The organism is Paracidovorax konjaci (genome assembly GCF_900112675.1).
GTDB lineage: Bacteria > Pseudomonadota > Gammaproteobacteria > Burkholderiales > Burkholderiaceae_C > Paracidovorax > Paracidovorax konjaci.
The window spans coordinates 167704-392685 of sequence record NZ_FOMQ01000005.1; the positions used below are offsets into that span (position 1 = coordinate 167704).

The 224982-nt window shown below is 71.0% G+C and carries 206 protein-coding genes and 1 riboswitch (1 of these 207 only partly in view); of the genes, 104 read left to right on the plus strand and 102 right to left on the minus strand.

The window, feature by feature from the left end; translation table 11 throughout:
* Positions 1 to 55 precede the first annotated feature (55 nt).
* Positions 56 to 1075 (plus strand): tripartite tricarboxylate transporter substrate binding protein, encoded by a 1020-nt coding sequence (locus BM144_RS09290; RefSeq protein ID WP_092951446.1) that lies wholly within the window; start codon positions 56 to 58, stop codon positions 1073 to 1075.
* A 98-nt stretch (positions 1076 to 1173) separates the two neighbouring features.
* Here the strand turns inward: BM144_RS09290 and BM144_RS09295 are convergent, their stop codons facing one another.
* Entirely contained in the window at positions 1174 to 2082 is a 909-nt protein-coding gene (locus BM144_RS09295) for a LysR family transcriptional regulator (protein ID WP_092951448.1), read from the minus strand.
* 117 nt (positions 2083 to 2199) lie between these two features.
* Here BM144_RS09295 and BM144_RS09300 point away from each other — a divergent pair, with 117 nt between their 5' ends.
* Both BM144_RS09300 and BM144_RS09305 read left to right on the plus strand, forming a co-directional pair.
* Positions 2200 to 2640 carry a DoxX family protein gene (locus tag BM144_RS09300; RefSeq protein WP_092951450.1) on the plus strand — a complete coding sequence of 147 codons (441 nt, stop codon included), beginning with the start codon at positions 2200 to 2202 and terminating at the stop codon, positions 2638 to 2640.
* 53 nt (positions 2641 to 2693) lie between these two features.
* Positions 2694 to 3500 carry a DODA-type extradiol aromatic ring-opening family dioxygenase gene (locus BM144_RS09305; RefSeq protein ID WP_092951452.1) on the plus strand — a complete coding sequence of 269 codons (807 nt, stop codon included), beginning with the start codon at positions 2694 to 2696 and terminating at the stop codon, positions 3498 to 3500.
* Positions 3501 to 3533: 33 nt separating this feature from the next.
* Here the strand turns inward: BM144_RS09305 and BM144_RS09310 are convergent, their stop codons facing one another.
* Positions 3534 to 4028: a PACE efflux transporter gene (locus BM144_RS09310; RefSeq protein WP_092951454.1), complete on the minus strand. Its 495-nt coding sequence runs from the start codon at positions 4026 to 4028 to the stop codon at positions 3534 to 3536.
* Between the two features lie 74 nt (positions 4029 to 4102).
* Between BM144_RS09310 and BM144_RS09315 the strand changes: the two genes are divergently transcribed.
* From BM144_RS09315 to BM144_RS09345, 6 genes are all read left to right on the plus strand, one after another.
* Positions 4103 to 5035 (plus strand): LysR family transcriptional regulator, encoded by a 933-nt coding sequence (locus BM144_RS09315; RefSeq protein WP_092951456.1) that lies wholly within the window; start codon positions 4103 to 4105, stop codon positions 5033 to 5035.
* Positions 5036 to 5262: 227 nt separating this feature from the next.
* Positions 5263 to 5760 carry a hypothetical protein gene (locus BM144_RS09325; RefSeq protein ID WP_092951460.1) on the plus strand — a complete coding sequence of 166 codons (498 nt, stop codon included), beginning with the start codon at positions 5263 to 5265 and terminating at the stop codon, positions 5758 to 5760.
* A 174-nt stretch (positions 5761 to 5934) separates the two neighbouring features.
* Positions 5935 to 8097: a TonB-dependent siderophore receptor gene (locus tag BM144_RS09330; RefSeq protein WP_353615074.1), complete on the plus strand. Its 2163-nt coding sequence runs from the start codon at positions 5935 to 5937 to the stop codon at positions 8095 to 8097.
* A 174-nt stretch (positions 8098 to 8271) separates the two neighbouring features.
* Positions 8272 to 9150 carry a PPK2 family polyphosphate kinase gene (locus tag BM144_RS09335; RefSeq protein ID WP_092951462.1) on the plus strand — a complete coding sequence of 293 codons (879 nt, stop codon included), beginning with the start codon at positions 8272 to 8274 and terminating at the stop codon, positions 9148 to 9150.
* Between the two features lie 119 nt (positions 9151 to 9269).
* On the plus strand, positions 9270 to 10583 hold the full coding sequence (locus BM144_RS09340; protein WP_092951464.1) for a Glu/Leu/Phe/Val family dehydrogenase: 1314 nt from the start codon (positions 9270 to 9272) through the stop codon (positions 10581 to 10583).
* Positions 10584 to 10721: 138 nt separating this feature from the next.
* A complete protein-coding gene (locus BM144_RS09345; RefSeq protein ID WP_092951466.1) occupies positions 10722 to 11057 on the plus strand; it encodes an SMR family transporter in 336 nt (111 codons plus the stop codon).
* A gap of 60 nt (positions 11058 to 11117) precedes the next feature.
* Here the strand turns inward: BM144_RS09345 and BM144_RS09350 are convergent, their stop codons facing one another.
* The 4 genes from BM144_RS09350 to BM144_RS09370 form a co-directional block, all read right to left on the minus strand.
* Entirely contained in the window at positions 11118 to 12257 is a 1140-nt protein-coding gene (locus BM144_RS09350) for a Fe-S oxidoreductase (RefSeq protein ID WP_092951468.1), read from the minus strand.
* Positions 12258 to 12390: 133 nt separating this feature from the next.
* A complete protein-coding gene (locus tag BM144_RS09355; protein ID WP_092951836.1) occupies positions 12391 to 13257 on the minus strand; it encodes a hypothetical protein in 867 nt (288 codons plus the stop codon).
* A 389-nt stretch (positions 13258 to 13646) separates the two neighbouring features.
* Positions 13647 to 16010: an ATP-dependent DNA helicase gene (locus tag BM144_RS09365; protein WP_092951470.1), complete on the minus strand. Its 2364-nt coding sequence runs from the start codon at positions 16008 to 16010 to the stop codon at positions 13647 to 13649.
* Positions 16011 to 16025: 15 nt separating this feature from the next.
* Positions 16026 to 16919, minus strand: a complete 894-nt coding sequence (locus BM144_RS09370; protein ID WP_092951472.1) for a hypothetical protein — start codon at positions 16917 to 16919, stop codon at positions 16026 to 16028.
* 130 nt (positions 16920 to 17049) lie between these two features.
* Here BM144_RS09370 and BM144_RS09375 point away from each other — a divergent pair, with 130 nt between their 5' ends.
* Positions 17050 to 18330 carry a serine hydrolase gene (locus tag BM144_RS09375; RefSeq protein WP_092951474.1) on the plus strand — a complete coding sequence of 427 codons (1281 nt, stop codon included), beginning with the start codon at positions 17050 to 17052 and terminating at the stop codon, positions 18328 to 18330.
* A complete protein-coding gene (locus BM144_RS09380) occupies positions 18254 to 19360 on the plus strand; it encodes a serine hydrolase (RefSeq protein ID WP_092951476.1) in 1107 nt (368 codons plus the stop codon). Before BM144_RS09375 ends, BM144_RS09380 begins: the two co-directional genes overlap by 77 nt.
* A gap of 41 nt (positions 19361 to 19401) precedes the next feature.
* On the opposite strand, the gene recQ is transcribed toward BM144_RS09380, so the two are convergent.
* Positions 19402 to 21273, minus strand: coding sequence for a DNA helicase RecQ (gene recQ, locus BM144_RS09385; protein ID WP_092951478.1), 1872 nt, complete (start codon positions 21271 to 21273; stop codon positions 19402 to 19404).
* Positions 21274 to 21486: 213 nt separating this feature from the next.
* Between recQ and BM144_RS09390 the strand changes: the two genes are divergently transcribed.
* From BM144_RS09390 to BM144_RS09420, 7 genes are all read left to right on the plus strand, one after another.
* The gene (locus BM144_RS09390; RefSeq protein ID WP_092951838.1) at positions 21487 to 22551 is read left to right on the plus strand and encodes a homocysteine S-methyltransferase family protein; all 1065 of its coding nucleotides are present in this window, start codon (positions 21487 to 21489) and stop codon (positions 22549 to 22551) included.
* Between the two features lie 134 nt (positions 22552 to 22685).
* The gene (locus BM144_RS09395; RefSeq protein WP_245783602.1) at positions 22686 to 24143 is read left to right on the plus strand and encodes a sensor histidine kinase; all 1458 of its coding nucleotides are present in this window, start codon (positions 22686 to 22688) and stop codon (positions 24141 to 24143) included.
* Positions 24128 to 25528 (plus strand): sigma-54-dependent transcriptional regulator, encoded by a 1401-nt coding sequence (locus BM144_RS09400; protein WP_092951482.1) that lies wholly within the window; start codon positions 24128 to 24130, stop codon positions 25526 to 25528. Before BM144_RS09395 ends, BM144_RS09400 begins: the two co-directional genes overlap by 16 nt.
* Positions 25529 to 25687: 159 nt before the next feature.
* Positions 25688 to 26386 carry a hypothetical protein gene (locus tag BM144_RS09405; protein ID WP_092951484.1) on the plus strand — a complete coding sequence of 233 codons (699 nt, stop codon included), beginning with the start codon at positions 25688 to 25690 and terminating at the stop codon, positions 26384 to 26386.
* A 46-nt stretch (positions 26387 to 26432) separates the two neighbouring features.
* Positions 26433 to 26990: a hypothetical protein gene (locus tag BM144_RS09410; protein ID WP_092951486.1), complete on the plus strand. Its 558-nt coding sequence runs from the start codon at positions 26433 to 26435 to the stop codon at positions 26988 to 26990.
* A gap of 4 nt (positions 26991 to 26994) precedes the next feature.
* Entirely contained in the window at positions 26995 to 28329 is a 1335-nt protein-coding gene (locus BM144_RS09415) for an MFS transporter (RefSeq protein WP_092951488.1), read from the plus strand.
* Between the two features lie 95 nt (positions 28330 to 28424).
* Positions 28425 to 29345 (plus strand): alpha/beta hydrolase family protein, encoded by a 921-nt coding sequence (locus BM144_RS09420; protein WP_245783603.1) that lies wholly within the window; start codon positions 28425 to 28427, stop codon positions 29343 to 29345.
* A 12-nt stretch (positions 29346 to 29357) separates the two neighbouring features.
* On the opposite strand, the gene BM144_RS09425 is transcribed toward BM144_RS09420, so the two are convergent.
* From BM144_RS09425 to BM144_RS09440, 4 genes are read right to left on the minus strand one after another with little or no spacing between them, the layout of a single operon-like run.
* Positions 29358 to 29687, minus strand: a complete 330-nt coding sequence (locus BM144_RS09425) for a non-heme iron oxygenase ferredoxin subunit (protein WP_092951492.1) — start codon at positions 29685 to 29687, stop codon at positions 29358 to 29360.
* Positions 29688 to 29697: 10 nt separating this feature from the next.
* Entirely contained in the window at positions 29698 to 30219 is a 522-nt protein-coding gene (locus BM144_RS09430) for an aromatic-ring-hydroxylating dioxygenase subunit beta (protein ID WP_092951494.1), read from the minus strand.
* A 4-nt stretch (positions 30220 to 30223) separates the two neighbouring features.
* Positions 30224 to 31489, minus strand: a complete 1266-nt coding sequence (locus BM144_RS09435) for an aromatic ring-hydroxylating dioxygenase subunit alpha (protein ID WP_092951496.1) — start codon at positions 31487 to 31489, stop codon at positions 30224 to 30226.
* 24 nt (positions 31490 to 31513) lie between these two features.
* Complete coding sequence (locus tag BM144_RS09440) at positions 31514 to 32509, minus strand: 2Fe-2S iron-sulfur cluster-binding protein (RefSeq protein ID WP_092951498.1); 996 nt, start codon at positions 32507 to 32509, stop codon at positions 31514 to 31516.
* 110 nt (positions 32510 to 32619) lie between these two features.
* Here BM144_RS09440 and BM144_RS09445 point away from each other — a divergent pair, with 110 nt between their 5' ends.
* Positions 32620 to 33531, plus strand: a complete 912-nt coding sequence (locus tag BM144_RS09445) for a LysR family transcriptional regulator (RefSeq protein WP_092951500.1) — start codon at positions 32620 to 32622, stop codon at positions 33529 to 33531.
* A gap of 45 nt (positions 33532 to 33576) precedes the next feature.
* Here the strand turns inward: BM144_RS09445 and BM144_RS09450 are convergent, their stop codons facing one another.
* A complete protein-coding gene (locus BM144_RS09450; protein WP_092951502.1) occupies positions 33577 to 34320 on the minus strand; it encodes a GntR family transcriptional regulator in 744 nt (247 codons plus the stop codon).
* Between the two features lie 99 nt (positions 34321 to 34419).
* On the opposite strand from BM144_RS09450, the gene BM144_RS09455 reads away from it, so the two are divergent.
* From BM144_RS09455 to BM144_RS09465, 3 genes are all read left to right on the plus strand, one after another.
* Positions 34420 to 35808, plus strand: coding sequence for a class-II fumarase/aspartase family protein (locus BM144_RS09455; RefSeq protein WP_092951504.1), 1389 nt, complete (start codon positions 34420 to 34422; stop codon positions 35806 to 35808).
* Between the two features lie 63 nt (positions 35809 to 35871).
* A complete protein-coding gene (locus BM144_RS09460; protein ID WP_092951506.1) occupies positions 35872 to 36849 on the plus strand; it encodes a tripartite tricarboxylate transporter substrate-binding protein in 978 nt (325 codons plus the stop codon).
* A 22-nt stretch (positions 36850 to 36871) separates the two neighbouring features.
* Positions 36872 to 38374: a fumarate hydratase gene (locus BM144_RS09465; protein ID WP_092951508.1), complete on the plus strand. Its 1503-nt coding sequence runs from the start codon at positions 36872 to 36874 to the stop codon at positions 38372 to 38374.
* Between the two features lie 52 nt (positions 38375 to 38426).
* Here the strand turns inward: BM144_RS09465 and BM144_RS09470 are convergent, their stop codons facing one another.
* The 7 genes from BM144_RS09470 to gtdA form a co-directional block, all read right to left on the minus strand.
* The gene (locus BM144_RS09470; protein WP_092951510.1) at positions 38427 to 39164 is read right to left on the minus strand and encodes an OmpW/AlkL family protein; all 738 of its coding nucleotides are present in this window, start codon (positions 39162 to 39164) and stop codon (positions 38427 to 38429) included.
* Between the two features lie 41 nt (positions 39165 to 39205).
* Positions 39206 to 39934 carry an alpha/beta fold hydrolase gene (locus BM144_RS09475; RefSeq protein ID WP_092951512.1) on the minus strand — a complete coding sequence of 243 codons (729 nt, stop codon included), beginning with the start codon at positions 39932 to 39934 and terminating at the stop codon, positions 39206 to 39208.
* Positions 39935 to 40027: 93 nt separating this feature from the next.
* Positions 40028 to 40993, minus strand: a complete 966-nt coding sequence (locus BM144_RS09480; RefSeq protein ID WP_092951514.1) for a helix-turn-helix domain-containing protein — start codon at positions 40991 to 40993, stop codon at positions 40028 to 40030.
* A 69-nt stretch (positions 40994 to 41062) separates the two neighbouring features.
* Positions 41063 to 42388, minus strand: coding sequence for an MFS transporter (locus BM144_RS09485; RefSeq protein WP_092951516.1), 1326 nt, complete (start codon positions 42386 to 42388; stop codon positions 41063 to 41065).
* Positions 42389 to 42502: 114 nt separating this feature from the next.
* Positions 42503 to 43141 carry a maleylacetoacetate isomerase gene (gene maiA / locus BM144_RS09490; RefSeq protein ID WP_092951840.1) on the minus strand — a complete coding sequence of 213 codons (639 nt, stop codon included), beginning with the start codon at positions 43139 to 43141 and terminating at the stop codon, positions 42503 to 42505.
* A gap of 18 nt (positions 43142 to 43159) precedes the next feature.
* A complete protein-coding gene (locus BM144_RS09495) occupies positions 43160 to 43858 on the minus strand; it encodes a fumarylacetoacetate hydrolase family protein (protein ID WP_092951518.1) in 699 nt (232 codons plus the stop codon).
* Positions 43859 to 43922: 64 nt separating this feature from the next.
* Positions 43923 to 44999 (minus strand): gentisate 1,2-dioxygenase, encoded by a 1077-nt coding sequence (gene gtdA / locus BM144_RS09500; protein WP_092951520.1) that lies wholly within the window; start codon positions 44997 to 44999, stop codon positions 43923 to 43925.
* 156 nt (positions 45000 to 45155) lie between these two features.
* On the opposite strand from gtdA, the gene BM144_RS09505 reads away from it, so the two are divergent.
* Together BM144_RS09505 and BM144_RS09510 are read left to right on the plus strand one after the other, a co-directional pair.
* The gene (locus tag BM144_RS09505) at positions 45156 to 46076 is read left to right on the plus strand and encodes a LysR family transcriptional regulator (protein WP_092951522.1); all 921 of its coding nucleotides are present in this window, start codon (positions 45156 to 45158) and stop codon (positions 46074 to 46076) included.
* A gap of 82 nt (positions 46077 to 46158) precedes the next feature.
* Positions 46159 to 47826 carry an acyl-CoA dehydrogenase family protein gene (locus BM144_RS09510; RefSeq protein WP_092951524.1) on the plus strand — a complete coding sequence of 556 codons (1668 nt, stop codon included), beginning with the start codon at positions 46159 to 46161 and terminating at the stop codon, positions 47824 to 47826.
* A gap of 15 nt (positions 47827 to 47841) precedes the next feature.
* On the opposite strand, the gene BM144_RS09515 is transcribed toward BM144_RS09510, so the two are convergent.
* The gene (locus BM144_RS09515) at positions 47842 to 48690 is read right to left on the minus strand and encodes a hypothetical protein (RefSeq protein ID WP_092951526.1); all 849 of its coding nucleotides are present in this window, start codon (positions 48688 to 48690) and stop codon (positions 47842 to 47844) included.
* Between the two features lie 446 nt (positions 48691 to 49136).
* Positions 49137 to 51119, minus strand: a complete 1983-nt coding sequence (locus tag BM144_RS09520; RefSeq protein ID WP_092951528.1) for an NEL-type E3 ubiquitin ligase domain-containing protein — start codon at positions 51117 to 51119, stop codon at positions 49137 to 49139.
* Between the two features lie 120 nt (positions 51120 to 51239).
* On the opposite strand from BM144_RS09520, the gene BM144_RS09525 reads away from it, so the two are divergent.
* The 8 genes from BM144_RS09525 to BM144_RS09555 all read left to right on the plus strand — a co-directional run bounded on the left by BM144_RS09525 (position 51240) and on the right by BM144_RS09555 (position 65289).
* Entirely contained in the window at positions 51240 to 52448 is a 1209-nt protein-coding gene (locus tag BM144_RS09525; protein WP_281246084.1) for a threonine ammonia-lyase, read from the plus strand.
* 108 nt (positions 52449 to 52556) lie between these two features.
* Entirely contained in the window at positions 52557 to 54161 is a 1605-nt protein-coding gene (locus BM144_RS09530) for an OpgD/OpgG family glucan biosynthesis protein (protein ID WP_092951530.1), read from the plus strand.
* Between the two features lie 112 nt (positions 54162 to 54273).
* Positions 54274 to 54426: a hypothetical protein gene (locus tag BM144_RS23105; protein ID WP_175525986.1), complete on the plus strand. Its 153-nt coding sequence runs from the start codon at positions 54274 to 54276 to the stop codon at positions 54424 to 54426.
* 114 nt (positions 54427 to 54540) lie between these two features.
* Positions 54541 to 55263 (plus strand): 7-cyano-7-deazaguanine synthase QueC, encoded by a 723-nt coding sequence (queC, locus tag BM144_RS09535; RefSeq protein WP_092951532.1) that lies wholly within the window; start codon positions 54541 to 54543, stop codon positions 55261 to 55263.
* A 288-nt stretch (positions 55264 to 55551) separates the two neighbouring features.
* Positions 55552 to 57417 (plus strand): phosphoenolpyruvate carboxykinase (GTP), encoded by a 1866-nt coding sequence (locus BM144_RS09540; protein WP_092951534.1) that lies wholly within the window; start codon positions 55552 to 55554, stop codon positions 57415 to 57417.
* A 288-nt stretch (positions 57418 to 57705) separates the two neighbouring features.
* Positions 57706 to 59016 carry an efflux RND transporter periplasmic adaptor subunit gene (locus BM144_RS09545; protein ID WP_092951536.1) on the plus strand — a complete coding sequence of 437 codons (1311 nt, stop codon included), beginning with the start codon at positions 57706 to 57708 and terminating at the stop codon, positions 59014 to 59016.
* A gap of 13 nt (positions 59017 to 59029) precedes the next feature.
* On the plus strand, positions 59030 to 62167 hold the full coding sequence (locus BM144_RS09550; protein ID WP_092951538.1) for an efflux RND transporter permease subunit: 3138 nt from the start codon (positions 59030 to 59032) through the stop codon (positions 62165 to 62167).
* Positions 62164 to 65289, plus strand: coding sequence for an efflux RND transporter permease subunit (locus BM144_RS09555; RefSeq protein ID WP_092951540.1), 3126 nt, complete (start codon positions 62164 to 62166; stop codon positions 65287 to 65289). The genes BM144_RS09550 and BM144_RS09555 overlap by 4 nt, the downstream gene beginning before the upstream one ends.
* Positions 65290 to 65431: 142 nt before the next feature.
* Here BM144_RS09555 and BM144_RS09560 read toward each other — a convergent pair whose 3' ends face one another.
* Positions 65432 to 65863: a hypothetical protein gene (locus tag BM144_RS09560; protein ID WP_092951542.1), complete on the minus strand. Its 432-nt coding sequence runs from the start codon at positions 65861 to 65863 to the stop codon at positions 65432 to 65434.
* Positions 65864 to 65990: 127 nt separating this feature from the next.
* On the opposite strand from BM144_RS09560, the gene BM144_RS09565 reads away from it, so the two are divergent.
* The 3 genes from BM144_RS09565 to BM144_RS09575 all read left to right on the plus strand — a co-directional run bounded on the left by BM144_RS09565 (position 65991) and on the right by BM144_RS09575 (position 68402).
* Entirely contained in the window at positions 65991 to 66992 is a 1002-nt protein-coding gene (locus tag BM144_RS09565) for a LysR family transcriptional regulator (RefSeq protein ID WP_092951544.1), read from the plus strand.
* The gene (locus BM144_RS09570) at positions 66989 to 67840 is read left to right on the plus strand and encodes a metallophosphoesterase (protein WP_092951546.1); all 852 of its coding nucleotides are present in this window, start codon (positions 66989 to 66991) and stop codon (positions 67838 to 67840) included. The genes BM144_RS09565 and BM144_RS09570 overlap by 4 nt, the downstream gene beginning before the upstream one ends.
* Before the next feature lie 136 nt (positions 67841 to 67976).
* Positions 67977 to 68402, plus strand: coding sequence for a universal stress protein (locus BM144_RS09575; protein ID WP_092951548.1), 426 nt, complete (start codon positions 67977 to 67979; stop codon positions 68400 to 68402).
* A 193-nt stretch (positions 68403 to 68595) separates the two neighbouring features.
* Here BM144_RS09575 and BM144_RS09580 read toward each other — a convergent pair whose 3' ends face one another.
* Together BM144_RS09580 and BM144_RS09585 are read right to left on the minus strand one after the other, a co-directional pair.
* The gene (locus tag BM144_RS09580) at positions 68596 to 69213 is read right to left on the minus strand and encodes a TetR/AcrR family transcriptional regulator (RefSeq protein ID WP_245783604.1); all 618 of its coding nucleotides are present in this window, start codon (positions 69211 to 69213) and stop codon (positions 68596 to 68598) included.
* 55 nt (positions 69214 to 69268) lie between these two features.
* Complete coding sequence (locus tag BM144_RS09585) at positions 69269 to 70186, minus strand: LysR family transcriptional regulator ArgP (protein WP_092951552.1); 918 nt, start codon at positions 70184 to 70186, stop codon at positions 69269 to 69271.
* Positions 70187 to 70275: 89 nt separating this feature from the next.
* On the opposite strand from BM144_RS09585, the gene BM144_RS09590 reads away from it, so the two are divergent.
* Complete coding sequence (locus tag BM144_RS09590) at positions 70276 to 71610, plus strand: D-amino acid dehydrogenase (RefSeq protein ID WP_092951554.1); 1335 nt, start codon at positions 70276 to 70278, stop codon at positions 71608 to 71610.
* Between the two features lie 48 nt (positions 71611 to 71658).
* Complete coding sequence (locus BM144_RS09595) at positions 71659 to 72213, plus strand: flavodoxin family protein (protein WP_092951556.1); 555 nt, start codon at positions 71659 to 71661, stop codon at positions 72211 to 72213.
* 27 nt (positions 72214 to 72240) lie between these two features.
* Here BM144_RS09595 and BM144_RS09600 read toward each other — a convergent pair whose 3' ends face one another.
* Both BM144_RS09600 and BM144_RS09605 read right to left on the minus strand, forming a co-directional pair.
* Positions 72241 to 73506 (minus strand): M14 family zinc carboxypeptidase, encoded by a 1266-nt coding sequence (locus tag BM144_RS09600; RefSeq protein ID WP_092951558.1) that lies wholly within the window; start codon positions 73504 to 73506, stop codon positions 72241 to 72243.
* The gene (locus BM144_RS09605) at positions 73506 to 74294 is read right to left on the minus strand and encodes an alpha/beta fold hydrolase (protein ID WP_092951560.1); all 789 of its coding nucleotides are present in this window, start codon (positions 74292 to 74294) and stop codon (positions 73506 to 73508) included. Before BM144_RS09605 ends, BM144_RS09600 begins: the two co-directional genes overlap by 1 nt.
* Positions 74295 to 74428: 134 nt before the next feature.
* Here BM144_RS09605 and BM144_RS09610 point away from each other — a divergent pair, with 134 nt between their 5' ends.
* On the plus strand, positions 74429 to 74950 hold the full coding sequence (locus BM144_RS09610; RefSeq protein WP_092951562.1) for a flavin reductase family protein: 522 nt from the start codon (positions 74429 to 74431) through the stop codon (positions 74948 to 74950).
* Between the two features lie 110 nt (positions 74951 to 75060).
* On the opposite strand, the gene minE is transcribed toward BM144_RS09610, so the two are convergent.
* The 5 genes from minE to BM144_RS09635 form a co-directional block, all read right to left on the minus strand.
* Positions 75061 to 75327 carry a cell division topological specificity factor MinE gene (gene minE, locus BM144_RS09615; protein ID WP_092951564.1) on the minus strand — a complete coding sequence of 89 codons (267 nt, stop codon included), beginning with the start codon at positions 75325 to 75327 and terminating at the stop codon, positions 75061 to 75063.
* 3 nt (positions 75328 to 75330) lie between these two features.
* Positions 75331 to 76146: a septum site-determining protein MinD gene (gene minD / locus BM144_RS09620; protein ID WP_092951566.1), complete on the minus strand. Its 816-nt coding sequence runs from the start codon at positions 76144 to 76146 to the stop codon at positions 75331 to 75333.
* Between the two features lie 50 nt (positions 76147 to 76196).
* Positions 76197 to 76970, minus strand: a complete 774-nt coding sequence (gene minC / locus BM144_RS09625; RefSeq protein WP_092951568.1) for a septum site-determining protein MinC — start codon at positions 76968 to 76970, stop codon at positions 76197 to 76199.
* 283 nt (positions 76971 to 77253) lie between these two features.
* Positions 77254 to 77877 (minus strand): CDP-diacylglycerol--serine O-phosphatidyltransferase, encoded by a 624-nt coding sequence (pssA, locus tag BM144_RS09630; RefSeq protein ID WP_092951570.1) that lies wholly within the window; start codon positions 77875 to 77877, stop codon positions 77254 to 77256.
* A 95-nt stretch (positions 77878 to 77972) separates the two neighbouring features.
* The gene (locus tag BM144_RS09635; protein WP_092951572.1) at positions 77973 to 78422 is read right to left on the minus strand and encodes an Lrp/AsnC family transcriptional regulator; all 450 of its coding nucleotides are present in this window, start codon (positions 78420 to 78422) and stop codon (positions 77973 to 77975) included.
* Between the two features lie 120 nt (positions 78423 to 78542).
* Here BM144_RS09635 and ocd point away from each other — a divergent pair, with 120 nt between their 5' ends.
* Both ocd and rocF read left to right on the plus strand, forming a co-directional pair.
* On the plus strand, positions 78543 to 79673 hold the full coding sequence (gene ocd / locus BM144_RS09640) for an ornithine cyclodeaminase (RefSeq protein ID WP_092951574.1): 1131 nt from the start codon (positions 78543 to 78545) through the stop codon (positions 79671 to 79673).
* Between the two features lie 45 nt (positions 79674 to 79718).
* On the plus strand, positions 79719 to 80675 hold the full coding sequence (rocF, locus tag BM144_RS09645; RefSeq protein ID WP_092951576.1) for an arginase: 957 nt from the start codon (positions 79719 to 79721) through the stop codon (positions 80673 to 80675).
* Between the two features lie 12 nt (positions 80676 to 80687).
* On the opposite strand, the gene BM144_RS09650 is transcribed toward rocF, so the two are convergent.
* Positions 80688 to 82835 (minus strand): acetoacetate--CoA ligase, encoded by a 2148-nt coding sequence (locus BM144_RS09650; RefSeq protein WP_092951844.1) that lies wholly within the window; start codon positions 82833 to 82835, stop codon positions 80688 to 80690.
* A 119-nt stretch (positions 82836 to 82954) separates the two neighbouring features.
* Positions 82955 to 83191 (minus strand): DUF6139 family protein, encoded by a 237-nt coding sequence (locus BM144_RS09655; protein ID WP_092951578.1) that lies wholly within the window; start codon positions 83189 to 83191, stop codon positions 82955 to 82957.
* A 207-nt stretch (positions 83192 to 83398) separates the two neighbouring features.
* Between BM144_RS09655 and BM144_RS09660 the strand changes: the two genes are divergently transcribed.
* Positions 83399 to 85984 (plus strand): hypothetical protein, encoded by a 2586-nt coding sequence (locus tag BM144_RS09660; protein WP_092951580.1) that lies wholly within the window; start codon positions 83399 to 83401, stop codon positions 85982 to 85984.
* A 59-nt stretch (positions 85985 to 86043) separates the two neighbouring features.
* On the opposite strand, the gene BM144_RS09665 is transcribed toward BM144_RS09660, so the two are convergent.
* A complete protein-coding gene (locus BM144_RS09665) occupies positions 86044 to 86868 on the minus strand; it encodes a M48 family metallopeptidase (protein WP_092951582.1) in 825 nt (274 codons plus the stop codon).
* 293 nt (positions 86869 to 87161) lie between these two features.
* Positions 87162 to 88820, minus strand: a complete 1659-nt coding sequence (locus tag BM144_RS09670) for an IclR family transcriptional regulator domain-containing protein (protein ID WP_092951584.1) — start codon at positions 88818 to 88820, stop codon at positions 87162 to 87164.
* 232 nt (positions 88821 to 89052) lie between these two features.
* On the opposite strand from BM144_RS09670, the gene BM144_RS09675 reads away from it, so the two are divergent.
* Positions 89053 to 90540 (plus strand): aldehyde dehydrogenase (NADP(+)), encoded by a 1488-nt coding sequence (locus tag BM144_RS09675; RefSeq protein ID WP_092951586.1) that lies wholly within the window; start codon positions 89053 to 89055, stop codon positions 90538 to 90540.
* 50 nt (positions 90541 to 90590) lie between these two features.
* On the opposite strand, the gene BM144_RS09680 is transcribed toward BM144_RS09675, so the two are convergent.
* Positions 90591 to 90815, minus strand: a complete 225-nt coding sequence (locus BM144_RS09680; RefSeq protein ID WP_092951588.1) for a hypothetical protein — start codon at positions 90813 to 90815, stop codon at positions 90591 to 90593.
* Positions 90816 to 90857: 42 nt separating this feature from the next.
* Between BM144_RS09680 and BM144_RS09685 the strand changes: the two genes are divergently transcribed.
* The 5 genes from BM144_RS09685 to BM144_RS09705 all read left to right on the plus strand — a co-directional run bounded on the left by BM144_RS09685 (position 90858) and on the right by BM144_RS09705 (position 96664).
* Positions 90858 to 91448, plus strand: coding sequence for a helix-turn-helix domain-containing protein (locus BM144_RS09685; RefSeq protein ID WP_092951590.1), 591 nt, complete (start codon positions 90858 to 90860; stop codon positions 91446 to 91448).
* Positions 91445 to 91987, plus strand: a complete 543-nt coding sequence (locus BM144_RS09690) for a GNAT family N-acetyltransferase (RefSeq protein WP_092951592.1) — start codon at positions 91445 to 91447, stop codon at positions 91985 to 91987. Before BM144_RS09685 ends, BM144_RS09690 begins: the two co-directional genes overlap by 4 nt.
* A gap of 130 nt (positions 91988 to 92117) precedes the next feature.
* Entirely contained in the window at positions 92118 to 93401 is a 1284-nt protein-coding gene (ubiM, locus tag BM144_RS09695) for a 5-demethoxyubiquinol-8 5-hydroxylase UbiM (RefSeq protein WP_092951595.1), read from the plus strand.
* 154 nt (positions 93402 to 93555) lie between these two features.
* Positions 93556 to 95292: an ABC transporter permease gene (locus BM144_RS09700; RefSeq protein WP_092951597.1), complete on the plus strand. Its 1737-nt coding sequence runs from the start codon at positions 93556 to 93558 to the stop codon at positions 95290 to 95292.
* A gap of 49 nt (positions 95293 to 95341) precedes the next feature.
* Entirely contained in the window at positions 95342 to 96664 is a 1323-nt protein-coding gene (locus tag BM144_RS09705) for an ABC transporter ATP-binding protein (protein WP_092951599.1), read from the plus strand.
* 42 nt (positions 96665 to 96706) lie between these two features.
* Here BM144_RS09705 and BM144_RS09710 read toward each other — a convergent pair whose 3' ends face one another.
* Together BM144_RS09710 and BM144_RS09715 are read right to left on the minus strand one after the other, a co-directional pair.
* A complete protein-coding gene (locus tag BM144_RS09710) occupies positions 96707 to 96895 on the minus strand; it encodes a hypothetical protein (RefSeq protein ID WP_092951601.1) in 189 nt (62 codons plus the stop codon).
* 14 nt (positions 96896 to 96909) lie between these two features.
* On the minus strand, positions 96910 to 97962 hold the full coding sequence (locus tag BM144_RS09715) for an MBL fold metallo-hydrolase (RefSeq protein WP_092951846.1): 1053 nt from the start codon (positions 97960 to 97962) through the stop codon (positions 96910 to 96912).
* Between the two features lie 98 nt (positions 97963 to 98060).
* On the opposite strand from BM144_RS09715, the gene BM144_RS09720 reads away from it, so the two are divergent.
* Positions 98061 to 98684 carry a TetR/AcrR family transcriptional regulator gene (locus BM144_RS09720; RefSeq protein ID WP_092951603.1) on the plus strand — a complete coding sequence of 208 codons (624 nt, stop codon included), beginning with the start codon at positions 98061 to 98063 and terminating at the stop codon, positions 98682 to 98684.
* Between the two features lie 16 nt (positions 98685 to 98700).
* Here the strand turns inward: BM144_RS09720 and BM144_RS09725 are convergent, their stop codons facing one another.
* The gene (locus tag BM144_RS09725; protein WP_092951605.1) at positions 98701 to 99591 is read right to left on the minus strand and encodes a LysR family transcriptional regulator ArgP; all 891 of its coding nucleotides are present in this window, start codon (positions 99589 to 99591) and stop codon (positions 98701 to 98703) included.
* Positions 99592 to 99686: 95 nt separating this feature from the next.
* On the opposite strand from BM144_RS09725, the gene BM144_RS09730 reads away from it, so the two are divergent.
* The 4 genes from BM144_RS09730 (at position 99687) to BM144_RS09745 (ending at position 102418) form a co-directional block, all read left to right on the plus strand.
* Positions 99687 to 100322 (plus strand): LysE/ArgO family amino acid transporter, encoded by a 636-nt coding sequence (locus BM144_RS09730; protein WP_092951607.1) that lies wholly within the window; start codon positions 99687 to 99689, stop codon positions 100320 to 100322.
* Complete coding sequence (locus BM144_RS09735; RefSeq protein WP_092951609.1) at positions 100319 to 100723, plus strand: ACT domain-containing protein; 405 nt, start codon at positions 100319 to 100321, stop codon at positions 100721 to 100723. Before BM144_RS09730 ends, BM144_RS09735 begins: the two co-directional genes overlap by 4 nt.
* Before the next feature lie 73 nt (positions 100724 to 100796).
* Positions 100797 to 101348: a gamma carbonic anhydrase family protein gene (locus tag BM144_RS09740; RefSeq protein WP_092951611.1), complete on the plus strand. Its 552-nt coding sequence runs from the start codon at positions 100797 to 100799 to the stop codon at positions 101346 to 101348.
* A 35-nt stretch (positions 101349 to 101383) separates the two neighbouring features.
* The gene (locus BM144_RS09745; protein WP_092951613.1) at positions 101384 to 102418 is read left to right on the plus strand and encodes a sensor domain-containing diguanylate cyclase; all 1035 of its coding nucleotides are present in this window, start codon (positions 101384 to 101386) and stop codon (positions 102416 to 102418) included.
* A 45-nt stretch (positions 102419 to 102463) separates the two neighbouring features.
* Here BM144_RS09745 and BM144_RS09750 read toward each other — a convergent pair whose 3' ends face one another.
* Positions 102464 to 103453 carry a Bug family tripartite tricarboxylate transporter substrate binding protein gene (locus BM144_RS09750; protein ID WP_353615075.1) on the minus strand — a complete coding sequence of 330 codons (990 nt, stop codon included), beginning with the start codon at positions 103451 to 103453 and terminating at the stop codon, positions 102464 to 102466.
* 161 nt (positions 103454 to 103614) lie between these two features.
* On the opposite strand from BM144_RS09750, the gene BM144_RS09755 reads away from it, so the two are divergent.
* Both BM144_RS09755 and BM144_RS09760 read left to right on the plus strand, forming a co-directional pair.
* Positions 103615 to 105537, plus strand: coding sequence for a B12-binding domain-containing radical SAM protein (locus tag BM144_RS09755; RefSeq protein WP_175525987.1), 1923 nt, complete (start codon positions 103615 to 103617; stop codon positions 105535 to 105537).
* Between the two features lie 355 nt (positions 105538 to 105892).
* Complete coding sequence (locus tag BM144_RS09760) at positions 105893 to 107719, plus strand: methyl-accepting chemotaxis protein (protein ID WP_092951615.1); 1827 nt, start codon at positions 105893 to 105895, stop codon at positions 107717 to 107719.
* A 57-nt stretch (positions 107720 to 107776) separates the two neighbouring features.
* On the opposite strand, the gene BM144_RS09765 is transcribed toward BM144_RS09760, so the two are convergent.
* Positions 107777 to 109183, minus strand: coding sequence for an AsmA family protein (locus BM144_RS09765; protein ID WP_245783605.1), 1407 nt, complete (start codon positions 109181 to 109183; stop codon positions 107777 to 107779).
* Between the two features lie 379 nt (positions 109184 to 109562).
* Here BM144_RS09765 and BM144_RS09770 point away from each other — a divergent pair, with 379 nt between their 5' ends.
* Positions 109563 to 110825, plus strand: a complete 1263-nt coding sequence (locus tag BM144_RS09770; protein WP_092951617.1) for a solute carrier family 23 protein — start codon at positions 109563 to 109565, stop codon at positions 110823 to 110825.
* Here BM144_RS09770 and BM144_RS09775 read toward each other — a convergent pair whose 3' ends face one another.
* Positions 110826 to 111548, minus strand: coding sequence for a TFIIB-type zinc ribbon-containing protein (locus tag BM144_RS09775; protein ID WP_092951619.1), 723 nt, complete (start codon positions 111546 to 111548; stop codon positions 110826 to 110828).
* A gap of 185 nt (positions 111549 to 111733) precedes the next feature.
* Here BM144_RS09775 and scpC point away from each other — a divergent pair, with 185 nt between their 5' ends.
* Together scpC and BM144_RS09785 are read left to right on the plus strand one after the other, a co-directional pair.
* Positions 111734 to 113257 carry a succinyl-CoA:acetate CoA-transferase ScpC gene (gene scpC / locus BM144_RS09780; RefSeq protein ID WP_092951621.1) on the plus strand — a complete coding sequence of 508 codons (1524 nt, stop codon included), beginning with the start codon at positions 111734 to 111736 and terminating at the stop codon, positions 113255 to 113257.
* A gap of 120 nt (positions 113258 to 113377) precedes the next feature.
* Positions 113378 to 113800 carry a hotdog fold thioesterase gene (locus BM144_RS09785; RefSeq protein ID WP_092951623.1) on the plus strand — a complete coding sequence of 141 codons (423 nt, stop codon included), beginning with the start codon at positions 113378 to 113380 and terminating at the stop codon, positions 113798 to 113800.
* Between the two features lie 24 nt (positions 113801 to 113824).
* Here the strand turns inward: BM144_RS09785 and BM144_RS09790 are convergent, their stop codons facing one another.
* The 5 genes from BM144_RS09790 to BM144_RS09810 all read right to left on the minus strand — a co-directional run bounded on the left by BM144_RS09790 (position 113825) and on the right by BM144_RS09810 (position 117777).
* Positions 113825 to 114463 (minus strand): class I SAM-dependent DNA methyltransferase, encoded by a 639-nt coding sequence (locus tag BM144_RS09790; protein WP_092951625.1) that lies wholly within the window; start codon positions 114461 to 114463, stop codon positions 113825 to 113827.
* Positions 114460 to 115245, minus strand: coding sequence for a PIG-L deacetylase family protein (locus tag BM144_RS09795; protein ID WP_245783606.1), 786 nt, complete (start codon positions 115243 to 115245; stop codon positions 114460 to 114462). Before BM144_RS09795 ends, BM144_RS09790 begins: the two co-directional genes overlap by 4 nt.
* Positions 115233 to 116294 (minus strand): acyl-CoA dehydrogenase family protein, encoded by a 1062-nt coding sequence (locus tag BM144_RS09800; protein WP_092951627.1) that lies wholly within the window; start codon positions 116292 to 116294, stop codon positions 115233 to 115235. The genes BM144_RS09795 and BM144_RS09800 overlap by 13 nt, the downstream gene beginning before the upstream one ends.
* Complete coding sequence (locus tag BM144_RS09805; RefSeq protein ID WP_092951629.1) at positions 116291 to 116974, minus strand: glycosyltransferase family 2 protein; 684 nt, start codon at positions 116972 to 116974, stop codon at positions 116291 to 116293. Before BM144_RS09805 ends, BM144_RS09800 begins: the two co-directional genes overlap by 4 nt.
* Before the next feature lie 212 nt (positions 116975 to 117186).
* A complete protein-coding gene (locus BM144_RS09810; RefSeq protein ID WP_092951631.1) occupies positions 117187 to 117777 on the minus strand; it encodes a cob(I)yrinic acid a,c-diamide adenosyltransferase in 591 nt (196 codons plus the stop codon).
* A gap of 158 nt (positions 117778 to 117935) precedes the next feature.
* Between BM144_RS09810 and BM144_RS09815 the strand changes: the two genes are divergently transcribed.
* Positions 117936 to 118286, plus strand: coding sequence for an EF-hand domain-containing protein (locus tag BM144_RS09815; RefSeq protein ID WP_092951633.1), 351 nt, complete (start codon positions 117936 to 117938; stop codon positions 118284 to 118286).
* 144 nt (positions 118287 to 118430) lie between these two features.
* Here BM144_RS09815 and BM144_RS09820 read toward each other — a convergent pair whose 3' ends face one another.
* The 8 genes from BM144_RS09820 to BM144_RS09855 form a co-directional block, all read right to left on the minus strand.
* Positions 118431 to 119174 (minus strand): amino acid ABC transporter ATP-binding protein, encoded by a 744-nt coding sequence (locus BM144_RS09820; RefSeq protein WP_092951857.1) that lies wholly within the window; start codon positions 119172 to 119174, stop codon positions 118431 to 118433.
* Positions 119175 to 119226: 52 nt separating this feature from the next.
* On the minus strand, positions 119227 to 119877 hold the full coding sequence (locus BM144_RS09825; protein WP_092951635.1) for an amino acid ABC transporter permease: 651 nt from the start codon (positions 119875 to 119877) through the stop codon (positions 119227 to 119229).
* Between the two features lie 24 nt (positions 119878 to 119901).
* Positions 119902 to 120564, minus strand: coding sequence for an amino acid ABC transporter permease (locus tag BM144_RS09830; RefSeq protein WP_092951637.1), 663 nt, complete (start codon positions 120562 to 120564; stop codon positions 119902 to 119904).
* 219 nt (positions 120565 to 120783) lie between these two features.
* Entirely contained in the window at positions 120784 to 121611 is an 828-nt protein-coding gene (locus BM144_RS09835) for a transporter substrate-binding domain-containing protein (protein WP_092951639.1), read from the minus strand.
* Positions 121608 to 122432 (minus strand): GntR family transcriptional regulator, encoded by an 825-nt coding sequence (locus BM144_RS09840; RefSeq protein WP_092951641.1) that lies wholly within the window; start codon positions 122430 to 122432, stop codon positions 121608 to 121610. The genes BM144_RS09835 and BM144_RS09840 overlap by 4 nt, the downstream gene beginning before the upstream one ends.
* A gap of 194 nt (positions 122433 to 122626) precedes the next feature.
* Entirely contained in the window at positions 122627 to 124126 is a 1500-nt protein-coding gene (locus BM144_RS09845) for a carboxylesterase/lipase family protein (protein WP_092951643.1), read from the minus strand.
* Between the two features lie 103 nt (positions 124127 to 124229).
* On the minus strand, positions 124230 to 125105 hold the full coding sequence (locus BM144_RS09850; RefSeq protein WP_245783607.1) for a Bug family tripartite tricarboxylate transporter substrate binding protein: 876 nt from the start codon (positions 125103 to 125105) through the stop codon (positions 124230 to 124232).
* Positions 125106 to 125169: 64 nt separating this feature from the next.
* The gene (locus tag BM144_RS09855; protein WP_092951645.1) at positions 125170 to 125862 is read right to left on the minus strand and encodes a TetR/AcrR family transcriptional regulator; all 693 of its coding nucleotides are present in this window, start codon (positions 125860 to 125862) and stop codon (positions 125170 to 125172) included.
* Between the two features lie 132 nt (positions 125863 to 125994).
* Between BM144_RS09855 and BM144_RS09860 the strand changes: the two genes are divergently transcribed.
* Together BM144_RS09860 and BM144_RS22710 are read left to right on the plus strand one after the other, a co-directional pair.
* Positions 125995 to 127419, plus strand: coding sequence for an FAD-binding oxidoreductase (locus tag BM144_RS09860; protein WP_092951647.1), 1425 nt, complete (start codon positions 125995 to 125997; stop codon positions 127417 to 127419).
* A gap of 57 nt (positions 127420 to 127476) precedes the next feature.
* Positions 127477 to 127914: a hypothetical protein gene (locus BM144_RS22710; protein ID WP_139225684.1), complete on the plus strand. Its 438-nt coding sequence runs from the start codon at positions 127477 to 127479 to the stop codon at positions 127912 to 127914.
* A gap of 162 nt (positions 127915 to 128076) precedes the next feature.
* On the opposite strand, the gene BM144_RS09865 is transcribed toward BM144_RS22710, so the two are convergent.
* Entirely contained in the window at positions 128077 to 128958 is an 882-nt protein-coding gene (locus tag BM144_RS09865) for a hypothetical protein (RefSeq protein WP_245783608.1), read from the minus strand.
* Between the two features lie 70 nt (positions 128959 to 129028).
* Complete coding sequence (locus BM144_RS09870) at positions 129029 to 130294, minus strand: MFS transporter (RefSeq protein ID WP_092951652.1); 1266 nt, start codon at positions 130292 to 130294, stop codon at positions 129029 to 129031.
* A 64-nt stretch (positions 130295 to 130358) separates the two neighbouring features.
* On the opposite strand from BM144_RS09870, the gene BM144_RS09875 reads away from it, so the two are divergent.
* Positions 130359 to 131264 (plus strand): AraC family transcriptional regulator, encoded by a 906-nt coding sequence (locus BM144_RS09875; protein ID WP_092951654.1) that lies wholly within the window; start codon positions 130359 to 130361, stop codon positions 131262 to 131264.
* On the opposite strand, the gene BM144_RS09880 is transcribed toward BM144_RS09875, so the two are convergent.
* Entirely contained in the window at positions 131219 to 134293 is a 3075-nt protein-coding gene (locus BM144_RS09880) for a hypothetical protein (protein ID WP_139225685.1), read from the minus strand. The genes BM144_RS09875 and BM144_RS09880 overlap by 46 nt on opposite strands.
* Before the next feature lie 255 nt (positions 134294 to 134548).
* Here BM144_RS09880 and BM144_RS09885 point away from each other — a divergent pair, with 255 nt between their 5' ends.
* The 5 genes from BM144_RS09885 (at position 134549) to BM144_RS09905 (ending at position 136597) form a co-directional block, all read left to right on the plus strand.
* The gene (locus BM144_RS09885; RefSeq protein WP_092951658.1) at positions 134549 to 135178 is read left to right on the plus strand and encodes a flavin reductase family protein; all 630 of its coding nucleotides are present in this window, start codon (positions 134549 to 134551) and stop codon (positions 135176 to 135178) included.
* 25 nt (positions 135179 to 135203) lie between these two features.
* Positions 135204 to 135488 (plus strand): hypothetical protein, encoded by a 285-nt coding sequence (locus tag BM144_RS09890; RefSeq protein WP_092951660.1) that lies wholly within the window; start codon positions 135204 to 135206, stop codon positions 135486 to 135488.
* A gap of 130 nt (positions 135489 to 135618) precedes the next feature.
* Positions 135619 to 135837, plus strand: a complete 219-nt coding sequence (locus BM144_RS09895; RefSeq protein ID WP_092951662.1) for a hypothetical protein — start codon at positions 135619 to 135621, stop codon at positions 135835 to 135837.
* A 15-nt stretch (positions 135838 to 135852) separates the two neighbouring features.
* Positions 135853 to 136161 (plus strand): hypothetical protein, encoded by a 309-nt coding sequence (locus tag BM144_RS09900; RefSeq protein ID WP_092951664.1) that lies wholly within the window; start codon positions 135853 to 135855, stop codon positions 136159 to 136161.
* Between the two features lie 49 nt (positions 136162 to 136210).
* A complete protein-coding gene (locus BM144_RS09905; RefSeq protein ID WP_139225686.1) occupies positions 136211 to 136597 on the plus strand; it encodes an antibiotic biosynthesis monooxygenase family protein in 387 nt (128 codons plus the stop codon).
* On the opposite strand, the gene BM144_RS09910 is transcribed toward BM144_RS09905, so the two are convergent.
* Positions 136483 to 136923, minus strand: a complete 441-nt coding sequence (locus BM144_RS09910; RefSeq protein WP_092951666.1) for a carboxymuconolactone decarboxylase family protein — start codon at positions 136921 to 136923, stop codon at positions 136483 to 136485. The two genes, BM144_RS09905 and BM144_RS09910, sit on opposite strands and share 115 nt — an antisense overlap.
* 192 nt (positions 136924 to 137115) lie before the next feature.
* Here BM144_RS09910 and BM144_RS09915 point away from each other — a divergent pair, with 192 nt between their 5' ends.
* Positions 137116 to 137973, plus strand: a complete 858-nt coding sequence (locus BM144_RS09915; protein WP_245783609.1) for a LysR family transcriptional regulator — start codon at positions 137116 to 137118, stop codon at positions 137971 to 137973.
* Here BM144_RS09915 and BM144_RS09920 read toward each other — a convergent pair.
* Genes BM144_RS09920 through cobM form a run of 11 tightly spaced genes read right to left on the minus strand, consistent with a single transcriptional unit; the run spans position 137970 to position 147341 of the window.
* Positions 137970 to 138362 (minus strand): (2Fe-2S) ferredoxin domain-containing protein, encoded by a 393-nt coding sequence (locus BM144_RS09920; RefSeq protein ID WP_092951668.1) that lies wholly within the window; start codon positions 138360 to 138362, stop codon positions 137970 to 137972. The two genes, BM144_RS09915 and BM144_RS09920, sit on opposite strands and share 4 nt — an antisense overlap.
* Positions 138359 to 139363: a precorrin-3B C(17)-methyltransferase gene (gene cobJ, locus BM144_RS09925; protein ID WP_092951669.1), complete on the minus strand. Its 1005-nt coding sequence runs from the start codon at positions 139361 to 139363 to the stop codon at positions 138359 to 138361. Before cobJ ends, BM144_RS09920 begins: the two co-directional genes overlap by 4 nt.
* Before the next feature lie 14 nt (positions 139364 to 139377).
* On the minus strand, positions 139378 to 140043 hold the full coding sequence (locus BM144_RS09930) for an energy-coupling factor ABC transporter permease (RefSeq protein WP_092951671.1): 666 nt from the start codon (positions 140041 to 140043) through the stop codon (positions 139378 to 139380).
* Between the two features lie 52 nt (positions 140044 to 140095).
* A complete protein-coding gene (locus BM144_RS09935) occupies positions 140096 to 140530 on the minus strand; it encodes a cobalamin biosynthesis protein (protein WP_245783610.1) in 435 nt (144 codons plus the stop codon).
* Positions 140527 to 141330 (minus strand): cobalamin biosynthesis central domain-containing protein, encoded by an 804-nt coding sequence (locus tag BM144_RS09940; RefSeq protein WP_175525988.1) that lies wholly within the window; start codon positions 141328 to 141330, stop codon positions 140527 to 140529. Before BM144_RS09940 ends, BM144_RS09935 begins: the two co-directional genes overlap by 4 nt.
* On the minus strand, positions 141327 to 142187 hold the full coding sequence (gene cobI / locus BM144_RS09945) for a precorrin-2 C(20)-methyltransferase (RefSeq protein WP_092951673.1): 861 nt from the start codon (positions 142185 to 142187) through the stop codon (positions 141327 to 141329). The genes BM144_RS09940 and cobI overlap by 4 nt, the downstream gene beginning before the upstream one ends.
* Positions 142184 to 143536, minus strand: coding sequence for a precorrin-6y C5,15-methyltransferase (decarboxylating) subunit CbiE (gene cbiE, locus BM144_RS09950; protein ID WP_092951674.1), 1353 nt, complete (start codon positions 143534 to 143536; stop codon positions 142184 to 142186). The genes cobI and cbiE overlap by 4 nt, the downstream gene beginning before the upstream one ends.
* Before the next feature lie 2 nt (positions 143537 to 143538).
* Positions 143539 to 144678, minus strand: a complete 1140-nt coding sequence (locus BM144_RS09955; RefSeq protein WP_092951676.1) for a cobalt-precorrin-5B (C(1))-methyltransferase — start codon at positions 144676 to 144678, stop codon at positions 143539 to 143541.
* Between the two features lie 7 nt (positions 144679 to 144685).
* The gene (locus tag BM144_RS09960) at positions 144686 to 145381 is read right to left on the minus strand and encodes a precorrin-8X methylmutase (RefSeq protein WP_092951678.1); all 696 of its coding nucleotides are present in this window, start codon (positions 145379 to 145381) and stop codon (positions 144686 to 144688) included.
* A complete protein-coding gene (locus BM144_RS09965; RefSeq protein WP_092951680.1) occupies positions 145378 to 146466 on the minus strand; it encodes a sirohydrochlorin chelatase in 1089 nt (362 codons plus the stop codon). Before BM144_RS09965 ends, BM144_RS09960 begins: the two co-directional genes overlap by 4 nt.
* A complete protein-coding gene (gene cobM, locus BM144_RS09970; RefSeq protein ID WP_092951682.1) occupies positions 146463 to 147341 on the minus strand; it encodes a precorrin-4 C(11)-methyltransferase in 879 nt (292 codons plus the stop codon). The genes BM144_RS09965 and cobM overlap by 4 nt, the downstream gene beginning before the upstream one ends.
* 89 nt (positions 147342 to 147430) lie before the next feature.
* Positions 147431 to 147702: riboswitch (cobalamin riboswitch) on the minus strand.
* Positions 147703 to 147892: 190 nt separating this feature from the next.
* Between cobM and BM144_RS09975 the strand changes: the two genes are divergently transcribed.
* Together BM144_RS09975 and BM144_RS09980 are read left to right on the plus strand one after the other, a co-directional pair.
* Positions 147893 to 148348 carry a hypothetical protein gene (locus BM144_RS09975; protein ID WP_092951684.1) on the plus strand — a complete coding sequence of 152 codons (456 nt, stop codon included), beginning with the start codon at positions 147893 to 147895 and terminating at the stop codon, positions 148346 to 148348.
* Between the two features lie 89 nt (positions 148349 to 148437).
* On the plus strand, positions 148438 to 149775 hold the full coding sequence (locus BM144_RS09980; protein WP_092951687.1) for a glycoside hydrolase 64/thaumatin family protein: 1338 nt from the start codon (positions 148438 to 148440) through the stop codon (positions 149773 to 149775).
* Between the two features lie 104 nt (positions 149776 to 149879).
* Here the strand turns inward: BM144_RS09980 and BM144_RS09985 are convergent, their stop codons facing one another.
* Positions 149880 to 150920, minus strand: a complete 1041-nt coding sequence (locus BM144_RS09985; protein WP_092951689.1) for a peptidoglycan-binding domain-containing protein — start codon at positions 150918 to 150920, stop codon at positions 149880 to 149882.
* A gap of 112 nt (positions 150921 to 151032) precedes the next feature.
* On the minus strand, positions 151033 to 151797 hold the full coding sequence (locus BM144_RS09990) for a class I SAM-dependent methyltransferase (RefSeq protein WP_092951691.1): 765 nt from the start codon (positions 151795 to 151797) through the stop codon (positions 151033 to 151035).
* 216 nt (positions 151798 to 152013) lie between these two features.
* Here BM144_RS09990 and BM144_RS09995 point away from each other — a divergent pair, with 216 nt between their 5' ends.
* From BM144_RS09995 to BM144_RS10030, 8 genes are all read left to right on the plus strand, one after another.
* Positions 152014 to 153456 (plus strand): UbiA family prenyltransferase, encoded by a 1443-nt coding sequence (locus tag BM144_RS09995; protein ID WP_092951693.1) that lies wholly within the window; start codon positions 152014 to 152016, stop codon positions 153454 to 153456.
* Positions 153450 to 154757: an FAD-binding oxidoreductase gene (locus BM144_RS10000; protein ID WP_092951695.1), complete on the plus strand. Its 1308-nt coding sequence runs from the start codon at positions 153450 to 153452 to the stop codon at positions 154755 to 154757. Before BM144_RS09995 ends, BM144_RS10000 begins: the two co-directional genes overlap by 7 nt.
* A gap of 69 nt (positions 154758 to 154826) precedes the next feature.
* On the plus strand, positions 154827 to 155591 hold the full coding sequence (locus tag BM144_RS10005; protein ID WP_092951697.1) for an SDR family NAD(P)-dependent oxidoreductase: 765 nt from the start codon (positions 154827 to 154829) through the stop codon (positions 155589 to 155591).
* Between the two features lie 7 nt (positions 155592 to 155598).
* On the plus strand, positions 155599 to 157347 hold the full coding sequence (locus tag BM144_RS10010) for a hypothetical protein (RefSeq protein WP_092951699.1): 1749 nt from the start codon (positions 155599 to 155601) through the stop codon (positions 157345 to 157347).
* Positions 157348 to 157396: 49 nt separating this feature from the next.
* Positions 157397 to 158338 carry an NAD-dependent epimerase/dehydratase family protein gene (locus BM144_RS10015; RefSeq protein WP_092951701.1) on the plus strand — a complete coding sequence of 314 codons (942 nt, stop codon included), beginning with the start codon at positions 157397 to 157399 and terminating at the stop codon, positions 158336 to 158338.
* On the plus strand, positions 158338 to 159690 hold the full coding sequence (locus BM144_RS10020; RefSeq protein WP_092951703.1) for an NAD(P)/FAD-dependent oxidoreductase: 1353 nt from the start codon (positions 158338 to 158340) through the stop codon (positions 159688 to 159690). Before BM144_RS10015 ends, BM144_RS10020 begins: the two co-directional genes overlap by 1 nt.
* Positions 159687 to 160118, plus strand: coding sequence for a GtrA family protein (locus BM144_RS10025; protein WP_092951705.1), 432 nt, complete (start codon positions 159687 to 159689; stop codon positions 160116 to 160118). The genes BM144_RS10020 and BM144_RS10025 overlap by 4 nt, the downstream gene beginning before the upstream one ends.
* A 10-nt stretch (positions 160119 to 160128) precedes the next feature.
* Positions 160129 to 161082, plus strand: a complete 954-nt coding sequence (locus tag BM144_RS10030) for a lysylphosphatidylglycerol synthase transmembrane domain-containing protein (RefSeq protein WP_092951707.1) — start codon at positions 160129 to 160131, stop codon at positions 161080 to 161082.
* A 43-nt stretch (positions 161083 to 161125) separates the two neighbouring features.
* Here the strand turns inward: BM144_RS10030 and BM144_RS10035 are convergent, their stop codons facing one another.
* From BM144_RS10035 to mnmG, 7 genes are all read right to left on the minus strand, one after another.
* Positions 161126 to 162064: a ParB/RepB/Spo0J family partition protein gene (locus BM144_RS10035; protein WP_092951710.1), complete on the minus strand. Its 939-nt coding sequence runs from the start codon at positions 162062 to 162064 to the stop codon at positions 161126 to 161128.
* 31 nt (positions 162065 to 162095) lie between these two features.
* Positions 162096 to 162599, minus strand: coding sequence for a hypothetical protein (locus tag BM144_RS10040; RefSeq protein WP_245783611.1), 504 nt, complete (start codon positions 162597 to 162599; stop codon positions 162096 to 162098).
* Complete coding sequence (locus BM144_RS10045; RefSeq protein ID WP_092951712.1) at positions 162581 to 163123, minus strand: RBBP9/YdeN family alpha/beta hydrolase; 543 nt, start codon at positions 163121 to 163123, stop codon at positions 162581 to 162583. Before BM144_RS10045 ends, BM144_RS10040 begins: the two co-directional genes overlap by 19 nt.
* Before the next feature lie 110 nt (positions 163124 to 163233).
* Positions 163234 to 164004 carry a ParA family protein gene (locus BM144_RS10050; protein WP_092951714.1) on the minus strand — a complete coding sequence of 257 codons (771 nt, stop codon included), beginning with the start codon at positions 164002 to 164004 and terminating at the stop codon, positions 163234 to 163236.
* Between the two features lie 56 nt (positions 164005 to 164060).
* The gene (locus BM144_RS10055; RefSeq protein ID WP_092951715.1) at positions 164061 to 164675 is read right to left on the minus strand and encodes a LysE family transporter; all 615 of its coding nucleotides are present in this window, start codon (positions 164673 to 164675) and stop codon (positions 164061 to 164063) included.
* 29 nt (positions 164676 to 164704) lie between these two features.
* Positions 164705 to 165370: a 16S rRNA (guanine(527)-N(7))-methyltransferase RsmG gene (gene rsmG / locus BM144_RS10060; protein WP_092951865.1), complete on the minus strand. Its 666-nt coding sequence runs from the start codon at positions 165368 to 165370 to the stop codon at positions 164705 to 164707.
* A 26-nt stretch (positions 165371 to 165396) separates the two neighbouring features.
* Positions 165397 to 167364 carry a tRNA uridine-5-carboxymethylaminomethyl(34) synthesis enzyme MnmG gene (mnmG, locus tag BM144_RS10065; protein WP_092951717.1) on the minus strand — a complete coding sequence of 656 codons (1968 nt, stop codon included), beginning with the start codon at positions 167362 to 167364 and terminating at the stop codon, positions 165397 to 165399.
* A 261-nt stretch (positions 167365 to 167625) separates the two neighbouring features.
* On the opposite strand from mnmG, the gene BM144_RS10070 reads away from it, so the two are divergent.
* From BM144_RS10070 to BM144_RS10100, 7 genes are all read left to right on the plus strand, one after another.
* The gene (locus BM144_RS10070) at positions 167626 to 168207 is read left to right on the plus strand and encodes an NADPH-dependent FMN reductase (protein ID WP_092951719.1); all 582 of its coding nucleotides are present in this window, start codon (positions 167626 to 167628) and stop codon (positions 168205 to 168207) included.
* Positions 168208 to 168220: 13 nt separating this feature from the next.
* Entirely contained in the window at positions 168221 to 168517 is a 297-nt protein-coding gene (locus BM144_RS10075; RefSeq protein ID WP_139225687.1) for a YkgJ family cysteine cluster protein, read from the plus strand.
* Between the two features lie 33 nt (positions 168518 to 168550).
* A complete protein-coding gene (locus tag BM144_RS10080) occupies positions 168551 to 169021 on the plus strand; it encodes a RidA family protein (protein WP_092951723.1) in 471 nt (156 codons plus the stop codon).
* A gap of 89 nt (positions 169022 to 169110) precedes the next feature.
* On the plus strand, positions 169111 to 169719 hold the full coding sequence (gene gstA, locus BM144_RS10085; RefSeq protein ID WP_092951725.1) for a glutathione transferase GstA: 609 nt from the start codon (positions 169111 to 169113) through the stop codon (positions 169717 to 169719).
* Positions 169720 to 170058: 339 nt separating this feature from the next.
* Positions 170059 to 171174 carry an alkene reductase gene (locus BM144_RS10090; RefSeq protein ID WP_092951727.1) on the plus strand — a complete coding sequence of 372 codons (1116 nt, stop codon included), beginning with the start codon at positions 170059 to 170061 and terminating at the stop codon, positions 171172 to 171174.
* A gap of 161 nt (positions 171175 to 171335) precedes the next feature.
* Positions 171336 to 171653 (plus strand): NIPSNAP family protein, encoded by a 318-nt coding sequence (locus tag BM144_RS10095; RefSeq protein WP_092951867.1) that lies wholly within the window; start codon positions 171336 to 171338, stop codon positions 171651 to 171653.
* Positions 171654 to 171684: 31 nt separating this feature from the next.
* Positions 171685 to 172437, plus strand: a complete 753-nt coding sequence (locus tag BM144_RS10100; protein WP_092951729.1) for a sulfite exporter TauE/SafE family protein — start codon at positions 171685 to 171687, stop codon at positions 172435 to 172437.
* Positions 172438 to 172454: 17 nt separating this feature from the next.
* Here BM144_RS10100 and BM144_RS10105 read toward each other — a convergent pair whose 3' ends face one another.
* Entirely contained in the window at positions 172455 to 173942 is a 1488-nt protein-coding gene (locus BM144_RS10105) for a sensor histidine kinase (protein WP_092951731.1), read from the minus strand.
* Positions 173939 to 174655: a response regulator transcription factor gene (locus BM144_RS10110; protein WP_092951733.1), complete on the minus strand. Its 717-nt coding sequence runs from the start codon at positions 174653 to 174655 to the stop codon at positions 173939 to 173941. The genes BM144_RS10105 and BM144_RS10110 overlap by 4 nt, the downstream gene beginning before the upstream one ends.
* Positions 174656 to 174844: 189 nt before the next feature.
* Between BM144_RS10110 and BM144_RS10115 the strand changes: the two genes are divergently transcribed.
* The 4 genes from BM144_RS10115 to BM144_RS10130 all read left to right on the plus strand — a co-directional run bounded on the left by BM144_RS10115 (position 174845) and on the right by BM144_RS10130 (position 181444).
* Complete coding sequence (locus tag BM144_RS10115) at positions 174845 to 176227, plus strand: TolC family protein (RefSeq protein WP_092951735.1); 1383 nt, start codon at positions 174845 to 174847, stop codon at positions 176225 to 176227.
* A gap of 64 nt (positions 176228 to 176291) precedes the next feature.
* Positions 176292 to 177500, plus strand: a complete 1209-nt coding sequence (locus BM144_RS10120) for an efflux RND transporter periplasmic adaptor subunit (RefSeq protein WP_092951737.1) — start codon at positions 176292 to 176294, stop codon at positions 177498 to 177500.
* Positions 177497 to 180589: an efflux RND transporter permease subunit gene (locus tag BM144_RS10125; protein WP_092951739.1), complete on the plus strand. Its 3093-nt coding sequence runs from the start codon at positions 177497 to 177499 to the stop codon at positions 180587 to 180589. Before BM144_RS10120 ends, BM144_RS10125 begins: the two co-directional genes overlap by 4 nt.
* A 339-nt stretch (positions 180590 to 180928) precedes the next feature.
* The gene (locus BM144_RS10130; protein ID WP_092951741.1) at positions 180929 to 181444 is read left to right on the plus strand and encodes a type VI secretion system amidase effector protein Tae4; all 516 of its coding nucleotides are present in this window, start codon (positions 180929 to 180931) and stop codon (positions 181442 to 181444) included.
* Positions 181445 to 181944: 500 nt separating this feature from the next.
* Here the strand turns inward: BM144_RS10130 and BM144_RS10135 are convergent, their stop codons facing one another.
* Together BM144_RS10135 and BM144_RS10140 are read right to left on the minus strand one after the other, a co-directional pair.
* Positions 181945 to 183594: a methyl-accepting chemotaxis protein gene (locus BM144_RS10135; RefSeq protein ID WP_092951743.1), complete on the minus strand. Its 1650-nt coding sequence runs from the start codon at positions 183592 to 183594 to the stop codon at positions 181945 to 181947.
* 106 nt (positions 183595 to 183700) lie between these two features.
* Positions 183701 to 186022, minus strand: a complete 2322-nt coding sequence (locus tag BM144_RS10140; RefSeq protein ID WP_092951745.1) for a heavy metal translocating P-type ATPase — start codon at positions 186020 to 186022, stop codon at positions 183701 to 183703.
* Between the two features lie 156 nt (positions 186023 to 186178).
* On the opposite strand from BM144_RS10140, the gene BM144_RS10145 reads away from it, so the two are divergent.
* The 6 genes from BM144_RS10145 to BM144_RS10170 all read left to right on the plus strand — a co-directional run bounded on the left by BM144_RS10145 (position 186179) and on the right by BM144_RS10170 (position 190997).
* Entirely contained in the window at positions 186179 to 186394 is a 216-nt protein-coding gene (locus BM144_RS10145; protein WP_092951747.1) for a heavy-metal-associated domain-containing protein, read from the plus strand.
* Entirely contained in the window at positions 186391 to 186855 is a 465-nt protein-coding gene (gene cueR, locus BM144_RS10150) for a Cu(I)-responsive transcriptional regulator (protein WP_092951749.1), read from the plus strand. The genes BM144_RS10145 and cueR overlap by 4 nt, the downstream gene beginning before the upstream one ends.
* Positions 186856 to 186961: 106 nt before the next feature.
* Positions 186962 to 188596: an ATP-binding protein gene (locus BM144_RS10155; protein ID WP_092951751.1), complete on the plus strand. Its 1635-nt coding sequence runs from the start codon at positions 186962 to 186964 to the stop codon at positions 188594 to 188596.
* Positions 188597 to 188870: 274 nt separating this feature from the next.
* Entirely contained in the window at positions 188871 to 190058 is a 1188-nt protein-coding gene (locus BM144_RS10160) for an acetyl-CoA C-acyltransferase family protein (protein ID WP_092951753.1), read from the plus strand.
* A gap of 76 nt (positions 190059 to 190134) precedes the next feature.
* The gene (locus BM144_RS10165) at positions 190135 to 190527 is read left to right on the plus strand and encodes a BPSL0067 family protein (RefSeq protein WP_092951755.1); all 393 of its coding nucleotides are present in this window, start codon (positions 190135 to 190137) and stop codon (positions 190525 to 190527) included.
* 11 nt (positions 190528 to 190538) lie between these two features.
* Positions 190539 to 190997, plus strand: coding sequence for an STY0301 family protein (locus BM144_RS10170; protein WP_245783612.1), 459 nt, complete (start codon positions 190539 to 190541; stop codon positions 190995 to 190997).
* 120 nt (positions 190998 to 191117) lie between these two features.
* Here BM144_RS10170 and BM144_RS10175 read toward each other — a convergent pair whose 3' ends face one another.
* The 6 genes from BM144_RS10175 to BM144_RS10200 all read right to left on the minus strand — a co-directional run bounded on the left by BM144_RS10175 (position 191118) and on the right by BM144_RS10200 (position 197110).
* Positions 191118 to 191366, minus strand: coding sequence for a DUF3297 family protein (locus BM144_RS10175; protein ID WP_092951759.1), 249 nt, complete (start codon positions 191364 to 191366; stop codon positions 191118 to 191120).
* Positions 191367 to 191455: 89 nt separating this feature from the next.
* Complete coding sequence (locus tag BM144_RS10180) at positions 191456 to 192709, minus strand: nucleoside recognition domain-containing protein (RefSeq protein ID WP_092951761.1); 1254 nt, start codon at positions 192707 to 192709, stop codon at positions 191456 to 191458.
* A gap of 45 nt (positions 192710 to 192754) precedes the next feature.
* Positions 192755 to 193258 carry a DUF6644 family protein gene (locus BM144_RS10185; RefSeq protein WP_092951763.1) on the minus strand — a complete coding sequence of 168 codons (504 nt, stop codon included), beginning with the start codon at positions 193256 to 193258 and terminating at the stop codon, positions 192755 to 192757.
* Positions 193259 to 193296: 38 nt separating this feature from the next.
* Positions 193297 to 193713, minus strand: a complete 417-nt coding sequence (locus BM144_RS10190; RefSeq protein ID WP_245783613.1) for a DUF6152 family protein — start codon at positions 193711 to 193713, stop codon at positions 193297 to 193299.
* 151 nt (positions 193714 to 193864) lie between these two features.
* Positions 193865 to 195889: an FAD-binding oxidoreductase gene (locus BM144_RS10195; RefSeq protein WP_139225688.1), complete on the minus strand. Its 2025-nt coding sequence runs from the start codon at positions 195887 to 195889 to the stop codon at positions 193865 to 193867.
* A 219-nt stretch (positions 195890 to 196108) separates the two neighbouring features.
* A complete protein-coding gene (locus tag BM144_RS10200; RefSeq protein ID WP_092951871.1) occupies positions 196109 to 197110 on the minus strand; it encodes a recombination-associated protein RdgC in 1002 nt (333 codons plus the stop codon).
* A 386-nt stretch (positions 197111 to 197496) separates the two neighbouring features.
* Here BM144_RS10200 and BM144_RS10205 point away from each other — a divergent pair, with 386 nt between their 5' ends.
* Positions 197497 to 198087, plus strand: coding sequence for a Spy/CpxP family protein refolding chaperone (locus tag BM144_RS10205; RefSeq protein ID WP_092951767.1), 591 nt, complete (start codon positions 197497 to 197499; stop codon positions 198085 to 198087).
* Positions 198088 to 198216: 129 nt separating this feature from the next.
* Complete coding sequence (locus tag BM144_RS10210; RefSeq protein ID WP_092951769.1) at positions 198217 to 198804, plus strand: acyloxyacyl hydrolase; 588 nt, start codon at positions 198217 to 198219, stop codon at positions 198802 to 198804.
* A 1139-nt stretch (positions 198805 to 199943) separates the two neighbouring features.
* Here the strand turns inward: BM144_RS10210 and BM144_RS10215 are convergent.
* From BM144_RS10215 to BM144_RS10235, 5 genes are all read right to left on the minus strand, one after another.
* Positions 199944 to 204458 carry an EAL domain-containing protein gene (locus BM144_RS10215; protein ID WP_092951873.1) on the minus strand — a complete coding sequence of 1505 codons (4515 nt, stop codon included), beginning with the start codon at positions 204456 to 204458 and terminating at the stop codon, positions 199944 to 199946.
* 244 nt (positions 204459 to 204702) lie between these two features.
* A complete protein-coding gene (locus BM144_RS10220; protein WP_245783614.1) occupies positions 204703 to 205833 on the minus strand; it encodes a 3-deoxy-7-phosphoheptulonate synthase in 1131 nt (376 codons plus the stop codon).
* A 95-nt stretch (positions 205834 to 205928) separates the two neighbouring features.
* The gene (locus tag BM144_RS10225; RefSeq protein WP_092951771.1) at positions 205929 to 206447 is read right to left on the minus strand and encodes a C40 family peptidase; all 519 of its coding nucleotides are present in this window, start codon (positions 206445 to 206447) and stop codon (positions 205929 to 205931) included.
* 71 nt (positions 206448 to 206518) lie between these two features.
* Positions 206519 to 208222: a 2-isopropylmalate synthase gene (leuA, locus tag BM144_RS10230; protein WP_092951877.1), complete on the minus strand. Its 1704-nt coding sequence runs from the start codon at positions 208220 to 208222 to the stop codon at positions 206519 to 206521.
* A gap of 365 nt (positions 208223 to 208587) precedes the next feature.
* Positions 208588 to 209502, minus strand: coding sequence for a LysR family transcriptional regulator (locus tag BM144_RS10235; RefSeq protein WP_092951773.1), 915 nt, complete (start codon positions 209500 to 209502; stop codon positions 208588 to 208590).
* 94 nt (positions 209503 to 209596) lie between these two features.
* On the opposite strand from BM144_RS10235, the gene BM144_RS10240 reads away from it, so the two are divergent.
* The 3 genes from BM144_RS10240 to BM144_RS10250 all read left to right on the plus strand — a co-directional run bounded on the left by BM144_RS10240 (position 209597) and on the right by BM144_RS10250 (position 212766).
* Entirely contained in the window at positions 209597 to 210034 is a 438-nt protein-coding gene (locus BM144_RS10240; RefSeq protein ID WP_092951775.1) for a nuclear transport factor 2 family protein, read from the plus strand.
* Positions 210035 to 210132: 98 nt separating this feature from the next.
* Positions 210133 to 211461 carry an aminotransferase class I/II-fold pyridoxal phosphate-dependent enzyme gene (locus BM144_RS10245; RefSeq protein ID WP_092951777.1) on the plus strand — a complete coding sequence of 443 codons (1329 nt, stop codon included), beginning with the start codon at positions 210133 to 210135 and terminating at the stop codon, positions 211459 to 211461.
* Between the two features lie 171 nt (positions 211462 to 211632).
* Positions 211633 to 212766, plus strand: coding sequence for an ABC transporter substrate-binding protein (locus BM144_RS10250; RefSeq protein ID WP_092951779.1), 1134 nt, complete (start codon positions 211633 to 211635; stop codon positions 212764 to 212766).
* Positions 212767 to 212888: 122 nt separating this feature from the next.
* Here the strand turns inward: BM144_RS10250 and BM144_RS10255 are convergent, their stop codons facing one another.
* The 4 genes from BM144_RS10255 to dinG all read right to left on the minus strand — a co-directional run bounded on the left by BM144_RS10255 (position 212889) and on the right by dinG (position 217001).
* Entirely contained in the window at positions 212889 to 213614 is a 726-nt protein-coding gene (locus BM144_RS10255) for a 3'-5' exonuclease (RefSeq protein ID WP_092951781.1), read from the minus strand.
* A 195-nt stretch (positions 213615 to 213809) separates the two neighbouring features.
* A complete protein-coding gene (locus BM144_RS10260; protein ID WP_092951783.1) occupies positions 213810 to 214013 on the minus strand; it encodes a hypothetical protein in 204 nt (67 codons plus the stop codon).
* A 74-nt stretch (positions 214014 to 214087) separates the two neighbouring features.
* Positions 214088 to 214588: a pyridoxamine 5'-phosphate oxidase family protein gene (locus BM144_RS10265; RefSeq protein WP_092951785.1), complete on the minus strand. Its 501-nt coding sequence runs from the start codon at positions 214586 to 214588 to the stop codon at positions 214088 to 214090.
* Positions 214589 to 214763: 175 nt separating this feature from the next.
* On the minus strand, positions 214764 to 217001 hold the full coding sequence (dinG, locus tag BM144_RS10270) for an ATP-dependent DNA helicase DinG (protein ID WP_092951787.1): 2238 nt from the start codon (positions 216999 to 217001) through the stop codon (positions 214764 to 214766).
* Positions 217002 to 217145: 144 nt separating this feature from the next.
* On the opposite strand from dinG, the gene BM144_RS10275 reads away from it, so the two are divergent.
* The gene (locus BM144_RS10275) at positions 217146 to 217622 is read left to right on the plus strand and encodes an OsmC family protein (RefSeq protein WP_092951789.1); all 477 of its coding nucleotides are present in this window, start codon (positions 217146 to 217148) and stop codon (positions 217620 to 217622) included.
* A gap of 185 nt (positions 217623 to 217807) precedes the next feature.
* Positions 217808 to 218116, plus strand: a complete 309-nt coding sequence (locus tag BM144_RS10280) for a hypothetical protein (protein WP_092951791.1) — start codon at positions 217808 to 217810, stop codon at positions 218114 to 218116.
* Between the two features lie 75 nt (positions 218117 to 218191).
* Here the strand turns inward: BM144_RS10280 and BM144_RS10285 are convergent, their stop codons facing one another.
* The 4 genes from BM144_RS10285 to BM144_RS10300 form a co-directional block, all read right to left on the minus strand.
* Positions 218192 to 219601 (minus strand): homoserine dehydrogenase, encoded by a 1410-nt coding sequence (locus tag BM144_RS10285; RefSeq protein ID WP_092951793.1) that lies wholly within the window; start codon positions 219599 to 219601, stop codon positions 218192 to 218194.
* Positions 219602 to 219923: 322 nt separating this feature from the next.
* The gene (locus BM144_RS10290; protein ID WP_092951795.1) at positions 219924 to 220361 is read right to left on the minus strand and encodes an OsmC family protein; all 438 of its coding nucleotides are present in this window, start codon (positions 220359 to 220361) and stop codon (positions 219924 to 219926) included.
* Between the two features lie 125 nt (positions 220362 to 220486).
* Positions 220487 to 221467 (minus strand): BclA C-terminal domain-containing protein, encoded by a 981-nt coding sequence (locus tag BM144_RS10295; RefSeq protein WP_092951797.1) that lies wholly within the window; start codon positions 221465 to 221467, stop codon positions 220487 to 220489.
* Positions 221468 to 221755: 288 nt separating this feature from the next.
* Positions 221756 to 222895 (minus strand): DSD1 family PLP-dependent enzyme, encoded by a 1140-nt coding sequence (locus tag BM144_RS10300; protein WP_092951879.1) that lies wholly within the window; start codon positions 222893 to 222895, stop codon positions 221756 to 221758.
* Between the two features lie 121 nt (positions 222896 to 223016).
* Here BM144_RS10300 and BM144_RS10305 point away from each other — a divergent pair, with 121 nt between their 5' ends.
* The 3 genes from BM144_RS10305 to BM144_RS10315 form a co-directional block, all read left to right on the plus strand.
* Positions 223017 to 223955 carry a LysR family transcriptional regulator gene (locus BM144_RS10305; RefSeq protein WP_092951799.1) on the plus strand — a complete coding sequence of 313 codons (939 nt, stop codon included), beginning with the start codon at positions 223017 to 223019 and terminating at the stop codon, positions 223953 to 223955.
* A gap of 92 nt (positions 223956 to 224047) precedes the next feature.
* A complete protein-coding gene (locus BM144_RS10310) occupies positions 224048 to 224677 on the plus strand; it encodes a helix-turn-helix transcriptional regulator (protein ID WP_092951801.1) in 630 nt (209 codons plus the stop codon).
* On the plus strand, positions 224667 to 224982 hold the start of the coding sequence (locus BM144_RS10315) for an ornithine cyclodeaminase family protein (RefSeq protein WP_092951803.1). Its footprint extends 659 nt past the window's final position; 316 of the gene's 975 nt are visible here — the first part of the coding sequence; its start codon is at positions 224667 to 224669; its stop codon lies off the right edge, out of view. Before BM144_RS10310 ends, BM144_RS10315 begins: the two co-directional genes overlap by 11 nt.

Sequence of the window (224982 nt, forward strand, 5' to 3'; positions counted from 1 at the left end):
GCGGCGGGCTTGCCTGCCTAGATTGGCATCCATCCTCCACCCCCACCCGCCTGCCATGACCGCGACCGACAAAAGCCGCCTGACGCGCCTCCTGACCTTCCTCCTGGCCCTGGGGGTCCTGGCCGCCACCACGCTGCATTCGGCAGCGCTGCAGGCCGCGCCGGACGCCGCGGCCGCCTTTCCGTCCAGGCCCGTGCGCATCGTCGTGCCGGTGGCCGCGGGCGGCAGCGCCGACAAGCTCACGCGCACGCTGGCCGACAGGCTCTCGTCGCTCTGGGGCCAGAGCGTGGTGGTGGAGAACGTGGCCGGCGCGAGCGGCACCATCGGCGCGGGCCGCGTCGCCAAGGCGGCGCCGGACGGCTACACGTTGCTGCAGCAGGGCGAGGGCATCACGCTCAACGGCATCCTGTTCCGTGACCTGCCCTACGACACGCACAAGAGCTTCACGCCGATCATCAAGGCCGTGGTGAACCCGCAGATCCTGGTGGTGCACCCGAGCACCGGCATCGGCAGCCTGGGCGAGTACGTCGCACGCGCCAGGGCCCAGCCCGAGAGCATCAGCCTGGGGTTGCCGGGCAATGGCGGGATCGCCCACGTCGCGCACGAGATCCTGACGCAGGAGACGGGCGCCAAGGTCAACTACATCCCCTACCCGGGCGGCGGCCCGGCCACGCTCGACGTGCTGGCGGGCCACACCAACGCGACCCTCATCACCCTGGCCGCCGTGACCGACTACGTTCGCGCCGGCAAGCTGCGCGCCCTGGCCGTGACCACGTCCTACCGCTCTCCCGCGCTGCCCGACGTGCCCACCGTGGCCGAGGCCGGCGGCCCGCCCGGCTTTTCGGTGGAAAGCTGGCAAGGCTACTTCGCGCCGGCCGGCACGCCACCGGCCATCGTGGCGAAGATCAACCGCGACATCGGCACGGTGCTGCAATCGCCCGAAGTCCGCGCGCAGCTGGAGGCGCAGGGCTTCAAGGTGGCCGGAGGCACGCCGCAGGCGCTGGCCGAGAGCCTGCAGGCCGAACGGCCGCTCTACGCCAAGGCGATCAAGACCGCCGGGCTGACGCTGCGCTGAAGAAGGAGGGTGGGCGAACGGCGGCACCCCCATGCCTCGCCGCACGGAGGCCCCTGCCTGCGCTGCACAGCTTGTGCAGACGGTAGGGGCCGCAACGCTCAGGCCGGCGCCGCCCGTGCCCCGTCGCTGCCCAGCCGCCCGGCCAGAAAGTCGATGAAGCTGCGCAGCTTGGGCGGCATGTGCCGCCGGCTGGCATACACGGCGAAGAGCGTGCCCGCAAAGCGGGTCTCGCCCGGCAGCGTCACCAGCCGCCCCGCGGCCAGATCGTCCTCGATCAGCCAGTCCGGCAGGAAGGCCGCACCCATGCCGGCCACCACCGCGTGGTAGCTGAGCGTGGTGTCGCTGGATTTCATCACCGTGTCGATGCGACGCTGCACGCTGGCCTGCAGCATTTTCGCGAAGCGGTCGGACGGCAGATAGTTGGGCACCACCACCGGCACCGGGGGAAAGCCGGCGGCCGGAGCATCGCCCGGGGGCGCAGGCACGCCCGGGGCGGCGACGAGGTGGAACGACACCGGGCACAGGGGGCGTGCGATCAACTGCGGCGCGGGCTCGTCCGTCATCCGGAGCGCCACGTCGAACCCCTCCGACACGATGTCGACCATGCGGTTGTCGAGGTGCAGATCCAGCCGCACTTCAGGGCACGTCTGGCGATAGGCCGCCAGCAGCCGCGCGAAGCGCGGCGTGGCGCACCAGACCGGCGCACTGATCCGCAGCTCGCCGCGCGGCCGGTCCTGCCCCTGGCCCACCGACGCCGCGGCCGAATCGAGCAGCTCCAGTGCCTGCCGGCCCTGCGCATAGAACGCGGTGCCGGCCTCCGTCAGGCTCATGCTGCGGCTGGTGCGATGGAGCAGCCGGGCTCCCAGCGTGCGCTCCAGCCGTGCGATGTGCTTGCTCACCATGGGCGGCGCCATGCCCAGCCGGTCCGCCGCCGCGCTGAAGCTGCCGGCTTCGACAATGGCCTGGAAGACGCGCACCCCGGTCAACTCCAGCTCGGAAGGCTCCATGGTTGCCCCAAAAGGAAACGATGCCATCACTTTAGCGCCATCGATTTCTTTTCAAGGAAACCCTAATCTGGCAACCGTCGCCACGCCGTGGCTTTCTTTCCCAGGAACCCTTCCGCCATGACCTCCGCTTCCTACGGCTCCCCGGTCTCCGCCCGCCCGGCCGGCAAACCGCTGCGCATCGCACTGTGGGCCGCGCAGTGCCTCGTCGCCCTGGCGTTCTGCGCTTCCGGCTTCATGAAGCTGACCACGCCCATCCCTGAACTGAGCGCGATGATGCCGTGGGCGGGGCAGTACCCCGTGGCCTTCGTGCGGACCATCGGGCTGATCGATCTGGCCGGCGGGCTGGGCATCCTGCTGCCCGCGCTGGTGCGCATCCTGCCCCGGCTGACCGTATGGGCTGCGCTGGGTTGCACGGTACTGCAGGTCTTCGCCATCGCCTTCCACCTCAGCCGCGGCGAGGCCATGGTGCTGCCGCTGAACCTGGTCCTGCTCCCGCTGTGCGCCTTCGTGCTGTGGGGGCGTGCGCGGCAGGCGCCGATCCACGCCCGCGGCGGCTGAAATCGCACCGGCCCCGTGCTGTGGCTCCCACCCCACCTTTTACGGAACTCCCCATGCCCACGACCGCACTCCTGCCCACCTATTTCATCTCGCACGGCGGCGGCCCCTGGCCCTACGTGCCGGAGATGCGCCGCGCCATGCACGCCCTGGAGCAGTCGCTGCAGGACATCCCCCGCCAGATCGGCACGCGGCCCGAGGCCGTGCTGGTGGTGTCCGGCCATTGGGAAGACGATGCCTTCGCCGTGATGTCCAGCCCCCGGCCGCCGATGGTCTACGACTACTACGGATTCCCGCCCCACACGTACGAGGTGCGCTACGCGGCGCCGGGCGCACCGGCCCTGGCCGGGCGGATCGCGTCGCTCATCGCGGCCGCTGGCCTGCCTTCCCGGCTCGATGCAGGGCGCGGCTTCGACCACGGCACCTTCGCGCCGCTGCAGGTGATGTATCCGGATGCCGACGTGCCGGTGGTGCAGGTCGCCCTGCAGCAGAGGCTGGACCCCGCGCAGCACCTGGCGCTCGGCCGCGCGCTGGCGCCGCTGCGTGCGGAAGGCGTGCTGATCGTGGGCAGCGGGCTCAGCTACCACAACCTGCGGCGCTTCGGCGACGCCGGGCGCGCGCCCTCGGCCGCCTTCGACCAGTGGCTGCAGGACGCGCTGGTGCGCACCGCGCCGGCCGATCGGGCAGCCCGGCTGGTGGAGTGGGAAAGCGCCCCCGCCGCCCGGCTGGCCCACCCGCGCGAAGACCACCTGATCCCGCTGATGGTGGCGGCCGGCGCCGCCGAGGCCGAACCGGCCCGGTGCATCTACCACGAGGACGACATCTTCGGCGGCGTGACCGCCTCCAGCTTCCGATTCGGCTAGCCGCCAGGCTCCGGGGGCGCCCCGTGTGGCGCTTCAGCCCGGCACGCCCGCCACGGGGGAATCCGTCCCCGCCTGCGCCGACGCGGGCAGGCCGAACACGCGGTCGAACGCCCAGTTGAAGACGAAGGTGTAGACGAGGAAGAACAACAGCAGGCCCAGGTCCATGAGCAGGGCTTCCCACAGACTGACGCCGAACCACCACGCCAGGACCGGCACGAGGATCACGGCCAGCCCGCCCTCGAAGCCGATGGCATGGGCCACGCGCCGTGCCGTGCTGCGGCCGCGCACCGCCTGCCGCGACTCCCAGCGCTCGAAGGCCCAGTTGAACGCCAGGTTCCACACGATGGCGATGGCCGAGGCGATCACCGCCACCCCGCCCGAATGCCCCGCCCCCTGGCCGGTCGCCCACATCATCCCGAGCGTGGCGAACGCGATGGCGATCAGTTCGTAGAGCGACACATAGACCACGCGGCGAAGGGGGCCCTGCAGGCCGGATGGACGGAAAGCAGCGGAAGAATGGAAAGGCATGCGCCGGACTTTATTTGCCGCGTGCTGACATATAAAGTCGGCTTCTTTCAGTTTTTTTGACAGATTGCAGGCCCATGGCATTTTCATCCGACAGCGTGCAGGTGTTTCTGGCCGTGCTGGACCACGGCTCGTTCTCGGCGGCGGCGCGCGCCCTCTCGCGGGTGCCATCGGCGGTGAGCATGACCATCGGCCATCTGGAGGCCGAGCTGGCCGTGCAACTCTTCGACCGGGCCGGCCGCGAACCCCGGCCCACGGCCGCCGCCCGCGCGCTGGAGCCCCAGGCGCGGCTCTTCGCGGCGCAATTGCGGCAGCTGAATGCGCAGGCGCTGGCGCTCACGCAGGGACTGGAGGAGCGCCTCACGCTCGCCATCGCACCGGAACTGCTGGCCGGGCACTGGAACGGCCCGCTCGCCGCCCTGGCGCAGGAGCATCCGTTGCTGCAGGTGGAGGTGCTGGCGGCACCGCAGGCCGACGCGCTCGCGCTGCTGCATGCGGGCCGCGCCCAGCTCGCGCTGGTCTTCGAACGCCCCAGCCTCGACGGCCGGGAGGGCTTCCAGGAGGTGGGCAGCGAAACCCTGGTCGCGGTGATGGCGCCCGACCACGCGGTTCTGGCCACCGTGCGCGGCGCAGGGAGTGCGGGCGGCCCCGGTGGCCAAGGTGCCCGGCTGCGCGAGGAGCACCTCACCACCACACGCCAGATCGTCGTCGCCGGCCGCGACCTCGCGCACACCGATCCCCGCCTGGTCTTCGCACGGCACCACTGGCGCACCGACAACCACCTCGCCGCGCTGGGCCTCATCGAAGCGGGCCTCGGCTGGGGCTGGCAACCCCGGGCCCTGGCCGAGCCGCGCATCGCCGCCGGCACTCTGGTGGAAATGCCGTTCGAGAACCTCAGCAACGGCATCGCCCTCTGGGTGGATGTGGTGTGGTCCAAGGAACGTCCCCTGGGCCTGGGCGCACGGCGATTCGTGGAATTGATGGCGAAGCAGGCCGGGCGGAACGCTTGAGCGGCGCGGCGGCGCAGGACATCGAAATTCTTGTTAACCGACAGTTAAATGCACGTTTGCTTTTAATAGCCGTGACGAGCCCTAGCATCCGCCCCCGAATAAACGGCCGGAAAGGGGATCGATGCGATGACTGCGGAACTTGCCGCCACGTTTTTCACGGTGGGTTATGCCCAGTCCGTGGCGCAGTCAATGGAGCAGAACCGGATGGACGTTCTGGTACTGACGAAATGCATGACATTCCCGCACTGCGCAAAACCATGCTCTGGAGCACTCCGCTCTTTCTTGGCATCGCGGCAAGCTGTGTTGTGGTGACTCTGCACGGGGTTGTGCCGGTCTTGCAGGCAATTGCTGCACTGGCACCCGTGGTCCGCATTGCTCCTGCTGCCCAATTGGCACCGTTCGTCGCGGTCGTTTGCATCATGGCCATCATGCTCGGCGCCCTGCGGATCGCCCGGCGCAGCGAAGTGGCAATCCGGAAATTCGAGCGCGCTTTCACCATTGCAGTGCGTGCCAGCGGTCTCGTGATGTTGCTCATTCCGGTGACGTCGTTGCTCCAACGCCTTTACATGCCGAGCATTGGCTACACGGTCTGCCCCGTCCTTCAGGGCAGTCCCACCTTGTGGTTCACCGACTGGGTACGCGATCCCGCATGGTGCGTACCGGGCAAAAGCCTGGACTGGGTCATCGAACAGGCTGCGGCAGGGCCATCGACAGCGTCCCGGTGACAGCACGCGTGCGGGGCAGCCGACGGGGAAAGCGAGAGATCGTTCAACAATGAGAACTACTCTCATTTCTGATAGGATCGCCGGCCAAGGCCGAGCCCGCAACCCGCACCTGAGGCGGGTGCCCGGTTCTCCTGCCCCGGCCCTGCCCTTCCCCGTTTCCAACCGCTTCCCGCCATGTCCCACCCGCTGCACCGGGCGCTCTCGCGCCGCCGGCCTCCCCTTGCCTTGTCCACGTTCACGCTCTGCATGCTATCGGCGGCCCCGTTCGCCGCAGCGCAGACGGCCGCAGGGACTGCCGCTCCTGCCGCAGAGGCCCCCACCGCGCTGCAGGAGGTGCAGGTGCGCGATGCCGGCGACGCGGCTACCGGTTACCAGGGGGCGCAACGCGGCACGGCCGCCACGCGCACCGATACGCCGCTGATCGAGACGCCGCAGGCCGTGCGCGTGTTGCCGCGCCAGTTCATCGACGACCTGGGCGCCACGCGGCTGGCGGACACGGTGGATTTCGTGAGCGGCATCACGCGGCTCAACGACTTCGGCGGCACCTGGGACAACTACGCCATCCGCGGCTTCAGCAACACCGACGGCGGCACGCTGCTCAACGGCTTCGCCTCGTCGCGCGGCTACGGCCCGCAGCGCGACATGGCCACGGTGGAGCGCGTCGAATTCCTCAAGGGCCCGGCGGCCGCGCTCTACGGCAGCAGCGAGCCGGGCGGCACGGTCAACGTGGTCACCAAGAAGCCGCAGTTCACGCCTTCGCGCACGGCGAGCCTGCAGGTGGGCGGCCTGGGCTACCGCCGCGCGAGCCTCGACGCCACGGGCCCGCTCGCGTCGAACCTGGCCTACCGGCTGAACGTGGCGACCGAGGACGGCGCGAGCCGCACGAGCCTCGTGGACAACCGCAAGAGCGTGCTGGCGCCGGCCCTCACCTGGACGCTGGGCACGGGCACCGTGCTGCAGTACGAGGCCGAGTTCATCCGCATCCGCACGCCGCTGGACCGGGGCATCGTCCAGGTGAACGGCAACCCCGGCGCGCTGCCCGCCGACCGCTACCTGGGCGATCCTTCGCGCTCCAACCTGCACGTGAACGGCGACACCCACCAGTTCACGCTCGACCACGAACTGGGCCAGGGATGGCGCACGCGCCTGGGGCTGTCGCACCGCGAAACCGATCTCTACGGCGATGCCGTGGACCTGAACGGCACGCTGCGCGCCGATGGCCGCACGCTCACGCGGCGCGACAGCTGGCGCAGCCTGCCGGCGCGCGACACCTCGGTGCAGGCCGAGGTGGAGGGCAAGCTGCGCACCGGCGGCCTCGGGCACACGCTGCTGGCCGGCGTGGAATCGTGGCGGCTGTCCATGGGCCAGGACATCCGCTACTCCAACCTCGCCACCCAGCCCTTCGCGATCGACATCTTCCAGCCCGTCTACGGCCAGGCGCCCGGCACGCTCACGCCCGGCTTCGACACCCGCGACCGCCAGCGCGCCACCGGCCTCTTCGTGCAGGACCAGCTGGACCTGACCGACCGGTGGAAGCTCCTGCTGGGCGCGCGCTTCGACCGGTTCCACCAGGACTACGAAAACCGCCTCGCCGACACCACGCAGGCCCAGGAGCATTCGGCGGCCACCCCGCGCGCCGGTCTCACCTACCTGCTGAGCGACCGCGCGTCGCTCTACGTATCGGCCGGCCGCTCGTTCCGCCCCAACACGGGCGCGGGCGAAGACGGCGGCGCGTTCGCTCCCCAGAAGGGCAAGGCGTTCGAGGCCGGCGCCAAGTGGCAGTCGGCCGACCAGCGCCTGAGCGGCGCGGTGGCGCTCTTCGACATCCGCAAGACCAACGTGCTCACGCGCAGCCCGACGAACGCCAACTTCAGCATCGCCGCAGGCGAGGTGCGCAGCCGCGGTGCCGAAGCCGACCTGGCCGGGCAGCTCGACGCGCACTGGCGCCTGTCCGCCAACCTGGCCTACACCGACACCGAGGTCACGCGCGACAACAACCCGGCGCTGCTCGGCAAGCGCCTGGCCAACATCCCGCGCGTGAGCGCCGGCCTGTTCGCGATCCGCGAGGACCGGCTCGCCTCCGGCGGGCGCTACGGGCTGGGCGGCGGCCTGGTGCACGTGGGCGAGCGCACCGGCACCGCCACCGACACCTACCGCCTGCCGGCCTACACCACCGCACGCGCCACGGCCTACTGGCAGATCGACCCGCGCACGCGCCTCACGCTGGACGTGCACAACCTGTTCGACAAGACCTACTACACCGCCTCCTGGGGAGCGCTCACGGTGCTGCCCGGCCTGGGCCGGCAGGTGGTGGCGGGCCTGCAGGTGCAGTTCTGAGCGCGCCACCCGGCGATAGGCCCACCGGAGACTTGCCATAAAATATGCTCCATGCCGCCGGATCCATTGAATAGTTTGCTATATATTTAATAGCAATCTCTTTCCATGGATTCCCTGGCGGGCCGATACCCCACAATGCCGTCGGCCCCGCCATCCTTTTTCGGAGACGCACGCATGGACGACCCGATTTCCCGCGCATTCGACCTCGGCGACACGGACACCGCCCGGGCGTGGCGCTCCTGGCAGCCGGCCGCGGCGGGCGCGAAGGGCAAGGCCCCCGCCTTCTCGCTGGCGGACTTCGACCCCTCGGCCAAGCCGTTCTCGCGCGGCGACAAGGCGCAGGACAAGGCGGCCGTGGAAAGCCTCGCCGCCGAACTCGACCGGCTGCAGGACGTGTTCTACGCCGACCGGCGCTTCAAGCTGCTGGTGATCCTCCAGGGCATGGACGCCTCGGGCAAGGACGGCACGGTGCGCGGCGTGTTCGGCCGCATGAGCCCCCTGGGCGTGCGGGTGACCGGCTGGAGGGCGCCCACCCCCGCAGAGCGCGCGCACGATTTCCTCTGGCGCATCCATGCCCAGGTGCCCGGGGCGGGCGAGACCGTCGTGTTCAACCGCAGCCACTACGAAGACGTGCTGGTGCCCGTGGTGAACGGCGAGATCACCGCCGCGCAGCACCGCCAGCGCCTCGCGCACATCAACGATTTCGAGCGCATGCTGGCCGAGACCGGCACCGTGGTCCTGAAATTCATGCTGCGCATCGGCCGCGAGGAGCAGCGCCGGCGCCTGCAGGAGCGCCTGGACGACCCGGCCAAGCACTGGAAGTTCGAGGCCGGCGACCTCACGGTGCGCCGCCAGTGGAAAGACTACGAGCGCGCCTACGAGGCGCTGCTGCCCGCCACGCACACCCCCTGGGCACCATGGACCATCGTGCCCGCCGACTCCAAGACGCACCGCAACCTCATGATCGCGACCGTGCTGCGCGATGTGCTCCAGCGGCTGGACCTGCACTACCCGCCCGGCGACCCGTCGCTGCCGGACCTGCGCGTGGCGTAGCATTTCCTTAGTTTATGCAACGAATGCATAACACCGTGCCACACCGGCCTTGGACAGCCCCGGGCGGGCAGGCATAAGCTTTGCAGCTGCACAGATTCTTCAACCAGGACATCACCCCTATGTCGAACCACGCCGCATCCAACGCCGCGCCCCTGCAGTCGCACCCCCTGCCCTCCTACCTCCAGGCCGACGACCTCGGCCCCTGGGGCAACTACCTGCAGCAGGTGGACCGCGTCACCCCTTACCTGGGCAACCTGGCGCGCTGGGTGGAAACGCTCAAGCGCCCCAAGCGCGTCCTGATCGTGGACGTGCCGATCGAGCTGGACAACGGCACCATCGCCCACTACGAGGGCTACCGCGTGCAGCACAACCTGAGCCGCGGCCCCGGCAAGGGCGGCGTGCGCTTCCACCAGGACGTCACGCTCTCCGAAGTGATGGCCCTGTCGGCGTGGATGTCGGTCAAGAACGCGGCCGTGAACGTGCCCTACGGCGGTGCCAAGGGCGGCATCCGCGTCGATCCCAAGAAGCTCTCGCGCGGCGAACTGGAACGCCTGACGCGCCGCTACACCAGCGAGATCGGCCTGCTCATCGGCCCCTCCAAGGACATTCCCGCCCCTGACGTGAACACCAACGGCCAGGTCATGGCCTGGATGATGGACACGTACTCCATGAACACCGGCGCCACCGCCACCGGCGTGGTCACCGGCAAGCCGGTCGATCTAGGTGGATCGCTCGGCCGCGTCGAGGCCACCGGCCGCGGCGTGTATACCGTGGGCGTGGAAGCCGCCAAGCTGACGGGCCTGCCGCTGGAAGGCGCGCGCATCGCGGTGCAGGGCTTCGGCAACGTGGGCGGCATCGCTGGCAAGCTGTTCGCCGAGGCTGGCTCCAAGGTCGTGGCCGTGCAGGACCACACCGGCACCATCTTCCGCCAGGGCGGCCTGGACGTGCCCGCACTGCTGGAGCACGTCAAGGCCACGGGCGGCGTGGGCGGCTTTGCCGGTGCCGAAGCGATGGCCAAGGAAGACTTCTGGGGCGTGGACTGCGAGATACTCATCCCCGCCGCACTGGAAGGCCAGATCACCAAGCACAACGCCGGCCAGATCAAGGCCAAGCTCGTGATCGAAGGCGCCAACGGCCCCACGACCACCGAAGCCGACGACATCCTGCACGACAAGGGCGTGCTGGTGCTGCCCGACGTGATCGCCAACGCCGGCGGCGTGACGGTGAGCTACTTCGAATGGGTGCAGGATTTCTCCAGCTTCTTCTGGAGCGAGGACGAGATCAATGCCCGCCTCGTGCGCATCATGCAGGAGGCCTTCGCCGGCATCTGGCACGTGGCCCAGGAACACAAGGTGAGCCTGCGCACCGCCACCTTCATCGTGGCCTGCCAGCGCATCCTGCACGCCCGCGAAATGCGCGGCCTGTACCCCTGAAGCGGCGCGCCGGCCCCCCGGGCCGGTGCCGATCCCGCCGAATTCCGCCACCGGTGCCTGCAAGGGCCCGGTGGTTTTTTCTTGGTGGCTGCGCATCAGCCATGGCACAGAATCCCCGGTTTGCCGGAGCATTTACCCATGGCCTCGCCCTACGTTCCCCTCGCCATCGCCATCGTGGCCGAGGTCATCGCCACCACTGCGATGAAATCCGCCCAGGGATTCACCCGGCCGCTGCCCAGCCTGATCGTGGTGGTGGGCTATGCGATCGCGTTCTGGTGCCTTTCGCTGACGCTGAAGACCCTGCCCACCGGCATCGCCTACGCCATCTGGTCGGGCGCCGGCATCGTGCTCATCTCGCTGGTGGGGTGGGTGGTCCACAAGCAATCGCTCGACCTGGCCGCCATCGCGGGCATGGGGCTCATCATCGCCGGCGTGATGGTCATCAACGTCTTCTCAAAAAGCGCCGCCCACTGAGCGCCGGTTCGTCGCACCGGCCGACCGGCGGCAGGCCATCAGGCAGGCAGGGCGTGCGGCTCAGGTGCCCGAGGAGCGCTGCGGCGGCATGACGCGCAGCGCCATGCAGAACGGCTGCGCGCACGGCGCACGGTCCGCATACGGGCATCCGGGCGTGTCGCACAGCGGGGCACCGCCCCGGCGTGCCGCGGCCTCGGCCTCTTCGTCCTCCCGCCGGTAGCCGCTGGCCTGCAGCGCCGCCATCTGCAGCCAGGGGTCGGGGCGCAGGGACGGCAGCATCCATTCGCGCGCGTAGAGGCCCTGAGCGGGCGGGGGCTGGAACTCCAGCGACAGGAGCGCGCTGGTGCGGGTGGCGCCACCGGCCTCGTCCCGCCCCTGCAGCACCAGCGCGAACACGCCGGACTCCAATCGCGCGAGCCGGCCCGGGAACGGCACCGTGAGCGCACCGGCCGCCGCGCCACCGGCACCGGCAGGCGCGGAAGCGGCGGGCGGGCCCGCCTCGGCCAGCCCGGCGGCGGCCCCGCGCGGCATCGCCGCCGCCGGCGCCTGGAACGTGAACGAGAAGCCCCGCTCGCCATCCTCCGCCTGCACGCTGCCCTGCCCGACACGCCACGTCTGCAGGGGGCCGGGGCCGCCCTGCGCGAGGGGGTCGGCCCGCAGCGCCCGGGCCAGGTCCGCCGTCCAGGGCTGGGCGGCCACCACCCCGAGGCCCGCGGTGCCGCCCGCCAGTTGGTGCACGAGCATGCCCAGCAACGCGCGCGTGGGTCCGGCGACGCCGCCCGCCGGCCAGGCGGTGCCCGCGCCGGCCATCGCGGCCGCCGCAGGGGCGGGCACCGGAGCCGCCATGCCCGCGGAACCGGCAGGGGCACGCCCGCCCATGGAGGGCCCACCGCCTCCCGGCCCCGCCACCGCGGGTGCGCCGGCGGCCTGCGGCCTGCCGGTCCCGCCCCCTGCGGCATCGGCACGCGCACGGGCCTCGGGCGACACGCTGACGCGCTCGCCGGATGGCGGGGACGGAGACGATGGGGTGGGCAGCGGGGGCTGGCCGGGCACGGGGGCCTGGGCCGGTGCGGACGCACCGGCAGGGCTGCCCGGGTCCGGGCCGCCGATCAGCATGTTCTGCCGCTGCAGCGCGGCCTCGGCCATCAGGCGCGCCAGGGGGCCCTGCGGCTGGCGTGGCGGATCGATGGACGACGGCATGGGCGCGGCACTCCGGAAGACGGCCTCCCGGGGCAGGCGGCCTGTACCGGATTCTGCGGTGTCGCGGCGCCCGGCGCCATGGGAACGGACCAGGGCGCTCGAGGCGGCCGCGCCGCCGCGCCGCACTCGCCCGTCAGGGTGCGGCGGCTTCCTCGGCCGCCACCTGGGCAAGGTGGGCCCGCAGGGTCTGCAGGGCCGATTCCGGCACCGGCGGCGCCGCTTCATCGGACGCCTTGTAGACGATGCCCGTTCCGTCGCCCCGGGCCGTCGCCACGCGGCGCACGACGAGGACCTGCTGGGCGCCGGTGCCGGCGGTCTGCGAATAGCCCTCGCCGTCGTTGACGCTGTAGGCCATGAGGTAGGAACGCTGCAGCGTGCCGCCGCTGCTGACCCGCACGCACACCACGTTGCCTGACAGCGTGCCGGAGGTCTGGTGCTCGCAACCGAAGAGCCCGTCGCTGCTCACCATGAGGCCGTTGCCGTTGGCCGTGCCCGCCACCGGGGTGGTGAGCTGCACGACATCGGCCCGCATGCCCTCGTTGCCGAAGGAAGTGAAGGTCCAGTAGCCCGCCAGGCTGGCCGGCACGCGCGGGTAGCCGAAGCTGAAGCGGGAGATCGGCTTCTCGGGTTCGTTGGGGAAGGTGATGAAGCCCGTCGTGCCGCTCGTGAAGCGCACGGTGACGTTTCCGGGGCTCTGTGCTTCGGTGCCGGACTGCGCCCCGCTGCCGAAGAAGCGACCGCCCGTATAGCGGTTCAGGCGCGCGGTGACCTTGTTGTCGGCCACCGGTCCCACCGCCAGATAGAACGTGGGCTGACCGCTGCTTTCGTAAGCGTACATCTGCAGGGCGAGCGTGCCGTTCTGCACGTCGACCGAGAGACCCCGGCCCGGTTTTCCATCCACTTCCGACGATACGACCCACGTACCGGCCTGGGGCTCATAGGCGTGTGCGCCTGCGGCGCATGCCAGCAGCGTTGCTGCGGTCCATTGCTTGAAAGCCAAAGCGCTCTCCTCCCGGGTGTTTGAAGGTTTATACCCAACGGAGCGGAAAACGTGAAATTTTGTAAGCGATTGACCCCCGGCTGCACTGGGATCCGGGTTCCGAGTCAGTGCCGCGTAAGCAAGCTGTTCTAGCCCGCCCGGCAGCATGCGCACCAGCACGCCATCGCGCCGCACCCGGTGGTGGAACAGTCGCGGCCGCCACATGCAACAGCACCACGGCCCAGGCCACGTACTTGCCGATGAAATGGTGGACCGCATCGACGGGGGCCTCGAACGCCTCCCAGCCCACGCCCCAGGTGCGGCTGATCCAAGCGAACAGCGGTGTTTCATTGAAGCCGGTGACCGAGAACAGCCCATACGCGCCGTATCCAAGTAAATGCACGCGCGGTTCAGACCGCCCACCACGCCGGCAGCAGCCGGCGCACCTGGGCCTGCGCGAAGCGGTCGTCGATGAGGTGCACCACGCCTTCGTCCTCGGGCGTGCGGATCACGCGGCCCGCGGCCTGCACGACCTTCTGCAGCCCGGGGTACAGGTACGTGTAGTCGTAGCCCGAGCCGAACAACCGGTCCATCCGCTCGCGGATCTGCTCGTTCACCGGGTTGACCTGCGGCAGCCCGAGTGTGGACAGGAATGCGCCGATCAGCCGCCGCCCCGGCAGGTCGATCCCTTCGGCGAACGCGCCTCCCAGCACGGCGAAGCCGATGCCCTGCCCGTCCTCGGTGAAACGGCCCAGGAATTCGCGCTGCCCGGCCTCCTGCATGCGGCGGGACTGGCACCAGTGCGGCAGGCCGGCATGGCGCTGTGCGAACACTTCGGCCACGCGCTGCAGGTAGTCGTAGCTGCTGAAAAAGGCGAGGTAGTTGCCGGGCCGCTCGGCGAACTGCCGGGCCATCAGGTCGGCGATCGGTACCGCCGAGGCCGCGCGGTGCGCATAGCGCGTGGAGATGTGGCGCGCGACATGCACCTGCAGCTGGGCCGCCTGGAACGGCGACGCGACATCGACGCGCGCATGGCCGTCCGGCAGGCCCAGCAGATCGGCGTAGTACGGCATGGGCTGCAGCGTGGCGGAGAACAGCGCGCTGGCCTGGGCGGCCTGCAGGCGCGGCCCCAGGAAGGGTGCCGGCACCAGGTTGCGCACGCAGAGCACCGAGCTGCCTGCGGCCCCTTGCGGGGAGCGCTCCAGGTCCACCATGGAATGCGCGTCCAGCAGCTCGGCCATGCGCTGCAGCTGCAGCGCCTCCAGGTAGAAGGCCTGCAGCGCGGCATCCATCTGCTCGGGGTGGTCGGCGAAGTGCTCACCGAGCGCCACCGTGCATTGCTGCAAGGCCCCGGCCATCGCGGCGGGAAACCCCTCCAGCACGGTGTAGTCGGCGCTGTGCTCCCGGTCCAGGGCGAGCCAGCCGCGTCGCACACGGTCCAGCGCCCGCTTCAGGCGCGGCACGGCCGCCGCGGTGGCCGACCGGCGCGCCTGGAGCAGCGTGTCGGGCAGCAGCTCGGCCGAGTACATGCGCCGCCCGCGCTCGACGAGGTTGTGGGCCTCGTCCACCAGCAGCGCCACGCGCCATTGGCCGGCCTGCGCGAGGCCGTGCAGCAGCCCGCCCGCGTCGAAGTAGTAGTGGTAGTCGCCCACCACCACGTCGGCCCAGCGCGCGAGTTCCTGGCCCAGGTAGTAGGGGCAGACGCCGTGGCGCAGCGCGGCCTCGCGCACGGCGGCCTGGTCCAACGCCACGGGGCCGGCCGTTCCGGCCGGCGGGCGCAGCGCATCGGCGCGCGCGCCGGGCAGGCGGTCGTAGAAGCCGCGCGCGAGCGGGCAGGCATCGCCATGGCAGGCGCTGCCCGGGTGCTCGCAGGATTTCTCGCGCGCCACCAGTTCCAGCACGCGCAGGGGCGGTGGGCCGCCTGCGCCCGGCAGCGGCGCGGCGATGCGGGCCATGGCATCGAGCGCCACCTGCCGCCCCGAGGTCTTGGCCGTGAGGAAGAACACCTTGTCGATGCGCGCGCCGGGCGCCGCCTTGAGCAAGGGGAACAGCGTGCCCACCGTCTTGCCGATGCCCGTGGGCGCCTGCGCGAGCAGGCAGCGGCCGCCCGTGGCCGCGCGGTACACGGCCTCCGCCAGGGGCCGCTGCCCGGTGCGGAACCCCTCGCCGAACGGGAATGCCAGCGTGCGCAGGGCGGCATCCCGGGCGGTGCGGTGGGCCACCTCGGCCGCGGCCCAGTCCACGAAGCGGCGGCACAGCGCCTCGAAATGCGCGCGCAGCGCATCGGCCGTGCAATGCTCGGACAACACGGTTTCGCGCTGCGTGCCGATGTCGAGGTAGACGAGCGCCACGGTGACGGCCGCCAGCCCGCGGGATTCGCACAGCAGCCAGCCGTACACCTTGGCCTGCGCCCAGTGCAGCGCACGGTGCGAGGCGGGTTGCCGGTCCAGGCGGCCCTTGTAGGTCTTGACTTCGTCGAGGCGGGCCTGCCCGGCATCGAAGCCGTCGGCACGGCCGCGCACGCGCAGCATCCCGCAGGCGCCCACCAGGGGCACCTCGGCCTCGTAGCCCGGGCTGGCCGCGCTGCGGCGCGCCGCCACGGCGGCATGGCCCTCCATGCCCTCGCGCGCCGTGGGCGCGGGGGTGAAGCGCAGATCGAGGTCGCCCTGCTTGGCGGTGAACTCGCACAACTCCCGCACCGCGACGGTGTAGGTGTGCGGCGGCGCCCCGCCCGGGGCTGCGCCGGCCTGTTCCGGTGCGGGAACCGCAGCCATGGCCCCGGCCTTCCGTCAGGGCTGCGCCGCGGGCTGCGGGCTGCCATCGGACTGCTGCAGCCCGGCACCCGCGGGCTCGCCGGCGCAGGGCGGCATCCCTTCGTCGCCAGCGCCCTCGCCCAACAGCGCCTGCGCAGGTTCGCCATCGGCGTGCAGGGGCGTGGCCTTGCACAGGGCCATCCAGACGGCGAAGGGCAGCGGGCAGCGCGCGTGGCGGGCCGGGCGCAGCAGCTCGAAGCGGCCCGATTCCACCGGGCCGTGCAGCACCCACACGCCGAAGGCCTCGGGAATCTCCTCGGGCTCCGCGACCCCGGCGGGAAAGACGTAATAGCACTCCTCGCAGAGCCACTGGTAGGCCTCGCGCTTGGCCGCGTGCCGCAGGTCGGAGAGCAGGTCGGCGCGGCTCGCCTTGACCTCGTGCACCATCGGCTGCAGGTAGGACGGCACGCTCGTGTTGCGGATCGAAAACAGGTCGGGCCGCGCCATGCGCCAGACGCGCGCCACGGCCGGCGGGGGCGCCTCGCCGTCCTCCCCGGCCGCCCACAGGCCGGTGGGCGGCGGTACCGCGAGGGCCTGCACGCCGGGGGCCGGCGGCGCATCGACGGCCGCGCGCAGGGAGAGTTCGCGCCAGACGATGCGGCCGGCCGCCAGCAGTTGCCCGGCGAAGCGCATCGCGAGCCGGTCGTGCAGGCTCAGCGCCCGCGCGCCGCGCTGGCGCGCCTCGGCCAGGCAGGCGATGCCGGCGTCCGTGAGCCGCAGCACCTCGTGGCCGCCCGGCTCCTCCGCCAGCCGCACCATGCCGGCGGCAAGCAGATCGATCTCGACAGGGTCGCGGCAGGGCCAGCCCGCGGAGCGCCAGATCTGCAGCAGGCGCGTGCGGTGGGTGCGGTGCAGGGTGATATCCGGCATGGTGCGAAGGCCAAAGGACTGATTGTAAATACAGTGCTTTGCCCGCCCGCACCCCCGGGGTTTGTGCCCCGAGGGCTGCAAGGGCAGTTGCCCTACGGCGGCGGCCGCCTGCGGCCGCTAGGGTTCGACGATGCTCGCAGCCTTCCGCACCCGATCCCGATCCGCCTCCGTCCGCCCCCTCTGGCAGGCCGCCCGCGCCTGGACCGCCTCGGCGCTGGTGCTCTCCGCCGGAAGCCCCGCGCAGGCCCAGCCCGACACCGCGCCGGCCACGCCGGGCCCCATCGCGCCGTGGGTGCGCCCGCTGGAGCGCGCGCTGGCCCAGGCCGAGGCGTCCAGCGGCGTGCGTATCGGCGTGCACGTGCGCGACCTGGAGACCGGCGCCTCGGCCTCGCTGCACGCCACGGAGCCCTGGTACCTGGCGTCCTCGGTGAAGGTGCCGGTGGCGATCGCGGTGCTGCGCGGGGTCGAGCGCGGCGACTTCACGCTGGATACGCCGCTCACGCTGCGCGCGGCCGACTACGTGGACGGCGCCGGCGCCACGAACAGCCGGCCGGTGGGGGCGCCCCTCACGGTGCGCTACCTGCTGGAGCAGATGATCGTCTACAGCGACAACACGGCCAGCGACATGCTGATCGGGCTCGTGGGCATCGGCACGGTGAACGCGGTGGTGCAGTCGCTGGTGCCGGCGGGCATCGGGCGCATCACCACGCTCGCCGACGTGCGCCGGCATGTATACGGCGTGCTCACGCCCCAGGCCGACCATCTCTCGGGCCCCGACTTCCTCGCGCTGCGCCAGCAGCAGCGGCTGCACGGCGATGCGGCGGCGCGCGCCGCGCTCGCCAACCTGCTGCAGCTGCCCGAGCGCTCGCTCGCTCCCGCGAGCCTCGCCTCGGCCTACGAGACCTACTACGCCGGCGGCCTCAACAGCGGCCGGCTCGACGCCTATGCCGACCTGCTGGAGGCCCTGGTGGCCGGCCGCGCGCTCGATGCGCGGCACACCGCCTACCTGCTCTCGGTGATGGAGCGCGTGAAGACCGGCACACAGCGCATCAAGGCCGGACTACCGGCCGGAGCGCGATTCGCCCACAAGACCGGCACGCAGCGGGCGCGAACATGCGACTCGGGCCTCATCACCGTGCCGCACCCGGCCAGGGAGCGGCGGGTGCTGGTGGTGGCCTGCACGCGCGGCGAACCTTCCACGGCCCGGTCCGATCGCGCGCTCCGGCAGGTGGGCATCGCCCTGTGCCAGTCGGGCCTGCTGTCCGACGGGAGATCGCATGAAACTCGCTGCCCCACCCTGCCCTCCCGGCCCACCGGCCCCGGTTTCCCGGCCGATGCGCCAGCGGCTCGCCCGCCCGCTGCTGGCGGTGGCGCTACCCCTGCTGACGGCGCTGTGGACGACGACGCCTGACCGCGCGATCGCCGCGCCCGCCTGGGCCGAGGCCATGGGCCGGGAGGTGGAGCGCCTCGACCGCGAGACCCCCGGCCAGTTCGGCCTCTACGTGAAGCGGCTCGACAACGGCGAGACCTTCGCCTACCAGGCGGACCGGCGCTGGTACCTGGCCTCCTCCGCCAAGCTGCCGCTGGCCATTTCGGTGCTCCAGGAAGTGCAGCAGGGCCGCCTGCGCCTGGACCAGGAACTGCGCGTGGAAGACCGCGACAAAGTGGACGGCTCGGGTGCGCTGGTCTGGCAGCCCGCAGGCACGCAGCACAGCGTGGAAACGCTGCTGCGCCGCATGCTGATGGACAGCGACAACACCGCCGCCAACCTGCTGATCCGCACGATCGGCGCGGACACCTTCAACACCCGCGCGCAGGCGCTGATGGGCGCGCGCAACGTGGGCACGCTCACCAACTTCACGCAGGTGCGCCAGGAGGTCTATGCGGAGCTGGACCCGCGGGCGCGCGAACTCGCCCCCATGGACCTGGTGCGCGTGGCCGCGGCGCCCATGGGCCCGCAGCGCGTGCAGGCCGTGGCGCGCGCCCTGGAGGTGAAGAAGGCCGACCTGAAGGTGGGCACCATGGACGAGGCCTACACGCGCTACTACACGCGCGGCCTGAACAGCGCCACGCTGGCGGGCTACGGCGGCATGCTGGAGCAGCTCGTGCGCGGCCGGCTGCTGACGCCCGAGAACACGCAGATGCTCTACAAGGACCTGAAGTTCGACACCTACGACGCCTACCGGCTCGAAGCGGGCCTGCCGCGCACCGTGCGCTTCATCCACAAGACCGGCACGCAGTGGCACCGCGCCTGCCACATGGGCGTGATCGACCCGCAGGACGGCGGCGCCCGCGCGATCGTGGTGGCGACCTGCGCCGAAGGCCTGGACGAGATGCGGCAGGCCGGACGGCTGTTCGAGCAGTTGGGGCGCACGATCACGCGCACCCTGCTGAAGGACCGGTCGCCCTCCGCCGCCAGCGCCGCGCAGGCCAGCGGCTGACCGCCGCCGCCCCCCCGGCCGTCCCCCTGGCGCGGGGCGTGTCATGCCACGGCGGAGCCCTGGCGGCACACCCGCAGCACGTCGTCGCCGTAGGCCTCCAGCTTCTTGGCGCCCATGCCGCTGATGCCCTGCAGGTCGGCCAGCGACGCGGGCTGGCGCTCCGCGATCGCGGCCAGCGTGGCGTCGTGGAAGATCACGTAGGCCGGCAGGTTGTGCTCGCGCGCCACCTCGGCGCGCCAGGCCTTGAGGTTGATGAAGCGCGCCTGCGCGTCCGGCCCCAGGTTGGCGGCGGCCGCCGGCGGCGCGGTGCTGCGGCGCGTGCGCCGGGCCGGCGCGCTGGCCGTGGATTCGCGCAGCTGCACGGGCACCTGGCCCTTGAGCACGGGGCGCGAGCCTTCGGTGAGCGCCAGCGTATCGAAGCTGTGGCCGCTCTCCAGCATCACCTTGTGCAGCCCCACCGCACCCGTGGCCAGCAGCTGGCGCAGCACGCCGCGCAGCTGGGCCTCGGAATAATCTTTCCCGAGCCCGAAAGTGGAGAGCTTGTCGTGGCCGAACTGCTTCACCTTCTCGGTGTCCTTGCCGCGCACGATGTCCATGATGTGCCCGGTGCCGAAGGTGAGCCCGCTCGCCTCGTGCACGCGGTAGATGGTGGACAGCAGCTTGCGCGCCGCGTCCGTGCCGTCCCACACCGCGGGCGGGTTGATGCAGTTGTCGCAGTTGCCGCAGGGCTCGGACGGCTCGCCGAAATAGCCCAGCAGCCGCACGCGCCGGCAGTCGGTGGCCTCGGCCAGGCCGAGCAGCGCGTCGAGCTTGCCGCGCATGACCTGCTTGAATTCCTCGCCCGCGGGGCTCTCGTCGATCATGCGGCGCTGGTTCACCACGTCCTGCAGGCCGTAGGCCATCCAGGCATCGGCGGGCAGGCCGTCGCGGCCGGCGCGGCCGGTCTCCTGGTAGTAGCCCTCGATGTTCTTGGGCATGTCCACGTGGGCGACGAAGCGCACGTCGGGCTTGTCGATGCCCATGCCGAAGGCGATGGTGGCCACCATCACGATGCCCTCCTCGCGCAGGAAGCGGTCCTGGTTCTCCTGGCGCACTTCGGGCGGCAGCCCGGCGTGGTAGGGCAGCGACTTCAGGCCCGCATCCACCAGCGCGGCGGACATCTCCTCCACGCGCTTGCGCGACTGGCAATAGACCACGCCCGCGTCTTCGGGATGCTCGCGCTCGATGAAGCGCAGCAGCTGCGCCAGCGGCTCCTTCTTCTCCTCGATGCGGTAGCGGATGTTGGGCCGGTCGAAGCTGCTGACGAAATGCTGCGCGCTTTCGAGCTGCAGCCGCTCCACGATGTCGGCGCGCGTGAGTTCGTCGGCCGTGGCCGTGAGCGCGATGCGCGGCACGCCCGGGTAGCGCTCGTGCAGCACGGTGAGCGCGCGGTACTCGGGGCGGAAGTCGTGGCCCCACTGGCTCACGCAGTGCGCCTCGTCGATGGCGAACATCGAGAGCTGGCCGCGCTGGTGCAGGCCGTCGAGCAGCTCCAGGAAGCGCGGCGTGGTCAGCCGCTCGGGGGCGGCATAGAGCATGGTGATGTCGCCGCGCGCCACGCGCCGCTCCAGGTCCTGCGTCTGCTGCCAGTCGAGCGTGGAATTGAGGTAGGCGGCGTCCACGCCGGCCTCGTGCAGGGCGCCCACCTGGTCGTGCATGAGCGCGATGAGGGGCGACACCACGATGGCCACGCCCTTGCCGGCGTCGCGCCGCACGATGGCCGGCACCTGGTAGCACAGCGACTTGCCGCCGCCCGTGGGCATGAGCACGAGCGCGTCGCCACCGGCGATCACGTGCCGGACGATGGCCTCCTGCGGGCCGCGGAAATGCTCATAGCCGAAAACGTCTTGCAGGACGAAATGCGCGGGGGACAAAACGGTTTTACTCTCTTTTTGATAGCAAATAATTCAATGGATCCGGCGGCATGAAGCTGATTTGATGCCTGAATGGCGGGACAGGTGGCGTCCGGCCCCCGTGCCGGCGTGGCGGGCCGCGTATTGTGCTCCGCGGCCCGCCACGCCGGCATCGGCCCCTCCCATCGCAGCCGCCGCAGATCGCTCCGACGGCGCTTTTCTACAATGGCGCCCATGACCCCGCCCCGCTACACCCGCGCCCAGCAGCTCCCCGACATCCTCGCCCGGCGCATCGCCATCCTCGACGGAGCGATGGGCACCATGATCCAGCGCTTCAAGCTCGGCGAGGCGCAATACCGCGGCGAAGGCTATTCGGGCCCCGATGGCGCGGGCGACCGCTTCAAGGACTTTCCCCGCGACGTGAAGGGCAACAACGAGCTGCTCTCGCTCACGCGGCCGGACGTGATCCGCGACATCCACGAGCGCTACCTGGCCGCGGGCGCCGACCTGATCGAGACCAACACCTTCGGCGCGACCACCATCGCGCAGGAGGACTACAGGATGGCCGAGCTGGCGCGCGAGATGAACCTCCAGTCGGCCCGCCTGGCGCGCGCCGCGTGCGACAAGTTCTCCACGCCGGACAAGCCCCGCTTCGTGGCCGGCGCCCTGGGTCCCACGCCCAAGACGGCCAGCATCAGCCCCGACGTGAACGACCCGGGCGCCCGCAACGTCGATTTCGAGCAGCTGCGCGCGGCCTACTACGAGCAGACCGAGGCACTGGTCGAAGGCGGCTCCGACGTGCTGCTGGTCGAGACCATCTTCGACACGCTCAACGCCAAGGCCGCGCTTTTCGCCATCGACGAATTCTTCGAGAAGAGCGGCGAGCGGCTGCCGCTCATCATCAGCGGCACGGTGACCGATGCCTCGGGCCGCATCCTCTCGGGCCAGACGGTGACGGCCTTCTGGCACAGCGTGCGCCACGCGCGTCCGCTGGCCATCGGCCTGAACTGCGCCCTGGGCGCAACGCTGATGCGCCCCTACATCCAGGAGCTGAACCGCGTGGCGGAAGACACCTTCATCAGCTGCTACCCCAACGCCGGCCTGCCCAACCCGATGAGCGACACCGGCTTCGACGAGACGCCCGAGGTCACGAGCCGGCTGGTGCACGAATTCGCCGCCGAGGGCCTGGTGAACATCGTGGGCGGCTGCTGCGGCACCACGCCGGACCACATCGCAGCCATCGGCCGCGCCGTGGCGCCCGTGCCCACGCGCAAGCTCTTCTACCCCGAAGCGGCCTGAGCGGGTCCCCCGGGGCCCGGCGCCGCGGCAGCCACGCCGCCGCCTCCGCCCGGGCGCACGGATGGGCGGCTCTCCTACCGCCGGCTCATCCGTGGCGGCGTAGCATGCGCCGTCTTCACCACGCCGGACCTGCCGTGCGCTCTCTGCGTCTTCAACTGCTTCTCTTCTGGGCGCTGCTGCTCGGGGCCTGCGCCCTGGTGGCGGTGGTCATCGTGGTGCTCTACCAGGCAGGGTCCGGCGCGCAGGTGGCCGCCGGCCGCGCGCGGGCGTCCCAGTCGTGCGAGGAGATCGCATCGCGCTATGCCCAGTCCGTGCCCACGGTGGCGGCCGACGCGCCGCGCACCGACCTGCTGCGCGTGCTGCTGCACGTGGTGCTGCTGGAGGCACCGCACGTGGAGGGCGGCGTGTGGAGCGCCGCCGAAGGCATGGTCGCCTATGCCTACCCCACCTACGAAGGCAGCGGGGTCAAGAACGACGTGCCCTCGGCAGAAGAGCCGCTGATCGTGGAAATGGCGCGCCAGGCCGCCGCCGCCCGGCACCCGCTCGTGAACATGGTGCGCGGCAGCCGCGAGGTGTTGATCGTCGCGGCCTGCCCGCTCGCCGCGCACCCGGACACGGCCGTGTGGACCATGACGCGCGCCCACTCCGGCGCCATCGCCGCGCAGGACAGCCTGCGCGCGGGCATCGCGCTGCTGACGCTGCTGGTGGTGGTGTCCGGCGCATGGCTGGGCTGGATGCTGCTGCGCGGCCGCAGCCAGGTGCAGCGCCTGGAGCATGCGCTGGCCGAGGCCGGGGGCGACACGGTCCCCGTGCTGGAGCGCACCGGCATCCGCGAGCTGGACCGCATCGTCGACGGCTTCAACGCGTTCGGCCAGCGGCTGGACGAAACCCGCACCCGCCTGAAGGAAGCGCAGGCCCAGCACCACCGCGACATGCGCCTCACCGCCCTGGGCCGCATGACGGCTTCGGTGGCGCATGAGATCCGCAACCCCATCGCCGCCATGCGGCTGAAGGCCGACAACGCGCTGGCCGCGCCGCCTGCGCGGCATGCCGATGCCTTGGCCGCCATCGGCACGCAGATCGACCGGCTCGAAGGGCTGGTGCAAAGCCTGCTGTCGCTGGTGCAGCCCCTGACCCTGGACCCGCGCCCGGTGGCCCTGGCGCCCTGGCTGCAGGAGCGGCTGGAGGCCGCGCGGCCCGCGGCAGATGCGCGCGGCGTTCGGCTGTCGCTGCGCGACGGTGCGCCGGAGGGCGCCATCTTCGACCCCGTGCACACGGCCCGCGCCATCGACAGCCTGCTCGACAACGCGGTGCGGCACGCGCCCGAGGGCGGCGAGGCCGTGCTGTCGGCGCAACGCGATGCCGGTCACGGGCTTTTCACACTGGCGGTAGAAGACGACGGCCCCGGGGTGCCCGAGGCCCTGCGCGCGCAACTCTTCGAGCCCTTCGCCACCGGCCGCACCGACGGCAACGGCCTGGGCCTGGCGCTGGCGCGCGAGGTGGCGCTGGCGCATGGCGGCGAACTGCACTACGCACCCCGCGACGGCGGCGGCGCGCGTTTCATCCTGGAGCTGCCATGGCGCGCATCCTAGTCGTGGACGACGACGCGGACTTCCGCGAATCGCTGGTGGAGACCCTGCAGGGGCTGGGCCACGAGGTGCATGAGGCCCCCGGCGGCGCCGAGGCGCTGCGGCAGGCCGGACGCCACCGCTACGGCGCCATCTTCCTGGACCACCGCATGCCCGGCATGGACGGCCTGGAAACGCTCGCGGCGCTGGCGGCCCGCATGGCGCGGCTGCCGCCCGTGGTAGTGCTCACGGCCTATGCCAGCGGCTCCGGCACCATCGAGGCGATGCGCCTGGGCGCGTTCGACCACCTGACCAAGCCGGTCTCCCGCGCGGGCGTCATCGAGGTGCTGGAGCGGGCCCTGCGCGCCGACGCCGAGGCAGCAGGGGACGCGCAGGACACGCAGGACGGAGGCGCGCCCGCCGCGCAGGCGGCGCAGCCCGCGGACGACGAAGGCGAACTCATCGGCATCAGCGAAGCCATGCGCGAGGTGCACAAGCGCATCGGCCTGGCCGCGGCGAGCGAGGCGCCGGTGCTGATCGAGGGCGAGACCGGCACCGGCAAGGAACTGGTGGCGCGCGCGCTGCACCGGCATTCGGAGCGCGCCGCCGGGCCGTTCGTGGCCATCAACTGCGCGGCCATCCCCAAGGAATTGCTGGAGAGCGAGCTGTTCGGCCACGTGAAGGGCGCCTTCACGGGTGCGGGGGCCGACCGGCCCGGCTGCTTCCGCGCTGCCGACGGCGGCGTGCTGCTGCTCGACGAGATCGGCGACATGGCACCGGACGTGCAGGCCAAGCTGCTGCGCGCGCTGCAGGAGGGCGAAATCACGCCGCTGGGAAGCCACCGGCCGGTGAAGGTGAACGTGCGCACCGTGGCCGCCACGCACCGCGACCTGGCCGCGGCGGTGCGCGAGGGTCGCTTCCGCGAAGACCTGCGCTACCGGCTCGACGTGCTGCACATCTCCCTGCCCCCGCTGCGCGAACGCCTGGCGGACATCGTGCCGCTGGCCGAGCACTTCCTGCGCCGCGCGGCGGCGCCGCAGCCCGCCAAGCGGCTCTCGGCCGGTGCGGCACGCGAGCTGTTGGCCCACCCCTGGCCCGGCAACGTGCGCGAACTGCGCAACGCCATGGAGCGCTGCCATGCCCTGCTGCGCGGCCCCGTGGTGGGCCCGGCCGACCTGGACCTGGGCCGGGCGGCGCACGCCGATGCCGCGCACCCCGCCGCAGGCGCCGCTCGGCTGCCGCAGGACTGGATCGACGGGCCGCTGCCGCAGGCCATCGAGCGGCTGGAGCGCCTGATGCTGGCGCATGCGCTGCAACAGGCGCAAGGCAACCGGTCACTGGCGGCACGGCGCCTGGGCATCCACCGCCAATTGCTCTACAGCAAGCTCGCCCAGTACGGTATCGGCTGAGGCGGGCGCCGGTGTCCGGACTCCGGACAACGTGTCGCCGGGGCATCCACCGGCGGTGGCACGGGTGCGACGCAAGTGGTTGATTCATAAGGAATTGCAGGTTGGCACGGCTCTTGAGACAAGGTTTGCACCATCCACTCTGAACGAAGGAGCCTTGAGATGACTTTCCGCCCTTTGACCCGTACCGGACTGATCGCCGCCCTGCTCGCCTGCGGCGCGGCACAGGCCCAACCCCTGCCTCCGGCCGCGCCCGGCCAACCGCCCGCACCCATCGGCCAGCCCCCGGCCGTGGAATCCGCCACGCACGGCGGCACGCTGCAGCGCTGGCTGCTCAACCCCAACGGCGAAGCCGACGGCCTGCTGATGCAGGACGGCACGCAGGTGGCCTTCCCGCCCCACCTCTCCCAGACGCTGACCGGCTGGCTACGCGTGGGCGACGCGCTGGAAGTGACCGGCTGGAACCACTCCGGCGTGCCCGTGCTGCGCGCCAGCACCGTCCGCTCGCAGGGCCGCACCGTGGAAGACACGCCGCCCGCGCCGGGCCAGATGCCGCCGCCCCCGTCCCGCGAGGCGCTGGCCGAGCTGCAGACCGACGGCCGCGTGGCGCGCGTGCTGCTCAACAGCCGTGGCGACGCGCACGGCCTGCTGCTGGACAACGGCGTGATCGTGCGCTTCCCGCCGCACGTGGCCGCGTCCGTGGGCAACCTGCTGCAGACCGGCGCCACCGTGTCCGCCCGCGGCTGGGGCACCCGCAATGCGCTGGGCACGGCACTGGAAGCCACGCAGCTGGGCGCCACGCCCGACACGCTGCAGGACGTGCTGCGCGGCCCCGCCGGCGGCCCGCCCCGCCTGCCCTGATACCCCGCAGCGCCTTCCATCACCCTTGCAAACCAGGAGTCTCCCCATGAGCCAACCCCAGGAAAAATTGATCGATGTGTGGTCCCTCTCGGGCCGCTTCCAGCACCTGCTCCACAGCCCGCGCGGCGAAGTGGAAGGCGCGATGGTCGACGTGGACGGCGTGCCCGCGCAGTTCGTCTTCGGCAAGCACGACGAGCATGCGGCCCGCGCCTTCGGGGCGTTGCGCCCCGGGCAGGATGTCGTCGTCGAAGGCACGGTGGCGGCGCCTGCGCCCCACGGCGAAGCCGCGCACGAGGTCTATGCCTTCGAGCGCCTCGTATCGGTCGATGGCGCGGCGCCCACGCTGGAAGACGCGCCGCGGCGCGCCGAGGGCCGCGTTGCACGCATCCACTACGCCCGCCATGGCGAACCCAACGGTGTGGTGCTGGACAGCGGCGACTTCATCCACACCCGCCCCGAAGGCTTCGCGCAACTGGGCCTGCAGCCCGGAGATGCCGTGAAGGCCGAAGGCCCCGGGCGGCCCCTGCACGGCGCGCCGGGCCAGGTGATCGAGGCCCGCACCGTCAACGGCCAAGCGCTGCCCGGCAAGCCACCGCGCGGGTGATGCCATGACCGCCGCCGCGCACCCCGCCCCCACGGCCGCCGCAGTCCACCTGCCGGGCCGGCCACCCTCCCGGGAGTCAGGCACGGGCTCGGGCACGGGCCCGGCCGCCGCCGGCGCCTCGCTCACGGCCCTGGCGTGGATGGCGTTCTTCATGGCGGACGTGCGCGACGGCCTGGGCCCGTTCCTCGCCACCTACCTGCAGACCCAGCGCATCGACCAGAACATGATCGGGCTGGTGCTGTCGGCCGGTGGCCTGGCGGCCATGGCCGCCACCCCGCTGGCCGGCGCCTGGGCCGACCGCGCCCACGCCAAGCGCGCGCTGATCGCGGTCGCCGCGCTGGCGGTGCTGGGCGCGAGCGCCATCGCCTTCCAGACCCGGTCGCCGGGCCTGCTGGTGTTGTCGCAGGTGCTCACGGGCGTGGCCGGTGCGGTGCTCGCGGCCGCGCTGGCTGCGCTCACGCTGGGCCTGGCGCGCAGCGACGGCCTGCGCCACCAGACCGGGCGCAACGAGGCTTTCAGCCACGCGGGCAACATCGTCTCGGCGCTCGGCGCGGCGGCGCTGGCGCACTGGCTGGGCGCGCCGTGGATGCTGGCGGTGATGTCCGCCATGGCCGTGGGCGCGCTCGCCTGCCTGCGGTCGATCCGGCCCGGAGACATCGACCACGTGGCCGCGCGCGGCAGCGCGGCGGCCACGCCGCAGCCGGCGGCCCCCGGCGCCGGCACGGCCGCACCGGAGGGCCTGCGCGCCTTCCTGGGCCACCGTGCGCTGTGGCTCTTCAGCCTGGCCTGCGCGCTCTTCCACCTGGGCAATGCCGCCATGCTGCCGCTGCTGAACCAGCGGCTCGCCGCCACGGCCCCCGACGCCTCGCCGCTGCTGTGGACGGGCATCGCCATCGTGGTCGCGCAGCTCACCATGGTGCCCGTGGCGCTCTGGGTGTCGCGCAGCCGCCGGTGGGACCTGCCGGTGTTCGTCTATGCCGCCATCCTCGCGCTGCCGGTGCGCGGCGTGATCGCCTGGGCCATCCCCGATGCCTGGGCCAACATCCCCGTGCAGATCCTCGACGGCATCGCCGCGGGCGCCCTGGGCGTGGCCACGCCGCTGATGGTGGAACGCTACGTGCGCGGCAGCGGCCGCTACAACACCGCGCTGGGCATGGTGATGACCCTGCAGGGCATCGGCGCCGCGCTGAGCCCGGCCATCGCCAACACCGTGGTCGGCGCGGGCGGGCATTTCGGGCGGGCCTTCGCGGTGCTGGCAGGCTGCGCCGTGCTCGCCTTGCCCGTCTTCATGCTGGCGCAGCGGCAGGCCGGGCGGCACCCCCCACCGCACGCGGCATAGGGACACGGCGGCCCAGGCGGCAGACAGGCCTTCCGGGCACCGGGCGAGAGGCGGCTGCTGTCGAGCCGGCCGATAATGGATGAGCACCGCCATCCATGGCACCAGATTCCGAGGTCCGCATGCTCCCACTGCGCCGATCCCTGTCGCCGCTGCTGCTCGCAGCGCTGCTCACCGCGGGCCCTGCCGGCGCCGCTCCGCCCCTGCCCGTACCCGACACCCAGGTGCTGCACCTCACCATCGACGGCCATGCGGTGGATGTGCCCACCCAGGTCTTCCGCCCCGAGGGGGCCGGCCCCTTCCCGCTGGTGATCTTCTCGCACGGCCGCTCGGCCGACCCCGCGGTGCGTGCCCGCCTGCAGTACCCCGTGCCCCTGGGCCACGCGGCCTACTGGCTGCGCCAGGGCGTGGCCGTGGTCGCGCCCATCCGGCCCGGCTACGGCACCACCGGCGGCGCGGACCGCGAGAACTCCGGCGCCCGCTGGCCGTCCGGTGGCACCGCCTGCACGGGCCTGCCGGACTACGCCACCGTGGCGCAGCATGCGGCGGCGGCCGTCCGGGCCGTGCATGGCTGGGCTCTGCAGCAGCCCTGGGTGCGGCGCGACCGCATCCTGCTCGAAGGCCAGTCCGTGGGCGGCATGGCCACCATCGCCGCGGCGGCGGACCACCTGACCGGCGTGGTGGGCGCCGTCAATTTTTCCGGCGGCGCGGGCGGCAAGCCCGACACCGCCCCCGGCCACAGTTGCCAGCCCCAGGTGCTCACCGGGCTCTACCGCCAATGGGGCACGCAGGTGCGCGTGCCCACCCTGTGGCTGTACGCCGAGAACGATCTCTACTGGGGCCCGGACCTGCCGCGCCAGTGGTTCGGTGCCTTCCGGGAAGGCGGCGACGGCGCGCAATTCGTCGCGGCTCCCGCGCTGGAAGGCACGGACGGGCACAACCTGCTGCGCGTGGGCGGCCGCCACTGGCGGGACCCGCTGCAGGCCTTCACGGCGAAGGTGGGGCTGCTGGCGCCCTGAACGCGCTTTCCGTCACGCGCCTTCGAGCTGCAGGTACACCTTGCCTTGCTCGATGCGCACAGGGTAGGTGCGCAGGCCCTGCGTGAGCGGGGCGCACAGCGCACGGCCGTCGCGCACGTCGAAGCGCCCCTGGTGCAGCGGGCACTCGATCTCGTGGCCCTCCAGAAAGCCGTCGCACAGCCGCGCGTTGCCGTGGGTGCAGAGGTTGTCGGTGGCGAACACCTCGCCCTCCACCGCGTAGAGCGCCACATCGCGTCCGCCAACGCTCACGCCCACCACATCGTCCTGCGGCACGTCGTCCAGCGCGGCGGCCTCGGTCCATCCGGTATCGATGGCGGTCATGGGTGTCTCCTCAGAGGGGGTAGATGATGGAATTCGGGATCATTTCGCTGTCGTAGATGCACTCCTTGCGGGCGAAGCGCAGCCCGCCGGGCGTGCGCACCACCACGTCGAGGTAACGCCCCACGTTGAACACCGTGGAAGGCTCCGACAGCTTGGTGCGGAACACCGCGTAGTTCGCCTCGCATTCCCAGCGCCCATCACCGGCCGCGCGTACGCGCGGCGCGCCGATCACGTGGCGCTGGTAGTACGGGTCGTGGAACAGCGTCTCGCGGATGCCGTACACCCGGTCCTTCAACATGCCCCGGCTGTCGAACGACAGCGTGGCGAGCGGCAGGCCGCGTTCATGGTTCTCGCGCGGCTGCAGCCGGTACACGCAGTCTTCGGTGAAGAAGCCCGGCCAGCGGTCCCATTCGCAGGCATCGAGCGCCGAGGCGTAGTCGGCATAGAGCTGCTGCAGCGCAAGGTAATCGGAGAAGGCGATGGAGGCCGCGCCGGTCGCGGTATGCGCAGGGGTCGTGGTGGTCGTGTCCATGGCGTCAGTCCTCCTTCTCCATCACGCCGCGCCAGTATTCGTACATGCCGCGGATCAGCGTCTCGGTGACCATGTGGTCGGTATCGCCCACGCCGTGGCCGCCCAGTTCCACCAGCGCGCGGTGGAAAGGCTTCTGCCCGAAGCCCTGCTGCGAGAACTCGATCACCTCGCCGTCATCGGCCGAGACGAATCCGGCGGGACCGAACAGGTTGGCCTGCCGCAGGCGGCGCTCGGTCATCTCGTCGGTGTCGTCCTCAAAGCCGAAATGCGTCCACTCGAAGTCGAACGCGTCGTGGCCCACGGGCTGGATGTGGCGCGTGGAGACGCTGTTGACCTGCTGCTGCAGGATCACGCTGGGGAACAGCGTGGTCATCACCGCCGTGGGACCGCCCCACCAGGGCTCGGGCACGATGTCGAGGAAGCGCGGGTCTTCCAGCTGCATACCGGCCTTGAAGCTGGAGACGTTGGACACGTCGGATTGCTTCTTGGCCTCGCCGCGCGTGGACACCATGGCCGCGTGGCGGTGGCGCGCGTCCATCTTCAGTTCGGACTTGTTGTCCGCCCGCCAGAGGCCGAAGGTGACGAACCACGTGTGCAGCAGGCCGGGGTGGTAGGGGTCCTTGATGTTCTCCTGCATCAGCTTCCAGTTGCCCGGAATGCGCTGGCGGTTGTAGCCCAGGATCTTGAGCTTGCGGCCGTTGAACAGGCGGTCGAAATAGCCCAGGATCGCCGGGCCCATGAAGTCTTCCAGCGATTCGATACCGTGGTCGAACGAGGCGAAGACGACGCCGCCGAGCGCGGCCACCTTGAGACGCGTGAGGCCGTGCTCATCCAGCGTGAAGTCCGCCGGCATGCCGCCGTGCACCTTGCCGTCCTGCTTCACGCCACGCCGGAAGGGCACGCCCTGCAGCGCACCGTCGAGCTTGTAGTTCCACTGGTGGTAGGGGCAGACGAACTCCTTGCGGTTGCCGTGGCGCTCGCGGCAGAAACGCATGCCGCGGTGCGCGCAGACGTTCTCCACCACGTGCAGTTGCATGTCTTCGCCGCGCACCAGGATCACCGAGCGCTCGCCGATGGCCGTGCGCTTGAAGTCGCCCGGGTTCGGCACCTCCGCCTCCAGGCCCACGTAGCACCAGTGGTTGCGGTAGAAGAAGCGTTCCAGCTCGCGGCGGTAGATCGCCTCGCTGGTGTAGGCGGCGAAGGGCACGCGGTGGGTGCTGGGGCTCTCCCAGACGGGCTGCAATGGAAAAACGGGGTGGGGCGTACTCATGTCGTTGTCTCCTGGGAATTCGTTTCAGGGCGTGCTGGCGTAGAAAGCGTCGGCGTACAGGTGCTCGGGAGCAATGCCGCGCTGGCGGGCCAGCAGCGACACGGCCTCCACCATCGGCGGCGATCCGCACAGGTACGCACGCCAGCCTTCCAGCGAAGGCCAGTCCTGCGCGATCGCATCGGTGACGAGGCCCGTGCGCTGCCCCGGCGCTGCATCGGCCGCGGTCACCACCGCATGCACCTGCAATTGCGGATGCCGCTCCTGCAGCGCGGCCAGCCACTGCAGGCCATAGACGTCACGCGCAGACCGTGCACCGGCATAGACGTGGATCGGGTTGCGCATGCCGGCTTCCAGCGCGCCGCGCACGATGGAGAGGATCGGCGCTAGCCCCGTGCCGCCCGCCACGCAGAGCATGGGGCCCTCGTACTTGCGGCGCAGGTAGGCCGAGCCCAGCGGCCCGCTCACGCGCACCGCATCGCCCACGGCCAGCACGTTCGCCACATGGCTGGATGCGAGCCCGCCTTCGACCAACCGCACGTGGAATTCGAGTTCGTCATGGTGCGGCAGCCCGGCCATCGAATACGGCCGCACCAGGCCCGGGCCGAACTGCAATTGCGCGTACTGCCCCGGCGAGAAGTCCAGCGCCTTGGCCGGCTTCAGAAGCAGGCGGCGGATGTCGTGCGTGAGCGTTTCCACCGCCGTCACCGTGGCGCGGAGCGTGCGCGCCGTGTGAACCACCACCTCGTCGGGCTCGGGGATCTCGATGGTGCAGGACTCGCTCAGCACCGTCTGGCAGGCCATCACGTACTGCGCCTCGCCATCGCCGCCCAGGGGCGGCATGCGCAGCGCCTGCCCGGAATCCATCACCTCGCCCGCGACCACCTTGCAGCGGCAGGTGCCGCAGCGCCCGGCCATGCAGCTGTAGGAGACGGGAATCTGGTGCTCGCGCAACACCTCCAGCAGGTTGGCGCCAGGTGCCACCGGCAGCACGCGGCCCAGCGGCTCGATATGCAATTCCATCGTGGGTTGTCTCGTGTCGTCGTTATGGCCCCGATCATTCCTTCGATCCAATAATCAGCCAATAGAATGTCGTGAATACATCCCATCACTGGCATCAATAAAGGGGCGGCATGGAACTGGAAGACATCGACCTCAACCTGCTGGTGGTCTTCCAGCAGTTGCTGGTCACGCGCAAGGTGTCGCAGGCCGCTGAAAACCTGGGCCTCACGCAGCCGGCGGTGAGCAACGCGCTGGCGCGGCTGCGCCGCCTGCTGGGCAACGAACTCTTCCTGCGAACGGCCCACGGCATGCAGCCCACGCCTTATGCCGACCAGCTCGCGGAATCGGTGTCGTACGCGCTGGCCATGATCCACGGCGCGCTCAACCACAAGCAGGGGTTCGATCCCGCCACCAGCCGGCGCGTATTCAAGGTCGGCATGACGGACATCGGCGAGATCTACTTCCTGCCGCGCCTGCTGGAGCGGCTGCGCCAGACAGCGCCGGGCGTGCGCCTGACCACCGTGCGCAACAGCGCAACGGACCTGAAGGACGCCATGGAGGCCGGCAAGGTGGACCTGGCCGTGGGCCTGTTGCCGCAGCTCAAGGCCGGCTTCTTCCAGCGCCGGCTGTTCCGCCAGCCCTACGTGTGCCTGTTCCGCCAGGGCCACCCGCTGCACAAGCGCCGCCGCATCGGCCTGGCGGAGTTTTCAAAGGCGGAGCACGTGGTGGTGGTCTCCGAAGGCACCGGCCACGGCAAGGTGGACGAGCTGCTGGAGCGCATGGGCGTGGCCCGCGACGTGCGCCTGACGGTGCCGCATTTCGTGGCCATCGGCCACATCCTGCAGGCCACGCAGATGGTGGCCACCGTGCCCGAGAAGATGGCCCAGAGCATGGCCGAGCCCTTCGGGCTGGCCTATGCGCCCCACCCCGCCAAATTGCCGCAGGTGGCGATCAATCTGTTCTGGCACACGAAGTACCACCGGGATCCGGGGAACCAGTGGTTGCGGGGGGTGTTGGTGGAGATGTTTGCGGAAGGGGATTGAGCGGGGATGACCCCTGCGCAAGTCGGTGCGCGGCAGCCTCCGAGGCTACGACGGCAGCGGATCCGACTGCCGCAGCCGCATCGACACCCAGAACCGCTCTGCCGGATGGACGGATACCGACATCTCAAAGGCCACGCCATCGGCGTCGAAATAGTGCCGGATCACCTTGAGCACCACGGCCCCCGGGGCGAGTTGCAGCTTCTCCGCCAACGTGCCGGCAACGGTCGCTGCATGGATTTCCTGCCGAATCTCGGCGATGCGCCGGCCGTAGCGCGATTCGATCAACGCGCAGATCAGCGTGCCCGGCTCCTGGCGCACCATCGTGCCGACCGCTTCATAGGCAGGGTCCACATAAACGTCGGTCCAGCCTACCGGCAGGCCGCCGTCGGCGTCGGCCTCCAGCCGCAGGCTGGAGATGCGCAGCCAGCGGGAGCCCGGTGCACAGCCCAGCTCGCGCGCCTTTCCCACGCCCAGTTCCACCTCGCCCACCGACTGCACCCGGCGTATGTGGGTGGCGCTGAATTGCACCAGATCGTCCACAGACGCCAGCGTCGGGCGAAAGCCTGAGCGCACCTGCGCCGACTCCACCCGGGTGCCGACGTTCTTGCGCCGCGACACCAGCCCCTGTGCCTGCAGTTCCGTCAGTGCCGCCCGGATGGTGTGCCGGCTGGTCCCGTAATGGGCGCACAACTCGAGTTCGGTCGGTAGCAGGCTGCCGACCGCGAAATGGCCGGTGGTGATGGACTCGGTCAGGTGGCGGGCAATGTCCGCGTAGTGGGGCCTTTTCATGTCCCTCGATTATTCCAGACAGGGTAATCACTGAGCCATCGATATGTCCGAACATATAAAGTCATTATGTTCGAACATATCAACGAATGGGCTTGTCCGATGTCCTCCTCCGATCCGTCCACACCGCTTTTTCCCGCCGCCAGCACGGTGGTCGATTCCATCCTGTTCCGCGATGCCTTCGGAACGGCAGCCATGCGCGGGTTGTTTTCCGACCGCGCACTCGTGCAGCGCTACATCGACGCGGAAATCGCACTGGCCCGTGCCGAGGCCCGCTGCGGCGTGATCCCGGCCGAGGCGGCCGAGGCGATCGCCCGCGAGTCGCGCCTGGATCGCATCGACTTTGACCACATGCGCGAAGAAACCGACATCGTCGGCTATCCCATCCTGCCCCTGGTGCATCAGCTCGCGAAAATGTGTGGCGAGGCCGGTCGCTACCTGCATTGGGGCGCGACCACCCAGGACATCATGGACACGGCGGTGGCACTGCAGGTGCGCGACGCGCTCGACGCCATCGATGCCGACATCCGCGCACTGCGCTCCATCCTGGCCGGCCTGGCGAAGAAGCACCGCGACACGCCCATGGCCGGCCGCACGCACCTGCAGCAGGCGCTTCCGGTGACCTTCGGCTACAAGGCCGCGATCTGGCTGGCAATGTTCGACCGCCACCAGCAACGCATCGCCGAGCTGCGCCCGCGGGTCGCGGTGGTCGAGTTCGCCGGCGCAGCCGGAACGCTGGCATCGCTGGGCGGCAAGGGCCTGGAAGTGCAGGCCGCCATGGCTGAAGAACTGGGCCTGGGCGTGCCCGCCACCACGTGGCACGTGGCGCGTGATGGCTTCGCCGAGGCGGTGAACCTGCTTGCGCTCGTCACCGGCTCGCTCGGCAAGATCGCGCTGGACATCATGATCATGGCCAGCACCGAGTTCGCCGAGGTGTACGAGCCCTTCGTCAAGGGCCGGGGTGCCAGCAGCACCATGCCGCAGAAGCGCAACCCGATTTCCAGCGAACTGATGCTGGCAGCCTCCAAGGCGGTCCGCCAGCATGCGGGCCTGATGGTCGACGCGATGGTGCAGGACTTCGAGCGCGCCACGGGACCATGGCATGCGGAATGGATCGCCATCCCCGAGAGCTTCATCCTCACTGCCGGTGCACTGCACCAGGCGAAGTTCGCGCTCGGCGGCCTGATCGTCGATGAGAACCGCATGCGGCACAACCTGGGTCTGAGCCGCGGCCTGATCGTGGCCGAGGCCGTGATGATGGGCTTGGCACCCGCACTGGGCCGCCAGCAGGCGCACGACGTGGTGTACGACGCCTGCCGCACCGTCAATGAGCAGGGCGGCACGCTGGCCGAGGCACTGGCCGCGCTGCCCGCGGTCACGCAGCACCTCGACCGGGCTGCCATCGACCGCCTGACCGATCCCGCGAACTACCTCGGCCTCGCGCCGCAGATGGTCGACCGCGCGCTCGAACTGTCGGCGCGCATCGCCTGACGGCGGCGCACGCCGCGACCGCTCGTTTCCCTGTTCCGCCCCCTTTCACTCCCGGAGAGTCCCATGGCCCTGCTGCGCCGCACCGTCCTCACCTTCGCTCTCACGGCCGCTTGCGCCGCCGCCCACGCCCAGGGCTATCCAGCACGACCGATCACCTGGGTCGTGCCTTTCGCCGCGGGAGGCCCGACCGATGCCATGGCGCGCGATGTGGCGGACAACGTCTCCCGGCAGCTTGGCCAGACCATCCTGATCGAGAACGCCGGCGGCGCCGGCGGCACCATCGGCGCAACGAAAGTGGCCCGCACTGCACCCGATGGCTACACCATGCTGGTGGGCCACATGGGCTACATGGGCGCGGCGCCGGCGCTCTACAAAAAGCTCGCTTATGACCCGGTCAAGGACTTCGAACCCGTGTTCCGCTTCCCGGACACACCGCTGGTGCTGCTCGTCGCCAAGAATTCGCCCTACCAAAGTGCCGAAGAACTGATCGCCTTCGGCAAGAAGAATCCGGGCAAACTGAACTTCGGCAACGCCGGCGTTGGCTCCACCTCGCACCTGGTGGCAGCACTGTTCGCCAGCCGGGCGGGCATCGAGATCACTTCGGTGTCGTACAAAGGGGCCGCCCCCGCCATGACGGACCTGATCGCCGGCCAGCTCGACGCGATGTTCGACCAGACCAACACGGCGATGCCGCAGCTCGCTGGTGGCCGCATCCAGGCCATCGGGCTCACCTCCGATAAGGAAATGCCCCAATTTCCTGGCGTGCCGCCACTCGGCCAGAAGGTCGTGCCCGGCTTCGAGACGGCCACCTGGTACGGCATCTACGCTCCGCGCGGCACACCGAAGGACGTGGTGCAGAAGCTCTACCAAGCCTATGCCAAGGCCATGGAGAACCCTGCGTGGAAGAAGAAGATGGCCGACCAGGGCATTCGCCTGTTGCCCGACGCGCAGTACGCGCCCGAAGCCTTCGGCAAACATACCGCTGCCGAGGTACAGACCTGGCGCAAGGTCGCGGCCGACGCGAAGATCTCGCTGGACTGAACGGCGACGAACTCCCCCACACATGGCATCCATCGCCCAAGAAGATCTCGAAGACGGCATCGCCGATGCGCTGCAGTACGTCAGCTGCTTCCATCCGCCGGATTTCGTGCAAGCCCTGCGCGCTGCATGGGAGGCCGAGACGCATCCGGCAGCCCGCGACGCACTGCTGCAGTTGCTCGTCAACAGCCGCTTGGCCGCGCAGGGCCGGCGGCCGGTCTGCCAGGACACGGGGCTCGCCCAGGTGTTCCTGCGCATCGGCGTGGGCGCGTGCTTCCACAGGCGCGATGGTGGCGCGCTGCGGACACCCCAGGCCATTGCCAACGCCGCGACCCGGCGTGCCTACACCGACCCAGCCAACCCGCTGCGCGCCACGGTGGTTTCCGACCCGCTGGGTGCGCGCCGCAACACCCGCGACAACACGCCGGCGGTGGTGCATTGCGAGATCGTGGAAGGCCACACGGTCGAAGTGCTGGTCGCGGCCAAGGGCGGCGGCGGGGACCTCAAGGCCCGCTTCGCCACCCTGCTGCCCGGTGACAGCATCGCCGACTGGGTGGTTCGTGAATTGCCTGGCATGGGAGCCGGCTGGTGCCCACCCGGCACGCTGGGCATCGGCATCGGCGGCACGCCCGAGCAGGCGATGCTGCTGGCCAAGCAGAGCCTGTTCGCGCCGATCGACATCGGCGCGCTGCAGGCACGTGGCGCCGCCACGCCGGAAGAAGCCCTGCGGCTGGAAGTGCATGCGCGTGCCAACGCGCTGGGCATCGGCGCGCAGGGCCTGGGCGGACTGGCGACGGTGCTGGACGTCAAGGTGGCAGCCGTGCCCGCGCATGCCGCAGCGCTGCCGGTGGCGCTGGTGCCCAATTGCGCTGCCACCCGCTGGCTGCGCTTCACCCTCGACGGCCACGGCCCATTGCGGCTCCAGCCACCGCCGGCCTCACTGTGGGACGGCATTCCGGACCGGCTCGACAGCGCGGGCGCCCTGCGCGTAGACCTCGATACGCTGGACCGCGACCAGGTGGCGGGCTGGCGCGCCGGCCAGACGCTTCTGCTGTCGGGCCGCCTGCTCACCGCGCGCGACGCGGCGCACCGCCGCCTGGTATCGATGCTCGATGCGGGCCATCCGCTGCCGGTCGACCTGCGCGGCCGCGTCGTCTATTACGTGGGCCCGGTCGACGCGGTGCCCGGTGAAGCGGTCGGTCCGGCGGGGCCCACCACCGCCACGCGCATGGATGCCTACGTCGAGCCGCTGCTGGCACGCACCGGCCTGCTGGCCATGATCGGCAAGGCCGAACGGGGCCCCGCGGCGGTGGACGCCATCCGGCGCCACGGCGCGGCGTCGCTGGTCGCCGTCGGGGGAGCCGCCTACCTGCTGTCCCGCGCGGTGGTCGAAGCCCGTGTGCTGGCCTTCGAGGACCTGGGCATGGAAGCGATACACGAGTTCGTTCTGGAGGACTTCCCCGTCACCGTGGCCGTCGATGGCACGGGCGCGTCGGTACACCAGACCTGGATGATGGCTGCGGTGTGATGCCAGGGCAGGCACCACGCCTTGCGCACCAGCCCGAAGCCGGCCCTGCCCGTCAAAATCGATAACCCACCCCCGCCGTCACCACCAGCGGGTCCAGCCGCACCTTCGCATGCGCGGGCGCACCGCCCAGCGCCGGCAGCGTGCCCGTCGCAGTCGTCTTGAGCCAGATCTTCTTCGCATCGACGAAGAAGCTCCAGCGCGGGTCGATCGGCACTTCAATGCCGGCCTGCAGCACCGGGCCGACGCCGTTCTTCACATCCAGGTTCGACACGAAGCCATCGCGGGACTCCAGCACCAGCGTGTAGTTGATGCCCGCGCCGATGTAGGGGCGCACGGGCCCTTCCTCCCACAGTTGGCGGCGTACGGACAGCACGGCGGGGCCGTACTTCACTTTGCCGAGCGTGCCCGCGCCGGCCAGGGTGCCGGTGCCCTTGAGGGCGGTGGTGGGCGGCAGGCCCAGGGCGATTTCGGCGCTCCAGCCCGGGTGGAAGTCGTAGATGGCACCGAAACCCAGGCCGTTGTTGGAGTCGGCCCGGGCGCTGGCGCCGGGCACGATCTGCCCGCCGGCACGCACTTCGGCCGAGGTGCTGAAGCCGATGTGCGCGGCACCGGCGTAGAGGCGCCAGGGGGATGGCGCAGACAGGTCCGCCGATGGCATTCGCGCGGCTGCGGCTGGTGCGAGTGGCTGCGTCTGCGCCTGGGCCTGTGCGGGTAGCGCGGCGATGAGGCTGCCGATAGCGGCTGCGAAGGCGGCGGCGGCGGCGTGCGGGTGGCGTGCGATGGCTTGCATGGTGTGTTCTCCTGGTGGTGTCCGTGTGCCGGCCCGGCCGATCAATCCCGCCCGGCGCGCTCGATGCCGCGCGCGAAGCCTTCGGGGTCGGTGAACAGCGCCTCGTGGCTGCCGCCCGTCTCCACGTAGCGGAACAGGCCCAGCCGCTCCGACAGGCGCGGGTGCCAGGGCAGGCTCTGGGGCAGCGCGGTGTCTTCGCGGCAGTTCAGGTACGACTTGCCCAGCGCCAGCGCGGCGGTGGGCTGCGAGAGGGCGATGGGGTCGGTCAGGCAGCGCAGCGGCTGCGGGTGCAGCAGCGCGTAGGTGCTGCGCGCCAGGTCGGCGCCGGCGTCGTTGATGAAGCACTCGCGCCAGACCTCGAAGGGCAGTTGCACCGCGCCGCCGTGGGCCGCCGCGATGCCTTCGAACATCGCGCGGTAGTGCGGCGGCGCCATGTCGCACAGGGCTTCGCCGGGCAGTGGCACGAAGGCGTTCACATAGACCAGGCGCCGGATGCGTTCGGGCACGCGGTCGGCGGCACCGGACAGCAGCATGCCGCCGTAGCTGTGGCCCACCAGCCGCACTTCGCGCAGGTCGTTCGATTCCAGGAACCGCACCAGCCCGTCGATCGCGTCCTGCAGCCCCAGCGGGGCCGTGCCGTCGCCGGGGCGGTTGCCCGGCAGCGTGGGGCAGTGCACGGTGTGGCCGCGTGCGCGCAGGTGCGATGCCGTGGCTTCCAGCGTTTCGCCCGTGTGCCAGGCGCCGTGGACCAGAACGTAGGTGTCCGCCATGTCGTTGTCTCCTTGTGGTGTGGGGAGACCCATGGTGGCGCGCTGGCGGGCCGGTGGCTGGCCGCTGCGTGCCAGCGTGGCGGACGCTGCGTGTCAGCGCGGGCGGGCCGCAGCCTCCGCGCCCGCGCAACGCTCCTGCGCAGGCGTTCTACCGCTCCAGTGGCGGCAGGCGCGGGCGAAGTGCGAGGGATCGAGGAAGCCCGCGCGCCGCCCGATCTCGGCAACCGTCAGGTGCCGGTGCGATGGTGCGCGCAGCATGCGCTGCGCCGCGGCCATGCGCTCGCGCATCAGGAGCAGCGCGAAGGTGCTTCCCCCGGCCGCCAGAGCGCGGTGCAGTGTCCGGAGCGACACGCCCGCCTCTGCTGCCACGTCAGCGGCCGTGAGCCCGGGCTCGTGAAATCGCTGGCGCACGCCATGTTCGATGCGCTGCAGCAGGCCGGGCCGGGGTGCCGCGTCCTTCGGCACGGCACCGCAGGCGAGCGACAGCAGGCCGCCCAGGTGCTCGGCCTGCAGTGGGCCCAGCCGGTCGGGCCGTTCGGCCTGGAGCTGGTTCACGTAGGTGCTCAGCACCTTGCCCCAGCCCGAGGAGCCATCCACGTGCCGGCCCAGCCAGTGGCCGGAGGCGGGCAGCCAGGTCTCGAGCCAGCCGATCGGAATCTCGATGGAGACGGTGTCCACCGACTCGGGGAACTCCAGCAGATAGCCCCGCCGCGAGTCGATCAACGCCAGGTCGCCCGGCAGCAGGCGCGTGGCGCCCGCGCCGTCCTGCGCGACGTGGCAGGGCGCAGGGGACGCTTTGCACAGCAGGTAGTAGAAGTTGTCGCCGCCGCTGCGGCGGATGCCCTGCAACGTGCGCCGCACACGCTGCGCGCTGCCGCCCACGCGGTTGACCCGCAGGCCGGCGCAGGCCATGGAAGTCAGCCTGGCGGAGAACGCGTGGCGCTGGCCGGGCTCCACCTCCATGTCGAGAAAACAGTCGCAGACCGCGCCGACCCAATAGTCGGCCCGCTCCGCCGGAGCAACGCAGTCGGTGGTCCAGGTGCGGATGCCGTCGTGCATGGCAGGCCTTTCGTGCAGTGTCTCCGCGGTCAAAGCGCCATGTTTTCGGCGGCGCGGGGCGGCGGCGGATCAGGCCCCCCGCCGCACGCGCCCCAGCAGCAGCACTGCCACGGCTGCGAGCACCGCCGGCACGGCGGCCACCAGGATGATGGAGGACGGCGTCCAGGCCGCGGCCAGCAGCGCGCCGCCCGCCAGCGGGCCGGCGATGGCGCCGATGCGGCCCACGCCCAGCGCCCAGCCCACGCCGGTGGCGCGGATGTGGGTGGGGTAGATGGCGGCGGCCAGCGCGTTGCAGCCGATCTGCGCGCCCACCACGCCGAAGCCCGAGAGCGCGGCGCCGGCCAGCAGGCCGGTGAGGTTCTGCCCGCTGAAGGCGATCAGCGCGATGAAGCCGGCCGAGGCGGCATAGGCCGCGCCCAGCACGGTGTAGGCGCTGAAGCGGTCGATGAGCCGGCCCAGCGCCAGCGCACCCACCACGCCGCCCAGGTTGAGCATGGCGGTGGACAGGATGGCTTTCTCCAAAGGCAGGCCCGCGCTCTTGAGCAGCGTGGGCAGCCAGTTCACCAGGAAGTACATGACCAGCAGGTTCATGAAGAACGCCAGCCAGAGCAGCACGGTGGTGGGCAGGCGTCCGTGGCGGAACAGCTCGAACACCGAGAAGCCGGCCTGCACGCCGGCGGCCTCGCCGCGCAGCCCGGCCATCACCGTGGCCGGGTCTTCGCCGGGGTAGGCGTTCTTCACGATGGGCTCGTAGCGCGCAGGCGCAGCGCCGCTGGCAGCCAGGTAGCGCAGCGATTCGGGCAGCAGCAGGGCCAGCACCGGCAACAGCAGCAGCGGCAGCACGCCGCCCAGCACGAACACCGAGTGCCAGTCGAAATGCGCGATCAGCCAGCTGGAGAGAAGCCCGCCCAGCGTGGAGCCCAGCGGAAAGCCGCAGAACATCACCGTGACCAGCGTGGCGCGCAGCCGCTGCGGCGCGTATTCGCTGGTCAGCGCGATGATGTTGGGCATGGCCGCGCCCAGCCCCACGCCGGTGATGAATCGGTAGGCCAGCAGCTCGTTCATGCTGGTGGCCCAGGCCGTGAGCAGCGCGAACAGGCCGAAGATGAAGGTGGACAGCAGGATGATCCTCTTGCGGCCCCAGCGGTCGGCGGCGGGGCTGAGCAGGAAGGCGCCGGCCATGAGGCCGAAGAGGCCCGCAGCGAAGATGGGCCCGAACTCCGAGGGCTTCAAACCCCAGTCCTCCGCGATGCGCGGGGCCACGTAGGCGATGGACTGGGTGTCGAAGCCGTCAAGCATGGCGACGATGGCGCACAGCAGCGTCACGCGCAATTGCAGCGGCCCGAAGGCGGCGCGGTCCGCCGCCGGAATGCCGGCGGCCAGGGATGGATTCATGGTTGTCTCGCTCCGTTGTCGTGGAAGGAATGGGGCCCGGCACGCCGGTGCCGGGCTGCCGTGCAGCAGCCCTGGCCGGCGGATCTCAGGCGAGGGAACGCGCCACCGCTCAGGTCATGGCGTGCAGTCCGGCTGCGCCTGCGGCCGCGCCGCGACGAAGGCGGGGTGCTGCTGGGCGTGCGCGTGGGCGGCCATCACGCGCGCATAGGGCGCCAGGTCGCAGCCCGCGCGCAGGGCATTGGCCACCTGGGGCACGAGGCACACGTCGGCCAGCGTGGGCTCGTCGCCGAAACACCAGGGCCCGCTGCCATGCCGGGCCAGCAGCCGCTCCACGGCTTCGAAGCCCTCGGCCGCCCAGTGCGCGTACCAGGCGTCCTTCTGTGCCGCGCTCAGCGCCAGCGGGCCCTGCAGGTATTTCAGGATGCGCAGGTTGTTGACCGGGTGCATGTCGCAGGCGATCACGTTCGCCAGCTCCAGCACGCGGGCCCGCAGGCGCGGCTCCAGCGGGACCAGCCGGGGCTCCGGGTGGCGCTGGTCCAGGTAGTCCAGGATGGCCATGGACTGGCCCAGGGCGAAGTCGCCATCCACCAGCGTGGGCACCGCGCGCGAGGGGTTCAGTTCGGCATAGGCCGGCGCGCGGTGCTCGCCGGTGCGGATGTTCACGCCGAGGTAGTCGGCGGGCAGGCCCTTCAGCGCCAGGGCGATGCGCACCCGGTACGAGGTGGAACTGTTGAAGAAGCTGTAGAGCTGCATGGCGGGGCCCATCGATCCTCAGACCACGTCCACGGCCAGTTCGCCCAGGCGCTCCACGCCCGCCACCATGCGATCGCCGCGCACCACCGGGCCCACGCCTTCGGGCGTGCCGGTGTACAGCAGGTCGCCCGGCTCCAGGCGGAAGTACGTGGAGAGATCCGCGATGGTCTCGGCCACCGACCAGATCAGGTGCGAGACGTCGCTGCGCTGGCGGTCCGCGCCGTTCACGGTGAGCCAGAGGCCGGCCTGCTCGAAGTGGCCCACGTCGCTCGCGCGGTGGATGGGGCCGATGGGCGCGGAGGCGTCGAAGGCCTTGCCGATCTCCCAGGGCCGGCCCATCTGGCGCATTTCCATCTGGCGGTCGCGGCGGGTCATGTCCAGGCCCACGGCGTAGCCCCAGGCATGCTCCAGTGCGTGCTCGCGGGCGATGCCGCTGCCGGCCTTGCCGATGGCGACGACCAGCTCCGCCTCGTAGTGGAAGTTGTCGGTACGGGGCGGGTACGGCAGGCGCAGCGTCTCGCCGTAGGCCACGGGGATGACGGCATCGGCCGGCTTGCAGAAGAAGAAGGGCGGCTCGCGGTCGGGGTCGAACCCCATCTCGCGGGCATGGGCGGCGTAGTTGCGGCCCACGCAATAGACGCGGCGCACGGCGAAGGCATCGGCCGTGCCGGCGACGGGAACGGCCACGGTGGGCGGGGCGGGGAATACGAAGGCCATGGGGGTGTCTTTCAAGCCGGAAGAAAAAGGAGGATGAGGAAGCAGAAAGGCGACCGGCAGCGCGTCACAGGCGCTCTTCGCGCAGCAGGTTGAGCGCGGCCTGCACCGGGCGGTCGGAATAGCTGAAGAGCACGGCGTCCTGCGTGGCCGCGAGCTGCACGGGCGCCCACGACGGCGCGACGAAGGTGTCGCGAGGGCCGAACTGGAAGGTGCGGTCGCCGATGCGCGCCGTGCCCTGGCCTTCGACCACGCTGAACACGGTGGCGTCGGTGCCGCGGTAGGTGCGCCCCTGGAAACCCGCCGGCAGGAACTGCAGGAAGGTGGCCATGGTGGGCATGGGCCAGCCGCCGGTGGCGGGGTTCACGTAGCGCAGCTTCACGCCGTCCCATGCATCGAGTTCGCCCTGGCGGAAGAGCCTGTCCAGCGCCTCGCGGCTGCGGTCGTAGGGGTAGCTGAAGATGGGCGATGTCGGGTCGGCCGCGCGGTGGCGCACCGGGGCCATGTTGTGGCCGAAGGCCGCGAAGCTGTGGCCCTCGGCGCGGGTCACGGGCTGCGCCGCCTCGGGGTAGTTCTCGGCAAAACCCGCGTCCAGGTGGCCGATGAGGGGAATGTCCAGGCCGTCGAGCCACACCACGGGCTCGCCGCCCTCCTCCACCGTGGGGTTGCCGTGGTCGTGCCAGGTCCACGACGGGGTGATGATGAAGTCGCCCGGGCGCATGGTGGTGCGCTCGCCGTTGACGGCCGTGTAGGCCCCTTGCCCTTCCACGATGAAACGCAGCGCCGATTGCGTGTGGCGGTGGCTCGGCGCCACCTCGCCCGGCAGAATCAACTGCAGCCCCTCGTACAGCGTGGAGGTGATGCTGGAGCGGCCCGGCAGGCCGGGGTTCTCCAGGATGAGCACTCGGCGCACGGCCTCTTCGGCGCTGATGACCTCGCCGGCCTGCATGACCAGCGGGCGCACGTCTTCGTACTTCCAGAAGGCCGGCACGGCCTGCGGGCGCGGCTCGCGCGGCACCAAGCTGTGCAGCGATTCCCAAAGAGGCGCCATGCCGTGGCGTGCGATGTGCTCGTAATAGGCCTGGCGCTCCGTCGAGGGGGCGCCCTCCGCGCCGGGCCGGGCCCGGGTCGTGGCGATGTCCATGCGTTGTCTCCTTTGCAGCGGCCCTGCGCACCGCCTCGGCACGGGCTCGGCGGCAGGCCGTGCAGCGGATTATTTGAAGCCAGCGATAGTCCGTAAAATCATTTATTGGTCTTATCCATAATCTTTTGGATATACCTCGCCGCACAAAGGACCCCCATGGACTGGACCCACCGGCTGCGGTTGCGCCAGCTGCAGATGCTGCTCAGCCTGGCGCAGACCGGCAACATGAGCCAGTCGGCGCAGCAGTTGCACACCGCCCAGCCCGCGCTCTCCAAGTGGCTCAAGGAGTTGGAGGACGATCTGGGCATGGCGCTGTTCGAGCGCCATGCGCGCGGACTGCGGCCCACGCCCCAGGGCGAGGCGCTGATCGCCCACGCCCGCCGCATCGAGGCCCACCTGGACAGCGCGCGCGACGACATGCAGGCCCTGCGCGACGGCGGCAGCGGCCTCGTGGCCGTGGGCACCTCGGGTGCCTCGGCTTCCGACGTGGTGCCCATGGCCGTACTGCGCCTGCTGGAGTGGCTGCCGCGCGCGCAGATCCGGCTGGCCGAAAGCACGATGAACGTGCTGATGCAGCAGTTGGCCCACGGCGAGCTGGACGTGGTGGTGGGCCGCTCGGCGCCCGAGCTGCACGACACCCACATCCATGCCGAGATGCTCTACATGGAGCCCATCCACCTGGTGGCGCGCCCGCAGCACCCGCTGCTGCGGCTGGAGCGCGAGCTGGCCTGGAGCGACCTGATGGACTACCGCTGGCTCGTCTGGCCGCGCGGCACGCCCATCCGCAACGCGCTGGAAGGCGCGCTCTCCGCGGCCGGGCATGCGCTGCCGCCGGGCAGCGTGGAATCGAACTCCGTCACCCTCAACCTCACGCTGCTGGGCCACAGCGACATGGTGGGCATGGCATCGCACCGCGCGGCGCTGCGCTTCTCGCACATGGGCGCGCTGCGCGTGCTGCCGGTGCGGCTGTCGGGCTTCGGCTCGGTGTCGATGTACTGGCGCGAGAACACCACCGACCGCACGGCGGTGGCGAGCATGCTGCGCGCACTGCGCGAGGTGGCGGCGCCCGTGTCCTGAAGGCGCGTGCAGGCCCGCGCGGCTGCGGGCACCATGGGCGCTTGCGGCGCACGCCGCCCGCCCTTTTCCGGAGGAGACGCCCATGGCCCAGGCCACCCACGAGGTTTTCAACCAGTTTGCCGAGCTGGCCGACTACGACCTGCTCGCCACCGATGCCGCGCTGCAGGAGGCCTTGCGCCGCGCCGGTGCCGATGGCGCCCTGGCCCCGCTGGGCGACTACGCCCGCCGGCTCGGCAGTTCCCCGACCCGCGCGCTGGCCGAGCAGGCCAACCGCCACAGCCCCGCGCTGCACCGCTTCGACAGCCGGGGCCGGCGCATCGACCGGGTGGAGTTCCACCCCGCCTGGGACGCACTCATGGCGCTCTACCGCGGCGAGGGGCTGGTCTCCATGCCCTTCGACAGCGACCGGCCCGGCCGCTGGGCCGCCTGGGCGGCCGGCTTCTACCTGCACGGGCAGGTCGAGCAGGGCACGCTCTGCCCCGCCACCATGACGCAGGCCGCGATACCGTTGCTGCGCAAGGAACCGGCGCTCTGGGCGCCACTGGGCGACAAGCTCCACAGCCGCACGCACGACCCGCGCGACGTGCCCGCGCACGAGAAGGCCGGCATCTGGCTGGGCATGGGCATGACGGAAAAGCAGGGCGGCTCCGACGTGCGCGCCAACACCACGGTGGCCACGCCCCTGGGCGCGGGCGGGCGCGGCGGCGAATACCGGCTGTGCGGCCACAAATGGTTCTTCTCCACCCCGCAGAGCGATGCGCACCTGGTGGTGGCGCGCACGGGCGAAGGCGGCCCCTTCGCCTGCTTCTACGTGCCGCGCAGGCTGCCGGACGGCACGCTCAACGGCGTGCACGTGCAGCGCCTGAAGGACAAGGTGGGCAACCGCAGCAACGCCAGCGCGGAGGTGGAATTCGGCGATGCCTGGGGCGTGCTGATGGGCGAGGAGGGCCGGGGCATTCCCACCCTCATCGAGATGGCCACCACCACCCGGCTGAACTGCGTGGCCGGCAGTGCCGCCATCCTGCGGCAGGCCACGGTGCAGGCCATCGCGTATGCGCGCCAGCGCCACGCCTTCGGCCGCGCGCTGGCCGAACAGCCCCTGATGCGCGCCGTGCTGGCCGATCTGGCGCTCGAGAGCGAGGGCGCGCTCGCGCTGCTGATGCGCCTGGCCGACGCCTTCGAGCACGATGGCGGCGGCACCGCCAGCCCGGCCGACCGCGCCTGGAAGCGCGTGATGACCCCGGCCGCCAAGTTCTGGGTGTGCAAGCGCGGCGTGGAACTGGCCGGCGAGGCGATGGAGGTCTTCGGCGGCAACGGCTACGTGCAGGACGGCGTGATGGCGCGCCTCTTCCTCGAAGCGCCCGTCAACTCCATCTGGGAGGGCTCGGGCAACGTGATGTGCCTGGACGTGCTGCGGGCGCTGGCACGCGATCCGGAGGCCGCGCAGGCACTGCTGGACGATCTCGCGTCCGGAGCGCAGGGCGAGCCCCGCATCGCCGCGGCGCTGCGCGGGCTGCAGGCGCTCCTGCAGTCGCCGCCCGGGGAGCTGGAGACCCTGGGCCGCGTGCTCGTGCAGCGGCTCGTCCTGGCCGCCCAGGCCTGCCTGCTGCGCAGGCACGCGCCCGCCGCCGTGGCCGATGCGTTCATCGCCACGCGGCTGGGAGACGGCGGCGCGGGGCGCGTGGTGGGCGCCATCGACACGCGCTCGCTGGACACGGGCGCGATCCTGGAGCGGGCGTTCCCGGGCTGAGGCGGGACGCGGGTTCTATGCCGCGGCCGAAGCCATCGCGGCCTGGTACCTGCCGAAAACCGCCATGGCCTCTTGCTGCGATGCAGCCCCGGCACCCAGCAAAGGCAATATCTGTGCAGGGACACCGTACTTTTGCAGCGCTTGCTCGACACTCGCCACCGTGCTGTCGCCCAACGACTCCGCCATGGCATGCCGCACATGCGCAGCGAATGCAAGCTCGGACGGAGGAATCTGGTCCAGGTGGATCTCATAACCCATGGCCGCCAGAAAAGGCCCCGGTCCCTGGGTCTGGAAGTGATCGCCCAACGCCTTGGCAGCGACCCCATTCATGTCCTCGCCCAACGCCGGATCGGTCATCACGCGCATCAGGTTGTCGATGCCCTTGGCGGCCTCGGTGCGCAGCCAGCCGGCCGGAGCCACCATGGGTGCGCTCGATTGCAACCGCGCGTTCTGCACGGCCATCCACAGCGCCATCGCTTCGCCGGGCGCCACCGAGCTGCCTCCATCGAGGTGCGGCTCGAGTTCCGCCTCCAGCGCGTTGCGCTGCGCGACGGTCATGGCCTGCGCCTGCCGGAGCTGCTCATGGGCCGTCGCCTTCAGCAGATTCCGGGTCCGCTCCTGCGTTGCCCGCAGGCTGAGCGCGTGCGGTGCCGTGCGCGCCGGACTCGCGGAGCGCGCACGCGAGGCGGGCGACTCGGTCGACGCCGACCGGCCGCGCGACGCCCCGGCCAGCGCATGGTCCGCATGCTGCGCGGAGCCGCGCGGCGAGGTGGAGCCGCCGGCCACCGGCGACGAGGGGCCCTGCTCGGGCGGAAGCGTGGAGGTGCGCCGCGGCGATGCCGGCGCGCAGACGTGGAGGGTCATGGCGGTTCAGTTTCCTGTGGGTCCCATCGGGATGGCGCCATGCTGGCGCAGCCACGCCGCGCGGTCCCGGGCCATCGCGAAGCGCGCCACGGCCCGGCGAAGCGTGCGCCCATGGCGCCCGCGCCACCCTCCGCTGCAGCGAGCGCAGGGCGAGGCGGGCGATGCCGCCTGGCGCACGCGCCGGCCTGGTGAGCCGCCATACCTTCAGACAGGCATTTGCTATTTATTTGATAGCAAACTATTGAATGAAAACGGCGGCATGGAGCACTTTTTATCCAAAGACATGCCTGGGGTGGCCATGTGCCGGCGCCCCACATGCAGGCGCTCAAGGGCCCCGCCGCCATGCGCCATGGCAGGCCGCCCGACAGCGGTATCGGCACGGGCGCGCGCTGGTGCGCAACGCCACGGACCGCGCCGTGGACTTCCGACCGCCCGGCCGAAGAAAATCAGCCGCCCGGCATGCCCGAGTGCTGCCGCAGCAACGCATCCTCGGCCTCGCGCTTGCGGCGCACGTAGTCGGCGGCGGCCTCGTTGTAGGCCACGCGCTCTTCCACGTGGGCATCGCCGTCGCGCGGCAGATCCCGGTCGTGGAACGGGTCTTCGTCGAAATCCGCCTCCAGCTTCGCGAAAGGCTCCGGGTGCAGCAGGCGCACGCCGTCGCGCCAGGCACCGAGCGACAGCAGGAACGGCCCCAGCGTCCCGGGATCGGCCTGGGCCTCCAGCACGCGGCCGGCGATCGTCGCCAGGTCGGTGGGCGTCAGCACGCTCTCGGGCGCATAGGCCATTTCGGAGGGAACGCTGTCGGGCAGGTCCAGCGCCTGCTTGAGCGCCACCTGTGCGTGCAGCAGGGTCTCCATCGACTCGCGGTCCAGCTGGCCCGCCATGTCCTCTGGAAGGCCCTGGAGTTGCCGGGCGCGCTGGATGAACAGGTGCACCTCGGTCTCCAGCGCGCCCAGCCGGAACTGGCGCCGCGCCCAGTCCCCCAGCCCGGCGGCATCCACACGGCCCTCGCGGATGGCGCGTGCCATGCCATGGGCGCGCACGGCGAGCACGATGGCGGCGAACCCCGCCGCCACGTTGTCGCCGCAGGTGCCCAGCGCGTTCGCGGACATCGCGAACACCTGGGCCCGGAGGGTGCTGTCCTCGCACACCGCCCGGATCACCTCGCGGCCCTCTTCCAGGATCGCCCGCCCCCGGCCCGCGGGATCGGCCAGCGCGAGCGCGGACGGGTGCCGCCGCTCGAGCAGCCGCGAGAACGACGATGCATAGGTTTCCGATCCGAACGCTCCGATGCCCCGCTCCGGCGCGTCCCGCTGCGGCGTGTCCAGCCATTCCCCGGCCACCTCCGCCAGCGGGCGCGCCTTCGCGATGTCGTCGTCCAGATCGGCCTCCTCGCGCAGCAGCCGCCGCGCTTGCGCCAGGACCGACAGCGCGGCATCGCGAGCCTCCGGCGTCTCCATGGCCTCCAGAACCTGTGCCTGCGCCGCCGCCATCGCATCGGCCGCCGCATGCTTCAGCAAGGCTTTCACGGCGCCCACGCGCCGCGCGGGCGACGGATCGGCCAGCACGGCCCGCAACGCGTCGCCGAGCGACGGCTCCGCACGGCCAGGCAGGGAACCGGGGTGACGCGCGGCGAAGGCCTGCTCCCAGCGGCTGAGGAACGTCTCATCCGTGAACTGGTAGCCCGACGCCGCCAGCGCAGCGATGCCCTCCCGCCGCAGCCTGTTCGCATGCGCCGGGGCGATGGTGCCCTCGGCCTCGCAGTGGTAGCGCAGCGCCTGCTCGGCAGCCCCGCGCAGCGCCGGCTCCAGCGCCGCATCGCCGATCACGCGCAGCAGGTGGTTGAGCGCCGCGCGGTACTCCGGCCGGAGCATCGAGTCGTAGTAATCGCTGCGGCTGTCGGCCATCCGCTGCGCCAGGGTGGTGGCCGAGAAAAGCCCCGCGCCCAGCGTGTGCACGATGTTGCCCGCCTGGGCCCGGTGGTGCGCGCTGCGGTGCTCGCCCGTGTGGGTGCGCAAGCGGGCGTGCTGCACGGACAGCCACAAGGTCATCGCCTCCTTGCGCTCACGCGGGTCGGCGGCCTGCCGGAACCGCTGCTCCAGCGCCTCTTCCAGGCGGGCGCGCTGGGCAGGCGCGAGCCGCTTGGCATAGAGATACTGCTCGGACGCCGGCTTCTTGAGCCAGCGATCGTGCAGCGTTGCCGAGCGCCGAGCCATCTCGCCCAGCGCGGACTGCACCCATGCGCCGTCCACGCGCGGCCGCCGCCCGGCCGCCCCCGCCACGGGCGCGCGCGCGTTCCCCGGCGGAAAGCCCGCGCCTGCCGCGGGTGCGGAGCCCCGGCCCGCGGCAGGCGCGGGCGCGGCGCCCTGGGCATCGTGCGGCCGGGCACGGATCGGCGAAGCCGGCAGGCCGGACTGGATGGCAGGCATGGGGGGGTTCCAGGGGCGGTGGGGATGGCACCCGACGATGCCCACCCGCGCGCGGCCCGCCCGCCGCCGGCGCGAAGCCGCCGCCCGCCGCGCGAAGCCCGCACCGCGGCACACGCCACAATGGCGCCCATGCTCACACTCCCCGACATCCAGGCCGCCGCCGCCCGACTCCAGGGCCAGGTGCTCGACACCCCCTGCGTCGAATCGCGCACGCTCTCGCAGATCGTGGGCGCGCAGGTGTTCCTCAAGTTCGAGAACCTGCAGTTCACCGCATCCTTCAAGGAACGCGGCGCCTGCAACAAGCTCACGCAGCTGTCCGACGAGGAGCGCCGACGCGGCGTGGTCGCCATGAGCGCCGGCAACCATGCCCAGGGCGTCGCCTACCACGCGCAGCGCCTGGGCCTGGTGGCCGTGATCGTGATGCCGCGCTTCACGCCCGGCGTGAAGGTGGAGCGCACGCGCGGCTTCGGCGCGCAGGTGGTGCTGCACGGCGACACGCTGGAGGAAGCCCGGGCCCATGCCTATGCGCTGGCCGAGGAGCGCGGCCTCACCTTCGTGCACCCCTACGACGACGAGGCCGTCGCCGCGGGCCAGGGCACGGTGGGCCTGGAAATGCTGCAGGCCGTGCCCGACCTGGACAGCCTCGTCATCGCGGTGGGTGGCGGCGGCCTCATCGCCGGCATCGCCACCGCGGCCAAGGCGCTCAAGCCGGACATCGAGATCGTCGGCGTGCAGACCTCGCGGTTTCCGGCCATGGTGAATGCGGTCAAGGGCACGCACCACCCCCAGGGCACCTCCACCATCGCCGAGGGCATTGCCGTGGGCACGCCGGGCCAGACCACGCGCGCCGTGATCGAGCGGCTCGTGGACGACCTGCTGCTGGTGGACGAGGGCGACATCGAGCAGGCCGTGCTGATGCTGCTGGAGATCGAGAAGACGCTGGTCGAAGGCGCGGGCGCCGCGGGCCTGGCGGCCCTGCTGCGCCACCCGGAGCGCTTCCGCGGCAAGCGCGTGGGCCTGGTGCTGTGCGGCGGCAACATCGACCCGCTGCTGCTGGCCGCCATCATCGAGCGCGGCATGGTGCGCTCCGGCCGGCTGGCGCGCATCAAGGTAAGCGCGCGCGACGTGCCCGGCGTGCTCGCGCGCATCACCGCCACGGTGGCCGAGGCCGGCGCCAACATCGAGGAGGTGCACCACCAGCGCGCCTTCACCATGCTGGCCGCGCAGAACGTGGAGATCGAACTCGTGCTGCAGACCCGCGGCCAGGAGCACGTGCAGCAGGTGCTGGAGCATCTGCGCAAGGCTGCCATGCAGGCCGACCTGATGTGATCCACCGCCCCGCGCGGATGTAGGACGCGGGCGGCTTTTGCGGCCAATGCCCGTACAAACACACGGCGTTGCATCACGGCCGCGTCGTTTTCGGCACACTGCGGGCCCATGCAGAAACCCCAACGACGCCATTTCCTCCGCACCCTCGGCCACGGCGCCGCGCTGGCCACCGCGGGCGGGCTGGGCCTGAACTGGACCCAGGCCTTCGCTGCGCTCAAGCCCCTGGGCCAGCCCCAGGCCTTCGATTTCGCGGGCCTCAAGGGCCAGGCACGCGCCCTCGCGGCCAAGGCCTACGAACCGCCGAAAGACACCATTCCGCCCTCGGTGGGCAAGCTCGACTGGGACCAGTACCAGTCCATCCAGTTCCAGGGCGACCACGCGCTCTGGGCCGACGAGAAGCTGCGCTTCCAGGCCAAGTTCTTCCACCTGGGCCTGTTCTTCAAGAAGCCCGTGCGCATGTTCGAACTGGCGGACGGCAAGGCCCAGGAGCTGGCCTACGACCCCGCGATGTTCGACTACGGCAAGAGCGGCCTGAAGGCCGGCGAACTGCCGCCGAACCTCGGCTTCGCGGGCTTTCGGCTGAACTTCCACACCGACCCCGTGCGCGACGTGACGGCCTTCCTGGGCGCGAGCTACTTCCGCGCCGTGGGCGGCGAGTGGCAGTACGGCCTCTCGGCCCGCGGCCTCGCGATCGACACCGGCATGCAGCGCCCCGAGGAATTCCCGGACTTCACCGCCTTCTACCTGGAGCGGCCCGCACCGGGCTCCAACACCGTGGTGGTGCTCGCACTGCTGGACTCTCCGAGCGTGGCCGGCGCCTACCGCTTCGCGATCACGCCGGGCGACACGCAGGTGATGGAGATCGACGCCGCGCTCTACCCGCGCAAGACGATCGAGCGCCTCGGCATCGCCCCCTGCACCAGCATGTTCCAGCACGGCGAGAACGACCGCCGCATGGCCTACGACTGGCGCCCCGAGATCCATGACTCCGACGGTTTGCAGATGTGGCGCGGCAACGGCGAATGGGTGTGGCGGCCGCTCACCAATCCGCCGACGCTGCAGTTCAACGCCTTCGCCGACCAGGGCCCGCGCGGCTTCGGCCTGGTGCAGCGCGACCGCAACTTCGACCACTACCAGGACGACGGCGTGTTCTACGAGCGCCGGCCCTCGCTCTGGGTGGAGCCCAAGGCCGACTGGGGCGCGGGCTCCGTGCAGCTGGTGGAGATCCCCACCATCGACGAGACCTTCGACAACATCGTCGCGTTCTGGAACCCCGACCGCAAGCCGCAGGCCGGCGAGGAACTGCTCATCGGCTACCGGCTGTTCTGGGGCGCCCACCCACCCGCGCAATCGTCCCTGGCCCGTTGCGTGGCCACGTGGACGGGCCTGGGCGGCGTGGTGGGCCAGCCGCGCAAGTATTTCTCCTGGCGCTTCGCGGTGGACTTCGCGGGCGAAAACCTCACGGCCCTGGGCCGCAACGCCAAGGTCGAGCCCGTCATCACCGTAAGCCGCGGCAAGGTGGAGATCACCTCCGCACGCCCGCAGGACGCCATCAACGGCTGGCGCGCGATGTTCGACGTCCGCCCCGAGGACGACAGCACCAACCCGATCACGATCCGCATGTTCCTGCGCGGCGAGAACGGCGCGCCGCTCTCGGAGACCTGGCTCTACCAGTGGGTGCCGCCCGCTCCGGCGGACCGCCGCCTGTACTGAAAAAAGGGGCGGATGACTGAGGTTTGTACCGAGGCATCCGCCAGGCCGCACGGCGGGGGCTGTCGCTAGAATGGCCCTTCCCATCCGCCACCCCTGTTCCGAGGAGACCGCCATGGCCCATGACACCACCACCACCCCGCATGCCGGCGAGCAGCACGCCCCCGACGGCGTGGAAGCCGTGGTGCCCTTCATGCCCATCGTGCTGCCCGTGGCCGGCGGCGTGCTGATGTTCCTGCTGGCCTTCATCGCCATCTACATGGCCTGAGCCGGCACACCCCGCGCCACCAGCCCCGCGCCTGCGGGGCTTTTTCTTTGGAGCGCACCAGCCCGCGCTCCGCCCGATTCCGTGAACCCTTCTCTCCGATACAAGGACCAACCCATGCGCGCCGGCCACGCCCTCGTTCTCTTCTCCGGAGGCCAGGACTCCACCACCTGCCTGGCCTGGGCGCTCGAACGCTTCGAACGCGTGGAGACCATCGGCTTCGACTACGGCCAGCGCCACCATGTGGAGCTGCAGGCCCGCACGGCCGTGCTGGCGGCGCTGCGCGCGCAGTTCCCGGCGTGGGCCGCGCGCCTGGGAGACGACCACATGGTCGACCTCGCGGTGCTCGGGCAGATCAGCGACACCGCGCTCACGCGCGACACGGCCATCCAGATGACCGAGGCCGGCCTGCCCAACACCTTCGTGCCCGGACGCAACCTGTTGTTCTTCCAGATGGCCGCGGCCGTGGGCTACCGGCGCGGCCTGCACACCCTGGTGGGCGGCATGTGCGAAACCGACTTCTCGGGCTACCCCGACTGCCGCGACGACACGCTCAAGGCACTCCAGGTGGCCCTGTCGCTGGGCATGGGCCAGCGCTTCACGATCGACACCCCGCTGATGTGGATCGACAAGGCCGATACCTGGGAACTGGCCCGCCAGCTCGGCGGCGACGCCCTGGTGCGGCTCATCGTGCAGGACACCCACACCTGCTACCACGGCGTGCGCGGCGCGCTGCACGCCTGGGGCCATGGCTGCGGCGAATGCCCGGCCTGCGCACTGCGGCAGGCGGGTTACGAGCGGTGGGCGGCCCGGCGCCCCGCCCACGCGGCGAGCGGCTGACTCCGCCGAAGGAGCGCGACCAACCCCACATAACCCCATGCACTTTTTGCATGAATTTTGCCCCTGTCCGACAGACAGGGCGAGGGCGGATTCATAAAATCGTCATCTCCAGCCGACCTGCGGATGACCCGTCGCCTCCAGCGCGATCCACATCCCTTCCAGCGTTGTCCGCCCGCCGACTGAGCCGCAAGCCGTTTTTTCAAAGACAGCGCTCAGGAGCCAGCGCGGCCATGCCGCATTCCGGCCGCTTCCTTTGAAAAGACCGTTTTCAACTTCAGGAAGCTCCCGATGAACGCACCCACCATGCAAGGCCTCAACCTCCAGGCTCCCGCATACGTCAAGAACGCCCGACTGCTCGCCTGGGTGGCCGACATGGCCGCCCTCTGCAAGCCCGCCAGCATCCACTGGTGCGACGGTTCGCAGGAGGAATACGACCGCTTCTGCCAGCAACTGGTGGATGCCGGCACCTTCAAGAAGCTCAACCCCGCCAAGCGCCCCGGCAGCTACCTCGCCTGGTCCGACCCGTCGGACGTGGCCCGCGTGGAAGACCGGACCTACATCTGCTCCGCCAACAAGGAAGACGCCGGCCCGACCAACAACTGGATGGCCCCGGCCGAGATGCGCGCCACGCTGCAGCCGCTGTTCGACGGCTGCATGAAGGGCCGCACGATGTATGTCGTGCCCTTCAGCATGGGCCCGCTGGGCTCGCCCATCGCGCACGTGGGCATCGAACTCTCCGACAGCCCCTACGTGGCCGTCAACATGAAGATCATGACCCGCATGGGCAAGGCCGTGTACGACGTGCTGGGCGTGGAAGGCGACTTCGTGCCCTGCGTGCACACTGTCGGCGCCCCGCTCGAAGCCGGGCAGCAGGACGTGTCCTGGCCCTGCAACAAGACCAAGTACATCGTGCACTACCCCGAGACACGCGAGATCTGGTCGTACGGCTCGGGCTACGGCGGCAATGCGCTGCTGGGCAAGAAGTGCTTCGCGCTGCGCATCGCCTCTACCATGGGCCGCGACCAGGGCTGGCTGGCCGAGCACATGCTGATCCTGGGCGTCTCCAGCCCCGAGGGCAAGAAATACCACGTGGCTGCCGCCTTCCCGAGCGCCTGCGGCAAGACCAACTTCTCGATGCTGGTCCCGCCCAAGGCCTTCGAAGGCTGGAAGGTCACCACCATCGGCGACGACATCGCCTGGATCAAGCCCCAGGCCGACGGCAGCCTGCGTGCCATCAACCCCGAGGCCGGCTACTTCGGCGTGGCCCCCGGCACGAACTACCACACCAACCCCAATTGCATGGCCAGCCTGGACCGTGACGTGATCTTCACGAACGTCGCGCTGACCGACGACGGCGACGTCTGGTGGGAAGGCATGGAAAAGGACACCGGCAAGCTGCCCGATCACCTGATCGACTGGCAGGGCAAGGACTGGACGCCGCAGATCGCCAAGGAAACCGGCGCCAAGGCCGCGCACCCCAACGCCCGCTTCACCGTGGCCGCCACCAACAATCCCGCGCTCGACCCGGCCTGGGACGATCCCAAGGGCGTGAAGATCGACGCCTTCATCTTCGGCGGCCGCCGCTCCACCACCGTGCCGCTGGTGACCGAGGCACGCAACTGGACCGAGGGCGTGTACATGGCCGCGACCATGGGCTCGGAAACCACCGCCGCCGCCTTCGGCGCCCAGGGCGTGGTGCGCCGCGATCCGTTCGCCATGCTGCCCTTCATGGGCTACAACATGAGCGACTACTTCCAGCACTGGCTGACGCTGGGCGAAAAAATCGCCGCTTCGGGGGCCACGCTGCCGCGCATCTACACCACCAACTGGTTCCGCAAGGACGAGGCCGGCAAGTTCGTCTGGCCCGGGTATGGCGAGAACATGCGCGTCCTGAAGTGGATGATCGACCGCATCGAAGGCCGTGCCGCCGGCCAGGAAACCGCTTTCGGCGTTGCGCCCCAGTACGGCGAGATCAACTGGACCGGCATGGATTTCTCGGGCGAACAGTTCAACACCGTGACCAGCATCGACAAGGCCGCCTGGGCCGATGAACTGAAGCTGCACGCTGCGCACTTCGACCAGCTGGCCTACCACCTGCCGGCCGAGATGCTCAAGACCAAGGCTGCGCTGGAACAGCGCCTCGCCACGGCCTGATCGGAACGCCGCGGCCTGCAGGGCTGCCATTGCCTTGCATCCAAAAGCCCGGGTTGCCCTGCAGCCCGGGCTTTTTTGCGTGGACGCCGACTGTCCGCAAAAGCCTTACGCGTTGACATTCATTCTCATCCAGAAGGTTGCTTTCGGATACAGTCGTCCGGCGCCGGCTCTTGCCCGGAGCCGCCTCTGCTGCGCAACCGGCACGACATGCGCTTGCGCCTTCCCGTTGCCGGGCTCCTCGCCCGCGGCCTCCTTTCGCAGCCGCCCTCCAGCGGCGACATGGTTCACATGGCACCCCAGGATCCGCCCGCCGCTCCCGTTTCTTCTTCTACAGCGCCTGCGCGCACGGGCCGCCTGTGGCTGGCGCTGCTCGGCCTGCTCCTGCTGGGGGCGCTGGCCGGCTACGTGCTGCTGCGCCCCGGGGCCGCGCCCGAGGCGGGGCCGAACCCCTGGAGCGGCCCCATCCCCGTGCGCATGGTGGAGGTGCAACGCCGCGCGCTCACCGAGCAGATCAAGGCCGTGGGCACCGCCACCCCGCTGCAGAGCGTGGTGGTGCGCAGCCGCGTGGAAGGCACGCTTGCCCGGGTGCTGTTCCAGGAAGGCCAGGAGGTGCGCGCAGGCCAATGGCTCGCGGAAATCGACCCCGCGCCGTACCGCGTGCGGCTGGCCCAGGCCGAAGGCCAGTTACAGCAGATCCAGGCGCAGTTGCGCAACGCCGAGCGCGATCAGGTCCGCTACCGCACCCTGCTGGAGCAGGACTCCATCGCGCGCCAGCAGCTCGACGCGCAGGAGGCGCTGGTGGCGCAGTTGCGCGGCAGCCTGGCCTCGGCCCGGGCCCAGGCGGACGAGGCGCGGCTGCAGCTCTCCTACACGCGCATCGAGGCCCCCGTGGGTGGGCGCCTGGGCATCCGCCGGCTCGACGCGGGCAACCTGGTGGTGGCCGGCGACACGCAGGGCCTGGTGTCGATCGCGCAGACACGGCCGATCGCCGTGCTCTTCGCGGTGCCGGAGGCCCAGTTGTCCGCCATCCGCGCCAGCCAGCGCGACGGCCGCCGCCTGGCCGTACAGGTATGGGACCGTGCCGAGAAAACGCTGCTGGCCACGGGCCGCCTCACCACGCTCGACAACCAGATCGATGCCGCCACCGGCACGCTGCGCATGAAGGCCCAGTTCGACAATGCCGACGATGCGCTCTTTCCGCAGCAGTTCGTGAACGTGCGCCTGCAGGTGCGCACGCTCGGGGACGCGCTCGTGATCCCCGCCGACGCCGTGCAGCACGGCAGCCAGGGCCCCTACGTCTACAGCGTGCGGGAAGGCAAGGCGGTCCTGCGGCGCGTGGTGCTGGGCCCCGGCGATGGCGAATACGTGTCCGTGGAAGAAGGACTGGCACCGGGCGAGGCCGTGGTGCTGGAAGGCCTAGACCGCCTGCGCGAAGGCCGCGAGGTGGTGCGCGTGGTGGACGGCGAAGCACCGCAGACCGCCCTGCAACTGCAGCAGCGCCAACGCGCTCCGGCCGCCTCCACGGCACAAGGCAGCGCGTCGCTGCCGGGACCGGGCACCCCGGCCGTGCGCGCATCGGCGGCCGCCTCGGTCCGCTGACACCCTGCCGCCCATGAACCTGTCGCGCCCCTTCATCCTGCGGCCGGTGGCCACGCTGCTGCTCATGCTGGCCCTGCTGGCATCGGGTGCCATTGCGTGGCGCATGCTGCCGGTGGCCGCGCTGCCGCAGGTGGACTATCCGGTCATCCAGGTCTTCACGTTCCAGCCGGGCGCGAGCGCCGACGTCACGGCACGTGCGATCACCGCGCCGCTGGAACGCCGGCTCGGGCAGATCGCCGGGCTCAAGCAGATGTCCTCCACCAGCGCGCACGGGGCGTCGGTGATCACGCTGCAGTTCATGCTCGACGCCCCGCTGGCCGTGGCGGAGCAGGATGTGCAATCGGCGCTCAACACCGCCGCCAACCTGCTGCCCGCCGATCTGCCGGCGCCGCCCATCTACCGCAAGGTGAACCCGGCCGATGCGCCGATCCTCACCCTGGCCATCACCTCGCCCAGCCTGCCGTTGCACGAGGTGCACGACCTGGTCGAGACGCGCGTGGCGCAACGGCTCTCGCAAGTGTCGGGCGTGGGCCTGGTCAGCCTCGCCGGGGGGCAGCGGCCCGCCGTGCGGGTGCGTGCCAATCCTTCCGCACTGGCCGCGCAGGGGCTGGGTATGGAAGACCTGCGCCGCGCCATCGCAGCCGCCAACACCAACCAGCCCAAAGGCAGCTTCGACGGCCCCTACCGCACCACGCTGCTGGACGCCAACGACCAGATCACCAGCCCCGAGGCCTACCGCCGCCTCATCGTGGCATGGCGTTCGCCGTCCGACAGCGCGGCCGCCGCACCCGCTGGCGCGACCCAGCCTGCAAGCCAGTCGCAGGCCGGCGCGCCCATCCGGCTCGGCGACGTGGCCACCGTGGAAACCGGGCCGGAAGACCGCTTCCTCGCCGCCTGGGCGGACCGCCAGCCGGCGGTGCTCGTCAACATCCAGCGCCAGCCCGGCGCGAACGTGATCGAGGTGGCGGACCGCGTGCGCGAATTGCTGCCGCGCCTCACGGCCACCCTGCCCGCCGCCGTGGACGTGGCCGTGCTCACCGACCGCACGCAGAGCATCCGCGCTTCGGTGCGCGGCGTACAGCAGGAACTGGTCTTCGCCGTGCTGCTGGTCGTGGCCGTCACCTGGCTGTTCCTGCGCAGCCCCTCGGCCACCTTCATTCCCGCCGTGGTGGTGCCGATCTCGCTGGTCGGCACCTTCGGCGCCATGGTGCTGCTGGGCTTCTCGGTCAACAACCTGAGCCTCATGGCGCTCACCATCGCGACCGGCTTCGTGGTGGACGACGCCATCGTCATGCTGGAGAACATCGCCCGCCACCGCGAGGCCGGCGAGCCGCCGCTGCGCGCGGCACTCAAGGGTGCGTCGGAGATCGGCTTCACGCTGGTGTCGCTCACCGTGTCGCTCGTGGCGGTGCTGATCCCGCTGCTGTTCATGCGCGACGTGGTGGGACGGCTGTTCCATGAATTCGCGCTCACGCTGGCCGTGGCGATCGGCCTGTCGCTGGTGGTGTCTCTCACGCTCACTCCGATGATGGCGGCGCGGCTGCTGCGCGCGCCGCATGCCGCCGCCCCCGGTGCGGGCGCCGCAGGCGGCTTCATGGTCCGCGCCCTCGCACGCTACGCCCGTGCCATCGACTGGGTGCTGGCCCACCAGCGGTTCACGCTGGCCGTGATGCTCGCCACGCTGGCGCTCACCGCGGGCCTGTATGCCGCCGTGCCGAAGGGCTTCTTCCCCGTGCAGGACAGCGGCGTGGTGCAGGTCGTGACCGAGGTGCCGCCCGGCAGTGCCTTCGCGGTGGTGGCGCAGCGCCAGCAGGCCCTGGCCGATGCCCTGCTGCAGGAAGCCGGGGTGGCCAGCCTGGCGTCGTTCATCGGGGTGGATGGCAGCAATGCCTCGCTCGCCAGCGGGCGCATGCTGCTCAACCTGCAGCCGCACGGGGAACGCGACAAGGCCGCAGCCCTGTTGGCGCGCCTGCGGGAGAGGGCTGCGCAGGTGCCTGGCATCCGTGCATGGTTCCAGCCGGTGCAGGAACTCTCCATCGAAGACCGCGTCAGCCGCACGCAATACCTCTTCACCCTCACCACGCCCGATGCCCGGCTGCTGGACACCTGGGTGCCCCGCCTCGTGGAACGCCTGCAGGCGCGCCGCGAGCTGGCCGACGTCACCAGCGATTTACAGCAGCAGGGCCGCCAGGCGCACGTGGAGGTGGACCGCGACGCGGCCGCCCGCCTGGGCCTCACCGTGGCCGACGTGGCCACGGCCCTGCAGAACGCCTATGCCCAGCGGCAGGTGGCCACGCTCTTCACGCAGGCCAGCCAGTACCGCGTGGTGCTGGAGGTCGACCCGCGGCATGCGCGCGGGCTGGACGCGCTGCAGACCACCTATGTCACCACGCCGGCGGGGCGGAGCGTGCCGCTGGCCACCATCGCGCGCGTGGTGCAGCAGCCCGCTCCGCTGCAGATCGCGCAGCAGGGCCAGTTCCCGGCCGCCACGGTGTCCTTCAACCTGGGCGCGCAGGCCTCGCTGGGCGCGGCCGTGCAGGCCATCGAGGCGGAAATCGCCGGCGCGGGCCTGCCGCCGCCGATCGAGGTGCGCTTCCAGGGCGCGGCCGAGGCGTTTCGCGCGTCGCTGTCGAACACGCTCTGGCTCATCCTCGCGGCGGTGGTCACGATGTACATCGTGCTGGGCGTGCTCTACGAGAGCGCCATCCACCCGGTCACCATCCTCTCCACGCTGCCCTCGGCCGCCGTGGGCGCGCTGCTGGCGCTGCTGGCCACCGGACGGCCGCTCGACATGGTGGCCGTGATCGGCATCGTGCTGCTCATCGGCCTCGTCAAGAAGAACGGGATCATGATGGTGGACTTCGCGCTCGATGCGCAGCGCCGCCTGGGGCTGTCGGCGCACGAAGCGATCCGCCGAGCCGCCCTGCTGCGGCTGCGGCCGATCCTGATGACCACGCTGGCCGCGCTGGTCGGCGCGCTGCCCCTCATGTTCGCGGGCGGCTCGGGCGCCGAGCTGCGCCAGCCCCTGGGCATCGTGATGGTGGGTGGGCTGATCGTGAGCCAGGTGCTCACCCTCTTCACCACGCCCGTGGTCTACCTGTTCTTCGACCGGCTCGGGCCGCGGCGCCTGCGGGAGGCGCGCCAGCCATGAACGGCCTCGTGCGGCTGTGCGTGCGGCGCCCGGTCGGCACGGTGCTGCTGGCCTGCGCCCTGGTGCTGCTGGGCCTGCTCGCCTGGCGCCTGCTGCCCGTGGCGGCGTTGCCGCAGGTGGACTACCCCGTCATCCGCGTGAGCGCCAGCCTGCCGGGCGGCAGCCCGGAGACCATGGCCGCGACGGTGGCCGCGCCGCTGGAGCGAGCGCTCGGCGCCATCGCCGGCGTGACGGCGATTTCCTCGAACAGCTTCCAGGGATCGACCGACGTGAAGCTGGAGTTCGACATCGGCCGCGACCTCGATGCCGCGGCGCGCGACGTGCAGGCCGCCATCAATGCCGTGCGCGCGCAACTGCCCCCCGGCATGAAGGGCAACCCCACCTTCCGCAAGATCCAGGCGGCGCAGCGCCCCGTGGTGGTGCTGGCGCTGTCGTCTCCCGAATTGCCTTCGGCAGCGCTCTACGACGCGGCCTCCACCATCCTGGCGCAGAAACTCGCGCAGGTCCCGGGCGTGTCCGACGTGTCCGTCGGCGGCGCGTCGCTGCCGGCCGTACGGGTGCAGCTGGACCCGGGCGCGCTCGCGCACCAGGGGCTCGCGCTGGACGATGTGCGCACGGCCATCGCGCGCAGCACCACCGTGCAGCCGCTCGGCGCCGTGGACGACGGCACCCGGCAGTGGCCGCTGTCGATGGCGTCGCCGCCCGCGCGGGCCAGCGACTTCGCGCCACTCATCGTGCGCTGGCAGGACGGTGCGGCCGTTCATCTGTCCGACGTGGCGCGCGTGACCGATTCCACGGAAAACCGCTACAGCAGCGGGTTCCACAACGAACGCGATGCCGTGATCCTGCAGGTGCGCAGGCAGCCGGGCGCGAACATCGTCGCCACCGTGGACGCGGTGCGCGCGCAATTGCCCTACCTGCGCACGCTCGTGCCGGCCAGCGCGCGGCTGGAGGTGGTGGTGGAACGATCGCAGGGCATCCGGGCCACGCTACGCGAAGCGCATTTCACGCTGCTGCTGTCGGTGGGGCTGGTGGTGGCGGTGGTGGCCGCTTTCCTCGGCCGGCTGCGCACGGCGCTCATTCCCGTGGTGGCGATTCCCGTGTCGCTCATCGGCACCTTCGCCGCCATGCACTGGGCGGGCTTCTCGCTCAACAACCTGTCGCTGATGGCGCTCATCGTGGCAGCGGGGCTGGTGGTGGACGATGCCATCGTGGTGCTGGAGAACGTGGAGCGGCACATCGAACGCGGCCTCTCGCCCCTGCGCGCGGCACTGCGCGGCACGCAGGAAGTCGGCTTCACGCTCGTGGCGATGACGCTGGCGCTGGTGGTGGTGTTCGTGGCCGTGCTGTTCATGGGCGGCATGGTGCAACGGCTCTTTCGGGAGTTCTCCCTCACCCTGGCCGCCGCCATGCTGATCTCGCTGGGCGTGTCGGTCACCGTCACGCCGGTGCTGTGCGCCTGGGGGCTGCGCGCGCAGCGGCAGGCCCCGGCGGCAGGCACTTCCGCAGGCCGGATCGCCCGGATCGGTACGCTGGCGATGGCCATGCTGGGCGATCTGCGGCGCACCTATGAGCGCAGCCTGGGATGGGCACTGGCGCATCCCGTGGTGGTGCTGGTTGCCTTCGCAGGCGTGATCGCTGTCAACGTATGGCTGTACCAGTCACTGCCCAAGATCCTCCTGCCGCGGCAGGACACCGGCATCGTGCATGCATTCATCCGCGGCGACGACGGCTTCTCGTTCCAGGTCATGCAGCCGAAGATCGAGGCCTACCGCCGGCTGATTCTCGCCGATCCGGCGGTGGCGCACGTGGCCGGCACCAGCGGTGGCAGCGGCAGCGTGGCCAACAGCTTTCTCATCGTGGGCCTCAAGCCGCTGGACGAGCGTGGCGGGGAGCCGACCCAGGCCGTCATCGACCGGCTGCGGCGGACCGCGCCTGCCGTGCCGGGCGGCGTGCTGAGCCCCAGCATCGAACAGGACATCCAGATCGGCAGCCTGTCGTTCGGCGAGGCCGATACCGCCGTCATCCTGCGGTCGGGCGAAGCCGGCCCGCTGCGGACCTGGGCCCGCAAGATCTCCCAGGCCATGGGCGAGGCCCCGGAGTTCACCGATGTGCAGGCCGTGAGCGAAGGCGGCGCCCAGCAGGTGGTGGTGGACATCGACCGCGAGGCCGCCCGGCGCCTGGGCGTGGACATGGACACCGTGGCCACCGTGCTCAACAACTCGTTCTCGCAGCGGCAGGTGGCGACCCTCTATGACCGGCTCAACCAGTACCGGGTGGTCATGGAGCTGGACCCGCGATTCACCGCCCAGCCGGAATCGCTCGCGCAGGTGCAGGTGCGCTCCTCGCGCGGAGAGCGCGTGCCGCTCACGGCCTTCGCCACCTGGCGCTACGGGTTGGCGGACGACCAGGTCTGGCACGACGGACTCTTCGCGGCCATGTACATCGGCTACAGCCTGGCCCCCGGTGTCACGCAAGAGCAGGGGAAGCAGGCGCTGGATGCCCTGCTGGCACGCGCCATGCTCCCGGCTTCGGTGCATGTCGCGCCGACCGGCGAGGATGCGGCGCGCACGCGGGCCGTGCGCTCCCAGCCCTGGCTGATCCTGGGCGTGGTGCTGGCGGTGTACCTGGTGCTGGGCATGCTGTACGAGAGCGCGCTGCACCCGCTCACCATCCTCTCGACCGTGCCGCCCGCCGGCATCGGCGCGCTCGCGGCGCTTTGGCTGACCGGCACGCCCTTCAGCCTCATGGCGCTGCTGGGCCTGTTCTTGCTCATCGGCATCGTGATGAAGAACGCCATCCTGATGATCGACTTCGCCCTGGCAGCGCAACGGCGCGACGGCCTGGCACCGCGCGACGCGATCCGGCAGGCGGCGGTGCTGCGGTTGCGCCCCATCCTCATGACCAACCTTGCCGGCCTGCTGGGCGCACTGCCGCTGGTGCTGGGCAGCGGCGAAGGCTCCGAACTCCGCCGGCCCCTGGGGTGGGCCATCGTGGGGGGCCTGGCCGCCAGCCAGTGGCTCACGCTCTACACCACGCCGGTGATCTACCAGGGACTGGAGCGGTGGCGCGAACGGTGGCTGGGCCCCCGCAATGCCCCGGTTGCCGCGCACGGGGGATGACCGGCTCTCTCGCAACCCCATCGCGAATGCGGCGGCAGCAGCCCATGAAAAAAGGCGCCCTGCAAGGGCGCCTTCGAAGCGAACGCTGAAGCGGCTGTACTATGCGCCCGGCCCTGCCGTGGCGCCGTAACCGCAGTGCGGATCAGTAGTAGCGGCGGATGTTGTCCACGGCGATGCCATTCATGGCGCGGCTCAGGTCGGCCATGATGCGGGCGTCGTACAGGGCCGCATTCCAGGTCTTTTCGTCTTCGGCTTCACGGCGGCGGGCTTCCTTCCAGGCCTGGAAACCTGCGCGCAGCGCAGCGGCGGTGCGGCGGACGGGGCCGGCCAGCAGGGCCAGGGCTGCGAAGGCGATCAGCCAGAGCACCATCCAGGCGGCAAGCGCATGGCCTTCGCCCCAGGTGTCGAGCACCTGGTTGGCCACCACCAGCACGGCGGCGACAACGGCAGCCAGCAGCAGGGAGGAGGCACCGCGGGCGCCGTCGAAGGCGTTCTTCAGCGTGGAAGCGGCCTGTTCGGCACGTGCCACGCCAGCATGTTCGGTACGGTAGTCGATGTGTACAAAGTTCGTCATGATGTAAGACCCTTTCAGTCGCTTGTGGCGAAGTTGCCGGGCGAATGCAGGTATCTTAGGGTTTACCCCATGGTTGTTCCACTTTATATTTTGAATCCCAGACATTCATCACTGTGATGGCTGAGGCATGCAACCCATCAATTTCCGCTCGCTCGACCTGAACCTGCTGCGCGTCTTCGATGAGGTCATGGCAGAACGCAACCTGACCCGTGCGGCCGAGAAGCTGGCATTGACCCAGCCGGCGGTGAGCAACGCCCTGCGGCGGCTGCGCGAGGTGCTGGGCGACGATCTCGTGGTGCGCAAGGGCCAGGGCGTGGAGCCCACGCCGCGCGCGCTGGCCCTGTGGCCTCCGGTCCGGCAGGCCCTGGCCCAGTTGCAGCAGTCGCTGGCGCCGGGCGCGTTCGATCCGGCATCCGCCAATTCCACCTTCGTGCTCGCGATGGCCGATGCCACGGGCGCCACGCTGATTCCGCCGCTGGTGGAGATCGTGGAGCGCGAGGCGCCCGGCGTCTCGCTGCGCGTGGTGCCGCTCACCACGCGGGACCCGCGTGGCCTGCTGGACGACGACTCCACCGACATGGCCGTGGGCTACTTTCCCGCCGTCATGGCCGACCTGACCGCGCGCGCGCAGACCGACAGCGTGATCGCGCACGAGAGCCTGCGGCTCTATGACGGCGAGTACGTGTGCGTGATGCGGCAGGACCACCCCCTGGCCCGGGAGCCGCTGACGCTGGACCAATACTGCGCCGCCCGCCATCTGCTGGTGAGTTTCTCGGGCAAGCCGTATGGCTTCATCGACGAAGCGCTCACCGCGCTCGGGCGCGAACGGCGCATCGTGCTCACGGTGAACCAGTTCTTCACGGCCGGCCGCGTGGTGGCGACCACCGACCTGCTCACCGTGCTTCCGCGCCATTTCGTGGGCGTGGCCAGCCTGGGCGGGGAACTGGTCTGGCGCCCTCTTCCCATGCCGCTGCCCACCGTGCATGTGGATGCGCTCTGGCACCGCCGCCGACGCCATGATGCCGCCCACCGCTGGCTGCGGGATGCCATGGCCCGATCGGCCCTGCACACGGCGGCGCAGCCGCCGGCAGCGCGGGCACGCCCGGCACCGGACAATCCGGGCACATGAAGATCCAACTGCTGTCCGACCTGCACCTGGAGGCCCACCCCGCGTTCCAGCCCAGCCCCGCCCCCGGCGCCGACCTGCTCGTCCTGGCGGGCGATATCGGCTCCTACCAGAGCGGCTCCCGCCTGGCGGACGACGATTTCGGGCTTGCGCGCTTCTCCCCGTTGCCGCAATACGCCGGCTGGCCCGTGCCGGTCCTGTTCGTCCCGGGCAACCACGAGTACGACATGGCCGATTTCGACGCGGGCCGCGAACGGCTGCGGGCCACCTGCGACCGCCTCGGCCTGCAATGGCTGGACCGCACGACGGCGGTGCGGGAGGGCGTGCGCTTCGTGGGTACCACGCTGTGGAGCGACTTCGATGCGCTCGCCTGGGACAAGAGCGGCGAAGGCACGGACACCACCCAGCTGCTGCGCCACCGCGACAAGGCGTTCCGCGCCGCCAATTTCTACCTGCGCAAGACCGGTGGCACGCGCGGCGGCGAGCCGTTCCTGGCCGAGCCGATGCGCGAAGAAGCCCTGGCCTGCCAGCGCTGGCTGCGGGAGGCATTGCACGAGCCGTTCGACGGCCCCACGGTTGCGGTCACCCACTTCGCGCCCAGCCTGCGCAGCGCCGATCCGCGCTATGGGCTGGTGCCGGGCACGGCGGGCTTCTGCAACGCGCTCGACGACCTCCTGCCCCATGCGCAGGTCTGGATGCATGGCCATCTGCACGCGCCGAGCGACTACACCGCGCAGGGCACCCGTGCGGACGGCAGCGCCTGGCAGTGCCGTGTGGTCGCCAACCCGCTGGGATATGCCGGCAAGGGCGAGCAGGAAACCTTCCGGCCGCATTTCACGGTCACCGTATGATGGTTCCGGGACGCACCCCGCAGGGGCGCGTTTCGAGCCCCCGAGCGCACGGCAGTACAAAGATGACCCAGGTCAAGACAACAGGCACAGGCGCGCTTTAGTCTTCAAACACCATCTTTGTGGAAACCATCCAACCATGAACATCCTCCTGGCCGTCGACGGCAGCGCCTACACCAAGAAAATGCTGGCCTATCTCGCCACCCACGACGAGTTGCTCGCCGGCGGCACGCACGATGTGACCGTCATCACCGTGCAGTCGCCGCTGCCGCCCCGGGCACGGGCCGCCCTGGGCAAGGACGTGGTCGAGAAGTACTACGCCGACGAGGCCGACAAGGTCACGAACCCGGTCGTCAAGTTCCTCGCGCGCCACGGCATCACGGCCAAGCGCCTCGTGAAGACCGGCCCCGTGGGCGAAACCATCGCCAAGGTGGCCGATGCCGGCCAGTACGACTTGCTGGTCATGGGCTCCCACGGCCACGGTGCGCTCGGCAAGCTCGTGATGGGGTCGGTCAGCACCCAGGTGCTGGCCAGCAGCCGCGTGCCGGTGCTGCTGGTGCGCTGAGAGCGCCCCGCCCCGCAGCCCCGGCACAGCCAGCAGCCGAGGAACAAGGCGGGCCCTCCCCGGTCAGGCGGCCGCGGAGCAGGCCATGCCAGCAGACGCCGTGGAACCGGCTTCACCCGGCCACCGGCGTCGTCCCCCTTCCCACGGTCGAGAGAAGGGGGAAGGCGCGCAGCGCCTCAGGGGGATGTCCCCTCTACCTCGCCCCCAGCCCATCGAAGCAGGTCTGAACGGCCCAGTCGATGATCTGCCCATCGGTGTAGCCGCCCTGCTCGCGCAGCATCGACAGCAGCGGATCGGCGGTGCGCGCGTAGAGCGAGTAGAGGATCACCTCGGCCGGCAGGACCCGGCTCAGTTGCCCGCCCTGCTGCGCCTGGTCGATCCATTGCGTGATGCGTTCGCTCACGCCCTGCAGGGCGCTCTGGTAGGCGGTGCATTCGCGCAAGGGGCGCTCCAGGCCCGAGTTGCGGCTCAGCAGCAGGGGCAGCTCGTCGGTGAGCTGCAGCGAGAGCAGCCAGCGCAGGAGCTGGCGCAGGCATTCGAAGGGCGGGGTGTCGGCGGGCAGGCCGTCGAGGAATTCGCTCAGGCGGTCCACGGCATGGGCCATGGCGGCAGCGCAGAGGTCTTCCTTGCCGGAGAAATGCTTGTAGAGGCTGGCCTTGGCGACGCCCACCTCGGCGGCCACTTCGTCCAGCGTCATCGCCTCGAAGCCTTTTTCGCCCAGCAGCCGGCCCGCGGCGGCCACGATGGCCTGGGCGCGGGCCTCGTGCATCTGTGCCTTGAAGGATCGGCGGGGTGGAACGGACGTGTTCATGTTCACATCTTAGGCCCTGTGTCAAGGCCCCCGGAGGGGCCGGGGACGGGCCCTGTCACGTGGCGGACGCCAGCGTGCGGGAGGCCGTGGCGGTGAGGGCCTCGGTGAGGGAGTCGAGCACCTCGGACTCCAGATTCCAGCAGTGCCAATAGAGCTGGATGGGCAGCGCATGGCCGGGCGCGAGGTCCACCAGGGTGCCGGCGGCCAGCGCGGGCCGGGCGAGCAGTTCAGGCACCACGCCCGCGCCCCATCCGGCGATCGCGGCGCGCACCTGGCCTTCCGAGCTGGGCAGGAAGAGGTGGTGCAGCGCCACGCGCTTGAGCCCGAATGCCCGCATCATGAATTCGGCCGGCATGTCGTCCTTGCGGTTGAACGACAGGAAGGGCACGTCGCGGCAGCTGTGCGGCGTGAGGCCCTGTGGCAGGTGCCGCTCCACCAGCCCCGGCGAGGCCACCGCCACGTAGCGCATGGCGCCCAGCGGCACGACCTTGCAGCCCCGCAGCGCCTGCTTGAGCGTGGTCACGCAGCCCAGCACCTGGCCCGACCGCAGCCATTCCTGCGTGAAATCCTGGTCGTCCACGATGATTTCGAGGGGCAGTCGCTGGCGGGCCAGGTCGTGCAGCGCGTCGAGCGCCCAGGTGGCGATGCTGTCGGCATTGACCGCGATGGCGATGCGCTCGTCCTCGCGGGCGCCGCCGGGCGCGCTGGGCGCGAGGTCCTGCAGGTCGCGCTCCAGGTCGGCGCGCAGCAGGCGCAACTGCTTCGTGTGCTTGAGCAGCAACTGCCCCGCGCTCGTGGGCTTGAGCGGGCGGCTGCGCACGATGAGCACCGAGCCCACCTGCGCCTCCAGGGCGCGCAGACGCTGCGAGACGGCCGACTGGGTGACGTTCAGGCGCTGGGCGGCGCGCTCGAAGCCCCCCTCTTCCACGATGGCGGCCAAGCATTCCAGGGCGGCGGGATCGAAGGTGCTCATGGCGGCAGAATCATTAGGGGAACTGATGAATTTGGAGGAAGTTTAATTCCTCTTCAAAAAAAAAGGCAGCGCAAGCACACTGCACAGCTATGAAAACCATCGTCCTCGGCGCCGGCATCATCGGCATCAGCACCGCGTGGCACTTGGCCGAACGCGGCCACGAAGTCACCGTCGTCGACCGCCAGCCCGACGCGTCGCTGGAGACGAGCTACGCCAACGCGGCGCAGATCTCGGTGAGCTACTGCGAGCCCTGGGCGAACCGCGATGCGCCCTGGAAGGCGCTCAAGTGGATGTTCGACAAAGAGGCGCCGCTGCTGTTCCGCCCGCAGCTCGACCCCGAGCAATGGCGATGGGGCCTGAAGTTCCTCGCGCAGTGCAACGACACGGCCTTCGCGCGCAACGTGCAGCAGATCGTGGCCCTGGGCGCCTACAGCCACGCCACGCTCAAGGACATGGTGCGCGCCACGGGCATCGAGTACCACCGGCTCGAACGCGGCATCGCCCATTTCTACACCGACCAGAAATCCTTCGAGGCCGCCGGCCACGCCGTCGAACTGATGCGGCAATACGGCGTGCAGCGCCGCCTCGTGAGCCGCGACGAGCTGCTGCAGATCGAGCCGGCGTTCCGCGCCTATGGCGACCGCATCACCGGCGGCACCTACACGAGCACCGACGAGAGCGGCGATGCGCGCGTGTTCACCCAGGCGCTCGCGCGCCGCTGCGCCGAGCGCGGCGTGCAGTTCCTCTTCGGCCACGACGTCGTGCGGCTGCAGCGGACGGGCGATGCCATCGAATCCGTCGCCGTGCGCTCCCGCGAACCCGGTGCCGCGGTGCAGGACCTGCGCGCCGATGCCTTCGTGGCGGCCTGCGGCTCCTACACGGCGCCGCTGCTGCGCACGGTGGGCGTGCACCTGCCCATCTACCCCGGCAAGGGATACAGCGCCACCTTCCCGCTGCTCAGGCCCGAGGGCGCCCCCATGGTGTCCACCATCGACGACGGCAAGAAGATCGCGATGAGCCGGCTGGGCAACGTGCTGCGCGTGGCCGGCACCATCGAGCTGGGCGGCTTCGACCTGTCGCTGGACAGCCCCCTCGCCCGGGCGCGCTGCCACATGCTCTCGCGCCGCATCGCCGAGATCCTGCCCGGCGTGTGCGACACGCGCACGCCCGAGGAAGGCGGCGATCCGCAGTACTGGACCGGCCTGCGCCCGGCCACGCCGACCAACATCCCCTTCATCGGCCGCACGCGCGTGGGCCGGCTCTGGGTGAACGCCGGCCACGGCACGCTCGGCTGGACGCACGGCGCGGGCTCGGGCAAGGCCATGGCCGAGCTGCTGAGCGGCGAACGCCCGGCGATGGATTTCGGCTTCCTGGGATTCGACGCACGCCAGAGCACGGCGCGCGGCGCACCGGTGACGGCCTGACCCTTTTCCCCTTGGGGCGGGCGGCATGGCGGCGCTACGATCGCCGGCATGTCGCCTTCCCATTTTTTATTCCTGAACGCCTCCACCCGCGAGCCGGGCCATGTCGGCAACACCGAGTGGCTGGCCCGCCAGGCCGCGGCCGCGCTGCCCGAAGGCGCCGCGCAGACCTGGCTGCACCTCGCGCGCCTGGACCTGCCGCCCTTCGTGGACCTGCGCCACACGGCCGGCACCTATCCCGCGCCCGAGGGCGATCTGCGCACGCTGCTGGACGCCACCCTGGAGGCCACCGAGATCGTGTTCGTGGCGCCGGTCTACTGGTTCAGCATTCCTTCCATGCTCAAGACCTACCTGGACCACTGGAGCGCCTGGATGCGCGTGCCGGGCCTGGAGTTCAAGGAGCGCATGGCCGCCAAGACGCTCGGGCTGATCGCCACCAGCGGCGACCGCGCCAAGGCGCAGCCCATGGTCGATTCGGTGCAGCTGTGCGCGCAGTTCCTCGGCATGCGCTTTCGCGGAGCGCTCTGGGGCAAGGGCGGCCCGCCGGGCGCCGTGCAGGCCGACACGTCGGCCGTACAGCAATCCGCTACATTTTTAATAGCATAAAAGCCAATGGATCCGGCGGCATGCGGGCTATTTGCCTGAGATCCCGGCGGCCGGGGTATCGGTGGCGGCGAGGTGGGTGTCCATCCACCGCAGCAGATCGCGCCACATCTGCCGCACCTGCTGGTCGTCGGGCATGCGCAGCTCGTGCTGCAGCTCGATGGTGACCACCGGCATGCCCTGGCGCACGCTGCCGTAGTGGCCCAGCGATCCGGGGAAGATGCCGAGCTGGTCGAGCCGCAGTTGCCCCAGCCGGCTGGGCGGCGGCAGCGGGCCGTCGTAGTCGAGCACGCCGTAGGGCGCATGGATGCTGACGACCAGGTCCGGCCGGAAGCCCTCCATCTGCGTGTGCAGGAAGCGCGATTCGGGCTCCGACAGCGGCTCGGGCCCGGGCCAGCGGCGCGGATCGCGGCGGGTGCGCTTTTCCCAGTAGAGCGGCGCGTCGCGCTCCCAGTTCGGCGTGGGGAAGTTGCGGTTCAGGTCCACGCCGCGGGCATTCACGCGCGTGGCCGGCCTAGCCAGCAGCCCGTCGGGGTTGAGCACCGGGATGAAGCGCCAGTGCACGGCCTGCCGCGAGGCCGGCAGCGGCTGGCCCGCGAAGCCGATCCAGCGCAGCGCGAGCGATGCCGAGGTGAGTTCGTCGCCATGGATGGCACCCACCACCAGGACGCGCAGCGGCTCCGGCGCGCCGGGAGCGCCCGCGGCCGGCGCCACGTCGCGCCAGTAGAGCGGCGTGCCCTTGCGCGAGCGCGCGCCGCTCTCGGACAGCCGCGTGGATTCGCACAGCGCCCGGTCCACCGTGGGCAGGCGGGGCAGCAATTGCGCGCAGGCGGCCACCGATTCGGCCGCGCCCGGCGGCGGCACGGGCACCGGGACCTGGGCGGCAGGCACCGGCGGGGCGGCTGGCTCGGGCGCTCCGGCGTTGCGGCCCGCACCAACGGCCGGCGCCGCCCCGCGCGGTGCGGGGGCGACGGCGCGCGGTGCGGCCGGCCCCGAGGCACCCGGCAGGGCCACCGGCGCCGCGGACCGTTCGGCCGGCGCGCCGAGCACGACCACCGAGTGGTAGCCGGCATCGGCGTGCCCGGTGCCCAGGTGCCCGCGGCCCAGCGTGACGACCGCATCGGACGCGGCCCCGCCGCCCTGCCCGGCGGGCTGCAGCGCGCGCGGGTCCCAGACCGATGCGCCCATCGCGGCCAGCGCCAGCACGGCCGCCGGGGGCAGCAGCCACAGTGCGCCGGGCCGGTGGCCGCGCGGCGCGGCGGGCACCCCGGGGGTGCCGGATTCGCGCGCCGCCATCAGTGCACCACCCGGACGGCGGAGGAGCCGAGGAAATCCAGCACCGCGGCGTCGAAATTGTCGGGGTCTTCCAGTTGCGGCCAGTGGCCGACGTGGGGCAGGCTCAGGTGGCGCGCATCCGGCAGCACATGGGCCAGGGCCTGCAGCGCCTCGGGCGGCATGCACGGGTCCTGCTCGCCGCTCACCAGCAGCGTGGGCATGGCGAGGTGGGCCAGGTCGGAGGCATCACGCGCGAAGGCGGGCAGCAGGTCGAGCGCGCGCCGGAAGGTGGCGCGGTGCACCAGCCCCATGGCGTGCCCCGCGAGCCGCGCGCCCTCGGGGTGCGCCCCCGTGCCGGACTGGCGCGGCACCAGCAGCTGGGCGATGCGCTCCATCGATTCGCCGCCCTCCAGCGCCTCCAGCCGCGGCGCGACCCAGGTGCGCAGGCCTTCGCCGTCGAGCGCCGGGCCGCCCGCGCAGAGCACGAGCCGGCCCACGCGGCGCGGCGCGCGCGCGGCCACTTCCACGGCCACCATGGCCCCGAGGCCATGGCCGATCAGCGTGGCGCCTTCCGCGCACTGCAGCGCATCGAGCAGCGCGATGCAGCTCTGCGCGAGGCCCTTGAAGCCATAGGGTTCGATGGGGGCGCTGTGGCCGTAGCCCGGCATGTCCCAGGCGACGGCACGGTAGCCGGCGCTGGCGAGGGTTTCGACCTGGGGAGCGAACGTCAGGTGGCCGCCGTCCGCGTCGTGCAGCATGAGCACGGTGGGGCCGGCGCCGAGGGTGGTGAAGGTGGGAAGCAGGGCCATGGATGGGATCAGCAACGACAACGCGCCCGGTGGGGATACGGTCCCCCGGCCGCAGCGGGGTCGTGGACGCCGGACCATAATAGCCGACCCCTTTTTCTCCGCCTGGCGCGCGCCGCGCCCCACGCCCTTCCCCCGTGACACGTCCCCTGCCCCGGCCCGTGCTGGCCAGCCCCCCGCGGTTTTCCCCGCGCGAATTCCGCGACGCGCTCGGCATGTTCGCCACGGGTGTCACCATCGTCACCGCGCAGGACGCGGCCGGCGGCCTCGTCGGGCTCACGGCGAGTTCGTTCAATTCGGTGTCGGTCGCACCGCCGCTGGTGCTCTGGAGCCTGTCGCGCACGGCCGGCTCGATGAACGCGCTCTCGGCCGGCTCGCACTACGCGATCAATGTGCTGGCGGCCGACCAGAAGGCGCTGGCCGAGCGCTTCGCCATGCGCGGCGTGGACCGTTTCGCCGGCGTGGCCTACACGCTGGGCCTGGCCGGCGCGCCGCTCATCGAGGGCGCGGTGGCCACGTTCGAGTGCTTCAACCGCAGCCGCTACGACGAGGGCGACCACGTGATCTTCGTGGGCGAGGTGGAGCACTGCGCACACCGCCCGGGCGTGCCGCCGCTGCTCTACCACGGCGGCCGCTTCTACACCGAGCACCCGCTCTGAGCCCGGCGCCCGCACGGCGGCGGGCCTCGCATCTGCTATTTATTCAATAGCAAAGAATCCAATGGATCCGGCGGCATGCGGCCATTCGCGCTCCGAACCGGGGCGGGCGCTCAGCGCACCGTGTCGGGCAGCTCGATCTTGACTTCGAGGACTTCGAGGTTGTCCTGGCGCTCCAATTGCACCTTCAGGTCCTCGGGGTTGATCTTCACGTACTTCGAGATCACGGCCACCAGCTCGCGCTGCAGCGCGGGCAGGTAGTCGGGCTCGGAGGCGTTGCGGCCGTTGCGCTCGTGCGCGAGGATGATCTGCAGCCGCTCCTTGGCGACGCTGGCGGTCTTCTTCTTCTCGCCGAGCAGGAAGGACAGGAACGAGGCCATGGCTTACCTCCCGCCGAAGATGCGCTTGAAGAAGCCGGGCTTCTGCGCGTCGATGAAGCGCAGCGGCTTGTCCTCGCCGAGGAACCGGGCCACCACGTCCTTGTAGGCCTCGGACACGTCGGTGCCCTGCAGGTGCACGGCCGGCGTGCCCTGGTTCGAGGCCTGCAGCACGCTCTCCGATTCGGGCACGACGCCGATGAGTTCGATGCGCAGGATGTCCTGGATGTCCTCCAGGCTCAGCATCTGGCCGTCCTGCACGCGGTGGGGGTTGTAGCGCGTGATGAGCAGGTGCTCCTTCACGGGCTCCTTGCCCTCGATGGCGCGTTTCGTCTTGCTGCCGAGCATGCCCAGGATGCGGTCGGAGTCGCGCACCGAGGACACCTCGGGGTTGGTGACCAGCAGCGCCTCGTCGGCGAAGTGCATGGCCATGAGCGCGCCGCTCTCGATGCCGGCCGGCGAGTCGCAGACGATGTATTCGAAGTCCATCGCGGCGAGGTCGTTCAGCACCTTCTCGACGCCCTCCTGCGTGAGCGCGTCCTTGTCGCGCGTCTGGCTGGCGGCCAGCACGAAGAGGTTCTCGCACTGCTTGTCCTTGATGAGGGCCTGGTTCAGGTTGGCCTCGCCATGGATCACGTTGATGAGGTCGTACACCACGCGGCGCTCGCAACCCATGATCAGGTCGAGGTTGCGCAGGCCCACGTCGAAATCGATGACGGCGGTCTTGTGGCCGCGCAGCGCGAGGCCCGATGCGAAGCTGGCACTGGTGGTGGTCTTGCCCACGCCTCCCTTGCCGGAGGTCACGACGACGATTTTGGCCATTTCTGCAGTTCCCCTTGGGACGTTGGTCTGATGTTCGGATGGAAGGTGGTTCAGGCGAGCGGCTCGATGAGCAGTTTCTCGCCGTCGAGCCGCACCTGCGCGGGCTTGCCGCGCACGTTGTCGGGCAGCTCGGTTTCGGTGGTGCGGTAGATGCCGGCCACGGAGACGAGCTGAGGCTCCAGGCAGGTGCTGAAGATGCGCGCGGACGTGTCGCCGCGGGCGCCCGCGATGGCCCGCCCGCGCAGCGGCGCATAGACGTGGATGTTGCCGTCGGCGATCACCTCGGCGCCGAAGCTCACGACGGCCATCACCACGAGGTCGGAGCCGCGCGCATAGACCTGCTGGCCCGAGCGCAGCGGCTTGTCCACCACCACCGTGCCGGGGCCGGGCGCGGGCACTTCGCGCACCACCTCGACCTCGCGCACGACTTCCCGGACCACTTCGCGCACGGCCGGGTCGGCGGCGGCAGCAGCGGCAGCGGGCCGGGCGGGCGGCGCCTCGGGCGCGGCGATCAGGCCCACCGCATGGGCGGCCTCCATCTGTTCGGGGCTGCCACCGCGCGCGGCCACGGGGCGCGTGCGGTGCCGGCGCAGCGCGGCGCACAGGGCGGTGAAGTCGATCGGCTCCGCGGACTCGCGCACGCCGGCCAGGTCGATGAGCACCGGGTCGTTGTCGAAGAAGTCGGGATCGCTTTCCAGGCGCGCGGCCAGGTCGGCGGCGAGCACGTCCACGTCGGTGGTCTTGAGCGCCACGGCCACCACGGGCAGTTGGGCGCTCTTGAGGTCAAAGCTGGTGCGGGCCGGGCCCGACGTTTCAACGGCCATGGATGGGAGAGCGGATGGGGGCGTGGAGCGCGCCGCACGAAGGGCGTGGACGCTGGCGGGATCAAAGCGGGGGAGTGTACCGTGGGGTCGCCGGCGGGACTGTCTCCGGGCGTATCCACGCGCGGCCGTTCCGCGCCCGGGCCGCAGGCCGCCCGGCCCGCAAGGCCGCGCCCCGGCGCCACCGGCCTGGCCCGGCGCGCTCACTTCAAGAGCGTTTTCGGCTCCATGCCGCCATATCTATTCAATAGCTTGCTATATAAACAATAGCAATCCAGGCAGAGCATCAGAACTTCGGGATGCGGATGCGGCTGATCATCAGCGAGCCCGAGAGCGCGAACAGCAGCACCATCGGGTGCAGCGTGAAGCCGCCCACGAGCAGCTTGCCGAACCACAGGTTCTCGCGCACGGCGCCGAGCGAGGCGGCCACCGCCATCACCGCCACGAGCACGATCGAGGTCGGGATGGGCGTGCCCTCGAAATACTTCACCTTGCCCGAGCCTTCCGAGAGCGTCTCGGCGGTGACGTTGTACCGCGCGAGGCGCGAGACGCCGCAGGCCACGAAGAAGGCCAGCACGATGCGGTCGTAGAGCCCCTGCATGCCGCAGGCGTAGGCGATGATGGCCGGCGCCACGCCGAACGAGATCACGTCGGCCAGCGAATCCAGCTCGCGCCCCATGGCCGAGGACTTCTGCCGCCAGCGCGCGATGCGGCCGTCGAGCACGTCGAAGATGAGCGCGGCCAGCACCAGCGCGCACGCGAAGTACACGTGCCGCACGTCGGCGGTCTCCAGGTAGGTCATGGACGAGAACAGCGCCCCGACGCCGCACACCGCATTGCCCAGCGTGAACCAGTCGGCGAGGTGGAACTCGCGGATCATCGAAAAGCGCTTGGGCGTCTGGGGGGTCATGCGGGAGTGTCCTTCCTGGGTCGGGGCGGGCCGGCGGGCGGCCTGCCATCGGGCGATTATGGGACGGGGCCGGCGCCCGGCCCGTCAGGCATGTCCTACCGGCGCGGGGCGGCGCCCTGTGGCGGCCCGCGCAGGGTTTCGAGGTGGATGCTGGTCTCGGTGTTGCGGATGCCCTTGATGAGCCGGATGCGCTCCAGCGCCTGCGCCAGCTCGGCCAGCGTGCCCACCTGCAGCTCGGCCAACAGGTCCCACTGGCCGTTGGTGGCGTGCAGCGCGAGCACGCCGGGCTCGCCCAGCAGCGAGGCGGTGACGCGGCGCGCGTCGTTGCCTTCGATCGAGATGCTCATCCATGCCTGCAGGCCGGCGGTCTCGCCCTCGGGCCGCAGCCGCACGGTGTAGCCCACGATCACGCCCGTGTCTTCCAGCTTGCGGATGCGGTTGGTGACGGTGCCGCGCGACACGCCCAGGCGCGCGGCGAGCGTGGCCACGCTGGCGCGGGCGTCGTGCCGCAGCGCGGCGATGAGTTGCTGGTCGATCTTGTCCATAACGGCAGCGGATGCTGTCATAACGGCAGCATTCTGCGCAAGTGCCAGCATTTTTGGCGATATGCATTGCCGCGCGGCTGTGGGAACCTCGGCAGGCCCCTACGTTCCAGGAGAGACACCATGACCCGCGCCCCCCGCCCGGCCGCCCTGACCGAATTCCTCGATGCTCCGCGCGCCGCCGAACTCGTGGGCCGCACCGGCGTCATCGCCTGCATCCACGCCATCGCCCAGGCCATCGAGGCCGATTTCCTGCGCTGGGACGATTTCGACAAGACCGCCCGCACCGCCGCGCACTCGCCGCGCGGCGTGATCGAGCTGATGCCCGTGGCCGACACGCGCGCGGGCGGCGACTACGCCTTCAAGTACGTCAACGGCCACCCCGCCAATCCGCACGGCGGCCTGCCGACGGTGATGGCTTTCGGCGCGCTGGCGGCGGTGGACACGGGCCTGCCGGTGTTCCTGGGCGAACTCACGCTCACCACGGCGCTGCGCACGGCGGCCGCCTCGGCCGTGGCGGCGCGCCGCCTGGCGCGTGCGGGCAGCCGCAGCATGGCGCTCATCGGCAACGGCTCGCAGGCGGAATTCCAGGCGCTGGCGTTCTTCGGCCTGCTCGGCGTGCGCGAACTGCGCCTCTTCGACACCGACCCCGCGGCCACGCGCAAGCTCATGGCCAATCTGGCGCCCTATGCCCGCGAGGGCCTGCGCTGCGTGCCCTGCGCCAGCACCCGGGAGGCCGTGCGCGGCGCCGGCATCGTGACCACGGTGACGGCCGACAAGGCCCGCGCCACGGTCATCGAGGCCGACATGCTGGAGCCCGGCATGCACCTCAACGCCGTGGGCGGCGACTGCCCCGGCAAGACCGAGCTGGCCCCGGGCGTGCTGCGCGCGGCCGGCGTGTTCGTCGAATACGAGCCGCAGACCCGCATCGAGGGCGACCTGCAGCAGATGCCGGCCGACTTCGCAGTGACCGAACTCTGGCGCGTGCTCGCCGGCCTCGCGCCCGGGCGCACCGCCGATGCGCAGGTCACCGTGTTCGACTCGGTCGGCTTCGCGCTGGAGGATTACTCCGCGCTGCGCACGATGCGCGCGCTCGGGCAGGCGGCCGACCTGCTGGAGCGCATCGCGCTGGTCCCCGCGCTGGCCGACCCCAAGAACCTGTATGCGCAGCTGCGGCCCTGGCTGGCGGAGAACGATCCCGGCGCGGCCCCGGCAGCGCCCCGCGTGCCCGCGCCTGCCCACGAAGCGGCCTGATCTCCGACGCCCGCGGCCACGCCCGCCCACCACAATGCGACCCTTATGGAAACCACTCTCCTCGCGCGCCCGGTCACGCTGATCGGCGTTCCCACCGACGTCGGAGCCGCCCGCCTGGGCGCGGCCATGGGCCCGGATGCGCTGCGCGTGGCGCAGCTCGGCCCCGCGCTCGAACGCCTGGGCCTGGAGGTGCAGGACCTCGGCAACCTGCAAGGCCCGCCGAACCCGCGCGGCGAGCGCACGGCCGAGGGCCTGCGCAACCTGGCCGAATGCGAGGCCTGGAACCGCGCCACCCACGACGCCGTGCATGCGCAGCTGGAGGCCGGCCGCCTGCCGGTGATGCTGGGCGGCGACCACAACCTCGCGATCGGCTCGATCAGCGCGGTGGCGCGCCACTGCCGCGTGGCGGGCAAGCGCCTGCGCGTGCTCTGGCTCGACGCGCATTCCGACAGCAACACGCCCGAGATCTCGCCCAGCGGCAACGTGCACGGCGTGCCCGTGGCCAGCCTCTACGGGCTGGGCCCGGCCTCGCTCGCGGGCCTGGGCGGCCCCGGGGCGGCGCTGGAAGGCGCGCAGCTCTGCCAGATCGGCCTGCGCAGCGTGGACGCGGCCGAGAAACGCATGATCCACCAGCTCGGCCTGGAGGTGTACGACATGCGCGCCATCGACGAACTCGGCATGCGCGAGGTCATGCGCCGTGCGCTCGCGGGCCTGCAGGACGACGACGGCGTGCACCTGCACCTCAGCTTCGACGTGGACTTCCTCGACCCCGAGATCGCGCCCGGCACCGGCACCACCGTGCGCGGCGGCCCCAACTACCGCGAGGCGCAGCTGTGCATGGAGATGATCGCGGACACGGGCCGGCTCGCCTCGCTGGACATCGTGGAGCTGAACCCCGCGCTCGACATCCGCAACCAGACGGCCGAACTGGTGGTCGATCTGGTGGAGAGCCTGTTCGGCAAGAGCACACTGGTCCGCGCGCTGCCCGCCGGGCGGGGCTGACGCCCCCGCCGGTCAGCGCCCCGCAGCTTCCGCCGGGCGCCGGGCAGCGTGGGCCCGCGCGAAACCCTCGTACCACGCGAGGCAGCCCGGGTTGGCCATGGCGTCGCGGTTGACCACCTTCTCCAGCGGCTGGCCGAGCAGCAGCTTCTTGATGGGCAGTTCCTGCTTCTTGCCGGTGAGCGTGCGCGGCACCTCGGCCACCTGCACGATCTCGTCGGGCACGAAGCGCGGCGAGAGCGCGGTGCGGATCGCGCCGGCGATGCGCTCGCGCAGCGCGTCGTCGAGCACGGCGCCCTCGCGCAGCGCCACGAAGAGCGGCATGTAGCTCTCGCGGCCGAGGTACTCCAGATCGACCACGAGGCTGTCGAGCACCTCCGGCAGCGCCTCCACCGCGCGGTACAGCTCGCTCGTGCCCATGCGCAGGCCGTGGCGGTTGATGGTGGCGTCGCTGCGGCCGTAGATCACGCATCGCCCTTCCTCGCCGATGCGCAGCCAGTCGCCATGGCGCCAGACGGCGCCCATGGAGGCCGGGCCGTCGCCGCCGCCCGGCCGGCGCCCGTGGCCGGGCGGGTACATGTCGAAATAGCTCGCCAGATAGCGCGGGCCCGCAGGGTGCCCGGGGCGCGGCGCCATGCCTTCGGGCGCGTCGCCCCAGAAATAGAGCGGCATCGACGGGATGGGCTGCGTGCAGACCAGCTCGCCCACCTCGCCCACGACCGGGCGGCCCTGGGCATCCCAGGCCTCCACGGCCGCGCCGAGCATGCGGCACTGCATCTCGCCGGGCACCTGGGGCAGTTCGCGGTCGCCGCCGATGAACGCGCCGCAGAAGTCGGTGCCGCCCGAGATGTTGTCCCACCAGATCGGCTCGCCCCCGCGCGGCCCGCCCGCGATGCGCGCGAACTGGGCGGTGCCCCATTCCTGCACCTCGGGCGAGAGCGGCGAGCCCGTGGTGCCCAGCGCGCGGATGCGCGAGAGGTCGCCGCAGGCGGCGAGGTCCAGCCCGGCCTTCATGCAGTTGGCGTAGAACGCCGCGCCCGCGCCGAAGAAGGTCACGCCCGTCTCGGCCGCGAAGCGCCAGAGCGTGCCCCAGTCGGGCCGTTCCTTGCTGCCGCCGGGGTTGCCGTCGTAGATCACACAGGTGGTGCCCGAGAGCAGGCCGCTCACCTGCGCATTCCACATCACCCAGCCGGTGGAGCTGTACCAGTGGTATCGCTCGCCGAAGGAGTTGGGCTCGTGGCTGGGCCCGATGTCGTTGTGCAGGCTCTTGAGCAGCAGGGCCACGAGCACCATGCCGCCATGGCCGTGCACGATGGGCTTGGGCAGGCCGGTGGTGCCGCTCGAATAGACGATCCAGAGCGGGTGGTCGAACGGCAGCCACAGCGGCTCGAAGGCATCCGTTTCAGCATCGTTTCGTGCCGATGCCGCCGTGTAATCCACACAGTTTGCTATTGTTTTCGCAGTATCCAACTGGTCCACGACGACCATGTGCTGCAGGGTGGGCAGCGCGTCGCGCAGCTCGGCCAGCACGTGGCGGCGGTCCAGGTCGCGGCCGCCGTAGGTCACGCCATCGACGGCGATGAGCACCTTGGGTTCGATCTGCCGGAAGCGGTCGAGCACCGCCGCCGTGCCCATGTCGGGCGCGCACACGCTCCAGATGGCGCCCAGGCTCGCGGTGGCCAAAAGCGCCACCATCGCCTCGGGGATGTTGGGCAGGTAGGCCGCCACGCGGTCGCCGGGCTGCACCCCCTGCGCGCGCAGGTGCAGCGCCAGCGCCGCCACCTGCCGGCGCAGCTCGGGCCAGGCGATCTCGCGGTGCTCGCCGCGCTCGTTGCGGCTGATGACGGCGGGCTGCCCCGCCGCGTGGGCGGCGTCGGCATGGCGCAGCGCCTGCCGCGCGTAGTTCACCTGCGCGCCGGGAAACCATTCGGCCCCGGGCAGGGTGTTGCGGGCCAGCACGGCCGTGTGCGGGGTGGGCGATTCGATGCCGAAGTAGTCCCACACGCTCTGCCAGAAGGCATCGAGGTCGGTGACGGACCAGCGCCAGAGGGCGCCGTAGTCGGCGAATGCGAGCCCGCGGTGGCGTTCGAGCCAGGCGCGGTACAGGCGCAGTTGGGGAATGAAGGGCGCGCTCTGGGGCGCCGCGGGGTGGTTTGTCTCCATGCGCTCCAGCGTAGCGCGCACCCCGGGTGCTGTCACGGCAGGGGCGTCACCCGATGGACACCCCGGGCCGCACGCCGTTGCGCGGTCGGCCCGTTCGCAGGTCCGGCCTGGTCTTGCTGTCAGTCGGTGAGTTCGTGCAGGCCGGTGATGGCGTAGCCCTTTTCCTGGATCTGCGCGCCGGGCCGGGGAATGCCGTAGTCGTCCCAGTGGTCCGCCGCTTCATCCAGCTCCTTGCCCTGGGCTTCCGAGGCCCAGTCCACATTGATGGCTTCCTGGGGGATCGGGCGGCCTTCGGGCACCGCGAGGTGGGAGAACTTGCCGTCACGTTCGGCACGGCGGTAGATGTCCACGCGCATGTGGGGATCCTTTGTCTGGAGTGGGATACAGGGCTTTTCACTCTAGCCAGCGCGGCGGCCGGGGCGCGTAGGAAAACGCCGCCGCGGCCACCTTGCAGAAAATCCGGCGGTGGATTCGCGTGCCTTTGCAGCATTTCGCAGCCGCACCGCTGCAGGAACCGCAGACGCCAACACTCGGAGAATCTCTTTTCACTGTTTGGCCCCCCAATGAAAACCGGTCTCGGCGAACTGCACGGCCGCCGCTCCACGTCGGAGAAGGCCGAGCGCACTCCAGGCGCATCGCAAGGGACATCCGGCGCACAGCCACGCTCTTCCACCGCCGCCTCGGCGCACCCCCAGCTCGCGCGGCGCGTCGCCAGCGGACAGCAGGAAGGCAGCGCGGCGCACCGGCCCCGCACGCAGGCCATCGCCCGCGCCCCCGTGAAAGCGGAGCCCCTGCGGACCACCGGAGAAGGCGCGAGCGCTTCGTCGTCCCAGCCGAAAGCGGCGAAAACCTCCCGGATCAATGCGGCCCTCATTGCCCAGGCGTTGTCGATGATGGCCGACAACCCTTTGCATTCCGCCAGGGAGGTGATCCGGGACATCGGCCGCGCCACGCTCGGCGACCACATCGGCAAGGGCGGAATCTGCCGCAAGCCCGAACTGCTCCAGACCATGCCGGACTACGAGGACCACAAGCCCTCCATCCTGGCGTCCCTGCGGCGCCTCCACCAGACGGAACAAGCCGACTGGCTGGAGAAGGGAATGCCCGGCAGCGGAAAGCGGCCGCTGCCCGACGGCGGCACCGCCGACCCGCCAGCCGCCAAGAAGGCCCGCGCCTCGCGCCAGCCCATCCATCCGGAGCAGATCTTCCAGGCGATGTCCGACCGGCTCGCGTCCGGCAGGAACCTGCATGGCAAGAACATGGAGAAGTGGAGCAATCCGGAAAAGTGGCAGCAGGAAAAGCTGGCGACCCGCCTGGCGAAGCACGAGGACTATCCCCTGTGGCGCGACCGCATCGAGCCGCTCGCGAGGCGCCTGGGACTGATCGGTGCGCAAGAGAATCTGCCGCCCGGGTCGGCCCGCGAAACGTTCGACGCCGCCAAGTTGGTGGCCGCCTTGCGGCTGATCTCGCAGCGGACCGAGGCCAAGGCCAGCCAACGGCTGGACGCCCCCTGCCTCCGAGAGGCGCTGCATGACGGCGTCGGCGTCAAAAAAGGCCTGCTGTACAACTGGATCAGCGCGGAAGGCGTCTTGCGCAAGCCACCGAAGAGCATCGAGGGCTTGCCGGGATACGAGCAGCACGGCCCGGAGATCCGGGAATTGCTCACCGCGCTGGGGCAGCAGGAGTTCGTCGCCGCGCTGGATTCCGGCGCCCCCGGTCTCTCGCCGATCAGCGCTCGGAAGGTGGCCAAGGTGCTGGAAATGATGTGCGCCACCTCACCACGCACGCAAAGCGAGATCGCCCAGCAGCAGGAGTTGCCCCTCACCACCCTGACCCAATACGTCAGGAAGGATGGCTTGAACATCGACAGGCTGCAGCGGTTGGCCGACTACGGCGCGCATGCCGGCGCGATCCGGGCCTGGGCGCAGCGCCTGGGCTGGAAAGACCAGGCGGCGGCCCTGCCCGAACCGGCCGGTCCATCGCTGCCGCCTGCGACGACCGGCAGTTCGCGGATGGAAGCCGCCCTGTTCCTGAAGCAGGCTCCGGGCTACCTGGACAATGTCGAGAGGGTCGCCAGGATGCTGCGCGACGCGCCCGCCACGGCCATCCAGGCCGCGGCGGATGCCCAGGGCGCGCCCCGCAGGATCGTGCGCGCCTTGCTCGATGAGCGGGGAAGGGTGCGCGATCTCTCCGGCATCGGCCAGCTGCTGAGCGGTGTGGATGGGGCCGCATCCGCGCGCATCGCCGGGCTGCTGGCGCGTCTCTCCGCGCGGCTGGACCCGCCGCCCGATGCCGGGCCTCCGCAGGACTCCCGCGTCAAGATGCTGCGCCAGAAGGTCGGAGGCACCGCGCCCGACCGGATCCTTCTGGTGGATCGCCATACCCGCGACCCGGGCCAGGGCGCCCCGGACCGGCTGGGCTCCATCTACCGCCAGAACAGTGCACTGGTCCACCCACCCCGCAGCTACGCACAAGACCGGCACGCGCAACCGTTGCGCTGGCTCAGCACCCTGCTGCGGCAGCAATTCCCGGAGACCGACTCCGAGATCCAGTGCTACTACGACGCAGGCAGCGGTTCGATCATCGTGTCGTCCAACGAGACCGGATTCAATACCACCTTGCGGACGTTCCTGGCGGGCGAGGGCATGCAGGCCCTGCTGGCGCAATCGCCACCGCCCGCGCCGATCGACAACACGCAACGCGCACTCCGGCACGAGGCCAAGCTCCTGGCTCGCCTGGACCCGGCCTCCGACCCGCACCCGACCCCGGTTTCCGACGAGATATTCGCTGCGATCGCGGAGCAGCGCTTTGCCGTTCCGGACAGCAACTACCAGAAGGACAGCCGTGCCGTGCACCTGCATGCCGAGCGGCGCATCGCCGACCATCTGCGCGACGAACTGGACACGCCGCTGGACCACACGATGCTCGCGGGCACGATGCGGCCTTGCGGGACCTGCGCCGACGAACTGGAGGTTTCGCCGAGCACGCACCGCGGGCCCTTCTGGATGTCCAAATCCTCGCGCGCCTATGTAGAGGGCCAAAGCGACATCCACCGCCAGATGCGCGCCAACATCGGCAGCTCGATCACGCAGGCACGCAATGGCCGCCTGACGTTCAACCACGACACCGACAGCGATTCCGACGGCTGACGGCCGCGCAGGCACGCGAAGGCCGCATCGCCTTCCCCTGCGGCCTCGCGCTTCGTCGATTACTTCGCGGCCTGGTCGCGCATGCGGTCCGCACGGCCGCCCGGATCGGGGTGCGAAGACAGCATTTCGTCGAGCGCGCCGCCCTTGCCGCCGCTTTGCGCCGCGAGCTTGCGGAACGCCGATTCCATGGCGCTGACCTTGTACTTGTGCTTCTTCATGAAAGCCAGGCCGTAGTCGTCCGCGGCGGTTTCCTGGCTTTGCGAGAACTGGCTGTTGACGAGCTTCTCGCCCAGTGCGCCCAGGTCGCTGTCGGCCAGGCGGCCCACGCCGCCGGCGGCGGAAGCGGCCTTGCGGCCGGCGGACGCCAGGTAGGCGGTGCGCATGGCGGCCAGCGAGTGCTGCAGCTTCACGTGGCCGATCTCGTGGCCGATCACGCCCAGCAGTTCCTGGTCGTTCATCATGTCCATCAGGCCGGCGTAGACGCGGATGGAACCGTCGGCCGTGGCGTCGGCGTTCACTTCGTTGGCAAGGTAGACCTTGAAGTTGAGCTTCATGCCGTCTTCGTTGACGTGCTTCTTCGTCAGGCGGGCCAGGCGCTGGGCGTATTTGTTCTTGGCGGGCGCGACCTTCTCGGTGCGCTCTTCATAGGCACGCAGCTGCAGCGACACCGCCTTGAGTTCGTCGTCCGACACGGTGACCGCCTTGAACACGTCCGCGGCAGCGCCGATCTTGCTTTCGGTGGTGCCCGAACCGCCCGCCCCCGCGGCTCCCAGCACGGAAGCGACGGACGATGTACCGGCGGACGAGCCGCTCGTGGAGCCATTGGTGGCGCAGCCGGCCAAGAGCAGGGCGAGCGCAAGCGCGCTCAGGCGGGACGTGTTCATGGATTTCTACCCTCGTTGGAATGGATGACCTTCAAACGGAGTACCGCGGGCGCTGGGCCCGGGCCTCCTGCGGAAGCGCCCCGGGAAGGGGGTTCCGGCGGAGGCGGATTGTCCATACCGTCGGCGGCTTGGCGAAGGCTGCCCGGCCGGACTTGCATCCATTTGTATTCATATCCAACGAAGGTAACGCGGCGTATTTGCGGGGAACTTCCCGCGATACGTAACAACTTTGCCGCCCTCCGCAAAGGCCACATCTTGTTGCAAAAAACCGCTCCTTGAACGCGCCCTGGATCTCACAGCGGCAGCGCGAAGAGGCGGCCCGACAGCGGCGCGTTCGCCAGCATGTCCAGCGCCACGGGCTGGCGAGAGGTGGTGACGAACAGGGTGCGGCCATCGGCCCCGCCCACGGCCACATCGGTCGGGCAGGGCACCGGCAGCCCGGCCACGCGGTCCAGGCTGCCGTCGGGCAGGAAGCGCACGACGCTCCACCCGTCGCGCAGTGCGGTCCACACGCCCCCGTCGGGGTCGAAGGCCAGGCCGCTCACGCGGCCCGACCCCTTGGGCACCGTGACGAGCCGGCGCACCACGCCCGGGCTGTCGGGGTGCATGAGCAGGATGGCGCCGGTGTCCGGCACGGTGGCCAGCAGCGCGCCATCCCGTGCGCGCCAGCGCAGGCATTGCAGCGGCTCGGAAAAGCGCCACAGCACGTCGATGCTGCCGTCGCCCTGCAGCCGGCCCACGGCACTCCCGCCTTCGGCGGTTTCGGTCGCCAGCCATGCGGAGGGCTGCGCGCCCTCGGGTGCGCCCAGGCAGGCGGCCTGCACCACGGCACCGGGCGGCCAGGCCGGCCACGGTTCGGGCGCATCCGCGCCGGGCCGCCACCGGACGGCGCCCTGGCCGCCCACCAGCGTGACCCCCTCGGCCCCGCCATGCACCAGCACGCCGACGATGGGCGCGTCGTGGCCCGCCACGGCGCGGTCGGCGCCCAGCGGCCCCTCGGCGATGCCGCCATCCGGCCCCCCCGCGGGCGCGGCGCCCTCCAGGGGAGACCAGGCACGCAGCGCGGGCGCGAGGGTGTCCGCCCAGTAGAGCACCCCGGTATCGGCACACCAATGCGCATGGGCGCCATGGAAGGCCCAGGGCCCGGCGAGCGCACGCGCCACGGTGTCCGCGACCGGCGCCCGCACCCGCTGCAATTGGGCGCCCACGCGGCGGGCGGCCTCTGCCACTTCGGGTCCGAGCAGTTCGAGCCGCTCGGGCGTGAGGCGCCACGCGGGCCCCGCCACGCTGAGCGCGCCGCGCACCTGCCCCCGGCCATCCACGATGGGGGCGCCCACGCAGCGGATGCCGGCCACGATCTCCTCGTCGTCGATGGCATAGCCGCGCGCCGCGGTCACGCGCAGTTCGGCCTGCAGGCGGCGGCGGTCGGTGATGGTGCGCGGCGTGACGGGCTTGAGCGCCAGCCCGCGCACGAGCGCATCGCGCTCGGCCTCCCCCAGGGCGGACAGGATGGCCTTGCCCTGGCTCGTGCAATGCACCGGCTTGCGCTGGCCCAGCGCGCTGGAAGAACGCTGGCTGTGCGCACCGTCGCACCGTTCCAGCGACACGACTTCGCGGCCATCCAGCGCTGCGAGGTACGTGGTCTCTCCCGTGAGGTCGCGCAGCGCGCGCAGCTCCAGCGCGGCCGCGGCCGCCAGATCGGGCATGGCATAGGCCTGCCGCGCCATTTCGAAGCAGCGCATGCCCAGGCAATAGACCTTGCGCAACGGATCGCGCCGCAGCAGCCCACGGGCGACCAGCGTGGCGAGCAGCCGGTAGGCCGTGGTGCGCGGCAGGCCCAGCCGCTGGGCCAACTCGGCCTGGCTCAGGCCTTCGGGAGCGGCCCCCACTGCTTCCAGCAGATCGAGGGCCTTTTCGAGGGCTGCCGTACCCTCGGCGGCGGAAGAGGCCATGTTTTGTCTCAAATGGTGGAACTGCTCTGCACTTTACCGGACACCTCGTCCGCCCGTGCAAGCCCGCGCACGGGGACGGTCATTACCATGGGCCGTCGCCCGCAGCACCGCCCTCCGGGGACGGGCCGGCCGCGCGCCGCACATTTCCAACGCATTTCCATCTGCTGAGACGAGCGCGATCGGCTCCGCTTCGCCCCACAGCCCCTATTTCCCTCTGCAGGAGACTTCTTCCATGTCCACGCCCGACACCCTCCAATCCATCGACGCGCGCACCGGCCAGCCCCATGGCGACGCCTGGCCCGCCTCTTCGCCCGCCGCCATCGAAGCCGCCGTGGCCGCTGCCGCCGCTGCTGCCGATGCCTTCGCAGCCACCAGCGCCGCGGACCGCGCGGGCCTGTTGCGCGCTTTGGCCGAAGCGCTGGAATCCCAGCGTGAAGCCCTGGTGCCGCTGGCCGACCGCGAAAGCGGGCTGGGCCCCGTGCGCCTGAACGGCGAGCTGGACCGCACCGCGTTCCAGTTGCGCGGCTTTGCCGACGTGGTCGAGCGCGGCGACGCGCACGCCACCATCGACGACCCGGCAGTCCCCGGTGCGCCGCCCGCCGGCCGGCCCCGCATGTTGCGTGTGCGCGTGCCCGTGGGCCCCGTGGCCATGTTCTCGGCCAGCAATTTCCCGTTCGCGTTCTCGGTGCTGGGCGGCGACACAGCTTCCGCCCTGGCCGCCGGCAACCCCGTCGTGGTCAAGGGCCACCCCGCCCACCCCGAGCTGACGCGCCAGACCGTGGCGCTCGCCCAGAAGGTGGTGGCTGCGCGCGGCCTGCCCGCTGGCGTGTTCCAGGCCATCGAGGGCGGCTCGATCGAAGCCGGCGTGGCCCTGGTGCAGGCGCCCGCCATCGCGGCCGTGGCCTTCACCGGCTCGTTCAAGGGCGGTACCGCCCTGGCGAAGGTGGCGGCCGAGCGGCCCCGCCCGATCCCGTTCTACGGCGAACTGGGCTCGGTGAACCCGCTGGTCGCCCTGCCCGCCGCGCTGGAAGCCAACGGCTCCGCCCTGGCCGAAACGCTGGCCGGCTCCATCTGCCTGGGCTCGGGCCAGTTCTGCACGAGCCCCGGCGTGATCGTCGTGCGCAAGGACGCCTCGGGCGACGCCTTCGTGGCCGCGCTGGCCGAGAAACTCGCCGCCCTGGCGCCCCACGCCATGCTGACCCCTGGCATCCGGGGCGCGTTCGACAAGGGCGTCGCCGCCTGGAAGGGCCACCCCCGACTGAAGGCCCTGGTGAGCGACACCGCCGCCGCAGGCGCCACGCCCCGCCCCTTCCTGGGCGAAGTGCAGGCCGCCGACTTCATCGCCGACCACCATCTGCATGAAGAAGTGTTCGGCTCCGCCGCGCTGGTGGTGCGTGTGGACTCGGTTGCCGAGACCATCGCCGTGCTGCACGCCGTGGGCGGTTCGCTCACCGTGACGGTCTGGGGCGCCGACAGCGATACCGCCGAACACCGCGACCTCGTGCGCGCCGCCACCCAGGTGGCCGGCCGCGTGCTGTTCACCGGCGTGCCCACCGGCGTGGCCGTGACCGCCGCCCAGCACCACGGCGGCCCCTTCCCCGCGTCGACGTCGCCGTTCACCACCTCGGTGGGTTATGCGGCGCTGGACCGGTTCCTGCGGCCGGTGGCGCTGCAGGATGCGCCGGCCTGGCTGACGGACCGCAAGGGCGTGCCGGTTTAAGGAAAGCCCGCGCCCCGATCCGTGCCGCCCCGGCACGGCGGCGGCACGGGCTAGCCCGGCTGCCACGCGCCCAGCGCCGTCCAGGCCGAGGCGATGACCAGCCCCCAAACCGCGCGCCACCCGCACGCCCGCAGCCGGGTGGTCACCTGTTCCAGCAGCACAGCGACGGCGTGCTGCTGCACAGCCAGGCGGACGATCTGGCCTGGTACGCGCGGCAGTTGTCCAGCGTGTCCTGCGACGTCGAGGAATACCTGCCGGGGGTAGGACCCTTTCATGCATCCATTTTTTTGGAAAAAGTATTCCAGTAAACTGGATGCATGGACATCACCACCTTGCTCGCCCAGCGCCTGCGCACCCTGCGCGATGCACGGGGGCTGTCGCTCGAGGCACTGGCCGAGCGCAGCGGCGTGAGCCGTTCGAACATCTCCCTCATCGAACGCGGGGAGAGCAGCCCGACCGCCACCGTGCTCGACAAGCTGGCCAGCGGCTTGGGCGTGACGCTGTCCTCGCTGTTCGAACGCGAGCCGGCGGACGACGAAGCCGTCTCGCCGGTGGCCCGTGTGGCGCAGCAGCCGGTATGGACCGACCCGGCCTCGGGGTATGTCCGCCGCAGCGTCTCCCCCGGGGGGCCCTCGCCGCTGCAACTGGTGGACGTGGTCTTCCCACCCGGGCAGCGCGTGGCATACGACAACGCGCCACGCGGGGTGGAGATCCACCAGCAGATCTGGATGATCGAAGGCGCCATGGAGATCACGGTGGATGGCACGGCCTGGCGGCTGGAGGCCGGCGATTGCCTGGCCCACCCCCTGGGCAGCCCCATCGTGTACCGCAACCCCACCCGGCAGGCGGCGCGCTACCTCGTGGCGCTGGCCACTTCCGGTCCCTTCTTCAGCAAGAGGTCCGCATGAACACCCCCGCTCCCGCCTCCCTCCCGACGGTGCGCCGCGTCGGCGCGAACGAAGCCGCCGCCTGCATCCCCGCCCTGGCCGAGGTGCTGGTGGATTGCGTGGAGGGCGGTGCGTCGGTGGGCTTCATGCTGCCGCTGGGCACCGCCAAGGCCGAGGCGTTCTGGCGCGGCGTGGCGGATGGCGTGGCTTGCGGCGCCCGCGCGCTGCTGGTGGCCGAAGATGCCGCCGGCCGGATCGTCGGCACCGTGCAGCTGGTGCTGGCCCAGCCTGACAATCAGCCGCACCGTGCCGACCTGGCCAAGATGCTGGTACATCGACGCGCACGCCGGCAGGGACTGGCGCAGCGGCTGCTGGAGGCGGCCGACGCCGTGGCCCGCGGCGAAGGAAAGACCGTGCTGGTGCTCGACACCGTGACCGGGGGAGATGCCGAACGCCTCTATACCCGCGCCGGCTGGCAGCGCGTGGGCAGCGTGCCTGAATACGCGCTGCTGCCCGACGGCGCGCTCTGCGGCACCACTTTCTTCCACAAGCGCCTGTAGCGGCTCCTGCCCCGATCCCCCACCGGCTTCCTTGTTGGTTGATGCACGGCAAGCGCGTGCGCGCACCGGCGGTCCACAATGGCCACCCGCGCCCTCCAGCGCTTCACCCCGCCGCAGCGCGATCCTGGCCATGCACCACACCACCGAGCCGCAGACCCACCACCGTGACAGCGATGTCCTCATCGTGGGCGCAGGCCCCGCCGGCCTGTCGCTGGCCACGGCGCTGGGGCAGGCCGGTTTCCAGGTGACGGTGGTCGATCAGCAGAGCGAGGCCGCGCTCGCCGATCCCGCGCCGGACGGGCGCGAGATCGCCCTCACCCACCCCAGCGGCGGCACGCTGCGCCGCCTGGGGTCGTGGCAGCGTCTGGCCGCGCACGAGATCGGCCGCATCACCGAAGCGCAGGTGCACGACGGGCCCGTGGGCCGGCATGCCGCGCTGCAACTGGATGCGCAGCGCAGCGGCACCGGCCACCTGGGCTGGATCGTGCCCAACCACGCCCTGCGCCGCACGGCGTGGCAGGCGGCTTCGGCCACGCCGGGCGTGCGCATCGTCAGCGGGGCGCAGGTCGGCCGTGTCTCGGCACTGCCCACGCACGCGGAGGTGGACTACACCCCGGCCGGCAGCGCTCCCACTGCGCCGGCCACGCGCCTGCAGGGTGCGCTGGTGGTGGCCGCGGACAGCCGCTTCTCCGCCGCACGCCGGCAGTTGGGCATCGGCGCGCAGATGACCGATTTCGGCCGCACCGTCATCGTCTGCCGCATGCGCCATGCGGCGCCCCATGGCGGCGTGGCACACGAATGCTTCGGCTACGCGCGCACGCTGGCCGTGCTGCCGCTGCCGGACGACCCGCAGGATGGCGCCCCCCGGTGTTCGATCGTGGTCACCGCCGGCACGGCGGATGCCGCCGCGCTGATGGCGCAGGACGGCGATGCCTTCGCAGCCGAAGTCGCGGAGCAATTCCAGCACCGCCTGGGCGGCATGCAACTGGTGGGGGAGCGCCATGCCTACCCTCTGGTGGCCGTCTACGCGCACCGCTTCTCCGGCACCCGCTGCGCGCTGCTGGGCGATGCCGCCGTCGGCATGCACCCCGTGACGGCCCATGGCTACAACCTGGGCCTGGCCGGGGTGGAGGGCCTGGCCCGCACGATGGCGGACGCCCGGCTGCGCGGGGAGGACATCGGCGCGGCTTCGGTGCTGGCGCGCTACGCCCGCGCCCACCACCGCCATGCGCTGCCGATCTACCAGGGCACGAACGCCATCGTGCGGCTCTATACCGACCCGCGGCCGCTGCCCCGGCTGCTGCGGCAATGGGTGCTGCAGGGCGCGCGCCGCCTGCCGCCGCTGCAGGCGGCCATCACCCGCCAGTTGACGGGGCGCGGGCCGTCGCGCAGCCCGCAAGAGCAGGGCGGGTAAGCCGCCGCGCCTCCGCCGGATGCGGCCCGGCTCGACGCACACGTTGCGCGGGCAGCGTTCACAAGGCCTCCACGGAACCCGCGTACGCTTGCGGCCTTTCCGGCACGCGGCTGAAATCCCTCGGCGCGGCCCAGCCCCAGCTACCGGCACCGCCATGACCCAGCCCCAGCGCCGCGAGTTCCTCCCCCGCCAGATTGTGGACGCGCCACCGAACCGCTGGGACTGGGCGCTGCTGCCCCTGGTGCTGGCCGGCGTGGTGCTGCTGGCCTATGGCGCGGCGCAGATGGCCCAGCCCTTCCACATGGGCGATGCGCTGCCGCTGTCGCTGGACCCGTGGCAACTGCCCTATTACCTGCTGCGCACCACGCTGCGCATGTTCATCGCATTGGGGGCGTCGCTGGTCTTCGCCTGCGTGTTCGCCGTGCTGGCGGCCAAGTACCGGCTGGCCGAGCGGGTGCTGGTGCCGCTGCTGGACATCCTGCAGTCCATTCCCATCCTGGGCTTTCTGTCGATCACGGTGACGGGCTTCATCGCGCTCTTTCCGGGCAGCCTGCTGGGCGTGGAGTGCGCGGCCATCTTCGCGATCTTCACCTCGCAGGCCTGGAACATGGCCTTCAGCCTCTACCAGTCGCTGCGCACCGTGCCGGCCGAACTGCAGGAAGCCGCGCGCGTGTTCCAGCTCTCGGGCTGGCAGCGCTTCTGGCGGCTCGAACTGCCCTTCGCCATGCCGGGGCTGCTGTGGAACATGATGATGTCGATGTCCGGCGGCTGGTTCTTCGTGGTGGCGTCGGAGGCCATCTCCGTCTCGCACCAGGACATCAAGCTGCCCGGCGTGGGTTCGTACATCGCCATGGCGATCGAGGCACGCGACCTCTCCGCCATCGGCTGGGCCATCGGCTGCATGCTGGTGGCCATCCTGCTGTACGACCAGCTGCTCTTCCGCCCCCTGGTGGCCTGGGCCGACAAGTTCCGCTTCGAGGAGGGCAGCGCCGACGCCGCCCCGCGCTCATGGCTGCTGGACTGGCTGCGCCGCGCGCGCGGCACGCAGCGCCTGGCGGGCTGGTGCCAGCGGCAGCTGGGACGCACGCTCACGCTCTTCAGGCGCAGCCACGACGGCACATCGATCCGCGCGCGGCCTGCCGCGCCCTCGCCCCGCACGGAAAGGGTGTGGGATGCCGTGCTGGCCGCGGGCGTGCTGTTCGCCATCGCGCGGCTGGTGCAGTTCGTGCATTCCGAGGTGGGCTGGCATGAAGTGGCCCATGTGTTCCTGCTGGGGAGCTACACGCTGGTGCGTGTGCTGGTGCTGATCGCGCTGGCGGCACTGGTGTGGGTGCCCATCGGCGTGTGGATCGGCATGAACCCGCGCTGGTCGGGGCGGCTGCAGGCGGTGGCGCAGTTCCTGGCGGCCTTTCCTGCCAATCTGTTCTTTCCGGTGGCGGTGATGCTGGCGGTGCACTGGAAGCTGAACCCCGACGTGTGGCTCTCGCCGCTCATGATCCTGGGCACGCAGTGGTACATCCTCTTCAACGTGATCGCGGGCGCCTCCAGCATCCCGAACGAACTGCGCCTGGCCGCGCAGAACCTGGGGCTCTCGGGCTGGCTGCGCTGGAAGCGTTACCTGCTGCCCGCCGTGTTCCCCAGCTTCGTGACGGGCGCCATCACCGCCAGCGGCGGCTCGTGGAACGCCAGCATCGTGGCCGAATACGTGACCTGGGGGGACACCACGCTGCAGGCGCAGGGCCTGGGCAGCTACATCGCGCAGATGACGGCCAGCGGCGACTTTCCGCGCATCGCCCTGGGCATCGGCGCCATGGTGGTGTTCGTGATGGGTTTGAACCACTTCCTCTGGCGCCGGCTCTACCGGCTGGCCGAGGACCGGATGCACTTCTGAACCGCGCCACCCCGACCCCACAGAAAAAGAAACCGGAGCCGTTGCCACCATGACGCAATCCATCATCGAACTCCAGGGCGTGGGCAAGACCTTCCGCTCCTCCGATGGGCGCGAACGCCCCGTGCTGCACGGGGTGGACTTCACGCTGCGCGAAGGCGAGATCGTCGCGCTGCTGGGCCAGTCGGGCTCGGGCAAGAGCACGCTGCTGCGCATCATGGCGGGCCTGGTGCCGGCCGACCAGGGCACGGTGCGCTACCGGGGCCAGCCGCTGCACGGGCCGGCACGTGCGATCAGCATGGTGTTCCAGTCGTTCGCGCTGTTCCCGTGGCTCACGGTGCAGCAGAACGTGGAGCTGGGCCTGGAGGCGCGCGGCGTGCCGCAGGCCGCGCGGGCCGCGCGCGCGGGCGCGGCCATCGACCTGATCGGCCTCGCGGGTTTCGAGGGTGCGCTGCCGCGCGAACTCTCGGGCGGCATGCGCCAGCGCGTGGGCATCGCCCGCGCCCTGGTGACCGAGCCCGACGTGCTGCTCATGGACGAAGCCTTCTCCGCGCTCGACGTGCTCACCGGAGAACGCCTGCGCGAAGACATCCTGCAACTGTGGCGCAGCGGCACCATGCCCACCAAGGCCATGCTGGTCGTCTCGCACAACATCGAAGAGGCCGTGATGATGGCCGACCGCGTGCTGATCTTCGCGAGCGATCCGGGCCGCATCCGCTGCCAGCTGTCGATCCAGCTGCCCCGCCCGCGCGACGCCGACAGCGCCCATGTGCGTGCCCTGATCGACGAGGTCTACGCGCTGATGACGGCCGGTGCCGTGCGCCACCTGGCCGTGGCGGGCGAGGCGCCTGCCGAGCAGCCTGCGCCCGCGCTGCTCACCGACCGCCTGCCCGCCGCCGACGTGGCGCGCATGGACGGCCTGCTGGAACTGCTGGCCGAGCCGCCGTTCGACGGGCGCGCCGACCTGCCGCAACTGGCCGAGGAAACCAGCCTCACCGATGCCGAACTGCTACCCGTGGCCCACGCCGTCGCACAGCTCGGCCTGGCGGCGCTGGCGGGAGGCGACCTGCAGATCACGCCGCTCGGCCGCCGCTACGTGGACGGCGGCCACGGACTGCGGCAGGACATCTTCGGCCAGCAATTACTGGCCCACGTGCCGCTGGTGGCCCACATCCGCCACAGCCTGGAGCAGGAAGCCACGGGAGAACTGCCGGACGTGCCTTTCCTGCGCCTGCTGAGCGAGCAGCTCGATGCGCAGGAAGCCGAAAGCGTGCTGCGCACCGCCATCACCTGGGCACGCCACGGAGAGGTGTTCGAGTACGACTTCCGCACGGGCGTGATGCGGTTGCCCACGGGGGACGAAACGCCCACCTGAGCCCCTCCGCGCCCTTTGTCCGGCCGGCGCCGGCCCGGGAACTCAGGCCGTGGGCAGGCCGCCGGCGGTGGGGCCGGACTGCGGCGCCGGAGCCCGCTGTGCACGGGCCGGATGGCCGGTGGCCGCAGGCGCCGCGCTGGAGAGCGGGCGCACGTGCGCGGCGCTGCCGCAGCCGGCCGGCTGCGGGCCGCCATGGAGAAGGCGCTGGATGGGGAGAACGCGGCTGAACATCGTCGGCCCCTCCGTCACGCCGCGGCCGGCACGGCATCGGCCCGCCACCAGGGCTGCGTGCCCGCCGGGGCCGCGATGGACACCCGCTCCCCCATGGCCGGCGTGACCAGGGGAACCCCCCGCTCATGGGCCAGCGCGGAGATGCGCTCGAAGGGGTCGGTCCAGGCATGCATCGACAAATCGAAGGTGCCGTTGTGGATGGGCAGGCAATGTCGCCCCCGCACGTCCAGGTGCGCCTGCAGGCTCTGCTCGGGCTGCATGTGCACATCGGGCCAGTCGGCGTTGTAGGCACCGGTTTCCATGAGCGTGAGATCGAAGGGGCCGAAGCGCTCGCCGATGGCGCGGAAGCCGTCGAAATAGCCGGAATCGCCGCTGAAGAAAACGCGTGTCTCGCCCGCGATCAGCACCCACGAGGACCACAGCGTGCGGTTGCCGTCGGTGAGCCCCCGGCCGGAGAAATGCTGTGCCGGCGTGCAGACCAGCCGCACGCCCGCGAAGGTAGTGCCCTGCCACCAGTCGAACTGCCGCACCTTCGCGGCCGGTACGCCCCAGGCGATCAGCCGATCGCCCACGCCCAGCGGCGTGACGAATTGCTCCACCTTCGGTGCGAGCGCCAGGATGGCGGCGTGGTCCAGGTGGTCGTAATGGTCGTGCGAGAGCACCACGCCGCGGAGGGGCGGCAGGTCATCGATGGAGAGCGGCGGCGCGTGGAAACGCTTCGGCCCCGCGAACGCGACTGGCGATGCGCGCTCGGAAAACACGGGGTCCGTCAGCCAGAAGCCGCCCTGCAGCTTGAGCAGCACGGTGGAATGCCCCAGGCGCCACAGCCCCATGTCCGGCGCGTCGAGCAAGGCCTGCCGCGTGAGGGGCTGCACCGCGATGGGCCGGCGGGGCACCGTGTCGGCCGGCTTGCCGAAGGCGACGCGCCAGAGCAGCCGCAGGCCCTTCAGCCAGCCCATCCGGTGGCGTGGCGCCGCATTGCGAAAGCGGCCATCGGATGCGGGCGGTGGACGCAGCGAGAAGGAATCGGCCGGGGCGGCGTGGCTGTAAGCGGACGGTCGGGCCATGGCGATGGAAGCGGAGTGGAGGGGGTGCACCACAAAGTGCACTGCACAGTGTAGTGTTCTTTCCTAAAAAGTAAACCGTGCGGTGTAAAATTCGGCGGATGACTGTTTCCGCCGTGCCCACCCGCCTGACCGACCGCAAGCGCGAAGCCATCGTGCAGGCCGCCATTGCCGAGTTCCGCGAGCATGGGTTCACCGGCACCAGCATGGACCGCGTGGCCGCCGCGGCCGATGTCTCCAAACGCACCGTCTACAACCATTTCCCCAGCAAGGACGAACTGTTCGCCGCCATCCTGGACCAACTCTGGAGCCGCAGCCAATCGCAGGCGGAGGTCGTGCACGACCCGGACCGGCCGCTGCGGCCGCAGCTCCTGGAGCTGATCGGCCAGAAGATGCAGCTTTTCACCGACGCCAGTTTCATGGACCTCTCGCGCGTCGTCATGGCCGAGATGCTGCACACCCCGGCACGCGCGCTGGAAATGTCGGCACGGCTGTCCGAGAAGGAAAAGAGCCTGCCTGCCTGGATCCGCGCCGCCCAGCAGGCCGGGCGCCTGCGCGCGGACGTCGATCCGCTCTACGCGGCCAGGCAGCTCATGGGGCTGCTCAAGACGAACGCGTTCTGGCCCCAGCTCGCCATGGGCCAGCCGCCGCTGGATGAAACCCAGCAGGCGCAGGTGCTGGCCGATGCGGTGGACATGTTCCTGGGGTTCTACGGGCGGGCGTGACGCCCCGGCGCCGCGTTCAGAGCGCGCGCCGCGCCGCGGCCATCGCGCTGCGGGCCAGGCGTTCCAGCCGCGGCGGCTGCTGCTGCCAGCCATGCCAGAACAGGGGGACATCGGTGGCGGCCTCCGGCAGCACGTCCACCAGCTCGCCGCGTTCGATGGCGCCTTCGATCTGCAGCTCGGGCACCATCCCGTAGCCCAGGCCGCAGCGCACCGCCGCCACGAAGGGCTCCGACGCGGGCACATGGTGGCAAGGGTAGGCGCTCGCCTGGAGCCCATGGATGCGGCGCAGCGCCTCGGCATGCAGGGCATCCTTGCGGTTGAAGACCACGGCGGGCGCGCGCCGCGCCGCAGCGCGCGTGACGCCGCGCGCGAACCACTCCTGCACGAAGGCGGGCGACGCCACGAGCCGGTAGCGCATGGTGCCCAGCAACTCGGCAGCGCAGCCGCGCATGGCATCCGGCTGCGCGGAGATGCAGGCGTGGGCCAGACCCGCCTCCAGCAGCGCGTGCGTGTGTTCCTGGTCGTCCACGATCAGTTCCAGCGCGATGCGTTCGCGCTGCAGTGCCGGTGCCAGGGCCGGGAGCAGCCACGTGGCGAGCGAATCCGCATTCACGGCCAGCGTGAGCGGGGAGAACGCCGCGCCGCCCTCTCCATCCGTGAGGTCGGCCAGCAGCTCACGCTCCATGAGCCGCGCGCGTTGCAGGTGCTGCAGCAACTGCCGCCCGGCCCGTGTGGCGCGGCAGGGGCGGCCGCGCACCAGCAGGGGCTGGCCGAGCCCGGTCTCCAGGGCGCGCACGCGCAGGGACACGGCCGACGGCGTGAGGTGCAGCGCCATGGCGGCCTGCTCGAAACTGCCCGCCTCGGCGACGGCAAGAAAGGCTTCGCACTGCTTGGAATCGAGCGGCATGGCGGCTTGGCGCGTTGAAATTGAGAAATTCTTGGCCATACCGATGAATTTCCAAGTGGGGCTCAGATTCTGCCCCCGGTTCCGACAATGCCGCCATGTGGTGGACAACTCCTTTCCTGCAGGGCCTGGGCATGAGCGCCGGCCTGATCATCGCCATCGGCGCGCAGAACGTGCACGTGCTGCGCACGGGGCTGCGGCGGCGCCATGTGGCGCTCACGGTGGGCACCTGCATTGCGGTCGATGCCATCGCCATCGTCGCGGGCGTGGCCGGCATGGGCCTGCTGATCCAGGGGCAGCCGCTGCTGCTGGCCGCGGCCCGCTGGGGCGGTGCCGCCTTCCTGGCGTGGTACGGGCTGGCCGCGGCGCGGCGGGCCGTGCGCGGCGGCGCCCGCCTGGCGGGTACGGGCGAAGGGCCGGCGCCCGGGGCGCGGCAGGCCCTCATGGCCGTGCTGGCGGTGTCGCTGCTGAACCCCCACATGTACCTCGACACGGTCGTGCTGCTCGGCGCGCTCGGCGGCCAGCGCCCGCCGGCCGAGCGCACCGCCTTCGCCGCCGGGGCCGTGGCGGCCTCGACCGGCTGGTTCCTGGCGCTGGGCTTCGGTGCCCGGCTGCTGTCGCCCTGGTTCGCCCGGCCCTCGGCCTGGCGTGCCCTCGATGCCTTCGTGGCCGCGGTGATGCTGTTGCTGGCCGCACTGCTCGTCGCCACACCCCTTCCTTCCGTAGCCCCATGAACCGCCCACGCATCACCCTCGCCGCCCTGCCCGCGCTCTATGCCGTCGCGCGCCTCGCGCCCACGGCACCTTTTCCGGCCTGGGCGGACGGCGAGGGATTCGTCTCGCTCACGCGCACGGCCGATGAGCTGTCGGTGGTCTGCCGGGAAGACCGCGTGCCCGCGCCGGTGCAGTCCGAGCGGGGCTGGAAGGCCTTCCGTTTCGTCGGGCCATTCGCGTTCGGCGCCACGGGCATCGTGCTGTCGGTGATCCAGCCGCTGTCGGAGGCGGGCATCGGCATCTTCGTCGTCTCGACCTTCGACGGCGACCACCTGCTGCTGCAGGAGCGCGACGCGCCCCGCGGCTGCGCACTGCTGGCGGAGGCAGGGCATACGCTGCTGGACACGGCAACGCCGGGCTGAGCCACGCTGCGGGGCCCGCGTGCCGTACGCTCGCGGTTTCGCAATTGCGCTTCTCGGCCCCGCCGCTCCTGCCATGCCTTTGTCCCCCTACCTCGACGCCACGCCCACAGTGGATGGCGGCGTATTCGTCCATCCGTCCGCCCAGGTGATCGGCGATGTCCACCTGGGCCGCGACGCCTCGGTGTGGTGCAACGCCGTGCTGCGCGGCGACGTCCACCGCATCACCGTGGGCGAAGGCTCGAACGTGCAGGACCTCACGATGGGCCACGTATCGCACCGCCATCCGGGCAAGCCGGACGGATCGCCGCTCGTGATCGGCAACCACGTGACCATCGGGCATTCGGCCATCCTGCACGGCTGTCGCATCGGCGACGAGTGCCTCATCGGCATGGGCAGCATCGTGATGGACGACGCGGTGGTCGGCGACCAGGTGATGCTGGGTGCGGGCAGCCTCGTGCCGCCGGGCAAGGTGCTGGAGCGCGGCTCGCTCTACATCGGGCGTCCCGCCGTGCGCCAACGCGCGCTGACGCCGCAGGAGATCGCCTATCTGCGCTATTCGGCGGAGCACTACATCCGCGTGAAGAACAACTATCTGGCCACGCCGCAGCCGTCCCCGGGCCCCTGAGAGCCCGACAGTGGCTGCCAGATAATCGTCTGCGTATGAACCCACTTCTCGAGCAACTGTCCGCTTCGGTGTCCGCTGACCAGACGGTGGAGGGCCTCACCCGGCCGCTGCTGGAAATGCTGGAAGCCGTGACGGGGATGGAGTCCACCTACCTCACGTCCGTCGACAAGGAGCGCGGCATGCAGCAGGTGCTGTACGCCCGCAACTCCCGCAGCATGCAGATCCCCGAGGGCCTGGCCGTGCCCTGGAACGACACGCTGTGCAAGCGCGCGCTGGACGAAGGCCGCTCCTTCACCAACGACGTTCCCGCCTGCTGGGGCGATTCGCAGGCCGCACGGGATCTCGGCATCCGCACCTACGCCAGCATGCCCGTGCGCACGGGCGATGGCGCGCTCTACGGCACCCTGTGCGCGGTCAGCACGCAGTCGCACCCCAGCACGCCCGAGGCCGAACGCATCCTGTCGCTGTTCGCATACCTGATCGGCCAGCAGGTCGAGCGCGAGCGGCTCATCGGGGAGCTGCTCGCCGCCAACGAGCGGCTGGCCCACCATGCCGCCACCGACCAGCTCACGGGCCTGCCGAACCGCCGCGCGCTCATGGACGCACTCGCGCGCCTGCTGGCGCAGGGCCGGCGCCGGCAGATGGGGGTGCTGATTGCGTTCATCGATCTGGACGGCTTCAAGTCGGTCAACGATGTCCACGGCCACGATGTGGGCGACCAGTTCCTGGTCGCCATCGCGGATCGCCTGAAGGCGGCGCTCCGCGCGGAGGACATGGCTGCGCGCCTGGGTGGGGACGAGTTCGTGGTGGTCAGCTTCAACGCACACGCCGGCGATGCCGCACGCACCGCGCAGGACACGCTCCAGCAGCGCATTGCGCAGGCCACGCAGGGGCGCTTCGACCTGGAGGGCGCCTCGCTCGATTACCCGGGCGCGAGCGTGGGCGTCGTCACCCTGCCCCCGGACGGCCCGCACACCGCAGAAGATGCGCTGCGCCTGGCGGACCAGAGCATGTACCAGGTCAAGGTCGCCCGGCAGCAGCAGGCCCGGCGGACGCCGCCCCGGCCCTGACCCCGGCAGCGGCGCTGGCGCCGGGCGATGGAAGCCCGGCCCGGATCAGTCGGCGGTCATGCGGGCGCGCGCGGCCACGGCGCGCATGAGCGGCAGCTCCCGCTCCAGCAAGGCGTTGGCCTGGGCGGAGGAGCCCACGACGGCTTCCACGCCCTGGTCGGCCAGTGCCTTGCGCACGCCGGGGTCGGCCATGGTTTCGGCCAGTGCCTTCTCCAGCCTGGCGTGCACCGCGGCGGGCAGGCCGCGCGGCGCGATCAGCGTGCCCCAGGATTCGAGCACCACCCCCGGGAAGCCCGCTTCGGCGAACGTGGGCACCTGCGGCAGCGTGGCCAGGCGCTGCGGCGACGCCACGGCGATGGCGCGGACCTTGCCGGCCTTGATCTGCGGCGCGGCAGTGACCACGGTGTCCATCGCCAGCGGCAACTGGCCGCCGATCAGGTCCGTGAGCATGGGGGCGCTGCCCTTGTAGGGCACGTGCAGCAGTTGCACGCCCAGGGCCAGCCACGCCATCTCGGCCGCGAAATGCGATGCCGTGCCGGCGCCGAACGAGGCATAGGGCAACTGGCCCGGCGCCTTCTTCGCGGCGGCCTGCAGCTGCGCCAGCGTGCCGAAGGGCGCGTCCTTGCCCGCCAGCAGCACCATGCCCGCGCGGCTCACCATGCCGATCTGCTCGAAGCTTCTGACGGAGTCGTAGGGCAGATCGCGGCGCACGGCCGGGTTCAGCGTGAGCATGGAGCCCGAGCCGATCAGCAGCGTATAGCCGTCGGGCGCCGAGCGCGCCACATAGCCGGCCGCCACGGCCGTGCCACCGCCGGGCCGGTTGTCGATGATGACCGGCTGGCCGAGCTTCTCGCCCAGCTTGGGCGCGATGGCGCGGCCGATCGTGTCGCTGCTGCCGCCCGGCGGGAACGGCACCACCAGCGTGATGGCCCGAGACGGATAGGCCGGTTGCGCCTGCGCGCCGGTGGCGCCCACCCACGCCGCGGCCGCCACGGCCGCCGCTTTCCAGGCCCAGGCCCGGCGTTGCATCTTCATGGAAACACTCTCTCTTGCGAAAAAACCAAACCGCCGATGGTAGGCAAGACCACAGATGCATCCGGCATATCGATAGATGCTGGCGCCCGCCGGTTACCCCCGGCCCGGCACGGGGCGCGCACCCGCCGGGATAATCGGGGGCCCCACCACTCCACGCTCCCATGTCCGCCTCCGCCTGCCGCGTGCTGGCCGTCATCCCGCCGATGACGCAGCTGAACACGCCCTACCCGTCCACGGCCTACCTCACCGGCTTCCTGCGCTCGCGCGGCGTGGAGGCGTTCCAGGAAGACCTGGCGCTGGCGCTCGTGCTGCGGCTGCTGTCGCCGCAGGGCCTCGCGCAGGTGGCGGAACGCGTGCAGGCGCTGCCCGAGGCGCGGCGCAGCCCCGCTGTGCAGTCGTTCGCGGCGCAGCAGGACCGTTACCTCGCCACCATCGGGCCGGCCATCGCCTTCCTGCAGGGGCGCGACAGCACGCTCGCGCACCGCATCGCGGGCCGGCATTTCCTGCCCGAAGGGCCGCGCTTCGCCTCGCTGGACGTGTATGTCGACGACGAGGGCGGCGACCCGCTCGGCTGGGCCTTCGGCGCCCTGGGCCTGCAGGACAAGGCCAAGCACCTCGCCACGCTCTACCTCAACGATCTGGCCGACGTGCTGCGCGATGCGGTGGACGAGCGCTTCGAGTTCGTGCGCTATGCCGAGTCGCTCGCCGGCAGCCAGCCGACCTTCGATCCGCTGGCCGATGCCCTGGCCGCACCGCCCACGCTGGTGGACGAGATGCTGCACGCGCTGGCACTGGAAGCCGTGGAGCGCCACCGGCCCACGGTGGTGCTGCTGTCGGTGCCGTTCCCGGGGTCGGTCTATGCGGCCTTCCGCATCGCGCAGGCCATCAAGGCGCGGCACCCGCAGATCGCCACGGTGCTGGGCGGCGGCTTCGTGAACACCGAGCTGCGCGAGCTGGCCGAGCCGCGCGTGTTCGATTTCTTCGACTACGTGACGCTGGACGCGGGCGAGCGGCCGCTGCTCGCGCTGCTGGAGCACCTGCAGGGCCAGCGCGGGCGCCAGCGGCTGGTGCGCACCTTCGTGCGCAACGGCGCGGAAGGCGGCAGCGGCGCGGTGCAGTACGTGAACATGATGGAGGCCGACATCGCCTTCGCCGAGGTGGGCACGCCCACCTGGGACGGCCTGCCGCTGGACCGGTATCTTTCGCTGCTGGACATGCTCAACCCCATGCACCGGCTCTGGAGCGACGGGCGCTGGAACAAGCTCACCGTGGCGCACGGCTGCTACTGGAAGAAATGCAGCTTCTGCGACGTGAGCCTCGACTACATCGGCCGCTACGAGGGCGCCAGCGCCCAGGTGCTGGCCGACCGCATCGAGCAGATCGTGCGCGAGACCGGGCAGACGGGCTTCCACTTCGTGGACGAGGCCGCGCCCCCGAAGGCGCTCAAGGCCCTGGCCACCGAACTCATCGAGCGCAACGCGGGCATCTCGTGGTGGGGCAACGTGCGCTTCGAGAAGACCTTCACGCCCGAGCTGGCCGAACTGCTGGCCGATTCGGGCTGCATCGCGATCTCCGGCGGCCTGGAGGTGGCCTCCGACCGGCTGCTGCAGCTCATGAAGAAGGGCGTGTCGGTGGACCAGGTGGCGCGCGTGACCCGGGCGTTCTCGGACTCCGGCATCCTCGTGCACGCCTACCTGATGTACGGCTTTCCCACGCAGACGGTGCAGGACACGGTGGACGCGCTCGAATACGTGCGCCAGCTGTTCGCCAATGGCTGCATCCAGAGCGGCTTCTTCCACCGCTTCGCGTGCACCGTGCATTCGCCGGTGGGGCAGAACCCGGCCGAGTACGGCGTGTCGCTCGCGCCGCTACCGCCGGGGGATTTCGCGAAGAACGACGTGGCCTTCATCGACCCCACGGGCGTGGACCACGACGCGCTGGGCGGCGCGCTGAAGAAGGCGATCTACAACTACATGCACGGCATCGGGCTGGAAGAGGACGTGCGCACCTGGTTCCCCTTCAAGGTGCCCAAGACCACGGTGGGCCGCCGCCGCATCGAACAGGCGCTGGCGGCACGCGCCTGAGCGGCCAGCCTGCGGCGGGCCGGTCGTCGCCCGCACGGCCCGGCACCTTCATCGCACGGCATGTGCTATTTATTTAATAGCAAACTATTGAATAAATACGGCGGCATGGAGGGTTTTTCACTCTGCTCCCCCGCAGTGGGGGTGCCGGCACCCTTGCGCCCCCGCCGCCGGGCGCTCGCGAGCCGCTGTGGCCTGCGCGCACCACGCCAAGCCGGCGGCAGCCCCTCGGGCGACAGGGCTGTCGCGTTTCGTCACATACTGGCGCGATCCCGGCGATCCGCCGCACCGCAATGCCGTGCGGGCCGGCCCGCCAGCCCCCTTCCGTCCTTCCCTGCTTCCGCTCCGAGGTTCCCTCATGCAATTCCTCCGCCGCCTTTCCCTGGGTTCCCGGCTGGCACTGGGCTTCGGCCTGCTGCTGCTGCTCCTGGCCCTCATCACCGGCATCGGCATCGCGCGCATGTCCACGCTGGACCACACGTCGCAGCAGATCACCAACGAGATCTACGGCAAGGTCAACGCGAGCCAGCGCATGGGCTACCTGGTGCTGGACATCGCGCGCGCCGCCCGCAACATCATCATCCTGGAGGACCAGGCCCAGATGGCCTCCAACAAGACCGTCATCGACAAGAACACGGCCGAGTTCGCCACCACGCTGGCCCGCCTGCGCCAGTTGGAGAGTTCCGCGCAGACGCGCAGCCTGATCGACGCCACCGAAGCCGTCGGCAAGGACTACTTCGCCTTCACCGCCGACGTGATCGCGCTCGGCTTGCGCAACGCCAACGTGGAAGGCCAGCAACTGCTGTTCGGGCCGCGCTACAAGACGCAGGGCGATCTGCTGGGCAACCTGAACAAGCTGATCGCGCAGTACGAGCAGGAGATGCAGCAGGCCAGTGCACAGGCGCACGCCACCTTCGTGCAGTCGGCCACGCTGCTGGGCCTGACGGCGCTGGTGGCCGTGCTGGCCGGCATCGGCGGCGCGCTGCTCATCACGCGCTCCATCACCGGGCCCATGGCCCAGGCGGTGGAAGTGGCCCAGGCGGTGGCCGAGGGCGACCTGACGCGCACGGTGCAGGACACGGGCCGCGACGAGGCCGCCCGGCTGCTGCAATCCATCCAGGCCATGAACGGCAACCTGACGCGCGTGGTCCACCAGATCCGGCAGGCGAGCGATTCCATCGCCACCGGCTCCTCCCAGATCGCCAGCGGCAATGCCGACCTTTCGCAGCGTACCGAGTCGCAGGCCTCCAGCCTGCAGCAGACGGCCGCCTCGATGGAGCAGATGAGCGCCACGATCCGCCAGAACGCCGACACCGCGCGCACGGCCAGCCAACTGGCCGCCACCGCCAGCCAGGCCGCCACCCGCGGCGGCGACGTGATGGGCCAGGTGGTCTCGACGATGCAGGACATCTCGGGCAGCTCCAGCAAGATCGCGGACATCATCGGCGTGATCGACGGCATCGCGTTCCAGACCAACATCCTGGCGCTCAATGCCGCGGTGGAAGCCGCCCGCGCGGGCGAGCAGGGCCGCGGCTTCGCCGTGGTCGCCAGCGAGGTGCGCGCGCTGGCCGGGCGCAGCGCCGAAGCCGCCAAGGAGATCAAGAACCTGATCGGCCAGAGCGTGGAGAAGGTCGGCGCGGGCACGCGGCTCGTGGACGAGGCGGGCACCACCATGGCCGACATCGTGCAGCAGGTGCAGCGCGTGAGCGACCTGATCGCCGAGATCGACGCGGCCACGCGCGAGCAGAGCGAGGGCATCGGCCAGGTGAACGCGGCCGTGTCGCAGCTCGACCAGGCCACCCAGCAGAACGCGGCCCTGGTGGAGGAAGCCGCCGCCGCCGCCGGCAGCCTGCAGCAGCAGGCCGTGCGGCTCACCGAGACCGTGGGCGTGTTCCGCCTCTCGGGCATGGCCGAACGCACCACCGCATCCTTCGCGCCGCCCACCCCTGCGCCCACCGTGGCTCCGGCCGCGGTGCGTGCGCCGGCCCGGGCGCAGGTGCCCGCCGTGGGCGCCCGCCCGCCCGCGGCCACCCGGCTGGCGGCGGCTCCGGCCCCGCGCCCCGCGCCTGCCCGGCCGGCCGCCGCCGCGGCACCGGCGGCCAAGCCACCCGCACTGCCTGCAGCGCCCAAAACCACCACCACCACCGCCCACAGCAACGCCGACGACGACTGGACCGCCTTCTGACCCCGGGACCTGCGTGCGCGGTGGGCCCCGGGCGGCGCCGCGCCCGACCTGGCCTGGCTAGCGCGCCGGGCGCGCCCGCTGCGCGGGCCTGGGTGGCGGCGCGGCATCTTCGCCGCCACCGCCGAAGATGCGCCGCACCGTCTCGCCGATGCGCGCGCCCAGCGCCGTGCCCAGGCCCGGCGCGATGACGGTGCCCACCGCCGCGCCCGCGAGCGCGGCAGCCGGCAGGGTCAGCGTGGGATCGTCCACGGTGCCCCCGAATTCCAGCGGCACGCCGACCACGCCATCGACCAGATCCACGGCCACATGCCCGCTCACGCGGCGGTTCTGCAGCACCGCGTCACCCGTGGCGGTGAGCACGCCCGAAGTCGCCTCCAGGCGGCTGTAGCGCACGATGGTGCCGTTGGCGGCATCGGCCTCGGTGCGCACCTCGCCCGAGAGGCTGTCCAGCGCCGTGGTACCGCCCTTGTGCGTTCCGGCGCTGCGCACCGCACGCTCCAGGTCGAAGGTGAGCAGCCGGGCGCGCACGACCGTGAAACGGGTGCGCGTGTTCAGGGACCGCACGGCTTCGGCCGGGTCGGCGCCTTCGGCGATGAGGTCGGTGTGGCCCCGGGCCAGGCCCGAGACGGCCGAACGCCGGTCGAACGCGCCCAGCAGGGCCACCACATCCACCCCGCTGAAATCGATGGCCCCGGTGACGCGATAGCGCGCCCCGAACACCTGCAGGCGCAGCGTGCCCTGCTCGGTGCGCCCGCCGGCGCTGACATCGGCCTTCCAGCGGTCCTCGGTGCCTTCGCGCTCGATGCGCAGGCGCGTGAGCGGCTGGGCGCCCTCGCGCTCCAATTCGGCCCGGCGCGGCCGCCACTGGGCATCGAAATCGACGCTGCCGCGATAGTCCAGCGCGCGGCCCGTGCGGCCGATCCACCGCACGCCGCTCCATTCCGCGCGCTCGACGGGGATGTCGGCCAACGTGAACGGCAGGCGGGGCGTGCCCTCCTCGGCCTCGCGCACATCGAAGGTGCTGAGCGAACGCTGCGGGACGCGGGCGTCTTCCAGCCGCAGCCGGGTGAGCGCCAGCCGGCGGTGCAGCAGATCGGACCAGCGCGCGTCGGCGACGATGCGGCCCGCCGTGACGGGCTCTTCCTGTTCGGTGCGCACGCCGAAAAGCTGCACGCGCGGCGAGGGCAGCAGTTGCCACTCCAGGCGCTCCACGGTGACCGGCACGCCCAGCCAGTCGCCCGCGCCATCGCCGGCCCGGCGGGCCAGTTCCTCGTCGGTGGGCAGCCACCACCACACCGCCGCGGCCGCCAGCAGCAGGAGCGCGGCCAGGGCCGCCAACCCACCCAGCACCCAGCGCAGCGCACGGCGGCCCCGGGCCGGGCGGGCGGCGGGACGCGGCGGCGCATCGGCCGCGGTTTCGGTGGGCGTTGCGGCCGTCGGGCCGGGCAGAGGGGCGGAAGGCATGGACACGCTGCAATCCAGACAGGAGGGCGACGACGGAGGGGCGGCGGCAGGAAACAGGAGGGGGCGGGGCGCCGGCGGATACCTGCGGGCACCCCGTGGCACGGCGTTTGCGGACGACCTTACCGCAGGCATTCCGCAGCGCGGGTCGTCCCATTCCTACTCCGGTGTGGGCGGGGGGCGCCAGCGCCTACACTCGCCACGCCCTCCCACACAACAACCACCCCACCGCGCGGCCCGGCCGCAGCGGGCAGGCCGCCGCGCTCGACCGCGGGGCGCGCCCGGCCGCGCGGGGTTCCAGGAGCCTCCAGCCGTGTCCTCTCCGTCGCCATCGCCCTCCTCCGCCCCGGACTCCGGGCCGTCCTACTTTCCCCGCTGGCGCGTGACCGCGCCCACCGAGGGCGCCGTGGTCGCGCCCGATGAGCGCCTGCCCTGGGGCCACACCACCGCCATGGGCGTGCAGCACGTGATCGCCATGTTCGGCGCCACCGTGCTCGCGCCCATCCTCATGGGCTTCGACCCCAACGTCGCCATCCTGATGAGCGGGCTGGGCACGCTGATCTTCTTCCTGGTCACGGGCGGCCGCGTGCCGAGCTACCTGGGATCGAGCTTCGCCTTCATCGGCGTGGTGATCGCGGCCACGGGCTACGGCGGCCAGGGACCCAACGCCAACATGGCCGTGGCGCTGGGCGGCATCATCGCCTGCGGGCTGCTCTACACCGCCATCGGCGCCGTGGTGCAGGCCGTGGGCACGGGCTGGATCGAGCGCTTCATGCCGCCCGTGGTCACGGGCGCCGTGGTGGCGGTGATCGGGCTCAACCTCGCGCAGGTGCCGATCAAGAACATGGCCACCAACAATTTCGAGAGCTGGATGCAGGCGGCCACCTTCGTCTGCGTGGGCCTGGTCGCGGTGCTCACGCGGGGCATGCTGCAGCGGCTGCTGATCCTCGTGGGCCTGATCGCGGCGAGCGTGCTGTACGCGCTGCTCACCAACGGCCTGGGCCTGGGCAAGCCGCTGGACCTCTCGGGCGTGCTGGCCGCGCCGTGGGTGGGGCTGCCGCGATTCGCCGCCCCCGCGTTCAGCGCCCCGGCCATGCTGCTGATCGCGCCCGTGGCCATCATCCTCGTGGCCGAGAACCTCGGCCACGTGAAGGCGGTGACGGCCATGACGGGCCGCAACCTCGACCGCTACATGGGCCGGGCCTTCATCGGCGACGGCGTGGCCACCATGGTGAGCGGAGCGGCCGGCGGCACCGGCGTGACCACCTATGCCGAGAACATCGGCGTGATGGCGGCCACCAAGATCTATTCGACCGCCGTGTTCCTCGTGGCCGGCATCATCGCGCTGGTGCTGGGCTTCTCGCCGAAGTTCGGCGCGCTGATCCAGGCGATCCCACTGCCGGTGATGGGCGGTGTGTCGATCGTGGTGTTCGGCCTCATCGCCGTGGCCGGCGCCAAGATCTGGGTGGACAACCGGGTGGACTTCTCGGACAACAAGAACCTCATCGTGGCCGCCATCACGCTCATCATCGGCACGGGCGATTTCACGCTCAAGTTCGGCGATTTCGCGCTGGGCGGCATCGGTACCGCCACCTTCGGGGCGATCGGGCTGTACGCGCTGCTGAACCTGAAGCGCGGCCGCTGATCAGCGCCGCAGCAGCGTCCAGACCAGCTCGACCCCGGCCGAGAGCAGGTCGAAGCCTTCGGACGGGCCGGAAAACGCATCGCGCTGGCGTTCCCGGCGCTCGCGCTCACGGTCGCGCTCCATCGCGATGAGCGCATCGGCCAGGGCCTCGGGCCGCGCAGGCTCGGCGCCGGCCCGCGCCGCGCGGGCATGCCGCTCCAGCGCCTTGTCCACCGCCTGCGGATCGAGCAGCGACAGGGCCGAGCGGCAATAGGGGCAGGCGTGGTCGTTGCGGATGTCCACCGCCCCGCCGCAGGCCGTGCAGGCGATGGTGCCCACGCGCTGGGCCAGCGCCTCGATCTCCAGCGAGGAGAGGTGCCGCACGAAACCCTTCTCCACCATGAACGACCCGAAGGTGCTGAACCGCCCGTGGCGCGCGGCGCAGCGGTACGTGCGGTAGCGCCCGCCCTGGCCCAGGTCGAAGCCGGGCTCCAGCGCCCGGGTGCAGCGCGGGCACTGCATGCGCTGCGCGAGCGGATGGTGCGCATCGCCGCGGTGCCGGTGCAGCAGCTCGAACATTTCCAGCACGGCCGCGGGCGCGAGCCGCGTGTTCTCCTGCGGATCGAACCACAGTCCCTGGCACGCGAAGCACAGGTCGATGTGCAGGTCTGCGCCGTCACGCGCCGCGAAGCGGTGTTTCTCGGCGGGCTGGCGGCAGGAGGGGCAGAGCGTGGGTGCGGGCATCGCGGCGGATATTACGGCACGGTCCGCAGACACGCGGCCCGGCCGGCAGTGTCGCCCGCGTCACGCTGCGGCAGCGTGGGCGGCCCCCGGGCCCCGCACAGGCCGCGCGGCCGGGGCAGCCGCCATGCGGGGGCGCTAAGATTTTTGGACTTCCGCCCACCTTCCGCTTTTCGCGCGGCCCACCCATGTCTTCTTCCACCCCTTCCCGCATCCAATGCCCCGTCCTGCGGGACAAGCTCATGACGGCCGAGCAGGCCGCCGCCCTCATTCCGCACGGCGCGCGCGTGGGCATGAGCGGCTTCACCGGCGCGGGTTACCCCAAGGCCATTCCGCCCGCGCTGGCCGCACGCATCGAATCGCTGCATGCCGCAGGCGAGCCCTTCAGCATCGGCCTCTGGACCGGTGCCTCCACGGCGCCGGAACTCGACGGCGCGCTGGCCAAGGTGGGCGGCGTGAACATGCGCATGCCCTACCAGTCCGACCCCACCTGCCGCGCGCAGATCAACGCCGGGCAGATGCAGTACGTGGACGCCCACCTCTCGCACGTGGCGCCCTATGTGTGGTTCGGCTTCTGGGGCCGGCTCGACGTGGCCGTGATCGAGGTGGCCGGCGTGCTGCCCGACGGCCGGCTCATCCCATCTTCGTCGGTGGGCAACAACAAGACCTGGCTCGACCAGGCCGACAAGATCATCCTGGAGGTGAATGCCTGGCAGCCCGAGGGCCTGGAGGGCATGCACGACATCTACTACGGCACCGACCTGCCGCCCAACCGCGTGCCGATCCCGCTCGTGAAGCCCGGCGACCGCATCGGCGAGCCCTACCTGCGCTGCGACCCCGCCAAGGTGGTGGCCGTGGTGGCCACCGACGCGCCCGACCGCAACTCGGTCTTCAGCCCGCCCGACGGTACCTCGCAGCGCATCGCTGGCCACATCATCGAATTCCTGCAGCACGAAGTGCGGCGCGGGCGCCTGCCGCCCACGCTGCTGCCGCTGCAATCGGGCGTGGGCAACATCGCCAACGCCGTGCTCGCAGGCCTGGATGCCGGCCCCTTCCAGCACCTCACGGCCTACACCGAGGTGCTGCAGGACGGCATGCTCGACATGCTGCGCTCGGGCACGCTGGAGAGCGCTTCGGCCACGGCCCTCTCGCTCAGCCCCGCGGCCACCGAGGAATTCACGCGCAACCTGGGCTTCTACCGCGACCGTATCGTGCTGCGGCCGCAGGAGATCAGCAACCACCCCGAACTGATCCGCCGGCTGGGCCTCATCTCGATGAACGGAATGATCGAGGCCGACATCTACGGCAACGTGAACTCCACGCACGTGATGGGCTCGTCGATCATGAACGGCATCGGCGGCTCGGGCGACTACGCGCGCAACGCCTACCTCTCGATCTTCATGACGCCCTCGCTCGCCAAGGGCGGCAGCATCTCGTGCATCGTTCCCATGGCCTCGCACGTGGACCACACCGAGCACGACGTGCAGATCCTCGTCACCGAACAGGGCCTGGCGGACCTGCGGGGCCTCTCGCCCTCGCAGCGCTCGCAGGTGGTGATCGACCAGTGCGCGCACCCCGACTTCCGCCCCGCCCTGCACGACTACGTCGCCCGGGCGCGCGCGAGCGGCTGCGGCCTGCACACGCCGCACCTGCTGGGCGAGGCGCTCTCTTGGCACGAGCGCTACGTGCGCACGGGCACCATGCGCGCCTGATCCGCGCGCCGGGCCGGGCAGCGCGCACGGCGGCACCCCGCCCCCCGGCGACACGGGGCCCGTCGGGCGGGCTCCGATAATCGAACGCACCTCCCACCGGGATCCAAGGAGACACCACCCATGCCGATCTGGAAGCAGCCCATCGACCTGCAGACCCTGAACCATCCGCCCACCCCCAATGCGGTGACCCACCTGGGCATCGAATTCACCGAGATCGGCGACGACTTCCTGCGCGCCCGCGTGCCGGTGGACGAGCGCACCAAACAGCCCTTCGGCCTGCTGCACGGCGGCGTCAGCGTGGTGCTGGCGGAAACCCTGGGCTCGGTGGGCGCGTTCTATGCGTCGCCCGAAGGCTGCCGTGCCGTGGGGCTGGACATCAACGCCAACCACCTGCGCGCCGCCACCGAAGGCTGGGTGACCGGCACGGCCCGCCCCGTGCACATCGGGCGCACCACGCACGTGTGGCAGATCGACATGGCCAACGAGGCGGGCGACCTCACCTGCGTGTCGCGCATCACGATGGCCATCCTCGCGCCGCGCTGAAGCGGGGCCGGCGCCTCCGCCGCTTCAGTCGCCCCGGCGCTCGATCCCGGCCACCGAACGCGCGCCGGCGGTCCACACATCCAGGCGGAAATCCGCATCCGCGGTCTGCAGCGCAGGGTGCAGTGCCCACTGCTGCGCCAGCCGCTCGTGCACGGCATCGCCCGCCAGGGCGCAGCCGGCGATGGGCGGCCGCCAATGGCAGGCCGCAACCACGCCGTCCGGCGCCAGCGCGCCGAGCACGCGCTGCGCCAGGCGGTCGATGGCCTCCGGCGCGAGGTAGTAGACGAATTCGCTGAGCACGATGAGATCGAACGTGCCCTCTGGCCACTCGTCGGGCACCCACATGCGGGCCAGCGACACGTGCGGGTGGTGGGGCCGAAGCCGGCGGGCAGCGATGGCCAGCGCCCGGTCGGCGCCATCCGTGGCGAGCACGCTGTCGCAGCGGGCCGCCAGCTCCGCCGTCAGCAGGCCCGTCGCACAGCCAGGCTCGAAGGCGCGGGCATAGCGCTCGTGCGGCAGGGATGCCAGCAGCAAACGCCGCTTGCGCGCCTCGTACCAGCTCCCGTCGAAACGCCAGGGGTCGTCGCTCGCCTCATAGAGCGCTTCGAACTGTGGCGCGGCGATCTCGCACGGTTCGCGCAGGTGGGTGGGGCCCGGCATCATGGCCCCGGCGCGAAGAAATACTCGAGCGGCCAGCGCGACCGCTCGAGGATGGCCTCGTCCAGCACCGGCGGCAGGCCGGAGGCCCGCTCCGCGAGCTGCGAACGGTGGCACGCGATGGCGGCCTGCTTGGCAGCGGCCGCGGCGCCGTCCTCGGGCAGGAACGCGCCCAGACGAGCCCAGGGAATCCGGGCATGCTCCGGCTCGGCCCAGTGCCACATCCAGACCGGGGCCTCCCACAGAGCCGCGCCCACCGCGCGGGCCGCACCGGCCGCCGCGTGGCCGCAGGCCTCGTGGTCCGGATGTCCGTCGAATCGCCAGGTGGTCACCACCACGTCGCCAGGACGCAGCAGGGTGCGAAGGGTCTGTTCGAGTTGCTCCCGGCATGGCGCCACCCCGCCGTCCGGCAAACCCAGGGGCAGCAGCCCGGCAGCGCCAGCGCCCAGCACACGCAAGCCCTCCGAGCGCTCCTGCCGGCGCCGCGCGGCGCAAGCCACGGCCGACCAGCCGGGGTCCCCACGGTGGCTGGCCTCGCCGTCGGTCACACCGACGACAAGCGTGCTGCCGCCCTGCAGGGCATGCGCGCGCAGCAGCATGCCGCAGGCCAGGATCTCGTCATCGGGATGGGGGGCGAGCACCACCAGCCGCTGCGAAGCGCCAACCATCGCGGAGACGGGCCGGCACACCGGTCCGAGCGCGGCCAGCCAAGCCTGCCAGGCCCGGGGCGAGCGGCGTGGCCGGTCGATGTGCCGGGTTCCGGCCGGTGCGTCCATCAGATCGTCCACGGCGGTTCCTCCAGGCCGACGAGGCATTCGCCCAGGGCGGCATCGTCGCGGGCTGCGTGGCTCTGCCGTATGAAGACCGGCAGATCCGCAGCCATGCGCGCGAAGGCGGCATCGCGGCAGAACGGCGTCGCGCCCAGGGCGCGGCCCACCTCCTCCAGCACGGTGTGCGAACAGGCTTCGGCGGCCTGGCGCACGCGCAAAGCCACCATCCGGGCATCCGCCTGGGGATGGGTGTCGATCCATTGGGCGGCATCGCGCAGCAGACCGGCGGTGCCGGCCAGGTAGCGGTCCACGCGTCCCAGCGCCGCAAGGCGAAAGGATGTGCGTTGTTCCGCGGGGGCCCGGAGCACCGCGGCATGCAGTGCGCGGCCCAGCGCGGTGGTGCCGCCATGCCAGCATGCGGCGACGCCGGCGCCGCCCTGCCAGAAGCCCGGCCGGTGCAGATAGCCGCCAGACACGCCCACGGCGGTGGCGGGAACGCCATCGAACGACACGGTGGCGCTGGCACTGGCAGCCATGCCCACCGCCTGCCAGGCACCGCAGTCCACCCGCATGCCTGGCTGCCCCATTTCCACGGCCACGAGCTGCGGCACGTCGGCGCCGGAATGCCAGGCGGTCAGCAGGCCGTGGGAGGCGTGCTCCGCGCCCGAGCACCACGCCTTGTCGCCGTACAGCCGCATCCCCCCGTCCGGACCCGGCCGGATCGCCACGCGTTGTCCGGGGGCTTCCGCAGCCCACGTGCCCCAGATCGACGTGCGGGTGCTGCCGGCAATGCCGGCGGGGGCACGCAATTCGCACAGGATGGCCAGCGCATCCGTATGGCCCTCGTAGAGCTTTGCGAGAGAAAGATCGTGCCCGGCCACTTCGGCCAGTGCCCGCCATCGGTCCACCGTGCGGCCCCGGGCCGGCAGGGGAAGCTCGCCCCAGCCCGCGTCGATCAAGCGCCGCAGGCGCGCTGCGGGCGCTGCGGCACTCCCCTCGTCCTCCTGCAGGACGGCACGCAATCCGGCCACGCACACCGCACTGCGGCCACCGTCGCGCCCGTTCATGGACACCCTCCGGCCACCGCCGCCAGTACCGGCACGGCCAATCCAGCGAGATGCGCTCCGAACCCGCCCGGCGCGCGGTACTGGCGGCGTGCGCTGGTGACCACGCGCGGAACGTTGCTCCAGGCGATGCGCGCGCCCAGGGCTTCCAGCGACTCCACGAGCGCGACGTCTTCGCCCGTTCGCAGTTCGCGAAAGCCGCCTGCCCGCACATAGGCACCGGCATCCACGCCCAGGTTGGCGCCGTGGATGTGGCGATGGCCCGGCCGATCCACGTAGGCCGCGTGGTAGCACTGCTGCAGCGAGAGGCTGTACCCCTCCCAATGGCGGACTTCCACCGTGCCGCAGACGGCATCGCTGGCCTGCCCGAGCTGGGCCGCGATCCAGTCCGGCGCCACGGTGCTGTCCGCATCCGTGAAACCGAGCCAGCGGGCACCCCCCTGCAGCGCGGCCTGTGCGCCCGCTGCGCGCGCCGCGCCCACGTTGCACCGCTCCAGCGAGACGGTTTTCACGCGGTACCGCTGCGCGATCGCTGCCGACCGGTCGGTGCAGGCATCGAGCGCCACCACGATGGTCACGCCTTCGCCGTGCAGTGCCGGATGCTTCGCCGCCTGCCGCAAGGACTGCAGGCAGGCGCCCAGGCGTTCCTCCTCGTCGTGTGCCGGCACCACCACGCCGATCATCGGAAAAGCCCTCCGCGACACGAGGCCGGAGCCCCATCGCCCGCGGACGGGGCGGGACGCGGCGTCCCCCGGAACCGATCTTTCAGCGCCATGTTCTTTCCTTTTTTCGTTACGAAAGGAAAGCTACTGGGCAGACTGCAGCAGGACCGTAGGAGAGCGACCTGCCCGCGCATGCGACTCAGCGCCTTGAGGGCGCCAAATCGTGACAGAGATCAGACCGGTGTGCCCGCGTGCCCGGCAGCTGCTTCAGCGCGGGCCATGCGGTCGCTCTTCCAGTACACGTCGTCGCCGCCCTCCATGCGGTTGAGCACGCGCGACAGTACGAACAGCAGGTCGGACAGGCGATTCAGGTAGCGCCGGGGTGCAGGCCGCAGCGCTTCAGATTCGCCCAGGGCGACCACGGCCCGCTCCGCGCGCCGCGCCACCGTGCGGCACACGTGGGCCTGCGCTGCGGCGCGCGTGCCGGCGGGCAGGATGAACTCCTGCAGCCGGGGCAGTGCCGCGTTGTAGTGCGCGAGGGCCGCATCGAGCTGCGCCAGAGCCTCGTCCTTCAGCAATTCGAAGCCGGGGATCGACAGCTCGCCGCCGAGGTTGAAGAGCTGGTGCTGCACATCGCCCAGCAGGGTGCGCACGTCGGGCGGCAACGGCTCGCACAGCAGCAGGCCGATATGGGAGTTGAGCTCGTCCACATCGCCCATGGCGTGCGGACGGCCGCTGTGCTTGGAAACGCGGGTGTTGTCGCCGAGGCCGGTGGTGCCGTCGTCGCCGGTGCGCGTGGCGATCTGTGTCAATCGGTTGCCCATGGGGACACTCCTGGGAAACTTTGGGGAGAGAGGGGCGATTCTGCGTTACATCCCCGGCACGAATGTGTACCCGGGCAACAACGGGCAAAACTGCTGGCGGGCAGGCGCTTGCTGCAGTGCAATGAAGGCCTGTTCAACTTCTACGGAGCCTGACCTACATGCCAGCTACGCAGCAACGACGACTCGCCATGCCCTTCGATGCCCGCAGCGTGATGCTCTTCGCGGCCATCGCCATGGGAGGCGCCGCCGCGCAGGCGCAGACCGCCTCCGCACAGACACCGGCCACGGGCACCACGAGCCCCTCGGCACAGCACCGCGCCGGTGCCGCCTTCGGCGGTACCGCATCCGCCAGCGCCTCGTTCGACCGCGCCGATACCGACAAGGACGGCCAGTTGAGCCCCAAGGAAGCCGCCCGCCTCCCGGCCATCAGCCAGAACTTCAAGCAACTGGACAGCAACCACGACGGCAGCCTGTCCCGCTCCGAATTCGAAGCCGGCGCGAAGTCCTGACGCGTACACCCTTTTCCGGCTGACGTTCATGTGATTGCGCAACTACCACGAAGAACTCCAGCTTTTCCGTCAACGATCGGGCCCGCATGGCAGGAGGCATGCGGGCTTCTCCGCGTGGGGACGCGGCAGGCCAACCAGGCGGCTTCAGTCGTGCAACGACGAGAGGAACTGCCGCAGCTCCGGCGTCTGCGGGTTGCCGAAGAGGTCCGCCGGCGGGCCCATCTCGTGCACGCGCCCCTGGTGCATGAAGATCACGCGGCTGCTCACCTTGCGGGCGAAGGCCATTTCATGGGTGACCATGAGCAGGGTCATGCCTTCGCGCGCGAGGCTCTCGACCACGCGCAGTACTTCGCCCACGAGTTCCGGGTCCAGCGCGGAGGTGATCTCGTCGCACAGCAGCACGGCCGGCTCCATGGCCAGGGCACGGGCGATGGCCACGCGCTGCTGCTGGCCGCCGGAGAGCTGGTCGGGCGTGGCGTCGAACTTTTCCGCCAGTCCGACGCGCGCCAGCAGTTGCCGCGCCTGCTCGGCCGCTTCCTTCTGCGAGCGCTGCTTGACCAGCGTGGGGGCGAGCATGACGTTGCGCCCCACGGTGAGGTGCGGGAACAGGTTGAATCCCTGGAAGATCATGCCCACCCGCTGCCGCAGCGCGCGCATGGCCATGGCGCTGTCGTGCAGCAGCGGCTTGCCGTCGACGGTAAGGGCGCCGTCCTGGAACGCCTCCAGGCCGTTGATGCAGCGCAGCAGCGTGCTCTTGCCCGAGCCGCTCTTGCCGATGATGGCGATCACCTCCCCGGGCTGCACGGCGAGGTCGATGCCCTTGAGCACCTCGTTGCTGCCGTAGGACTTGCGCAGCGCGGTGATCTGCACGATGGGGCGGCCCGGCATCGCGGGCCCGGACGCGGGGAGAGCCGAGGCGACATCAGCGGCGGCGGTGGATTCAGCGGCGGCCATGGAATTTCCTTTCGAGGCGTTGCGCGGCCAGGCTCACGGGGAAGCACAGCACGAAATAGAGAAGTGCCACACAGGCGAACACGGTGAAGGGCTGGAAGGTGGTGTTGGCGATCATTCCGCCGGCCTTGGTGAGTTCCACGAAGCCGATGACGGACGCGAGCGCCGTGCCCTTGATGACCTGCACCAGAAAGCCCACGGTGGGCGCGGTGGCCAGCCGCGCGGCCTGCGGCAGGATCACGTGGCGCAGCTGCTCGCCGAACGAGAGCGCCAGGCTGCCCGAGGCCTCCCATTGCCCGCGCGGCACGGCCGCCACGCAGCCGCGCCAGATCTCCGCGAGGAAGGCGCTGGTGTAGAGGGTCAGGGCCACGGCGGCCGAGGTCCATGCCGAGACATCGAGCCCGAGCAACGCCAGGCCGAAGTACGAGAGGAACAACTGCATCAGCAGCGGCGTGCCCTGGAAGAGCTGCACGTACAGCCCCACCGTGCGGTCCGCGAAGCGGCCGCCCGACAGGCGGGCCACCAGCAGCAGCGCGCCCACGAGGCCGCCGCCCACGAAGGCGATGAGCGAGAGGGCGACCGTCCAGCGCGCTGCCAGCAGCAGGTTGCGCACGATGTCCCAGAGCGAAAAATCGACCATGGTGTCAAACCTCCGCCGCTGCGTTCAGCGGCCGAACAGAAAACGCGGGCCTGCCCAGTGCAGCAGCCGCCGCACCGCGATGGACAGCAGCAGGTACACCGCCGTCGCCACGATGAAGGATTCGAAGGCGCGGAAGTTGCGGCTCTGGATCAGGTTGGCCGCGTAGCTCAGCTCCTGCACCGAGATCTGGCTGCACACCGCCGAGCCGAGCATCACGATCACGATCTGGCTCACCATCGCGGGCCACACGCGCTGCAGCGCGGGCGGCAGCACCACCCGCATGAACACCTGCATGCGCGAGAGCGCCAGGCTCACGGCCGCCTCGATCTGTCCGCGCGGCGTGGCCTGGATGCCCGCGCGCACGATCTCGGTGGCATAGGCCCCCAGGTTGAGCACCATCGCGATGAACGAAGCCAGCTCGGGAGAGAGCTTCAGGCCGGCCGCCGGCAGCCCGAAGAAGATGAAGAAGAGCTGCACGATGAACGGCGTGTTGCGGACCAGCTCCACATAGGCCCCGGCGGGCCAGCGCAGCCACCCGGGCCCGCTGGCGCGCGCCCAGGCGCAGGCGATGCCCACCGCCATGCCGGCCACGGTGGCCACCGCCGTGAGCGCCAGGGTCCACAGCACGCCGGTGGCCAGCAGCGGCCATTGCGACAGCACGGCCATGAAGTCGAAATCGATGCGCATTGAAAGGCCCCGGAAAGGCTGCGATGCAGTTGAAAAAGACGTATCAGTGATCCATGGCGCTGTGCACGGCCCGCGCCACCTGGACACGCACGGCCTCACCGGTCAGACGGCCGCGGAGCAGGCCACGCCAGCAGACGCCGTGGAACCGGCTTCGCCGGGCCACCGGCGTCGTCCCCCCCCGGGGGAAGGCGCCGAAGGCGACTCAGGGGGGGGAGCACCTCACAGCGGCAGGTCGCCCGCGGGACGGCCCAGCCACTTCTTGGCGATGGCATCGAGTTCGCCGCTTTTCTTCGCGCCTTCGATGATCTCATTCACCTTGGCGAGCAGCGCATCCTCGCCCTTGGCCAGGCCGATGTAGCAGGGGCTGTCCTTGAGCAGCAGCTTGTATTCGGCCTGCAGTTGCGGGTTCTTCTGCATCATGTTGCCGGCCACGGAAGCGCTGGTGGCCAGCACCTGGGTCTGCCCCGCCACGAAGGCGGCGATGGTGGCGTTGTTGTCCTCGAAGCGCTTCACGTCGGCGCTGGCGGGGGCCACCTTCGACAGCTCCTGGTCCTCGATGGCGCCGCGCGTGACGGCCACGCTCTTGCCCGCCAGGTCGTTCCATCCCTTGATGGGCAGGGACTTGGCGGCAAACACCGCCTGGTAGAACGGCGCGTAGGCGGCGCTGAAGGCGATGACCTTCTCGCGCTCGGGGTTCTTGCCCAGCGAGGAGATGACGAGGTCCGCCTTGCGCGTCTGCAGATAGGCGATGCGGTTGGCGCTGGTGACGGTGACCAGCTCCACCTCCACGCCGAGCTTGGCGGCGATGAGCCGGGCCATGTCGATGTCCAGCCCCTGGGGCTTGAGGTCGGTGCCCACGAAGCCGTAGGGCGGGAAATCCGTGGGGATCGCGATCTTGATCGCCTTGGCCTTCTGGATGCCTTCGAGGGCGTTCTGCGCATGGGCCGGCACCATCGCGCAGGCCATGCCCACGGCGGCTGCCAGGCCCAGCACCCGGCGGCGGGCGAGCACGGGGAGTGAGGAAGAGGAACGGTTCATGGCGGTCATAGCAAGGCTCCCAGGTAGGTGGAGGGGTCGTCGTCGGAGGGGGAAGAAGGGGACGCGGGGGGCGTGCGGCGTGCGCCGCGCGGGGGCTTCGGGGCCGGCTGCGCGCCGGTCTCCGCGGGCGCGGCCCGCGGCCCCTTGGCCAGCGGGGCGAGCGCGCCGCGCAGCTGTGCGAGGGGGTCGTTCTGCACCGGCAGCCGCAGATGCGCCTGCACGGTGCCGATGTGTTCGGCCATGAGCGCCTCGGCCCGCGCGAAATCGCCCGCTTCCAGCGCAGCGACGATGCGCACGTGGTCTTCGCAGGACTGCGCCGCATCGTGCGAGGACTGGTAGCGCATGGCGATCAGCGTGGTGCGCGCGGTGAAGTCGCGCAGCGTGTCGGCCAGCAGGGTGTTGCCCAGGCATTCGGCCAGGCACACATGGAAATCTCCCAGCAGGAAGCTGCGCGCGCCCACGTCGGCACCGCGCAGCGCGGCCTTTTCACGCGCCAGGTGCCCCTTGAGCGATTGCAGCGATGCGCGCGCCAGCGGCTGCCGCAACCCGCGGATCAGCCCCATCTCGATCACCCGCCGCGCCTCGAAGGCCTCGCGCGCCTCGTCCAGCGAGGGCTCGATCACATACCAGCCGCGCCGCGCGCTCACGGTGACGATGCCGCGCGCGGCCAGCCGCATCAGCGCCTCGCGCACGAGGGTGCGGCTGCAATCGAACAGCATCGCGAGCTGCTGCTCGCCCAGCCGAGTGCCGGGAGCGAGCTTCTGCGCCAGCACCGCTTCCATGATGCGGTCGCTGATGGTGGTCGATGTGGGGCTGGAAGCGCTGGCCATGCCCGAGGAACAGCATGAACCGTGCCTGCTTGTATGCAAGCGCCGTGCACAAAGGTGGTTCATTCACGCCCGGGCCCTCCCCGGTCCGGCACCAAGCTGGCGAACCGGGCGCCCGGGACGGTGCACGCGCGCGTGCCACCGGCACGGGGATTCGCGCAAAAGGGGGGCGACTGAGGGGGTAGGGGCGAAACCGGTCAGGCCAGCCCGTCCCAGGCCGCGAGCCGGGGACATGCCGGCGCCATGCCCCAGCGCGGGGCATGGTCGAAGTGCTGCATCCAGGGCGCGCCGGGCCGGTGCGCCGGCCAGCCCGGATGCCCCCCGTGCACGAAGCGCACCCACGCGCCCTGCATGGCATCGGCCAGCGCTTCGGGCGCTTCCACGCCGGTGAGTTCACGGCCCGTGGCCGTGTGGAGGTTGCCGAACACGAAGGGCAGGTCCACGCCGTGCGCTGCCCCGAGCTGCCCGTTCCACTGCGGCGACCGCCACTCCAGCTCGTAGGCGTAAGCGGCCAGCCCGCGCTCGGCCGCCAGGGCAGCGATCCGGCGTGCGGGCACCCGGTAGTAGTAGTCGGACTGCATGGCGCACAGCATCTCGCCCGGGTGGACCACGCCCTGGCGCACCGCCACCGGGGCGTAGGTGGCGCGCGCCGCCACGGGCAGGCCCACATCGTCCATGAACGCGGCCACCTCTTCGTCGGTGATGCGCTCGATGGCGCCGTCCGGCACGTGGTAGAGGCGCATTTCCTCGGCATTGCTGCCCACGAGCACCTGCAGGGGCGACCGCCGCGCGGCCCACTGGCGCCGCAGCGCCTCCAGCGGCGCCTGCGCCAGCACGCGGCCGTCCACCACGGGGCGCAGCGGAAAGAAGTTGCGCCGGCTGATGCCGTGCCGCTCGCGCAGCGCGGGGTCGCCCGCCAGCCGGTGCACGGCGTACAGCACCTCCCGCAACGGCGCCCCGGCCACGCCACCCAGCGTGGGGGGCACACCCAGCAGGCAGGCAATGGCGTGGCGCGCCACCTCGGCGTCGTGCTCCGTCTGGCAGGCCACGCTGGGGCTTTGCAGGATGGCGCGCCGGAACAGGCCCTGCGCCGCATCCATGCCCATCAGGCAGGCGATGGAGCCGGCCCCCGCCGATTCGCCGAACACCGTCACGCGCCCCGGGTCGCCCCCGAAGGCCGCGATGTGGCCGCGCACCCAGCGCAGCGCGGCCAACTGATCGAGCAGGCCGCGGTTGGCGGGCGCCTCGTCCCCGAAATGCATGAAGCCGTCCACGCCGATGCGGTATTGCACCGAAACGAAGACGATGCCCTGGCGCGCGAATGCCGCACCGTCGTAGAGCGGATCGCTGGCGCCGCCCCGCATGAAGCCTCCGCCGGGAATCCACACCATCACCGGCAGCCCGGCGCCTTCCCGGGCATCGGGGGTCCACACGTTCAGCGCCAGGCAGTCCGGCGCGCCCAGCATGCGCGCGCCCTCCCCGCCGCGGCGAGGCCACTGGGGCGGCACCGGCGCGAAGGCCGTGGCATCGCGCGGCCCGGTCCAGGGATCGGCGGGTCGCGGGGCCTCGAAACGCAAGGCCTCCCGGGGGGCCTGCGCGTAGGCAATGCCGCGGAACACCGCCAGGCTGCCGAGCCGGGTGCCCCGCAATGCGCCGCCGTGGGAGAGCCGCACGCAGGGCGCCGCATCCGCCGTCATTCGGTGGCCAGCCCCAGTTTGTCGATCAGCGGCCTCCAGACCGCCGTGTCGCGAAGGGCCCAGGCACGCGCATCGCCCGGCACCGACGGCGTGAGCGTGACGTTCATGCCCTCCATGCGGCTGCGGTAGCCCGCATCGCCGGCGCGGCACTTTTCGGTGGCGGCATTGAGCGTGCCCAGCAGCGGGACGGGCGTGTCCGAGCGGGCCACCACCGCGATCCAGCTGGGACGGGCGAGGTCCTGCGCGGCGGGCAGGCCTCCGCGATGGTGGGCACCCCGGGCAGCAGCGCCGAGCGTTCGGGCGCGAACACGGCCAGCGGCACGATCTTCCCGGCCTTCGCCTGCGGCGCGGCCGTGCCGATCACCAGCGTCATCGCATGGATCTGCCGGCCCATCAGCGCCGTGAGGCCCGCGCCTTCGCCGATGAAGGGAACATGCGTACCGGCCACGCCCATGCGGTCGAACAGCGCCGAGGTGAGCAGGTGCGCGGGGCTCCCCTTGCCGGGCGACGCGAAGTTGAGCCCGCCGGGGACCGACTTGGCCTGCTCCGCCAGCTGCGAGAGCCGCGTGATGCCTTGCTCCGCAGGCACCGCCAGCACCAGCGGCGTGGTCCCGAGCACGGCGACGCTCTCGAAATCGTGCAGCGGGTCGTAGGGCGGATGCCGGTAGACGTAGGGCGTGATCGTCATCTGCGACATGCCGATGGTCATCAGCGTGTAGCCATCGGCCGGCGCGGACTTGAGCGAGTTGACGGCCAGGATGCCGTTGGCCCCGGGCTTGTTCTGCACCACCACCGGCTGGCCGAGGCCGCGCGCGACGCAGTCGGCCCAGGCGCGCGTGATCGCGTCGGATGCGCTGCCCGGAGGCTGCTGCGCGATCAGCTGGATGGGCTTGGCGGGGTAGGCCGCGTGCTGGGCCAGGGCGGAGCCGGCCAGCGAAACGAGCGCCGCCCCGGCAAGGGCGCGCAGCAGATGGGTCATGGTGTGTCTCCTGGGATGGTGGGAAACCGCGGGCACGGGCCCCGCCCGCGGCAGGCGGCCGGTCTCACGCCGGCTTCGGGGGCTTTCGGGGAGCGCGCGGCTTGCGCGCGGGAGGGCTTGCGGCGGCGGGGCCCTGCCCGCCGCAGCGCTGTGCGATCAGCGAGGCCAGGCAATCGAGCTGGGCGGGCCCGGAGTCTTCCGCCGGCCGGAACATCTCCAGCAAGCCCAGGCCGCGCAGCGTGGAGAACACCAGGCCGACGAAACCTTCCCGCTGGGGGTCCTCTGCCAGCTCGGGGAACGTGTCGAAGAAGCCTGCATGCATGCGCTGGTTGAGCTGCTGGCGCAGCGCGGCGATGTGCTCCACCACCGCCGGCTGGTTGCGGCTGCCCAGGTAGATGTTCCAGGCGGCCATGAAGCGCGGCTGCGCGTAGACCAGATGCCAGGCGGCCTGCACGAACTGCTGCGCGCGCCCGGCGGCGGGCATCGACGGGGCCGGCCACAGCTGACCCGTGCGGTCTTGCGCATCGATCAGCTCGGCGAGCACCTGCATCATCAGCGCGGCCTTCGACTCGAAGTGGTGCTGCACCGCCCCCGACGTCATCCCGGCCGACCGGGCCAGTTCGTGGATCGACATTTCCTCGAAGCTGCGGGACTGGATGACCTCGATGGCCGTGGCGATGAGGTGCTGCCGCGTGGCGGCACTGCGTTCCGCGTGGGTGCGGCGGGGCGCGGGGCAACGGGGGGCGCGGTTGATCATTGCGTCGTGACAATATACATTTCGAACGTAATGTAAATAGGCCCCGGCAGTGCCGTCAATCCCGGCCAACCCCTGGACGGAGCTGCTGCCTACAATCAAAAACCGCCCCGCCAACGCCCGGAGACAAGCCCCATGAACGCCCCCACCGCCACGCCCCACCTGCTGCCCGAAACCGCCCTGCGCCCGGTTCCCCAGGCCCTGATCGACGCGCTGCGGGAGCGCTTCGGGGAGCGGTGCTCCACGGCGCTGGCCGTGCGTGAGCAGCATGGCCGCGACGAAGGCTCGCTCAAGGCCCCGCCGCCCTCGGCCGTGCTCTTCGCCGAAAGCACCCAGGAAGTCGCCGAGGCCGTGCGCCTTGCCGCGCAGTACGACGTGCCGGTGATTCCCTACGGCGCGGGCTCCTCGCTGGAGGGCCACCTGCTGGCCGTGCAGGGCGGCATCAGCATCGATGTCTCGCGCATGAACCGCATGCTCCGCGTGGACGCAGAGGACCTCACCGTGACGGTGCAGCCCGGCATCACGCGCAAGCAGCTCAACGAAGCCATCAAGGACACCGGCCTCTTCTTTCCCATCGATCCCGGCGCCGACGCGAGCATCGGCGGCATGACCGCCACGCGCGCCAGCGGCACCAACGCCGTGCGCTACGGCACCATGCGCGAGAACGTGCTCGCGCTGGAAGTGGTGACCGCGCAGGGCGGAACCCTCCGCACCGGCACGCGCGCCCGCAAGAGCGCGGCCGGCTACGACCTCACCCGCCTGATGGTGGGCAGCGAAGGCACGCTGGGCATCATCACGGAGATCACCCTGCGGCTCTATCCGCTGCCCGAAGCGGTGTCGGCCGCCATCTGCTCGTTCCCGAGCATCGAGGCCGCCGTGCGCACGGTCATCCAGACCATCCAGCTCGGCGTGCCGATCGCCCGCGTGGAACTCATCGACAGCCACACGGTGCGCATGGTCAACGCCCACAGCCGGCTCACGCTGCGCGAAGAGCCCCTGCTGCTGATGGAATTCCACGGCTCCCCCGCTGGCGTGAAGGAACAGGCCGAGACGGTGCAGGGCATCGCGGGCGAATGGGGCGGCAATGCCTTCGAATGGGCCACCACGCCCGAGGAACGCACGCGCCTGTGGACCGCGCGGCACAACGCCTACTTCGCCGCCGTGCAGAGCCGCCCCGGCTGCCGCGCCATCAGCACCGACACCTGCGTGCCCATCAGCCGCCTGGCCGACTGCCTGCTCGACTCCGTGGTGGAAGCCGACGCGAGCGGCATCCCCTACTTCCTCGTCGGCCACGTGGGCGACGGCAACTTCCACTTCGGCTACCTGATCGACCCCGACAGCACCGAGGAGCGCCGGGTGGCCGAGCAGCTCAACCACCAGCTCGTGGCGCGTGCGCTTTCCATGGGAGGCACCTGCACGGGCGAGCACGGCGTGGGCATCCACAAGATGGGCTTCCTGCTGGACGAGGCCGGCGCGGGCGCGGTGGACATGATGCGGGCCGTGAAACTGGCGCTGGACCCGAAGAACATCCTGAATCCGGGGAAGATCTTTGCGCTCTGATTTCAATATCCATACACCGCCATCAAGGCAGGAAAATATCAAGGAGGGGGTGACATCATGGAAATACTTGTATTTAGCTCAAGCACACAAACCAATATTTGGGCGGGCTACGGTGCCGAATGTTGGGCAGTTTCCTCAAAACAAGCGGCGAATGCATCTTTAAGGACGAGGGCTCAAAACATAAAATTAGGGAAGTTCGGCATTCTTTATTGCGTAGAGACAAAAAGCGTGACCATGCCATTCGTGGTCACATCTTCTGCGGATATGAGTAAGGTTATTGCCAACATCTGGCCCCAGCCATGGGAACTGCCTTTCAACCTCAAGCCAATTGCCTCGCCTGCGAAATCGATTGCGACGTCAGTCTTGGGCGGAGTTCTCGCTTTAGCGCCCGGAATCACTTGGAACAAAGTGCTGCATGTTGGCCCCTCCACGGCTTTCGCGCCATCCTCCCTGACTGACGCTCAATGGAGCGCACTGATCAGTGGACTGGTGTAGGTCAGCGAGGATGGCAGTAGCGTATTTTTGCGCTCTGCTGGATATGGTCTGGGAATACCAAGGCTACCGCGAGCGGTATACCTGGCGGCAGACGAAATGTCCCGAGCACCGGGACATTTCGTCTGGCAACCCCATGAAATGCTTGTACTTCGCCGGCTAGGGCTAGACCTTCGGCTTGCGTGCGAAGGCGAACCACGCGCCCACCCCTGCCATCAGCATGCACAGCCCCGACGTCCCCGCCGTGACCACGAGCTGGAAGATGAACAGCCCGGGTCCGCGGTTCCAGTCGTATTGCCGCGCGCCGCCCCATTTGCCGTAGGCGACGAGGTGGCCGGTCTGCAATGCGCCGAGGCACTGCAGCGCCAGGAAGGCCGCGAACAGGCCGGCCAGTGCCGCACCCGCGACCGCCATGCACCGCCCGGGCCAGCGCAGCCCCGGCACGTCCACCGGCGGCTCGGCCACCTTCGGCAGACCGCGCTGCTGCAGCCTGCGGGCCCGGGGCAGGCGTGGCAGGGGCTCGCCCGCGCGGACCACGGGCACGCCCAGCAAGGCGCCGACCGCGCGGGCGGCCTCATCCAGCGGAGAAGGCGCGCCCGCCCTCCGCACGGGCACCCAGGCGATCACGCGTAGGCCGGAGTGCCGGTCGCGCACCGCCAGTTCCTCGCGCAGCACCAGCCCCCGGCCACGCGGGAGGCGCTGCACCCGCACGGCGTCGATGCGCTGCAGGATGACGCCGGCATCGCGCACGCTCGGCGCACCCCAGAAGTGGCGCAGTGCCTCACCGGTGCCATCGCGGCTGCGCGGCGCAAAGCGCACGAGAGCGATCCCCGCGCCACCGATCAGCACGCCCCAGAGCGCGAACACCGCCAGTGCCCAGGGCCCGGCCGCGGCCACGCGCGCCAGGGCTTCCGGGCGGCCCGCCACGAGCAGCGCCGCGGCCACCGGGAGCAGGGCCAGGCCGATGCCGGCCAGCAGCATCGCCGCCGCCTGCAGGCGCGGCCGGACCACGATGCGCAGGCACTCGCCGTCCTGCAGCTCGATCACCACACCCGGCAACGCGCCGCGCCCCCTGGTGGCAGGCCATGGATGCTGCCGCGGCCGGTGCTCATCTGGCTCATGCCGCCGCCACGCGCTGCGTGCGCGCTCTGGCCGCCACGCCGATGCCGACCACGCCCGCCGAGGCCACGCCCAGCACCAGGGCCGCGGCCGATCCGTAGAAGATGCCGGAGGTCATGCCCGCATCCAGCATGGCGCCGAAGACCGGAGCGGCCACGCTGAAGCCGAGGTCCAGGCCCGAGTACACGGTGCCGTACACGCGGCCCGTGGCGCCGGGGGGCGCAGCGCGCTTGATGAGCATGTCGCGCGAGGGGCCCGCCAGCCCGGTGCCGACGCCGGCCAGCGCCACGAACACCATGGCGGCCATGCCCGGCAGCACGCCGGTGCCGGCGATCACCAGCAGCGCGGCCGTGGCCAGCAGGCACGCGGTGATGGTGCGCTCCAGGCGCGCCACGCGGCCCGCCAGGAAGCCGCCCACGACCATGCCCGCGGCGCCGCACAGCATGTAGCCCGTGACCACCATGGAGGTTTGCGACAGCGGCAGGCCATACATCTTCTGCAGCGTGGGGCTGGCGAAGCTCTGGATCACGCTCAGCGAGCAGGTGGTCCAGAAGAAGAACGAGAAGCACAGCCACACCGACGGCAGCCTGAGGAAGGCCATCGGGTGCTCGGGCGCCGGCGCGGCCGTAGCTGCCGACGCCTTGCCGGCGGACGCCGCACCCGCCCCCTGCCGGTCGTCGAGCGCGTCGCGGTTCCAGACCATCACGCCCAGCACGACCAGCGCCAGCAGGCCGCCGCAGAGGCAGGCCGTGCGCCACGAGCCCGTGGCCGCGGTGATGCCCGCCATGAACACCGGCGCGGTGGCCCAGCCCAGGTTGCCCGAGATGCCATGCACCGAGAAGCCGTGGCCCAGCCGCTGCGCCGACACGCGCTTGTTGAGGATGGTGAAGTCCACCGGGTGGAAGGGCGCATTGCCCAGGCCCGCGAGCGCCGCAGCCGCCATGAGCCCGGCATAGCCGGTGGCCGTGCTGGCCACCAGGCCCGCCGCCACGAAGCTCGACAGCGCAAAGAACATCACGGGCCGCGCACCCACGCGGTCCACGATGAAGCCCGACAGCGCCTGCCCCACGCCCGAGATGACGAAGAATACCGACACCAGCAGCCCCAGCTCCGAATAGCTGTAGCCGAACTCCGCGATGAGGAACGGGAACAGCGGCGGCAGCAGCAGGTGGAAGAAATGCGAGGAGCCGTGCGCCAGGCCGATGAGGCCGATGGTGCGGGCGTCCTGCCGCAGCGTCGCGGTGGGGGCGTTGATCGAGGTCATGCGGCGATTTTAAGAACCGGCCCTGCGTCCGGATTACGATAGCCGGCCAAAGATTGTCGCGACCATGCCAAGCCCCGCACTTTCCGATCCTGCAGCGCCCCGGCAGGGCCCGCCCGCCCGGGCGAGGCGCCCGCTTTCGTACGTGGATTCGCTCACGCCGCACCTGTTCGTGCCCAACGCGACCCGGCCGGTGCGCGCCAAGAACCGCCATCTCTTCGCCGACACGCAGGTGCTGCCGCACAGCCACCCCTGGGCGCAGGTGGCCGTGTCCACCACGGGCGTGGTCCGCCTCACGGTGGCCCAGGGCACCTACATCGTGCCGCCCTCGCGCGCGCTGTGGATTCCGCCCGGCGTGGAACACGCGGTGACCATGGTGGAAAGCGCGGACCTGCGCACCATCTACATCCACCAGCCGCGCGGGCGCTACGGCCCCGGCGTGCCGCGCGCCGACGAGGCCCCCTGGCGGCAATGCCGCGTGCTGGAGGTGTCGGACCTGCTGCGCTCCGTGGTGCGCGAGATGCCCTGCGACCCCGACGGCGGCCCGCCGCTGTCCGGCGAGGCGTTGCTGCGCGAGCGCCACCTGAGCGCGCTGGTGCTGAGCGAGCTGCGCCGCGCGCCGGTGGTGCGCCTGGGGGTGGACCTGCCGCGCGACAAGCGGCTGCGCCACCTGTGCGAAGCGGTGCTGGCCGACCCCACGCGCCACGAGACGCTGGCCGACTGGGCGCGCGACACCGGGGCCAGCCCGCGCACCGTGGCCCGGCTCTTCCGCACCGAACTGCGCTCCACCTTCACCCAGTGGCGCCACCAGGTGATCCTGGCCAAGGCCGTGGCGCTGGCCGCCTCGCGCCAGCCCATGGGCCAGATCGCGGCCGAGCTGGGCTACAGCCCCAGCGCGTTCAGCGCGATGGTGCGGCGCACCGTGGGTCAGCCCCCGGGGCGGTTCCTGGGGCAGTCGAGCACGGGCGGCTGAAAACGCCGTCGACACGGTTTGGCAGGCCGCCGCCTGCACCGCATCACATGCGAGACGCCCAGCAGGCATGTCAGCAGACCGGACGCGAAAAGGCCGAGGGCAGGTACGGCCTGCGGGATGCTGACCAACAATGCCAGCGTGGCCGCAGCACCCGTGCCTTCGGGATTGCCTTCGGCACCCGTGGCAACCCGCACAGAAGTGGAGACTCCTGCAATGGGCACGCCCTCGACCAGGCAAACCACCGTGGCGCCCGCGGGTATCGGATCCCCCGGGGACCAGGATGCCCCGGTGCGGCTCAGGGTACAGGTGCGCAGCGACACGCCCGCAGGCAATCCGCTTTCGACAGTGCATCGTGTGCCGCGCAAGGCGTCGAGCAAGCCGGTATTGGTGCACGAGAAGGTGCCGGAATAGCGCTGGCCCTGCATCGCCACCCCGGGCAGCCCCTCCAAGTTGACGACCATGTTCACGGTCCTGACCACCATGGTGGCGCTCGCCCGGTTGTTGCTCGTGTCGGCATCGCCCACGCCGTCCACGGCTGCGCGCACATCCACGCGCCCCGTCGCCGGAGCAGTGAAGCGGAAATCCAGCGAGAGGAACTGGCCGTCTGCCAGCACAGCTGGCCAGCCCGTGAATATCGCCGTGCAGGTCGCGGAATCGAAGCCTGTCACGCTTACGCCCTGGGGCAGCCGGGTGAAAGCGACGGCGGAAGGACAGCTGCGCTCTGGCGTGCCGATGGCCAGAGAGACCGTCCATCCCGCCGCGGGCTCCGTTCCCAGGTTGGCGAACCACGCACTGCCGGATACGGTGTCGCCCGGCAATGCGCTGGCCGTCACCGTCACGCGCGCCTGGACGTCCACTGGGCCGATGGCCGTGCGACCGCTGGCAGTTTCCTGCACGGGAACGCCACCGGCGGACGTTGAAATGGCTTTGACCGAGGCCACCACGGCCACGACACCAGATGCCGGGGCGGCGTAGCTGAAGGACATCGGGGCATCGGCATTCGCGCCCTGAACCCTGTCGCCGCCGGCCAGGGTGGAGGGGAAACCGGAAAAGCGATAGAGCCCCGGCCCTTGCCCGGGCACGCATTCGACGGACGCTCCGGCAGGCAGGTTGGCGAAAGACAGCGCGGGCACGTTGCAGCCCTGGCCCGCAGCCAACTGGTATTCCATTCCGCCCAGCGCAGCTGTGCCGGTGTTGGCGAATTCGAAGCGCCCCTGGACCAGGGCTCCCGGCCGGGCACTGCCAGGTACGGACACACGGGCCACTGCGCCACTGGCCAGCGGCTCGATCTGCAGGCGGCCTTCGAGTGCATTCGAGTCCAGATAGGCCCAAAGGTCCAAGCCCTTGGAATCGCCCCATCCGCCTGTGGCGGCGCAGTCGCCATTGGCGTTGACCCCCGGCAACCACCAGCGATACAGACGCGCTGCAGACCCATAGGCCAGTGTCGAATCCACACCGTCCAATGCATGCGCGGGCTGGGGCGCCTGAGGCGGCGCAGCAGGGCACAGCGTGCCGTGGACCTGTCCCACGGGGGTCCCGCCCTGGGTCACGTAGCCACGGTCATCGAAGAAGACTCTGGTATTGCCGGCCTGCGGACCATTGAGCCGGGTGACGGTAGGGCCGCCGCCGAAGGTCGCCGTTGCCGGGCTGGTGCCGTTGCCGTTGTTTTCGGCGTCGATCATCGGCAGATGGATTTCTCCAGCCCGCACGATGGCGCGGTACGCATACGGCTGGGCCCTGCCGGGAAAGGGGGTGCCCGTGGTGTCGGTGCCATCCCAATCCACCACCTGCGTCCCCTGGCCGGCGATCCCGCCAAGCACCGCGTTGGCGGTGTTGGCGGCACTGAAATCGATACCGTCGCGGCTCACGACGATCTGGAAGGTGGATGCATCGGCGGCCGTGATCCGGAAGGTACCGCCCGCACCCGGGCGGGCGCGCTCTTGCGCGCCCTGGCCCCGGAACTCCACGGCCTGCAGCACGGGCGGACGGGGCACGGTAGGAATGTGCAGGGCAGACAGAACCTTGTCCACCTCGGCCGCATGCGGTGCCGCAGGATCGACACTGCTGAAGAACAAAGGAAACTCCGCCCGCTGCGCCGAGAGACCGGGAGCGAGATCCGCCACGTACGAGTCCCGGCCACGCACCCCCTTGTACAGCGGGCGCCCACCGTCCAGGAAACCCAGGCGGTTGGCATAGAGCGCGAAGCCATTCGGATCGAGCCCCGCGAGAGACTGCGAATAGCGAAATCCGTCGAGCGTCACGTAATGGTGTCGCGAGAAGATAGGCCGGTTGTTCACGCCAGCGAAGGCCACCCAGGCATAGGTGAAGAGCCGGCCGTCGCGGTCGCTCACACTGCGGGAGGAAGAGCGCACAGTCACGTCCCAGGCCGCCACCGTGCTGGTGCTCGCCAAGGGATTGAAGATGTCCGCATTCAGATTCGTGTTGCCGCTGGTCGCCCCCGTGAACTGCACCCCGTGGATGCCCGTCGTCGCGGCACGGTAAGCGCAGGGCACGTAGCCACCAGCCACGGTGACCGCGCCATCCGCGCTGTGCGGGCCCGCCAGTTCTTGGGCACGCGATGCGATCCGGCCCCGGCTGCCTCCGCCGAAGCTGCCCTCAGGCGCATTGGGGGACGCACAGGAGAAATCGGCCCCGGCAGGCACCGCCTCGTCGCCGGGCGTGCCGAAATCCTGGGGGCGGTAGACCAGGATGTCGCCCCCTGCGGCCCGGTTGCTCGACCCCAGCAGCAGGTATTCACCCGCTTGCGCATAGACATACAGGAAAGTGCGCCGCTGGACCCGGTTGGCATAGCGATTGCCGGGCTGGAGATCGAGGTTGGCTCGGCAGCCCCGGGTGGCAGCGTTGGCACAGGTTCCGCCCGTCGTCGGATAGCTGCCCGGATAAAGCGTGCGGCTACCCTCTGCGTGCGCAGGTAACAGGCCAGAACATGCCGACAGCAAAGCCAGCAGGAGTGCGAAGCGACATGCCTTCGCAGCCCGCACGACACAAGGGGAAAGCAGAGACGGCATGGGCGGTTACGAGGGTTGGGAAAGCAAAGATGTGCAAGATGCCTCGCACCGTAAGTGCCCCGCCGAAATGTGTCAGGTTGCAACAAAAACACAAAAGCCAACGATTCCGCCCAATGGAACTACCGCCTCTCCCGATCCGCGCCAGAGAGCATGGAAGAGTTTTAACCACCATGCCGCCTACTTCATTGAATAGTTAGCTATCAAAAATATAGCGATTGCATTGCAACTCACCGCTCTCGGTGTACCGTGGCACCCATGACCGCAACCGCCCGCACCCTCCACAGCTACGAGCCCCGCCAGGGCCATGGCCTGCCGCATGACCCGTTCAACGCCATCGTGGGCCCGCGCCCCATCGGCTGGATCAGCACCCGCAGCGCGGCGGGCGCCCTGAACCTCGCGCCCTACAGCTTCTTCAACGCCTTCAACTACACGCCGCCGATCGTCGGTTTCGCCAGCATCGGCGCGAAGGACACGCTGGCCAACATCGAGGCCACCGGCGAATTCGTATGGAACCTCGCCACCCGCCCGCTGGCCGAGGCCATGAACCAGACCTGCGCGGCCGTGCCGCCCGAGGTGGATGAATTCACGCTGGGCGGGCTCACGCCCCTGCCCTCCCGGCTCGTCGCGCCGCCGCGCGTGGCCGAAAGCCCGGTGACCATGGAATGCCGCCGCACGCAGATCGTGCAGCTGCAGGGCGCGGACGGCCAGCAGGTGCCCACCTGGCTGGTGCTGGGCGAAGTGGTCGCCGTGCACATCGACACCGCGCTGCTGAAGGACGGCATCTACGACACCGCGAACGCCGGGCACATCCTGCGCGCGGGCGGCCCGGCCGACTACTTCACCGTGGGGCCGGAGCAGGTGTTCCGGATGTTCCGTCCGCGGTGAGCGGATGGGTGCCGGCGGTTTTCCGATGCGCACATTCGCCTCGCTGCTCGTCTGCGCCCTCGCTGCCCTGGCAGGGGCCTGCGTGGCGATCGTGCTGTCCAGCGAGGTGGCGGCCGTCTGGTACATGCACCGCCACGGCATCGTGGACCGGCGGGAGCTGTCGGAGGACATGGGGTTCGGCATACTGGCGGCGGCGGCCGCGCTGCTCTCGACTGCGGCCACCGTGCTGCTCTCGCTGGCCGCAGGCTGGCGGCTCAGCCGCCGCCTGCGGCACGGCGCGCGCCCGCCCCTTCGGCCCCCGAAGGACTGAGCCTCCAGGCCACGGCATGCCCCTGCGGAACGCACGCGGGCAACTCGGCAGCGCTTATGCTCGCGCCCAGCGCTTTTGCCCTTTCCCGCCCCTGTACCGCCCCATCTGGCGCCCATCCGGAGAACCCACCATGAACGCAACCCGCCTCGTCGCCATCGCCCTCATCGTGGCCGGCGCGCTCGGCCTGGCCTACGGCGGCTTCAGCTACACCAAGGACACCACCGTGGTGAAGCTCGGGCCGCTGGAAATCTCCGCCAAGGAGAAGGAAACGGTCAACATTCCGCTGTGGCTGGGCATCGGTGCCATTGCCGTGGGCGGGCTGCTGCTCGTCGTGGGCGGCAGGAAGTAAGGCCGGCCAAACGCCATGTCCACTTCGCCCCGACGATCCTCCTTCCTGGGCCGCTGCTGGTTCGGCCTGCTGTGCGCGCTGCTGGGGCTGGCGCCGCTGCTGCTCCTGCTGGTGTACTGGCCCATGGCGACGCTGCTGGACTGCGCCGGCAACGAAGGCTCGGGCATCCACTGCGCCGCTGCACCGGGGCTGTCCGACGTCGCGTATTCGATGTTCCTCATGGGCGCGTGGGGATCGTTCTTCACCCTCCCCACGGCCTTGACGCTCTACCTGGCGGGGGCGGGCCTGCGCTGGCTGCTGCGCCGGCCGGCATCCCCGCGCTGAGACGCCCCCTCCCGCGCCACCACACCGCAGCGCCAAGGAACCGCTCCCGATGATTCTCGAAGCCGCTCCCCTGCACGTGCGCGCCGGCCAGGAACCGGCCTTCGAAGACGCATTCCGCGTTGCGCAGCGCATCATCGCGTCCATGCCCGGCTACCGGTCGCACCGGCTCGAGCGCTGCATCGAGCGGCCGGGCGAATACCTGCTGCTGGTGGAATGGGACACGCTGGAGGCGCACGAACAGGGCTTCCGCGGCTCGCCCGGCTACCAGGAATGGAAGCGGCGGCTGCACCACTTCTACGAGCCGTTCCCGACCGTGCTGCACTATGCGGCGGTGGACGGCGCCTCGTCGCCAGGCAGCGGCAGCGCGATGCCCGACGCGGCGAACACCTCGCGCACCACCGACAGCCCGTTGAGCGCAGCCGGAAAGCCCGCGTAGACCGCCATCTGCATCACCACCTCGACGACCTCGGCCGGGGTGCAGCCGACATGCAGTGCGGCGTGCACATGCACGCGCAGTTGCGGCAGCGCATGGCCCATGGTGCAGAGCGCTGCGACCGTGGCCAGCTCACGCTCGCGCAGGCCGAGCGCCGGCCGGCCGTAGATGTCGCCGAACGGGAACTCCACCAGCAGCCGCGCGAAGCCGGGAAAGGACTGCGCGAGCTGCTCCACCACGGCCAGCCCGGCAGGCCCGTCCACCTGGGCGAGCATGCGGATGCCGCGGTCATGGCGTGCGCGGCATTCGTCGGCGGGGCCGCCGTTCATCGCGCGGCTCCCGGCCGGCGGAGGCAAGGGGATGGTGGATGGAAGGGAAAGGGGTGCATGGCTCGTCCTGGAAAGAGGTTGGAACGGCCGCGACTGTAGGAAGCCCGTGCCCGCGGGGGAATGACCGATTCGGTGATACCTTTTCGGTATGACCCAACGCCTGGACTCCGGTCTCTCGCACTCTTCCTGGCCGTGGCCGATGCGCTGAGCTTTCGGCAGGCCGCCGAAGCGCTGCACCTGTCGCAGCCGCCCTTGAGCCGCGCGATCCGCGAACTGGAGGAGCGGCTGGGCACGCCGCTCTTCGACCGCAACACGCGCGGCGTCGGGCTGACGGCGGCGGGGCGCAAGCTGGTGCCCTATGCGCGCGGCGTGGGTGAACTGCTCAGGCAGGCGGAAGCCGCATTCCAGGGCCATGCCTTGCCGCCCACGCTGCGGCTGGGGTTGACCAGCGCGGCCGAGCCGCCATGGTTCCAGGGCCTGGCCGACCGCGTGCGGGCCCGGCATCCGGGCGCGGTGGTCACGGTGCTGTCCGATACATCGCCCCGGCTGGTGCGGCAACTGCGCGCCGGCAAGCTGGATGCCGCCGTCATCGCGCTGCCCACGGATGCGCGCGGCCTCGACGTGCGGGAACTGGACCGCCTGCCCATGGTGGCCGCGCTGCCGTCCTCGCACCGGCTGGCCAGGCGAAAGGCGTTGCGACTGGCGGACCTGGCCGAGGAGCCCCTCTTCTGGTTCGAGCGTGCCCGTCAGCCCGCGTTCCACGACCACTGCCGGCAGGTCTTCGAGCGGCACCGCTTCGCGCCGCCCCAACTGCGCGAGCCTGCCGAACACCATGTGCTGCTGGCCGGGGTGGCGGCCGGACAGGGCATTGCGCTGCTGGCAGGCTCGTTCGCCGGCCTGCGGCGCACGGGCGTGGTCTACCGGCGCCTGGTGGAGGGCGATGCGCTGGCGCTGGGCATCGGGCTGGCCACGCCCCCGGACCGGCCCGCCGTGCGGGCCCTGCTCGGCGCTGCCAGCAACGCGCCCCTGGCAGCGCAGGCCGCCATCTAGCCCCCCGAAGGCCCCTGGTGGAACACCAGGTCTTCCACGGGCTGGCCGCCCACCAGGTGCTGTTCGATGATGCGGTCCATGTTGGCGGGCGTGACGTCGTAGTACCAGGTGCCGTCGGGCTGCACGCACATCACCGGGCCGCCCTTGCAGGCGGCAAAACAGCCCACGCGGCTGCGCTTGACGCGCAGGTCGCCGTCGTTCAGGCCGGCGGCCTTGAACTTCTCGCCCAGGCTGTCGAACAGGGCCTGGGCCTGGCCCTCCTGCGCGCAGCGCGGCCCGGTGCAGATGAGCAGGTGGCGGCGGTAGCTGCCGATCTTGGGCTTGACGGCCACGCGCACGCCTTCGGGTGCGGCGGCAGTGGCGGTGTTCTCGGGGGCGTCGGTGGTCATGCCTCTTCCTCGGTCGTGGCGGCCTCGGCGATGGCGAGCGGCTGGGCCAGCGTGTCGCGGATGTAGTCGGCCGGCAGGCGGTGGCGCAGCGCCAGGGCCTCGATGCTCTCGCCGGCCGCGTGGTCGAGCTGCAAGTTCTCCAGCCAGCCGTTCAGCCCGGTGGAGAGCGAGCGGCCGGGCCGTTCGCCCTCGCGCGTGGCGCCGCCGCCTTCCACGTCGTACTTGTTGGCATAGCCGCGCGGCGTGACCATGAGGCCGTGCTGCACGATGGTGTTGCTGTTGCCGATGAGCACGGTGCTCAGCATGCCGATGTCGGCATCGCACATGGTGGCCAGCGTGGCGAACTCGATGCGCTCGCGGCGGCGGTAAGCGCTCTTGACGATGGCGACCGGCGTGTCGGGGCTGCGGTGGCGCAGGAAGAGGCGCTGCGCCTCCTCGATCTGCCGCGTGCGGCGGCCGCTCTTGGGGTTGTAGAGCGCGACCACGAAATCGGCCAGGGCGGCGGCATCCAGCCGGCGCGCGATGGTGGGCCAGGGCGTGAGCAGGTCCGACAGCGAGATGGCGCAGAAGTCGTGCGTGAGCGGCGCGCCCACGCGAGCCGCGCAGCTGTTCAGGGCCGAGGCGCCGGGCACGATCTCGACCTCGATGCCGCCGGGCTCGACCACGCCGTTCTCGTCGAAGGCGGGCGGCGTCCAGCCGGCCTGGAACAGCACCTCGAACGTGGGGCCGGCCATGCCGTAGACCCCCGCATCGCCCGAGGAGATGAGCGCGACCTTCTTGCCCTCGCGGGCGCGGGCCAGCGATTCGATGGCGCGGTCCAGCTCCTCGGTCATCGACTTGCGGATGATCTCCTTGCCCTCGATGAGATCGGCCACCAGCTTGATGTAGGTGACGTAGCCGATGATGGTGTCGGCCTCGGCGATGGCGGCGCGGGCGCGCGCGGTCATGTGGTCGGTGCTGCCGGGGCCGATGCCCACGAGCATGATCTTTCCTGCGGACATGTGCGTGCGTCCCCTCAGGCGGCTGCGGCCGGCGTTGCGGGCGCGGCGATGCGCTGCAGCGTGCGCTCGTCGATGCAGGCAGCCAGCCAGCGGCGCCCGCGCAGGCGGGCGGCCGCGACGGTGATGCCGATGGTGAGCAGCGGCTCCACGGCCACGAGGCTCAGGTACGACGCGGCGAACAGTGCCCAGTCGGCCACCGGGGCCGCATCGCTGCTGATCGACAGCCAGAAGCCGACCATGAGCGTGACGCCCGCGTAGTACACGGCATCGAGCTTCAGTACGTTGGCGACGTTGATGCGCTGCATGCGCTTGCCCAGTCCGTGGTGCACCGCGAACAGCGGCACGGCCAGGCTCAGGAAGTTGATGGACAGGTGCGCCAGGTCCTGCGGCTCGAAGACCAGGGCCTGCGCCAGCAGCCCCAGCCCGAAGCCGAACAGCGTGGGGATGAAGCCGAACAGCAGGTAGATGGGCATGGCGCCCACGAAGTGCAGCTCCGACGGGCCCACGGGCATGTGCCAGACCTGCATGAGCACGCTGAAGAAGAACGCGGCCAACAGCGTGCGCAGCCAGGCGGTGGGGCTTTTGAGCAGGGGCAGCGCATGCGCGCCCAGCAGCGCCGTCGCGGCGACGGAGGCATAGGCGATCTTGTCCTGCGAGAGGATGCCGATTTCGATATGCATGGGATGGAACCTTTCAGGGTGGCGTGAAGAGGAAGGAAAAGCGGGCGCGCCGTCAGCCGGCGGGGCTGGCGATGCGCGCGATGGAAACGGTGGCGTTGCGCCCGTCGGGGCCGCGCAGGCGGTGCTTTTCGACGAGCAGCGCGGAGGCGTCGGGCGCGCCCGCGGCCAGCAGCGCGGCGGCTTCGCTGACGGAAGGCGTGCCCATGTAGCGCAGCACGGTCTCCGACGGGTTGGGCACGGGCACGGCCGCCAGCTGCGCTGCGCTGTACCAGCGCAGCGGCCAGCCGTGGCGGCCCGCCAGCGAGAGGAACGCGGCTTCGTCGGCCTTGGCCTCGATGCTGGCGGCCACGGCGACCTGGGCGATCTGCGCGCCGGCCTGGGCCAGCGCTTCGCGCAGGCAGGCCTCGACCGTGGCCTCGGGCGTGCCGCGGTCGCAGCCCAGGCCGATGGCCAGCGCGGCGGGGCGGCCGGGTGGCAGCGTGGTCACGCGGCAGCGTCCTGCGGCGGGCGGTAGACCACCAGCCGCTCGTGCCACGCGGCCCAGCGCTCGGGCGCCACGTCCTCGTGCGTGATCCACAGCACCGCCTGGTAGCGGCCGGGTTCCACGCCGCTCCAGTCCGTCAGGCAGGTGATGTTGGCGGGCAGCGGCGTAGGGCGGTTCCACCATGCGGGGCTGCCGGCCTCCTGCACCACGGCGATGGGCTCGCCGTTGACCACGTGGGCCGAGACGCGCGTGATGTTGATCTTGGGCGCCTCCACGCGCCAGCCCAGGTGGCGGCCGAGGATGTCGACCGGAATAGTCTTGCCCACGTCGGAGGCGGTGGTGAGCACCGGCGTGGCGCCGATCAGCGCGGCGATGCGCTCGCTCCATTCGTTGGCGCCGCCCACGTGGCCCGAGAGCACGGGGATGACGAACTGGCCGGCGTCGTCCACCACCGTCACGCCGGGGTCTTCGTCCTTGGATTTGAGCACCGGCGCGATGAGGCGCACCACGGCGCCCAGCGAGACGAAGAAGACCAATTGGTCGTACTGCGCGAAGAGCGGCGCGATCTCGTCGCGCAGCGCGCCCTCGTAGGCACGCACGGTGTTGGGCAGGCCCTCGAAGGCGGCGGCGAACTTGGCGGCGGTGCAGACATGCGCCTGCGGCACGTCGCGCGCCAGTTGCGCGGCCTGCGCGGCGCCGTGGCGGGTGATGGCGACGAGGCACACACGCACCTCGCTGGCGGGCTGCGCGGGGGCGGAGAGCACCACGTCGGGGGTGGCGGGCGGGGTGGTGGCGGTCGTCATTCGGCAAGCTCCGGTTCGTCGTCGGAAAAGGATGGGCCCACGGCAGCGGCGGCGGGCGAGGATTTCTTCAGGCAACCCTTGATGCGCTCGCCCCGGATGCGGTGCGGGTTCTTCACCACCATGAGCGAGAGATAGCTGACCTTGGTGCCGCGCAGCGCGGGCAGATCGCGGCCTTCCACGCAGCGCTCGTCGGGCGCGCCCACGCGCTCGATGAACTGCGTGTGCGGCAGCAGTGCGCGCCGCTCCAGCCAGTCGATCAGGTCGTCCATGAGCGGCTTGACCTTCATCAGCACCAGGGTGTCGAAGTCGGGCAGCAGCCGATCCACCGCGCCCACGCCGTAGGCGGCGGGCACGATGGCGATGGTGTCGTCCTGCTCGGCCAGCGGCATGCCGCGCGCGGCGCACGCGGCGGTGAAGGCGTTCACGCCCGCGATCACCGGCGCCTGGATGCGCGCGTCCAGCGCCCGCACGGTGCGCGCGAGGTGGCCGAAGGTGGCGTAGGTGCTGGCGTCGCCTTCCACGAGGAAGAGCACGTCCTGCCCGGCGTGCAGCCACGGCAGCACGGTGTCCGCCGCGCGCATCCACGCGCGGGCGAGCTTGTCGCCGTCGTGCGTCATGGGAAAGAGCAGCGTCTGGTGCGTCGCGGGCGGCGCGAGGCCGGCGCGCTGCACGATATCGAAGGCGTAGCTGGGCGTCTTGGTGCTGCGCGCGGGATAGGTCCACACGGCGTCGCTGCGCTGCAGCTGTGCCCAGGCGGCGCGCGTGATGAGGCCGGGGTCGCCGGGGCCCAGGGAGACCCCGATGAGGCGGCCCAGCGGGCCCCGGGGCGGCGGCACCAGCGCGTTCAGGTCGGTCATGCGCCCTCCCCCACGGCCGCAGCCGCAGCACCGGCGCTGCCCGCCTGCGCGCAGACGATCCACACCGGGTTCTCGGCCGCCATGCGGTGCATGTGCAGGATGGGCTTGCTGCGCGCGGCCTGCAGCTGCAGCACGTCCCATGCGGCACCGGCGGCCTGCAGGGCCTGGGTGGCAGCGGCGAGGTTCTCCAGCGTGACGAAGTTCATCACCAGCCAGCCGCCGGGGCGCAGGCGCCCGAGGCACAGCGCGATCAGCTCGGCCAGCTCGCCGCCCGAGCCGCCGATGAAGACGGCGTCCGGGTCGGGCCAGGCATCCAGCCCCTCGGGCGCCTTGCCGTGCACCAGCGTGTGGTTGGACACCCCGAAATCGCGCACGTTGCGGCGCGCGATCTCCACGTCGCCCTCGTTCTTTTCCATGGCCCAGACATGGCCCTGCGGGCACAGGCGCGCGGCCTCCAGCCCCACCGAGCCGCTGCCGGCGCCGATGTCCCACACGCGGCTGGTGGCGCGCAACTGCATGCGCGCGAGCGAGACGGCGCGCACCTCCTGCTTGGTGATGAGGCCCCCCTCTCCACCGCCTCTGGGCTGGCGCTGGTGGTAGGCCGCATCGGGCAGGCCGAAGCGCACCGCGTCGGGCCGCTGGCGCGTGCGCACCAGCAGCACCACGTTGGGGTCGGCGAACTCCTGCGCGGCGGCAGCGGCCGGCGCCATGTCGGCCCACACGCGCTCGTCGGGCGTGCACAGGCGCTCGGCCACGCTGATCTGGAAATCGTCGCCCAGGCCCTCGGCCACCAGCAGGCGGGCGATGCGCGCGGGCGTGTTGTCGGGGCTGGTCAGCACGGCCAGGCGGTCGTGCTGGCGCACGGCCTGGGCCAGCGCGTAGAGGCCATGCGCGGGCGCGGCGCCCACGCTCCATTCGCCGGCATCCTTGGCGTGCACGGAGACGATGCGCGCGTCCTGCCAGGCCAGGCCCAGCCGCGCGCAGGCGAGCTGCAGGGTGGAGACGTTGGGCATCACTTCCAGCGCCTGGATGCACAGGCGCGAGGCCAGGTAGCTGGCAATGCCGTGGCAGAGCGGATCGCCCGTGGCCAGCACCACGCAGGCCTGCTGCGCAGCGCGCGCCTCGGCGATCCAGCCGGGCACGGACGAGAGGCAGCCGGTCAGGTCGCGTCGCACGGCCTGCGGGGCGATGTCGTCTTCCAGCAGCGCCAGCGTGCGCGTGCCGCCGATCACCAGGTCGGCGCGGCGCAGCAGCGCGAGCGCGGTGGCGCTCAGGCTGGCGGCGCCGTCGTCCAGCACGCCGATCACGCGGCAGGGTTGGGGGTCTTTTTCGAGCAGTTTCGTGGTCATGGTCAGGCGTTGGCGGCCGGCCCGGAGGCGGCCTCGGTGATCTTGCTGCCGTCGAAGTCGCAGACCAGCACGGTGAGGTGGAAACGGTCGCCGTAGCGGTCGGGCGCGGTGAGCGTCTGCACCACGGCCTGCGCGAGCGCCTGGTGGAAGGGCTCGCCCAGGCCCAGGGCCTGCATGCGCTCGGCGCCGAAGCGGGCGGTTTCCGCGGCGGCGATCTCGGTGCAGACCTCGGGCGGCGCGCCCACGCCGGCGGCGAGATCGGCCAGCAGTTGCGTATCCACCTCGGCGCGGTTGGCGTGGGTGATGGTCTCGCCCTGGGCGATCTTCGTGAGCTTGCCCACCATGCCGCCGATCACCACTTCGCGCAGGCCCTGGGCCACGGCTTCGTCGAGCGCGTAGCGCAAGAAGTCGCCCATCTGCACGAAACAGGCCGCGGGCAGGCCGGGCCGCTCCTTCATGGCGAACTGCTCGGTGCGCCCGCCCGTGGTCAGCACCACCACGCCGTGGCCCAGCGTGGCCGCCACCTGCACGCCCTGCACCACGCTGGCGCGGTAGGCGGAGGTGGAATAGGGCTTGACGATGCCGGTGGTGCCCAGGATGGAGATGCCGCCCAGGATGCCGAGGCGCGCATTGAGCGTCTTCTTGGCCATCTCCACGCCCTGGGGCACGGAGATGGTCACTTCGAGCCCGGCCTGCGCCAGCAGCGGGCCGCCCACTGCGCGCACGTTGTCTTCGATGTTGCGGCGGGGCACGGGGTTGATGGCCGGGCCGCCCACCTCGAGGCCCAGGCCGGCCATGGTGACCGTGCCCACGCCGAAGCCGCCGCACAGCACCACTTCGCCCGCACGGCCGGGCAGCACGCGCACGTCGGCGGTGAGGTGGGCCTTGTCGGTGCAATCGGGGTCGTCGCCCGCATCCTTGATGACCATGGCGTGCGCGGCCCGGCCGCCGTCGCCGGGGCCATCGCAGCGGCCGTCGTTCACCGCGAAGCGCACCACGTCGCCGTTGGGCAGCAGGCAGTCCACCGCCTCGGGCACGGCGCCTTCGGCCAGGCCCAGCACGGCGGCGCGCGCGGCGGCGGCAGAGCACGCCCCGGTGGTGAAGCCGGTGCGCGTGCCGCGGCGGACGGTTTTCTCCATCATGGCGGGGTCAGCCTCCGGCAGTGCCTTGCTGCCGTTGCTTCTGCCGCGCCTCGGCCAGCGCCAGCAGCGCGTGCAGCGCGGCCACCACCAGCGTGGAGCCGCCCTTGCGGCCGCGGATCACGATCCACGGCACCTCGGCCACGCCGGCCATCAGGTCCTTGGATTCGGCGGCGGAGACGAAGCCCACGGGCATGCCCACCACCAGCGCGGGGCGCACGCCCTCCTCGCGCACCAGGCGCACCAGTTCGATGAGCGCAGTGGGCGCATTGCCGATGCCCACGACGGCGCCCTGCAGCAGCCCCTGCCGGTGCGCCTTGCGCATGGCCTGCACGGCGCGCGTGGTGTCCTCGGCCTGGGCCTGGGCGATCACGTCGGCGTCGCTGATGAACTGGTGCGTGCGCATGCCGAAGTGCGCCAGGCGCGGCTGCGACAGGCCCGAGCAGATCATCTCCACGTCGGCCACCACGGGCGCGCCGCCGCGCAGCATGGCGGCGATGCCGGCCTCCACGGCCTGCGGGTGGAAGTCGGTCAGGCCGTTGAATTCGAAGTCGGCGTTGGCGTGGATCATGCGCCGCACGATGGGCCACTGCTGCGCCGTGTAGGGGTGCGGGCCGGCCTCCGCGTCGATGATGGCGAAGCTGTCGTGCTCGATGGCCTGCCCGGCACGCGTGAGCTGCTCGGTGACGGTGTTGACGGTGCTCATGCCGCGGCTCCGGCCGGCTGGGGCGCGGCGTGGCCGTGGCCGTGCGCGTGTTCATGCGCGTGATCGTGTCCATGGCTGTGCCCATGGTCATGGCCGTGGCCCGGCTCGGCCGCTGCGGCGGCGGGCGCGTGGGCATGCGTGTGCTCGTGGCTGTGGCCATGCCCCAGGTCGTGCGCGATCTCGCGGTATTTGCAGCCGTCGCATGGCAGGCGGCTGTCGGGCAGGCCGGCCTGCAGGTCGGCCACGCGCTGCTCCAGCAGGGCGAAGATCTCAGGCTCCATGCCGAAGTGTCCCGACTGCGCGAAGCGCACCTGCGGGTACTGCGTGCGCAGGTGCTCCACCTGCCGGCCGATGCGCTGCATCAGCGTGCCGGTGTAGAGGTAGTACGGCAGCACCACGATCTGCTTCATGCCCAGCAGCACCTGCCGCTGCACCACGCGCTCCAGGCGCGGCCAGGTGATGCCCGTGAAAGCGATCTCCACCAGCTCGTGGTGGCCGTCTTCCTGCAGCCAGCGGGCCATCTTGGCGACGTCGCCGTTGGCCTGCCGGTCCGACGATCCCCGGCCCAGCAGCACCACGCCGGTGGTGGTGGGATCGGGCACGTCCAGCGCCTGCATGCAGTTGCGCAACTGGCGCTGCAGGATCGCGAGGATGGGCTCGCAGGCCGTCAGGTGCGGGCCGTAGAGGAATTCGACGCCCGGGCAGTGCTCGCGCGCATGCTCGATGGATTCGGGGATCTCCATCTTCACGTGGCCGGCCGCATTCAGGATGAGGGGCAGCACCAGCACGCGGCGGCTGCCCCGGGCGGCCTGCAACAGGCCGTCGTGCAGGCTGGGCGGCGCGAATTCGATGAAGCAGACCTCGATGCGCCAGCCGGGCTGGCGCTTGCGCCATTGCCGCACGAAGGCATGGATCTCGTCGTTGCCCTCGGGCTCGCGCGAGCCGTGGCCGATCAGCAGCACCGTGGTGCCGGACTGCGCAAGCGCGTTCACGGCCACCGGCGCATGGCCGTGAAAGGGGTGGGCGGAGGGGCCGTGGGAATGGCCGTGCGCGGCGTCGTGGGAGGGGTCGTGCAGATGCGTCATCGTGGGGTGTCCGGCAGGGGGCTGGAGGCTTCCGGGCCGCTCGGCGCATCGCTCGCGCGCCGGAAGCGGTGGGTGAAGCCCGGGTCGTAGAGCTTGGATTTGGCGAGTTGCTGCCAATGGCGCGCACCCAGCGTGGGGCTGGCGATGATCATGGCCTGGCTCACCACCTGCGCTTCGCGGCAGCGCTCGCGCACGTCGGCCAGCGTGCAGCGCACGATGCGCTCCTCGCCGGGCCAGGAAGCCTTGTGCACCACCAGCAGCGGCGCGTCGTCGGCCCAGCCGGCCTCGCGCAGCCCCGCCTGCACCTTGTGCAGCAGCGTGATCGACAGGAAGATGCACAGCGTGCAGTGGTGCCGCGCGAGTTCGGCGAGCGATTCGCCGGGCGGCATGGGCGTGCGGCCCTCCACGCGCGTGAACACCACGGTCTGCGTGACCTCGGGCAGCGTGAAGCTCTCCACCGCCGCGGCGGCCGAGGCCATGGCCGACGAGACGCCCGGCACCACGCGCACCGGCACGCCGGCCGCGTCGAGCGGCTGCACCAGTTCGACGAGCGCGCCATAGAGGGCGGGGTCGCCCGTCTGCAGGCGCACCACGGTGCGGTGCTTCTGGGCCTGCAGCACGAGCCACGCGGCCATCTGGTCCAGCGTCATGGATTTGCTGTCGGCGATGGTGCAGCCCGCGGGCGCCCACCGCGTGGCGGTTTCATCCACCAGCGAACCGGCGAACAGGATGGCACCCGCGCGCTCGATCAGCGAGCGGCCCTTGACGGTGATGAGGTCGGGATCGCCGGGGCCGGCCCCGACGAACCAGACCGTACCCGGCCCGGGGCCCGCGGCATCGCAGGCCCCGGGGGCATGCGCCGAAGAATCTGGCATGAGATAAGCGACGAAGAAGAAAAGATGCGCCCGAAAGCGCGCCCGGCGCCCTGCCTCCCCGCAGGATCCGCGAATGGGGCGCGCCGGTGAAGCACGCCCCCCTGTCGGCCGGTATCCGGGCTGGCGGTGCGGCAGGTGTATGCCGGGCTCCGGGGCCCTTCCCGGATACCTGCAGGCATTCCAGTGGGCGTTGTTCCAGGGGCCGAAGGCGCGCCCTCGAAAAAGCGCGCCTTCCATCGCTGACCGTTGCGGGGGCAGCCCAGGCCGGGGCGGATGTCCGTGGCGGACTGGCCCTTCCTGGTTCCCGTTTAACTGCGCGGCCGGAAGCGGCCGCGCGAGCACCAACGGGCCGGAGTATAGGACGGGTCCGCACCGGGGTTTCCCGGCGCCGGGCGCGGCGGCCCGGTCCAGAACGATTCAGGAGTCTTCAGGAAGGGTTCATTCCGTGAGGCATGCCTTGCCCACAGAATGAAAAGGCCTCAGCAAGAGAGGGGCGGGAGGCGCCGATCCATTCGGCGGCTCTCTGGATCAACCAACTATTCCAAACCAAAATGGCACTTACCAATCTGACCGTTCAAGCAGACAACAGCGCAGGCCCGCTGTACCAGCAGGGCTGGGATTTCTACACCACCGACCTCAACCAGGGCGCGGGCGGCAAGTACATCTACGTCGGCTACCAGCAAGGCACGAACAACCCCATCACCGACGTGAACTTCCAAGCCTACGACAGTGCGCAGAGCAACTCCATTCCGGGGTGGGAATGGTCCCCCGTGGACCTGAACGAAGGCGCGGGCGGCAAGTACATCTACATGTACTGGAAGCGCGGCGGCGCGAAGCCCGTCACGAACCTGATGTTCCTCGCCCTCAATGAGTCGTCGCCCCCGTCGATCCCGGGCTGGACGCACGTGGGCCCCGACCTCAACGAAGGTGCCGGCGGCGCCTACATCTGGGCCTACTACTCCAACACGGTGCAGCCCTCGGCGGCCAAGGTGAAGGTCCACCGCTGATGTGGACCGGCCCCCGCGCCGCCACGGCCGCGCGGGGGCCGGGATGCCACGCACCCTGTGTTTCCATCCCTTGCCCCTGAAAGCCTGCCATGCCGTCCCTCACCCTGAGCTTCCAGAACAACTCCACCATCGCCGACGACAGCGTCTACATCGGCTTCTGGGGAAGCACCCTCAACGCCACGCTCAACGGCTCCGCCATGGCGGCCGACACGTGGTATGCGCTGGACACCATCACCAGCCTGACCCTCGGCGCCACGACCAGCGGGCGCATCTATGTGGGGTACGGCATCGATCCCGCGACCACCGACCCCAACAGCTCGGTGCTGGCCGGCAACACAGATCGCTTCGACAAGTTCGAGCTGACCTTCGACGGTACGAGCTACGGCGTCGCCGATCTGACGGCCATCGATTTCTGGAGCATTCCGATGAGCCTGTCCACGCAGCTCAAGGAGCAGGCCGTGGCCCAGCTGGACGGAGTGAAGGCCGGCGCCAGCGTAAGCGGCATCTGCACCGCGCTGAGCCAGCTCAGCCAGCCCGTGCGGTCCACGGCCACCGCCAAAGGCATCGTCGTGGCCTTCGCGTCCCAGGGCACCCCGCTGCCTGCCGGCGTGCAGACCGCTCTCACCCAGCCGGCCTCCGCGGTCGTCTCCGACGCCCAGGGCGGCTTCGTCCGCGTGATCGGGCCCAACAGCTACCCGCCCTTCGGCGACCCCGCCACCGGTGCCTACCCCGGCCTGCCGTTCACGCCCTACGACACCTTCGCCGGCTATTTCACGGACCTCATCCACACGTTCGGGCCGGGAACCGCCTCGCCAGTGCCCGGCTTCGCCAAGCTGGGCAACGGGAAGATCGCCCACCTCCAGGGCCGGTTCGCGGGCAACCCGCAGGGATCGGGCACGGCCTGCCAGGCGCAGAGCTACGACCTGTGGGCCCACATCGATGCGCGGTGCAACCTGGCCATCACCGGCAAGACGAGCCTGCTCAGCCATGTGTCCATCGCCATCGCGCACTGGGATCTTCTCGATCCCGCATCCTGCTACGGGGCCAATCCCACGTTCTCCCTGGACGGCGGCGCACCGCAGACCCCGCAGAACGACGTGTTCGCCTGGATCCTCGGCGACTTCTTCGCGGGGCTGAACATCGGTGCGATCGGGTCGGCGGAAAAGGTCGGCCAGGAGGCCGTGGGCGACATGGCCAGCTCGGACTGGTTCGAGAAACTGCCGCCGCAGGGCCTGCTGTTCGACAAGCTCTGGGGCGCGGGCGTCACCGACCACTGGAACACCTGGGCCCAGGCGCTGAACCCGCTGTCCGACGCCTACAACTTCGCCTTCGCGGAGCGCTTCTCGGCACCGCTGATCTCGCTGGACCCGGCCCGCGTCGACACGCTCACGCTGACGCTGCTCGATGCCAGCGTGGCGCCGTCCTGATCTCCGCGCAGCCGCAACCCTGGTCCGCCGCCGGGCACCCCCGCAGAAAAGAGAGAAGGCCGGCCGTTCCGCACCGGAATCGGCCGGCCTGCCCGCCAGTGCGGTCAGCGCGAGAGCGCGTCCGCCGTCGCGGTATCGAGCCGGCCCGTCACGGGCAGGCCCTTGTCCTTCTGGTAGGTGCGCAGCGCGTTCGCCGTCTTCGGGCCCATGCCGCCGTCCGGCGCGCCCACGTCGTAGCCCAGCGCATTGAGCCGCGACTGCGCCTCGCGCACCGACATCGCCGTGCCGGCCTTCGTCTGCGACGGGGCCGCGCCGCCGTCCACGCCCAGCCGGCCGCCGCCGCCCAGGCCCTGGCCGCGCACGCTCTGCGCCTTGTAGTTGCGCAGCGCCACCACCATCTGGTTGTAGGCATCCATGAACGCGGCCGTGAGCACCTTGCCCTGCGAGGTGTTCTGGTAGCCGCCCAGCGTTCCCCCGGCCGAGCCGCCGAACAGGCCGCCGAAGCCCGCGAAATCGCTCTTGGAGGCGCTGCCTTCCGACACCGACACCTGCACGCCCGAGCGGTTGTCCACCAGCGTCAGCATGGCGCTGGCCTCGCGGGTCTTGAGCGAGCCGCCCAGCGCGCCGATGGCGCGGCCGCTGCCGCCGCCGACCAGCGCACCCAGCGCACCGCCGATACCGCCCGCGTCGCTGTTGGAGAAGATGATCTCGGGCGACATCGCATAGTCCGACGCCACCATCTGGCCCTGGCCGAAGTTGCTGCCGCCGCGCATCTCGCCCGACTGCATGATCGCGCGCTCGCGGTTCATGGCGCCCATGCCCGCGGCGCTGCGCTCCACCACCACGAAGCAGTTGGACTGCTGCACCAGCAGGCGCAGCAGGTTCGCCGTGGGCGGCAGGCGGTATTCGTTGCGCAGGATGGTGTACCAGCCCGCCTGCTGGTTCTCCACCAGCGAGACCGTGCCCAGCGGCGATGCGCAACGCTCCAGCTGCGAGCTCGCGTTGGCCGAGGCTTCGCCGGCGGCGGCGCCGGTGGCCACGGTCTTCGATTCCGCGCTGCCCATGCGCATGTTGGTGGTTTCGCAGCCCGCCAGCAGCACGGCGGCGCAGGCAGCGGCCAGCAGGGTCAAGGTCTTTCGAGACATGGATTGAATTCCTCTGGGATAAGAAGACGGGGGGATTCGAAGCAGCGCGCCACGGCATGCCCGCGGAGGCGGCCCGCCGCTCGAGCGGGCCGGGCCCGGTGGCGGCGCCGGATCATAGCGCCGCCCCGCCAGCCGCGACAGGGGGCAGGCGGCCCACCCGGTAGACCCACACCGCATGCCCTCCGGGTGGCCGCAGCACGGCCTGCGGCGTGGCGCCCGGGATCTCGAACGCGAGGCTCACCAGCCAGGCATCGGCCGCCATCTCGGCGCGGGCCTTGGCGGCGGCGCGGGCCATGCTCTCGGGCCGCTGGAAGAGGTAGACCATCGGATAGGCGCCCCAGCCCGCGCGCCAGATGTCGCCGCGCCGCACGCGGGCCCAGGGGCAGCGCAATGCGCACAGGCAGCGCAGCGGCCAGCTCCACTCCAGGCCTTCCAGCCGCACGGCGGGATAGGCCGAGCGCAACGCCCGCAAGCCGTCGCCCAGGCCGCAGCCGGCATCGAGCACGCGCGCTCCCGGGTCCAGGGGCGCGGCGCGTTCCAGGCCGGCCAGCGCACCGCGGGGCGTGGGAAACAGCGGCGCATCGCGCCACGCATTGAGCGGATACACCAGCAGCAGCACGCCCAGCGGCGCGAGCCAGGCCCAGGCCGGCACCTGCGCGGCCCCCGCCAGCAGGAACGACAGCGGGAAGCCCGCCGCGATGAAGCCCTGACGCCACCGGGTGCGCCCCAGCAGACTCGCGGCCAGCCCGACCGTACAGCCCGCGAGCCCGGCGCCCCACCACGGCAGGCCCGCCGGGCCGCTCGACAGTACGAAGGCGAACCATGCGGCGGCCCAGGCCAGGAGGGCAGGCAAAGGCCAGGGCAGGGACAGGCGCATGGATCGGAAGGAGGGGGAAGGCTTGGACGCCGGGCATGGCCCGCACGGCAGGCGGCACGCACCGCAGTGTAGAGAGCCCCGGGCCCCTCCTACAATCCCCGGCTGCGCTTGCGGCCCGCGGGCCGGTGCAGCGCCCTCGCCGTCCCATCCCTCCCGACTCTTCACAACGACCCAAGGGCTTTCGTGCGTTCGCCTTCCGATCCATTGCCGCCGGCCATGCCGCCTTCCCAGGAGCCCCCTCTGGTGGTCGACCTCGATGGCACGCTGCTGCTCACCGACATGCTGCACGAGACCTCGCTGCAGCTGGTGCGCGACGCCCCCTGGAAGGCGCTGGCGCTGCCCCTGTGGCTGGCGGGCGGGAAAGCGGCCCTGAAGCGCCGCATCGCGCAGCAGGTGCGCATGGCCGTGGCCACCCTGCCCTACAACCAGCCACTCGTCGATTGGCTGCGGGCGCAGCGTGCCAGCGGCCGGCAGGTCGTGCTCTGCACGGCATCCGACCAGGTGCTGGCCGACGCCATCGCGGCGCACCTGGGCTGCTTCGATCTCGTCATGGCGAGCGATGGCGCGCGCAACCTCGCCGGCGCGGCCAAGGCCGCGGCGCTGGCCGAGCGGTTCGGCGAACGCGGGTTCGATTACGCCGGCAATTCGCGCGCCGACCTGCCGGTGTGGCGGCGGGCGCGCGCCGCCATCGTCGTGAACGCCCCGTCCGCGGTCGCCCGCCAGGCCGAGGCGCACGGCAACGTGCAGCGCAGCTTCCCGCCCGCGCGCGCAGGCCTCTCCGCCTGGCGCAAGGCGCTGCGCCTGCACCAGTGGATGAAGAACCTGCTGCTGTTCGTGCCGCTGATGGCCGCGCACCGGATCGGCGACGGTGCCGCCTGGATGCAGCTCGTGATGGCCTTCGTGGCCTTCGGGCTCTGCGCTTCGTCGGTCTACCTCGCCAACGACCTGCTGGACCTCGAAAGCGACCGGCAGCACCCGCGCAAGCGGCTGCGGCCCTTCGCGGCCGGCACCCTGCCGGCCTGGCAGGGCGCGGTGCTCGTGCCCGTGCTGGCCGGCGCGAGCCTGTGGCTGGCCTGGGCCACGGCGCCGGCCTTCCTCGGCTGGCTGCTCGTGTATTTCGGGACCACCTGGGCCTATTCGCTGGCGCTCAAGCGCTGGGCGCTCGTGGATTGCGTGGCGCTCGCGGTGCTCTACACGCTGCGCCTCGTGGCCGGTTCGGCGGCCGTGGCGCAGCCGCTGTCGTTCTGGCTGCTCGCGTGCTCGGGCTTCCTGTTCCTCTCGCTCGCCTTCGTGAAGCGCTATGCGGAGCTGCTGGTGCAGCAGGCCGCGGGCAAGACGCAGGCCCACGGGCGCGGCTATCTGACCTCGGACGCACCCATCGTGCAGAACCTGGGCGTGGCCGCCGGCTACACGGCCGTGGTCGTGCTCGCGCTCTACCTCAACAGCGACACGGTGATGACGATGTACCGCGCGCCCGAACTGGTCTGGGCCACGGTGCCGGTGCTGGCGTTCTGGGTGAGCTGGATGTGGCTGCGCGCGGCGCGCGGCCAGATGCACGACGACCCGCTCGTCTTCGCGTTCAAGGACCGCGCGAGCCTCGTGGCGGGCTCGGTGTTCGTGCTCGCGCTGGCCGCCGCCGGCCTGGGACGGCCGTGGTAGCGGTGCATTCCTGGGGCCGCCTGCGGGCGGCCGAGCACGCGCTGCATCCGCTGGCGGACCATCCGCCGGCGCGCCTGCCGCTCTCGGCCGGGCAGCACGGCCTGGCCTACGGCATGGGCCGCAGCTACGGCGACGTGTGCCTGAACCCGGGCGGCGCGCTCTGGGCCACGCGCGGGCTGGACCGCTTCATCGCCTGGGACGAGGCCACGGGCGAGCTGACCTGCGAGGCCGGCGTGCTGCTGCGCGACATCCAGCGCACCTTCATTCCGCGAGGCTGGATGCTGCCCGTGACGCCCGGGACGCAGTTCGCCACCGTGGGCGGGGCCATCGCCAACGACGTGCACGGCAAGAACCACCACGTGCACGGCAGCTTCGGCGACCACGTGCGCGCGCTGCAGTTGCTGCGCACCGACGGCCTGCTCGTGCGCTGCGGCCCCGAGCTGCGGCCCGACTGGTTCGCCGCCACCGTGGGCGGGCTGGGCCTGACCGGCGTCGTCACGCAGGCCACGCTGCGCCTGCGCCGCGTGGCCGGGCCCTGGCTCGATACCGAGACGATCGCCTACGGCAACCTGCAGGAATTCTTCGCGCTCGCCGATGCCTCGGAGGCCGGCTGGGAATACACGGTGTCGTGGATCGACTGCCTCTCGGGCCCCGAGGCGCGCGGCATCTTCATGCGCGGCAACCATGTGCAAGGCCCGGTGGCCTCTGCGCCGCCCGCACCCGGGGACCGCAGGCGCACCGTGCCGTTCACCCCGCCGTTCTCGCTGGTCAACCGCTGGAGCCTGCGGCCCTTCAACACGGCCTACTACCACCTGCACCGCCAGCGCGCGGGCCGGCGGCTGCAGCACTACGAGCCGTTCTTCTACCCGTTGGACAACCTGCTCGAGTGGAACCGCATCTATGGCCGCCGCGGCTTCTACCAGTACCAGTGCGCGGTGCCGCGCGAGGGCGGCGAGGCCGCCATCGCCGCGCTGCTGCGCGAGATCGCCGCGTCGGGCCAGGGATCCTTCCTCGGCGTGCTCAAGACCTTCGGTGAGCGCGCGCCCGCGGGCATGCTGAGCTTCCCGATGCCCGGCGTGACCCTGGCGCTGGATTTTCCCAACCTGGGCGAGCCCACGCTGCGGCTGTTCGATCGGCTCGACGCCGTGGTGGCCGCAGCCCGCGGACGGCTCTATGCCGCCAAGGACGCGCGCATGCCCCGCACGCTGTTCGAGGCCGGCTACCCGCGCCTGGCCGAATTCCTGCCCTACCGCGACCCCCGCATCCGCTCGGCGATGTCGCTGCGGCTGCTGGGCGACTGACCGCCCTGCCCTGTTAGTTCTTTCCGCCAACGACCGCACGGCCGTTCCGCCTCCCCACTTCTGACCGACATGCCCGACACCTCCATCCCCCGCACCATCGCCATCGTCGGCGCCACCTCGGCCATCGCGCACCAGTGCGCCCGCCTCTGGCTCGCCGCCGGCGGCGTGGACCGCCTGGTGCTCATCGGGCGCGACGGCGCCAAGCTGCCGTCCGTCGCCGCGGACCTGCAGGTGCGCCAGCCCGGCACGCGCATCGAGGCCATCGCCGGCGACATGCTGCAGCCCGCCGCGATCACCGACACGGTGCGCCGCATCTGCGCGGACGGCGTGCCCGACCTGGTGCTGATCGCCCACGGCAACCTGCCCGACCAGCCCGCCTGTGAGGCCGATCTCACGGCAGCGCAGCAGGCGCTGGAAGTCAATGGCATCTCGCCCGTACTCTGGGCCGAGGCTTTCGCGGGAGCGCAGCATTCCCAGGGGCGCGGGCGCATCGGGATCATCGGCTCGGTGGCGGGCGACCGCGGCCGGCAGTCGAACTACGTCTACGGCGCGGCGAAGGGCCTGGTCGAACGCTACGCCGAAGGCCTGCAGCACCGGCTGGCGGCCACGGGCGTGCGCGTGAGCCTCATCAAGCCGGGCCCCACCGACACGCCGATGACCGCCCACCTCAAGGCGCGCGGCGCGCGCCTCGCGACCCCCGACGAAGTGGCCGCTGCCATCGTGCGCGGCATGGCGCGCGGCGCGCCCGTGGTCTACGCCCCCGCCAAGTGGGCGCTCATCATGTGGGTGATCCGCAACCTGCCCCGCGCGGTGTTCCACCGCATGAAGATCTGAGCCCCCGATGACCGACCGCGCCCCGATCCCCGCGCCGGCCTGGCGCCGCCGCCTGCCGCTCGCGCTGCTGCTGGCCTTCGCCGCCGTCTACGCCCTTGCCACCGCGGTGTCCGCCTGGCGCACCTACACGGCCGTGCCCATCTGGGACATGTGGGGCGCGCTGGAGTTCTACGCCGACGTGCAGCGCGGCGCGGGATGGAACGCATGGTGGCGGCTCTTCAACGAACACCGGCTGGTGCTCGCGAAAGCGCTGTTCTGGATGGAATACGCCTGGTTCGGCGGCCAGCAGGTGTTCCTGATCGCCGTCAACTACCTGCTCGCGGGCTGCGGGGTGCTGGTGCTGTCGGCCTTCCTGCGCGCGCGCCTCGGCGGCCTGCCGCGCAGCGCCTGGGCGTTCGGCACGGTGCTGCTGGCCGTGTGGCTGTTTTCGTGGGTGCAGAAGGAAAACCTGACCTGGGCCTTCCAGAGCCAGTTCTTCCTGGCGCAACTGGTGCCGCTGGCCGGCTTCTACTGCCTCTACCGCGCAGCGCGCGGCGCCGGCTCGCCGGGCTGGTTCTCCGCGGCCTGCGCGCTGGGCGTGCTCAGCGTGGGCACGATGGTCAACGGCGTCATGGCCCTGCCGATGATGGTGCTCTATGCGCTGGTGGCGCGCCTGGGCTGGCGCCGCACGGCCGTGCTCGCGTTACTGGCAGCGGCCTGCGTGGCCGCCTACACGGTGGATTACGCCGCCCCCGCCGCGCACGGCGGCGGCGTGCTCGCGACACTGCGCGAGCGCCCGCTGGACATGCTGCACTACACGCTGATCTACCTCGGCAGCCCGTTCCAGCACTTCACGCGGCACACGGACGCCGCATGGCTGGTGGTGGCGCGCGTGTTCGGCGCGCTGTTCGCGCTGCTGGCGCTGGCGCCGCTTCCCCGCGCGCTGCGCGAGCCGCGCGCGCACCGGCTGGAACTGGCGCTGCTGACCTTCGTCGCCTATGTGGGCGGCATCGCCTTCGCCACCGCCGGCGGGCGCCTGCTGTTCGGGTTCGACAGCGCGCTCTCCAGCCGCTACACCACCCCCACGCTCCTGGCCTGGGCCGCGCTCGCGGTGCTGCACGCGCCGCGGCTCGCGGCCCTGCGCGGCGCCGCGCGCGCCGTGGCCACCACCCTGCTGGTCCTGCTGCTGGCACAGATGCTCGTGGTGCAGACGCGCGACGTGAAGCGCAACGACCATGCCCACATGCGCATGACCGGCGCGCTGGCGCTGCAGATGGACGTGAAGGACGAACGCCGCATCGGCATGCTGATCTGGGATCCGGCACTGGGCACGCGGCTCGCGCGCATCGCCACCCCCATCCATGCCGGCGTCTTCGGCCTGCCGGCGATGGCCGCCGCCGAGCATGCCGTGGGCTCTCGCGCCGAAGCCCTGCCGGCCCGCTGCCATGCGTTCACCGACCTGGTGGAGACCCTGCCCGGAGAGCCGCGCTTCGTGCGCGTGCGCGGCGGGCTGCTGCCCGAGCCGGCCGGCACGCTCCCGGAGGCCGTGCGGCTTGTCGCGGCCGATGGCACCGTCACCGGCTACGGCCTGCCCGACCGGTGGCGCAAGCGCACGCCGCCCGCGCCCGCCACCGGGCCCACGGACCGCTACCTCATGTTCACGGCCTACCTGCAGGTGCCGCCCTCGGGCGTCCTGCCGGCCGCGCTCACGCTGCAGGCCCCCGGCACGGCGTGCGCGGCCCCCCTGCCGCTGACACCGGCCGTGCCGGCGCCCTGAGCGCCGCGCGGCCCCCCGCTTTCTCCGACCGATGCACCCATCCTCTTCCATGAAGCACACCACCAAGATCGTCCTGCCCGGCGGGGCCGGCCTCGTCGGCCAGAACCTCGTCGCGCACCTCAAGCTCCATGGCTACGCCCATCTCGTGGTGCTGGACAAGCACACCGCCAACCTCGAGATCCTGCGCCGCATGCACCCGGACATCGTGGTCGAGCATGCCGACCTCGCCGAGCCCGGCGACTGGGAGCGCCACTTCGAGGGCGCCGACGCCGTGGTGATGCTGCAGGCGCAGATCGGCGCGCCGCAGGCCGAGCCCTTCGTGCGCAACAACCTCACCTCGACCGAGCGCATCCTCGCGCTCATCCAGCGCCACGGCATTCCGCAGACCGTGCACATCAGCTCCTCGGTGGTGGAGTCGGTGGCGCAGGACCACTACACCGACACCAAGCGCGCGCAGGAGCAGATGGTGCTCGCGAGCGGCATCCCCTGCGTGGTGCTGCGGCCCACGCTGATGTTCGGCTGGTTCGACCGCAAGCACCTGGGCTGGCTCTCGCGCTTCATGCGCAAGGTGCCCGTGTTCCCGATCCCGGGCAGCGGCCGCTACATGCGCCAGCCGCTCTACGCGGCCGACTTCTGCCGCATCATCGTGCGCTGCATCGAGGAGCGCCGCGTGGGCGGCGTCTTCAACATCACGGGGCTGGAGAAGGTGGATTACATCGACATCATCCGCACCATCAAAGCCGCCACGGGCGCGAAGGCGGCCATCGTGAAGATCCCCTACGGCCTCTTCTATCTGCTGCTGAAGGTCTGGGCGCTCTTCGACCGCGACCCGCCCTTCACCGCCGACCAGCTCAAGGCCCTCGTGGCGCACGACGAGTTCGAGGTGATCGACTGGCCCGGCATCTTCGGCGTGCGCGCCACGCCCTTCGCCGAGGCCATCCACGAAACCTTCCACCACCCGGAGTACAGCCGCGTGGTGCTGGAGTTCTGATGAGCGCCACCCCCGACACCCCCTCCGCCGGAGCCGCCGCGCCCGGCCAGCGCATCGCCGTGCTCGGCGCCGGCCCCATGGGCCTGGCCGTGGCCTACCAGCTCGCGCGCGACGGCCACCGCCCCGTGGTCTTCGAGGCCGACGACCGCGTGGGCGGCATGACCGCGATGTTCGACTTCGACGGCCTGCCGATCGAGCGCTACTACCACTTCCACTGCACCTCGGACCACGACTTCCTGAAGGTGCTGGACGAGCTGGGCCTGGCGGACAAGATGCGCTGGCGCGCCACCCGCATGGGCTACTGGTACGGCAAGCGCCTGCAGGCCTGGGGCAACCCCGTGGCGCTGCTGCGCTTCCGCGGCCTGGGCCTGGTGGCCAAGTTCCGCTACGGCCTGCACGCCTTCCTGTCCACCAAGCGCACCGACTGGAAGCCGCTCGACGGTGTCGAGGCCACGGGCTGGATCCGCCGCTGGGTGGGCGCCGAGGCCTACGAGGTGCTCTGGCGCCGCCTCTTCGACTACAAGTTCTACGACCACGCGGGCAACCTCTCGGCCGCCTGGATCTGGAGCCGCATCCGCCGCATTGGCCGCTCGCGCTACAGCCTCATGCAGGAAAAGCTCGGCCACCTGGACGGCGGCTCGGCCACGCTGCTGGACGGCATGGCCGCCGACATCCGCGCCCACGGCGGCGAGATCCGCCTCGGCACGCCCGTGACGCAGGTCCGCATGGAGGCGGGCCGCGTGCAGGGCGTGGAGACGGCGCAGGGCTTCGAGGCGTTCGACAAGGTGGTGAGCACCGTGCCGCTGCCCTATGTGCCGCGCCTCATGCCGGGCCTGCCGCAGGACGTGCTCGCGCGCTTCGCGGCGCTCAGGAACATCGCCGTGGTCTGCGTGATCGCCAAGCTGCGCCGCCCGCTCACCGAGAACTTCTGGCTCAACGTGAACGACCCGGACATGGACATCCCGGGCCTGGTCGAATACAGCAACCTGCGCCCGCTGTCCGAATCCATCGTCTACGTGCCGTTCTACATGCCCGGCGAGCACCCCAAGTACGCCGAGCCCGACCAGGCCTTCCTGGACAAGGTGAAGCGCTACCTGCGCACCATCAACCCCGCGCTGCAGGACGGCGACTTCCTCGCGATGCGCGCGAGCCGCTACCGCTACGCGCAGCCGATCTGCCCGCCCAACTACCTGGAGGGCCTGCCGCCCGTGCAATTGCCCGTGCAGGGCCTCTGGGTGGCCGACACCTCGTACTACTACCCCGAAGACCGCGGCATCTCCGAGAGCATCGGCTTCGGCCGCCGCATGGCGCGCGACGCAGCGGCCGTGCGCCTGGACGGGCCGCGGCCGTGATCGCCGCCTTCCGCTCGCGGCAGTTCCTGGCCTTCCTCGTGACGGGCGGCGTGGCCGCGCTCGCCAACTTCGGCTCGCGCATCGTGTTCAGCCAGTGGATGCCGTTCTCCACCGCGGTGATCGCGGCGTACTGCGTGGGCATGTGCACGGCCTTCGTGCTCGCGCGCGCCTTCGTCTTCAAGGCCAGCACGCAGTCCACGCACAAGTCGGCAATGTTCTTCGTGCTGGTGAACCTGTTGGCCGTGGCACAGACCTGGGCCGTGAGCATGGCCCTGCTGAAGTGGCTGCTGCCCGCGCTCGGCACCACGACCTTCGCGCCCGAGATCGCGCACGCCGTGGGCGTGGTGGTGCCCGTGTTCACGAGCTACCTGGGCCACAAGCGCTGGTCCTTCGCCGAAAAGCCCGCGCAGCCCGGCGCCCCCGGCTGACCGCGCGGCCATGACCCCGCGCGCCGCCCTCGCCGCCGCCCTCGCCTGCACGGCCGCCTACGTGGCGGCGCTGGTGTGGGCCGATGCGCACAACCAGGTCTTCGCCCAGTTGCCGCGCGTGGCCGCCTGGGTGCCCGGCATGGCGGCCATCTCCTTCGCCTCGTACGGCCTGCGCTATGCGCGCTGGCAATGGCTGCTGCGCCGCGCGGGCCACCGCGTGCCGGGTGCGGCGGGGTTCGCGGGCTACCTCGCGGGCTTTGCCTTCACGGCCACGCCGGGCAAGGTGGGCGAGCTGGTGCGAGCGCGGTACTTCGCGCGCTGGGGCGTGCCGGCCGCGCGCACGCTTTCGGCCTTCGTCTACGAGCGCGCGTTCGACCTGATCGCGGTGGCGCTGCTCGCGGCGCTGGCCATTCCGTCGATGCGGCTCTTCGGCATCGTGCTGGGCTTCGTGGCGGGGCTGATCGGCGCCGTCGCGGTGGTGGCCGCGCGCCCCGGCGTGCTGCTGCGGCTCGCGGCCCGGCTGCGCCGGGCGGGCTGGCGGCGCACGGCGCGCGCGGGCCGCACGCTGGCGCGGGGGCTGGCGGGCTGCCGGCTCTGGCTCACGCCGCGCGACATCGCGGTTTCGTTCGCGCTCGGGCTCGCCGCGTGGACGGCCATCGCGGCGGCCTTCGCGTGGCTGCTGCAGGGCCTGGGCACCGCGCTGCCGCTGGCGGCCGCGCTCTCCACCTACCCCACGGCCATGCTGGCCGGCGCGGCATCGATGCTGCCCGCGGGCATCGGCACCACCGAGGCCACCATCGTCGCGCTGCTGGCGCTGCATGCCGTGCCGCTGGGCACCGCGGCGCTCGCCGCCGTGGGCGTGCGCTTCGCCACGATGTGGTTCGCCGTGGCCTGCGGCTTCGGTGCCATGGCCTGGCTGGAGCGCACGGGCCGCCCGCGCGCCGCCGCGGGCGAGGCGCATTAGAACGCCCGGGAAGGCCCTTGCGCCCCGGCGGGCACCCTCGGGGTCAGCCTTCCCTGCGCAGGCGTTCGATGAGGCCGTTGAGGGCCTCCAGCGAGCCGAACTGGATCGCCAGCTCGCCCACTTCCTCGGTCCGGCCACCGCGCTTGACGCGCTTTTTCACGCGCACCTCCACCTCGGCCATGAGCAGGTCGGAGAGTTCTTCCTCCACGCGCTTGAGGTCGCGCGACTTCGCATCCTTGCGCGCCTTCTGCGGCGCGAGGCTGAATTCGGCACCGATCTTCTTGACCAGCCCCTCGGCCTCGCGCACCGAGAGCTTGCGCGCCGCGATCTGGTTGCCGGCCGTGATCTGCGCGGCGCGGTCCAGCGACAGCAGCGCGCGCGCGTGGCCCATGTCGATGTCGCCCGCCATGAGCATGGTCTGCACGGGCTCGGCGAGGTTCAGCAGGCGCAGCAGGTTGCTGGCGGCGCTGCGCGAGCGGCCCACGGCCTGCGCGGCCTGCTCGTGCGTGAGGCCGAACTCCTTCACGAGCCGCGCGAGGCCCTGGGCCTCTTCGAGCGGGTTCAGGTCCTCGCGCTGGATGTTCTCGATGAGCGCCATCGCCGCGGCGGACTCGTCGGGCACGTCGCGCACCAGCACCGGCACCTCGGCCAGCCCCGCGATGCGCGCGGCCCGGAAGCGCCGCTCGCCCGCGATGATCTCGTAGCGGCCCGCGTTCTCGCCCTGCGCCAGCCGGCGCACGAGGATCGGCTGCATGATGCCCTGGGCCTTGATGCTCTCGGCCAACTCGTAGAGCGCGCCCTCGTCCATGCGGGTGCGCGGCTGGTAGATGCCGGGCACCATGTCGTCCAGCGCCAGCGCGGCAGGCGCGCCGGCGGCCGAAGCCCCCGCGGCGCCGTCCTGCGCACCGGACGGTTCCGCGACCTTGGGGCCGAGCAGCGCTTCGAGGCCGCGCCCGAGGCCCTTGGGTTTCTTGGTTGCCATGCGATGTGATCCGAAATGAAAGTGTGAAAAGTCAGCGGGCAGCGCCGGTTGCCGCGGCACCGCGGTGACGGGCCCAGCGCAGCAGCAGCGCCCGCTGCCCCCAGAAGAGCACGGCCAGGGCACCCAGCACCCAGGCCCAGTTCGACGGCTCGAAGCCGGGCTGGCCATGGCGCACGGGCAGGCCCGTGGCTTCGACCAGCAGCGCGGCCTCCAGCACCGCCAGAAGCGCCGCGGCAACGGACAGCGCAGCAGCCCGGCCCGGCGCCACGGCCGGCACGGTGCCGGCCGCGGCGCGGCGATGGCGCGCCAGCCGCACGCAGATGCCGAGGCCCACCAGGGCGAGCAGCCCCGCCAGGGCCACCTTGCCCACCGCCAGCGCGGCCGACGCGGAAAAGAGCGCGCCGCCACCGGCGACGATCTGCACGCCCTCGGCCAGCGCGGAGGCGATGCGGGCACGCCGGCCGCCGGACGCGGATGCACGGACGGGCGGGGGCCCGCCGGAGCGCCGCCAGCGCATCACCGCGGCTCCGTCCACGGAGCCAGCAGCGCATGCCCCTCGGCCCAGTCGCCCAGCCCGGAGGCGGCATTCAGGTGGCCGCGCGCGCCCGCGTCCACGAAGCGCGCGCCCCAGGCGGACGCCAAGTCCCGCGCGCGCTCCAGGCTGCAGTACGGGTCGTCCTGGCTGCCCACCAGCGTGGCCGGGAACGGCAGCGGCTGGCGCGCGATGGGCGACCAGCCGGGCAGCATTTCGGCAATGTCGGGCCGGTCCACGTCGCCGGGCGCCACCAGCAGCGCGCCGCGCACCTTGGCCGCGTGCCGCGTGTGCGCCGCCCACCAGGCCGTCAGGATGCAGCCCAGGCTGTGGGCCACCAGCAGCACGGGGCCGTCGGCGTCGCCCACCACCTCCTCCAGGCGGGCCGACCAGTCGCCACGCAGCGGGTGCATCCAGTCGTGCTGCTCCACGCGCCGGTAGCCGTACAGGCGCTCCCAGCGGCTTTGCCAATGGTCGGGGCCGGAGTTCTGCCAGCCCGGCAGGACGAGGATGTTGCTGGTATTCATGCTACTTTATTGATAGCAAACTATTGAATGGATCCGGCGGCATGGAGCACATTTCATGCCGAACCATGACTTTGGGGGCCTCGGGGCACCCGGGGTGCCGCCGGGCCGGCTCACATGCGCTTGACGCGCTTGACCATCTCCCGTGCGAAGTCCACGAAGGCCTGGCTCCCCTTGGCGCCAGGGTCGAACACCACGCCCGGCAGCCCGTAGCTCGGCGCCTCCGCCAGGCGCACGTTGCGCGGGATCACGGTGTCGAACACCTTGTCGCCGAAGTGGTCCTTGAGCTGTTCGCTGACCTGGTTCTGCAGCGTGATGCGCGGGTCGAACATGACGCGCAGCAGGCCGATGATCTGCAGGTCCTTGTTGAGGTTGGCGTGCACCTGCTTGATGGTGTTGACGAGGTCGGTGAGGCCTTCGAGCGCGAAGTACTCGCACTGCATCGGCACGATCACGCCGTGCGCGCTGCACAGTCCGTTGAGGGTCAGCATCGAGAGGCTGGGCGGGCAATCGACGAGGATGAAATCGAAGTCCTTGTCCACCGCCGCCAGCGCGCTCTTCAGGCGCCGCTCGCGCTGCTCCAGCGCCACCAGCTCCACCTCGGCGCCGGCCAGTTCGCGGTTGGCACCCAGCACGCGGTAGCCGCAGGCCTCCGACAGCACGGCCGCTTCCTGCACCGACGCAGATTCCAGCAGCACGTCGTACACCGTGAGTTCGAGCGAGCGCTTGTCCACCCCCGAGCCCATGGTGGCGTTGCCCTGGGGATCAAGGTCCACCAGCAGCACGCGCTGGCCCACCTTCGCAAGCCCCGCGGCGAGGTTGACGGAGGTGGTCGTCTTGCCGACGCCGCCCTTCTGGTTGGCAATGCAGAAAATCTTGGCCATGGAGAGAGAAGAAAGAGAGAAGCGGGAAAGACGGTGGCGTCAGCTTGCGCGCCGCGCTACCGGGACACGGCCAGCTTGATGCCGAACCCGATCAGGAAGACGCCTGCGAGCTTTTCCAGCGCCCGGGCCACGGCCGGCCGGGCACGCATGCGCTCGGCCATGCGGTGCGTGAGCAGCACCACGGCCAACCCGTAGAGGAAGGTGAGCGCCGCGATGGTGGCGGCCATCACACCGAAGGTCAGCAGCCCGCGGTGCCGGGCCGGATCGACGAACAGCGGAAAGAAGGCCATGTAGAAAACGATGGCCTTGGGGTTGAGCACGGTGATGAACGCGGCCTGGCGGAAGTAGTGGCGCGGCTGGATGGTGAGCACGGGCGCCGACCCGGGCCGCGCCAGCAGCATCTTCGCGCCCATCCACGCCAGGTAGGCCGCTCCGAGCCATTGCACCGCATGGAAGACGGCCGGCATCGCCGCGAGCAGGGCCGCCACGCCAGCCACGGCCATCCACAGCAGCACCTGATCGCCCGCGATCACGCCCAGCGTGGCCGCCAGTCCGGCGCGCACGCCGCCCTTGCCCGTGGAGGTGACGAGCGCCAGATTGCCCGGGCCGGGAATGGCCAGGAACAACACGATGGCGGCGACGAAGGCGCCGTAGTCCGCTATGCCAAACATGAGCACCCCCGGAAAATGGAAGCGGGAGTTTAAGCCAGCGGTCTGCCGTGCGGCCGCATCCAGACGATGCAACGCTCGGCGTCCAGCCCCGGCACGGTCAGAGGTTCCACGTGAAACACCTCGACCTGGCGCGGCAGGGCCGCGATCTCGTCCGCGGGGTGCCTGCCCTTCATGGCGAGCCACGTACCGCCCTCGGCCAGGGCCGATTGCGACCACGTGACGAAGTCCGGCAGCGACGCGAAGGCCCGGCAGCTCACTACCTCGAACGGGCCGGACAGGCTCTCCACGCGGGCATGGATGCCGTGCAGATTGCGCAGCCGCAGCGACGCCGCCGACTGCTGGATGAACGCCGCCTTCTTGGCCACGGTGTCCACGCAACTCACGTCCAGGTCTGGGCAGCAGATGGCGAAGACCACGCCCGGCAGCCCCCCGCCGGAGCCCACGTCGAGCAGGCGGCGCACCGCGCCCGCGGGGGCGGCGCCCTGCTCCGCCAGGTGCCGGCGCAACGGCGCGACGGCGGCCAGGCTGTCGAGCAGGTGGTGCGTGAGCATCTCCTGCGGATCGCGCACGGCGGTGAGGTTGTAGACCTTGTTCCACTTCTGCAGCAGCGCGAGAAATTCGAGCAACTGCGCATGCTGCACGTCGGACAGCTGCAGGCCCAGGGCCGCGGCACCTTCGCGCAACGGAGCCGCCAGGGGCCCTGCGTCCGGTACGGCCGCCGTCACGCCGCGGCCTCCGCGGCAGGCTGGGCCGTGAAGCCCCGGAAACCGCCCTTCTTCAGATGCACCAGCAGAAGCGACACGGCGGCCGGCGTCACCCCCGAGATGCGCGAAGCCTGGCCCAACGTCTCGGGGCGGTGCTTCTGCAGCTTCTGGCGCACTTCGATGGAAAGCGCGGCCACCTGCATGTAATCCAGCTCGCCCGGCAGTTGCAGGGTCTCGTAGTGCGAGGCCCGCTGCACCTCGTCCTTCTGGCGGTCGATGTAGCCCGCGTACTTGGCGGCAATTTCTACCTGCTCGATCACCGGAGCGCTCAGTTCACCGAGTGTTTCACGTGAAACATCCGCGGAGGCGTACTTGCCGCCATCCATGCCCATGAGGGCAGCGTAGGTGACGTCCGGGCGGCGAAGCAGGTCGAAGAGGTTGTATTCGTGCTCGATGGCCTTGCCGAGTACGCGGGCGGATTCCTCGGCCGGCAGGATGCGCGGATTCACCCAGGTGGCCTTGAGGCGCTCGGTCTCCCGCGCCACGGCATCGCGTTTGCGGCTGAAGGCGTCCCAGCGTGCATCGTCCACCAGGCCCATGCGGCGGCCGGCTTCCGTCAGGCGCATGTCGGCGTTGTCTTCGCGCAGCTGGAGCCGGAACTCCGCCCGGCTCGTGAACATGCGGTAGGGCTCGGTCACGCCCTTGGTGATGAGGTCGTCCACCAGCACGCCCAGGTAGGCCTCGCCACGGCCCGGCAGCCACGACGCCTCGCCGCGGCACTGCAGGGCGGCATTGATGCCCGCGAACAGGCCCTGTGCCGCAGCCTCTTCGTAGCCCGTGGTGCCGTTGATCTGGCCCGCGAAGAAGAGGCCCTGGATCTGCCGCGTCTCGAAACTGCTTTTGAGCGAGCGCGGGTCGAAATAGTCGTACTCGATGGCGTAGCCGGGCCGCAGGATGTGCGCGTTCTCCAGCCCGCGCATGGAGCGCACGAGGTCGTACTGCACGTCGAACGGCAGGCTCGTGGAGATGCCGTTGGGGTAGAACTCGTGCGTGGTGAGGCCCTCGGGCTCCAGGAAGATCTGGTGGCTGTCCTTGTCGGCGAAGCGGTTGATCTTGTCTTCCACGCTGGGGCAGTAGCGCGGCCCCACGCCTTCGATCTTGCCGGTGAACATGGGGCTGCGGTCGAACCCCGAGCGGATGATCTCGTGCGTGCGCTCGTTGGTGTGCGTGATCCAGCACGGCATCTGGCGCGGGTGCATGGCCGCGCTGCCCATGAAGCTGAACACCGGCACGGCGCCTTCGTTCACGCCGCCCGGCATGCCGTCGCCGGGTTGCTCCTCGCACTGGCTGAAGTCGATGCTGCGGCCGTCGATGCGCGGCGGCGTGCCGGTCTTGAGCCGACCCTGCGGCAATTGCAGCTCTTTCAGGCGTGCCGACAGACTCACTGCCGGCGGATCGCCCGCGCGGCCGGCCGCGTAGTTGTTCAGGCCCACGTGGATCTTGCCGTCCAGGAAGGTGCCCGCCGTCAGCACCACCGTGCGCGACCGGAAGCGGATGCCCACCTGCGTGACCGCGCCCACGACGCGGTCGCCCTCCACCATCAGGTCGTCCACGGCCTGCTGGAAAAGCCACAGGTTGGGCTGGTTCTCCAGCATGCGGCGGATGGCCGCCTTGTAGAGCACCCGGTCGGCCTGCGCGCGCGTGGCGCGCACGGCCGGGCCCTTGGAGCTGTTGAGGATGCGGAACTGGATGCCGCCCTCGTCCGTGGCCAGTGCCATCGCGCCGCCCAGCGCATCCACCTCCTTCACGAGGTGGCCCTTCCCGATGCCGCCGATGCTGGGGTTGCAGCTCATCTGCCCCAACGTCTCGATGTTGTGGGTGAGCAGCAGGGTCTTGCTGCCCATGCGGGCGGCGGCCAAGGCGGCTTCGGTGCCGGCATGGCCTCCGCCGACAACGATCACATCAAATTCCTGGGGGTACAGCATGCAGTGGCTCCGGGGCCTCGAAAGAGGGAGCGGCCCGATAGGGACAGGGCGCAGGCCGGGCCGCCGGCGGGCGCCGTGCCCGCGCGATCCGGGGGAGGCGCGGGCGGGTAGGTTGGGAAAGCCCGCGATTTTCCCACTTCGGCCCCGGGCGCGCCACTGCCGCGGCCGATGGCCCTGCCTGCGGGCTGTCTTGGCGGGCGATGTTTCACGTGGAACACGGCTTGCAGGAATCCTGCCCTCGGGGTGTGCTGCAATCGCGCAATGCCAAAACTCCTCGTTTTCGCGGGCAGCGCCCGCCAGCAATCCTTCAACCGCCGCCTGGCGCGCGCCACCGCCGACATCGCCCGCGAGGCCGGTGCGGAGGTCACGCTGCTGGAACTGTCGGATTTAGACATCCCCTTCTACAACGCCGATCTGGAATCGCAGGGCACGCCGCGCGACGTGGTGCGCCTGAAGGAGATCCTGCACGCGCACCCGGCCTGGATCGTGTGCTCGCCCGAATACAACGGCAGCTACACGGCCCTGCTCAAGAACACCTTCGACTGGGCCTCCAGCCCCGTTGCCGGGCACCCCGTGTGGGGCGACGGCACCCTGCCCTTCCGGGGCAAGGTGGTGGGCATGCTGAGCGCCTCTCCGGGCGGGCTGGGCGGGTTGCGTTCGCAGGGCCACTTGGCGCCCCTGCTCGTCAACCTGGAGTGCTGGCTGGCCCCCAAGGCGTTCGCACTGGGCCATGCGGGCAATGCTTTCGATGCAGAGGGCGCTCTCGTGGAGCCGGCCCACCGCGACCGCGTGCGCGCGGTGGTGGACCAGGTGCTCTGGGCCGGCCAGCGCCTGGCTGGCTGAGGGCCGCGGCGGCATGGGCCAGGAGTGCCGGGCAGGCTGCGGGGCCTGCTGCATCGCCCCCTCCATCAGCAGCCCCATTCCGGGCATGCCCGAGGGCAAGCCCGCAGGCGTGCCCTGCGTGCAGCTCGATGCAGCGCTGCGCTGCAAGGTCTTCGGCCAGCCCGGCAGGCCGGCCGTTTGCGGATCGCTGCAGCCGGGCACGGCCATGTGCGGGGACACGCGGGCGCACGCCATCGCGTGGCTCGGCCGGCTCGAAGCCCTCACCGCGCCCGACTTGGGATCGGTCCGGCCACCCCGCGCCGGCCCGTAAACTGGGCGCTCCGCCACTGTCCAGAAAGCCGCCATGTCACGCGAAGCCGAGTTTCAAGCCATTGCCCGGGAACTGGGCTACGACTTCAACGGAGAGATCAAGATCGGCGGCAACTACACGCCCACCGTGCGCCACGGCAACGAGGTCTATGTGAGTGGCCAGATTCCCCGTGTCGGCAACGAGGTGGTGGTGACGGGCCGCGCAGGCGGCGAGGTTCCGCTGGCCGAGGCGCAGCGCGCCGCCCGCATCTGCGCCATGCGCGCGCTCGCGCTGCTGCGGCAGACGCTGGGCTCGCTGGACCATGTAGCGCGCCTGCTGCGCATCACCGTCTATGTGCGCTCGGCCGAGGGCTTCACCCAGCAGAGCGAAGTGGCGGACGCCGCCTCCGACCTGCTGGTGCGCGTGCTGCAGGAGGCCGGCGCGCATACGCGCACTTCGGTGGGCGTGCTGGAGCTTCTCAAGGGCGCCACCGTCGAGATCGACCTGATCGCCAGCGCCTTGTAGGCCGGCGTCTGCAACCCGGCCGGGCGGCAGCAGAGAAGCACGGTTCGCTATAGGATGCCGGGCTTGTCCATTGCCTTCAGAACCTGACCATGAAGCTTTACTACAGTCCCGGTGCCTGCTCGCTTTCCCCCCACATCGCCCTGCACGAAGCCGGCCTGGCCTTCACCCCCGTGCTCGCCAGCACCAAGAGCCACAAACTCCAGGACGGCACGGACTACTACACGATCAACCCGCTGGGCTACGTCCCCCTGCTCGAACTCGACGACGGCACCCGCCTGCGCGAAGGCCCGGCCATCGTCCAGTACATCGCCGACCAGGCCCCCCTCAAGAACCTGGCCCCGGCCAACGGCACCCTGGCGCGCTACCGCCTGCAGGAGTGGCTGAACTTCATCAGCACCGAACTGCACAAGGGTTTCAGCCCGCTCTTCAACCCCGCCACGCCCGATGACTACAAGACCATCGTGCGCGAGAAGCTGCTGTCCCGCCTGCAATGGGTGGACGGGCAGTTCGCCGGCCGGGACTGGCTGCTGGGCGAGCATTTCAGCGTTGCCGACGGCTACCTGTTCACCGTCTGTGGCTGGGCAAAGCACGTGGGCCTGGACATCACCCACCTGAAGAACCTGGGCGCCTACCTGGAACGCGTCGGTGCGCGCCCCGCCGTGCAGAGCGCGCTCAAGGCCGAAGGCCTGCTGAAGTAACCCCGGGAATGCGGAGCGCGGTGCGCTTCGCCCCGGCCTAGGGTGGCGGGGTGTTGTTCCACGTGAAACCTTCCGCCGCTTCCGTTCGATGGGGTGGGCCTCTCCGGTCTGCGCAGAGCACACGCTCCCGGCTTGGCGGGCCGGCTGCCTAGCACAGCCCACCGCGGCAGGCTGACGCCTGTGCAGGCATTCCCCCGACGCCTCGGGTCTTGCGATGGCGCACTGCAGCATCCGCCGATCCGGTTTAATTTCGGTGCCGTGGCGCCCTCCTCCGGTGCCTCCTGCCGCAGCGGCACGTCTCGCCCGGCAGCCCAACGAACCGCAAGGAAACATCTGCCCATGACCACTCTGTTCGATCCCGTCCAGGCCGGCGACATCGCGCTCGCGAACCGCATCGCGATGGCTCCTCTGACCCGCAACCGGTCTCCCCAGGCGATTCCCAAGGACATCACCGCCACGTACTACGCGCAGCGCGCCACGGCGGGCCTGCTGATCACCGAGGCCACGGCCATCAGCCACCAGGGCCAGGGCTATGCCGACGTGCCGGGCCTCTACGGCACCGAGCAGCTCGACGGCTGGAAGAAGGTCACTGCGGCGGTCCATGCGCGTGGCGGCAAGATCGTGACGCAACTCTGGCATGTGGGCCGCATCTCCCACAACGACCTGCAGCCGGACGGCCAGGCTCCGGTGGCGCCTTCGGCGGTCACCGCCCAGTCCAAGACCTACCTGGTGGACCGCGCCACCGGCGAGGGCCGCTTCGTGCCCACCTCGGCCCCGCGCGCCCTGGCGCTCGAAGAGCTGCCCGGCATCGTCCACGACTACGCCGCGGCCGCACGCAACGCCGTGCAGACGGCCGGCTTCGACGGTGTGGAGATCCATGGCGCCAACGGCTACCTGCTCGACCAGTTCCTCAAGACCGGCGCCAACCAGCGCACGGACGACTACGGCGGCAGCATCGAGAACCGCGCCCGCCTGCTGCTAGAGGCCACGCGCGCCGTAGTGGACGCCATCGGCGGCGGCAAGGTGGGTATCCGCCTGTCGCCCGTGACGCCGGCCAACGACATCGTGGACGCCGATCCGCAGCCGCTGTTCGACTATGTGATCCGCCAGCTCGCGCCGCTGGGCCTGGCCTACATCCACGTCATCGAAGGCGCCACGGGCGGCCCGCGCGATGTGGAAGGACGGCCCTTCGACTACGCCGCCCTCAAGTCCGCCTACCGCGAAGCGGGCGGCCGGGGTGCCTGGATGGTGAACAACGGCTACGACGCCCAACTGGCCGCCCAGGCCGTGGAAAGCGGCGAGGCCGACATCGTGGCCTTCGGCCGCCCCTTCATCTCCAACCCCGACCTCGTCGAGCGCCTGCGCAAGGACGCACCGCTCAATCCCTGGGATTCCAAGACCTTCTACGGCGGCGGCGAAAAGGGCTACACCGACTACCCGACCCTGGGCGGCTGACCGGCCGCGCCGCCGTGGCCCCGGGGCCACGGCCAGCCATGCACAAGGGGCCCTCCGAGGGCCCCTTGTGCCGTCCAGGCCACGATCTGGAGTGTTTTTTTGTCCATGCCGGCGTCTTTATTGCATGATTAGCTATCAAAACCATAGTGAAGCCGAGCACCATGATCACCTGCACCCTGCGCTACGTCATCGACCCGTACAAGCTCGCTGAATTCGAGCACTACGGCCGGCTCTGGATCCCCCTGGTCGAGCGGTTCGGCGGCCGCCACCACGGCTACTTCCTGCCGTCCGAAGGCGCCAACAACATCGCGCTGGCGATGTTCACCTTCCCCTCGTTCGCGGCCTACGAAACCTATCGCCAGCAATCGCTGCAGGACGGCGAGTGCCTGGCGGCCTTCCGCTACGCCGAGGAGACGCGCTGCATCCTGAGCTACGAGCGCAGCTTCTTCCGGCCGGTTTTCGGCGCGGACCAGGGCTGAAACGCCCGGCAGCGGCAACCGGTCCGGTCGCATGGAAATCCTCTTCGTCGTCGCGCTGGGCGCGGCCGTGGCCGGCTTCGTGCAGGGCCTGTCCGGGTTCGCCTTCGGCATGGTCGCCATGTCGTTCTGGGCCTGGGTGCTGGAGCCCCGGCTGGCCGCCGCGCTGACGGTGTTCGGCGCGCTCGCCGGGCAGCTCGTGTCGGCGTTTTCCGTGCGGCGCGGCATGCGCCTGGGCCTGCTCTGGCCCTTCGTGCTCGGCGGCCTCGCCGGCATTCCGCTCGGCGTCGCCCTGCTCCCGCGGCTGGACGTGGACGCGTTCAAGGCCGTGCTCGGGACATTGCTGGTGCTCTGGTGCCCTGCGATGCTGCTGGCGCGGCACCTGCCGCGCATCACCGCGGGCGGCCGCTGGGCCGACGGCGCCGTGGGCCTGGCGGGCGGGGTCATGGGCGGCATCGGCGGCTTCACGGGCGTGCTGCCCACGCTGTGGTGCACGCTGCGCGGCTTCGAGAAAGACACCCAGCGCGCCGTGATCCAGAACTTCAATCTGTCCATGCTGCTGGTCACCATGGGCACCTACCTCGCGGGCGGCATCGTCACGCGCGACATGCTGCCGATGTTCGCCGTGGTGGCCCCGGCGATGCTGGTGCCCTCGCTGCTCGGCGCGCGCCTCTACATCGGCATCAGCGAGGCCCGCTTCCGCCAGGTGGTGCTGGGCCTGCTCACGGCGTCGGGGGTCGCGCTGCTGGCGGCGTCGGTGCCGCGGCTCGCGGCGCGGCTGGGCTGACACCGGCCAGCCGGCCCCTACGCGATCGCGAACACCAGCCCCGCGCGCAGCCCCTGCCCGTCCGGCCCGGTGCCCAGCACCAGGCGCGCGCCCAGCAGTTCGGCATAGCGGGCGACGATGGCCAGGCCCAGGCCCGCACCCTGGCCCAGCCGCTCGCCTTCGCGGCCCTGGGCCCAGCGCTGCAGCAGATCGGTGCGCTGCGCCTGCGCGATGCCGGGGCCGTTGTCCACCACGGCCAGCACCACGCAGCCGCCCGGCGCGCCCTCCACGGCGCCAGCCGCTTCGCGCACGATCTCCACGGTGATGCGGGGCGGCGGCCCGCCTTCCGCGGGCCGGCCGTAGCGCAGCGCGTTGTCGATCAGGTTGCCCAGCACGCCTTCGATGAGCAGCGGCTGGCCCGGCACCACCACGCGCTGCTCCAGCCCGCGCGCCCCCAGGTCCACGCCGGCCGCATCGGCACGCGGCAGGAAGCGCAGCACGGCCTCCTGCACCAGCTCGTCCAGCGCCACGGGCTGGCGCGGCATGGCGCCGCGCACCTCGTCGGCCAGGGCCAGGGCGAGCAACTGGTCCACGAGGTGGCTGGCGCGCGCTTCGCTGTCGGCCACGCCGGCCAGTTGTTCGCGCCAGACCGCCGGGTCCTTGTGGGCGAGGCCGTAGGCGGCCAGCGCGCGGATGCCGGCGAGCGGCGTGCGCAGCTCGTGCGCGACATTGCCGGCGAATTCGCGCTGCGCGCGCACGCCCTGGGCCACGCGCTCCAGCAGGCCGTTGACGGCGGCTCCCAGCTGCTGCACGTCGCGCGTGGAGGCCTCCACGGCCACCGGGTCGAGGTCGCGCGCGGCACGCGCCGACAGCTCCGCCTGGAAGGCCGCCAGCGGCTGCAGGTCGTCCTGGATGGCGCGCCGCAGCCACAGCGCCAGCGCGACCAGCAGCAGCACCTGCGAGACCACCGAGTAGAGCAGCACGCTGCGCAGCATGGCGCTGCGCGCATGCACAGTCTGCGCGGTGACCACCTCGAAGGGCTGAGGGTCGTTCACCAGCACGCGCACGGCCCGCAGCGCACGGCCGCGGTGGCTGATGTCGGAGAAGCGGTAGGCATCGTCGCCCCGCGGCGGCGGCGCGGGCAGGCTGGCGTTGCCCGCCAGCAGCGTGCCATCGGGCCGCAGCACGGCGAAGTACACGGTCTCCACCTGGTCGAACAGCACCGATTTCAGCTCGCGCGAGGTCAGGGCCAGGTCGAGCGTCCCTTCCTTCAGGCGCACGTTGGCCGCCACCGCATAGGCATCGTCGAGCAGGGCGCGGTCAAAGGCACGCTGCGTGAATCCGTTGGCCACCAGCACCGAGATCGCCGTGCCGGCGAACCAGGTCAGCGCGAGCGGCACCAGCACATGGCGCAGCAGGCGCGCACGCAGCGACGGCGGTGACGGTGCCGGCCCCGCCGTCGCCGCATGCCCGGAAGGCGGCTGCGATGGCTGCTGCGGCAGGGGGTCCGGCCCGGCGGCGCTCATGCGGCCTCCGTCGGCGCATCCCCGGGGGCGCCGGCCTCCAGCATGTAGCCCAGGCCGCGCAGCGTGCGGATGCCCGCGCCGCTGCCCTGCAGCTTCTTGCGCAGGCGCGAGATGAAGGCCTCCAGCGCGTTGTCGCCCAACAGGTCGTCGAAACCCGAGAGCTTGTCCGAGAGGGTGCGCTTGCTCACCACGCGGCCCGGCGGGGTCATCAGCTCCCAGAGCACTTCGAACTCGCGCGCGGGCAGCTCGAACGGCGCGTCCTGCAGGGTGAAGCGGCGTGCGCGCCGGTCCAGCACGAGCCCGCCCGCGCGGGTGCGGTCGTCGGCGCCCTGGGTGCGCCGCACCAGGGCGCGCAGGCGGGCCTCGACCTCGGCCAGGTCGAAGGGCTTGCCCAGGTAGTCGTCGGCGCCCGCATCCAGGCCGGCGATGCGCTCCTCGGTGCGGTCGCGCGCGGTGAGCACCAGCACCGGGGTGCGGTCGCCCCGCGCACGCGCCGCCCGCAGGACGGCGAGGCCGCTGCCCAGCGGGCTCGCCGGGGCCGCGTCCTGCGGCAGGTTCAGGTCGAGCAGCACCGCATCGAAGGGCTGGATGCTCCAGAAATGGTCGGCCTCGGCCACAGTGGTGGCGGCGTCCACGCGGTGGCCCGCATCGGTGAGGCTGCGCAGCATCACGCCGCGCAGCACGGCATCGTCTTCGACTACGAGGATGCGCATGGGCTGGAAGGGTCCGCAACAGGGGTTGGAAAAAGAGGGTCCGCGCCGCGGACCGTGCCTGCATTGTGGCGCGGGAACCCCGCCGCGCGGTGGCCCCGTCCCCCGGGCGGGGGCGCGCCGGGGGGTCTGCGCAGCGAAAGGACGCTTCTGGTCAGGCAGCGGTCAGGCAGCCCGGCCGATAAAGGCGCCATGCGCCCCATCACCCTCCCCGTCCTTCGCCGTGCAGCAGGCACCCCGGCCTCGGCGGCCGCCCGCTTCGCCGCCGGCCTGCTGGCCTGCAGCGCCCTCGGCGGCCTGCCCGCAGCCCATGCCCAGGCCACGGCCCCGAACCCTCCCGCCACGGCCTCCAGCCCGGCCGGCGTGCCCCGCGGCACCGGCTGGACGCTGGCCCAGGCCCTCGCCGCCGCACGCGACAACAGCGAAGTCATGCAGGCCCGCCAGGAACTGGCCGGCGCCCGCGCCGACGTGCTGAGCGCCGACCACGCCCCGCTGCCCTCGTTGACCACCAAGGCCAGCTCCATCGATCTGCAGCACGGCCCCGGGCCGGGCAACGTGTTCACCCGCAAGCGCATCGACAAGTCGCTGGGCATCGACTGGACCTGGGAGCGCGGCGGCAAGCGGGCCCTGCGCACCCAGGCGGCCGAACGCACGGCCGATGCCGCCCACGCCGACGTGGAAGACACGCAGATCCAGCAGTTGCAGGCCGCCCTGGGGGCGTACTACGACCTGCTGGCCGCGCAGGACCGGCTGGCGGAGGTGTCCGCCATCGAGCGCGGGCTCTCCGACGTGGCCCGCATGGCCGACCGCCGCGTGCAGGCGGGCGATCTGTCGGCACAGGATGCGGCCCGCACCCGCATCGAGGCCGACCGCGCACGCGCCGACACGCGCTCGGCCGAGCAGGCCCGCGATGACGCTGCCCTGGCCCTGGCGCAGGTCACCGGCAGCCGGGGCCCGCGCCTGGAAGCGGTGGACACGCCCTGGCCCGCGCTGGGCAGCGATGAGCCCGCCACCGACGCCGACCTGGCCAGCTGGGCCGAGACGCGCGCCGATGTGCGCGCCGCCCTGGCCCGCGCGCAAGCCGCCCAGGCCGCGCTGGAGGGGGCCGACGCGTTGCGCAAGTCCGACTGGACGGTGGGCGCTTCCATCGACCACTTCCCCGGCACGTCCACCCGGCAGGTCGAGCTGCGCGTGCAGATCCCCCTGCAGTGGGGCTACCAATACCAGGGCGAGATCGGCCGCGCCCAGGCCGACTATGCCAAGGCCCAGGACGCGCTGGACAACACCCGCCGCCTCGCGCTGCTGGACCTGCAGCACCTGCGGCAGGCCCAGGAGAGCGCCTCGCGGCGCGCCGCCGACTACGACCAGGGCGTGCTGCCGCGCGCGCGCCAGGTAGCCGACAACGCCGAGCTGGCCTACCGCAAGGGCGCCATCGCGCTCACCGACCTGCTCGACGCCCAGCGCACGCTGCGCGCCACGCTGCTCGATGCGCTCTCCGCCCGTGCCGACTACGCCAAGGCGCGCGGCGCGTGGCTGCTGCGCACACGGCCCCAGTCGCTCACCGGCATGCCCTGAAGCCGCCTGCCCGCCCCCCTTGCCTTCCGCCCCGCAACCGCATTCCTTCCCGGACATCCCGACCATGATGGCTCCCCTCTCCTCCCTTTCCCCATGGCGCCCGCGCGCGCGCGGCCTGCTGGCCCTGGCCGCGATCGGTGCCGCATGCGCCCTGCTGCCGGGCTGCGGCAAATCGTCCGCCGAGGCGCCTCCCACCGCCGAACCCGCGCCGCCCGTCGTCCAGTCCGGCCAGCTCCGGTTCCCGGCGGGCCACCCGCAGCTCGCGCTGCTCGGCACCGCCGAGGCACGCGCCGCCAAGGACGTGGCCGTGGAGCTGCCCGCGCGGCTGGTCTGGAACGAGGAGCGCACCCAGCGCATCTATCCCGCCTTCGCGGGCCGCGTGACCACGATGCACGCCGACCTGGGCCAGGCCGTGAAGGCGGGCGCGCCGCTCGCGCTGCTGGCATCGCCCGATTTCGGGCAGGCCCAGGCAGATACCGCCAAGGCGACGGCGCTGCAATCGCTGTCGCAGCAATCGCTCAAGCGCCAGCGCGAGCTGTTCGAGGCCGGCATCGTCGCCCGCAAGGACCTGGAGCAGGCCGAGGCCGATGCCGCTGGCGCCCGTGCCGAAGTAGCCCGCGCCGCGGCGCGCACGCGCCTCTATGGCGGCGGCGGCGCGGTGAACCAGCAGCTCGCACTCACCGCCGGCATCGGCGGCGTGGTGGTGGAGCGCAACCTCAACCCCGGCCAGGAAGTGCGCCCGGACCAGTCCGGCCCCGCCCTCTTCGTGGTGACCGACCCCACCTCGCTGTGGGTGCAGATCGATGCGCGGGAAGCCGACCTGGCCTCCCTGCGGCCCGGGGACAGCTTCGTGCTGCAGGTGCCCGCCTATCCCGGAACCAGCTTCACCGGCAAGGTGACGGCCACGGCCGATGCCATCGACCCCGGCAGCCGGACGATCAAGGTGCGCGGCGTGGTGCCCAACGCCGACCGCCGCCTGAAGGCCGAGATGCTGGCCACCGCGCGCGTACAGGAAAGCCGCGCCAACGGCGTGGTGGTGCCGGCCGCCGCCATCGTGCTCGACGGCACGCAGCACGTGGTCTACGTGCGCCGCGAGGCCGGCGTGTTCGAGCCGCGCAAGGTCGCACTCGCGCAGGAAGGCCCAGGCGAGGTCATCGTCGCCTCGGGCCTGCAGGCCGGCGAGGCGGTGGTGAACCAGAACGCCCTGCTGCTGGCCCGCCAGTTCCAGGCCGCGGCCGAAGACGCCGCTCTCACGAAGAAGGCGGCCCCATGAAGCGCCTGATCCACTACGCGCTGCACCAGCCGCTCTTCATCGTGCTGGGCGTGCTGCTGTTCGCGCTCGCGGGCGTCATCGCGTTCAAGAACCTCTCGGTGGAGGCGTTTCCCGACGTGACCGACACGCAGGTCACCGTGATCGCGCTCTTTCCGGGCCGCGCGCCCGAGGAAGTGGAAAAACAGGTCACGCTGCCCATCGAAACCGCGCTGGCGGGCCTGCCGAATTCGATCCGCGTGTTCTCGCACACGCAGTTCGGGCTGTCGTTCACCGTGGTCACGTACGACGATGCGTCCAACGTGAACACCGTGCGCCAGCAGGTCGCCGAGCGCCTCTCCACCGTGGACCTGCCCGCGGGCGTCCAGGCCGAGATCGCACCCAACGCCACGCCGGTGGGCGAGATCATGCGCTACCGCCTGAAGGGCGACGGCCTCTCCACCACCGACATCCGCACCCTGGAGGACTGGACCGTCGAGCGCGCGCTGCGCCAGGTGCCCGGCGTGGCGGACGTGGTGGCCATGGGCGGCGCCATCAAGCAGTACGAGGTGCAGCCCGACATGGACAAGCTGCGCGCGTACAAGGTGAGCTTCCAGAACCTGCTGGACGTGCTGGGCCGCAGCAATGCCAACGCCGGCGGCAGCTACGTGGCGCAGGGCGCGCAGCAATACACCATCCGCGGCCTGGGCCTGCTGGGGTCGGCCGAGGACATCGGCCGCATCGTGGTGACTTCGCGCAATGGCACGCCCGTGCTGATCCGCGACATCGCTCAGGTGCGCATCGGCGCCGTGCCGCAACTGGGCGTGGTGGGGCAGGACCAGGACGACGACATCGTCACCGGCATCGTGGTCATGCGCAAAGGCGAGAACCCGAGCGTGGTGCTCAAGGGCGTGAAGGACAAGATCGCCGACCTGAACGCGCGCGGCCTGCCGCCGGGCGTGCAGATCGTGCCGTTCTACGACCGCACCTGGCTCATGGACAAGACGCTCACCACCGTGTTCCACAACCTCGTGGAAGGCGCGCTGCTGGTGTCGCTGGTGCTCTACATCTTCCTGTCGAACCTGCGCGCCAGCCTGGCCGTGGTGGTGGTGATCCCGCTCGCGCTGCTGTCCACCTTCATGGGCCTGAAGATCATGGGCGTGCCGGCCAACCTGCTGAGCCTGGGGGCGATGGACTTCGGCATCATCGTGGACGGCGCGGTGATCGTGATCGAAAACATCATGCACCGCCTGGCCGAGCGCGGCGAGGACATGGACGACCGCGACCGGCGCGACACCATCATCGAGGCCGCCGGCGAAGTGGGCCGGCCCACGCTGTTCTCGATGCTCATCATCATCGCAGCGCACATCCCCATCTTCGCGCTGCAGCGCCACGAGGGCCGCATCTTCCAGCCCATGGCGCTGTCGGTCACCACCGCGCTCATCGGCTCGCTGGTCTTCTCGCTCACGCTGGTGCCGCTGCTGGCCTACTGGCTGCTGCGCCGCAAGCTGCCGCACGGCGACAACCGCGTGGTGGCGCGCGCCAAGCGCCTCTACGCGCCGGTGCTGGACTGGGCGCTCTCGCGCCGCCGCACGGTGGTCATCATCGCGCTGGCGGTGTTCGGCGTGGCGATGGTCGCGGCCTCGCGGCTGGGTTCGGAATTCCTGCCCGAGCTGGACGAAGGCACCACCTGGGTGAACTTCAGCCTCTCGCCCAACGTGTCCACCGCCGAAGCGGCACGCATCCTGCGCATGGCGCGCCGCGCGCTGCTGTCCGTGCCGGAAGTGCGCACCACCGTCTCCAAGGCCGGGCAGCCCGAGGACGGCACCGACCCCAAGACCATCCCCATGGCCGAAATCTTCGTGGACTTGAAGCCCGAGGATCAGTGGCGCGCCGGCATGACGCGCGAGAAGATCACCGAGGAGATGGGCCGTGCGCTCTCGGCCATCCCCGGCATCGACCCCGCGTTCTCGCAGCCCATCCGCGACAACGTGCTCGAATCCATCTCGCAGATCAAGGGCCAGATCGTCATCAAGCTGGCCGGCGACGACCTGGTGGAGATGAAGCGCATCACGGAAGAAATAGCGCGCGAGGTCAAGCAGGTGCAGGGCGTGGCCCGCGCCGAGATCGACCGCGAAGGCCAGGTGCCGCAGCTGCTCATCGACATCGACCGCGACCGCGCCGCGCGCTACGGCCTGAACGTGAGCGACATCCAGGACGTGATCGAGGCGGCCCTGGCCGGCAAGGCCGCCACCAACCTGTGGGAAGGCGAGCGCAAGTTCGCCGTGGCCGTGCGCCTGCCATCGGACGAACGCACCATCGCCAACCTGCCGCGCACGCCCATCGCCACGCCCGACGGGGGCTACGTGCAACTGGGCGACGTGGCGAAGATCCGCGAAAGCTCGGGCGCCATGAACATCGCCCGCGAGGCCGGCCGCCGCACCACGGCCATCGGCATCTTCATCGCCGGGCGCGACATGGGCTCGGTGGTGGCCGACATGAAGGGCCGCGTGGAGAAGAACGTGAAGATCCCGTCCAACTACCAGGTCAACTGGTCGGGCGAGTTCGAGAACCAGGAACGCGCCATGAAGCGCCTCTCGGTGGTCGTGCCCATCTCGCTGCTGCTGATCTTCGTGCTGCTGTTCGACGCGTTCAAGTCGGTCAAGATGGCCTCGCTCATCCTGCTGAACGTGCCCCTGGCGCTCATCGGCGGCTTCGTGGCGCTCTGGGCCTTCGGCATCCCGCTGTCGGTCTCGGCCGCCATCGGCTTCATCGCGCTCTCGGGCCAGGCGGTGCTCAACGGCGTGGTGATGCTATCGGTGTTCCAGCAACTGCAGGCCGGCGGCGCCAGCGTGGTGGAGGCCGTGCGCCAGGGCTCCATGCAGCGCCTGCGCACCGTGCTCATGACCGCCCTGCTGGCCATGCTGGGCCTGCTGCCCATGGCCCTCTCGCACGAGATCGGCTCGGAAACCCAGCGGCCCCTGGCCATCGTGGTGATCGGCGGGCTGGTGACGGCGACGATGTTGACGCTGGTGGTGCTGCCGGCGCTGTATGTGGCGTGGTTCGGGCCGAAAGAGAAGAGAAAGGGATCGCAGGCCCTGGTTGAAGCCTGACCATCAAGAAAAGAATGGCCTGTTCACGCTGCATCGGGCGGCGTGAACAGGCTTTTTTGTTTCTGGCGCAGGCGGAGAGGCTGTGGAGCGAGCAAAGCTTGGGAACCCCAATCTTTATGCAAAGCATGATTGAAAGTCACGTGACTTTCGATCGAATCACGTTATCTTCTTTGCCTGATCCCGCCGCAGCCCGCAGGCCCGGACACACACCACTGGCTGCGCCGGCCGCAGGCAGTGTGTCTCCGTCACACCTTTCATCGTGGATACGATCGCACACTGCCCCGTTCCAAAACGGGCTGCGGAGCAAGCCCAGCCATCCGTTTGGAACCGACAACTACCGTGCCCCATTTCCTGACCCTATGGAACAACCACCCATCGACCCGGGGAGAGAGCCCTCTTCTGGATCCCAGGAGCTATGAAAACCAATGCGCCATCAACCTGTCCGCCGCATTGATGCGGTCAGGCGTGGACTTCAAAAGTTTTCGGGGGGTATGGTCGTGGCAGAAGAATGCAACGAAATACCCGATACGCGCGCAGGAGCTTGCAAGCTGGCTCGCCGCAGGGAGGTCGGGCCTGCCGATACGAGTGGAAAAATTCGGTGGAAAAGAAGCCTTCGATCAGTCCGAGGGAAGAGTCGGAATCAAAGGCCGAACCGGCATCGTCTTCTTCCAAAACTATTGGGGCCCAGGCACCCAGGGCGATCACATCGACCTTTGGAATGGCAGCCGCTGGACTGATTGGTGGTCCTGGAGCCGCGTGCATTTGCGCATAGGAAACTTTGGCCTCCACAGCCTCTTCAGCGACATATCAGACGTGCAGAAGTCTCAATCCATCTGGTTCTGGCATTTGCCATGAGAAAAGCCATCTACACTTTTTTTGGATCCATCTGCGGGGTTGTGTTGGCCGTATTGCTCTTCGCTGCTTACGGATTTCTATTTGCCTCGCCGCATGGACGAGGAGAAGAGCACGCCAGTTTCTGGACCAAGGTGCTCTTTCTCGGAGTCATGCCCACAGGGGCAGTGCTGGGCGCTGCGGTGGGAGCCCGATGGGTAAGCTCCCGCAGCCGGTCAGCGAAACGATGAGATCGCGGTTGCTTCTTTCAAAGGCTTTTGATGGCCACCGTGAAACGTGTTTCTAGAGCCTTATGCGGCGCGTTGATTGCAGGCGCGCTTGCCCATTGCGTCGTGGAAGCATTCGCGCATTGGTGCGGCCCCCGGTTCATACGGTCCGACTCGGACATCAATGCCGCGTACCTCTGGTCATTGATGACCTTCGCAATTTTCCTGGCACTCGGTGCGATCCTGGGATACCGCTGAGGAAAAGGAAGCGCTTCGCCCTCCGGCAGCTGAGCCCCCTCAAGCCGACAGCAAGGCCGTCCGTCCGTTCCCCTGCGCCAGCGCCGGCGCACCCACATGACCGTGCACGCCTGCATCCGCCGCGCCGCCATCCAGATGGAACTGCTGCACCACCTGCGACAGCCGCGCGGCCTGTTCGCGCAGGGATTCGGCGGCGGCGGCGGATTGCTCCACCAGGGCGGCGTTCTGCTGGGTCATGCGGTCGATCTCGCCCACCGAGCCGTTGACCTGCCCGATGCCGGCGGACTGTTCCGATGCGGCGGAATTGATCTCGCCGATGATGTCCGAGACGCGCTGCACGCTCTCCACGATTTCCTTCATGGCCGCGCCGGCGTCCTCCACGTGGCGCACGCCGCCGTTCACGGCGGTCACGCTGGAGCTGATGAGGCCCTTGATCTCGCTGGCGGCCTGGGCGCTGCGCTGCGCGAGGTTGCGCACCTCGCCGGCCACGACGGCGAAGCCTCGGCCCTGCTCGCCCGCGCGGGCGGCTTCCACGGCCGCGTTCAGCGCGAGGATGTTGGTCTGGAAGGCGATCGAGTCGATCAGGCCGATGATGTCGCTGATCTTGCGGCTCGACGCCGAGATCTCGTGCATGCTGGCCACGGCCTGCTCCACGACGTTGCCGCCGCGCGTGGCGATGCCCGAGGCCGATGCCACGAGCTGGTTGGCCACCTGCGAGGACGAGGCGGTCTGCTGCACGGTGCCTGTGAGTTCGGAGAGCGAAGCCACGGCTTCCTGGGCGTTGCTGGCCGTCTGCTCTGTGCGCGAGGACAGGTCCTGGTTGCCCGAGGCGATCTCCTGGCTGGCCGTGGCGATGCTGCCGCTGGCATCGCGCACCTGCGACACGAGCGCGCTCAGTCCCTGCTGCATGCCCTGCAGCGAGCGCTGCAGGTCGGCCACCTCGTCGCGGCCTTCCACGTGCAGGCGCTGCGACAGGTCGCCACCCGCGATGGCCTGGGCCATGCGGCGCGCTTCCACGAGCGGCCGGCAGATCGAATTCATGTTGAGCAGCGTGAGCGGCACCACCACCAGCACGGTGATCACCACGGCCAGAGCGAAGAGCCACTTGGTCTGCTGGGACACGGTCTGCTGGCGTTCGGTGACTTCGGCCACTTCCTTGCGCAGTGCGTCGTCGAGCTGCGCGAGCAGCTTGTCGGCTTCGGCAAACTCGGCCACGGCCCGCGTGCTCATGCGGTTGGCGATGGTGGCGCTGTCGTAGCCGCCGGCCTCCAGCTGCCGGGCCACGCTGGAGAACTGCGCGCGGTAGGCGTCGAGCCGCTTCACGATGTCGGCGGCCAGCTGATTGTCGCGGTCCTGGCCCCCGTCCTGGAAGCGCGCGGCCACCTTCTTCGCACGGTCGAGACTGGCCACCCACGCGGCATTGGCCTGCCGCACGCCTTCGGGCTTCTCGTACTGGATGATCATGTCCTTCTCATGCTGGCGGATGGCGCCCATCTCGCCGCGCAGTTCGGCCATGGCGCTCACCTCGGCGAAGGAGTGGCCGATGAAGTCCTCGCTCATCGCATGGATGCGGAACATGCCCAGCATGCCCGCGCCGCCGAGCAGCCCCAGCAGCCCCAGCACCACGGCAATGGCCCCGAGCATGCGCACCCGGATCGTGAACCCGCGCATGAGCGAATCGAATTTCATGGTTGTCTTCCTCAAATCCCGACAGCGCGCCTCCCCAAGGCCGGCGCGTGGATGAAACAAAACGTAGCAGCGTGATCGCCAAGCGTAACCGAAGGGAATGGAATTCTCAAAGGCGCCATCGCTTCAAAAGCAGGGCATTTGCCATCACGCTCACGGAACTGAGCGCCATGGCCGCGCCAGCCACCACCGGACTGAGGTAGCCCAGCGCCGCCAGCGGTATCCCGGCCACGTTGTACGCGAAGGCCCAGAACAGGTTCTGCCGTATCTTGCCCACCGTGCGGCGGGAAATGTCGAATGCCGCCGCCACCAGCGCCGGATCGCCGCGCATCAGCGTGACGCCGGCCGCGTGCATGGCCACATCGGTGCCGTTGCCCATGGCGATGCCCACATCGGCCGCGGCGAGCGCCGGGGCATCGTTCACGCCGTCGCCCACCATCGCCACCACGCGCGGCGCAGCCGCCCCATCCGCGCCAGGCCTCCGCAGCCGGGCGATGCACGCCGCCTTGTCGGCGGGCAGCACCTCGGCCATCACCTCGCCCGACCCGGGCCGCAGGCCGAGCCGGCGGGCCATGGCCTCGGCCGCGCCGCGGTTGTCGCCCGAGACCATCACCGTGCGCAGGCCCCGCGCCCGCAGGGCAGCGATCGCCGCGGCCGCCCCGGGCTTGGGCTCGTCGCCGAAGGCCAGCAGCGCCCGCACGGCCGCGTTGCCGCCGGGCAACCTTTCGGCCAGCGCAGAGACGGTGGCGCCCTCTTCCTGCAGCGCCGCCGCGCGGGCGGTCAGCGCGGCGGGCACTTCGGCCGCCTGCGCCTCCATCCAGCGCAGGCTACCCACGCACCAGGCCACGCCCTCCACCTCGCCTTCGGTGCCCAGCCCGGGCACGGCGCGCACGCCCTGCGCGGCCGCGGGGGTGGGCACGCCCCGGTCCCGTGCCGCCCGCAGCGTGGCGCGTGCCAGCGGGTGCTCGCTGCCGGCCTGCAGCGCAGTCGCCACGGCCAGCAAGGCATCGGCGTCGGCCGCCGCTTCGGGCACGGCTTCGAAGGCGCGCAGCACGGGCTGGCCCAGCGTGAGCGTGCCGGTCTTGTCGAAGGCCACGGTGTCCACGCGGTGGGCCGTCTCCAGTGCCTCCGCGTCCTTGATGAGGATGCCGTGCCGCGCCGCCACGCCCGTGCCCGCCATGATGGCGGCCGGCGTCGCCAGCCCCAGGGCGCACGGGCAGGCGATCACCAGCACCGCCACGGCATGGATGAGTGCGGCCTCCGCGCCCGCGCCGGCCGCGAGCCAGCCCAGCAGCGTGAGCAGCGCCAGCACCAGCACCACCGGCACGAACACGGCCGAGACGCGGTCCACCAGCCGCTGAATGGGCGCCTTGGCGGCCTGCGCGTCTTCCACCAGGCGGATGATGCGGGCCAGCACCGTCTCGGCGCCCACGGCCGTCACCTGCACCACCACCCGGCCCTCGCCGTTGACGGAGCCGCCCGTGAGCGCATCGCCCGGCCCGCGCGCCACCGGCAGCGGCTCGCCCGTGAGCATGGATTCGTCCACCTGCGTGCGGCCTTCCAGCACCGTGCCGTCCACCGGGATGCGCTCGCCGGGGCGCACGGCGATGCGGTCGCCGGCCATCACCTCGGCCACAGGCACGTCCACCTCGCCGTCCGGGCCCATCCAGTGGGCCGCCTCGGGCCGCAGCGCGTGCAGCGCGCGGATCGCCGCCGTGGTCTGCCGCTTGGCGCGCGCCTCCAGCCATTTGCCGAGCAGCACCAGCGTGATCACCACGGCCGACGCCTCGAAATACAGGTGCGGCGCGTGCCCCGCCCCTGCGCCATGGCCGGCCGTGAGCCACAGCCACAGCGAGAGCCCGTAGGCCGCGCTGGTGCCGATGGCCACCAGCAAATCCATGTTGCCGGCGCGCACCCGCAGCGCATGCCAGCCCGCGCGGTAGAAGCGCGCGCCCAGCACGAACTGCACCGGCGTGGCCAGCAGCCACTGCAGCAGCGCGGGCAGCATCCAGTCGCGGCCCGCCAGGGTGCCCGCCATCGGCAGCACCAGCGGCAGCGACAGGGCGATCCCGGCCGCCACGGGGCCGAAACCGGCCCAGGGCGAGGCGTCCTGCGGCGACTCGGGCGCATCGGCCGCGCGCGGCTCGTAGCCCGCGTTGCGCACGGCGCGGCGCAGCAGCCCGTCCATCATCCCCGCGGACGCCCCGCCTGCGGGGGCGGCATAGACCACATGGGCGCGCTCGGTGGCCAGGTTGACCTCGGCACTGCGCACGCCGGGCACCTTGCGCAGCGCGCGCTCCACGCGACCGGAGCAGCTCGCGCAGGTCATGCCGCCGATGCCCAGGTCCAGGTGCAGGGCCGGTTCTGCGGACGGCACCGGCCCGGCAGCAGGCGGGCGGGGGGCGCCAGGGGGAGAAGGGGAAGCATCCATGGAGGCACCTTAACCCTTGACATCATGGCAAGGTCAAGGCCCCGCCGCAGGCCGGACGGCGCTTGACTCTGCCACCATGTCAGGGTTCACGATGGCGTCTCCGTCTTCCATCGAACCCACCCTGCCCTCCGCGGCGCACGACAAGGAGCCTTTTCCATGCCAGAGCAACAGCCACAACAGCACATCCTGCAGGTCCAGGGCATGACCTGCGGCCACTGCGAGCGCGCCGTCACGCAGGCCGTGCGCCAGCTCGATCCGGCCGCCACCGTGGCCATCGACCGCCCCGCGGGCCGCGTCACGGTCGATACCGCCCAGCCGCGCGATGCCGTGGCCGCCGCCATCGCCGAAGAAGGCTATACGGTCGCGCCATGAGCACCGCCCGCGCCGCCCCGGCCGCCCGCTCTGCCGCGGCGGCCACCGCCGGCGGCAGGCCGGTCCCCATCGGCACGGCGGCCGAGCGCGCGGGCGTCTCCGCGCGCATGGTGCGCCACTACGAGTCGCTGGGGCTGCTGCAGAGCGTGGCCCGCACGGAAAGCGGCTACCGCCAGTACACCGAGGCCGACGTGCACACGCTGCGCTTCATCCGCCGCGCGCGCGACCTGGGCTTCTCGATGGAGGAGATCGCCGCCCTGCTCGGCCTCTGGCAGGACCAGGACCGCGCGAGCCGCCAGGTCAAACGCATCGCGCAGGCCCACATCGACGACCTGGGCCAGCGCATCGCCGCCATGCAGGCCATGCAGCGCACGCTGCAATCGCTGGTGGGCTGCTGCAACGGCGACGGGCGGCCGGACTGCCCGATCCTGGACGATCTGGCGGGGGCGGCGGGAGGCTGAAGCCCCGCAAAACCAACCGGCCGATGCCGCGCATCGCCGGCGGTGCCCGGGCGTGGCAATGTCATGGGAATCTCTAAACTCCGCTGCATCCCACCTCACTGCCGCCATGCCCACTTCTCTTGCCCAGCTCCAACAGTGGCTGCTCGAACCCGAAGGCCGACGCCTGGAGTTCAAGGAAGCCAAGCAGCGCTACGACTTCGAAAAGCTGCTCAGGTACTGCGTGGCCCTGGCCAATGAAGGTGGCGGCACCATGGTGCTGGGCGTGACGGACCAGCGGCCACGGCGCATCGTAGGTTCGCTGGCCTTTGAAGCCCCAGAACGCACAGAGGCAGGCTTGCACCAACGGCTGGGACATCGCATTCCTGTCGAAGAACTTCATTTGCCCGAGGGTCGCGTAGTGATAGTGCATGTCCCTGCCCGATTGCCGGGCACGGCGTGGGAGATTGACGGTCAATATTTGAAAAGGGCGGGTGACGACCTCGTAGCACTGAAGGGGCCGGAACTAAGCGAAATCTTTGCCGAGACCGGGCCAGACTTTTCAGCCCAACCCTGCCCCGGTGCCACGCTGGCGGATCTGGAGCCCGGTTCCATCGCGCTGTTTCGCGAGCGCTGGGCCAAAAAGGGCGGCGACTTGCGCAGACTCGACCTGAGCGATCAGCAGACGCTGCGCGATGCCGAACTGCTGGTGGAGGGCGACCAGGTGAGCTATGCCGCACTCATCCTGTTTGGCACGCGCGCAGGCCTTACCCGGTGGCTGGCCCAGGCTGAGCTGGTGTTCGAATACCGCTCGTCCGAAGCAGCGGGACCGGCAGCCGACCGGGAGGAATACCGCGCAGGTTTCTTTGCTTGGCAAGATGCACTGTGGAAAAAGATCACACTGCGCAACGACCGGCAAAGCTATCAGGACGATTTCTTTCGCATGGACTTGCCCACTTTCGACGAGGTGCCCGTGCGCGAAGCGATCCTGAATGCGGTCGCCCACCGGGACTATCGCCTGGGAGGTTCGATCTTCGTGCGGCAATTTGCCAAGCGGCTGGAGGTGGTGAGCCCTGGGGGCCTGCCACCCGGCATCACACCCGAAAACATCATCGACCAGCAAAATCCGCGCAATCGCCGCCTGGCCGAGGCCCTAGCACGCTGCGGCTTGATCGAGCGGTCAGGCCAGGGCCTCAACCTGATGATGGAAAGCGCCGTGCGCCAGGGCAAACCCCTGCCCAGCTTTGCAGGCACCGCTGTGCACGAGGTACGGCTCACACTGGAGGGCGGCATTCGCAACCCGGCATTTGTGCGATTCATGGAGCGGCTGGGAGAAGAGAGACTGCGCAGTTTTTCAACGCTCGACTACCTGGCACTGGAACGCCTGGAGCAAAACCGCCCTTTGACTCCTGAGTTGCAGGAACGCCTGCCCACACTGGCAGAGGCGGGTGTGGTGGAAGTGATGGGCCGGGGAAAAACTGCCAGGTACATCCTGGCCGCCGCGCTGTATGCGACGCTGGGCAGCAGAGGCACCTACACCCGGAAACGGGGCCTGGACCACGGCACCAACAAGGCTCTGTTGTTGCAACACCTCAAAGATCAACGTGGGGCTGGTGCACCACTGAGTGAATTCCGCCAAGTACTGCCCTCGCTCACCATCAAGGCGGTGCAAAAGCTGCTGGATGAGTTGCGCAACGAAGGATTGATACGCGTCGTTGGCCAGAGGCGCTGGGCCCGCTGGCATCTGGCAGATGAAGCTGTTTAAACCAGGGTTTAACCCAAAAGGTTAAAGCTTTGGATTTCTTCTAGAAATCACTTTGTGAATCAATGACTTATAAAACCCGGCAGGTTTAACGAGCGAGGGCGCCCGGGCTCCGTGCCTGGCTGCCCGGGGGCCGATCAACGATCACTTTCGGCCCATTCCATCGCTTGAAGCCAGCCGCTTCGTGCCCCGATGGCACCTTTGGGCCATCGCAGGCACGGCTACAAAGGCGGAATCGACCCTTTCCGCTTTTTCTTTGATTGAAGGACCCGCAACCATGACCCACCGCGACATCTACATCGCCGCCACCGCCCGCACCGCCATCGGCTCCTTCGGCGGCGCCTTGAAGGACGTGCCCAACACCCGCCTGGCCACCACCGCCGTGCAGGCGGCCCTCGCGCGCAGCGGCATCGCGGCCGATGCGGTGGGCCATGTGGTGATGGGCAACGTGATCCCCACCGACACGAAGGACGCCTACCTCGCGCGCGTGGCTGCCATCGATGCGGGCTGCCCGGTGGAGACGCCGGCCTTCAACGTGAACCGGCTCTGCGGCTCCGGGCTGCAGGCCATCGTCTCGGCGGCGCAGGCCATCGCGCTGGGCGATTGCGATGTGGCCATCGGCGGAGGCTCCGAATCGATGAGCCGCGGCCCCTATTTCGACACCGCTTCGCGCTGGGGCGCGCGCATGGGCGATGCCACGAGCATCGACTACATGCTCGGCATCCTGCACGACCCCTGGCAGAAGATGCACATGGGCATCACGGCCGAGAACGTGGCCGAGCGCTACCGCATCAGCCGCGCCATGCAGGACGAGCTGGCGGCCGCGAGCCAGCAGCGCGCTGCGGCGGCCATCGCCGCCGGCCATTTCAAGGAGCAGATCGTCCCGGTGGAGATTGCCTCGCGCAAGGGCACGGTGGTGTTCGATACCGACGAGCACGTGCGCGCGGGCACCACGGTGGAGGCGCTGGCGGGCATGAAGCCCGCCTTCCGCAAGGAGAGCGGCACGGTCACGGCCGGCAATGCGTCGGGCATCAACGATGGCGCTGCCGCGCTGGTGCTGGTGGCCGGCGACCGCGCCGCGGCCCTGGGTGCCCGGCCGCTCGCACGCCTCGTGGGCTATGCGCATGCCGGCGTGGACCCGGCCTACATGGGTATCGGCCCGGTGCCGGCCACGCGCGCCGTGCTGCAGCGCACGGGGCTGTCGGTGCAGGATCTGGACGTGGTCGAGGCCAACGAAGCCTTCGCCGCCCAGGCCTGCGCAGTGATCCAGGAGCTGGGCCTGGACCCGGCCCACGTGAACCCGAACGGCTCGGGCATCTCCCTGGGCCACCCCGTGGGCGCAACGGGCGCGATCATCGCCACCAAAGCCATCGCGGAGCTGCACCGCACGGGCGGGCGCTATGCGCTGGTGACGATGTGCATCGGCGGCGGACAGGGCATCGCGGCGATTTTCGAACGCGTTTGAAACTGTTGGAAACAGCGGGAAGAAGTGGCCCGCATCCCCCTAGCATCGCCTGTCCGCATTTCCGCACGACCGGCCCATGCCCTACATCTACCAAGACGTCGATTCGCTGAACAACAAACCCAAAGTGGGGAGCAAGCATTGCGTGGCCTTGCTGCAGCACTACGCCCACCTGCCGCATACCAGTTCGTGGAAGCCGGGAGAAACCGTCTTCGGCAACGCCAATATCAAGAAAGGAACGGCGATCGCCACGTTCAACAAGGCCGGCAAGTACGGCAACCTCCCCACCGGCAATCACGCCGCTTTCTTCGTATCGCAGGATGCGGGTGGAATACGGATCATGGACCAGTGGCTGGACGACGACAGGAAGCCCAAAATTTCCATGCGCTACATCCGTCCGGTAGGACAACGCAAGGACGGGCAGTACACCGATCCCAGCAACAATGCCAGCGCCTATTCGGTGATCGAATGAAGGAGAACTCCATGCCCATCGGCAGCCGAAGAATATCCTGCGCAATACTCACCAGCATGGCCTTGTTCACACAGGCGAGCCTTGCAGCAACACCGTCTCCCACGGCCCTGGCATGCCCTGCTTCCATCCAGTTGTCCTCTGCTCACCTGGAAGCCTCGGGTTTGCCCACCGGCACCACTCTCTCCGTGGACCGTACCCCTCTCCCTCTCAGTGGCAGCAATGTATTCAGCGGCCCTCCCGAACAGGCGGGGGCGCTGATGCCGACCGCGACCACGAAAGGCAAAGGCGGTAACCGCGCCGTCTGGGAATTCGAGGGCAGTTATCCCGAAGGCAAGTTCATCTCGTGCGACTACGCAGGCGGAACGGTGCGCGTGGTACGGCGCGTAGACGATGCAGCCAAGCGCTGCACGTCCACATCGAGCACGACGAAGAATCCGCCTGCCCTGCAGACGCAGTTCCAGTGCGAGTGACGGGCGCGTGCCGGGCCAAGGCGCAAAAGGTGCCCGCCGATCCCCTCGCCGGCACCCGCTCGTTCGCTATCATTTATATAGCAAACTATTCAATGAAAACGCCGGCATGACCGGCTTTTTTCATTTGTAGAACGCTTCCACGGCGCCCTTGAGGGTGATCATGAGCGGCCGGCCCTTGCGGTCCACCGTCTTGCCCGCGGGCACCTTGATCCAGCCCTCGCTCACGCAGTATTCCTCCACGTCGAAGCGCTCCTTGCCGTTGAAGCGGATGCCGATGTCGTGCTCGAACACGGCCGGCAGGTGGAACTTGCTGCGCGGGTCGATGGAGAGGTGGTCGGGGAGTTCGGGGCGTTGCGTTGCGTCGGTCACGGAAAAGCTCTCTGGCTGGGTGGAACGAAAAGCGTGGATTCTCCAGGAAACCGCCGCCGCGCGGCCCGAAGCCCTGCGCCGCGGCGGCCTCACCGCAGCATCGCGTAGCCCACCGCGATGGCCGCCGCCAGCCCCGCGGCATCGGCGAGCAGCGCGCAGGCCAGCGCGTGGCGTGTGTGCTTCACGCCCACGCTGCCGAAGTACACGGCCAGCACGTAGAAGGTGGTTTCGCTGGAGCCCTGCACGATGGCGGCCAGCCGGCCGGCGAACGAATCCACGCCGTGCACCTGCATCACGTCGATCATCAGCCCGCGCGCGCCCGCGCCCGAGAGCACCCGCATGAGCGCCACGGGCAGCGCCGGCAGGAAGGCGGTGTCCCAGCCCATCGCCGCCACGCCCGCGCCGATGGCGGCCATCAGCGCATCCATGCAGCCGGCCGCGCGGAAGACGCCGATGGCCACGAGGATCGCCACGAGGTAGGGCACGATCTGCACGGCCACGCCGAAGCCTTCCTTGGCACCGTCGATGAAGGCGTCGTACACGTTGATGCGGCGCACCGCACCCGCCAGGATGAAGAGCAGCACCACGCCCAGCACCACTGCCGCGCCCGTGGTGCCCACGATGCGGGCGGCCTGCTCGGCCGGCAGCCGGCCCAGCGCCCACACGGCCGCGCCCAGCAGGCCGGCCACGGCCACCACGGGCAGGAGCAGCCGCGGGCGCCAGAGCGGCAGGCGCTGGCACAGGCCCACGGCCAGCACGCCCGCGAGCAGGGAGACGAAGGTGACCACCAGCGTGGGCAGGAAGATGTCCGCCGCGTTGAAGCCCGGGCCCAGGCCCTGCTGCAGGGCCGTGCTCTGGCGGATCGCGATGACCGAGGTGGGGATCAGCGTGAGCCCGGCCGTGTTCATCACCACGAACATGATCTGCGCGTTGCTGGCCTCGTCGCGCGGGCCGGTGTGCAGCGACTGCAGCTCGCGCATGGCCGTGAGGCCGAGCGGCGTGGCCGCGTTGTCCAGCCCCAGCAGGTTGGCCGAGAGGTTCATGGTCATCGCGCCCTGGGCCGGGTGGCCCTGGGGCACGCCGGGGAACAGGTGGCGCAGCAGCGGCGCGGCCGCGCGTGCGAGCAGCTCCACCATGCCCGCGCGCTCGCCCACGCGCAGCAGGCCCAGCCAGAGCGCCATCACGCCCGCGAGCCCCAGGGAGATCTCGAAGCCCGAGCGCGCGGCCGTGAACATCGCCGCCAGCAGCGCCTGGAAGATGTCGGCATCGCCGAGGGCCCAGCGCACGGCGGCGGTCGCGAACGCGATGGTGAAGAAGCCGATCCAGACCCAGTTGAGCGCCATGGGGGCGATGGTAGCCGCAGGCCCGGGGCTGGGGCCGCGCCTTGCCTACAGGAAACCGATCCAGCGCCCCGCCAGCACCACGCCCAGCCAGAGCACCAGCGAGGCGGCGGCCTGTGCCCGGGCCAGGGGGCCGGCCCGCCCCGCCTGCAGCGTGCGTGCCCAGCGCCCGCCCCAGTGCATGGCAGCCACGTTGGCCAACGCCAGTGCCAGCAGGGCGAGCTTGGCCAGGAAGGCCGGGTTCTGCGCGTAGTCCACGGGGCGAACCGCGAAGAGCCACAGCCCCGTCGCCACCGCGGCCGACAGCCCCGCGGCTGCCGCGCGCGAGAGGAAGGGCCCGATCACCGCGAGCGGCAGCGCGCGGCCGATCCACCCGAGCAGGCGCAGGTCCAGCAGCAGGGCCGTGCCCACGCCCAGGCCCAGCGCGGCGATGTGCACCGCATTCACCACCAGGTAGGCCGTGCCCGAGGCCTTGAGCCACGCGGCGGGCGGCCAGCCGGCGAGTGCCTGCAGCCAGGGCAGCAGGCCGGCGGGGAGCTGCGGGACATCCATCAGCGGCGGGGCGGTCGCATCGATCGGATCGATCGGGGTCAGCGCTTCTGGACGCGCTCGGGGTAGAGCACGTAGGCCTTGCCGCCCACCTCGATCTGCACGGCCTTCATGCGGTGCTTCGTGGCGTCCTTGTCACGGTTGCCGACGGCCTTGACCGTGTCGCCCGCGCGCGCGGACTGGGCGTTGAAGCCCGAGCGCTCGGTCTGCACGGGGTTGCCCAGCTCCACGCGCCAGACGGTGCCGTCGGCCGCGCGCACGTCCAGCAACGGATGCGGCGGGGACAGCTCCACGCGCTGCACGGTGCCGGACAGTTCGGACTGCGCCTCCTCGGCCCAGGACCAGCCATGGTGCGCATGGGCGGGCAGCAGGCCCGGCCCGGCCAGGCAGGCCGCGGCGAACCAGGCCCCGGCGGCAAGGCGCAGGCGGCGGGAGGACGGGGGTGGCGGATGGAACATGGAAGGCACCTTCGGTAGGAAAGACGAGGAACGGAAGGGCCGGCTGGCTGGCTGGCAGTCAGCCGGGGCGCCCATCGTGCCGCCAGACGGGCGCCCGCGCAAACCCCCGGGGCCGGCAGGGGCGTCCGGTCGGCGCGCCGCCGCAGAGGCGTCAGGCGGCGGAGGCCTGGAACGCGGGGGCGAACACGCGGTCGATCAGCGGGTTCGAGAACCGCTCGCGCATGTCGGCGACCGTATAGCCGCCCGCGCTGGCGATGGCCGCGAGGTCGTGGCCGAACACCGGCCATTGGTCGGCGTAGGCCACCGTGCGCAGGTAGTCCTCGATGGGCTGGCCGCGCAGGCTGAGGCCCTGCCACTGCTTGGCCCAGTGCGGCCGGATGTTCAGCGGGCGGCCCTGCGCGTCCGTGTAGCGCGCCCAGGCGTCGGTGATCTGCTGCATGAGCTGCGCCCACTCGCCCGGATCGGTGTTCAGCGTGGTGAGCATCTCGATCGAGCAGGTGCCGAAGTCATTGCCGCGCTGGGGCGCCAGCGTGATGCCGGAGCCGCCCATGATGCGCATCTCCAGCGTGAGGCGCATCGGCGCGATGCCCTGCGACGCGAACACCCCGTAGATGACCGCGATCGCATCCCACCAGGCCCGCTGGCAGAGGTTCCAGTCGGGCAGGCCCGGCTGGTCCGCGCGTTCGGGGATGGGGATCTCGAACTCCATGTCCAGCACGCGCATGTTCTGGATGCCGCGCCGGAAATGCAGCCCGTCGATGAGCGGCGTGGTGGCGCCCTCGGTGGGCAGGAAGGCCATCGCGCTGTCGCCCAGCAGCTTGGCCTGCATGTCCTGGGGCAGCGCCTGGAACAGCGGGGTGTCGATCAGCAGGCCGGCCAGGTATTCCTGCAGTTCCTGCGCGCGGGTTTCCAGGGGGCTCGGGTAATCGACGGCGTCCTGGCGCCGGCCGTCGTTCTTCCAGGTGTTGATCCAGCAGTCGGACTGGAAGGTGAACCAGAACCATTCGGCGTAGTAGTCGGTCTCGCAGCGCGAGACGAAGTCGGCGCGCGCGGCCGCCAGGTCCTGCGGCGTGATGCCGGACATGTCGACCTGGGGCGGCACGGCGAAGCCCTCGGGCGGCGGCACCGACAGGGCCAGCCGTTCACGGCGCGGCGCCAGCGCGGCGTAGCTCATCGGGTCGAGCTTGAGCGTGAGCGCCGTCACCACGCCCAGCAGGCCGAACGCGCCTGCCGCGGAGCGCAGCAGCGCCGGGTCGCTGACGGTCTGCAGCTCGCCGCGGGCATTGACGAATTCGATCTCGGCCACCAGGTCGCTCAGCGTCTGGTTGTCCCAGCCGGCGCCATGGCAGACCGGTGCATTGCTGCCGCCGAAGGTGATCTCCACCATGATGACGTTCAGCGGCAGCGTCCAATCCCACTGGCCGCCCTGCGCGCTCAGGCACCACTGCCGGAACTGCTCGTTGGTGGTGGCGGCGCCGATGCGGCACAGCGCCTTGCGCACCCCCTGGTCCTGCACGTAGCCGGTGATGGCGATGCCCTGGAGTTCGTTGGTGGGGTCGATGGGCGGCTCGGAGGCGGGCAGCAGGGTCGCCACCGACAGCGGCAGCAGGGAGACCAGCACCTCCCCGTCCTCCGCGTACAGCGAGGTCCAGGTGTGGCGGTAGCCGGCGCAGCGCACGCTGCGGCCATTGGCCGCGGCCCACCGCACGATCGACTGCACGCCCGCCCGGGTCTTGGGAAAGCAGGTCAGCCCCGGCGTGCTGGACACCGTGCGCCCCCAGTTCTGGAAGGCCAGGTCCGACAGCCGATCGACCGGCTGCCCGTTGCCCTCCAGGAAATCGCTCGGGGAGAGCAGGGAGGCCGGCGGCGCGGCCGGCGCATCCGCAGCGGCAGCAGCAGCAGCAGCCCGCACGGTGGCCACCGGGCCGGCACCGCCTCGGACCGCGCCCTGCACCGCGCCGCCCACCCGGGCGGCCAGCTCGGGGTCGGCCTGCGCCAGCGCCTGCACCTGCGCCAGCGTGATGAGCGGCGCGGGCGCTCCCTGCGCGAGGGCGGTCCGGACATCCTGCAGGTAGTCCGACCAGGCGGCCAGCAGGCCCCCCTGCGCGGCGGTCTGCACGAGTGCGGACATGCGGGCGCTGTCCAAGGACGGAGGGGTGGAGGGGGTCGTCGCCATGGTCGCTCCCGGGCACTGGGCCGGCTGGTTGGATGGAAGGGGAGAAAGAAGGGCGCAGTCTTGCAGCGATGGCCCCCGGCGGGGCTGAAGGCTTCTGAGCCGCGCCTTAATCCTTGTGAAAACCCGGAGCGCGGGCCCGGCCCCTCCCCCAAAAAGAAAAGGCCCCGCAGCCGGTTGGCTGGGGGCCTAGAGGCGGAGCCGCCGCAGGGGCGGCGGTGGTCAGAACGGCGCGTCGTCGTCCTCCGCCCCGGCTGTGGCGGCAGCCGCAGCGGTTACTGCAGGCGCGGCAGGGGCATCGGCGCGGGCGCCCGGCACGGCGGCGGGGCCGTCCAGGCCGGTGCGCCCCTCGCCGCCCAGCGCCTCGATCAGGTCCGGGATCATCCTGGAGAGTTCGCCGGTGGCGATCGCCACGTCGGTGTCGAAGCCGCTGTCGTCCTGGCCCCGGCCCTCGAACACCGTGTCGAGGAACGACACCTTCTTGATCTGCAGCCCCTCGGTGAGCACGAAGGCGACGCGGTCGTCCCAGCTCATCGCGAGCTTGGTGGGCAGCTTGCCGGCGGCGATGTGCTCGCGGATCTCGTCGATGTCCAGCGGGTGGCGGGCGTAGCGCACCACGGCCTTGGATTCGTCGGCGCTCTTCAGCTCGCACTCGCGGTCCACGCTGAAGCCCACGGGGGGCTCCTGCTCCTTGAGCCAGTGCGCCATCGCGGCCTGCGGCGCGGTCTGCGTGTCCACCAGCGAGACCGACAGGCCCGGCAGCGCTTCCACCAGCAGGGTGACCACCTCGTCGGCGCGGCCCTGGCTGCCGGTGTCCAGCACCAGCAGGCGCGCCTCGGGATCGATCCAGACCCACATCGAGCCCTGCTTCGTGAAGGCCATGGGCAGCAGGTCGAGCTTGGCCTCGTCCTTCAGGTCGCGGGTTTCCTTCTTGCCGGGCTTGCGGCCGGTCTCGCGCTCGATGCGCGCGGCCTTCTCCTTGACCCGGCGCGCCAGCACCGAGCCCGGGAGCATCTTGGATTCGGCCATGAAGCGCAGGATCCAGTGCCCGCCCACCGATTCGGCGAGCGCGCCGTGGGCGTCGCCGCGCGGCGGGACCCAGCCGACGGATTTTTCCTGGGTGGCGCCGCATTCCACGAACGGGGTACGGGCCAGGGCTTCTTCGAGTTGCGGCAGCTCCGCATGCCATTCGGCGATGCGGTAGACGATCATGTTCTTGAACACGGGGAGATTCCTTTGGTGCGTTGCGCCCGCCATGGGCAAAGGGCCCGGGCGCGCGCCGGCAGCGGTGCCGGCCGAGGGCCGCCATTGTCGTTGCTGCACGCGGCCCGCTGCCGGCCCGGGGCCGCCCGGGCGGCCCGGGCGGCCCGGCGCGGGGGGCTTTTCTCCCCGATCGCTCCTGATTCAATAGCAAACTATTCAATGGAATCGGCGGCATGGTGCTCGCCCGGGCCCCAATCGCTCCGGCAGCGCAACAAAACCCCGCAACAACTTTACACAGCCATACGCACCCCTCATGGGGCCGAAACATGGCCCGCCGACACTGCCTTCAACCGCCGCACGAACCTACCGCGACGGCAACGCCCCCCGGGGCACGAAAGGACACCTCCATGACCGCCCGTTTCCTGCAACGACGCATCGCTTCCGCCACCGCTGCCGCCGCCCTGATGGCCGCCCTGGCCGTGCCGGCCTTCGCCCAGCCCGCCCCCGTGGCACCGCCCCCCGCCGGCGCCGCCGCGCCGGGCGCCGAGCGCCCGCACCGCATGCCCAGCCCCGAGGAGCGCCAGGCCCGCATGGCCCGGCACGCCGAGGCCCTCAAGCAGAAGCTGCAGCTCACGCCGGCGCAGCAGCCGGCCTGGGACGCCTTCACCGCCGCCATGCAGCCGCAGGGCCCGCGCCCGGCCCGCCTGGATGCGCAGGGCCTGGACCAACTGACCACGCCCGAGCGCATCGACCGCATGCGGGCCCTGCGCGCCCAGCGCAGCGCCGAGGCCGACCGCCGCGACGACGCTGTGAAGACCTTCTACGCCGCGCTCAACCCGGCGCAGCAGAAGGTGTTCGACCAGGAAAGCCGGCGCATGCATGGCCACGACGGCATGCGCGGCAAGGACGGCCGCCCCGGGCGGGACGGCAAGCCCGGCGGCCATGGGGCCCACGGCGAGCGCGCTCCGGCACCGCCCGCTCCCCCCGCGTCGCGTTGATGCCCACCATGGGCGGCGGCCGCTGTTGACGCGGTTGCCGCCTACATGGAGGCTCCCAGACCCTGTCCTACAGTGGGTTACACGGATTGTGTAACCTCACGGTCGCGTACAAAACTGGGAATTCACAACATGCCTCATCCATTCACGAAGCGCTCCCGCGCCGCCCTGGCGGCCCGGAGCGCTTTTTTCATGCTGGCCGCCACGGCCGCCCTCGGCGTCCAGGCACAGACCGCCAACGCCCCGACCCCTTCGGTCTACGTCCAGGGAGGCTGGGCCGAGCACCAGACCGACTCCGCCACCGTGGGCGTCACCCTGCCCTGGGCTTCCTGGCGCAGCGAACTCCTGGGCCACGAGGTGCGCGGCTACTGGGACATCTACGCCAGCCGCTGGTCGTTCGATGCGGTGCCGGGCGGCGCGAGCCACACCACCCTGGTCGGCGTGACCCCCACCTTCCGCCTGCGCCCCGACAACGGCCGCTCGGCCTTCTTCTGGGAGGGCGGCGTCGGCGTGACCTACATGGACAAGCGCTTCCACACGCCCGAGAAGGAATTCAGCACCCGCTACAACTTCGCTACCCACCTGGGCCTGGGCTACAGCCTGGGTGCCCGGCGCGAGCACGAAGTGATGCTGCGGGTGCAGCACCTCTCCAACGCCGGCATCAAGAAGCCCAACCCGGGCGACAACTTCCTCCAGGTGCGCTACGCGTACCACTTCTGACCCGCCCGGGCCCCTGCGCCCTGCCGCCTTCCCCTCCAGCCCCGCACCGCGGGGCTTTTTTGTGCCCGCTGCCATCGCCGCCCGCAGCCCCGCCTGTGGATAACGCTGGGGATGCTTGCGGAGCAACTGCGGGCTTATCCACAGCCGCGGGCCGATGGCCGAAGTTGTTATCGCCGGGCGCGCGCCGTCACCCGACCTTCCACCACAGGGTTCCGAGCACCCCAAGTCCGCGCCCGCATTGGGAAAAAGCCGCTTGTCCACACGAAGTGGGTGCCCTTACTACTATTCCTATGGATTGATAAAAGCCTTAGAGGAATAACAGAACATCCGGACACCGGGGCGCCTTGGAGGGTTGGGAAAGGCGAAAGACACCTTCCCCCGGCCGGATGGAGACGGCAGCGTCTGGCGGGGTGTGGAAAGGGAGGCGGTCTGGGGCGCGTTTGGCGTACACCGGCCGGGCTGGCGCGGGTACTTTCCCGGGCGCCCGCCGGCCTGGCCACGGAGTGCCGGGCCAGGCCGGCGGCCCCCACGACCGGGCGCGTTGCCGCCGTTCACTATATTTTTGATAGCAAACTATCGAATGGATCCGGCGGCATGGAGGGCTTTTCATCCCCAACCCCTGCGGCAGGCCCTTCCCAGGACAAGTCTGGGGACATTTCCCGCACAACCGGCCGCTTGTCCACAGCAGCGGACCGTTTCCGGGATTTGTCCCCGCCGGATGGACAGCGGCAGCCCCCACCCACCCACAGGGTTGGCACACAGCCAAGTCCCTTGTCGCGCAACGGAAAAATCCGGTTGTCCACAGAACGGGGCGGTGCTTACTACTACGACTATGTTTTTATAAAGACATCAAGAAGAAAACAGGAGAAGAGCGCCGGGGCATCCGTCCGGGCAGGACGGGCATGCATCCGCGTCGCCGGGCAGACAGGGGAATCCCAGGGGATCGGTGCCACGGGATGGGCCAGAGGCCTGGAGATCCACGCGGCGCTTCTGCAGGGCATGGGAGGGCCGTGGAGGGCCTGACAAGCGCTGCCTGAGGGGGGGCAGTGGGGCGGAGGGGTTCGGCCCTGGACGGCGCTCTGAGGCGGCGGGCCAGGCCCCGGCTTGCCCGCGCGGCCGGGCCAGGCCCCGTCAGGCGGTCAGGCCGCAGGCTGCCGGGCGTCCGCCAGGAAGGTTTCGAGGGCCGCCACGGGCAGCGGCCGGCTGAAGAAGTAGCCCTGGTAGGCGAGGCAGCCCGCGCGCTCCAGCCGCTCGCGCTGCTCGGCGGTCTCCACGCCCTCGGCGATCACGTCCAGCCCGAGGCTGCGCGAGAGCGCGATGATCGTGTCCACGATGGCCGCGTCGTTCGGGTCGGTCAGCAGGTCGCGCACGAAGCTCTGGTCGATCTTGAGCTGGTCGAGCGGCATGCGCTTGAGGTAGCTGAGCGACGAGTAACCGGTGCCGAAGTCGTCCAGCGAGAAGCCCACGCCGTGCGCGCGCAGCGCCGACATGGTGGCGATGGTGGTTTCCATGTCCTCGACGAACAGGCTCTCGGTGAGTTCGAGCTTGAGGCGGGCGGCGGGCGCCCCGGTCATGGCGATGGCGCGCGCCACGTCGTCCACGAAGGCCTCGTGGTGGAACTGCCGCGAACTCACGTTCACCGCCATGCTGAGGTGCGCCCGGCCGGGCTCGCCCTGCCAGCGCGCGAGCTGGGCGCAGGCCGTGTGCAGCACCCAGCGGCCCAGCGGCAGCACGAGGCCGGTCTCCTCGGCCAGCGGGATGAATTCGCCGGGCGAGACCATGCCGCGCTGCGGATGCGGCCAGCGCACCAGCGCCTCGACGCCGGTGACGCGGCCCTGGTGGTCCACCTGCGGCTGGTAGTGCAGCGCGAACTGCTCGCGCGCCAGGGCGGTGCGCAGGTCGTTTTCCAGCTCGGCGCGCGCCGTGACCACGGCCTGCATGCCCGGGTCGAAGAAGCGCAGCGTGTTGCGGCCCGCGGTCTTGGCCTGGTACATGGCCAGGTCGGCCTGCTTGAGCAGCTCGCCCACGGTGGTGGCGCGCGCATCGCTGAACGGCGCCACGCCGATGCTGGGCGTGCTGCGGTAGTGGTAGCCCTGCAGCACGTAGGGCGTGGCCAGCACCGCCAGGATCTTCTCGCCCACGGTGCGGGCGCTCATGGCCAGCTCTTCGGGGCGCGCGCTCAGGGCTTCGATCATCACCACGAACTCGTCGCCGCCCAGGCGGGCCACGGTGTCCACCGAGCGCACGCAGGTGTTCAGGCGCGCGGCCACCTGCTGCAGCAGCACGTCGCCCTGGTCGTGGCCCAGGGTGTCGTTGAGGGTCTTGAAGTTGTCCAGGTCGATGAACAGCAGCGCGCCGCCCTGGCGGCGCCGCTGCGCCGTGGCCAGCGCCTGGCGCATGCGGTCCATGAGCAGCATGCGGTTGGGCAGGCCGGTGAGCGAGTCGTAGAACGCGAGCCGCTGGATCTCGCGCTCGGTGGCCTTGCGCTGCCCGATGTCGGTGTTGATCGCGAGGATGGCGTCCGGCTGGCCCTGCTCGCCCTTCACGAGCGTCCAGCGGCCCTCCACGTCCAGGCGGCGCCCGTCGCGGTGGAACTGCACGATCTCGCCGGTCCACTCGCCCTGCTTGCGCGTCGTGCCGGTCGCGCGCAGGAATTCCTGCGTGTCCTGGTAGAGCAGCGTGGCGATGGACTGGCCGGTCGCCTCCTCGCGCTTCCACCCGTAGAGCCGCTCGGCGCCTTCGTTCCAGAAGGTGATGCGGTGGTCGAGGTCGCGCACGATGATCGCGTCGCGCGCCTTGTCCAGCAGCGAGGCCTGGCGCCGGATGTGCGCGTCCGAGGCCTGGCGCGCCATCTCGGCGGCGGCCCGCGCCGCGAAGATGCGCAGCGTGGAAACCACCATGCCCGGCTGCTGCAGGGGCTCGCGGAAGACGACGAAGATCAGCCCGATGGCCCGGCCTTCGGTGTCGCGCAGCTGCAGGCCCACGTAGGCCTGCGCGCCCAGCCGCGCCACGGGCGAGCTGGGGTACAGCTCGGCGATGCCGTGCGGTATGACGCATTCGGTCTCGTTCACGAGGCGCAGGCTCGGTGTGCCTTCGAGCCCGTATTCGGCGTTGGGCTGGACCACGCCCTCCTCCACGCGCGAGAGCGTCACCGCGCGCGGCAATTGCCCCGCCGGCTGCGGCAGCAGCCGCGTGACGCAGCCGGCCTGTGCGCCCAGCGCGTCGCACATGTGGCTGGCGAGCTGCTTGAAGAACTGGGTGCCGGTGCTGGCCGACACGGCGGCCGCGGCCTTGAGCACCACGGCCTGCAGGCGCTGCTGGTCCTGGCGCGTGCGCAAGCTGCCCAGCCCGAAGGCGATGTCGTTGGCGAGCTGCTGGAGCAGCTCGGCCTCTTCGGCGCCGGTCTCCAGCACCGTCTCTGGGTAGAGGGTGAGCAGGCCGAACACCTGCTCGGCATCGCGCAGCGGCAGGCTGATGACGGCCGGCAGGCCCAGCTGCGCGAGCGGCCGCGCCCACACGTCGGCCAGGGGCGCGCGCTGCACGTCGTGCACGATCACGGGCCGGCCGCTGCGCAGCGCCTCGCCCGAGGGGCCGGGGCTGTGCGGCGTCCAGGGCGCGCCCGGGGCGCCGATGGGGCGCAATGTTTCCACGCCCACGGTGGTGAGGCCCGACCAGGCCACGGGCTCGATGCTCTGGCGCTCGGCGCCCGCGGCGTTCCAGCGGCGCACCATGCCCACCCAGGCGCTGCGGAACCCGCCCACCTCGCGGGCGATGCGGCACACCTCCGAGAGCAGCGCCGCCTCGCCGGTGGCGCGCACCAGGGCCTCGTTGCAGGCGCTCAGCAGCCGCTGCACGGTGCCCACGCGCGCCAGTTCGCGCTCCACGCGCATGCGCTGCGTCACGTCGGTGGCCAGCACCTGGCGAGCCGACAGGCCATTGAAGGTGATGTCGCCCGCGTACACCTCCATGTCGATGAAGGTGCCGTCCTTCTTGACGTGGCGGCGGTGGACCGCGTCGCGCCGCACGCCGGGCGCCAGCGCGCGCGCCTCGAGCTCGTTGGCGGCCCGGTCCTCCTCGGGCCAGAACTGCACGGTGGTCATGCGCAGCAGCTCGGCCTCGCTGTAGCCGTAATGGCGCACCATCGCCCGGTTCACGGCCAGGATGCGCAGGCTGCCGCGCTCGTAGACCCACATGGGCTGGGGATGGGCATCGAAGAGCGCGCGGTACTGCTGCTCGGAAGCGCTCAGCTGCGCGGCATAGCTGCGCAGCTGCAGCATCGCGCCCAGCGATTCGGCCAGGATCTGCACATAGGCCACGTGGCGCTGCGAGAAGGTGAACAGCGGATCGGCGTTCACCTTGAGCATGCCCAGCACGGTCTCGCCCGCGCGCAGCGGTGCGGCGACGAAGGACAGCGCACCGTGCCGGCCGCCGTCGGTGGCCATCGAGGCATGGGCCAGCGAATGCTTGCCGTCCCCGTGGAGGACGGTCTCGCCCGATTCGAGCTGGTGCCACAGCGGGTAGCCCAGCACGGGGCGGATCTCGTGCAGCGGGGCCGCGTGGCGGCCGATGCTCGCGCGCACGCGAAGCCGGTCGCCCTCGCGCAGCACCACCATCGCGCCGTGGGCATCGGCCAGGTCCATGGCCGTGCGCGCCACCAGCTGCAGCACCTCGTCCAGAGGCAGGTCGGGCGCGCTCATGCGCTGCTGCACGCGCACCAGCTCGGCATGGGCGCTCGCGTCGCGCTGCGCCTGCAGCGCGCTCTGCTTCTGGGCGCTGATGTCGGTCATGCCGCCCACCATGCGCATGGCCAGGCCCTCGTCGTCGCGGATCACGAATCCGCGGTCGCGCACCCAGGCATAGCTGCCGTCCTGGCGGCGGAAGCGGTATTCGTCGGTCCAGTGGCGCGCCGTGCCCTCGATGGCCGCATGGATGCCCTCCAGCACCATGTCGCTGTCGTCGGGGTGCAGGCGCTGGGTCCAGGAGGTGCTGTCGTGCGGCAGCGTCTGCAGCGGCACGCCGAAGAGCGTCTCCATGCCCTCGTTCCACCACATCGAATCGTCGGTGAGGTTCCAGTCCCAGATCGCATCGGCCGTGGCGCGCGCCACGAGGTGGAAGCGCTCCTCGGACAGCGCGCGGTCCTGCGCGCGGCGGGCCATGCTGCGGCGCTGGCGGCGCACTTCCAGCAGCGCCATCGCCTGGCTGGCGATGGCCTGCAGGGCTTCGAGCTGTGCCCCCTGCAGGGCACGCGGGGAGGTGTCCATCACCACCACGGCGCCCAGCACCAGCCCTTCGGCGGTGGCGAGCGGCATGCAGGCGGCCATGCGCACGCGGGGCGGCCCCTGCACCAGCGGATGGTCGCGCAGCACGGGGTGGGTGCTCGCGTCCTGCACCTGCGCCAGCCGGCCGTCCTGCGCCAGCGCGCACAGCGCATGCGCGCCGGCGAGGTGCTGCAGCGACGCGACCGGCATGCCGACGCTGGCCTTGAACCACTCGCGGTCGGCGTCCACGAAGCCGATGGCCGCCAGCGGCGCGCCGCACAGATGCGCGGCCAGCCGGGCGAGCTGGTCGAAAGACTCTTCGGTGGCGGTGTCGAGGACGGCGCACGCATGCAGCGCGTCCAGGCGCCGGCAGACCGTGTCCGAACGGGAGCCCATGGTCAGTGCACCGGCCCGCCGCACGGGGTCCGGCGCCCCGGGCGGGGCGGTGTCGGAAGCAGTGGCGGCGGCACCTGCATGGTTGGGCGAGGACGGGGTGGGGTGGCGTGGACGCGCCACCCGTGCCGGGGCAGCACGGAAAGGCGCGGATGTTTCCGAATGCTACACCGGCCCACCCGCTGACCGGTTCCACGAAAACGTGGAATCCGCCCAGAAAACAACAGCCGGGCGACCGGGGCGCGCTTCAGCGGCGCGTGCGCCGCGTCCGCACCGCGTCGGCCAGGCCGTCGAGCACCGGCACCGTCTGCGCGAGGCTGATGCACGCGTCGGTCACCGACACGCCGGCCTGCAGGGGCTGGCCGGGCACGATGTCCTGGCGGCCTTCCTGCAGGTGGCTCTCGATCATGATCCCGGTGATGCGCGCGTCGCCGCCCGCGATCTGCGCTGCCACGTCGGCGGCCACGTCGATCTGGCGGCGGTGCTGCTTGCTGCTGTTGGCGTGCGACACGTCCACCATCACCTGCCCGCGCAGCCCGGAGGCCTGCAGCATCGCGCAGGCCGCTTCCACATCGGCGGCGGCGTAGTTGGGCTGCTTGCCGCCGCGCAGGATCACATGGCAGTCCTGGTTGCCGCGCGTCTCGAAGATCGCGGCCTGGCCCATCTTGGTCATTCCCATGAACGCGTGCGGGGCCTGGGCCGCGAGGATCGCGTCGGAGGCCACCTTCACGCCGCCGTCGGTGCCGTTCTTGAAACCCACGGGGCACGAGAGGCCGCTCGCGAGCTGGCGGTGGCTCTGGCTCTCGGTGGTGCGCGCGCCGATCGCGCCCCAGCTCACGAGGTCGCTGATGAACTGTGGCGAGAGCAGGTCCAGGAACTCGGTGCCCACGGGCAGCCCGAGCGCGAGCACGTCCAGCAGCAGCGCCCGCGCCATCTCCAGCCCCTCGTTGATCGCGAAGCTGCCGTCCAGGTGCGGGTCGTTGATGTAGCCCTTCCAGCCCACGGTGGTGCGGGGCTTCTCGAAATACACACGCATCACCACCAGCAGTTCGCCGGCCAGCCGGTCGGCATGCGCCTTGAGCTGGCGCGCGTAGTCCATGGCCTGGCCGTGGTCGTGGATGGAGCATGGCCCCACCACCACGATGAGCCGGTCGTCCTGCCCGTGCAGCACGCGCGAGAGCGCCGCGCGGCTCGACTCGACCAGCGCCTGGGCCGCGTCCGGCGCGGGCAGCCATTCCTGCAGTAGCGCGGGCGTGATCAGCGGGCGCACCGCCTTGATGCGCGTGTCGTCGATGCGGGTCGTGTCGAGGGTGGTCGGCCGCTGCGCGGCGCGGTGGGCATGGGGCACCGGGGCGCCGGAGGAATTCGTCGTGGTCATGGGCGCCGATTGTCGCGCCCCCGGCCGGCAGTCCCCTGCGCGGGCCCGAACCCGCCAGCCCCAGGCCAGCGGACGCCGCAGGGGGCGCCGAACCCTCAGGGTCTGCGGAATGCCGTGGGCTGCCGCGACCAGTAGCCCGAATTGAACCGGTCCAGGCGCACCGTGCCGCCCGTGGACGGCGCGTGCACGAAGCGGCCGCCTTCCACGACGATGCCTGCGTGCGTCGGGCGGCCGGACCCGAAGACCACCAGGTCGCCGGTGCGCGCCTCGTCGGCCGCCACGGGCGCACCGAAGTCGCTCAGTTGCGCCACGGTGCGCGGCGGCGCGACGCCGGCCAGGCTGCGGTACACGTAGCCGATCAGGCCGCTGCAGTCGAAGCCGCCCTCGGGCGTGTTGCCGCCGTAGCGGTACGGCGTGCCGACCAGGCCCATCGCATGGATGGCGATGTCGCTCGATTGCTCGGGGGTCAGGCGGGAATACGCGGGGTACGCGGCGCCGCCGCCGCGGGGCGTGCGCGGCGGCGCCGAGCCGCACGCGGACAGCACCAGCGCCGCGGCGATGAGCGCGGCCCTGCGGGCTGGGTCCCGGGGGGCGGGGAGGGGCTCGATCTGCATGGCGCCGCAGGTTAACCCAAGCATGGAGCCCGCCGCCGCCCCGGGGCTTTGTGCGGCGGGCACTGCCGTCTTCAGGCCTCGGCGGGCGCAGCCTCCGCCGTGCCGGCCTTCGCGCCGCGGCGCGCGATCAGCCGGTTGGCCACCGCCACCACGGCCTGCACCGATGCGCTCACGATGCTGTGGTCCAGGCCCACGCCGAAGGTGGCGCCCGGCACGCCTTCCAGTGCGGCTTCCACGATGGCGAGCGCCTGCGCACCGGCGCCGGCGCCGGTGGCGCGTTCCTCGTAGTGGTCCACGCGCATCGGCAGGCCGAGCGCATCGACCGTGGCATCGATCGGGCCGTTGCCGCGGCCCTGCAGGGTCTGGCGCACGCCGTCGATGGTCACGTCGAGCGCGATGCCCTGCCCGTCTTCCTCCAGGCGCTGGCCGTGCAGCGTGAGCGCGCCAGCCGTGCCCTGGGCGGGCGCGGCGATGTAGGTGCGGGAGAAGAGGTCCCACAGCGCATCGCCATCCATCTCGCCCTCGCTCGCGTCGGTGGCGCGCTGCACCACGGCGCTGAACTCCACCTGCAGGCGGCGCGGCATCACCACGCCGCGTTCGCGCTCCAGCAGGAAGGCGATGCCGCCCTTGCCCGACTGGCTGTTCACGCGGATCACGCTGTCGTAGCTGCGGCCCACGTCGGCCGGGTCGATGGGCAGGTACGGCACTTCCCAGAGTCCTTGCGGATCCTGCGCCGCGAAGCCCTTCTTGATCGCGTCCTGGTGGGATCCGGAGAACGCGGTGAACACGAGGTCGCCCGCATAGGGGTGGCGCGGGTGCACGGGCAGCGAGGTGCATTCCTCGGCCACGCGTGCCACGTGCGTGATGTCGGAGAAATCGAGGTTCGGGTGCACGCCCTGCGTGTACATGTTGAGCGCGAGCGTCACGATGTCCACGTTGCCGCAGCGCTCGCCGTTGCCGAAGAGGCAGCCTTCCACGCGGTCGGCGCCGGCCATCATCGCCAGCTCGGCGGCGGCCACGCCGGTGCCGCGGTCGTTGTGCGGGTGCACCGAGAGCACGATGTGCTCGCGCGGCGCGAGGCGGCGGTGCATCCACTCGATCTGGTCGGCGAACACGTTCGGCGTGGCGTTCTCCACCGTGGTCGGCAGGTTGATGATGATCGGGCGGCCGGGGCCCGCGTTCCAGGCCGCGATGGCCGTCTGGCAGGCGCGCAGCGACACGTCCAGCTCGGTGGCGCTGAAGGTCTCGGGCGAATACTGCAGGGTCCACGCCGTGCCGGGCTGCGCGTCGGTGAGCCGCTTGAGGAAGGACACGTGGTGGTCGATGAACGCCATCACCTGCGATACGTTCATCCCGAACACGATGCGCCGCCAGGCGGGGGCGGTGGCGTTGTAGAGGTGCACGATGGCGCGCGGCGCGCCCTGCACGGCCTGCACCGTGCGCTCGATCAGGTCTTCGCGCGACTGCGTCATCACCATGAGCGTCACGTAGTCGGGGATGCGGTCCTCTTCGATGAGGCGGCGCACGAAATCGAAATCGGTCTGCGACGCGGCAGGAAAGCCCACCTCGATCTCCTTGAAGCCGATGCGCACGAGTTCCTCGAAGAGGCGCATCTTGCGGTCGCCGTTCATCGGCTCGAACAGGGCCTGGTTGCCGTCGCGCAGATCGGTGGAGAGCCAGATCGGCGCCTGCGTGATGGAACGGGAGGGCCAGGTGCGGTCGGGCAAGGCGACGGGGGCGATGGGCTGGTACTTGGTGGCGGGCTTGGCGGTCATCATGATGGGAGGCTCCACGAAACGGTGCCTGCCGGGCGGGCCACCGCCCCAGGGCGGTGGTGGGACGGCAACGGTGCCGCCACGGCAGGATCAACAGGAAGAAGAAGAAAAACCGGTGCGACGTTCCCTGCAGCCCTCCACTCGCGTGGAGGCTGGTTCGTGGGCCGGGGTCAGGGGGACGTCGGTGTTGCGCGGGCTGGCGACGGGTGTCGGTTCAGCGGGCAACGGGGGAAGCAAACGCAGGCAGACCCCGGCCAGGCACTAGGCCTAGAGCTAGGGTCGATAGAAGGTGGCTGCGTTGCATGGGGTGTCGGAAAACGAGGGGCCATGCTAGCACAGGCCCTGTCGCGCGGTAAACACCGGCGTCAGGCCGCGCTTGCGCCGGTGGCCGTGTCGTCGCCGGAAACATGCAGCTGCTCGCGCAGTGCGGCCGCCAGGGCCGAGGACCGGCCTGCGGGCTCGAACAGCCACATCTCGTAGAGCGGCAGCGATTCGCGCAACCGCAGGGGCACGAGCTGCCGGTCCTGGCCTCCGAGCAATGCGGGGTGGGGCACCACGGCCAGCAGATCGGTGTGCGCGACCATCTGCAGCATGCTGGCGAAATCCGGGCACCGGGCGGCCACCCGGGGCGGCTGCAGGCGGCGGACCCGGTGCGCCTCCGACAGCACGTCCACCGGCCCGCGGGTGCTGGGCTCCACGCGGGCCCAGGCCGCGCCCTCCAGTTCCGCCAGCGAGCGTGCCCGGGCGAGCGGATGGTCCCGCCGGGCATAGATCCGGGGGGCCAGCGCGTAGAGCCGATGCCGCAGCGTGCCTGGAGGGTCGAAACCCCGGGGCAGCGGCGCGATCACCGCATCGAGCCGCCGCTCCAGCAGGGCGGCCAAGAGGCTCCCCTCGTCGGCGGACACCATCTCCAGCGAGCGCCGCGGGCGCCCTTCGCACCAGTGCGCGTAGAGCGCCGGCCCGCACACCAGGGCAGCGGACGGCGTCACGCCGCAGCGCAGCACGCGGGCGGCGGCCGGGCCGGCCTTCGGAGCGGCCCCGGCTGCCAGGGCATCGATGCGCTCGCTCACGGAACGCGAGGTGGCTGCCACCTGCCGCGCGAGGTCGGTCGGTACCCGCCGCCGGCCCTGCCGCTCCAGCAGCGGCGCGCCGAAGCGGCCCTGCAGCGCATGCATGCCGTGGCTGATCGCGGGCTGCGAGACACCGCACGCCCGGGCTGCTGCGGCAAAGGAGCCGTGCTCGATCACGGCCCGCAGGTATTCGAGATGGCGCAGATACATAAGCAATGTTTATATATCGGGCCCGCCCCCCGCTTGCCGTGACTGCACTGCTCGGGAATGCTGTGCGGCAACACAGAACAGAAAGGGCCACCAAATGCCGCAGCCGCAGCCGCAGCCACAGCCGCTCGCTACCGTCCGCACCTACCTCTCCCACCTGCATGCGGGCGATACCGCCGGGCTGGTGGCCTGCTTCGAGGACGACGGAACCGTGCATTCCCCCTTCCTGGGCACCCTGCCGGCGCAGGTTTTCTTTCCGCGGCTCGCGCAATCGTCTTCTGCGAGCGTGATCACGCCCATCGACCTGTTCGCATCGGCGGAGCCGGCCGCCGAGCGGGTCCGCGTGGCGGCCTATTTCCGCTACGACTGGACGCTGGACGACGGCCGGGAACTGACATTCACCTGCGTCGACGTGTTCACTTTTGCCGGCGGCAGCGACCGCATCCAGCACATGCACATCGTCTACGACACCCATCCGCTGCGCACGCAGGTGGGCGACAAATACGCGCCCGATCCGGTCCAGGCCGGCACCTGAACATTCCCGCGGCATCGACCGAACGACGCTGCGAATACACCCTGGCTGCGGCAGATTCCATACAAAAGGAACTTTGTACTAGAACAGTACAATTTCGTATGAAATCATGGTCGATCGAAGGGGCGTCGGCGGCGCAGATTGCCGCCAGCATCGAGGAAAGCCTCCGTTCCGGCGCGATGGTGCCGGGCGATGCGCTGCCGGCGGTCCGTACGCTGGCGGACCGCCTGGGCGTGAATCCCAACACGGTGGCTGCGGCCTACGCCCGCCTGCGCGATGCCGGGCGGCTGCAGACGGATGGCCGGCGCGGCACCCGCGTCGCGGAGCCGCTGCCGGGCGGCGAAGGGATGCCGATACCGGCCCTGCCCGCCGGCCTGCGCGATCTGGCGGGCGGCGATGTGGACACCGCGCTGCTGCCGCGCCTGCGCGCCGATGCGTGGCCGGGTCTGCTCTCCGGCGAGGGCTATGGCGGGCCGGCCGAGGCGCCGGCCTGGCGCGAGGTTGCGCACGACTGGCTGGCCCGCCAGGGGTTGCCCGCCGAGGCGACGGGCGTGTACTCGGGCACGCTGGACGTGGTGGAGCGCGCGCTGCGCCTGCATGCGCGCGCGGGCGACCGCGTGGCGCTCGAGGATCCGTGCTGGCCCCCGATGGCCGCGCTGGTGCAGTCGCTGCGGCTCAAGCCCGTGCCGCTGCCGATGGATGCACAGGGCGTCCTGGTGCCGCCGGCCGAGGTGCTGGACGGCTGCGCCGCGATCGTGCTCACGCCGCGGGCCCACAACCCCACCGGCTGCGCGCTGTCCGAGCCGCGCTGGCGTGCGCTGCGCCGGTTGTTGCTGGCCCGCCCGCATTTGCTGTGCATCCTGGACGACCACTGGGGGCCGCTCAGCCAGGAGCCGCTGGTGCCGGCTGGCGCGCTGCCTCCGCTCTGGCTCTATGTGCTTTCGGCGGGCAAGTTCCTCGGGCCCGACCTGCGGGTGGCGCTGGCGGCCGGGCCGCCCGCGCTCATGCAGGCACTGCGCGCGCAGCAGGCCGCGGGGCCGCGCTGGGTCAGCCGGCTGCTGCAGACGCTGGCGGCGGGGCTGTGGCGGAATGCGGAGGCCGCGGGCCAATTGGCGCGGGCGGGCCAGGCCTATGCGCGCCGGCGGCATGCGCTGGAGTTCGCGCTGCGCTCGCAACCCCAGGCGCAGGTGCCGTTGCCGGCGGTGGGCGGCGAGGGGCTGCACGTCTGGGTGCCGGTGGAGAGCGAAACGTCCGTCCTGGCCGCGCTGGCGGCCCGGGGCTGGGCGGCGCAGGCGGGTGCGCCCTTTCGCATCGCCAGCGCCCCGGCCGTGCGCCTCAGCCTGGGGGGCCTGCAGGGCGACGAGGTCGGGCCGCTGGCCCGCGATCTGGCGGCGGCGCTCGCCCCGCTGCCCGGGCGCGCGGTGTTCTGACGCGGCGGCGGCGGACGCAGGGCCGGGGGCGTTGTCCGAAAGGCGCCACACGCTCCACAGTGTCGTAACAAAACACTACGATGCGGGTTTTGCCGGGGTCTGGCCTTCCAGCTTCCGTGGAAGGCCCCCTCCCCGCGCCCCGGCCCGATCCGCCATTCAAGGAGCGCTTCCATGCATCGCCGAGTCTTCACACAGGGGCTGGCTGCCTCGCTCACCCTGCCGTGGGCGCTGCGCGCCGCGCAGGCCGCCGGTCCGGTCACCGTGGGCATGGTGGTGCCGCTCACGGGTGGCACCGCCGCCGAAGTGGGCAAGCAGGTGGCCCTGGGGGTCGAGACGTATTTCGCGGAGGTCCACCGCGGCGATGTGCGGCTGATGCTGGAAGACGATGAGTTCAAGCCCGAAAAGACCGTGGCCGGCGCGCGCAAGCTGCTGGCGGCCAAGCCCGCGGCGCTGATCTCCTTTGCCACCAGCAACACGCAGGCGCTCATCGAGGCCAGGATCCCGCAGGAATCGGGCGTGCCGCTGTTCCCCACCCGGTCCGGATCGCAGGTGATCCGCGAGCCCGTGAACCCTTTCGTGTTCCACGTGCGTGCGGGGTATTCCACCGAGATCGTCAAGATCGTCGCGCAGATGGCGGGCGCCATCGGCATCACCAAATTCGCGGCGCTCTACCAGGACGATGCCTATGGCAAGACGGGCCTGGCCGCGCTGCAGGCGGCGCTGGAGCAGCGCAAGCTCAAGCTCGTCGCCTCCGCGCCCTACGACCGCACCACTTCGGACATCCAGCCCGCGCTGGGCACGCTGCGCGGCGTGGATGCGCAGGTGATCGTGATGGTGGCCGGCCACAAGGCGGCCAGCGCCTTCGTGCAGGCCTACGGCAGCGCGGGCGGGCATGCCCAGCTGGTGGGGATCTCCGACCTGGACCCGGCCAAGCTGGTGCAGGAAGTGGGGGCCGAGCGCGCCCGGGGCGTGAGCCTCACGCAGGTGTTCCCGTCGCTGTCGAGCCAGTCCATTCCGGTGGTGCGCGAGTTCCACCAGCTCATGGTCGCGGCGAAGAAGCCCGAGAGCGTCTCCTCGCTCGCGACCTTCGAGGGTTTCCTGGTCGCCAAGGCCATCGGCCAGGGCCTCAAGGCCGCCGGGGGCGGCAGCGCGGCGGTGGACGGCCGCGCGCTGGCCGACGTGCTCAACCGCACGCCGCGCTGGGACCTGGGCGGCTTCGACCTCTCGTTCCAGAACGGCCGCCGCGAGGGGAGCCTGTTCACCGAGATCGCGATCATCGACAGCAGCGGGCGCGCCCGCTACTGACGGCGCGGAGGCGGTGGGGCGCGCGGCGAACGGCAGCGTTGCGTCTGCCGACCCTGCCCTCTCTCCACCGCGCCGTTCGGAGGGCTCCGGGCTCGAGGCTCGATATGCCTGGCGTGCCGGGTTCAGGCCGGGCGGGCCAGTGCAGCGCTGCCGGGCATTGCGGGCGGCGCTGCGCCGCACGCGGCAGGTGGGCCCGCATCCGGCGCCATCCCCGGCAAGGGCAGGCTGCGCGCCGCGTGCTGGGCCAGCAGTTTGTCCATTCCCTTGCGGGCGCAGCGCTGCAGCGCGCTGAGCAGCGCATGGCCGGGGTCTTCGATGCGGAAGCGGGTGCGCAGGTCCTGCTGGATGCGGCCCAGCAGCGCTGCGGCCATCTCGGCGTCGGCGAGTGCCCGGTGGGCGCGCTCCGCGCGCGGCAGCCCCAGGTGCGCCACGATGCGCCCGAGCTGGTGGCTGGCCGCTTCCGGGTAGAGGCGCCGCGACAGCAGCACGGTGCACGCGAAGGCGTGCGGTGCGGGCAGGCCGGCCAGTGCGAGTTCGGCCGCCCAGAAGCGGCTGTCGAACGAGGCGTTGTGCGCCACCATGGGCGCGCCGCCCACGAAGCGCTCTGCTTCGCGCATCACCGCATCGGCGGGCGGGGCCGTCTCCAGCATGGCCGGTGTGATGCCGGTGAGCTGGGTGATGAAGGGCGGGATCCAGGCGCCGGTTTTCATGAGGCTCTGGAACCGGTCCACCGCGCGGCCGTCGCGGTCCACGAGCACGATCGCCACCTCGGTGGCCCGTGCGCCCTGGCCCGGCGACATGCCGGTGGTTTCGAAGTCGATGACGGCGATGCGCGCGGGGGTGGACATGCCGCCATTGTCGCCCCCGGCTCCGTGCGGAGCCCGGCGTCCGCCCCGTGCCGCCGGCAGCAGCGCGGGAATCCGCTTCTTCTGCTATTGAATAAATAGCAAACTATTCAATAGAATCGGCGGCATGGAGCAATTTTTGCTCCAAGGTGACCGGGTGGAGCCCAGCAGCGGCAGCGGCGGCGCCGCTGCCCTGGATCACCCGCCGCGCTGCCCGCCCTGGCTGCTGCCGGCCTGGCCCTGGCGCGATTGCACCTGGTTGCCGCTGCCGATGTGGGCGTCGCGGTCGTGGCGGCTCTGCGGCGTGCGCTGGCCTTCGTTCTTCTGGGTGGGCTCCTGGTGGCCCTGGCTGTTGTGGTCGTTCTCGACCTTGCCCGTGCCGGGCTGTTGCTTGTCGGACATGGCGTGTCTCCTGCTGAGGGTGGGAAAGGACCAGGCCGGGCGCGCCGGCCTGCCGGAAGCGGCGGATTGCGCGGTCAGGAGAGCGAGAGTTCCTTGTGCTCGCCCATGCCCTGGGGCGGCGTGCCCGTGACCGCCGCCTTGGCGATCTTGAAGAGCTGGGTCATCTTGCTTTCCTTCACGTCCCAGTACTCGGCGTGCTGGATGCGGATCGAGAGCAGCGCCAGGTTGGGGTCGTCGATGCCCTGCGGGAACCAGGCCTTGGCCGCGGGCGACCAGAGCGCTTCCTTGCGGGCCTTGTCCTCGATGAAGCCGGCCGTGCCGGAGAGCGAGACGTAGCTGTCCTTCTCGGGGTTGGCGTAGGTCACGTTGACCTGTGCGTCGGCCTTGAGCCGCTGCGCCAGTTCGCCGTCGTGCGGGATGAAGAAGTACAGCTCGGAGTGCTCGTCGAGGTCCTTGTTCTGCGTGGTCAGCGGGTGCGCATGCAACTGGCCGGTGGCCGAGCGGTGCGTGAGCATGCCGAAGCGGATGTCCTTGATGAGTTTCCAGAGCGTGGTGTGGGGGGAATCCTGGGTCATGGGGGGAGCCTCCGGTAAGGGGTGTGCGGGGCCGGAGCGCTGCGGCGCCGGATCGGAAAGCCCACTGTAGGCCGCACCCCGCGCCGCGCGGGTCGGCCCGCCCCGCGCGGCCCTGTCGGGTCCGTCCGACACGGCCGCAGCGCTGCACCGCGGCGCTGCGGCCGGCCGTGGTCTGCTAACCCGGCGCGCGCCGCTGCAGCGTGAACGGCGGCAGGCCCTTGAGCAGCCGCTGGCCGTAGGAGGTGCGCACGAGGCGCTTGTCGTAGCAGTAGACGTGGGCGCGGTCCTCCTCGGTGCGGATCGCGCGGCCCACCCATTGCGCTAGGCGGATGGCCGTGGCCGGCACCACCAGCTCGCTGAACGGATCGCGCCCCGCGCTGCGCAGCCACTCGGCACGCGCCTCGCCCACGGGGTCGTCCGGCGGCGCGAACGGCAGCTTGGTGATGAAGAGCGATTCGCAGAGCGCGCCGGGCAGGTCCAGCCCCTCGCCGAACGACTGCATGCCGAAGATGATCGAGGGCTCGCCACCGGCCACGCGCTCGCGGTGCCGCGCGAGCAACTGCGTGCGCGGCATCTGCGTCTGCACCAGCACGGCGCTGCGCATGGCGGTGGGCAGCGCGTCCACGGCCTGGCGCATCTGGTCGCGCGAGGTGAAGAGCACCAGCGCGCCGGCCTCCACCATGGCGAGGTCGCTCAGCAGCGCGTCCACCATCTCGGCCGTGAAATCGGCCGCCTGGCGCGGATCGGCATGCGTCTCGGAGGCGATGAAGGTGCCCTGCAGCGCGTAGTCGAAGGGGCTGGGCACCTCCAGCGTGGTCACGGCCGCGTCGCCGTGCAGGCCCGCCTCGCGCAGGAAGAAGTCGAACTGTCCGCAGCTCGTGAGCGTGGCGGAGGTGAGCACCGCGCCGCGCACGGCCGACCAGAGGTGGTTGCGCAGCGTGTTGCCGGGCAGCACCGGGCTGGCATGGGCCTTGACCACGATGAAGTCGCCATCCACGGCCAGCGTGAACCACTTGGCGGCGGGCACGGCGCCCTCGGGCGTGTCCTGCAGCAGGAGCTGCGCGGTGTCGTGCACGCCTTCGAGCCGCGGCGCGAGCGCGCCGATCTGCGCGTAGAGCGTGGACAGGCGCCGCGCCTCGTCGGGCTTTTCGCGGATCTCCGCGCGCAGCGCCTTGGCGATGGCGCGCAGCGCGTCGAGGAAGCCCGCCGCATGGTGCGCCACCTGGCCGAAGGGCTCCACCAGCGCGTCCGGCAGCGCGCCGCCGGCCACGCGGGCGCGCGTGGGCATGCCGGCCGCGGGCGTGCGGGCCGCGCCGGCGCCGGCCGCCGCGCCGCTGCGCGCGCCGCCCCAGGCGGGCCGGGGCGAGCGCAGCTCGTCGCCGTACACGTCCATCACGGTGCGCGCGGCATCCTGCAGCGCGGCGCGCAGGCGGGCGGAATGGTTGGGCACATCGGCCACCTCCTCTACTTCCACCAGCGTGCCGATGCGCAGCGCCCGGCTCGCGAGCTTGTCGATCCAGGTGAGGCGGCTCAGGTCGGCCTCGCAGGCGAACTGGTCGAGCGCCGTAGCGGGCAGGTGGTGGGCCTCGTCGATCACGAGCAGGCAGTTGTCCAGCTCGGGCAGCAGGCGCGCGCCGAGCGAGGACAGCAGCAGGTCATGGTTGGCCACGATCACCTGCGCGGCCACCAGCGCCTTGCGCCGGTCGTAGTAGGTGCACTGGCTGAAGGCCGGGCAGTGCTTGCCGGTGCACGAGCTGGCCTCGGCCGCCACGGGGCTCCAGACCTCGGGCTCGGGCGGCGATTCGAGCGTGTCGCGGTCGCCGTCCCAGGCGCCGCGCGCGAGCACGTCGGCCATGGTGGCGTAGAACTTCATGCGCGCCTCGGTCTCGTGGCGCGGCCGGGCCGCGCGGGCGGCGGCTTCCTCTTCGGCGAACAGGTCGTCCTCGGGGCCGCCGTCGCCGGCCTCGCCCGTGCCGGCCAGGCGTTCGAGCTTGAGCTTGCACACGTAGCGCCCGCGCCCCTTGGCCAGCGCGAACTGGAAGGGCTGCGGCATGCGCGCGGCCAGCGCCGGAAGATCCTTCTGGACGAGCTGCTCCTGCAGCGCCACCGTGGCGGTGGAGATCAGCACGCGGGTGCCGCGCGAGAGCGCCATGGCGATCGCCGGCACGCTGTACGCGAGCGACTTGCCCACCCCCGTGCCGGCCTGCACCACGGCGATGGCGCGCTCGGGGGCGGGCGGCGCGCCGTCATCGCCGCCCGGCGCCTCCACCTTGCCGAGCTGCGCATGCGCGAAGGTGTGCGCCACCTGCTCGGCCATGCGCCGCTGCCCGCCGCGGCTGCGGAAACCATCGGTGGCCTGCACCACCGCATCGAAAGACTGCAGGGCCTGGGCGGCCCAATCCTGTTGAGACATACAGTGGTAGTGTGGCATGGCCGGCCCCTTCCGGGGCGGCGGCGGGCCGGTGCCGGGGGTCTTTGGGGGCGCTGCCGCCGGGCCGGCGGCGCACGGCGCGGTAGGCTCGGGGCCTCCACCAACGACTCCACGGAGCATTCCCCCATGGCTTCCCACACCGCCACCGTCGCCTGGCAGCGCGGCACCGACGACTTCCTGGACCGGCGCTACCGCCGCGCGCACGCCTGGCACTTCGATGGCGGCGCCACCGTGGCGGCGTCGTCGTCGCCGCACGTGGTGCCGCTGCCGTATTCCGACCCGGCCGGCGTGGACCCCGAAGAGGCCTTCGTGGCCGCGCTGTCGAGCTGCCACATGCTGTGGTTCCTCGACATCGCCTGCCGCGACGGCTGGCGCGTGGACGACTACCGCGACATGGCCGAAGGCACCATGGCGCCCGATGCGCAGGGCCGCCCCGTCGTGGACCGCGTGGTGCTGCGCCCGGTCACCCGTTTCGATCCGGCACACGCGCCGACCCTGGAGCAACTGCAGGACTTGCACCACCGTGCGCATGCGGCCTGCTTCCTCGCCAACTCGGTGAAGACGCGGATCGACTGCGAGCCCGTGCTGCTGCCCCATGGCTGACGCTATGTTTTTAATAGCAAACTATTGAATGGATACGGCGGCATGGAGCTGAAAACGCTCCGATCGCCCGGCGCCGGCCCGGCCAGGGCGCGGCGGCCTACAGACGTGCCCGGGGGCGCTGCCTAGCATGGAACGCACGGCCCTCCGCCCCGTGGCGGCCGGGCGCTTCGCTCCAAGGAATCCCCATGCCCACGTCCCCGCCCTCTTCCTCCTCTCCTGCCCGCCCCCCTGCCGACCCCACGGCCTCCGCACACGTGCCCGAGCGCGTCGAGCGCCGCGTGGACACCACGCAGAAGCACCCGGCGCCCAACGCGGAACAGAAAGACCTGAACAGCCCCGAGGCGCGCCTGCCCCATGAACGCGACCAGTCCGTGGACATGACCGATGGCGAGCCCCGCCCGGAGATCCAGCAGGCCCACGACGACCTGGAGCGCGGCCTGAAGGACACGGACCGCGGCACCCCGGCGCACGAGGCCTACCAGAAGCAGAAGTAGCCGCGGACATCCCCTGGAGCTGCCGTCGGCCCCGGGCCCCGTGCCAGGCCGAGCGCTCCCCCGCCGCGCCGCCGGTCAATCCAGCGTTTCCACGCGCAGATGGGCCGCGGGCCCTGCGGCCCCTGCGATGCGGGAGGCCGCCACGGCCCGCACGGCGCCGTCGCGCGCCGGCCGGGTAAGGGCCAGCAACTGCGGCGCGGCCGACGCCTCCCCGCCTGCCGCGCGGGAGGGCTGCCACACCTCCATCCGCTCCACCGCGATGCCACCCTGGCCGAGCGCTGCCGCCAGCGCAGGCAGCGCAGCGCTTCCTGCGCCTTCCCGCAGCGGGATGCGCAGGAAGTGCCGCGTGACCACCTCGTCCATCGGCACCACGGGCCGGTCCACCAGCGCGCTCATGGGGCAGCCCAGCGGCGGCACGGCGCAGCGCGCGGGCCCGCCCGCCTGCGCCACGGTCTGGCGGGCCACGTCCACGAGGTCGGCCACCACGGCCGAGGCCGTGGGTTCGGCGCCCGCGCCGGCGCCGCAGTGCATCGTCACGCCCTGCGCATCGCCGCGCACCAGCACCGCGTTCATCCCGCCGTCCACCTGGGCGAGCAGGTGCGTAGCGGGCACCAGCGCAGGGTGCACGCGCAACTGCACCGCCTCGCCCTGCCGCCGCGCGATGCCGAGCAGCTTGACGGCATGGCCCCAGGCGTGGGCGGCCGCCACGTCGAGCGCATCGAGGTGGCGGATGCCCTCCACGTGCGCCCGGTCGAATCCCACCGGCGTGCCGAAGGCGTTGGCCGCCAGCAGCGCGGTCTTGTGCGCGGCGTCGATGCCGTCCACGTCGAAGGCGGGGTCGGCCTCGGCGTAGCCCAGCGCCTGCGCTTCCGCCAGCGCTTCGCCGAAACCCAGTCCCGCATGGTGCATGCGGCCCAGGATGTAGTTGCTCGTGCCGTTCACGATGCCGGCCACCCATTCCACCCGGTTGGCGGTGGCGCCCTCCCGCAGCGCCTTGATGACGGGCACGCCGCCGGCCACCGCCGCCTCGTAGGCCAGCGGCACGCCGCGCGCCTCGGCCTGCGCGAAGAGCGCGTTGCCGTGCACGGCCAGCAGCGCCTTGTTGGCGGTCACCACGGCCTTGCCGTGGGCGATGGCCGCGGCCACCCAGTCGCGCGCGGCGCCGGTGCCGCCGGCCACCTCCACCAGCACGTCCACGCCGGGGTGCGTGGCGACGTGCATCGGGTCGCCGGTCAGCTCGGTGCGGACGGCCTCCGGGCCCAGCACGCGCGCGGCGCGCTGCAGGTCGCGTGCGGCCACGGCCACGATCTCGATGCCCCGGCCCGCGCGTGCCGCGATCGCGGCCTGGTTGCGCGCCAGCACGCGCCAGGTGCCGAGGCCCACGGTGCCGATGCCGATCATGCCCACGCGCAGCGGGCGGGGGGTGGCTCCGGCGGTCAGGGCCGCGGCGGAGGGAACGGGGCGCCATTGGGGATCGTTGAACATCGTGTCACTCTCTCTTTCCAAACGAACGAACAAGGGCCGGTCGGGCCCGGAAACAAAAAAACCCAGCGGTCGGGCTGGGTTCGTTCGGGGAGGGAATGACACCAGGCGACCGTTGGTACGGCCACCCAGCGCGCGCGCTAGGGAGCCGCGGTGGTAATGGTGGTCATCGTCATTCGTGCGCAGGGTGCCGGCACCGGCGCGCACGGCGCGCAGGCGGCGTGGCGAACCAGGTGGAGGGGCGTGCGTTCGAATGGCATGGGGCGCAGTGTAGCGGAAGGCGGCGGCCCGCCCGGACGCGGGAGGGCCGGCCGCCGCGGTGCCGTCAGCCGATGCGTTGCGCGTCGAGGGTGATCTCGGGCACGGAGGCGAGCGCCTTCGACAGCGGGCAGTTGGCCTTGGCGTCGGCCGCGATCTGCTGGAACTTCGCATCGTCGATGCCCGGCACCTTGGCCTTCAGCGTGAGCGCGATGCGGTCGATCTTGAAGCCTTCGCCTTCCTTGGCCAGCCGCACCTTGGCGGTGGTGTCGAGCGTCTCGGTGGAAATGCCGGCCTTCTCGCAGGCGAAGGCGAAAGCCATCGTGAAGCAGGCGGCATGCGCGGCGCCCACGATCTCCTCCGGATTGGTGCCCTTGCGGTCGTCGCCGAAGCGGCTGCCGAAGCCGTAGGGGTGGTCTTTCAGCGCGCCGGTCTCGGTGCTGATGCGGCCCTGGCCGGTCTTGCCGGCGCCTTCCCAGTGGACGGATGCGGTTTTCTCGGACATGCGATCTCCTTGTGTGCGGGTGGACAAACCGCCATCACAGCACGGCCGTGGCAGGGCGCGGCGTGGGCGCAGGGCGCGCCTGCGCTCCGGTGCACGTCCTACAGCAACGGCGCCCTGGCAGGCCCTCAGTCCATCTGCTCCGCGATCATCGTGGCACCTGCACCGCCGTCGAGCGTGACGCTGCCGAGCATGCCGTAGAGCTGCAGTTGCAGCGTGCTGCCGGCTATCAGCGTGACGATGGTCTCGCTGGTGTAGCGGTTGGTGGACATGCTGGGCACCTCGGAGAGGGCCGGGTAGGAGGCGCCGTTGATCAGCACCCGTGCGCTCGCCAGCGTCGAGGCCGTGGTACGGACCTGGTATTTCACGCGGTAGCGGCCGGTGGTCGGCACGGTGAACACGTCGTTCGAGCCGTTGCTGACGAAGCCGCCGCCCAGGTTCTGCGCCTGCGGCAGCGGGACGTTGGTGCCGCCCAGCAGCACGGCGATATTGGCGCCCGCCGTGTTGTGCGCCGCCATCGAGACCGCGCTGACCGCACCGCCCGCGCCCGCGGGGCCTGTCACACCGGTGGCACCGGTGGCGCCGGTGCTGCCCGCGGCGCCGGTCACGCCCGTGGCTCCCGTGGGTCCGATGGCTCCCGTCAGTCCCGTGGCACCGGGCGGTCCCTGCAGTCCCACGCTGCCCTGGGGGCCGGTCGCCCCCGTGGCTCCGGCCGGGCCCGTGGCTCCGGTGGCACCTGCCGGACCGGTCGCGCCCGTGGGTCCTGCTGCGCCGGTAGCGCCGTTCGCGCCGGTCGCCCCTGTCGGTCCCGCAAGCGCCGACGTGGCCGCGGGCGAGCAACTGCCGAGCTGGCCCGACGCCCCGTCGAAGCAGGCCAACTGGCCCTGCTGCGGCGCGGCAGGCAGTGCGGGCAGCAGCACCGTGCCGTTGCCCTGCACCCGCAGGCGCTCTTCCGCACCGCTGCCGCGCACCGTGAAGCCTCCGCCCGGCGGCAGCGTGATGCTGACGTCCGCGGCGTGCACGGCAGAGGCCGCGAGCACGGCAGTGGATGCGGCCAGGGTGGCCAAGCGGTGGCGGCGTTGCCGCGGGACGAGAGGAAGCAATGGCATGGATGCGGCCCGTTCGGATTTCGGAAAGTTCGAAATCTCTGCCAGGCCAAGCTCCACCGTGGGGCATTTCCACGCGGGCCCGGGCCTTGCGGCAGAGCAGGAGGGGCGGTCGGATGCGGAAAAACAGGTCTGTTTTTCCATTTTTTCTCGTGGCCGCATGGGTTTGCGGCATTTCCCACCCCTTTTCCGACAATCTAACGGGCCGGCTGCCCTCCGGCAATCGGGACATCGTGCGGGAGGGCGGTGCGGGCCCGTGCCGTGGACGGACGCAGCCCGCCGGTGAACGGTCTACCAGCCCTGGAAACGGGGCCAGGACAGCACGCTTCCTTCGGGCTGGATCGCCAGGTAATGCGGATGCTGCGCCCCGGTCGCGCAGGCATGGTTGGGCAGCACGCGCAGACGCGTGCCCACGGGAAAGCGCTGCGCGATGTCGGGACACGGCGCACCGTCCTCCCGCGACACGATGCCGTGCTCCTGGTTGGCGCCGCTCAGCAGAAAGCCCGGCAGCGGCTGGCCCGACACGTCGCACACCTGCCCGAAGCCGAAATCGCGCCGCTGCTTCTGCGTGCCACGGTCGCGGCTCATCGCCATCCAGCCCGCGTCCACGATCGCCCAGCCCTTTTCTTCCTGGTGGCCGATCACCGTGGTGAGCACGCTGAGCGCGATGTCGTCGGTGCCGCACACGCCCACGTTGTGCATCACCAGATCGAAGAACACGTACACGCCCGCGCGCACCTCGGTCACGCCGCCGAGCGCCTCGGCGGCGAGCGCCGTGGGCGTGGAGCCCACGCTCACCACCGCGCACGGCAGTCCCGCGGCGCGCAGCCGTTCGGCCGCGCGCACGGTGCCGGCGCGCTCCTGCTCGGCAATGCGGCGCAGCGCCTCGGGTGTGTCGTGCTCGTAGCTGGAGCCGGCGTGCGCCATCACGCCGCCCAGGTGCATGCCGCCTTCCACCAGCGCACGCCCCACGTCCAGCAGCGCCGCGCCCTCGGGCGGAATGCCGGAGCGGTGGCCGTCCACGTCGATCTCGATCCACACCTCGAACACTTCGCCCTGCGCGCGGCCGAACTCCGCGATGGCCTGCGCGCCGGCCACGCTGTCGGTGATGAGCTTGAGGTCGCAGCCCTGGCGGCGCAGCGCCAGCGCCTGCGGCAGCCGGGCCGGCGCCATGCCCACCGCGTAGAGGATGTCCCGCACGCCTTCGGCGAAGAAGCGCTCGGCTTCCTTCAGCGTGGACACCGTGATGCCCCGCGCGCCAGCGGCGATCTGCGCCTGCGCGACCGGCAGGCACTTGGTGGTCTTCACGTGCGGGCGAAAACGCACGCCCAGCGCATCCATGCGCGCCTGCATGCGGTCGATGTTGCGCTGCATGCGCACGGTATCGACCAGCGCGGCCGGGGTGTCGAGGTCGTGGAGAGAAGAAGCCATGGCGAAATCGTCCTTCAGGAGGAGTTGGGCCGGGCGGAGCGCCGCGGTACCGTGCCCACTGTAGGCACCTGCCGGGCCATTGCGTTTAACGGTGGCGAACTGGAGCATTTACCATGGATGAATGCCCGACCTCGACGACCTGCGCATGGTGCGCGCCCTCGGCCATGCCGGCTCCCTGGCCGGCGCGGCGCGCCTCCTGGATGTCACGCCGCCCGCGCTCACGGTGCGCCTGCGCAAGCTGGAGGAATCGCTCGGCGTGCGCCTGGCCGTGCGCACCGCGCGCGGCATCGCGTTCACCGACGAAGGCCGCCGCCTGCTCGACGAATCCGCCGAACTGCTCGAGCGCTTCGACGCGCTGCGCGAGCGCGTGGCCGGCGAATCGCAGGCGCTGGGCGGGCATCTGCGCGTGGTAGCGCCGTTCGGCTTCGGGCGGTGGCACGTGGCGCGCATCGTGCGCGACCTGCACCAGCAGCACCCGCAACTGGGCATCGCGCTCACCCTCTCCGACAACCCGCTGCGCGAAGCCGCCGCGCACGACGTGGTGGTGCACATCGGCACCGTCAAGGATTTGTCGTGGGTGGGCCACCTGCTGGCGCCCAACGACCGGCTGCTGTGCGCCAGCCCCGGCGTGGCGCGGCGGCTGGAGGACACGCTCACGCACCCCGCCCAGCTCGAACGCCAGGCGTGCCTGTGCCTGAAGGAGAACGACGACGGCCTCGTGCGCTGGCGCTTCCTGTCCGCGCCGGCCGCGGACGGCACGCCGCGCAGGTCCGCCACGGTGCGGGTGGACGGCGCGCTCACCACCAACGACGGTGAAACCATGACCCAGTGGGCGCTGTCGGGGCTGGGCATCATGGCGCGCTCCGAATGGGAGGTGGGCCCGCTCATCGCCAGCGGCCGGCTCGTGCGGCTGCTGCCGCTGTGGCAGATGGAGCCTGCGCCGGTCATGGCGCTCGTGCCCTCGCGCAAGGGCCTGCCCGCCCGCCAGCGCGTCTTCATCGAAGCCGCCAAGGCGGCGCTGCAGCCCGTGCCCTGGCGCGCACAGCGGCAGCGCGGCTGACCGCGCCGTCCGCCAGCGACCGCCTGCCGGTCACGATGGGCCGGCCCGCGATAGATTTGACAAAAAATCCATAAAAATACAAACTGTCCAACATGAAACGACGCACCCCGGAGCAGCGCCTGCTGCTCGAACAGCTCCAGCACATCGCCGCGGGCCTGGGCCAGACCTTCGGCCCGTTCTGCGAGGTCGTCGTGCACGACCTGCTCGACCCGCGCCACGCCATCCTCGCCATCCACAACAACCTGTCGGGGCGCGCCGTGGGCGACCCCGCCACCGAACTGGGCCTGGCGCGCATCCACGATCCGGCGGTGGACCCGGTGATCGCCAACTACCCCAACCGCTTCGCCGACGGCCGGCAGGCCAAGAGCACGTCCATCGGCATCAAGGACTCCACGGGCCGCTACATCGCGGCCCTGTGCATGAACGTGGACCTGACGCTGTTCCAGGGCTTCCAGGCCATGCTGGGCCAGTTCACCGCCCTGCCCGGCGCGGTGCCCGCCACGGAAACCCTCGACCCGGCCGGTGCCGAGGCGCTGCGCGCGCGCATCGACCAGTTCGCCGCGCGGCTGGCCACCACGCCGCGCCAGCTCAAGGCGGCCGACCGGCGCGCGCTGCTGCAGGAGCTGCGCGAGGCCGGCCTGCTCGACATGCGCCGGGCCATGGAAACCATCGCGGCCCACCTCGGTGTGTCGCGCGCATCGGTGTACGGCTATGCCAAGTGACGCCCGCCTGCTCCTCGTCGGCAAGGAGGCCGTCGAACGCCTGCTCGTGCCCGGCGACGTGGCCGACGCCGTGCGCGAAGCCTTCGTGCTGCACAGCCGGCGCGAAGGCCGCGTGTTCCCCGTGGTGCGCGAGGCGCTGCCCACCGGCGGCATCTTCGGCATCAAGTCGGGCGACGTGCCCGTACAGGGCCTGCTCGGCTTCAAGGCCGCGGGCTTCTGGCCCGGCAACCGCGCCGTGGGCGGCGAGCCGCACCAGGCCACCATCCTGCTTTTCGACCCGGCCACGGGCCGGCCGCTCTGCGTGA

Coding starts and splice junctions, on each gene's coding strand:
- BM144_RS09290 (WP_092951446.1), top strand. CDS start 56: ATGACCGCGACCGACAAAAGCCGCCTGACGCGCCTCCTGACCTTCCTC.
- BM144_RS09295 (WP_092951448.1), bottom strand. CDS start 2,082: ATGGAGCCTTCCGAGCTGGAGTTGACCGGGGTGCGCGTCTTCCAGGCC.
- BM144_RS09300 (WP_092951450.1), top strand. CDS start 2,200: ATGACCTCCGCTTCCTACGGCTCCCCGGTCTCCGCCCGCCCGGCCGGC.
- BM144_RS09305 (WP_092951452.1), top strand. CDS start 2,694: ATGCCCACGACCGCACTCCTGCCCACCTATTTCATCTCGCACGGCGGC.
- BM144_RS09310 (WP_092951454.1), bottom strand. CDS start 4,028: ATGCCTTTCCATTCTTCCGCTGCTTTCCGTCCATCCGGCCTGCAGGGC.
- BM144_RS09315 (WP_092951456.1), top strand. CDS start 4,103: ATGGCATTTTCATCCGACAGCGTGCAGGTGTTTCTGGCCGTGCTGGAC.
- BM144_RS09325 (WP_092951460.1), top strand. CDS start 5,263: ATGCATGACATTCCCGCACTGCGCAAAACCATGCTCTGGAGCACTCCG.
- BM144_RS09330 (WP_353615074.1), top strand. CDS start 5,935: ATGTCCCACCCGCTGCACCGGGCGCTCTCGCGCCGCCGGCCTCCCCTT.
- BM144_RS09335 (WP_092951462.1), top strand. CDS start 8,272: ATGGACGACCCGATTTCCCGCGCATTCGACCTCGGCGACACGGACACC.
- BM144_RS09340 (WP_092951464.1), top strand. CDS start 9,270: ATGTCGAACCACGCCGCATCCAACGCCGCGCCCCTGCAGTCGCACCCC.
- BM144_RS09345 (WP_092951466.1), top strand. CDS start 10,722: ATGGCCTCGCCCTACGTTCCCCTCGCCATCGCCATCGTGGCCGAGGTC.
- BM144_RS09350 (WP_092951468.1), bottom strand. CDS start 12,257: ATGCCGTCGTCCATCGATCCGCCACGCCAGCCGCAGGGCCCCCTGGCG.
- BM144_RS09365 (WP_092951470.1), bottom strand. CDS start 16,010: ATGGCTGCGGTTCCCGCACCGGAACAGGCCGGCGCAGCCCCGGGCGGG.
- BM144_RS09370 (WP_092951472.1), bottom strand. CDS start 16,919: ATGCCGGATATCACCCTGCACCGCACCCACCGCACGCGCCTGCTGCAG.
- BM144_RS09375 (WP_092951474.1), top strand. CDS start 17,050: ATGCTCGCAGCCTTCCGCACCCGATCCCGATCCGCCTCCGTCCGCCCC.
- BM144_RS09380 (WP_092951476.1), top strand. CDS start 18,254: ATGCGCCAGCGGCTCGCCCGCCCGCTGCTGGCGGTGGCGCTACCCCTG.
- BM144_RS09390 (WP_092951838.1), top strand. CDS start 21,487: ATGACCCCGCCCCGCTACACCCGCGCCCAGCAGCTCCCCGACATCCTC.
- BM144_RS09400 (WP_092951482.1), top strand. CDS start 24,128: ATGGCGCGCATCCTAGTCGTGGACGACGACGCGGACTTCCGCGAATCG.
- BM144_RS09405 (WP_092951484.1), top strand. CDS start 25,688: ATGACTTTCCGCCCTTTGACCCGTACCGGACTGATCGCCGCCCTGCTC.
- BM144_RS09410 (WP_092951486.1), top strand. CDS start 26,433: ATGAGCCAACCCCAGGAAAAATTGATCGATGTGTGGTCCCTCTCGGGC.
- BM144_RS09415 (WP_092951488.1), top strand. CDS start 26,995: ATGACCGCCGCCGCGCACCCCGCCCCCACGGCCGCCGCAGTCCACCTG.
- BM144_RS09420 (WP_245783603.1), top strand. CDS start 28,425: ATGGCACCAGATTCCGAGGTCCGCATGCTCCCACTGCGCCGATCCCTG.
- BM144_RS09425 (WP_092951492.1), bottom strand. CDS start 29,687: ATGACCGCCATCGATACCGGATGGACCGAGGCCGCCGCGCTGGACGAC.
- BM144_RS09430 (WP_092951494.1), bottom strand. CDS start 30,219: ATGGACACGACCACCACGACCCCTGCGCATACCGCGACCGGCGCGGCC.
- BM144_RS09435 (WP_092951496.1), bottom strand. CDS start 31,489: ATGAGTACGCCCCACCCCGTTTTTCCATTGCAGCCCGTCTGGGAGAGC.
- BM144_RS09440 (WP_092951498.1), bottom strand. CDS start 32,509: ATGGAATTGCATATCGAGCCGCTGGGCCGCGTGCTGCCGGTGGCACCT.
- BM144_RS09445 (WP_092951500.1), top strand. CDS start 32,620: ATGGAACTGGAAGACATCGACCTCAACCTGCTGGTGGTCTTCCAGCAG.
- BM144_RS09450 (WP_092951502.1), bottom strand. CDS start 34,320: ATGAAAAGGCCCCACTACGCGGACATTGCCCGCCACCTGACCGAGTCC.
- BM144_RS09455 (WP_092951504.1), top strand. CDS start 34,420: ATGTCCTCCTCCGATCCGTCCACACCGCTTTTTCCCGCCGCCAGCACG.
- BM144_RS09460 (WP_092951506.1), top strand. CDS start 35,872: ATGGCCCTGCTGCGCCGCACCGTCCTCACCTTCGCTCTCACGGCCGCT.
- BM144_RS09465 (WP_092951508.1), top strand. CDS start 36,872: ATGGCATCCATCGCCCAAGAAGATCTCGAAGACGGCATCGCCGATGCG.
- BM144_RS09470 (WP_092951510.1), bottom strand. CDS start 39,164: ATGCAAGCCATCGCACGCCACCCGCACGCCGCCGCCGCCGCCTTCGCA.
- BM144_RS09475 (WP_092951512.1), bottom strand. CDS start 39,934: ATGGCGGACACCTACGTTCTGGTCCACGGCGCCTGGCACACGGGCGAA.
- BM144_RS09480 (WP_092951514.1), bottom strand. CDS start 40,993: ATGCACGACGGCATCCGCACCTGGACCACCGACTGCGTTGCTCCGGCG.
- BM144_RS09485 (WP_092951516.1), bottom strand. CDS start 42,388: ATGAATCCATCCCTGGCCGCCGGCATTCCGGCGGCGGACCGCGCCGCC.
- maiA (WP_092951840.1), bottom strand. CDS start 43,141: ATGCAGCTCTACAGCTTCTTCAACAGTTCCACCTCGTACCGGGTGCGC.
- BM144_RS09495 (WP_092951518.1), bottom strand. CDS start 43,858: ATGGCCTTCGTATTCCCCGCCCCGCCCACCGTGGCCGTTCCCGTCGCC.
- gtdA (WP_092951520.1), bottom strand. CDS start 44,999: ATGGACATCGCCACGACCCGGGCCCGGCCCGGCGCGGAGGGCGCCCCC.
- BM144_RS09505 (WP_092951522.1), top strand. CDS start 45,156: ATGGACTGGACCCACCGGCTGCGGTTGCGCCAGCTGCAGATGCTGCTC.
- BM144_RS09510 (WP_092951524.1), top strand. CDS start 46,159: ATGGCCCAGGCCACCCACGAGGTTTTCAACCAGTTTGCCGAGCTGGCC.
- BM144_RS09515 (WP_092951526.1), bottom strand. CDS start 48,690: ATGACCCTCCACGTCTGCGCGCCGGCATCGCCGCGGCGCACCTCCACG.
- BM144_RS09520 (WP_092951528.1), bottom strand. CDS start 51,119: ATGCCTGCCATCCAGTCCGGCCTGCCGGCTTCGCCGATCCGTGCCCGG.
- BM144_RS09525 (WP_281246084.1), top strand. CDS start 51,240: ATGGCGCCCATGCTCACACTCCCCGACATCCAGGCCGCCGCCGCCCGA.
- BM144_RS09530 (WP_092951530.1), top strand. CDS start 52,557: ATGCAGAAACCCCAACGACGCCATTTCCTCCGCACCCTCGGCCACGGC.
- BM144_RS23105 (WP_175525986.1), top strand. CDS start 54,274: ATGGCCCATGACACCACCACCACCCCGCATGCCGGCGAGCAGCACGCC.
- queC (WP_092951532.1), top strand. CDS start 54,541: ATGCGCGCCGGCCACGCCCTCGTTCTCTTCTCCGGAGGCCAGGACTCC.
- BM144_RS09540 (WP_092951534.1), top strand. CDS start 55,552: ATGAACGCACCCACCATGCAAGGCCTCAACCTCCAGGCTCCCGCATAC.
- BM144_RS09545 (WP_092951536.1), top strand. CDS start 57,706: ATGGCACCCCAGGATCCGCCCGCCGCTCCCGTTTCTTCTTCTACAGCG.
- BM144_RS09550 (WP_092951538.1), top strand. CDS start 59,030: ATGAACCTGTCGCGCCCCTTCATCCTGCGGCCGGTGGCCACGCTGCTG.
- BM144_RS09555 (WP_092951540.1), top strand. CDS start 62,164: ATGAACGGCCTCGTGCGGCTGTGCGTGCGGCGCCCGGTCGGCACGGTG.
- BM144_RS09560 (WP_092951542.1), bottom strand. CDS start 65,863: ATGACGAACTTTGTACACATCGACTACCGTACCGAACATGCTGGCGTG.
- BM144_RS09565 (WP_092951544.1), top strand. CDS start 65,991: ATGCAACCCATCAATTTCCGCTCGCTCGACCTGAACCTGCTGCGCGTC.
- BM144_RS09570 (WP_092951546.1), top strand. CDS start 66,989: ATGAAGATCCAACTGCTGTCCGACCTGCACCTGGAGGCCCACCCCGCG.
- BM144_RS09575 (WP_092951548.1), top strand. CDS start 67,977: ATGAACATCCTCCTGGCCGTCGACGGCAGCGCCTACACCAAGAAAATG.
- BM144_RS09580 (WP_245783604.1), bottom strand. CDS start 69,213: ATGAACACGTCCGTTCCACCCCGCCGATCCTTCAAGGCACAGATGCAC.
- BM144_RS09585 (WP_092951552.1), bottom strand. CDS start 70,186: ATGAGCACCTTCGATCCCGCCGCCCTGGAATGCTTGGCCGCCATCGTG.
- BM144_RS09590 (WP_092951554.1), top strand. CDS start 70,276: ATGAAAACCATCGTCCTCGGCGCCGGCATCATCGGCATCAGCACCGCG.
- BM144_RS09595 (WP_092951556.1), top strand. CDS start 71,659: ATGTCGCCTTCCCATTTTTTATTCCTGAACGCCTCCACCCGCGAGCCG.
- BM144_RS09600 (WP_092951558.1), bottom strand. CDS start 73,506: ATGGCGGCGCGCGAATCCGGCACCCCCGGGGTGCCCGCCGCGCCGCGC.
- BM144_RS09605 (WP_092951560.1), bottom strand. CDS start 74,294: ATGGCCCTGCTTCCCACCTTCACCACCCTCGGCGCCGGCCCCACCGTG.
- minE (WP_092951564.1), bottom strand. CDS start 75,327: ATGGCCTCGTTCCTGTCCTTCCTGCTCGGCGAGAAGAAGAAGACCGCC.
- minD (WP_092951566.1), bottom strand. CDS start 76,146: ATGGCCAAAATCGTCGTCGTGACCTCCGGCAAGGGAGGCGTGGGCAAG.
- minC (WP_092951568.1), bottom strand. CDS start 76,970: ATGGCCGTTGAAACGTCGGGCCCGGCCCGCACCAGCTTTGACCTCAAG.
- pssA (WP_092951570.1), bottom strand. CDS start 77,877: ATGACCCCCCAGACGCCCAAGCGCTTTTCGATGATCCGCGAGTTCCAC.
- BM144_RS09635 (WP_092951572.1), bottom strand. CDS start 78,422: ATGGACAAGATCGACCAGCAACTCATCGCCGCGCTGCGGCACGACGCC.
- ocd (WP_092951574.1), top strand. CDS start 78,543: ATGACCCGCGCCCCCCGCCCGGCCGCCCTGACCGAATTCCTCGATGCT.
- rocF (WP_092951576.1), top strand. CDS start 79,719: ATGGAAACCACTCTCCTCGCGCGCCCGGTCACGCTGATCGGCGTTCCC.
- BM144_RS09650 (WP_092951844.1), bottom strand. CDS start 82,835: ATGGAGACAAACCACCCCGCGGCGCCCCAGAGCGCGCCCTTCATTCCC.
- BM144_RS09655 (WP_092951578.1), bottom strand. CDS start 83,191: ATGCGCGTGGACATCTACCGCCGTGCCGAACGTGACGGCAAGTTCTCC.
- BM144_RS09660 (WP_092951580.1), top strand. CDS start 83,399: ATGAAAACCGGTCTCGGCGAACTGCACGGCCGCCGCTCCACGTCGGAG.
- BM144_RS09665 (WP_092951582.1), bottom strand. CDS start 86,868: ATGAACACGTCCCGCCTGAGCGCGCTTGCGCTCGCCCTGCTCTTGGCC.
- BM144_RS09670 (WP_092951584.1), bottom strand. CDS start 88,820: ATGGCCTCTTCCGCCGCCGAGGGTACGGCAGCCCTCGAAAAGGCCCTC.
- BM144_RS09675 (WP_092951586.1), top strand. CDS start 89,053: ATGTCCACGCCCGACACCCTCCAATCCATCGACGCGCGCACCGGCCAG.
- BM144_RS09680 (WP_092951588.1), bottom strand. CDS start 90,815: ATGAAAGGGTCCTACCCCCGGCAGGTATTCCTCGACGTCGCAGGACAC.
- BM144_RS09685 (WP_092951590.1), top strand. CDS start 90,858: ATGGACATCACCACCTTGCTCGCCCAGCGCCTGCGCACCCTGCGCGAT.
- BM144_RS09690 (WP_092951592.1), top strand. CDS start 91,445: ATGAACACCCCCGCTCCCGCCTCCCTCCCGACGGTGCGCCGCGTCGGC.
- ubiM (WP_092951595.1), top strand. CDS start 92,118: ATGCACCACACCACCGAGCCGCAGACCCACCACCGTGACAGCGATGTC.
- BM144_RS09700 (WP_092951597.1), top strand. CDS start 93,556: ATGACCCAGCCCCAGCGCCGCGAGTTCCTCCCCCGCCAGATTGTGGAC.
- BM144_RS09705 (WP_092951599.1), top strand. CDS start 95,342: ATGACGCAATCCATCATCGAACTCCAGGGCGTGGGCAAGACCTTCCGC.
- BM144_RS09710 (WP_092951601.1), bottom strand. CDS start 96,895: ATGTTCAGCCGCGTTCTCCCCATCCAGCGCCTTCTCCATGGCGGCCCG.
- BM144_RS09715 (WP_092951846.1), bottom strand. CDS start 97,962: ATGGCCCGACCGTCCGCTTACAGCCACGCCGCCCCGGCCGATTCCTTC.
- BM144_RS09720 (WP_092951603.1), top strand. CDS start 98,061: ATGACTGTTTCCGCCGTGCCCACCCGCCTGACCGACCGCAAGCGCGAA.
- BM144_RS09725 (WP_092951605.1), bottom strand. CDS start 99,591: ATGCCGCTCGATTCCAAGCAGTGCGAAGCCTTTCTTGCCGTCGCCGAG.
- BM144_RS09730 (WP_092951607.1), top strand. CDS start 99,687: ATGTGGTGGACAACTCCTTTCCTGCAGGGCCTGGGCATGAGCGCCGGC.
- BM144_RS09735 (WP_092951609.1), top strand. CDS start 100,319: ATGAACCGCCCACGCATCACCCTCGCCGCCCTGCCCGCGCTCTATGCC.
- BM144_RS09740 (WP_092951611.1), top strand. CDS start 100,797: ATGCCTTTGTCCCCCTACCTCGACGCCACGCCCACAGTGGATGGCGGC.
- BM144_RS09745 (WP_092951613.1), top strand. CDS start 101,384: ATGAACCCACTTCTCGAGCAACTGTCCGCTTCGGTGTCCGCTGACCAG.
- BM144_RS09750 (WP_353615075.1), bottom strand. CDS start 103,453: ATGAAGATGCAACGCCGGGCCTGGGCCTGGAAAGCGGCGGCCGTGGCG.
- BM144_RS09755 (WP_175525987.1), top strand. CDS start 103,615: ATGTCCGCCTCCGCCTGCCGCGTGCTGGCCGTCATCCCGCCGATGACG.
- BM144_RS09760 (WP_092951615.1), top strand. CDS start 105,893: ATGCAATTCCTCCGCCGCCTTTCCCTGGGTTCCCGGCTGGCACTGGGC.
- BM144_RS09765 (WP_245783605.1), bottom strand. CDS start 109,183: ATGCCTTCCGCCCCTCTGCCCGGCCCGACGGCCGCAACGCCCACCGAA.
- BM144_RS09775 (WP_092951619.1), bottom strand. CDS start 111,548: ATGCCCGCACCCACGCTCTGCCCCTCCTGCCGCCAGCCCGCCGAGAAA.
- scpC (WP_092951621.1), top strand. CDS start 111,734: ATGTCTTCTTCCACCCCTTCCCGCATCCAATGCCCCGTCCTGCGGGAC.
- BM144_RS09785 (WP_092951623.1), top strand. CDS start 113,378: ATGCCGATCTGGAAGCAGCCCATCGACCTGCAGACCCTGAACCATCCG.
- BM144_RS09790 (WP_092951625.1), bottom strand. CDS start 114,463: ATGATGCCGGGCCCCACCCACCTGCGCGAACCGTGCGAGATCGCCGCG.
- BM144_RS09800 (WP_092951627.1), bottom strand. CDS start 116,294: ATGAACGGGCGCGACGGTGGCCGCAGTGCGGTGTGCGTGGCCGGATTG.
- BM144_RS09805 (WP_092951629.1), bottom strand. CDS start 116,974: ATGATCGGCGTGGTGGTGCCGGCACACGACGAGGAGGAACGCCTGGGC.
- BM144_RS09810 (WP_092951631.1), bottom strand. CDS start 117,777: ATGGGCAACCGATTGACACAGATCGCCACGCGCACCGGCGACGACGGC.
- BM144_RS09815 (WP_092951633.1), top strand. CDS start 117,936: ATGCCAGCTACGCAGCAACGACGACTCGCCATGCCCTTCGATGCCCGC.
- BM144_RS09820 (WP_092951857.1), bottom strand. CDS start 119,174: ATGCCGGGCCGCCCCATCGTGCAGATCACCGCGCTGCGCAAGTCCTAC.
- BM144_RS09825 (WP_092951635.1), bottom strand. CDS start 119,877: ATGGTCGATTTTTCGCTCTGGGACATCGTGCGCAACCTGCTGCTGGCA.
- BM144_RS09830 (WP_092951637.1), bottom strand. CDS start 120,564: ATGCGCATCGATTTCGACTTCATGGCCGTGCTGTCGCAATGGCCGCTG.
- BM144_RS09835 (WP_092951639.1), bottom strand. CDS start 121,611: ATGACCGCCATGAACCGTTCCTCTTCCTCACTCCCCGTGCTCGCCCGC.
- BM144_RS09840 (WP_092951641.1), bottom strand. CDS start 122,432: ATGGCCAGCGCTTCCAGCCCCACATCGACCACCATCAGCGACCGCATC.
- BM144_RS09845 (WP_092951643.1), bottom strand. CDS start 124,126: ATGACGGCGGATGCGGCGCCCTGCGTGCGGCTCTCCCACGGCGGCGCA.
- BM144_RS09850 (WP_245783607.1), bottom strand. CDS start 125,105: ATGACCCATCTGCTGCGCGCCCTTGCCGGGGCGGCGCTCGTTTCGCTG.
- BM144_RS09855 (WP_092951645.1), bottom strand. CDS start 125,862: ATGATCAACCGCGCCCCCCGTTGCCCCGCGCCCCGCCGCACCCACGCG.
- BM144_RS09860 (WP_092951647.1), top strand. CDS start 125,995: ATGAACGCCCCCACCGCCACGCCCCACCTGCTGCCCGAAACCGCCCTG.
- BM144_RS22710 (WP_139225684.1), top strand. CDS start 127,477: ATGGAAATACTTGTATTTAGCTCAAGCACACAAACCAATATTTGGGCG.
- BM144_RS09870 (WP_092951652.1), bottom strand. CDS start 130,294: ATGACCTCGATCAACGCCCCCACCGCGACGCTGCGGCAGGACGCCCGC.
- BM144_RS09875 (WP_092951654.1), top strand. CDS start 130,359: ATGCCAAGCCCCGCACTTTCCGATCCTGCAGCGCCCCGGCAGGGCCCG.
- BM144_RS09880 (WP_139225685.1), bottom strand. CDS start 134,293: ATGCCGTCTCTGCTTTCCCCTTGTGTCGTGCGGGCTGCGAAGGCATGT.
- BM144_RS09885 (WP_092951658.1), top strand. CDS start 134,549: ATGACCGCAACCGCCCGCACCCTCCACAGCTACGAGCCCCGCCAGGGC.
- BM144_RS09890 (WP_092951660.1), top strand. CDS start 135,204: ATGCGCACATTCGCCTCGCTGCTCGTCTGCGCCCTCGCTGCCCTGGCA.
- BM144_RS09895 (WP_092951662.1), top strand. CDS start 135,619: ATGAACGCAACCCGCCTCGTCGCCATCGCCCTCATCGTGGCCGGCGCG.
- BM144_RS09900 (WP_092951664.1), top strand. CDS start 135,853: ATGTCCACTTCGCCCCGACGATCCTCCTTCCTGGGCCGCTGCTGGTTC.
- BM144_RS09905 (WP_139225686.1), top strand. CDS start 136,211: ATGATTCTCGAAGCCGCTCCCCTGCACGTGCGCGCCGGCCAGGAACCG.
- BM144_RS09910 (WP_092951666.1), bottom strand. CDS start 136,923: ATGAACGGCGGCCCCGCCGACGAATGCCGCGCACGCCATGACCGCGGC.
- BM144_RS09920 (WP_092951668.1), bottom strand. CDS start 138,362: ATGACCACCGACGCCCCCGAGAACACCGCCACTGCCGCCGCACCCGAA.
- cobJ (WP_092951669.1), bottom strand. CDS start 139,363: ATGTCCGCAGGAAAGATCATGCTCGTGGGCATCGGCCCCGGCAGCACC.
- BM144_RS09930 (WP_092951671.1), bottom strand. CDS start 140,043: ATGCATATCGAAATCGGCATCCTCTCGCAGGACAAGATCGCCTATGCC.
- BM144_RS09940 (WP_175525988.1), bottom strand. CDS start 141,330: ATGACGACCGCCACCACCCCGCCCGCCACCCCCGACGTGGTGCTCTCC.
- cobI (WP_092951673.1), bottom strand. CDS start 142,187: ATGACCGACCTGAACGCGCTGGTGCCGCCGCCCCGGGGCCCGCTGGGC.
- cbiE (WP_092951674.1), bottom strand. CDS start 143,536: ATGACCACGAAACTGCTCGAAAAAGACCCCCAACCCTGCCGCGTGATC.
- BM144_RS09955 (WP_092951676.1), bottom strand. CDS start 144,678: ATGATGGAGAAAACCGTCCGCCGCGGCACGCGCACCGGCTTCACCACC.
- BM144_RS09960 (WP_092951678.1), bottom strand. CDS start 145,381: ATGAGCACCGTCAACACCGTCACCGAGCAGCTCACGCGTGCCGGGCAG.
- BM144_RS09965 (WP_092951680.1), bottom strand. CDS start 146,466: ATGACGCATCTGCACGACCCCTCCCACGACGCCGCGCACGGCCATTCC.
- cobM (WP_092951682.1), bottom strand. CDS start 147,341: ATGCCAGATTCTTCGGCGCATGCCCCCGGGGCCTGCGATGCCGCGGGC.
- BM144_RS09975 (WP_092951684.1), top strand. CDS start 147,893: ATGGCACTTACCAATCTGACCGTTCAAGCAGACAACAGCGCAGGCCCG.
- BM144_RS09980 (WP_092951687.1), top strand. CDS start 148,438: ATGCCGTCCCTCACCCTGAGCTTCCAGAACAACTCCACCATCGCCGAC.
- BM144_RS09985 (WP_092951689.1), bottom strand. CDS start 150,920: ATGTCTCGAAAGACCTTGACCCTGCTGGCCGCTGCCTGCGCCGCCGTG.
- BM144_RS09990 (WP_092951691.1), bottom strand. CDS start 151,797: ATGCGCCTGTCCCTGCCCTGGCCTTTGCCTGCCCTCCTGGCCTGGGCC.
- BM144_RS09995 (WP_092951693.1), top strand. CDS start 152,014: ATGCCGCCTTCCCAGGAGCCCCCTCTGGTGGTCGACCTCGATGGCACG.
- BM144_RS10005 (WP_092951697.1), top strand. CDS start 154,827: ATGCCCGACACCTCCATCCCCCGCACCATCGCCATCGTCGGCGCCACC.
- BM144_RS10010 (WP_092951699.1), top strand. CDS start 155,599: ATGACCGACCGCGCCCCGATCCCCGCGCCGGCCTGGCGCCGCCGCCTG.
- BM144_RS10015 (WP_092951701.1), top strand. CDS start 157,397: ATGAAGCACACCACCAAGATCGTCCTGCCCGGCGGGGCCGGCCTCGTC.
- BM144_RS10020 (WP_092951703.1), top strand. CDS start 158,338: ATGAGCGCCACCCCCGACACCCCCTCCGCCGGAGCCGCCGCGCCCGGC.
- BM144_RS10030 (WP_092951707.1), top strand. CDS start 160,129: ATGACCCCGCGCGCCGCCCTCGCCGCCGCCCTCGCCTGCACGGCCGCC.
- BM144_RS10035 (WP_092951710.1), bottom strand. CDS start 162,064: ATGGCAACCAAGAAACCCAAGGGCCTCGGGCGCGGCCTCGAAGCGCTG.
- BM144_RS10045 (WP_092951712.1), bottom strand. CDS start 163,123: ATGAATACCAGCAACATCCTCGTCCTGCCGGGCTGGCAGAACTCCGGC.
- BM144_RS10050 (WP_092951714.1), bottom strand. CDS start 164,004: ATGGCCAAGATTTTCTGCATTGCCAACCAGAAGGGCGGCGTCGGCAAG.
- BM144_RS10055 (WP_092951715.1), bottom strand. CDS start 164,675: ATGTTTGGCATAGCGGACTACGGCGCCTTCGTCGCCGCCATCGTGTTG.
- mnmG (WP_092951717.1), bottom strand. CDS start 167,364: ATGCTGTACCCCCAGGAATTTGATGTGATCGTTGTCGGCGGAGGCCAT.
- BM144_RS10070 (WP_092951719.1), top strand. CDS start 167,626: ATGCCAAAACTCCTCGTTTTCGCGGGCAGCGCCCGCCAGCAATCCTTC.
- BM144_RS10075 (WP_139225687.1), top strand. CDS start 168,221: ATGGGCCAGGAGTGCCGGGCAGGCTGCGGGGCCTGCTGCATCGCCCCC.
- BM144_RS10080 (WP_092951723.1), top strand. CDS start 168,551: ATGTCACGCGAAGCCGAGTTTCAAGCCATTGCCCGGGAACTGGGCTAC.
- gstA (WP_092951725.1), top strand. CDS start 169,111: ATGAAGCTTTACTACAGTCCCGGTGCCTGCTCGCTTTCCCCCCACATC.
- BM144_RS10090 (WP_092951727.1), top strand. CDS start 170,059: ATGACCACTCTGTTCGATCCCGTCCAGGCCGGCGACATCGCGCTCGCG.
- BM144_RS10095 (WP_092951867.1), top strand. CDS start 171,336: ATGATCACCTGCACCCTGCGCTACGTCATCGACCCGTACAAGCTCGCT.
- BM144_RS10100 (WP_092951729.1), top strand. CDS start 171,685: ATGGAAATCCTCTTCGTCGTCGCGCTGGGCGCGGCCGTGGCCGGCTTC.
- BM144_RS10105 (WP_092951731.1), bottom strand. CDS start 173,942: ATGAGCGCCGCCGGGCCGGACCCCCTGCCGCAGCAGCCATCGCAGCCG.
- BM144_RS10110 (WP_092951733.1), bottom strand. CDS start 174,655: ATGCGCATCCTCGTAGTCGAAGACGATGCCGTGCTGCGCGGCGTGATG.
- BM144_RS10115 (WP_092951735.1), top strand. CDS start 174,845: ATGCGCCCCATCACCCTCCCCGTCCTTCGCCGTGCAGCAGGCACCCCG.
- BM144_RS10120 (WP_092951737.1), top strand. CDS start 176,292: ATGATGGCTCCCCTCTCCTCCCTTTCCCCATGGCGCCCGCGCGCGCGC.
- BM144_RS10125 (WP_092951739.1), top strand. CDS start 177,497: ATGAAGCGCCTGATCCACTACGCGCTGCACCAGCCGCTCTTCATCGTG.
- BM144_RS10135 (WP_092951743.1), bottom strand. CDS start 183,594: ATGAAATTCGATTCGCTCATGCGCGGGTTCACGATCCGGGTGCGCATG.
- BM144_RS10140 (WP_092951745.1), bottom strand. CDS start 186,022: ATGGATGCTTCCCCTTCTCCCCCTGGCGCCCCCCGCCCGCCTGCTGCC.
- BM144_RS10145 (WP_092951747.1), top strand. CDS start 186,179: ATGCCAGAGCAACAGCCACAACAGCACATCCTGCAGGTCCAGGGCATG.
- cueR (WP_092951749.1), top strand. CDS start 186,391: ATGAGCACCGCCCGCGCCGCCCCGGCCGCCCGCTCTGCCGCGGCGGCC.
- BM144_RS10155 (WP_092951751.1), top strand. CDS start 186,962: ATGCCCACTTCTCTTGCCCAGCTCCAACAGTGGCTGCTCGAACCCGAA.
- BM144_RS10160 (WP_092951753.1), top strand. CDS start 188,871: ATGACCCACCGCGACATCTACATCGCCGCCACCGCCCGCACCGCCATC.
- BM144_RS10165 (WP_092951755.1), top strand. CDS start 190,135: ATGCCCTACATCTACCAAGACGTCGATTCGCTGAACAACAAACCCAAA.
- BM144_RS10170 (WP_245783612.1), top strand. CDS start 190,539: ATGCCCATCGGCAGCCGAAGAATATCCTGCGCAATACTCACCAGCATG.
- BM144_RS10180 (WP_092951761.1), bottom strand. CDS start 192,709: ATGGCGCTCAACTGGGTCTGGATCGGCTTCTTCACCATCGCGTTCGCG.
- BM144_RS10185 (WP_092951763.1), bottom strand. CDS start 193,258: ATGGATGTCCCGCAGCTCCCCGCCGGCCTGCTGCCCTGGCTGCAGGCA.
- BM144_RS10190 (WP_245783613.1), bottom strand. CDS start 193,713: ATGTTCCATCCGCCACCCCCGTCCTCCCGCCGCCTGCGCCTTGCCGCC.
- BM144_RS10195 (WP_139225688.1), bottom strand. CDS start 195,889: ATGGCGACGACCCCCTCCACCCCTCCGTCCTTGGACAGCGCCCGCATG.
- BM144_RS10205 (WP_092951767.1), top strand. CDS start 197,497: ATGACCGCCCGTTTCCTGCAACGACGCATCGCTTCCGCCACCGCTGCC.
- BM144_RS10210 (WP_092951769.1), top strand. CDS start 198,217: ATGCCTCATCCATTCACGAAGCGCTCCCGCGCCGCCCTGGCGGCCCGG.
- BM144_RS10215 (WP_092951873.1), bottom strand. CDS start 204,458: ATGGGCTCCCGTTCGGACACGGTCTGCCGGCGCCTGGACGCGCTGCAT.
- BM144_RS10220 (WP_245783614.1), bottom strand. CDS start 205,833: ATGACCACGACGAATTCCTCCGGCGCCCCGGTGCCCCATGCCCACCGC.
- BM144_RS10225 (WP_092951771.1), bottom strand. CDS start 206,447: ATGCAGATCGAGCCCCTCCCCGCCCCCCGGGACCCAGCCCGCAGGGCC.
- leuA (WP_092951877.1), bottom strand. CDS start 208,222: ATGACCGCCAAGCCCGCCACCAAGTACCAGCCCATCGCCCCCGTCGCC.
- BM144_RS10235 (WP_092951773.1), bottom strand. CDS start 209,502: ATGTATCTGCGCCATCTCGAATACCTGCGGGCCGTGATCGAGCACGGC.
- BM144_RS10240 (WP_092951775.1), top strand. CDS start 209,597: ATGCCGCAGCCGCAGCCGCAGCCACAGCCGCTCGCTACCGTCCGCACC.
- BM144_RS10245 (WP_092951777.1), top strand. CDS start 210,133: ATGAAATCATGGTCGATCGAAGGGGCGTCGGCGGCGCAGATTGCCGCC.
- BM144_RS10250 (WP_092951779.1), top strand. CDS start 211,633: ATGCATCGCCGAGTCTTCACACAGGGGCTGGCTGCCTCGCTCACCCTG.
- BM144_RS10255 (WP_092951781.1), bottom strand. CDS start 213,614: ATGTCCACCCCCGCGCGCATCGCCGTCATCGACTTCGAAACCACCGGC.
- BM144_RS10260 (WP_092951783.1), bottom strand. CDS start 214,013: ATGTCCGACAAGCAACAGCCCGGCACGGGCAAGGTCGAGAACGACCAC.
- BM144_RS10265 (WP_092951785.1), bottom strand. CDS start 214,588: ATGACCCAGGATTCCCCCCACACCACGCTCTGGAAACTCATCAAGGAC.
- dinG (WP_092951787.1), bottom strand. CDS start 217,001: ATGTCTCAACAGGATTGGGCCGCCCAGGCCCTGCAGTCTTTCGATGCG.
- BM144_RS10275 (WP_092951789.1), top strand. CDS start 217,146: ATGGCTTCCCACACCGCCACCGTCGCCTGGCAGCGCGGCACCGACGAC.
- BM144_RS10280 (WP_092951791.1), top strand. CDS start 217,808: ATGCCCACGTCCCCGCCCTCTTCCTCCTCTCCTGCCCGCCCCCCTGCC.
- BM144_RS10285 (WP_092951793.1), bottom strand. CDS start 219,601: ATGTTCAACGATCCCCAATGGCGCCCCGTTCCCTCCGCCGCGGCCCTG.
- BM144_RS10290 (WP_092951795.1), bottom strand. CDS start 220,361: ATGTCCGAGAAAACCGCATCCGTCCACTGGGAAGGCGCCGGCAAGACC.
- BM144_RS10295 (WP_092951797.1), bottom strand. CDS start 221,467: ATGCCATTGCTTCCTCTCGTCCCGCGGCAACGCCGCCACCGCTTGGCC.
- BM144_RS10300 (WP_092951879.1), bottom strand. CDS start 222,895: ATGGCTTCTTCTCTCCACGACCTCGACACCCCGGCCGCGCTGGTCGAT.
- BM144_RS10305 (WP_092951799.1), top strand. CDS start 223,017: ATGCCCGACCTCGACGACCTGCGCATGGTGCGCGCCCTCGGCCATGCC.
- BM144_RS10310 (WP_092951801.1), top strand. CDS start 224,048: ATGAAACGACGCACCCCGGAGCAGCGCCTGCTGCTCGAACAGCTCCAG.